This is a genomic window from Haloarcula sp. S1AR25-4 (assembly GCF_031624555.1).
GTDB lineage: Archaea > Halobacteriota > Halobacteria > Halobacteriales > Haloarculaceae > Haloarcula > Haloarcula pellucida.
The window spans coordinates 288,358-494,705 of sequence record NZ_JAMQOR010000004.1; the positions used below are offsets into that span (position 1 = coordinate 288,358).

172 protein-coding genes and 28 pseudogenes (1 of these 200 running past the window's edge) are annotated in these 206,348 nt (G+C 61.7%); 105 read left to right on the plus strand and 95 right to left on the minus strand.

Annotation, left to right across the window (positions count from 1 at the left end):
* Positions 1 to 191, minus strand: partial view of a hypothetical protein gene (locus NDI85_RS18180; RefSeq protein WP_310916569.1) — the 5' portion only. The gene continues 232 nt to the left of window position 1, outside the view; the window shows 191 of its 423 coding nt (coding positions 1-191); its start codon is at positions 189 to 191; its stop codon lies off the left edge, out of view.
* Positions 192 to 362: 171 nt separating this feature from the next.
* On the opposite strand from NDI85_RS18180, the gene NDI85_RS18185 reads away from it, so the two are divergent.
* Entirely contained in the window at positions 363 to 1,463 is a 1,101-nt protein-coding gene (locus NDI85_RS18185) for an AI-2E family transporter (RefSeq protein ID WP_310916570.1), read from the plus strand.
* A 67-nt stretch (positions 1,464 to 1,530) separates the two neighbouring features.
* Here the strand turns inward: NDI85_RS18185 and NDI85_RS18190 are convergent, their stop codons facing one another.
* From NDI85_RS18190 to NDI85_RS18205, 4 genes are all read right to left on the minus strand, one after another.
* Positions 1,531 to 1,827: a hypothetical protein gene (locus tag NDI85_RS18190; RefSeq protein WP_188997555.1), complete on the minus strand. Its 297-nt coding sequence runs from the start codon at positions 1,825 to 1,827 to the stop codon at positions 1,531 to 1,533.
* Positions 1,828 to 1,933: 106 nt separating this feature from the next.
* Complete coding sequence (locus NDI85_RS18195) at positions 1,934 to 2,995, minus strand: zinc-dependent alcohol dehydrogenase family protein (protein WP_188997557.1); 1,062 nt, start codon at positions 2,993 to 2,995, stop codon at positions 1,934 to 1,936.
* Between the two features lie 169 nt (positions 2,996 to 3,164).
* Positions 3,165 to 3,314, minus strand: a complete 150-nt coding sequence (locus NDI85_RS18200) for a hypothetical protein (protein ID WP_188997559.1) — start codon at positions 3,312 to 3,314, stop codon at positions 3,165 to 3,167.
* A 366-nt stretch (positions 3,315 to 3,680) separates the two neighbouring features.
* Positions 3,681 to 5,309, minus strand: coding sequence for an alkaline phosphatase (locus NDI85_RS18205; RefSeq protein WP_188997561.1), 1,629 nt, complete (start codon positions 5,307 to 5,309; stop codon positions 3,681 to 3,683).
* Between the two features lie 423 nt (positions 5,310 to 5,732).
* On the opposite strand from NDI85_RS18205, the gene NDI85_RS18210 reads away from it, so the two are divergent.
* Positions 5,733 to 5,987: a HalOD1 output domain-containing protein gene (locus NDI85_RS18210; protein WP_188997564.1), complete on the plus strand. Its 255-nt coding sequence runs from the start codon at positions 5,733 to 5,735 to the stop codon at positions 5,985 to 5,987.
* Between the two features lie 242 nt (positions 5,988 to 6,229).
* A complete protein-coding gene (locus tag NDI85_RS18215; protein ID WP_310916571.1) occupies positions 6,230 to 8,902 on the plus strand; it encodes a S8 family serine peptidase in 2,673 nt (890 codons plus the stop codon).
* 153 nt (positions 8,903 to 9,055) lie between these two features.
* Here NDI85_RS18215 and NDI85_RS18220 read toward each other — a convergent pair whose 3' ends face one another.
* The 3 genes from NDI85_RS18220 to NDI85_RS18230 form a co-directional block, all read right to left on the minus strand.
* Positions 9,056 to 9,478, minus strand: coding sequence for an ester cyclase (locus NDI85_RS18220; protein WP_188997568.1), 423 nt, complete (start codon positions 9,476 to 9,478; stop codon positions 9,056 to 9,058).
* A gap of 168 nt (positions 9,479 to 9,646) precedes the next feature.
* On the minus strand, positions 9,647 to 9,940 hold the full coding sequence (locus NDI85_RS18225) for a GYD domain-containing protein (protein ID WP_310916572.1): 294 nt from the start codon (positions 9,938 to 9,940) through the stop codon (positions 9,647 to 9,649).
* A 218-nt stretch (positions 9,941 to 10,158) separates the two neighbouring features.
* On the minus strand, positions 10,159 to 11,862 hold the full coding sequence (locus NDI85_RS18230; RefSeq protein WP_310916573.1) for an alpha-glucosidase: 1,704 nt from the start codon (positions 11,860 to 11,862) through the stop codon (positions 10,159 to 10,161).
* Between the two features lie 518 nt (positions 11,863 to 12,380).
* On the opposite strand from NDI85_RS18230, the gene NDI85_RS18235 reads away from it, so the two are divergent.
* The 6 genes from NDI85_RS18235 (at position 12,381) to NDI85_RS18260 (ending at position 22,081) form a co-directional block, all read left to right on the plus strand.
* Entirely contained in the window at positions 12,381 to 16,547 is a 4,167-nt protein-coding gene (locus NDI85_RS18235) for a hypothetical protein (RefSeq protein WP_310916574.1), read from the plus strand.
* Between the two features lie 3 nt (positions 16,548 to 16,550).
* Positions 16,551 to 19,037, plus strand: coding sequence for an MMPL family transporter (locus NDI85_RS18240; protein ID WP_310916575.1), 2,487 nt, complete (start codon positions 16,551 to 16,553; stop codon positions 19,035 to 19,037).
* Positions 19,038 to 19,227: 190 nt separating this feature from the next.
* Positions 19,228 to 19,632 carry a thioredoxin gene (trxA, locus tag NDI85_RS18245; RefSeq protein WP_188997582.1) on the plus strand — a complete coding sequence of 135 codons (405 nt, stop codon included), beginning with the start codon at positions 19,228 to 19,230 and terminating at the stop codon, positions 19,630 to 19,632.
* A 450-nt stretch (positions 19,633 to 20,082) separates the two neighbouring features.
* The gene (locus tag NDI85_RS18250; RefSeq protein ID WP_188997587.1) at positions 20,083 to 20,325 is read left to right on the plus strand and encodes a sulfurtransferase TusA family protein; all 243 of its coding nucleotides are present in this window, start codon (positions 20,083 to 20,085) and stop codon (positions 20,323 to 20,325) included.
* Positions 20,322 to 21,464 (plus strand): FAD/NAD(P)-binding oxidoreductase, encoded by a 1,143-nt coding sequence (locus tag NDI85_RS18255; RefSeq protein WP_310916576.1) that lies wholly within the window; start codon positions 20,322 to 20,324, stop codon positions 21,462 to 21,464. Before NDI85_RS18250 ends, NDI85_RS18255 begins: the two co-directional genes overlap by 4 nt.
* A 2-nt stretch (positions 21,465 to 21,466) precedes the next feature.
* The gene (locus tag NDI85_RS18260) at positions 21,467 to 22,081 is read left to right on the plus strand and encodes a DUF1641 domain-containing protein (protein ID WP_188997591.1); all 615 of its coding nucleotides are present in this window, start codon (positions 21,467 to 21,469) and stop codon (positions 22,079 to 22,081) included.
* A gap of 119 nt (positions 22,082 to 22,200) precedes the next feature.
* Here the strand turns inward: NDI85_RS18260 and NDI85_RS18265 are convergent, their stop codons facing one another.
* The 4 genes from NDI85_RS18265 to NDI85_RS18280 all read right to left on the minus strand — a co-directional run bounded on the left by NDI85_RS18265 (position 22,201) and on the right by NDI85_RS18280 (position 24,246).
* The gene (locus NDI85_RS18265) at positions 22,201 to 22,914 is read right to left on the minus strand and encodes a DUF2270 domain-containing protein (protein ID WP_188997593.1); all 714 of its coding nucleotides are present in this window, start codon (positions 22,912 to 22,914) and stop codon (positions 22,201 to 22,203) included.
* A gap of 18 nt (positions 22,915 to 22,932) precedes the next feature.
* Positions 22,933 to 23,343, minus strand: coding sequence for a DUF302 domain-containing protein (locus tag NDI85_RS18270; protein WP_188997595.1), 411 nt, complete (start codon positions 23,341 to 23,343; stop codon positions 22,933 to 22,935).
* 68 nt (positions 23,344 to 23,411) lie between these two features.
* A complete protein-coding gene (locus NDI85_RS18275; RefSeq protein WP_188997597.1) occupies positions 23,412 to 23,990 on the minus strand; it encodes a DsrE/DsrF/DrsH-like family protein in 579 nt (192 codons plus the stop codon).
* A gap of 10 nt (positions 23,991 to 24,000) precedes the next feature.
* Positions 24,001 to 24,246, minus strand: coding sequence for a sulfurtransferase TusA family protein (locus tag NDI85_RS18280; protein ID WP_188997599.1), 246 nt, complete (start codon positions 24,244 to 24,246; stop codon positions 24,001 to 24,003).
* Positions 24,247 to 24,494: 248 nt separating this feature from the next.
* Here NDI85_RS18280 and NDI85_RS18285 point away from each other — a divergent pair, with 248 nt between their 5' ends.
* The 6 genes from NDI85_RS18285 to NDI85_RS18310 all read left to right on the plus strand — a co-directional run bounded on the left by NDI85_RS18285 (position 24,495) and on the right by NDI85_RS18310 (position 29,209).
* Positions 24,495 to 25,688 (plus strand): MBL fold metallo-hydrolase, encoded by a 1,194-nt coding sequence (locus tag NDI85_RS18285; RefSeq protein WP_310916577.1) that lies wholly within the window; start codon positions 24,495 to 24,497, stop codon positions 25,686 to 25,688.
* A gap of 8 nt (positions 25,689 to 25,696) precedes the next feature.
* Positions 25,697 to 26,254 (plus strand): YeeE/YedE family protein, encoded by a 558-nt coding sequence (locus NDI85_RS18290; protein WP_188997603.1) that lies wholly within the window; start codon positions 25,697 to 25,699, stop codon positions 26,252 to 26,254.
* Entirely contained in the window at positions 26,251 to 26,709 is a 459-nt protein-coding gene (locus NDI85_RS18295) for a YeeE/YedE family protein (protein WP_188997605.1), read from the plus strand. Before NDI85_RS18290 ends, NDI85_RS18295 begins: the two co-directional genes overlap by 4 nt.
* 288 nt (positions 26,710 to 26,997) lie before the next feature.
* Entirely contained in the window at positions 26,998 to 27,879 is an 882-nt protein-coding gene (locus NDI85_RS18300) for an ABC transporter permease subunit (protein ID WP_310916578.1), read from the plus strand.
* Positions 27,876 to 28,631, plus strand: a complete 756-nt coding sequence (locus NDI85_RS18305; RefSeq protein ID WP_188997607.1) for an ABC transporter ATP-binding protein — start codon at positions 27,876 to 27,878, stop codon at positions 28,629 to 28,631. The genes NDI85_RS18300 and NDI85_RS18305 overlap by 4 nt, the downstream gene beginning before the upstream one ends.
* Positions 28,628 to 29,209, plus strand: a complete 582-nt coding sequence (locus NDI85_RS18310; protein ID WP_188997610.1) for a hypothetical protein — start codon at positions 28,628 to 28,630, stop codon at positions 29,207 to 29,209. The genes NDI85_RS18305 and NDI85_RS18310 overlap by 4 nt, the downstream gene beginning before the upstream one ends.
* A 439-nt stretch (positions 29,210 to 29,648) precedes the next feature.
* On the opposite strand, the gene NDI85_RS18315 is transcribed toward NDI85_RS18310, so the two are convergent.
* On the minus strand, positions 29,649 to 30,542 hold the full coding sequence (locus NDI85_RS18315; protein ID WP_188997612.1) for a prohibitin family protein: 894 nt from the start codon (positions 30,540 to 30,542) through the stop codon (positions 29,649 to 29,651).
* A 281-nt stretch (positions 30,543 to 30,823) separates the two neighbouring features.
* Here NDI85_RS18315 and NDI85_RS22345 point away from each other — a divergent pair.
* Positions 30,824 to 31,059, plus strand: a pseudogene (locus NDI85_RS22345) (ATP-binding cassette domain-containing protein); the annotation flags it as partial.
* On the opposite strand, the pseudogene NDI85_RS18325 reads toward NDI85_RS22345, so the two are convergent.
* The 7 genes and pseudogenes from NDI85_RS18325 to NDI85_RS18355 form a co-directional block, all read right to left on the minus strand.
* A pseudogene (locus NDI85_RS18325) lies at positions 31,046 to 31,261 on the minus strand (FAD-binding protein); the annotation flags it as partial. The pseudogenes NDI85_RS22345 and NDI85_RS18325 overlap by 14 nt on opposite strands.
* 3 nt (positions 31,262 to 31,264) lie before the next feature.
* Positions 31,265 to 32,497: an ABC transporter substrate-binding protein gene (locus NDI85_RS18330; protein ID WP_310916580.1), complete on the minus strand. Its 1,233-nt coding sequence runs from the start codon at positions 32,495 to 32,497 to the stop codon at positions 31,265 to 31,267.
* A complete protein-coding gene (locus tag NDI85_RS18335) occupies positions 32,494 to 33,675 on the minus strand; it encodes an ABC transporter substrate-binding protein (RefSeq protein WP_310916581.1) in 1,182 nt (393 codons plus the stop codon). Before NDI85_RS18335 ends, NDI85_RS18330 begins: the two co-directional genes overlap by 4 nt.
* Before the next feature lie 323 nt (positions 33,676 to 33,998).
* Positions 33,999 to 35,129, minus strand: a complete 1,131-nt coding sequence (locus NDI85_RS18340; protein ID WP_310916582.1) for an iron ABC transporter permease — start codon at positions 35,127 to 35,129, stop codon at positions 33,999 to 34,001.
* Positions 35,130 to 35,131: 2 nt separating this feature from the next.
* Positions 35,132 to 36,061 (minus strand): NAD(P)/FAD-dependent oxidoreductase, encoded by a 930-nt coding sequence (locus NDI85_RS18345; RefSeq protein ID WP_188997621.1) that lies wholly within the window; start codon positions 36,059 to 36,061, stop codon positions 35,132 to 35,134.
* Positions 36,062 to 36,063: 2 nt separating this feature from the next.
* Positions 36,064 to 37,314, minus strand: coding sequence for an ABC transporter substrate-binding protein (locus NDI85_RS18350; RefSeq protein WP_310916583.1), 1,251 nt, complete (start codon positions 37,312 to 37,314; stop codon positions 36,064 to 36,066).
* A 59-nt stretch (positions 37,315 to 37,373) separates the two neighbouring features.
* The gene (locus NDI85_RS18355) at positions 37,374 to 38,384 is read right to left on the minus strand and encodes a HEAT repeat domain-containing protein (RefSeq protein WP_310916584.1); all 1,011 of its coding nucleotides are present in this window, start codon (positions 38,382 to 38,384) and stop codon (positions 37,374 to 37,376) included.
* A 269-nt stretch (positions 38,385 to 38,653) separates the two neighbouring features.
* Between NDI85_RS18355 and NDI85_RS22350 the strand changes: the two are divergent.
* Positions 38,654 to 38,801, plus strand: a pseudogene (locus NDI85_RS22350) (transposase); the annotation flags it as partial.
* A 285-nt stretch (positions 38,802 to 39,086) separates the two neighbouring features.
* On the opposite strand, the gene NDI85_RS18360 reads toward NDI85_RS22350, so the two are convergent.
* The gene (locus tag NDI85_RS18360; RefSeq protein WP_310916585.1) at positions 39,087 to 39,515 is read right to left on the minus strand and encodes a hypothetical protein; all 429 of its coding nucleotides are present in this window, start codon (positions 39,513 to 39,515) and stop codon (positions 39,087 to 39,089) included.
* Entirely contained in the window at positions 39,512 to 40,351 is an 840-nt protein-coding gene (locus tag NDI85_RS18365; RefSeq protein ID WP_188997635.1) for a ParA family protein, read from the minus strand. Before NDI85_RS18365 ends, NDI85_RS18360 begins: the two co-directional genes overlap by 4 nt.
* Before the next feature lie 352 nt (positions 40,352 to 40,703).
* Here NDI85_RS18365 and NDI85_RS18370 point away from each other — a divergent pair, with 352 nt between their 5' ends.
* Both NDI85_RS18370 and NDI85_RS18375 read left to right on the plus strand, forming a co-directional pair.
* A complete protein-coding gene (locus NDI85_RS18370; RefSeq protein WP_188997807.1) occupies positions 40,704 to 41,147 on the plus strand; it encodes a hypothetical protein in 444 nt (147 codons plus the stop codon).
* A gap of 170 nt (positions 41,148 to 41,317) precedes the next feature.
* Positions 41,318 to 41,854, plus strand: coding sequence for a hypothetical protein (locus NDI85_RS18375; RefSeq protein WP_310916586.1), 537 nt, complete (start codon positions 41,318 to 41,320; stop codon positions 41,852 to 41,854).
* Between the two features lie 239 nt (positions 41,855 to 42,093).
* Here the strand turns inward: NDI85_RS18375 and NDI85_RS18380 are convergent, their stop codons facing one another.
* Together NDI85_RS18380 and NDI85_RS18385 are read right to left on the minus strand one after the other, a co-directional pair.
* A complete protein-coding gene (locus NDI85_RS18380) occupies positions 42,094 to 43,008 on the minus strand; it encodes a hypothetical protein (protein ID WP_310916587.1) in 915 nt (304 codons plus the stop codon).
* A gap of 51 nt (positions 43,009 to 43,059) precedes the next feature.
* The gene (locus NDI85_RS18385) at positions 43,060 to 43,683 is read right to left on the minus strand and encodes a TetR/AcrR family transcriptional regulator (protein WP_188997643.1); all 624 of its coding nucleotides are present in this window, start codon (positions 43,681 to 43,683) and stop codon (positions 43,060 to 43,062) included.
* A 172-nt stretch (positions 43,684 to 43,855) separates the two neighbouring features.
* Between NDI85_RS18385 and NDI85_RS18390 the strand changes: the two genes are divergently transcribed.
* From NDI85_RS18390 to NDI85_RS18405, 4 genes and pseudogenes are all read left to right on the plus strand, one after another.
* Positions 43,856 to 44,239 carry an antibiotic biosynthesis monooxygenase gene (locus NDI85_RS18390; protein ID WP_310916588.1) on the plus strand — a complete coding sequence of 128 codons (384 nt, stop codon included), beginning with the start codon at positions 43,856 to 43,858 and terminating at the stop codon, positions 44,237 to 44,239.
* 30 nt (positions 44,240 to 44,269) lie between these two features.
* Positions 44,270 to 45,289: pseudogene (locus NDI85_RS18395) on the plus strand (transposase).
* Positions 45,290 to 45,587: 298 nt separating this feature from the next.
* Positions 45,588 to 45,677: pseudogene (locus NDI85_RS18400) on the plus strand (IS5/IS1182 family transposase); the annotation flags it as partial.
* Between the two features lie 282 nt (positions 45,678 to 45,959).
* Positions 45,960 to 46,181 carry a hypothetical protein gene (locus NDI85_RS18405; RefSeq protein WP_310916589.1) on the plus strand — a complete coding sequence of 74 codons (222 nt, stop codon included), beginning with the start codon at positions 45,960 to 45,962 and terminating at the stop codon, positions 46,179 to 46,181.
* Positions 46,182 to 46,944: 763 nt separating this feature from the next.
* On the opposite strand, the pseudogene NDI85_RS18410 reads toward NDI85_RS18405, so the two are convergent.
* Positions 46,945 to 47,115: pseudogene (locus NDI85_RS18410) on the minus strand (transposase); the annotation flags it as partial.
* A gap of 315 nt (positions 47,116 to 47,430) precedes the next feature.
* Positions 47,431 to 47,946 (minus strand): hypothetical protein, encoded by a 516-nt coding sequence (locus NDI85_RS18415; protein ID WP_310916590.1) that lies wholly within the window; start codon positions 47,944 to 47,946, stop codon positions 47,431 to 47,433.
* A 191-nt stretch (positions 47,947 to 48,137) separates the two neighbouring features.
* Here NDI85_RS18415 and NDI85_RS18420 point away from each other — a divergent pair, with 191 nt between their 5' ends.
* The 3 genes from NDI85_RS18420 (at position 48,138) to NDI85_RS18430 (ending at position 50,677) form a co-directional block, all read left to right on the plus strand.
* Positions 48,138 to 48,443, plus strand: coding sequence for a hypothetical protein (locus NDI85_RS18420; RefSeq protein WP_310916591.1), 306 nt, complete (start codon positions 48,138 to 48,140; stop codon positions 48,441 to 48,443).
* Between the two features lie 72 nt (positions 48,444 to 48,515).
* Positions 48,516 to 49,709, plus strand: coding sequence for an ABC transporter substrate-binding protein (locus NDI85_RS18425; protein WP_188997648.1), 1,194 nt, complete (start codon positions 48,516 to 48,518; stop codon positions 49,707 to 49,709).
* A gap of 2 nt (positions 49,710 to 49,711) precedes the next feature.
* The gene (locus NDI85_RS18430) at positions 49,712 to 50,677 is read left to right on the plus strand and encodes an aldo/keto reductase (RefSeq protein WP_188997650.1); all 966 of its coding nucleotides are present in this window, start codon (positions 49,712 to 49,714) and stop codon (positions 50,675 to 50,677) included.
* Positions 50,678 to 50,865: 188 nt separating this feature from the next.
* Here NDI85_RS18430 and NDI85_RS22355 read toward each other — a convergent pair.
* From NDI85_RS22355 to glnA2, 3 genes and pseudogenes are all read right to left on the minus strand, one after another.
* A pseudogene (locus NDI85_RS22355) lies at positions 50,866 to 51,149 on the minus strand (aspartate aminotransferase family protein); the annotation flags it as partial.
* The gene (locus NDI85_RS18440) at positions 51,146 to 52,375 is read right to left on the minus strand and encodes an MFS transporter (protein ID WP_188997653.1); all 1,230 of its coding nucleotides are present in this window, start codon (positions 52,373 to 52,375) and stop codon (positions 51,146 to 51,148) included. The pseudogene NDI85_RS22355 and the gene NDI85_RS18440, both read right to left, overlap by 4 nt.
* The gene (gene glnA2 / locus NDI85_RS18445) at positions 52,375 to 53,736 is read right to left on the minus strand and encodes a gamma-glutamylputrescine synthetase (RefSeq protein ID WP_310916593.1); all 1,362 of its coding nucleotides are present in this window, start codon (positions 53,734 to 53,736) and stop codon (positions 52,375 to 52,377) included. Before glnA2 ends, NDI85_RS18440 begins: the two co-directional genes overlap by 1 nt.
* 217 nt (positions 53,737 to 53,953) lie before the next feature.
* Between glnA2 and NDI85_RS18450 the strand changes: the two genes are divergently transcribed.
* Positions 53,954 to 55,819, plus strand: a complete 1,866-nt coding sequence (locus NDI85_RS18450) for an IucA/IucC family siderophore biosynthesis protein (RefSeq protein ID WP_310916594.1) — start codon at positions 53,954 to 53,956, stop codon at positions 55,817 to 55,819.
* Between the two features lie 350 nt (positions 55,820 to 56,169).
* Here NDI85_RS18450 and NDI85_RS18455 read toward each other — a convergent pair whose 3' ends face one another.
* Together NDI85_RS18455 and NDI85_RS18460 are read right to left on the minus strand one after the other, a co-directional pair.
* Positions 56,170 to 57,087 carry an ABC transporter permease gene (locus NDI85_RS18455; RefSeq protein ID WP_310916595.1) on the minus strand — a complete coding sequence of 306 codons (918 nt, stop codon included), beginning with the start codon at positions 57,085 to 57,087 and terminating at the stop codon, positions 56,170 to 56,172.
* Positions 57,084 to 58,148: an ABC transporter ATP-binding protein gene (locus NDI85_RS18460; protein ID WP_310916596.1), complete on the minus strand. Its 1,065-nt coding sequence runs from the start codon at positions 58,146 to 58,148 to the stop codon at positions 57,084 to 57,086. Before NDI85_RS18460 ends, NDI85_RS18455 begins: the two co-directional genes overlap by 4 nt.
* Positions 58,149 to 58,284: 136 nt before the next feature.
* On the opposite strand from NDI85_RS18460, the gene NDI85_RS22360 reads away from it, so the two are divergent.
* Entirely contained in the window at positions 58,285 to 58,980 is a 696-nt protein-coding gene (locus tag NDI85_RS22360) for a helix-turn-helix domain-containing protein (RefSeq protein WP_396275592.1), read from the plus strand.
* Positions 58,981 to 59,692: 712 nt separating this feature from the next.
* A pseudogene (locus NDI85_RS18475) lies at positions 59,693 to 59,830 on the plus strand (RNA polymerase subunit sigma-70); the annotation flags it as partial.
* Here the strand turns inward: NDI85_RS18475 and NDI85_RS18480 are convergent.
* Positions 59,825 to 60,608: pseudogene (locus tag NDI85_RS18480) on the minus strand (ThuA domain-containing protein). The pseudogenes NDI85_RS18475 and NDI85_RS18480 sit on opposite strands and share 6 nt — an antisense overlap.
* Positions 60,609 to 60,615: 7 nt before the next feature.
* A pseudogene (locus NDI85_RS18490) lies at positions 60,616 to 61,757 on the minus strand (3-dehydroquinate synthase II).
* A 442-nt stretch (positions 61,758 to 62,199) separates the two neighbouring features.
* On the opposite strand from NDI85_RS18490, the gene NDI85_RS18495 reads away from it, so the two are divergent.
* Both NDI85_RS18495 and NDI85_RS18500 read left to right on the plus strand, forming a co-directional pair.
* Positions 62,200 to 62,877 (plus strand): NADH-quinone oxidoreductase subunit B, encoded by a 678-nt coding sequence (locus NDI85_RS18495; protein WP_310916599.1) that lies wholly within the window; start codon positions 62,200 to 62,202, stop codon positions 62,875 to 62,877.
* Complete coding sequence (locus NDI85_RS18500; RefSeq protein ID WP_188997677.1) at positions 62,874 to 64,550, plus strand: NADH-quinone oxidoreductase subunit D; 1,677 nt, start codon at positions 62,874 to 62,876, stop codon at positions 64,548 to 64,550. Before NDI85_RS18495 ends, NDI85_RS18500 begins: the two co-directional genes overlap by 4 nt.
* 30 nt (positions 64,551 to 64,580) lie before the next feature.
* Here the strand turns inward: NDI85_RS18500 and NDI85_RS18505 are convergent, their stop codons facing one another.
* Positions 64,581 to 65,210: a methyltransferase domain-containing protein gene (locus tag NDI85_RS18505; protein ID WP_310916600.1), complete on the minus strand. Its 630-nt coding sequence runs from the start codon at positions 65,208 to 65,210 to the stop codon at positions 64,581 to 64,583.
* Between the two features lie 129 nt (positions 65,211 to 65,339).
* Complete coding sequence (locus NDI85_RS18510; RefSeq protein ID WP_188997681.1) at positions 65,340 to 65,957, minus strand: methyltransferase domain-containing protein; 618 nt, start codon at positions 65,955 to 65,957, stop codon at positions 65,340 to 65,342.
* Positions 65,958 to 66,295: 338 nt separating this feature from the next.
* Here NDI85_RS18510 and NDI85_RS18515 point away from each other — a divergent pair, with 338 nt between their 5' ends.
* The 3 genes and pseudogenes from NDI85_RS18515 to NDI85_RS18525 form a co-directional block, all read left to right on the plus strand.
* The gene (locus NDI85_RS18515; protein WP_310916601.1) at positions 66,296 to 66,937 is read left to right on the plus strand and encodes a hypothetical protein; all 642 of its coding nucleotides are present in this window, start codon (positions 66,296 to 66,298) and stop codon (positions 66,935 to 66,937) included.
* A 56-nt stretch (positions 66,938 to 66,993) separates the two neighbouring features.
* A complete protein-coding gene (locus NDI85_RS18520; RefSeq protein ID WP_310916602.1) occupies positions 66,994 to 68,301 on the plus strand; it encodes a cytochrome P450 in 1,308 nt (435 codons plus the stop codon).
* 257 nt (positions 68,302 to 68,558) lie between these two features.
* Positions 68,559 to 68,907: pseudogene (locus tag NDI85_RS18525) on the plus strand (hypothetical protein); the annotation flags it as partial.
* Between the two features lie 158 nt (positions 68,908 to 69,065).
* On the opposite strand, the gene NDI85_RS18530 reads toward NDI85_RS18525, so the two are convergent.
* Positions 69,066 to 69,500 (minus strand): PIN domain-containing protein, encoded by a 435-nt coding sequence (locus tag NDI85_RS18530; RefSeq protein ID WP_310916603.1) that lies wholly within the window; start codon positions 69,498 to 69,500, stop codon positions 69,066 to 69,068.
* A complete protein-coding gene (locus tag NDI85_RS18535; RefSeq protein WP_188997689.1) occupies positions 69,501 to 69,752 on the minus strand; it encodes an AbrB/MazE/SpoVT family DNA-binding domain-containing protein in 252 nt (83 codons plus the stop codon). It abuts the gene before it with no gap.
* 368 nt (positions 69,753 to 70,120) lie between these two features.
* Between NDI85_RS18535 and NDI85_RS18540 the strand changes: the two genes are divergently transcribed.
* From NDI85_RS18540 to NDI85_RS18550, 3 genes and pseudogenes are all read left to right on the plus strand, one after another.
* The gene (locus tag NDI85_RS18540) at positions 70,121 to 70,870 is read left to right on the plus strand and encodes a class I SAM-dependent methyltransferase (RefSeq protein WP_310916604.1); all 750 of its coding nucleotides are present in this window, start codon (positions 70,121 to 70,123) and stop codon (positions 70,868 to 70,870) included.
* 128 nt (positions 70,871 to 70,998) lie between these two features.
* Positions 70,999 to 71,874 (plus strand): alpha/beta hydrolase, encoded by an 876-nt coding sequence (locus tag NDI85_RS18545; RefSeq protein WP_310916605.1) that lies wholly within the window; start codon positions 70,999 to 71,001, stop codon positions 71,872 to 71,874.
* 593 nt (positions 71,875 to 72,467) lie between these two features.
* Positions 72,468 to 72,756, plus strand: a pseudogene (locus tag NDI85_RS18550) (IS630 family transposase); the annotation flags it as partial.
* 31 nt (positions 72,757 to 72,787) lie between these two features.
* On the opposite strand, the pseudogene NDI85_RS18555 reads toward NDI85_RS18550, so the two are convergent.
* A pseudogene (locus NDI85_RS18555) lies at positions 72,788 to 73,225 on the minus strand (transposase); the annotation flags it as partial.
* Between NDI85_RS18555 and NDI85_RS18560 the strand changes: the two are divergent.
* Positions 73,205 to 73,321 (plus strand): annotated as a pseudogene (locus tag NDI85_RS18560) (integrase core domain-containing protein); the annotation flags it as partial. The pseudogenes NDI85_RS18555 and NDI85_RS18560 sit on opposite strands and share 21 nt — an antisense overlap.
* A 58-nt stretch (positions 73,322 to 73,379) precedes the next feature.
* On the opposite strand, the gene NDI85_RS18565 reads toward NDI85_RS18560, so the two are convergent.
* The 3 genes from NDI85_RS18565 to melA all read right to left on the minus strand — a co-directional run bounded on the left by NDI85_RS18565 (position 73,380) and on the right by melA (position 77,557).
* On the minus strand, positions 73,380 to 74,723 hold the full coding sequence (locus NDI85_RS18565) for a sulfatase-like hydrolase/transferase (protein WP_310916606.1): 1,344 nt from the start codon (positions 74,721 to 74,723) through the stop codon (positions 73,380 to 73,382).
* A 57-nt stretch (positions 74,724 to 74,780) separates the two neighbouring features.
* Complete coding sequence (locus NDI85_RS18570) at positions 74,781 to 75,566, minus strand: IclR family transcriptional regulator (protein WP_310916607.1); 786 nt, start codon at positions 75,564 to 75,566, stop codon at positions 74,781 to 74,783.
* Between the two features lie 683 nt (positions 75,567 to 76,249).
* On the minus strand, positions 76,250 to 77,557 hold the full coding sequence (melA, locus tag NDI85_RS18575) for an alpha-galactosidase (protein WP_310916608.1): 1,308 nt from the start codon (positions 77,555 to 77,557) through the stop codon (positions 76,250 to 76,252).
* A 301-nt stretch (positions 77,558 to 77,858) separates the two neighbouring features.
* Here melA and NDI85_RS18580 point away from each other — a divergent pair, with 301 nt between their 5' ends.
* The 4 genes from NDI85_RS18580 to NDI85_RS18595 are packed head-to-tail and all read left to right on the plus strand — an operon-like array spanning position 77,859 to position 82,216.
* Positions 77,859 to 79,181: a sugar ABC transporter substrate-binding protein gene (locus NDI85_RS18580; protein WP_310916609.1), complete on the plus strand. Its 1,323-nt coding sequence runs from the start codon at positions 77,859 to 77,861 to the stop codon at positions 79,179 to 79,181.
* A 5-nt stretch (positions 79,182 to 79,186) separates the two neighbouring features.
* The gene (locus NDI85_RS18585) at positions 79,187 to 80,347 is read left to right on the plus strand and encodes an ABC transporter ATP-binding protein (RefSeq protein ID WP_188997702.1); all 1,161 of its coding nucleotides are present in this window, start codon (positions 79,187 to 79,189) and stop codon (positions 80,345 to 80,347) included.
* Positions 80,337 to 81,356: a carbohydrate ABC transporter permease gene (locus NDI85_RS18590; protein ID WP_188997704.1), complete on the plus strand. Its 1,020-nt coding sequence runs from the start codon at positions 80,337 to 80,339 to the stop codon at positions 81,354 to 81,356. The genes NDI85_RS18585 and NDI85_RS18590 overlap by 11 nt, the downstream gene beginning before the upstream one ends.
* Complete coding sequence (locus NDI85_RS18595) at positions 81,356 to 82,216, plus strand: carbohydrate ABC transporter permease (protein WP_188997706.1); 861 nt, start codon at positions 81,356 to 81,358, stop codon at positions 82,214 to 82,216. The genes NDI85_RS18590 and NDI85_RS18595 overlap by 1 nt, the downstream gene beginning before the upstream one ends.
* 22 nt (positions 82,217 to 82,238) lie before the next feature.
* Here the strand turns inward: NDI85_RS18595 and NDI85_RS18600 are convergent, their stop codons facing one another.
* A complete protein-coding gene (locus tag NDI85_RS18600) occupies positions 82,239 to 82,865 on the minus strand; it encodes a hypothetical protein (RefSeq protein ID WP_310916610.1) in 627 nt (208 codons plus the stop codon).
* Between the two features lie 938 nt (positions 82,866 to 83,803).
* Positions 83,804 to 84,154: pseudogene (locus NDI85_RS22365) on the minus strand (hypothetical protein); the annotation flags it as partial.
* Between the two features lie 229 nt (positions 84,155 to 84,383).
* Between NDI85_RS22365 and NDI85_RS18610 the strand changes: the two are divergent.
* The 5 genes and pseudogenes from NDI85_RS18610 (at position 84,384) to NDI85_RS18625 (ending at position 89,289) form a co-directional block, all read left to right on the plus strand.
* Entirely contained in the window at positions 84,384 to 85,682 is a 1,299-nt protein-coding gene (locus tag NDI85_RS18610; RefSeq protein WP_310916611.1) for a DUF6498-containing protein, read from the plus strand.
* A 128-nt stretch (positions 85,683 to 85,810) separates the two neighbouring features.
* Entirely contained in the window at positions 85,811 to 85,972 is a 162-nt protein-coding gene (locus NDI85_RS22370) for a DUF2891 family protein (protein ID WP_396275594.1), read from the plus strand.
* A 209-nt stretch (positions 85,973 to 86,181) separates the two neighbouring features.
* Positions 86,182 to 86,352 (plus strand): annotated as a pseudogene (locus NDI85_RS18615) (IS6 family transposase); the annotation flags it as partial.
* A gap of 210 nt (positions 86,353 to 86,562) precedes the next feature.
* Positions 86,563 to 86,871 (plus strand): annotated as a pseudogene (locus NDI85_RS18620) (alpha/beta fold hydrolase); the annotation flags it as partial.
* A gap of 462 nt (positions 86,872 to 87,333) precedes the next feature.
* Entirely contained in the window at positions 87,334 to 89,289 is a 1,956-nt protein-coding gene (locus NDI85_RS18625) for an archaea-specific SMC-related protein (RefSeq protein WP_396275595.1), read from the plus strand.
* Here the strand turns inward: NDI85_RS18625 and rdfA (NDI85_RS18630) are convergent.
* The gene (gene rdfA / locus NDI85_RS18630) at positions 89,286 to 89,888 is read right to left on the minus strand and encodes a rod-determining factor RdfA (protein ID WP_310916613.1); all 603 of its coding nucleotides are present in this window, start codon (positions 89,886 to 89,888) and stop codon (positions 89,286 to 89,288) included. The genes NDI85_RS18625 and rdfA (NDI85_RS18630) overlap by 4 nt on opposite strands.
* 326 nt (positions 89,889 to 90,214) lie before the next feature.
* The gene (locus NDI85_RS18635; RefSeq protein WP_310916614.1) at positions 90,215 to 92,218 is read right to left on the minus strand and encodes a GH32 C-terminal domain-containing protein; all 2,004 of its coding nucleotides are present in this window, start codon (positions 92,216 to 92,218) and stop codon (positions 90,215 to 90,217) included.
* Positions 92,219 to 93,033: 815 nt separating this feature from the next.
* Between NDI85_RS18635 and NDI85_RS18640 the strand changes: the two genes are divergently transcribed.
* The 3 genes from NDI85_RS18640 to NDI85_RS18650 all read left to right on the plus strand — a co-directional run bounded on the left by NDI85_RS18640 (position 93,034) and on the right by NDI85_RS18650 (position 96,319).
* A complete protein-coding gene (locus NDI85_RS18640) occupies positions 93,034 to 93,861 on the plus strand; it encodes an ATP-binding cassette domain-containing protein (protein WP_188997722.1) in 828 nt (275 codons plus the stop codon).
* Positions 93,862 to 94,060: 199 nt separating this feature from the next.
* Positions 94,061 to 95,275 (plus strand): sugar ABC transporter substrate-binding protein, encoded by a 1,215-nt coding sequence (locus tag NDI85_RS18645; protein ID WP_188997724.1) that lies wholly within the window; start codon positions 94,061 to 94,063, stop codon positions 95,273 to 95,275.
* 9 nt (positions 95,276 to 95,284) lie between these two features.
* Positions 95,285 to 96,319 (plus strand): ABC transporter permease, encoded by a 1,035-nt coding sequence (locus tag NDI85_RS18650; protein WP_229783127.1) that lies wholly within the window; start codon positions 95,285 to 95,287, stop codon positions 96,317 to 96,319.
* A 676-nt stretch (positions 96,320 to 96,995) separates the two neighbouring features.
* On the opposite strand, the gene NDI85_RS18655 is transcribed toward NDI85_RS18650, so the two are convergent.
* On the minus strand, positions 96,996 to 98,114 hold the full coding sequence (locus NDI85_RS18655) for a PfkB family carbohydrate kinase (RefSeq protein WP_310916615.1): 1,119 nt from the start codon (positions 98,112 to 98,114) through the stop codon (positions 96,996 to 96,998).
* A gap of 1 nt (position 98,115) precedes the next feature.
* Entirely contained in the window at positions 98,116 to 98,736 is a 621-nt protein-coding gene (locus NDI85_RS18660; RefSeq protein WP_310916616.1) for an aldolase, read from the minus strand.
* 173 nt (positions 98,737 to 98,909) lie between these two features.
* Between NDI85_RS18660 and NDI85_RS18665 the strand changes: the two genes are divergently transcribed.
* The 10 genes and pseudogenes from NDI85_RS18665 (at position 98,910) to rdfA (NDI85_RS18710) (ending at position 108,077) form a co-directional block, all read left to right on the plus strand.
* Positions 98,910 to 99,362, plus strand: coding sequence for a universal stress protein (locus tag NDI85_RS18665; RefSeq protein WP_188997729.1), 453 nt, complete (start codon positions 98,910 to 98,912; stop codon positions 99,360 to 99,362).
* 258 nt (positions 99,363 to 99,620) lie between these two features.
* Positions 99,621 to 100,766 (plus strand): PTS fructose transporter subunit IIC, encoded by a 1,146-nt coding sequence (locus NDI85_RS18670; RefSeq protein ID WP_188997731.1) that lies wholly within the window; start codon positions 99,621 to 99,623, stop codon positions 100,764 to 100,766.
* A 181-nt stretch (positions 100,767 to 100,947) separates the two neighbouring features.
* A complete protein-coding gene (gene glpR, locus NDI85_RS18675) occupies positions 100,948 to 101,712 on the plus strand; it encodes an HTH-type transcriptional regulator GlpR (RefSeq protein WP_188997733.1) in 765 nt (254 codons plus the stop codon).
* A 51-nt stretch (positions 101,713 to 101,763) separates the two neighbouring features.
* Positions 101,764 to 102,312 carry a PfkB family carbohydrate kinase gene (locus tag NDI85_RS18680; RefSeq protein WP_310916617.1) on the plus strand — a complete coding sequence of 183 codons (549 nt, stop codon included), beginning with the start codon at positions 101,764 to 101,766 and terminating at the stop codon, positions 102,310 to 102,312.
* 290 nt (positions 102,313 to 102,602) lie between these two features.
* Positions 102,603 to 103,190 (plus strand): annotated as a pseudogene (locus NDI85_RS18685) (IS4 family transposase); the annotation flags it as partial.
* A gap of 101 nt (positions 103,191 to 103,291) precedes the next feature.
* Positions 103,292 to 103,660, plus strand: coding sequence for a hypothetical protein (locus NDI85_RS18690; protein ID WP_188997737.1), 369 nt, complete (start codon positions 103,292 to 103,294; stop codon positions 103,658 to 103,660).
* Entirely contained in the window at positions 103,657 to 104,226 is a 570-nt protein-coding gene (locus tag NDI85_RS18695) for a hypothetical protein (RefSeq protein ID WP_310916618.1), read from the plus strand. Before NDI85_RS18690 ends, NDI85_RS18695 begins: the two co-directional genes overlap by 4 nt.
* Before the next feature lie 359 nt (positions 104,227 to 104,585).
* Positions 104,586 to 105,761: a PQQ-binding-like beta-propeller repeat protein gene (locus NDI85_RS18700; protein WP_310916619.1), complete on the plus strand. Its 1,176-nt coding sequence runs from the start codon at positions 104,586 to 104,588 to the stop codon at positions 105,759 to 105,761.
* On the plus strand, positions 105,754 to 107,049 hold the full coding sequence (locus NDI85_RS18705) for a PQQ-binding-like beta-propeller repeat protein (protein WP_310916620.1): 1,296 nt from the start codon (positions 105,754 to 105,756) through the stop codon (positions 107,047 to 107,049). Before NDI85_RS18700 ends, NDI85_RS18705 begins: the two co-directional genes overlap by 8 nt.
* Positions 107,050 to 107,447: 398 nt before the next feature.
* Positions 107,448 to 108,077, plus strand: a complete 630-nt coding sequence (rdfA, locus tag NDI85_RS18710) for a rod-determining factor RdfA (protein WP_188997744.1) — start codon at positions 107,448 to 107,450, stop codon at positions 108,075 to 108,077.
* Positions 108,078 to 108,131: 54 nt separating this feature from the next.
* On the opposite strand, the gene NDI85_RS18715 is transcribed toward rdfA (NDI85_RS18710), so the two are convergent.
* The gene (locus NDI85_RS18715) at positions 108,132 to 110,111 is read right to left on the minus strand and encodes an archaea-specific SMC-related protein (RefSeq protein WP_310916621.1); all 1,980 of its coding nucleotides are present in this window, start codon (positions 110,109 to 110,111) and stop codon (positions 108,132 to 108,134) included.
* A gap of 242 nt (positions 110,112 to 110,353) precedes the next feature.
* On the opposite strand from NDI85_RS18715, the gene NDI85_RS18720 reads away from it, so the two are divergent.
* The 6 genes from NDI85_RS18720 to NDI85_RS18745 all read left to right on the plus strand — a co-directional run bounded on the left by NDI85_RS18720 (position 110,354) and on the right by NDI85_RS18745 (position 115,282).
* Positions 110,354 to 111,493 (plus strand): PTS fructose transporter subunit IIC, encoded by a 1,140-nt coding sequence (locus NDI85_RS18720; protein ID WP_188997748.1) that lies wholly within the window; start codon positions 110,354 to 110,356, stop codon positions 111,491 to 111,493.
* Between the two features lie 50 nt (positions 111,494 to 111,543).
* Positions 111,544 to 112,020 carry a PTS sugar transporter subunit IIA gene (locus tag NDI85_RS18725; RefSeq protein ID WP_188997750.1) on the plus strand — a complete coding sequence of 159 codons (477 nt, stop codon included), beginning with the start codon at positions 111,544 to 111,546 and terminating at the stop codon, positions 112,018 to 112,020.
* Complete coding sequence (locus tag NDI85_RS18730) at positions 112,017 to 112,295, plus strand: HPr family phosphocarrier protein (RefSeq protein WP_166973170.1); 279 nt, start codon at positions 112,017 to 112,019, stop codon at positions 112,293 to 112,295. The genes NDI85_RS18725 and NDI85_RS18730 overlap by 4 nt, the downstream gene beginning before the upstream one ends.
* 2 nt (positions 112,296 to 112,297) lie before the next feature.
* Positions 112,298 to 113,986, plus strand: a complete 1,689-nt coding sequence (gene ptsP / locus NDI85_RS18735; protein ID WP_310916622.1) for a phosphoenolpyruvate--protein phosphotransferase — start codon at positions 112,298 to 112,300, stop codon at positions 113,984 to 113,986.
* Positions 113,983 to 114,420 carry a PTS fructose transporter subunit IIB gene (locus NDI85_RS18740; RefSeq protein ID WP_188997754.1) on the plus strand — a complete coding sequence of 146 codons (438 nt, stop codon included), beginning with the start codon at positions 113,983 to 113,985 and terminating at the stop codon, positions 114,418 to 114,420. Before ptsP ends, NDI85_RS18740 begins: the two co-directional genes overlap by 4 nt.
* A 79-nt stretch (positions 114,421 to 114,499) precedes the next feature.
* Positions 114,500 to 115,282, plus strand: coding sequence for an aldolase (locus NDI85_RS18745; protein ID WP_310916623.1), 783 nt, complete (start codon positions 114,500 to 114,502; stop codon positions 115,280 to 115,282).
* A gap of 694 nt (positions 115,283 to 115,976) precedes the next feature.
* Here the strand turns inward: NDI85_RS18745 and NDI85_RS18750 are convergent.
* Positions 115,977 to 116,264, minus strand: coding sequence for an amphi-Trp domain-containing protein (locus NDI85_RS18750; protein WP_188996919.1), 288 nt, complete (start codon positions 116,262 to 116,264; stop codon positions 115,977 to 115,979).
* Positions 116,265 to 116,458: 194 nt separating this feature from the next.
* On the opposite strand from NDI85_RS18750, the gene NDI85_RS18755 reads away from it, so the two are divergent.
* Both NDI85_RS18755 and NDI85_RS18760 read left to right on the plus strand, forming a co-directional pair.
* On the plus strand, positions 116,459 to 116,641 hold the full coding sequence (locus NDI85_RS18755) for a hypothetical protein (protein WP_188996920.1): 183 nt from the start codon (positions 116,459 to 116,461) through the stop codon (positions 116,639 to 116,641).
* Positions 116,642 to 117,021: 380 nt separating this feature from the next.
* Positions 117,022 to 117,663, plus strand: a complete 642-nt coding sequence (locus tag NDI85_RS18760; RefSeq protein ID WP_310916624.1) for an isochorismatase family cysteine hydrolase — start codon at positions 117,022 to 117,024, stop codon at positions 117,661 to 117,663.
* 276 nt (positions 117,664 to 117,939) lie between these two features.
* Here the strand turns inward: NDI85_RS18760 and NDI85_RS18765 are convergent, their stop codons facing one another.
* Together NDI85_RS18765 and NDI85_RS18770 are read right to left on the minus strand one after the other, a co-directional pair.
* Positions 117,940 to 119,631: an alpha-glucosidase gene (locus tag NDI85_RS18765; protein ID WP_310916625.1), complete on the minus strand. Its 1,692-nt coding sequence runs from the start codon at positions 119,629 to 119,631 to the stop codon at positions 117,940 to 117,942.
* A 33-nt stretch (positions 119,632 to 119,664) separates the two neighbouring features.
* On the minus strand, positions 119,665 to 121,401 hold the full coding sequence (locus tag NDI85_RS18770) for an alpha-glucosidase (protein ID WP_310916626.1): 1,737 nt from the start codon (positions 121,399 to 121,401) through the stop codon (positions 119,665 to 119,667).
* 318 nt (positions 121,402 to 121,719) lie between these two features.
* Here NDI85_RS18770 and NDI85_RS18775 point away from each other — a divergent pair, with 318 nt between their 5' ends.
* The 11 genes and pseudogenes from NDI85_RS18775 to NDI85_RS18825 form a co-directional block, all read left to right on the plus strand.
* Positions 121,720 to 123,513, plus strand: a complete 1,794-nt coding sequence (locus NDI85_RS18775) for an ABC transporter substrate-binding protein (protein ID WP_310916627.1) — start codon at positions 121,720 to 121,722, stop codon at positions 123,511 to 123,513.
* A gap of 6 nt (positions 123,514 to 123,519) precedes the next feature.
* Positions 123,520 to 124,530 (plus strand): ABC transporter permease, encoded by a 1,011-nt coding sequence (locus tag NDI85_RS18780; RefSeq protein WP_188996930.1) that lies wholly within the window; start codon positions 123,520 to 123,522, stop codon positions 124,528 to 124,530.
* Entirely contained in the window at positions 124,517 to 125,659 is a 1,143-nt protein-coding gene (locus NDI85_RS18785; protein WP_310916628.1) for an ABC transporter permease, read from the plus strand. Before NDI85_RS18780 ends, NDI85_RS18785 begins: the two co-directional genes overlap by 14 nt.
* A gap of 2 nt (positions 125,660 to 125,661) precedes the next feature.
* Positions 125,662 to 126,714, plus strand: a complete 1,053-nt coding sequence (locus NDI85_RS18790; protein ID WP_188996934.1) for an ABC transporter ATP-binding protein — start codon at positions 125,662 to 125,664, stop codon at positions 126,712 to 126,714.
* Positions 126,711 to 127,868, plus strand: coding sequence for an ABC transporter ATP-binding protein (locus NDI85_RS18795; RefSeq protein ID WP_310916629.1), 1,158 nt, complete (start codon positions 126,711 to 126,713; stop codon positions 127,866 to 127,868). The genes NDI85_RS18790 and NDI85_RS18795 overlap by 4 nt, the downstream gene beginning before the upstream one ends.
* Positions 127,865 to 128,086 (plus strand): hypothetical protein, encoded by a 222-nt coding sequence (locus NDI85_RS18800; RefSeq protein WP_166973195.1) that lies wholly within the window; start codon positions 127,865 to 127,867, stop codon positions 128,084 to 128,086. The genes NDI85_RS18795 and NDI85_RS18800 overlap by 4 nt, the downstream gene beginning before the upstream one ends.
* The gene (locus tag NDI85_RS18805) at positions 128,083 to 128,535 is read left to right on the plus strand and encodes a universal stress protein (RefSeq protein ID WP_310916630.1); all 453 of its coding nucleotides are present in this window, start codon (positions 128,083 to 128,085) and stop codon (positions 128,533 to 128,535) included. Before NDI85_RS18800 ends, NDI85_RS18805 begins: the two co-directional genes overlap by 4 nt.
* 137 nt (positions 128,536 to 128,672) lie before the next feature.
* Positions 128,673 to 129,731, plus strand: coding sequence for a TrmB family transcriptional regulator (locus NDI85_RS18810; RefSeq protein ID WP_188996940.1), 1,059 nt, complete (start codon positions 128,673 to 128,675; stop codon positions 129,729 to 129,731).
* A 135-nt stretch (positions 129,732 to 129,866) separates the two neighbouring features.
* Positions 129,867 to 130,187 (plus strand): cation:proton antiporter, encoded by a 321-nt coding sequence (locus NDI85_RS18815; protein WP_220639427.1) that lies wholly within the window; start codon positions 129,867 to 129,869, stop codon positions 130,185 to 130,187.
* Between the two features lie 69 nt (positions 130,188 to 130,256).
* A complete protein-coding gene (locus NDI85_RS18820; RefSeq protein ID WP_310916631.1) occupies positions 130,257 to 130,832 on the plus strand; it encodes a hypothetical protein in 576 nt (191 codons plus the stop codon).
* A gap of 119 nt (positions 130,833 to 130,951) precedes the next feature.
* Positions 130,952 to 131,062, plus strand: a pseudogene (locus NDI85_RS18825) (IS5/IS1182 family transposase); the annotation flags it as partial.
* A 3-nt stretch (positions 131,063 to 131,065) separates the two neighbouring features.
* Here NDI85_RS18825 and NDI85_RS18830 read toward each other — a convergent pair.
* Positions 131,066 to 132,295 carry a glycosyltransferase family 87 protein gene (locus tag NDI85_RS18830; protein WP_310916632.1) on the minus strand — a complete coding sequence of 410 codons (1,230 nt, stop codon included), beginning with the start codon at positions 132,293 to 132,295 and terminating at the stop codon, positions 131,066 to 131,068.
* 177 nt (positions 132,296 to 132,472) lie between these two features.
* On the opposite strand from NDI85_RS18830, the pseudogene NDI85_RS22375 reads away from it, so the two are divergent.
* Positions 132,473 to 132,688, plus strand: a pseudogene (locus tag NDI85_RS22375) (HalOD1 output domain-containing protein); the annotation flags it as partial.
* A 144-nt stretch (positions 132,689 to 132,832) separates the two neighbouring features.
* Here NDI85_RS22375 and NDI85_RS22380 read toward each other — a convergent pair.
* Both NDI85_RS22380 and NDI85_RS18850 read right to left on the minus strand, forming a co-directional pair.
* Positions 132,833 to 133,479 (minus strand): annotated as a pseudogene (locus NDI85_RS22380) (TrmB family transcriptional regulator).
* 396 nt (positions 133,480 to 133,875) lie between these two features.
* Positions 133,876 to 135,237 (minus strand): dihydrolipoyl dehydrogenase, encoded by a 1,362-nt coding sequence (locus NDI85_RS18850; RefSeq protein ID WP_310916634.1) that lies wholly within the window; start codon positions 135,235 to 135,237, stop codon positions 133,876 to 133,878.
* Positions 135,238 to 135,567: 330 nt separating this feature from the next.
* Here NDI85_RS18850 and NDI85_RS18855 point away from each other — a divergent pair, with 330 nt between their 5' ends.
* From NDI85_RS18855 to NDI85_RS18865, 3 genes are all read left to right on the plus strand, one after another.
* Positions 135,568 to 136,431, plus strand: coding sequence for an SDR family oxidoreductase (locus NDI85_RS18855; protein ID WP_188996949.1), 864 nt, complete (start codon positions 135,568 to 135,570; stop codon positions 136,429 to 136,431).
* Complete coding sequence (locus tag NDI85_RS18860) at positions 136,424 to 137,440, plus strand: patatin-like phospholipase family protein (protein WP_396275596.1); 1,017 nt, start codon at positions 136,424 to 136,426, stop codon at positions 137,438 to 137,440. The genes NDI85_RS18855 and NDI85_RS18860 overlap by 8 nt, the downstream gene beginning before the upstream one ends.
* 233 nt (positions 137,441 to 137,673) lie before the next feature.
* Entirely contained in the window at positions 137,674 to 138,159 is a 486-nt protein-coding gene (locus NDI85_RS18865; protein WP_188996954.1) for a histidine kinase, read from the plus strand.
* A gap of 234 nt (positions 138,160 to 138,393) precedes the next feature.
* On the opposite strand, the gene NDI85_RS18870 is transcribed toward NDI85_RS18865, so the two are convergent.
* The 4 genes and pseudogenes from NDI85_RS18870 to NDI85_RS18890 form a co-directional block, all read right to left on the minus strand.
* Entirely contained in the window at positions 138,394 to 139,659 is a 1,266-nt protein-coding gene (locus tag NDI85_RS18870; RefSeq protein ID WP_188996956.1) for a site-specific integrase, read from the minus strand.
* A 334-nt stretch (positions 139,660 to 139,993) separates the two neighbouring features.
* Positions 139,994 to 141,041, minus strand: a pseudogene (locus NDI85_RS22385) (transposase); the annotation flags it as partial.
* Positions 141,029 to 141,477: pseudogene (locus NDI85_RS18885) on the minus strand (serine hydroxymethyltransferase); the annotation flags it as partial. The pseudogenes NDI85_RS18885 and NDI85_RS22385, both read right to left, overlap by 13 nt.
* A 2-nt stretch (positions 141,478 to 141,479) precedes the next feature.
* Positions 141,480 to 142,760 carry an MFS transporter gene (locus tag NDI85_RS18890; protein ID WP_310916637.1) on the minus strand — a complete coding sequence of 427 codons (1,281 nt, stop codon included), beginning with the start codon at positions 142,758 to 142,760 and terminating at the stop codon, positions 141,480 to 141,482.
* A gap of 174 nt (positions 142,761 to 142,934) precedes the next feature.
* Here NDI85_RS18890 and NDI85_RS18895 point away from each other — a divergent pair, with 174 nt between their 5' ends.
* The gene (locus NDI85_RS18895) at positions 142,935 to 143,654 is read left to right on the plus strand and encodes a helix-turn-helix domain-containing protein (RefSeq protein WP_310916638.1); all 720 of its coding nucleotides are present in this window, start codon (positions 142,935 to 142,937) and stop codon (positions 143,652 to 143,654) included.
* On the opposite strand, the pseudogene NDI85_RS18900 reads toward NDI85_RS18895, so the two are convergent.
* From NDI85_RS18900 to NDI85_RS18925, 6 genes and pseudogenes are all read right to left on the minus strand, one after another.
* Positions 143,583 to 144,123 (minus strand): annotated as a pseudogene (locus NDI85_RS18900) (hypothetical protein); the annotation flags it as partial. The gene NDI85_RS18895 and the pseudogene NDI85_RS18900 sit on opposite strands and share 72 nt — an antisense overlap.
* Before the next feature lie 4 nt (positions 144,124 to 144,127).
* Positions 144,128 to 144,838, minus strand: a complete 711-nt coding sequence (locus NDI85_RS18905; RefSeq protein ID WP_310916640.1) for an MOSC domain-containing protein — start codon at positions 144,836 to 144,838, stop codon at positions 144,128 to 144,130.
* A complete protein-coding gene (glyA, locus tag NDI85_RS18910) occupies positions 144,831 to 146,141 on the minus strand; it encodes a serine hydroxymethyltransferase (RefSeq protein WP_310916641.1) in 1,311 nt (436 codons plus the stop codon). Before glyA ends, NDI85_RS18905 begins: the two co-directional genes overlap by 8 nt.
* Entirely contained in the window at positions 146,138 to 147,514 is a 1,377-nt protein-coding gene (locus NDI85_RS18915) for a glutamate-1-semialdehyde 2,1-aminomutase (RefSeq protein ID WP_310916642.1), read from the minus strand. The genes glyA and NDI85_RS18915 overlap by 4 nt, the downstream gene beginning before the upstream one ends.
* A complete protein-coding gene (locus NDI85_RS18920; protein ID WP_188996962.1) occupies positions 147,511 to 147,708 on the minus strand; it encodes a hypothetical protein in 198 nt (65 codons plus the stop codon). Before NDI85_RS18920 ends, NDI85_RS18915 begins: the two co-directional genes overlap by 4 nt.
* A 128-nt stretch (positions 147,709 to 147,836) precedes the next feature.
* Positions 147,837 to 148,106, minus strand: a complete 270-nt coding sequence (locus NDI85_RS18925; RefSeq protein WP_166973374.1) for a hypothetical protein — start codon at positions 148,104 to 148,106, stop codon at positions 147,837 to 147,839.
* A 265-nt stretch (positions 148,107 to 148,371) separates the two neighbouring features.
* On the opposite strand from NDI85_RS18925, the gene NDI85_RS18930 reads away from it, so the two are divergent.
* The 5 genes and pseudogenes from NDI85_RS18930 to NDI85_RS22390 form a co-directional block, all read left to right on the plus strand.
* Positions 148,372 to 148,578: a cold-shock protein gene (locus NDI85_RS18930; RefSeq protein WP_188996964.1), complete on the plus strand. Its 207-nt coding sequence runs from the start codon at positions 148,372 to 148,374 to the stop codon at positions 148,576 to 148,578.
* Between the two features lie 91 nt (positions 148,579 to 148,669).
* Positions 148,670 to 148,837: a hypothetical protein gene (locus tag NDI85_RS18935; RefSeq protein ID WP_310916643.1), complete on the plus strand. Its 168-nt coding sequence runs from the start codon at positions 148,670 to 148,672 to the stop codon at positions 148,835 to 148,837.
* A 204-nt stretch (positions 148,838 to 149,041) separates the two neighbouring features.
* Entirely contained in the window at positions 149,042 to 149,242 is a 201-nt protein-coding gene (locus tag NDI85_RS18940; protein ID WP_188996966.1) for a hypothetical protein, read from the plus strand.
* A gap of 309 nt (positions 149,243 to 149,551) precedes the next feature.
* On the plus strand, positions 149,552 to 150,172 hold the full coding sequence (locus NDI85_RS18945) for a hypothetical protein (protein ID WP_310916644.1): 621 nt from the start codon (positions 149,552 to 149,554) through the stop codon (positions 150,170 to 150,172).
* 188 nt (positions 150,173 to 150,360) lie between these two features.
* Positions 150,361 to 150,471 (plus strand): annotated as a pseudogene (locus tag NDI85_RS22390) (IS5/IS1182 family transposase); the annotation flags it as partial.
* Positions 150,472 to 150,479: 8 nt separating this feature from the next.
* On the opposite strand, the gene NDI85_RS18950 reads toward NDI85_RS22390, so the two are convergent.
* The 3 genes and pseudogenes from NDI85_RS18950 to NDI85_RS22395 form a co-directional block, all read right to left on the minus strand.
* Positions 150,480 to 151,070, minus strand: coding sequence for a hypothetical protein (locus NDI85_RS18950; protein ID WP_310916645.1), 591 nt, complete (start codon positions 151,068 to 151,070; stop codon positions 150,480 to 150,482).
* On the minus strand, positions 151,067 to 155,311 hold the full coding sequence (locus tag NDI85_RS18955) for an NEW3 domain-containing protein (RefSeq protein WP_310916646.1): 4,245 nt from the start codon (positions 155,309 to 155,311) through the stop codon (positions 151,067 to 151,069). Before NDI85_RS18955 ends, NDI85_RS18950 begins: the two co-directional genes overlap by 4 nt.
* Positions 155,312 to 155,620: 309 nt before the next feature.
* Positions 155,621 to 156,304: pseudogene (locus NDI85_RS22395) on the minus strand (NEW3 domain-containing protein); the annotation flags it as partial.
* A 234-nt stretch (positions 156,305 to 156,538) separates the two neighbouring features.
* Here NDI85_RS22395 and NDI85_RS18960 point away from each other — a divergent pair.
* Positions 156,539 to 157,969 carry an APC family permease gene (locus NDI85_RS18960; protein ID WP_188996975.1) on the plus strand — a complete coding sequence of 477 codons (1,431 nt, stop codon included), beginning with the start codon at positions 156,539 to 156,541 and terminating at the stop codon, positions 157,967 to 157,969.
* 2 nt (positions 157,970 to 157,971) lie between these two features.
* Positions 157,972 to 158,706, plus strand: coding sequence for a universal stress protein (locus tag NDI85_RS18965; RefSeq protein ID WP_310916647.1), 735 nt, complete (start codon positions 157,972 to 157,974; stop codon positions 158,704 to 158,706).
* On the opposite strand, the pseudogene NDI85_RS18970 reads toward NDI85_RS18965, so the two are convergent.
* Positions 158,701 to 158,865 (minus strand): annotated as a pseudogene (locus tag NDI85_RS18970) (IS1595 family transposase); the annotation flags it as partial. The gene NDI85_RS18965 and the pseudogene NDI85_RS18970 sit on opposite strands and share 6 nt — an antisense overlap.
* Positions 158,866 to 158,999: 134 nt before the next feature.
* On the opposite strand from NDI85_RS18970, the gene NDI85_RS18975 reads away from it, so the two are divergent.
* Positions 159,000 to 159,998 (plus strand): HAMP domain-containing sensor histidine kinase, encoded by a 999-nt coding sequence (locus NDI85_RS18975; protein ID WP_188996979.1) that lies wholly within the window; start codon positions 159,000 to 159,002, stop codon positions 159,996 to 159,998.
* A 733-nt stretch (positions 159,999 to 160,731) separates the two neighbouring features.
* Here NDI85_RS18975 and NDI85_RS18980 read toward each other — a convergent pair.
* The 10 genes from NDI85_RS18980 to NDI85_RS19025 form a co-directional block, all read right to left on the minus strand.
* Positions 160,732 to 161,370 (minus strand): HAD family phosphatase, encoded by a 639-nt coding sequence (locus tag NDI85_RS18980; protein ID WP_188996982.1) that lies wholly within the window; start codon positions 161,368 to 161,370, stop codon positions 160,732 to 160,734.
* 1 nt (position 161,371) lies between these two features.
* Complete coding sequence (locus NDI85_RS18985; protein WP_166973405.1) at positions 161,372 to 161,746, minus strand: Rid family detoxifying hydrolase; 375 nt, start codon at positions 161,744 to 161,746, stop codon at positions 161,372 to 161,374.
* Between the two features lie 12 nt (positions 161,747 to 161,758).
* A complete protein-coding gene (locus NDI85_RS18990) occupies positions 161,759 to 162,601 on the minus strand; it encodes an SDR family NAD(P)-dependent oxidoreductase (protein WP_310916648.1) in 843 nt (280 codons plus the stop codon).
* Positions 162,602 to 162,650: 49 nt separating this feature from the next.
* Positions 162,651 to 163,820 (minus strand): mandelate racemase/muconate lactonizing enzyme family protein, encoded by a 1,170-nt coding sequence (locus tag NDI85_RS18995; protein WP_188996986.1) that lies wholly within the window; start codon positions 163,818 to 163,820, stop codon positions 162,651 to 162,653.
* A 44-nt stretch (positions 163,821 to 163,864) separates the two neighbouring features.
* The gene (locus NDI85_RS19000) at positions 163,865 to 165,016 is read right to left on the minus strand and encodes a hypothetical protein (RefSeq protein WP_310916649.1); all 1,152 of its coding nucleotides are present in this window, start codon (positions 165,014 to 165,016) and stop codon (positions 163,865 to 163,867) included.
* 39 nt (positions 165,017 to 165,055) lie between these two features.
* Positions 165,056 to 165,901, minus strand: coding sequence for a carbohydrate ABC transporter permease (locus tag NDI85_RS19005; RefSeq protein ID WP_188996990.1), 846 nt, complete (start codon positions 165,899 to 165,901; stop codon positions 165,056 to 165,058).
* Positions 165,898 to 166,836 (minus strand): sugar ABC transporter permease, encoded by a 939-nt coding sequence (locus tag NDI85_RS19010; RefSeq protein ID WP_310916650.1) that lies wholly within the window; start codon positions 166,834 to 166,836, stop codon positions 165,898 to 165,900. The genes NDI85_RS19005 and NDI85_RS19010 overlap by 4 nt, the downstream gene beginning before the upstream one ends.
* Positions 166,837 to 166,845: 9 nt before the next feature.
* Positions 166,846 to 168,204, minus strand: coding sequence for a sugar ABC transporter substrate-binding protein (locus tag NDI85_RS19015; RefSeq protein WP_310916651.1), 1,359 nt, complete (start codon positions 168,202 to 168,204; stop codon positions 166,846 to 166,848).
* Positions 168,205 to 168,265: 61 nt separating this feature from the next.
* Positions 168,266 to 169,066, minus strand: coding sequence for a creatininase family protein (locus tag NDI85_RS19020; RefSeq protein WP_310916652.1), 801 nt, complete (start codon positions 169,064 to 169,066; stop codon positions 168,266 to 168,268).
* Position 169,067: 1 nt separating this feature from the next.
* The gene (locus NDI85_RS19025) at positions 169,068 to 170,165 is read right to left on the minus strand and encodes a sn-glycerol-3-phosphate ABC transporter ATP-binding protein UgpC (RefSeq protein ID WP_310916653.1); all 1,098 of its coding nucleotides are present in this window, start codon (positions 170,163 to 170,165) and stop codon (positions 169,068 to 169,070) included.
* Positions 170,166 to 170,707: 542 nt separating this feature from the next.
* On the opposite strand from NDI85_RS19025, the gene NDI85_RS19030 reads away from it, so the two are divergent.
* Positions 170,708 to 171,490 carry an IclR family transcriptional regulator gene (locus NDI85_RS19030; RefSeq protein WP_188996998.1) on the plus strand — a complete coding sequence of 261 codons (783 nt, stop codon included), beginning with the start codon at positions 170,708 to 170,710 and terminating at the stop codon, positions 171,488 to 171,490.
* Positions 171,491 to 171,767: 277 nt separating this feature from the next.
* On the opposite strand, the pseudogene NDI85_RS22400 reads toward NDI85_RS19030, so the two are convergent.
* A pseudogene (locus NDI85_RS22400) lies at positions 171,768 to 171,932 on the minus strand (MFS transporter); the annotation flags it as partial.
* Between the two features lie 214 nt (positions 171,933 to 172,146).
* On the opposite strand from NDI85_RS22400, the gene NDI85_RS19035 reads away from it, so the two are divergent.
* Positions 172,147 to 174,882, plus strand: coding sequence for an HAD-IC family P-type ATPase (locus tag NDI85_RS19035; protein ID WP_310916654.1), 2,736 nt, complete (start codon positions 172,147 to 172,149; stop codon positions 174,880 to 174,882).
* A gap of 1,396 nt (positions 174,883 to 176,278) precedes the next feature.
* Here NDI85_RS19035 and NDI85_RS19040 read toward each other — a convergent pair.
* Entirely contained in the window at positions 176,279 to 177,169 is an 891-nt protein-coding gene (locus NDI85_RS19040; RefSeq protein WP_310916655.1) for an alpha/beta hydrolase, read from the minus strand.
* Between the two features lie 84 nt (positions 177,170 to 177,253).
* Here NDI85_RS19040 and NDI85_RS19045 point away from each other — a divergent pair, with 84 nt between their 5' ends.
* Positions 177,254 to 177,892: a helix-turn-helix domain-containing protein gene (locus NDI85_RS19045; protein WP_188997007.1), complete on the plus strand. Its 639-nt coding sequence runs from the start codon at positions 177,254 to 177,256 to the stop codon at positions 177,890 to 177,892.
* 104 nt (positions 177,893 to 177,996) lie between these two features.
* On the opposite strand, the gene NDI85_RS19050 is transcribed toward NDI85_RS19045, so the two are convergent.
* On the minus strand, positions 177,997 to 178,134 hold the full coding sequence (locus tag NDI85_RS19050) for a hypothetical protein (RefSeq protein ID WP_310916656.1): 138 nt from the start codon (positions 178,132 to 178,134) through the stop codon (positions 177,997 to 177,999).
* A gap of 421 nt (positions 178,135 to 178,555) precedes the next feature.
* Positions 178,556 to 179,488, minus strand: a complete 933-nt coding sequence (locus NDI85_RS19055; RefSeq protein WP_188997011.1) for a hypothetical protein — start codon at positions 179,486 to 179,488, stop codon at positions 178,556 to 178,558.
* A 347-nt stretch (positions 179,489 to 179,835) separates the two neighbouring features.
* Here NDI85_RS19055 and NDI85_RS19060 point away from each other — a divergent pair, with 347 nt between their 5' ends.
* Positions 179,836 to 180,795: a MoxR family ATPase gene (locus NDI85_RS19060; protein WP_188997013.1), complete on the plus strand. Its 960-nt coding sequence runs from the start codon at positions 179,836 to 179,838 to the stop codon at positions 180,793 to 180,795.
* A 15-nt stretch (positions 180,796 to 180,810) separates the two neighbouring features.
* On the opposite strand, the gene NDI85_RS19065 is transcribed toward NDI85_RS19060, so the two are convergent.
* From NDI85_RS19065 to NDI85_RS19080, 4 genes are read right to left on the minus strand one after another with little or no spacing between them, the layout of a single operon-like run.
* Positions 180,811 to 181,506, minus strand: coding sequence for a hypothetical protein (locus tag NDI85_RS19065; RefSeq protein ID WP_310916657.1), 696 nt, complete (start codon positions 181,504 to 181,506; stop codon positions 180,811 to 180,813).
* Entirely contained in the window at positions 181,503 to 182,774 is a 1,272-nt protein-coding gene (locus tag NDI85_RS19070) for a DUF58 domain-containing protein (RefSeq protein ID WP_310916658.1), read from the minus strand. Before NDI85_RS19070 ends, NDI85_RS19065 begins: the two co-directional genes overlap by 4 nt.
* Positions 182,771 to 183,409: a hypothetical protein gene (locus tag NDI85_RS19075; protein WP_310916659.1), complete on the minus strand. Its 639-nt coding sequence runs from the start codon at positions 183,407 to 183,409 to the stop codon at positions 182,771 to 182,773. The genes NDI85_RS19070 and NDI85_RS19075 overlap by 4 nt, the downstream gene beginning before the upstream one ends.
* A complete protein-coding gene (locus tag NDI85_RS19080; RefSeq protein WP_310916660.1) occupies positions 183,402 to 184,247 on the minus strand; it encodes a DUF4129 domain-containing protein in 846 nt (281 codons plus the stop codon). Before NDI85_RS19080 ends, NDI85_RS19075 begins: the two co-directional genes overlap by 8 nt.
* Before the next feature lie 228 nt (positions 184,248 to 184,475).
* Between NDI85_RS19080 and NDI85_RS19085 the strand changes: the two genes are divergently transcribed.
* The 3 genes from NDI85_RS19085 (at position 184,476) to NDI85_RS19095 (ending at position 188,115) form a co-directional block, all read left to right on the plus strand.
* Entirely contained in the window at positions 184,476 to 185,465 is a 990-nt protein-coding gene (locus tag NDI85_RS19085; RefSeq protein ID WP_310916661.1) for a hypothetical protein, read from the plus strand.
* A 121-nt stretch (positions 185,466 to 185,586) separates the two neighbouring features.
* Positions 185,587 to 187,713, plus strand: coding sequence for a bacterio-opsin activator domain-containing protein (locus tag NDI85_RS19090; protein ID WP_310916662.1), 2,127 nt, complete (start codon positions 185,587 to 185,589; stop codon positions 187,711 to 187,713).
* Between the two features lie 87 nt (positions 187,714 to 187,800).
* Positions 187,801 to 188,115, plus strand: a complete 315-nt coding sequence (locus tag NDI85_RS19095; RefSeq protein WP_188997027.1) for a HalOD1 output domain-containing protein — start codon at positions 187,801 to 187,803, stop codon at positions 188,113 to 188,115.
* Positions 188,116 to 188,242: 127 nt separating this feature from the next.
* On the opposite strand, the gene NDI85_RS19100 is transcribed toward NDI85_RS19095, so the two are convergent.
* From NDI85_RS19100 to glmS, 5 genes are all read right to left on the minus strand, one after another.
* Complete coding sequence (locus NDI85_RS19100; protein WP_188997029.1) at positions 188,243 to 188,812, minus strand: hypothetical protein; 570 nt, start codon at positions 188,810 to 188,812, stop codon at positions 188,243 to 188,245.
* A 73-nt stretch (positions 188,813 to 188,885) separates the two neighbouring features.
* Positions 188,886 to 189,602 (minus strand): hypothetical protein, encoded by a 717-nt coding sequence (locus NDI85_RS19105; RefSeq protein WP_188997032.1) that lies wholly within the window; start codon positions 189,600 to 189,602, stop codon positions 188,886 to 188,888.
* Between the two features lie 493 nt (positions 189,603 to 190,095).
* Complete coding sequence (locus NDI85_RS19110; RefSeq protein WP_310916663.1) at positions 190,096 to 191,643, minus strand: hypothetical protein; 1,548 nt, start codon at positions 191,641 to 191,643, stop codon at positions 190,096 to 190,098.
* Positions 191,644 to 192,185: 542 nt separating this feature from the next.
* The gene (locus NDI85_RS19115) at positions 192,186 to 193,904 is read right to left on the minus strand and encodes an asparagine synthase-related protein (protein ID WP_220639433.1); all 1,719 of its coding nucleotides are present in this window, start codon (positions 193,902 to 193,904) and stop codon (positions 192,186 to 192,188) included.
* A 41-nt stretch (positions 193,905 to 193,945) separates the two neighbouring features.
* Positions 193,946 to 195,763: a glutamine--fructose-6-phosphate transaminase (isomerizing) gene (gene glmS / locus NDI85_RS19120; RefSeq protein ID WP_310916664.1), complete on the minus strand. Its 1,818-nt coding sequence runs from the start codon at positions 195,761 to 195,763 to the stop codon at positions 193,946 to 193,948.
* A 325-nt stretch (positions 195,764 to 196,088) separates the two neighbouring features.
* Between glmS and NDI85_RS19125 the strand changes: the two genes are divergently transcribed.
* The 6 genes from NDI85_RS19125 to NDI85_RS19150 all read left to right on the plus strand — a co-directional run bounded on the left by NDI85_RS19125 (position 196,089) and on the right by NDI85_RS19150 (position 203,695).
* Positions 196,089 to 196,931, plus strand: a complete 843-nt coding sequence (locus tag NDI85_RS19125; protein ID WP_188997040.1) for a thioredoxin domain-containing protein — start codon at positions 196,089 to 196,091, stop codon at positions 196,929 to 196,931.
* A gap of 422 nt (positions 196,932 to 197,353) precedes the next feature.
* Positions 197,354 to 198,670 carry a nucleotide sugar dehydrogenase gene (locus NDI85_RS19130; RefSeq protein ID WP_220639434.1) on the plus strand — a complete coding sequence of 439 codons (1,317 nt, stop codon included), beginning with the start codon at positions 197,354 to 197,356 and terminating at the stop codon, positions 198,668 to 198,670.
* A 1-nt stretch (position 198,671) separates the two neighbouring features.
* Complete coding sequence (locus NDI85_RS19135) at positions 198,672 to 199,700, plus strand: glycosyltransferase family 2 protein (protein ID WP_188997046.1); 1,029 nt, start codon at positions 198,672 to 198,674, stop codon at positions 199,698 to 199,700.
* Entirely contained in the window at positions 199,697 to 200,773 is a 1,077-nt protein-coding gene (locus NDI85_RS19140) for a DUF354 domain-containing protein (RefSeq protein WP_188997050.1), read from the plus strand. The genes NDI85_RS19135 and NDI85_RS19140 overlap by 4 nt, the downstream gene beginning before the upstream one ends.
* A gap of 4 nt (positions 200,774 to 200,777) precedes the next feature.
* On the plus strand, positions 200,778 to 201,710 hold the full coding sequence (locus NDI85_RS19145) for a glycosyltransferase (protein ID WP_188997053.1): 933 nt from the start codon (positions 200,778 to 200,780) through the stop codon (positions 201,708 to 201,710).
* Positions 201,707 to 203,695 (plus strand): DUF2206 domain-containing protein, encoded by a 1,989-nt coding sequence (locus tag NDI85_RS19150; RefSeq protein ID WP_310916665.1) that lies wholly within the window; start codon positions 201,707 to 201,709, stop codon positions 203,693 to 203,695. Before NDI85_RS19145 ends, NDI85_RS19150 begins: the two co-directional genes overlap by 4 nt.
* 21 nt (positions 203,696 to 203,716) lie before the next feature.
* Here the strand turns inward: NDI85_RS19150 and NDI85_RS19155 are convergent, their stop codons facing one another.
* The 4 genes from NDI85_RS19155 to NDI85_RS19170 form a co-directional block, all read right to left on the minus strand.
* Complete coding sequence (locus tag NDI85_RS19155; RefSeq protein WP_188997057.1) at positions 203,717 to 204,772, minus strand: NAD-dependent epimerase/dehydratase family protein; 1,056 nt, start codon at positions 204,770 to 204,772, stop codon at positions 203,717 to 203,719.
* A 46-nt stretch (positions 204,773 to 204,818) separates the two neighbouring features.
* Positions 204,819 to 205,490 carry an IS6 family transposase gene (locus NDI85_RS19160; RefSeq protein WP_310916666.1) on the minus strand — a complete coding sequence of 224 codons (672 nt, stop codon included), beginning with the start codon at positions 205,488 to 205,490 and terminating at the stop codon, positions 204,819 to 204,821.
* A 107-nt stretch (positions 205,491 to 205,597) separates the two neighbouring features.
* A complete protein-coding gene (locus tag NDI85_RS19165; protein WP_188997059.1) occupies positions 205,598 to 206,023 on the minus strand; it encodes a DUF5518 domain-containing protein in 426 nt (141 codons plus the stop codon).
* Positions 206,024 to 206,229: 206 nt separating this feature from the next.
* Positions 206,230 to 206,348 (minus strand): integrase core domain-containing protein (locus NDI85_RS19170; protein ID WP_310916668.1); only part of this gene is annotated, 119 nt, incomplete at its 5' end.

A 206,348-nucleotide genomic window follows, 5' to 3' on the forward strand; every position in this document is an offset into this window, starting at 1 on the left:
GCGACGCGAACCGAGATGGTGGCGGCACCGTCCCGGAGGTTGTGGAGGTAGATGTCTGCCGCTCCGCGACTCGAAGCGTTCGACTCGTTGGTTCCGGTGGTTCCGTTGGCGTCGAGGGCGGAGCATCCCGACGCGACTGTGAGCGTCGTCGCGGCGAGGGATCCGAGCAGGGACCGACGGTTCAGTGGCATAATCCGTTCGAACAATCGATCCAGTCGGTGAAAAGATTGTCCCCCGAACGCCCCTGTTCTGTCGACGTCGAGTCGGCACGTCTCGCCCTCGGCCCCGGCCGAGAGAACCCAGTGGCAACTACTCGGATACCTGTCCGCAGATTTATGTGTCGTTCCCTGATGGTAGTTCGTATGGACGAGAAACGTCTCGTTGTCGCCCTGTTTGGCCTCCTCGTCACCGTCGTCGTCGGCCTCCTCGCGTACCAGTTCATCGCACCGCTTACGGTCTCTGTCTTCCTCTACTACTCGACGCGCCGCTTTCATAAATCACTCCGCCGACTCAGACTGCCGGCGAGAGTCCGCGCCGTCGTCGTCATGGCGTCGCTCGCCCTCCCCTTGCTCCTGCTCGTGAGTTATGCCGTGGTCCTCCTCGTCCTCGAAGCCCGGCAGTTCGTCGAGCAGTACGAACTCGTCAGCGTGGCCGCGACGCACGTCGACTGGCTCGGACAGTTCGAGTCGATACCCGACCTCACTGTCCAGGGCCTCTACGAGGCCTATCAGTCCGGTCAGTTGTCGCCGCTGGTCGAGTTCCTCGGCGACCACGCGACGCTGTTGACATCGGTCGTCTCGAACTTCTTTCTCAACCTCTTTGTCACCGTCATCGTCACCTACTACCTCCTGCTCGACGGCCGACGCATCCGGGAGTGGCTCTTGCGGTTCGACGACGGTGCGATCATCCGCGAGTACCTCGAAGCCGTCGACGAGGAACTCGAAGCGGTCCTGTTCGGGAACCTCCTGAACGTCCTCGCGATTTCGCTCATCGCTATCGCCGCCTTCTCGGGGTACAACGCGCTGGTCCCGGCGGCCGCCGAAGTCCCCTACCCGGCGCTGGCCGGTGCCCTGACCGGAATCGCGAGCCTCATTCCCGTCGTCGGGATGAAAATCGTCTATCTGCCGCTTACGGCCATCACCGCCCTTCCGGTGGTCCTCGGGAGCGACTCCTCGCTGCTGGTGTACGTGCTGACCTTCCTCGGGGTCGCGGTGATCGTCGTCGACACCATCCCCGACCTGCTGTTGCGGCCGTTGCTGAGCGGCGAGAACACCCACGTCGGCCTCTTGATGCTGGCGTACACGCTTGGCCCCGTCGTCCTCGGGTTCTACGGGCTCTTTTTCGCGCCGATACTGCTCGTCGTCGGACTGACCTTCGCCAACACGGCACTCCCCCGGCTCCTCGGCGCGGACGACCCCGACGGACTCCACCCCGACCAGTTGCGACTCGACGACTTCCGGTGACCGGCGGCCCGGCATAACTCGGGGGAGCCGTCACGTAGCGCTGGGACCCGTCGTATCGGCTACTGGATCAGAGCGAGACGTCTTCGCTGCGAGCGTCCGTGACGCCGGACTCGATACCCGCTCTGTCGTCGTAGTACTTCCGGCCGATGAACCCGTCTTCGAGGTTCCCGACGAGCGACGTATAGAGTTCGTCCGGCGAGTGGTAGGTGTCTTCGTCGGTGCGATTCAGGATGTCTCTGACAGTGGCCACGTCGCCCGCGGGCGTCGACAACTCCACGTCACCTAACTGCCCGACTACGGTCGTCCGGTCGGTGGGGAAATCAAACGCTTGCTCGAACAGTTGGAGGGTTTCGGAGTAACGCATCGGTACTGACCAATCGAATCCTTAATCAAAAAAGATTATGGATTTGGTCGCCCAAGGCACGCCCGAACGGAACGCTACCGGTGAGCAGTGCCGGCGGACCCGGTCGTCAGAACTCGTCGATGACGGGGATGCCGACGGTTTCGAACTCCGTCATCGACGCGAGTTTCTCGCCGGTCTGGTCGAGCGACACCGTCTCGGAGACCATCGCCGCCGGGTCGATTTTCCCGTGTGCCAGCATCCGGAAGATCTCGTCGTAGCGGGGGCGCGGCATCCCGATGGTCCCGATAAACTGGAGTTCGTTGGCGACCATCAGGTCGGTGGGAAGCGAGACTTCGCCGCCCTCCTCGCTCGACGTGAGCCCGATCTGGAGGTGCTGGCCGCGTTTCCGAAGGCACCGGACCGAGTTCCGACACGTCTCGGCGATGCCGAGTGCGTCGACGGAGATATCGGCGCCGCCGTCCGTAATCGCCGCCACTTCCTCGGGCACGTCTTCGACCGCGTTCGCGTTCACCGTTTCGACGGCGCCCAGTCCGGCGGCGACGTCCAGTTTCTCGTCGAACAGATCGACGGCGACGACGTTTGCGCCCACCGCATCGGCGATGTGGACGGCAGACAGACCGACCCCGCCACACCCGTGGACAGCGACCCAGTCGCCGGCGGTGACGTCCGCTCGGTGGACGAGCGCGTGAAAGGCGGTCATGAACCGACAACCGAGACCGGCCATATCAATGGGGGCGACGCCGTCCGGGAGGCGGACGACGTTGAAGTCGGCCCACGGGACGTGGAACTGTTCACCGAACGCGCCCGGCGATTCGGGGGCCAGACCCAGTGGAAGGCGGTTGTCACAGAGGTTCGAGTGGCCGTTACGACACGAGGGACACGTCCCGTCGCCGAGGTTGAACGGAACGGTGACGCGGTCGCCCTCGCGTACTTGTTCGACGTCTTCGCCGACGTCGACGACCACACCCGCGGGTTCGTGTCCCAGTACGTGGCCGTCTTCTAACCCCCTCGACTCCCAGAGCGGGTCGCCCTGCCACGCGTGCCAGTCGCTCCGGCAGATGCCACACACCTCGGTTTCGACGACGACTCCCTCGGGATCCGGTTCGGGTGCGTCGATATCCCTGACCGCCAGTGGTCGTCCGTGCCCAGTAAACACTGCTGCGCGCATAGTACCACATCAATCGTTGACATTCAGCATAATCGTGTGGGTGGGCTGGCACGCTGACCGAGCGCCCCGACGTTCGGGACGGCGTCGTTTCGACCGTATCGAGAGCGCGACGGAGACGGTCTCCGCCAAGTCTCTCCCAGCGACTCGGCTGTGACCGGACAGAGCGGTGTTAGACGACGGCCGCGACCCAATCGGCCGTGACGAACTTGTGCCGACAGCCCTCACAGAGTTCCATCTCCATGACCTCGCCAGTCGCGAGGTGGACGTGGTACCGCTGTGTCGGCAGGTCTTCATCACAGTTAGCACACCTCACGGGCATGTTCGGTGCTACGCGTCCAGTCGTGATAGATATTCGCACGCTAATACGTTCCGCCGGTCGCTGTCGGACCGGATGTGAACGCCGCTCACGCAACGACTATATGTAATCGAGCGTGATTGTATGCTGATGAAACACGTCCGCTACGACTGTATCCGCTGCAGCAGTAAGCTGAGCTATCAGACCACGAAACACACCGGCTGTCCGGACTGCGGATTCCTGCCTCCGCACAGCGCCGACTGAGCGTCGGTCCGACTCGGTCCGAGCGGCGTTCGTCGCCGTGTGGCCACGAACTGTCAGCGTAAGCCGCACTTTTCGACCTGCGGCCGGTGTTCGGGAGACGAACGGTCCCGCGGTCGCTCGCAGGGGTCAGTTACACCGTTCGCCGAGGCCGGGGGCCCCGTCCTCGACGACGAACGTCGCGTCCGTCCGAATGGGTGCGCCCCTGTCGGTCACGTAGTCGACGACCCGGAATTCGGTGACCCAGCGGTCCGGCGTCAGCGTACAGCGAGTGTAGCCGCGCCGGCCGTTGTTGTACGCGACGTTCTCGTTCTCTTCGACGACGTATCGGCCGAGCGCGCCCGCCTCGTCGCTGTCGAAGTCGGTGTACTCGGCCCCGTCGCCGCCCGAGGAGATGGACGTCCCGACGAACTCGGTCCCGATGGTTTCGCCGTCCCGCCGTGCGCTCGTAATCTCGTTCGCCCAGTTCGAGTGGAAATCGCCCGTCACGACCACCGGGTTCCTGACGTGGTCCTCGAAGGCGTGCTTGACCGTCCGCTGGTCCGCGGCGTAGCCGTCCCACTGGTCCATCCGGTAGCCGTCTTCCGCACCTTCGAGGAAGTCCATCTCCGCGAAGGGGACCTGATTCGCGAGGACGTCCCACGTCGCCGTCGACGCTTCGAGGGTCTCGACCAACCACGCCTCCTGTCGGTCGCCGAGGATGGTGCGGTCCTCGCTGAACCGGGCCTGACACTCGTCGACGTTGAAGGCGTCGCCACAGGCCTGATCACTTCGATAGAGGCGTGTGTCGAGGACGTCGAACTCGACGAGATCGCCGAAGGCGTAGTTTCGATAGAGCTTCTGGTCCGGACCGTCCGGTTTCTGGGCCATCCGGAACGGCATGTGCTCGTAGTAGGCTTTGAACGCCGCGGCACGGCGTTCGAGGAGGTCTCTGACGGTCTGTTCGTCGGGGTCCTGTGGCGTGTCGCCCGCCCAGTTGTTGTCGACTTCGTGGTCGTCGCGGGTGACGAGCCACGGTGCGGAGGCGTGTGCGGCCCGCAGGTCGGGGTCGGACTTGTACAGACCGTACTGCAGTCGGTAGCGATCGAGTGTCGTCGGTTCGGCCCGGTACGCCTGCGGGACAGACGTGTTCCGGACGCCGCCGTCCGGGCCGATGCCGTACTCGTAGATGTAGTCACCGAGGTGGACGACGAGGTCGAGTTCGTCCTCGGCCATGTGCGAATACGGCGTGTAGAACCCGTCGTACCACGCCTGACAGGACGCGAACGCGAACCGGAACTCGTCGGGTATGGCTCCGGGGGCAGGGGCGGTCTTCGTCCGCCCGACGGTGCTACGGTGGCCACCGGCGCTGAACTGGTAGTAGTACTCGGTGTCCGGGTCGAGATCGCGAACGTCGACGTGGACGGCGTGGGCGTTCTCGGGCCGGGCAAAGACCGTCCCCGTCTGCACGACCGGGCGCATGTCTGCTGCTTCTGCGACGGTCCACGTGACGGGGACCTTCTTCTCCGGCATCCCGCCACCGCGTTCGAGCGGCGACGGCGCGAGGCGAGTCCAGAGAATCACGGACTCCGGGAGCGGGTCACCGGAGGCGATGCCGAGAGAGAACGGGTCGCTCGTGAACCGACCGTCGTCGTCGACGGCCGTGGCGGTCCCCGAACCACCGACGATTGCGAGGGCTGTTGCACCACCGGTCCGCTGGAGGAAGCGGCGGCGACTGTGTGCGTCCGGGTCAGGCGTGGGTGGATTGTGGGTGTCCATCCACGTGGGAGTCGATAGTCGCCAGAGGTAGTCGTTTCTAATATTTCATTATAGGAATAACTCTCGGTTGACTGGTCTATGTAGGCCTTCGACAACGAGTATACCGGATTATTCAGGGCGGATGTGGCCTTCCCGATAGTATGAGATAGTCGAAATTTCGAACACCGCTCCTCGGTGGCAGCGGTGAGAAGCGTGTTCGACTAGGCGGGGGATACTGCACCGCTCGTCACGGTCTGGTCTGCATCCAGTGCCGGGTGAGTGAGGCCGTACTCGGCGACCCTCGACGACGGCCCACGCAAAGCGAACAGCGAGTCGCGGCAGCGAAGAACACCGGGGCGTTCTGGCCCGCTGACACCGCTAACCGAAACACTACGCTCCACCCTTGCAGTGGATTTTTGCCGATGGGGAAGTGTCACTCAGAGTGTGTCATCTACGCCGGTCGAAGACGTGCTGACGGCTATCGCGACGGCGAGAGGCGTCGAGCCGAGCGACCTCGAACTGACGCTCGAAAACTACGTCGCCTGTGATGCGATTACGACGCTGACGAAACATTCCGAAGGGGCTTGGCGACTCTCGTTCGAGGTACCCGACCACGAGGTGACGCTCACGAGCGACGGCGACATCGTCGTCGACGGAACCGTCGAACGTCGTTGGACCGACGACTCGGCGCGGTTTTGAGAACGACGTGCCGCCGTCGGAGGCCGTCTGGACACGAGCGTGCCAGTCGTCGGTCAGTGCCGCCGCTGTGGCGTGCCGTTGTGACCGCTCTACCGGGTAGGCATCGCCTGAACAGATAACGGATGGTTTAGCGGTGGTATCAGAGCCCGTACTATTGTAGCCGGCTACCGGCCCATGCGCATGGTTGCGTCGCCGCCGCAGGTCGGCCGACGACGCCCGCGAGGACGGCAGGTGACCCGCTCGTGAGCGCGGTTCGGGCCGTCGGAGTGCTCGTAGTCTGTCTCGCGATGGTCGCGCCAGTGCTGTCTGGAACCTCGGCCCCCGTCTCGGACACCGTAGGTGAGACGGCCGGTGGCGCGGCGACGACGGACGCGCCGGTACAGGGCACGTCCGCTGTGCGTCACGCAGCTATCGACCCGTCGCTTCGGACCGCGACTGGCGTCGTCGACGTTCGGGTCCGCGTCGCAGACGATGGCGCCGCGCCGACGGGGACTGGCGACGCCGCCATCGCGAGACTGAAACGCACGAGAGAGCGTACACAGCGACCCGTCGTCGCGTACGCCCGCGCCCACGAGGGGCTGACAGTCGAGAACCGGTTCTGGATCGTCAACAGCGTCCTCCTTCGGGCCGACCTCACACGTGTCGACCTCCCGCGTCTCGCCGCGGTGAGGGGCGTCGTCGGAATCTACCGTCGGCGACCAGACCCGGACCGTGGGGCGTCAGCCGATGCCACCACAGCACCGGGGTCGTCGACCGCCGACCGTCAGGCACCGCAGTCGGTGACGACGGCGGCCCGCGAGAGAGCGGACTCGCAGGCGTCACCGACCGACGTCACGGCAGGCACCGCCTGGCAAGTCACAGCGACGAACGCCACGCGCGTCTGGTCGGCGTACGACACGCGGGGAAACGGGACCCGCGTCGCAGTCCTCGACAGCGGCGTCGACCCCGCTCACCCCACGCTGGACCTGTACACGACCGACGCGAGCGACCCGACGTATCCCGGGGGCTGGGCCGAGTTCGACGCGGATGGACGGCGCGTCGACGACTCTAAACCACATCTCGAAGCGGCACACGGACAGGCGACCAGCGGACTCGTCGCGGCCGGGAACGTAAGCGGGTACGAGCGGATGGGCGTCGCCCCGGAGACGGAGTTACTCCACGGCCTCGTCGACGAGCGCGAATCGGTCGTCGCTGGCATCCAGTGGGCGCTAGAGAACGACGCCGACGTCGTCAGTATCAGCAGCGTCGTGGACAGTTCGACGGCTCGCTACGCACCGCTCGTTCGGGCTATCTGGCGTGCGGAACGGCTGGGGACGGTCGTCGTCGCGGCCGCGGGCAACGACGGGCCCGGCTACGTCCGTTCGCCGGCCACCGTCTACGAGACGGTCGGCGTCGGGGCCACCGACGCCGACGGCAACGTGCTGGCGTTCTCGTCGTCCAACCGACGCGCGCTCTTCGAAGGGCCGTACAACCGTGACCGGACGCGGACGGTCCGGTACCCCCGAAGTTGGCCACTCGCGTACTCGAAGCCGGACGTCGTCGCTCCGGGCCAGGACCTCGTGGTGCCGCGGGGAACCAGTTCCGTCGGGTCGTTCGGCGGAACGAGCGGTGCCGCACCCCTGACGGCAGGGACGCTCGCACTGATGGAAAGCGCCGCAGGCCGGGAGGTCCACCCGGGCGTCCTCAAGACGGCGCTTCGCTGCTCGGCGACGCCGCCGGCGGACGCGGCGTCCACGGCCCCGGTTCGCTACGGCGGCGGAATCGTCGACGCCCGCGCCGCGACCGACCGAGTCGTGGACGGACAGGGGATCCGCGGGCAGATCGTTACGGCCGACGGCACCCGCATCGCTCCCGCGTCCGTCTCGGTCAGCGACTGCTCGTACTACTCCTCTCACGGGGGCTCGTACGCGCTCTCGACCGATGCGGGGCGACAGACGGTGACCGTCGACGCGCCGGGCTACCGACCGAAGACCGTCGCCGTCGACGTGCCGCCGGGTCGCTACCTGAACCGGACGATACGGCTCGACCGGGCGGGCCTCGTGGAGCGCTGGAACGACACGTACCCGACGGACTTCACCGCCGACGACGTCGGAACGACGCGGCTGGTGGTGTCGGAACTGGAGTCGGTTCGCGTCGACGCAGGCGCGAACAACACGGTTCCGTCCGAGAGCGTCACCGTCGAGATAGCGTACGACGGCGACCCGGTCGGGGAGTTGTACGTCCACTCGCGGCTCCGGTTCGGGGAGCGGTACGAACTGCGGGCCCCGCAGACGAACTACGTCCTGCTCCAGACGCGAATCGACGGCGCGTACGAAGGCCGTCTCGAACTCGACGTCACGCTTCGAGGCGGTGGGTCAGTGGCGACGCGCCGTATCACCGCCCAGTTCTCTGAACCACCGACAGCGACGGCTACCGAAGCACCGACGGAGTCGTCCACTCCGTCACCGTCGGCGACGCCCACCGATACGCCCACTGCGACGCAGACCGCGACACTCACCGACACGGCGACGCAGACCGCGACGCCCACCGACACGCCGACCGCGACGCCAACACCGGTCCCCGCTCCAGCGCCCGAACCCCGGCAGGCGCCAGCCCCGGACCCGTCGCCTGAACAGACGGCCGCCTCGACGCCGGTCCCCACACAGGCGCCGACGACGAGACCGACACGGACCGCTACCGCGACCACGACAGACCGGTCGTCGTCACAGACCACGTCGTCGACAGTCAGCGCGACAGCGACGCGGCCGCCGACGCGTTCGGAACCGACGACGCCAATGGCGTCGACCCGAACGGTGGACCAGTCGACTACCATCGCGCCCCCGACCGACGGCAGTGGACCGGGCCTTACGATACCGCTCACCCTGTTCGTACTGCTCGCTGCCGCACTGCTCGCAACGCGCCGACAGTCTCGCTGAGACGGCGCCTGTGTCGTCCACTGCTGACCGTGGGTCCCCGTCTGGTCGTCTGAAACAGCGGGGACAGCGGGTAGAACGCGATCCGCCCCTGACTGGCGGTAAACTCGTCGAAAGCCACATCCCCAGACCCCGACGCCCGAGACGGCTGTGGTCTCACTCGTCGGTGAGACCAACCTGCTCGAACAGCGCTCGACTGTCGTAGTATATCCGGTGTTCCTGTACCGTTCCGTCGGCTATCTCGACCGTATCCATGCCTTCGAGTTCGACGCTGTTCCCGGTCGGTGGTATCTCGGCGAACTCGCCCTCGTGGGTGCCGGTCATCGTCCACTTCGCCATGACCGTCCCGCCGCTCGTGGCCATGTCCTCTATCTCCACGTGGAAGTCCGGAAACCCCTCGCGTAGCTCTCGGAGGTACGTCTCGAAGGCGTCTCGACCACGGACGGTCTCCGGATAGCCCGGGTCGTGGAGCACGAACGAGTCGGCGGCGAGCGTCGGTATCTCCGCGTAGTTGCCCTCGTTCCACAGGCGCTCGTAATCTCGTATTAGGTTCTCGACTTCTGCTGTTACTTCTGGCATTGTCTCTCCCCCGTGAACGTTCACCCATCCGCGTCCCACGTCCCTCGACAGTACAGAACGTTCGTCCCCATCGTCGGCAGCTACCATGTTAGGTATTTACAGGGTATCCGAATCTGGGGAGGAGTAGGGTTCGATAGACGCGAAAAACGGGGACCGAGCGTCGACGGCTCAAGGCAGGTTCGCGACGAGGTCGCGGTAGTCGTCTTCCGGCCAGGCTTTCAGCGTCTCCGAACTGACCGCGCCGGACTGCCCGATTCGGAGGAGCGCCTTGGCCGCGGCGTCGTCGTCCGGGAACTCCGCGACGGTGACGAGGTCGTGTGCTCCCATCGTGAGGTAGAACGCCTGCAGTTCGCCCCCCACGGAGTCGACGAGTTCGATGGCGCTGTCGAGGCGGTCCGGGCTATCGTCGATGTTCTCGATGCCGTGCTGGGTGTAGTCCCAGAGTGTGATGTAGGTTGGCATAGGGTCCTCGCGTCCTTCCGACGCCGCCGACGACACCGACGACACCACGCAGAACGCCGTTAGACATTCGCCTCCAGCCACGTTAACAGTCGGTACATAGTGGGTCGCTCGGGCGCTAAGAGCGGCGTACCCCAGTATCACCTGCGACCGATCACAGTCGCGGCTCCGTTCGCGCCCGGCGAGGACACGAGCGGTCGTGTCCGCGGTGGGTGAACCGCTTAGAGTTCGACCACGACGGCCTCGTACGGGCGGTAGTCGCGTCGAACGCCGCGGGCCGACGCGTCGTCGTAGTTCGAAATCAGCACGCTGGACGCCGAGACGTCGATATCCTCGGGTTCGAACGCCGCCGGATCTGCCGACCAATTGAGCACCACGAGGACCGCCTCGTCGTCGCGCGTCCGGGTGTAGGCGTACAGTTGCTCGTCGTCGGGACACAACAGGTCGTAGTCGCCGTAGACGAGTACGTCGGCGTCGTGTCTGCGGTCGATGAGTCGGCGGTAGTAGTGCCAAATAGAGTCCTCGTCGGCGATCGCGTCCGCGACGTTGACCTCGGTGTAATCGTCGTTGACGGCGAACCACGGGTCGCCGTCGGTGAAGCCGGCGTTCTCGGTGTCGTCCCACTGCATCGGCGTCCGCGCGTGGTCGCGACTCACGTAGTTTACGAACTCACGGACCTCCGCGTAGGAGTCGACGGTGCCGGCAGCGAGGAGGTCCTCGATAGCGCCGACCGTCTGTGGGTCGTCGAGGTCGGCCAGACCGTCGAACTCGGCGTTCGTCATCCCGATTTCCTCGCCCTGATAGACGAACGGGGTGCCACGCGAGGTCAGCAGGAACGTCGCGAGGAGTTTCGCGCTCTCGGTACGGTACTCGCCGTCGTCGCCGAACCGCGAGACGATTCGAGGCTGGTCGTGGTTGCCCAGATACGGCGCGTTCCAGCCGTCACCGAGGTCCCGTTGCCAGCGGGACATGATCTCCTTGAACGCTGGGAGGCTCCACTCGCCCCAGCCCTCCGGGTCCCACCGACCGCCGGGGCCGGCGTCGACGCCCATGTGTTCGAAGTGGACGATCATGTCTAGCCCGTCGCCGCTCTCGCCGAGATACTCTCGGGCCAGTTCGACGCTCGTATCGTTCATCTCGGCGACGGTCATCACGTCGTAGTTCGAGAACGTTCGCTCGTAGAGTTCGCGTAGATACTCGTGTACGCGTGGGCCGTGGCTGAACTGCTCGACGCCGGTCGGCGACCGCCCAGACGCGCCGTCCGGCAGGCCCTCTGGCTTCGAGATGTAGTTGCTGGCGTCGATGCGGAAGCCGTCGATGCCCTTCTCTAGCCACCACTCGACGAGCGACGCGATCTCGTCCCGAACGTCGGCGTTGCGCCAGTTCAGGTCCGGTTGCTTCTCGTCGAAGAGGTGGAGGTACCACTGCTCTCGAACCTCGTCGTAGGTCCACGCCGACCCGCCCATGAACGACCCCCAGTTGTTCGGCGGCTCGTCCGGCGAGCCGTCACGCCAGTAGTAGTAGTCCTCGTAACCGTCTTCGCGCCGTCGGGACCGCTGGAACCACTCGTGTTCGTCGGAGGTGTGGTTGACCACGAGGTCCATGAGCAGGCGCATCTCTCGCTCGTGGAGGGCGTCGAGCAGTGTCTCCCAGTCGGCCATCGTTCCGAACTCGTCCATGATGGCTCGGTAGTCGCTGATGTCGTAGCCGTTGTCGGCGTTCGGCGACTCGTACACCGGACACAACCAGACGACGTCGACACCGAGGTCGTCGAGGTACTCGACTTTCGCGGTGACTCCGGGCAGGTCACCGACACCGTCGCCGTCGCTGTCGTAGAAGCTCCGCGGATACACCTGATAGACGACCGCTTCCTTCCACCACTGACGGTCGCGGTCGGTCGTGGCCGTCACGCTTCGCCGAGTCATACCCGAAGGAACGGCGACTGCCACCGTAGTGTTTTCTCACACCGGACCTCGGAACGTATAGCGTGACCGACCTCCGCGGTCGAGCAGCCTCACCGGTAGAGAGTATCGTCGGCTTGTCGTCGCCTCGGGGTCTCTACTCGCTGACAACACCCGCGGCTAAAATTTGTCCGCGGCGCGGTCACGAAACGACCGCCCGGTAGTTCGGAGTAACACGAAGTTTCTCGACCACGTGAGACGCCGTGCCAACAGCACACTCGGATCGGTAGCTCGGCGCGAATTACAGTTTCCCTCGTGAGTAACTGCCGGTCGGCGGACCGGTCGCCGGTCGAAGCCGGGGTCGGGAACCGAGGCTCTCTCGCGCCGCTGTCGAATCCGGTAATTCCGTCTTACCGGGTCGCTCACGGTTCGATGGCGCGGCTTACGGGTTGTCTGGTCAAATAAAGGACGTAATACAAAGTGTGCTGTCGCGATTGGTCATCCCAGTCGATGGCACGCACATCTCGACGTCGACAAAGACCGTGTGCGCTGCAGAGAGCGTTCGGCGGTCCGTTCTCGGGACGATGAGGCGCGTCCTCGTCTTGGCGCTCGTCGTTTCGCTGGTGTCGGCCCCAGCGGCACTGGCGACCGCCTCGACTACCGCCGCATCGGTGTCGGCCGGAACGGACGGCGGTGACGACGGGTACGACGACGGAGACGACGGCGGGGACGACGACCACGACCACGACGGAGACGACGACGGGGACGACGACCACGACGGCGGTAACGGCCGCGACACCGACGAGACGGCCGAGACAGCGAGGTTCCGTCTGGTCGACGTCGACAGGGACCTGCAGGTCGGCGAGAACGGAACCGTGTCGGTGAAACTGGAAAACGAGGGTCCCGGTGACCTCACGGACGCGACGGTCGTCTTGCAGTCGTCGAACCCGGAGATTCGGGTCGGTACCGGTCCCAACGGAAGCCGGTTCGTCGGCGACTGGGAGGACGGCGAGAAGCAGCGAGTCGAGTTCGGCGTCACCGCGACAGCGGCCGCCCGGTCCCAGAAGTATCCGCTCACGGTGACCGTCCGGTACACCGACCCGAGCGGGAACGCCACACGGTCGGCCCCGCTGTCCGTCGGTATCAGGCCCGACAGGGCACAGCGGTTCTCGATAGACGACGTGGACGGGTCACTGCGGGCCGGCGACGACGGCGACATCGAGGTCACCGTCGAGAACGACGGTCCTCGCGACGTCGAGAACGCCGTACTCGTCGTCCGCGAGACGGCGGCGGGCGTCACCGCCCTCAAGTCCGAAGTCGCCCTCGGCGAGTTCGACGACGACGAGTCGGAGACCGTCGAGCTACCGTTCCGGGTCGCGAGGACGGCCAAGCCGACCAAGCGGCAGTTCGAGTTCGCGGTGCTGTACACGACGGCGGACGGCAACCGACGGGATAGCGGGCCGCTGTTCGCCCGAGTCAAGATACGGGACCGGCAGGACGTCGTCGCCGTCGAGGACGTCGACTCGAACGCACAGGTCGGAGCGAGGGGGACGGTCGAGGTGACGCTAGAAAACGAGGGCGACGACGAGTTGACCGACGCCAGAGTGACGTTCTCGTCGCTGGACCCCGGGTTCCGCTTCGGGACCGCGCGCAACACGTCGCGGTTCGTCGCCGAGTGGGACGGCGGCGAGGAGCGGACCTTCGAACTGACGGCGCGGTTCGCGAACGACACGGTGACCGACGAGTACCCCGTGTCGGTCACGACCAGATACACCGACGAAGACGGCGACGAGCGAGTCGCCGACGACGTGCAGTTCGGCGTCGAACCCGACGACGAGCAGTCGTTCGAGGTCGACGACGTCGAGGGCGACCTCAGGGTCGGAGACGACGGAACGCTCGAGGGGACCGTCGAGAACGACGGGCCGAGAGACGTCGAGGACGCAGTGTTGGTCGTCCGGTCGCCCGAGGACGGCGTGACCCCGCTGAAGACGCAGGTCCCGCTGGGCGACTTCGAAGACGGCGAATCGGTCGACTTCGAGTTCCCGTTCCGCATCGCGGACACCGTCGAACCGACCGAGCGGCAGTTCGAGTTCGCCGTGCGCTATACGAACGCGGAGGGCGAACGACGGACGAGCGACCCGCTGTTCGCGACGGCCTCGATTCGCGAGGAAGTCGACGTCGTCGAAGTCGTCGACGTCGACTCGAACGCACAGGTCGGTGACAGAGGGACGGTGACGGTGACGCTGGTCAACGACGGCGAGGAGGACCTGACGGACGCCCGGGTGACGTTCACCGCTACGGACCGCGCGTTCAGGTTCGGGAACGCCTCGAACGCCACGCGGTTCGTCGCCGAGTGGGACGCCGGCGAGGAGCGGACCTTCGACCTGACGGCGCGGTTCGGCGCGGACGCCGCGACGGACGAGTATCCAGTGCTGGTCACGACCAGATACACCGACGAAGACGGCGACGAGCGAGTCGCCGACGACGTACAGTTCGGGGTCACACCAGCGGCCGAACAGCGGTTCGACGTCGACGCGCGAGCGGCGGACCTCCGCGTCGGGCGCGACGGGAGCATCAAGGGCGTCGTGGAAAACGACGGCCCGCAGGGCGCTAACTCGGCTGTCCTCCGGGTCATCACGCCGAACGAGGACATCGTCGCGCTCGAATCGGAGTACGTCCTCGGGAACTTCGATAGCGGCGACCGGGCGTTCTTCCAGTTCCCGATCCGCGTCCTCGACAGCGCGCGGCCGGGCCGCAAGCAGTTCGAGTTCGTGGTCGAGTACCGCAATCAGGACGGCGACGTCGTCGAGAGTAAGCGCCTCCCGGCACGGTACGACGTCGTCGCCGAGGCGGGGCAGTTCCAGATTCTCGACGTCGACACAGACGTGCAGGTCGGCGAGGACGGGACGGTCGCGCTCAGGATGCGCAACGTCGGCACAGAGGACATCACGAACGCCGTGGTTCAGTTAGAGTCGGTCAGCGGGGACCTGACGGTGGGTGCAGCGGGCGGGCGGAACGGGAGTCGCGCCGTCGGCCGGTGGGACGCCGGCGAGCGACGGACAGTCCGGTTTCAGGTCTCCGCACCCACCGACGCGGCCCCGCAGGAGTACCCGTTCGACGTGCGCGTCGCCTACGAGGACGAAGACGGCGACCGACAGCGGTCGGACCCCATCGCTCTGGCGCTCACACCGGCGCCCGAACAGGCGTTCGCTGTCCGAGACGTCACCGGCGACCTCGAGGTCGGTGCCGAGCGAGACCTCACGGGACGTGTCGTCAACGACGGCCCCCGCGACGTCGAGGACGTGGTCGTCGAGGTCACGTCGACGACGGAGTCGCTGGTGCCACAGGAGACCGAGTACGCCGTCGGCAACCTGTCGGCCGACGAGGCCGCCGAGTTCCGACTCCCGGTCCGCATCCCGTCGGACGCCGAGGCTATCCCGAGACAGGTCCAGTTCGTCGTTCGCTACACCAACGCCGACGGGGACCGCCGCGAGAGCAAGCGCCTCTCGTCGCGCCTCTCGGTCGACAGAGAGCGGGAGACGTTCCGAGTCGTCGCGCTGCGGGAGTCCGTACAGGCCGGTGACGACGGCAACGTCACGCTGACGCTCGAAAACGCGGGTACCACGCGGGTGCGGCAGGTGCTCGTCTCGTTGCGCTCACAGAGCGGCGAACTGGACGTCGGGGACGCGGCGAACGCGTCGCGGTTCGTCGACGAGTTGCGACCCGGCGAGCGACGGACCGTCTCCTTCCGCGTCGCCGCGCCCGAGGACGCGGGCAGCCAGCGATTTCCGCTTCGCCTCCGCGTCGACTACGAGGACAGGACCGGGGACAGTCAACCCGCGGAGACGAGGCTCCTCGGGGTGACGACCACGCCGGAGCAGTCGTTCACGGTCGTGAACGTGTCCGGGCCCCTCAGAGTGGGCGCTGAGGGAACCGTCCGGGCCAGCATACGCAACCGCGGACCGCTGGCCGTCAGCGACGCGTTCGTTACCCTCTCGGTCGGGAGCGAGAACCTGAAGGTACAGGAAAACGAGTCCGCTATCGGCCGGTTCCGGGCGGGCGAGACAGCCACCGTCTCGTTCCCCGTCGAGGTGCTTGACGAGACCGAACCCGGCGACCGACGCGTCTCCTTCGTCGTGGAGTATACGAACGCCGAAGACGAGGCACGACAGAGCGATTCGCTCCCCGGATTCGTCGCCGTCGACGGTCGGCGACCGGTGTTCGTGGTTCGCGCGGCGAACACGTCGGTCGACGTCGGGGAGAGCGACGTCATCACGCTCGTGGTCACGAACAACGTCGACGTGCCGCTCACCGACGTGGACGCCAAAGTGTTCGTCAACGACCCGCTGAGTACCGACGACGATCAGGCATTCGTCGGGCGCATCGACCCGAACGAGACCGTCAGACTCGCGTTCGCGATGAGTGCGGCCGGGGGCGCGACCCCGAAAGACTACCCGCTGTCCATCGACTTCCAGTATCAGGAACCGGACGAGGAGACGAAACTCTCGGACACGTACCGCGTCCCCGTCACGGTGCAGGAACCGGCCGGTGACGGGATTCCGTGGCTCCTGTTGCTCGCCCTCCTCGCGCTCTTGCTCGTGATTGCCGCCGCGGTGGTCCGCTACCGTCGCCGCAGACGTGTGGCGGGGCCCGACGACGAAGCGGTGACCGAATCGGCCGACGACGAGTCCGACACGCCCGCGGGGTGACCCGTGGCGCTACAGGACCGCATCCTCGGCCGGGTCAACGACCTGATCGTCAGGCGACCCACCGGCGTCGTCGTGGCCTTCCTCCTCGTCACGGCGCTGTTTGCCCCCGGACTAGCGACCATCTCGACCGAGGCTGGGACCGAGCAGTTCACGCAGGAAAGCCCCGCCCAGACCGCGCTCGACCGGGTGAACGAGGATTTCGGGCCGACGTTCGACTCCGAGGGAGGCAGTACGCAGTTGATTCACCGGGGGCGAAACGTCCTCTCGAAACCCGAACTGCTGCGGATGCTCCGGGTCCTCGAACGCCTCGACTCCCGCGAGGAACTGCGGGTCGAATCGACGAGCAGTGCCGCGAGCACGGTCGCCCGCACGCTCGATCCGTCGGCGACGACGCTCGACGCCCAGATTCGGGCGATAGAGTCCGCCTCGCCGGGTGAAATCGACCGCGCGGTCCGGGCCGCCGCCGACCGGCCGGACTTCCGAACGCAACTGAGCGACGACTTCAACCCCGAATCGGCCGCAGCGTCGGCGACCATCGCCGTCGTCCAGCACCGCATCCCCGGCGGCGTCGACGAGACGGCTGGGATGGGGACCGACAGCCCGCTCACCTCGATTCAGCTCAGGGCACAGCGCGTCGTCGCGGCCACGGACGGCGACATCGTCGTGTTCGGGTCGGGACTCGTCGCTCGGGAGTTCTCGGCCATCATCTTCGACTCGCTGTTCATCGTCGTGCCCGCGGCGGTGACGCTCATCTTCGTCTTCCTCGTGTACGCGTACCGGAATCCGGTCGACCTCGTGTTGGGACTGCTCTCGCTGGTCATGACCGTCGTCTGGACGATGGGCTTTCTCGGACTGGTCGGCATCCCGTTCACGCAACTGCTCATCGCAGTGCCGCCGCTGTTGCTCGCGGTCGGTATCGACTTCGGCCTCCACGCGATCAATCGGTACCGCGAGGAACGAGCGACGGGGGCCGACATCCGGCAGTCGATGGCGCTGGCAAACAGACAGTTGCTCGTCGCGTTTTTCATCGTCACCGGGACGACGGTCATCGGCTTCAGCGCCAACACGGTCAGTGACCTCGGCCCGATTCGGGAGTTCGGCATCGTCGCCGCCTTCGGCATCGTCTTTACGTTCCTCATCTTCGGCATCTTCCTCCCGGCGGCGAAGGTCACCGTCGACGAACTGTTCGACTCACTGGGGATCCCGATGCCGTTCCAGCGGCCGCTCGGCAGCGAGGGGACGCCCCTCGGTCGCGTCCTGCCGGTCGGCGTCGGTATCGCCCGACGGGCACCGACCGCGTTCGTCGTCCTCGTCCTCCTCGGATCCGTGGGGGCGGGGTACTACGGCACCGGCGTCGACACGGCGTTCTCACAGGACGACTTCCTCCCGCCCGAGGACAACCCCGACTACCTCGAAGAGTTGCCCGAACCCTTCCGACCGGGCGAGTACACCGTCACGGAGCGGACGAACTTCCTCGAAGCGAACTTCGAGGCCGCACAGGGCGACACCGTCGTCGTCTACGTACAGGGGCCGATGCGACAGGACGACGCGCTAGAGTCCATCCAGCGAGCGAGCCAGCACCCACCCGAGACGTTCGTCGCGTCGGACCGCGAGGCGGACTCGCAGAGTATCATCGGGGTCGTCCGGTCCCACACGAACGACTCGCCTTCGTTCGCTCGCCTCGTCGACCGGAGCGACGTGGACGACGACGGCATCCCCGACGACAACCTCGAAGCGATATACGACGCCCTCCTCTCGTCGTCGGCCCGCGACCGCGCGCTCCGGTTCATCACCGAGGACCTTCGCAGTACCCGAGTCGTCTACACGACGAAAGGAGACGCCGAACAGGGGGCGATCACCCGCGACGCGCGCACCGTCGCGGACCGCTACCGATTCGAGGCCACCGCTACCGGCGCAGCCGTCGTCTTTCAGGACGTGGCGGACGCGATACTCGCCTCGGCGGTCCAGAGCCTCCTCATCGCGTTGGTCCTGACCGCGCTCTTTCTCCTCTTTATCTATCACGTTCTCGTCGACCGGGTCTCGCTCGGGCTTGTCAACCTCGTCCCCATCCTCGTGACCATTGCCCTGCTCGCCGGGTCGATGCGGTACTTCGACCTCCCGTTCAACGCACTCACCGCGACGATACTCTCTATCTCGCTCGGCCTCGGTATCGACTACTCCGCGCACTTCGTCCACCGGTTCGCCGACGAATACGAACTCCGTCTCGACCGTGCAGACGGTGAAGCCGGGACCGAGGCGCCGATGACCGCCGTCTTCCCGGCGCTGACGGCCACCGTCACCGGCACTGGCGGTGCGCTCACCGGAAGCATGATAACGACCGTGAGCGGTATCGGCGTCCTCGTGCTGGCAATCACGCCGATACTCGGCCAGTTCGGCGTTCTCACGGCCCTGTCGATTCTCTACTCGTACCTCACCGCGATGGTCGTCACGCCGAGCGTCATCGTCGTCTGGGCGCGGTTCGTCGGGTGACGGCACGAACAGCCCGCTCAGGGAGTCCCATCGCCGTGCCTCGTATCGCTCGAATCACCCCACCAGCCCGCGATGTACCACACGAGCGGCGACAGCGTCACTGCGGTCGTCAGAGTACTCCGAAAGGCGGCGGTAGTATTGTGCTTGAGAGACAAAACAACTACGTATCAGGACGCCGTGCCGTCGACCGATGAGCGAGGACGATACCCTCGAAGCGATCCGTGAGCGAAAGCGCGAGCAGATCCGTGAACGCGTCGAAACCGAGACACAGGAGTCACCGTCCGAACCGGTGGCGGTGGATAGCCGGGCCGAGTTCTCGGCGGCCGTCGATTCGCACGACGTCGTGTTGGTCGACTTCTACGCGGACTGGTGCGGGCCGTGTCAAATGCTCGAACCGGTGGTCGAATCCATCGCCGCAGACACCCGGGCGACAGTCACAAAAGTAGACGTCGACGCGAATCAGGCGCTCGCATCGGAGTTCGGCGTCCAGGGCGTTCCGACGCTCCTGCTGTTCGTCGACGGAGAGCCCGTCGAACGCCTCGTGGGGATGCAACAGAAATCACAGCTCCGCGCGCTCGTCGAAGCGTACAGCTAACGGCTGCCTACAGCTAGTGTCTCGCGTCTGACGGAGAACTCCTGCTCGGAGGCGCACAGACCGACAGTATCGTTCTATAGTGACAATTGAAACGATTCACACACCGACCGCACCGCCGTCGTGCGGTCGGGTGTGCATTGACTTTCAATGGCTACTATAGTCTTCGGCGACGACCGTCAGCGGTGAGCCCCGTGTCCCCCGACGGTCGTCGCCTTCCGAAACCGACGACACCGTCACGAGCGGGGCGGAGAGTCTCACTCGTGGAACACCACGCGTTGCTCCCCGACCGGTTCCCCCTTCGAACGGTAGGCTGCCGTGGCGCTCCTGTCGTGAAATGTGCGGTACGTGGTTCGAAGACCCACCACCGGGATAAACCCGAGCGCTTTTCTCATAGTATTGGAACACACATACAATATTAATGCGACCCGGCTCGGCGGTATACGTGTGACGATGACTGAGATAGACATCGAGCCCGCTGAGACCGTCGACGCGCGCGGGGCAGCGTGCCCGGGACCGCTGATGGACCTGATCGGTGCGATACGGAGCGCCGAGTCAGGTGCCGTCGTGTGCCTGCTGAGCGACACCGAACAGTCGCTGACGGACGTGCCCGAGTGGACCGACGAGGCCGGGTACGAACTGCTCGCGACCGAGGAGCGCGACGACCACTACGAGTTCTACGTGGAGAAGGCATGACCGAGCGCATCGTCATCGTCGGCGGCGGCACCGGCGGCACTGTCCTCGCAAACGACCTCGCGGACCGACTCGGCGCGGTGATCGACGCGGGCGACGTCGAGGTAACGTTGGTGAACGACGACCCGGACCACGTGTACAAGCCGGTGTGGCTGTACGTCCCCTTCGGCCAGCGTGAGCCCGAAGACGGACGCCGGCGACTGCGGGAACTCGTCGACGACCGGATCGAGGTCCGGATCGATCGCGTCACGGAAATCGACACCGACGCCGAGCGCCTCCGCTACCGCGACGCCGCGGTTCCGGTCGACTACGACTACCTCGTACTCGCGACCGGATCGACGCTCGCACCCGAAACGGTTCCCGGCCTCGAAGCGGGCGGGTACGACTATTACAGCGAGTCGGGGGCCAAAGCGCTCCGGGAGGAACTGCTGTCGTTCACCGAGGGCGACCTCGTCCTGAGCGTCGTCGGGACGCCACACATGTGCCCGGCGGCACCGCTTGAGTTCGTGTTCATGGCCGACGACTGGTTCCGCGAGCGCGGGCTCCGGGACGAGGTCGACATCACGTACACGTATCCCATCCAGCGCGTCCACGGCAACCCCCACATCGCCGAGTGGGCCCGTCCGCTGATGGACGAACGCGACATCTCGGTTGAGACGTTCTTCAACGCCGAGTCGGTCGATCCGGACGGGACGATCACGTCGATGGAGGGGGTCGACCTCGACTACGATCTGCTCGTGTCCATTCCGCCCCATCGTGGTATCGACCTGATCGAGAAGGCAGGACTCGGCGACGACGGTTGGGTCGACGTCGACAAGCACACGCTCGAAGCCGAGGCCGCCGAAAACGTCTACGCACTCGGAGACACGGCCGACACCGGCGTCCCGAACGCCGGAAGCGTCGCCCACTACCAGGCCGGCGTCGTCGGCCAGCGGATCGCAAGCGAGATCCGGGGACGCCCGGCGACGGCCACGTACGACGGGAAGACGCTGTGTTTCATCGAGACGGGGATGGACGCGGCGTCGTTCGTCGAGTTCGACTACGAGAGTCCGCCGTCGCCGGCACCGCCGTCCGAGAAACTCCACTGGTCGAAACTGGCGTACAACGAGTCCTACTGGCTCACCGCGCGGGGGCTCCTCTGACCATGTCCGAGGAGATTCCGTCGGGGCAGCCGGAACTCGAGGCGGCCATCGAGGAGAACCCCGAAGCGGTCGCGGACCTCGTCCGACGACTCGACGCAGTCAACGAACGACTGGACGTACTCGCTCTCGGTGAGAGCGCCCTCAGCGACGAGATGGTTCGGGAACTCGCTGACACGGGCTCTACGCTTGCCGAATCGGCCGACGGACTCGCCACCGACGAGACCGTTGCACTGGCCGAGACGATCGGGGAAAACGGTGGGGAACTCCGGGCGGCGATAGAGTCGCTCGTCGTCCTACAGCAGAGCGGAACGCTGGAGACGGTAGTCGAGATGGCCGAAGTGGTGTCACTAGTGACGGCGGCACTCGACGACGAGATGGTCCGGTCGCTGGCTGGGACTGGGTCCGCCCTCGGCGAAGTCGCCCAGACCGCTGGGGAGGACGACGCACGAAACGGTATCGAGACCATGTTGGAAAGTGTCAGTGCGGCCGAGCGGGAGACGCCCGAGCGGGTCGGTCCCGTCGGACTGCTCAAAGCGTCACGTGATCCGGACGTCCAGCGCGGCCTCGGCTATCTGCTTGCGATAGCGCGGTCGATCGGCCGGTCCCAGACCGAGTGACAACCGGTCTCGCCGGTTTCGCGGTCGGTGCTACAGATTTCGGTTACTCCTCGGCGAGAGATCTCCGACGGCCTCGTCTAGACCCTCGAAGAAGCGATAGGCGTCGGCGGCGGCGTCGATTACTTCCGTTTCTTCCGTAGCTCCTCTGCCCGGAGTTCCCCCTTCGCGTGCCACGTGCGGGGGCGACACGCCACGACGAGTGCGGTGCCATAGAACACCGCGACGACACCGATGATAGCGCTGCCCGGGATCATCCCGATAGCCGCAGACGAGATCCACGACTCGGTCGAGAAGGCCGTGATCCGAATCAGCCAGGCGACCAGCAGGACGGCGAACAGCGGGAGGTACACACGCCGCAGTCGGTGCGCTATGGCCTCTTCCGCCGTTATCTTCAGGGTTGGCGTCCGGTAGTCTTCGCCGAGAGACGCACGCCAGTCTTCGTCTTCGACGCCGCTCGCGGGATCGAGGCCATACGCCCAGACGTTTTCCTGAATCGTTCGAACCCGCGTCCGCCAGATATCGTACCCACGGTAGCGGCGTGACTCGATGACGAGGAAGACCGTGAGCGTCGCGATACCCACGAGGATGATGTAGTGGGGGTTGTCGGGACTGGAGAACGCCCACGTGATGAGCGCCGCGATGACGATGACCGCCCAGTTGGTGGTGCGGTCGAGGCGTTCACGCCAGAGTTTCATCCGATGGATTTCGCCACGATAGAGGTGGGCCATCGCAGAACTCGGCCCCATATCCTCGTCGAGCATCCCGGCACCGACGTGTGGTGACGCCGCCGCGGCTTGCTCACCGTCTGTCTCGTCAGTCGAAGATGCAGTCATCCTTGGTTCCCTGTAGCGCTATTCGTCATCGGCCGCCGGAAGGGCATCTAGAACCCGCTCGAAGCGTGCACGAACCTCGTCCGCAACCGCGTCGAGGGCCGCCCCCTCGACGGCGCCGAGGAGCACGTGCGGGTCGACGGCGCTGACGCCGACCGTTCCGTCGTCCTCCTCGTAGACGATGACGTTACACGGCAAGAGCGCGCCGAGACGCAGTTCCGTTTCGAGTCCCTCGTGTGCCAGCGAGGGGTTGCAGGCACCGAGAATGCGATAGCGCCGGAACTGGTCGTCCAGATCGAGTTTCTCCGCGAACGTCGCTCGCACGTCGATATCGCACAAGACGCCGAATCCTTCGTCTTCGAGGGCCGCAGTCGTCTGGTCGACGACGTCGTCGAACTCGCCGGCCACGGCCTTGTCTATGGTATAGGGCATACTGTACAATTCTCTTGGAAGGTCTTATGGGTTGTGTTCAGTTCGTGGGCGCTCTCGTGGTCATCGGGTCAGACGAGGAGTTGAATATCGGCTTCAGCCATGTCCTGTATCGCGGTCGCCGCACCGACGCCGGTAGTGACGCCGTCGTAGAAGTCGTCCTCGTCGTAGTCCATCAGTTCGATGGTCATCTGACAGGCCTGGAACTCGACTCCCATGTCGAGGCTCGTCTCGATGAGTTCCTCGATGGTCGCCGTGTCGTTGTCGTCGATTCGCTTCGCCATCATCTTCGTCGTCATCCGGTCCATCCCGGGAAGAGCGGCCAGTGCATTCGGGATGGGCATGTTGGGGTTGCCGACCGAACTCAGTTTGAGGTGCTTCGACCGCTCTTCGTGGAGAATGTCCAGTCCCCAGAACGTGTGGAAGACGGTCACCTCGTAGCCGAAGGCTGCGGCCGTACTCGCGAGGATGAGTGGGGGATACGCCATATCCAGCGTCCCCTTCGTCGCGATGATCGACATCTTCTGTGTGTCGTCCTCGCTCTCGGTCCGGGCCTCGGCTAGCTGTTCCTCTAGTTGCTCGACGCGCGTAGCCAACTCCGCGCGTGACGGCGCGTCGTCGACGGCTGCGTCCTGTGTGTCGGTACTCATCGGTGTCGAATCACTCCGTCACGCGGACGTAGTGCTTGTAGACGCCGTCACCTTCCGCTTGTTCGAGCAGTTCGACGCCGCTGGTACCAGCAGCCCAACCGTCGATGTCACTCATGCTACCGGAGTCCGTCGCGAGCACTTCCAGAACTGCACCCGCATCGAGATCGTCAACGGCGGCCTTGGTCTTGACTACCGGCATTGGGCACGATGCACCTTTCACGTCGAGCGTCTCCGTGATATCGAATTCTGCACTCATAGTTTTGATCGCTCCGTCCATCTGTATTGGAGCTATCACACAATACCGTCCGAGTGGTTAAAAGAATGTTGGTTCTTGTATATACTACGAACACTTGGCTCTCCGCCACCACCCATAAAGCGCGCTTCAGACCGTTTCCGGTGGGTGAGCATCATATTCAGTGTCTCTCGGGCGCAGAATATTGTGTGTATTGTGATTTTCTATGCAAACCCTTTTGTACGTCAGTCCGGTAGGAGGGAGTGTACGATATGAACGCTGAAGACTTCCCGACACCAGATGTCGAAGTCGAAACGATCGCTCCCGAACGGTTGAAAGACCGCATCGACGCGGGCGAGGAGATCGTGCTCCTCGACGCGCGCATGCAGTCCGACTACGAGGAGTGGCGTATCGACGGCGAGACCGTCACCTCGATCAACGTCCCGTACTTCGAGTTCCTCGACGACGACATCGGCGAGGACGTCCTCGATCGCATCCCCGACGACCGCGAAGTGACCGTCCTGTGTGCGAAAGGCGGTGCCAGCGAGTACGTCGCGGGCACGCTCGCAGAGCGCGGTTACGACGTCAATCACCTCGAAGACGGCATGAACGGCTGGGCGAGCATCTACGAGACCGTCGAAGTAACTGACTACGACGGCGCCGGCACGCTCCTCCAGTATCAGCGACCGTCCTCGGGCTGTCTCGGCTACCTCGTCTACGACGACGGGGAAGCCGCGGTCATCGACCCGCTGCGTGCCTTCACCGACCGCTACCTCGAGGACGCCGAGGACCTCGGCGTCGACCTGAAATACGCGCTAGACACCCACATCCACGCCGACCACATCTCGGGTGTGCGCGACCTCGACGACGAGGGCGTCGAGGGTGTCATCCCCGAGGCCGCGGTCGACCGCGGCGTCACCTACGCCGACGAACTGGCGTCCGCGGAAGACGGCGACACGTTCCAGGTCGGCGACGTTACCGTCGAGACCGTCTACACGCCCGGTCACACCACGGGTATGACGTCGTACCTCATCGGCGACAGCCTGCTGGCGACCGGCGACGGGCTGTTCGTCGAGAGCGTCGCCCGCCCCGACCTCGAAGAGGGCGACGACGGTGCGCCGGATGCCGCGCGCATGCTCTACGAGTCCCTGCAGGAGCGTGTGCTGACGCTGCCCGACGACACGCTGATCGGAGGTGCCCACTTCAGCGACGCCGCCGAGCCCGCCGCCGACGGCACCTACACGGCACCCATCGGCCGGCTCGTCGAGGAGATGGACGCGCTCACGATGGACGAACAGGCGTTCGTCGACCTGATCCTCTCGGACATGCCGCCGCGGCCAGCCAACTACGAGGACATCATCGCGACGAACCTCGGGCAGAACGCCGTCGACGACGACGAGGCGTTCACCCTCGAACTCGGGCCGAACAACTGCGCCGCGAGCCAGGACTCGCTCGCGGGTGACTGACATCGCCGATGGAGACTGAGCTACTCGTCCTACAGCTGGCCGCCGAGCTGTTCCCCAACGGGATCAGTCGCTACGCTATCGGCGGCCTGCTGGTCGGGCTCGGTGCAGTCGTGATCTACGTCGGAACGGGCATCCCGGCGGGCGCGAGCACGTTCCTCGAGTCGACGCTGTCGTACGTTTCAGACCAGTCGCGGTTCCAGCAGTACGTCAGCTCACGTGACTGGCGCGTCGTGTTCACGCTCGGCATCGTCCTCGGTGCGGCAGCGTTCGCGGCGACGGTCCAATCCGGCGTCATCACGACGTCGCTCTACGAGCCCGGAACGACCGGCCAACTGTATGAGATCGCCGGCGTGACGCTCTGGACGACTGACGTCCAGCCGTGGCGGCTGTTCTTCGGTGGCATTCTCGTCGGGATCGGGACCCGAATCGGGAAGGGCTGTACGTCCGGCCACGGCGTCTGTGGCGTCGGTTCGGCGTCGAAGACGTCCATCGTCGGCGTGGCGACGTTCCTGACCGTGGCTATCGGCACCGCACAGGTCGTCGCTGCGCTGGGGGTGAGCCCATGAGCAATCGACACCCGCTGTTCAAGCCGCTGATCTTCGTCGGCGGCCTGATCTTCGGGTTCGGGCTCGGCTTCAGCCACATGGCGCGTCCGGAGGTCGTGCTGAACTTCCTCCAGTTCGAGGATTTCGGCCTGCTGTTCGTCATGTTCGGCGCGGCCATCGTCTCCGGCATCGCCTTCGCGGTGATGCCCAGGATTCGAGACACCGCACCGCTGACCGGCGACCGGTACGAACGGCGCCTGAAGCCGTTCGACCGGAACGTCCTCGTCGGCGGCGCCGTCTTCGGCGTCGGCTGGGGGCTCTCGGGCATCTGCCCGGGCGCGGCCTACGCCAGCCTCGGCGTCGGCAACGTCACCATCCTCTGGGCGCTCGCCGGCATGTTCGTCGGCGCGTACCTCCAGGGCTACTGGCGGAGCCGGAGCCAGACACGCGACACGGCCGCGACGGGCGCAGACTAACTCACAGCTATGGATCCCGCCCGCAGAAGCGTTCGAGGCATCTACGCACGACCTCAATCAGCAGTTCAAACGACTGTTGAGCGAAGTGACCGCTCGGGAGCAACCGGACAGACATCGAACCGCTCTATCATTTGAGGAACCCCGACCGTCCGTGACAGTTGTTTAACCGTGGCGACGATGTCGGTTGATGGCAGAGGGTCGAGTTTCATTCAGATAGAACGCAAGACGGGAGAGCGGACACCGCGTACAAGAGGTAGGCTTTTGTGACGGCTATTTGTCTGTTCTGCCATGCGGTGGTCCCCGCTTGCACGCAGCGAATACCGGACAGTGCTCACCTCAAAGGGAGCGTGGATACTCGCTCTCCTCGTCGTTCTTTGGGGGTTCCGACCGACCTACGCCGGGTGGGACGCGGTCGGACGAAATATCACCATCGGATACATCCAGATCGGCGTCGACCTGTTCCTCCCGATCGGTGCCCTCCTCCTGTCGTATCAGTCACTCATCGGTGAGCGAACCACTGGCAGTCTCAAGTTCCTCCTCGGGTTGCCACTGACGCGGACGCAGGTCCTCTTCGGGAAGACGACTGGGCGGTTCGTGGGCGTCGGGACGGCGATCGTCGCGGCAACGCTCGTTCTCGCCGGCATCGGCCTACTCGAACACGGCACGTTCGGTCTGCTTCCCTTCCTCGGGACGCTCGTCGCGACGCTGTTACTTGCCAGCGCGATGGTCGCTGTCGGCGTGTTCGTCTCGACGGTCACTCGACGAACCGTGACTGCCGCGACAGGGGTATTCGCATACTTCTTCGTGACGCTGTTCTGGAGTCGGATCGTCACGTCGCTCTATACTGCCGTCACCGGCATTCCGGTCAACCCATACGATGCGCCGGCGAGTGGGCCGCTCTTTCTCGCGCTTAGATTGACCCCCGATGGCGCGTACAACGTCCTAACGAACTGGTTTCTCGACGTCGGCAACTCGACAGAGCTGTTTCACATCGTCTACACCAAACTCGCTCCAGGTGTCTCTGTGAACGCTTTCGTCGTCGAGGCAGCATTCGACGGCGGCGGTCCATGGTACCTCCACCCCGCACTGAGCCTGGTCGTCCTACTCGTCTGGGTGGTGGTGCCGGTAGCTCTCGCTCGCCGTGTCTTCAACAGAGGTGACGCATTATGAGCTCGTCAGAGCCCGCAATCGAAGCCAACGCGGTGACCAAGGAGTACGACGACGTCCACGCCGTCGATAACCTCGATCTGACAGTCGAGCGCGGCGAAACGTACGGGTTTCTCGGCCCGAACGGCGCTGGCAAATCGACGACGATCGGACTGTTGCTCGATTACCTGCGACCGACTTCAGGAACGGTCCGCGTCCTCGGTCGCGATCCACGACGTGACATCGTCGAGGTTCACGACCGAGTCGGGGTGCTTCCGGATCGATTTGGCCTCTACGAGGGGCGATCCGCACGTCAGCACGTCGCGTTCGTCGCAGAGACGAAACGCGACGACGACGATCCGGCAGTACTCCTCGAACGCGTTGGACTCGGAGATGCCGTCGACGACGATGCGGGTGACTTCTCACGTGGAATGGAGCAACGGTTGGCGCTCGCGATGGCACTCGTCGGCGACCCCGAACTGCTCGTCCTGGACGAACCGTTCAGCGGCCTCGATCCACACGGCGTCCGACGGGTACGGGAAATCGTCCACGAGGAGAACCAGCGTGGTGCAACGGTGTTCTTCTCCAGTCACGTTCTCGGGCAGGTCGAACTGGTCTGTGACCGGATCGGTGTCCTCCACGAGGGGCAGTTGGTTGCCGAGGGAACGCTCGACGAACTCCGAAATCGGACTGCGTCACCCGACGACGCGACGATGGAAGACGTGTTCGTCGAACTCACCGACGCTCGTATCGACGACGAGGGCGAGCGGCGATGAAGCGCCGAACGTTCTTGACGGCGAGTACGCTGTCCATCGCTGGTCTCTCCGGGTGTGTCGGTGATACTGAATATCGAATCTCCAACACGGCGACGGAGACGTCTCTGGACCCGCTCTCGCTGTCAGTACGCCTCGCAGTCGCTGACGCGACGATCGAACAGCCGGCCGCACTCACGCTCACACTGGAGAACACGGCCGACGACCCGATTCGAATCCGTAGCTACGGCGTCTGGCCCTTCGGCGTCCTCGCACTCGCCCTGTCGCCGACGCCCGGCGAAGACACGTGGAAGACGACCCTGTTCTCTCCATCATACGAAACAACCGACCGCGTAGAAGTCGACCGTGGCGGGTCGTCGATGTCGTTGGATGGGGAGCCGATAACCCGGCCGCTCGATCCCGGCGAGAGTGTCAGCAGACGATACGAACTTCGCGGCGACGACCTCCCAAGCACAGGGACACACTACATCGTGGAGAAGTTCGATGGACGAGCCTCACGGTACTCGAGGGATGACGACTGGGAAACGCTCGAGTACCAGATCCGTCTCAGTATCGAAGAAAAACGACGATTGCCGATGTAGGAGTGGCACCTCGATACAGGGCCTGCTCCGAAACCCGAACGTTTTCGTTTCGTCTACCCGACTGCCACAGTCGAATCGACCCCACCTCTGGCGAGATGTATTCTTCCGAAAACGAGGACGCGGAGTTCTCGATGGATATCGCGGCGCTCACCCGCCCCTCCCGATCTGTACCTGATTCACGGGGGCTCGTCTTCGAGAGCTGAACTGCTGTGGACTCGGTCCGTTCGAACGTCCCCGACGCGAGCCGTGGAGACGGTGAGGAGGACCGGTCACGATCTGGCCAACGACGTCTCCGAGTCCCAGACGCAGACCGAGTACCGGCGATAGCAGAGAAATCCTGACGTCCGAGCCATCGCCACCACGTCACGAACACAACGACGATGGCCGTCGCGACCGTAACGTAGCGTCGTATCTTGACTTTCCTGCGGTAGTCTGAACGTTAGCTCTCGCTTTCGTTCGTGGAGACGCTGGTCTGGTTTGTGGTCGCTCCGTCGTCGTTCCGGTTGGCGGTCGTCTCACGGTCGTCGGTCACGTCGCGCGTGAGAGTGACGCCACCGTCTGCGGGGACGTAGATGGTGTTTTCGTTCTCTCGTAGCGCCTCGATGTAGCGCAGGTCGAGCACTTCGGGATTCTGTCGGAGCGCTTCTCCCTTGATGCGAATCTGTTCGGCCTCGGCCTCGGCTTCGATCACTTGGCGCTCCTTGTTCTTCTCGGCGACCTGAATCTCGTACTCCGCTTCCTCGATTTTCTGTTGTTTGACCTTCTTCTGTTCGATGGACTTCGCATACTCGGTCGGGAGTCGAACGTTCCGAACCTGGACGCTCTCGATGACGATACCGCTTCCCTCGGTCTCGTTCTTGAGAGCACCCTCGACGGCGAGTTTGAGTCGCGTCTGTCCCTCACCGGTGTAGATGTCCGTCACGTCGATGTTCCCTCCCTCCGTTCGCAGTACCGAGCGGACTGTTGGGCGGATAAGACGTGTTTCCGCGGTCGGGAGGTTCCGATACTCTTCGTGAAAGCGTGGTGCGTCGCGAGGCGTGACGCGGTAGCGGACAGTCACGTCGACGTCGACGTGCAGGCCGTCTTGGGTGAGAACGCGGACCGAATCATCCTGGTTCGCGTTGTCGCCCTCACCGCTCTGATGACTCATCGTGTAGGTTTGCGGCCGCGTCGGAATACTGACGGTTCCCTCGACGACCGGTGTGATGAAGTGCCAGCCTGGTTCGAGAATCTTACCCGTCACTGCACCCTGGTTCTTGACGACCTTCACGTTCCCCTCGTTGACGCCTTCGAAGGCCATCACACCGCCGACCATCGAGACGAGGAGTATCAAAACGAGACCGATTACCGTGGCGGACGTAGCAAGTCCACCAATATCTAATGGAGGGCTATCGCGCATATCTCATATCGTCCTCCGAATCAGTTGCGTATAATACTGACTACTCACGTGAGATATTTCGGCAGATAACACGAAATTAACCAGCTTCCAGTTCGGGAACCGACGTACACCGCGTCCACAGTGATCGTGGGCACGACGATGCCCAACCGAAGCGGCTCCCCTTTCAGCGTCCGAAACGGATAGGAGTCGTTTCACGGACCTGTTCTGTAGTCCCCATGCCCTCCGCAAATGACGACGTTGCCATCGAAGCGATCGATCTGAAGAAGACGTCTGGCGCTGAAACTGCGCTCGATGGGGGTTCGCTAACCATCCCACCGGAACAATCGATGGCTTTCTCGGTCCGAACGGCGCCGGAAAGACGACGACGATGCGACTCCTGACTGGGCTTTCCACACCGACCTCCGGTGGGGCCCGTATCTCCGACACGTCAGTCGATGATCGGCGTGCTCTTCGAGCAGGTCGAGCAATTGCCGGCCGTTGACGCCGGCAGGGAAGCCCGGGAAGTTCTCGAGGTGGGCGTTCCGTCGGAGGGTGGGCTCGCCTGCGTCGACGACGAGCGTGTCCAGCCCATGGCGAGCCGTGAAGACGGCTACCGAGAGGCCAGCGACGCCGCCGCCGATACCTGCGACTTCCGATGGGCTGGTTGTACTCAGTGGTCAGTTGTCCCCGTTGATGATGTCTGCGAGCCGCTGCCGGTCGAACAACTGTTCACTCTCCGAGATTTGACCATAACCAGGATACGATCCGAATTCGTCGGGGTACAGCTGCTTTGCAGCCATTTCTGTCTGGAACATGTTGATAATCGGGCCCTGATACGGAGTGCCGCCGACGTAGAGATCGTCGTTCTGGACGGCGGTCACCTCACTTCCGACTGGATGGTCCTGAAGGACCTCCCGCTGCCTTTGGATCAAGTTCTCTCCCTGGAAGTCACGATACGTGAGTCCAAAGTTGAAGATGATGACGTCCGGGTCGTACTCCAACAGTCCCTCGAAATCCACCTTGACGGAGGATTGACCGCTGTATGCGCCTTCGAAGGCGTCGACGACGTTCAAATCGCGGTATTGTTTCTTTCCCCACGTCTTTTCGACCTCCGACTTCGGGTTGTAGATGACCCACCCGTCCCGGTTTTCGGGGTTGTACCGTCCGTTCACCAGCGCCAAGGACCGACGTTCGCTCTCCGGCGGCACACGCGACCGAACGTCTTCGATGAACGGCTCGTAGAGGTCAAGCAACGCGTCGCCGCGTTCCTCTTCACCAAATAGAGCGGCGTACTTCGGGATGTATTCGGACAGAGATAAATATGGATACGGTTCGCCGACCGGCCAGTAGGTCCACCCGTCGAAGCGCTTTCGTCGACTCTCGTTCCCGAACCAGGGTGCGACGTTCTCGCGAACCTCCTCCGCCTCTCCTTTATCGAGGCCGTAAATCGCGATGATGGGGTTCGGGTCGACGGCCATCAGATCTGGGTCGAGTTCGTACAACACCTCAAGATCGGTATCACGTTCCTCTGTCGTGAATTGGGCGAGGTCTTCTTTCGCGGGTACCATCACACCGTCGAGAAAGTCATAGAATCCTTGATACCAGAATCGAGGGTCAGCCATACCGACAGCACCGTCCGCTTGGCCGAGAGCGGTCAACACGTCCGCAGTGAACCCAAGACCACCAACCCACGAGGACGGTGGTTCATCGAGGGTGAGTTCACCAACCGGCGGCATCGTCGCTGTGTAGGACTTTTCATCTGTGGGCGTGCTTGTGGACTCCGGCGTCGATCCGGAGTCCGACTGACTGGCACAGCCGGCGAGCAGGCTACCACCGACGACTGCGCCGCCGTACTTGACATACTCTCTGCGCGTCGGTGCTCGACTCGTGTTAGTATCGTTACCACTCATCGGTAGACGTCTCCGTCGATGATGTCCGCCACCCGCTGGCGGTCGAACAGCTGTTCTTCTTCGGGGATCTCGGGGTACGGCCCGCCATCTGATTTCGGCCACTCGCCGAACGTCTCGGGGTAGAACTGCTTCGCGCTCATCTCCAACTGGAAGAGGTTCAGGATCGGTCCCTGATAGCGTGCGCCCTGCGGGAAGACGCGGCCGTCCTGGACTGCGGTGACTTCTGAGGCGACGGAGTGTGACTCCAGCGTCGACCGGAGGTCAGTCATACTCACGTTCGGCTGCATCCCGCTGAGGTACAGAATCACGTCCGGGTCGGCCTCCAGTAGCGCTTCGAAGTCGATGGTGGAGCCGGACTCGAACGAGCGTCCGAACGGGTCACGCGGGCCGAGCGGGCGTGTGTGTGCCGTCAGGAACCCCGGATTATCCACCCTGTACGCCCATATTTGCTTTTCGACGTCGGCGGCGGTGATCATCGCCACGGACGGCCGCTCACTCTCCGGCGGAAGGTCGGCCTCGATAGCTCCGATGACGTCTGCGTGGATGCTGGCGAGGGCTTCGTACCGCGCCTCCTCTTGGAACACCTCGGCAACCGTCTCGAACTGCTCCCACAGCCCGTAGTACTCGTAGTCGCTGGCCCACTCGCCGGTCGGCTCCTGATGACGATCGCTCAGCGAGTTCCCGAACCACGGCGCGACGTTGTCGGTCACCTCTTCGATGTCGCCCATGTCCCACTGGTCGAGTTGGACGACCCACGCGGGGTCCGCGAGGTGGACGTCGCTCTCGAGTTCGTAGAGCTGCTCCTTGCTTGGCTTCCAAGACGCGTACGCATCTGCCCAGTCGACCGAGATGCCGGGGAGTCGCTCGGTGAACTGCGCCCACGTCGCGTCGTAGTACGCCGGACCGTTGACTGCGTTGACGTCGTCGCCACGGCCGAGCGCGAACGCCATTCCGGCGTGATGTGAGAGCCGGGTGAAAATTCGCTCGGGCACCTCCTCGAACTCGACGGTGCCGACTGGCGACATCGTCACCGAATAGCTCTCGTTCTCGGTCGGTGTCGACCGGGAATCCGATCGCCCGGTACACCCGGCAAGTGCCCCGCCAGTGATGACTGCCCCGCCGTACTTCACGTACTCTCGTCGCGTCGGTGCCTCGTGTTCCGTGGCGTCGTCTGCCATACGTTTTAGGCCCGCCTAAAGCAACATAGTGATTCCGGTTTTTAGGCCAGCCGAAAACCAATGTTCGGCGGACGGCCGCTTCGTCCGCGCGAGAGTGCCTCTGGTGGTGACTCGATCTCGCCGGCCTGTACGCCCCAGAGGGTCGCGTACATCACGCCGTGAGCGAAGTCGTTGATCGCGACGCCGCGAACCCACTGGAGCACCGCGCCGCCCAACAGTGCGGCGGCGACGACTGCCGTCGGTCTGGCCGCCTGGACGCTCGTCGTCAGTCTCTGCTGAACTGCTGCCGTTCGTCCGTGGATCGACGGTTCGCTCCTGTGACATCAGATTTCGCCCATCTGCTCCTGCTTGCGCATCAGATAGAGGAAGTACGGGCCGCCGACGAGTCCGGTGACGATGCCGACGGGAATCTGAGTGTCGGAGCCGACGATCACGGCCATGCCGAGTCGCGCGCCGACGTCGGCGGCGACCATCAGCGCGGGACCGGCGAACACACAGCCGACGACGAGTTTCTTGTAGTCGCTCCCGACGACGTTGCGCACCATGTGCGGGACGATGAGGCCGACGAAGCCGACAATGCCCGCGACGGCGATACTCGCAGCGGCCGCGAGCACTGCGACGCCCGAGAGGGCGAACCGGACCTTCTCGACGCTCATCCCGAGCGAACTGGCAGTCCGCTCGCCGAGCAGCAGGACGTTCAGCTGTCGAGAGCTGACGAGCGCGAGCAGCATTGCCACGGCAGTCCAGGGCAACGCCATCCGCACTTGTTTCCAATCTGTACCTGTGAGCGAACCGGTGGTCCACGCTATCGCGGATTGGACGACGCCGATGTCGTCGGCAAAAAAGAATAAGGCCGTCTGGAGGCTCCCGAAGGCCGTCCCGACGATGACGCCTGCCAACACCAGCCGGACGGGCGAGGTGCCGTTCTTCCACGCGATGGCATACACGATCAGGAACGCGACCGCGCCACCGATGGAGGCGATGAGCGGCAGGAACGCGGCCAGTCCCGAGAACACGACCAGCGTCAGCAGGATCATCAACCCCGCCCCGGAGGAGACGCCGAGAATGAACGGACTCGCGAGTTCGTTCCGGGTGACTGCCTGGAAGATCGCCCCTGAAACGGCGAGGTTCATCCCGACGAGCATCCCGACGAACACGCGCGGCAGCCGGATGTTCCAGACGATGAGGCTCCGCTTGTTCATCTCGGGGATTTCCCCGCCGAGGAGCCACGCTTCCCAGGCTCGGATGTTGAGGACGACGTCCGGGTTGAACACGGCCTGCCACGCTTCAACGATACTCATCGAGAACGCGCCGAAGCTCACCTGAACGAGCCCGCCGCCGATCACGACCGCGAGACTGCCGACGATGAGCGTGAATAGCGAGCCGTCGAACCGCGAGAACCAGCGCTCGCGACGCGAGGTGGTCGAGGTGTCGGTGACTGATTCTCCGGCCATGGTCAGTTGCTCACCTCGCTCGGGTGGCGTTCGGCCTCGATCTCGCGCGCCGCATCGAGGATGAGGTCGTCGTCGACGTGGTCTAGCAGGCGCTTTTGTCCGCGCACGCCGCGCTGCTCGATTTCGTCGTCGGAGAGGTACGTCTCGAACGACCGGTCGATGTCCTGCTCGCGTAACTTGACGCGATGGTCCTCCTCTAAGTCGTGGTCGTCGGGGAGCTGCTCGTCGAACCAGTCGCGCCAGCGGTCACGGTCGCTCCACTCACCGTCGAGCGTGGACTCCTCTCGCATCCAGTCGTAGTGGTCGGCGACCGCCTCCGGGTAGCCGCGTTCCTCGCGGGCATCCGCGACGACGCGGAGCCCGACGCGTCCCCCGCGTCCGGCGGCCATGATTGCCTGTCTGTCGGCTTCCGCTGACGGTGAGGCGACGTATAATCCGTCGACCGGAGTCGTGCCGTCGTGGTCTGCGTACTCGCTGTCGAAGGTCTCGTGTGTCTCCCCGTCGTGTTCGTATGCTTCGAACATCGCCGAACAGTCGTCGAGTCCGCGCATGTACTCGCCGTCGTAGCGGGTCGCGGCGACGACTCGCTGCGCGGAGACAGGGTCGCCCTCCTGGGGCTCGACGACGAACCCGTCGCCATCGACGGCCCGGTCGACCGACTCGACGAGGTCGGTGACGATCTCACAGCCCGCCTCCTCGGCGTGGTCGTGCATCAACTCGTACAACGTTTCGACGTCGATGCCCGCCGGAAAGCCGAGGTAGTTTTCGAGGTGCGCACACCGCTGGATCGAGGAACGCCCGCGGTCGAAGACGGCCGTGTCGAGGCCGTACCGGGCAGTGAAGACGCCTGCCGAGCAGCCTGCCGGGCCGCCGCCGATAACGACGACGTCGTGGTCGTGCCCGTGTGTCGCTTCGAGTTTCGTGCCGGTCATGTTCAGATGTCGCCGTTGACGATATTCGCGACGCGCTGGCGGTCGAACAGCTGGTCGTCTTCGGGAATCTCGGGGTACGGCTCCCCGTCGACGTACCCGGGCCATTCGCCGAACTGGTCCGGGTAGAGCTGTTTGGCCGTCATCTCAAGCTGGAACAAGTTCATGATCGGCCCCTGATAGCGTGCGCCCTGGGCGTACACCTCCCCGTTCTGGACCGCACTTATCTCCGATGCGACGGCGTCGTCTTCCAGTCCCGTACGGATGTCTGCGATGCTGTGGCTCGACGCCATCGTGAACAGCACGAGGATTACGTCCGGGTCGGCGTCGAGCATCGCCTCGTAGTCGACCTGGGTCTGTGGCCCATCGAACTCGGTGTCGTCGAAGGCGTCGATGGCCCCAAGCGGCCGGGTGTGGGCGTTCAGGAACCCGTCGGCGTTCAGGTGGTACACCCAGAACGTGTCGTCCTCCCCCTTGAACGTGAACGCGACCGAGGGGCGTTCGCTTTCCGGCGGCAGTCCCGACTCGATCTCGGACCGTATCGACGAGTGGACCTCTCGGAGAGCACTCGCACGGTCACCGGCACGGAACACCTGTGCGACGCGCTCGTATATCTCCCACAGCGAGAAGTACTCGTAGTCCTCGGCCCATGCTTCAGGCGGGTCGCGCCGGCGGTCGCTGTAGTAGTTGTTGAACCACGGCCCGATCTGGTTCCGGATCTCCGTCACGTCGTCCCGGTCGAGGTTCTCAAGGGTCGACGCGTACGCCGGGTCCGAGAGGTGCACGTCACTGTCGAGTTCGTAGAACCCCTCTTTGCCGAGGTTCCACGAGTCGTTCAGCCCCTCGTACTCGAAGCTGACACCGTCCAGCCGGTCGTAGAAGTGGTTCATCAGCGTCCCGTGGTAGGTCGGGTAGTAGATCGAGTTGATCGCGTCGGCCGCCCCGGACGCGATGGCCATATCCGCGCCGTACGGGAGCCCGGTGTAGACCGATTCCGGGACGGACTCGAACTCGACCGTACCCATCGGGGCCATCGACACCGAGTAGCCGTCGTCGACCGCAGCCTCGGTTGCGGTGTCGGTCGCCGTCTCAGTCTCGGTGGCAGTCGCGGTCGCTGTGTTCGTCGTTTCCGGCGTCGCTCCGGACTCGGACTGGCTCGAACACCCAGCGATCAGTCCACCGCCGATGACTGCGCCGCCGTACTTCACGTACTCTCGTCGCGTCGGTGCCTCGGTCGCGTTGGAATCGTCTGCCATACGGTTTAGGCCTGCCTAAATATACAAAACAGTTCCGGACTTTAGGCCAGCCAAAACTCTCACCGAGGGACTCCACAGCGTGGACACATTGGCGGACCGCCCTCCGGGAGCGCGAGCCCGCAGTGCGGACACCCTCCCCCGTCGGGTGATAGCATCTCCTCGACCACGGCGTCGGTTCCCTCCCGAATCGATTCGATCGTGCCGACGCCCGCTGGAGGTGACTCGGAGTACTCGTCGGCCACCCGTCGCCGGCAGAATCGCACGCGGTCGGTCAGGAAGGGCGGCGTCTCGCCGCCCTCGGCGTCGGTGTCGTCGAGAGCAGGAGTCGACTCAATCTCGACGCCCGACGCTGTGAGTACTCCGAGTGCCTCGGCCGCCCGTCCCCGAACGTACGGGCTCTCGTCGGTCAGTCGCTCACGGAGCATGTCCTCGGCGTCGGCCAGCTTCGCCGGGTGTGCACAGCCGACGACCACCAGCGCCGTACAGAGGTGATATCGGACGAGTTTATTCTCGTCGTTGAGGTGTTCGGCCAGCGAGTCGACTTGGTGGCGAAGCCGATCCGGATCGCCGAGTGCGACGTACGCCAGCGCCTTCGCGAGTTTCTCTTTGACCTCAGGTTCGTCGAACGACAGCCCGATGCGGAGATCGGCCAGCGTTCCCGGGTCGGTAACCTCCGCAGGTGAGTCGACCGCGACGTACCCCAGCGCCTCGGCACAGCGGGCTCGAACGTAGTAGAACTCCTCGTCGTCGGCTACCCGCTCGGCGAGTGCGTCACCGACGAGCAGGACGGTCGCAGGCTCGGACTGAGCCAGCGCGACGAACAGTTTCGCGGTCGTCAATCTGACAGCACGGTCCTCGTCGGTCAAGAACGTCGAAAGCGGACCAACGAGCTCTTCGAAGGAGCGTGACGGCCCCGCAGCGACAGCCCGAACCGCTCGCAGCGCACGCTTGCGAGTCTCAGCATCAGCCGCGCCGAGGCGGTCGAGACACCCCACTGCCACCTCGTGCGCTCCTTCGTTGAGGAGTTCGGGTAGGTGGTCTGGCGCTGGCGGCTGGTCTGGGTCACTCATCGGTTTGGTTGCGTATGTGGATCGCACCCACTACCAGTCGCTTCAATCCGGTGGTTCCGACCTGGCTTGTGAACTCTCTCCTGAGCATCTGTCTCGACGAACGAGGATCGCTGTTCGTGCGTTCGTGACCGTCGCCGCCCACTTCGTCGTCAAAGCGACCCACGGCTACGGACCTACCGTCTCCGCCGTTCGTCCCAAGGAGGGAGTCACCGACTCGAAACCGGAGTTGGCCGAAGACGATGAGCAGGGCGAGTACAGGGGCGTTGAGTTTCGTGTTCGCGGTCTTGCTCTCTACGTCTGTCGCTCACGGAGTTCCTGTTGAAAGCTGGCGTTGACGGCGAGATCGACTACGCGCCCGTGTTGACCGCGGATGAGTGTGTCGAAGTCGTCGTCTCGGCATTGATACCGTCTGACTGAGCGACGAATGCCCCGTTTGGGCTCGCCGATCGAGAGTGGCAACGCTCTGTAGGGGCACCAAAGTCAACACGATCTCCATGTCCGCTCAATTCCCTCGTCCAGAATGGGCAGAAATCGGGCATCTCATTGGGAGATTGACCCCGAATGAGCGATATTTGACCCGAAACCTGCCTACGTTCCGAAACGATTCCCACGCTGTCACGATAGATATAGCGTTCAGCAGTTTACAGAGGGTGAAGACATCCTTCTAGTAGCTGCCTGACGGTGAGCTGCCCAGAGAGCGACTCATTTGTTCTTCATGCCGTATCCCCACCGGCGAAGCACGGCTGCGGGCGTCGACCCTTCGGCTCCGGCGACGAGCATCGCTTCGACGACGTCTGTCTTGTAGACGTCTTCGTCGAATTCGATCTCCATCTCGTCGACAGTGTCGTCGATGAGTTCCTCGGTGGTGTCCTGCAGGAACATCGGCTGTTGGGTTCGTAACTCCTTGACGCTGTCACGGCGATACTTGTAGGGCAGTTCGGAGACTGTGTCCACCGACCCGGCCCCACGCCTGTCTGTAGTGGTCGTCTCGGCCCGTTCAGTGGTGCGCGACGGTCGGCGATCGTCGTCTCTGTCGGTCCCAACTGCCGACGACTCGGCCTGTTTCTCTGCTGACCCGTCGTCTTCGACGGGGTCGTCGGCGAACGGATCGTCACCGGTGCCCGACTTCATGCTGTCGCCTCCACGGTTCCGTGTAGCTGCCGACTCAGAGACCGCAGCCGCTCTAGCGTTTCGAGTTCGTAGTCCCGTTCACGGTCTCGGTGCTCCTCGATGTACTTGAACGCCGAACACTGCTGGCGCCAGCATCCCTCGAACAGCGACCCGCGCTCGTTCAAGACCACCGGGACGTCGTATCCCTTGTTCTGAATCTCTTCGAGCATATCCTGCTGGTCGTTCGTCCCCGAGAAGTTGTTCGGGACGATGGCCAGTACGCCGACGTTGATACCGAGGTTCTCTTCGAGCCCGGGAACCAGGTCTTCGAGACCGTCGACGCTCTTGAAACCCTTCCCGCTGGGCTCGAACGGGACGACCAGCGAGCGCGTGGCGTGAATCGCGTTGTAGAGTTTGACGTCGGCCGTCGCCGGTGGATCGATGATGAGCGTGTCGTAGCGGTCTTGGACGTCGTTCTCCCGGAGCACGCGCAGTAACTGGACGTTTCGGTTCCAGTTCTCACCGAAATCGTTTGCTTCCTCCTCCCGTCGCTGGAGGTGTTTACCCAGCATCGAGAGGCTGTTGTGGGCGGGAATCACGTCGACGCCCTCGCTCGGCCTGATGAGGTCGTCGAACTCCCCACGCGGACGTTCGACGAGGTGACGGACCAGCGAATCAGCCGAGCTATCGTCTCGCTCGTCATCGACGTCAAGCAGGTACGAGATCGAGGCTTCCTGTGGGTCGAGGTCGATGACTAAAACGTCGCGCCCGTCACGAGCAGCGGCGACGGCGAGACTCGCCGCAAGTGTCGATTTTCCGACGCCGCCAGCTTCGGAATACGTCGTAAAGGCCAGCATACCAGTATCGTTGTACCAGGGGACTATAAAACTCAGTCAGACGGTATAGCAAGATAGTATATCTGGTCAGTATAGCTGAGCTGTATATCTGAACAATATAGCCGAATGAGGTAGCTGAATAGTCTGGCCAACCAGCCCAGCCAGAATGAACGCATATACTATCTCGCTGAACGGCTCGGCTGTATCGTATCGCTGGCAGGCATATCCAAACAGAATAGCCAGACCGTATGTCTGAGACGTCCAGTTAGACATTCGACTTCGAAGAGCCAACTGGACGGTAGGAGACTGACGTCGACCGGAGCTGACAGCTAGACACCGACGACGGCGGCACGAGGGTCGACCGCATCGAGCGATGGTTCGAAACGAGGGCGCTGAACGAAGGGTGCCTAAATCACTAAGTGAGTGCAAGAATCGGTTTCTAGGGATGGAGGATAGAGAGCGGGCAATCAAAGCGCGAACCTACCTACACGAAATGGCCACCGGGAAGCACGAGAACGAGGAAGTGCGAGACAGCTATCGACAGGCACTCACGGCGGTCGAAGCGCTGATAGATCAATTATCGGAGGCCACAACAGGACGCGAGCGGAGCGAATCGCCCGCCGAAACACCGGATAACTGGGGAGACGACAAAGACTGGGAAGAAGCGCTCGATTCGGCGTACGAGAAGGCGGGAATCGACCGTTCGACGGGGACGATCACGACGAAAACGATCGACGACCGCGACTACTACTACCTGCAGTGGCGAGAGGGAGATGCAGTGAAGAGCCAGTACGTCGGACCGGTCACTCCCGCCTGAGCGGCACAAATTACCACGCTACCCCACAAACGAGCATCTTCCATGGCGGAAAGAACAGCTACCGATCAGCAACGCAACGGCGGCCGCCTCCTACGGTGTCATCCGTCGGGACAACTGTCGTAGCTTTCGAACCCGTCGCCGATCACGTCTGCGAGTTCGCTGGTCTCGGTATGCGAATCCAGCTGCGAGGAGATACCCGGGGGCACTGTCTGAGCGCCCGCTGTGCGGCCTCGAAGCCAACGATCGGATGGAGATACCCACCCCACGCCTCGGCGGGCACCGTGTGGAGTCAGGTACTCCTCGTCTCCCTCGACATGGATATTCCGGCCTCACAGAGCCGTTTGAGGACGCTCCGGACGCCGGTGACCGATATCGACAGTGTCGATTCCCGCCTCACGCACGACATCGAGGACGCCCACATCGACCGCCACGTCGTCCGGAATCCGCGCGTGGGGGGCGTGGAGCGCTGGAAACGCGGGCCACGCGTCGACCGGAGGGTCGCGAGTTCGCTCCCACTGTTCGATGGACGGGTGTGCCTAGTCGGGAAGCTGCACGTGGTCACGTTGCTGGTCTTCCGAGGACCTGAGTCCGGTGTCGGCGAGGTCGACATCGGCCCACCGTCGCACGATGTGACCGGCCATATCGGCGTACTTCCCCGAACCGTCGAGTTTCTCCATGTCCGAGACGAAGTGTTCGATGGCCGCTGAGAGGGTCAGTCGAAGGGGAGCCTTCTGTCGATACCATCCGTGGCCACCGTACGGCGTGGGGCCCCTAAAGCCAGTGTCCATTGCGGAATAATGCATAGTAGGACTATGCCGGCGCTAATTACCAGACTGCGGTACAGTTTGGTAGTTATAAATCATATCCCGCTATACTGAGGCGTGCGATGGGAAGTTGAGACTAGCGCCCTCAATACACGAAACAGTACTGTGCACATACCACGCAGCTACTCGTCCCTCTGAAATGCCCAGACGCGGAGGTAGTGCGCCCAGTACCCTCGCATTGCTCCGTACCTTTCTCCAATTCGGGCGAGGTCGTCTTTACTCGCTTCACCCACACCGAGATCATACAGTTCCGCCACGACTGAACGGAGCCGCCGCTCCGAGGACGGGACACGACTGAGTCGGCCGAACCCCCGGAGAAACACGAACTCCGATGACCACTCGCCAAAGCCCCACACTGACTCGAGTTGTGCTACTAGTTCCTCGTCCGGAAGTCCGTGGAGGGCAGTATCCGCGAATAGTTCCGCTGCGCCCAGCACTGTCTTTGACTTCCGATTGTTGTTGAGAGCCGTCTCGATTTCGGGTTGACGGGCAAGTATCATCTCGGGCGTCGGGAAGAGTCGGTGAGTCACTCCGTCGCGTTCGATCTCCCGACCAGCCACCTCCACGAGCGAGCGTTTCTGCGATTTCGCCAGACTCATCGGCGTCTGCTGGGAGAGCGCAGCCCAACACGCACATTCGAATGGCGTCGGAAATCGAACGTGGTGGAGCCCGTACAGATCCTCGACGACAGCTTGGAACACGTCGTCACCCTCAGCGGCGTCGTATAACGGCCCCAGGTCGTCCTGCAGTGAAAGAAACGCCGTAACCCACGAATCCGCCACCGCTGGGTCGCCCGGTTCGTCGACCCATTCGACTTGTACTTCTAATTCCGTCGTTTCGGCTGGTGGCGTCTCAGGAGCCTCAAGTCGAGCGAGAAACGCCCTTCCGTCCGCAAATCCGCCGGTCGTGAGTCGAGCAAGCTCACAGTGATGATCACTGGAACACGGGGTGAACCCATCCAGGAACCGGCGCGATTGAGCGAAGTCGTACGGTGCTGAGACATCGACTGTGAGTGACACGGGAAACTGGTCCGACATCACGTATAATATACGACGGCCCACACATAAACTGGCCGGTTGGCCAGTATCCTAGCTGTCGGACCCTAATGTGGCATACAGCTGTGGGAATATGAAGTGGTCAAGTGCAGCTAGTACGGTTTCGATTGCGTTCTCTTCGCCGAGCGCAAGCTCGAGGTCACGTGCATTGGCGACTGCACTGAGCAATAGAATCGTCGTCATTTCGACGTCGACCGGCCGAAATTGCCCCTGTCGGATTCCATCGCGAATAATCTCTTCACAGGTGGTCTTGAGGAAACTGAAGTTCTCTTGGAGTCTCGAACGCAACGCCTCGTTGTAGGGCGCTTGTGCCCGCAGTTCAAAGATGGCCATATGATAGGCCTCACCGTCGACGCCGTCGAGTGATGGGCCGACGGCGAGCCACTCGATCAGCGTGTCGAGGCGATCACTCGGCGATTCGTCGGCAGTTGCTTGGATCCGATCGGAGAACCGGTCAGAAAGGTATTCAAGCAGCGCGACGATGAGGTGGTCCTTCGAGTCGTAATGGTAGTGGACGAGTCCGCGACTCTTCTCGAAATCAGCAGCGATTTTCCGGAGTGTGAGATCCGCGTACCCGTGCTCGCACAGCGCCGTGTACGTAGCCCGCATCAGCGCTTCGTGAGTTTCCGGTGGTGGCCCATTGCTTGTCTCGCTCATCGGATGGCCAGTTCTCGACGCGCTCCAATAAGGGTATTCAATAGATGGGGCACTCCGGGTCGGAGACGTCAGGGGATACTGAATAATCGCCGGATTTATGACTATGCCTTCTACATACGTACTTGCCATTTGGCAAGTAACTTCCGGAGTAAAATACTATGACATGTCGAGTATGGAGAACCGAAAGTCGCATCGTCCAGTCAAGAACCAATATTACGAACGGGGGTGGGAACTTGTGACTACTATCTCTGAAAACGACGACGTAGTAACTCTGATTAACGTTTTCACTGTGGAACCAAGCGATCAGCAGCGACTTGTCGACTTGCTGGTGACCGCCACCGAGGAGGTAATGCGGCACCGACCTGGCTTCATATCGGCAAACATTCACGCCAGCTTCGACGGCAAACGCGTAGTCAACTACGCCCAGTGGGAGAGTCGGGAGGACTTCGAGGCCATCTTCGAAGACGATGATGTCGAGTCACATATGACCGAGATCCAGGCCATCGCAGACGCGGATTACCACCTGTACGAAGTCAACCAGATAGAGTCATCGTGAATTCCTGATTTAATTCACATATTAGTACTGATGATGAGGGAGCTTCACAGTTGGGAGCATGAGACAGCACTCCTCAAGTACCTCGAAAACCATCCCGACCTCTGTGAGCGTCTCGAATTGGGTACTATCCCCGATCAATCGACACTCTGGCGCAGTTGGCACATGCGCTTCAGTAGTGTTACGCGAGAACCTCGCTGCTAACGAGGGTGCTCGCAGTTTCGTCCACGAGTCAACACGGAAGCGAACACCACTTGGACACGCCCATCGCGAGCACATTCGAGACCTTTCGATACCGGTAATTCGAGAGATGTACCGACAGGCAATCCGGCGCCTCATCGACGAGGTCGCCGAGACGGAGGAGTTCTTCCGCGCAGGCATCGTCGCTATCGATATCACTGAGGCCGACCCCTGTACCGGCGACCGCACGGGCCACGAGGACGAAATAATCGGGACGAAAGAGAGGAACGACGAGTACGCCTACCAGTGGGCGACGGTCCAGCTGGTCGGTAACGCTGTCCCACTCGTCCTCGATGCCCGCCCGGTACGGAAAGGCGAGTCGCGCAAGGAGATCGTCGAGGACTTGCTAGATTCGGCTGAAGAACTCGTTCACGTCGATAACGTCCTGGTGGACCGGGAGTTCGATCGCCAGCACGTTCTGGAGATGATCAGCCGACGTGGGCTGTCGTACGTCGTGCCGAAGCGGATGCAGACCAGCGAGAAAGCGCAGGCGAAGCGGTTGCTCTAGCGCGGTCAAGAACGGTACGAGACTGACCGCAAACTACATCTCGGGAAGAACGAGTGGCACGAAAAGACGCTGATCTACCGACGCAAAGGGAACTCTGAACACGACGATCATCGGCAGTACTCGGTGTTCATGACGAATGGAGCCAGTGGACACCCCGCGGAGTACGGCTACCGGTGGGAAATCGAGAGTGGCTACAGGTCGAGTTGACCGGTGAATACGAACACGCACCGATGGTGACGGCCGATAATACGCTCACGCTGTTGAAGAAGGAGACCGGATCGGGTAGTACGGTGCTCTACCCGTGATAGAGCGGTGTCTAAGTGGCAACGCTACCGAAAGTTGCAGAAAATCGCTCATATAGTAGGAGCTTCAACAAGAATGGTCGTTTGGAGAGCAACCTGAATCAGTTTCCACCCACCGATTCGGCCGAAGTCACGCACCACAGCCCCGCTAAACCCGATGTAGTCTCAGCCCTCATGCGATCTGAAGGGTAGAACGCCGACCCGCTGGTATCCGGTCCACAGTACCGCCCGATGACGTAGGCGACCGCCTCGGCCTCGACTTCGCGTTTCGCCCGCTCGGTGTCGTCGACGTCGAAGTGGAGCAGGGCGTGCGCGAACTTGGTACGGTGAATTTCGAGAACTCGTTTTGATGTGTGCAGTTTACAACATCAAGCAGGCTGTGAACCAATGAAATCACGCTACATCTGGCGATTCACCACGGCCATTCGTTTTAATCGGCATCCCGACAGCAGTACTCGGTGGCGCAATTATCGTCATAGTCGACCGGCATTGGAACGCAATTGAAGAATTCACACCCACTGCCCGTAGCACACAGGCTATCGCACTGTTCCGTCTTGGTAGTCGCCTGCTCATTTTTGGTTCTCTATTCGCCTATTTTGGAGAACCAAAGGGCCTTTATCAACTATTTCGAGACCCAACCACTATTTTGAGGACCAGCTTCATCGTGGGACTCGTGACTGGAATTGGACTCGGTAGCGGAACAGTTGTCCTCCTCAACCGTCAACCTGTCCTGCAGAAGATGGCAGCCTCCCCCGTTGGTACTATCGCGAGGGTTGGAACTACATTTGGTCTCTTTCTCGGACTCGTGATTGTTGCTCCCGGGGTCGGCATTGTCTTCATAACTGGATTTCTTCTCGGTCGCCTCTGGACAATCGCAGTCTACAGGAACGAGTAGATACTATCGGTTGGGCTCTCAATGACGATCGGGACGATGAGGCCCAACCATAGGTCCCAGCGGCTATTGTGCTCTGGACCACTTGAACACGTTACGTGTGATATATACGCCAACAACAGCTTGAATCAGGCCGGCAACAAGAAACGAGATGTCAACGACGGAGGGTCGCGTTCCCTGTGTCAAGAATGGTGGTGGTGATTGAGAAAGCTGGTATGTCATGATCAATAGCCCTACCGTGAACGCAAAAATCAAGAATGCCGCTCCGAACCCGAGTAGCTGTATTACCGATGAATTTGATTGCTTCATTACGCCCGTTCTTTTCACCCTTCTGAGTATGTGTTTTTGTCTGACCCCGACACGGGCGCTCTATCCCGACCCCCGAAACTATGCTAATATTCTATCGGCAGAGTCAAAAATCAATAGAGATTGCAGACTCTTCACCTAGTTGGGCTGTGTTCAGACACCGGAACCTATACCGGCCGCGCCGGCAATCAATTCAAGTACAGTGATCAATAACGCAACTAGAGTGAGAACGATAATTGCTCCAAAGACCTCAAATGCGTTGTGGCTCTGAAGTTGAGACTACAGTGGGTATAGCGGGGCTGTAATGCGCGATTTCCGACGAATCAGCGACGAGAAACTGCTTCAAATCGACTCTCGAACGCACCTTCCTGTCGTACTATCAACTATATCTGTGACTTTCGGAGATTACCGGCAGCGTTGCCACTCAGAAAATCGGCATTAGCCCGGCCTGAGCGGCTATCTACCCGACTCCGGTCTCCTTCTTCAGCGGTGTGAGCGTATTGTCGGCCGTCACAATCGGTGCGTGCTCGTACTCACCAGTCAACTTGACCTGCACGAGCAAGTCTACAGCTCGCCAGATCGAGTACAACAAACAGGCGAATGTGAAGTAGAAGAACCGTAGCCCGAATTCATTCTCGCAGTCGCGTTATTCAATAGGTTCGCGTGCTAGTATGGCGGCATCTCATTTGAGCGGCTTATGAGTTCATCCAAGAAAGATCTATGTCGGCGGTGAATTTGGAGAATACACTCTATAGGGACTTCTAAGCTGGTCTGAAGTAGCCAGGAATGGTTTTTGCACGGAGAATATAAGTACCGGTTAATCTCAGTGAAAGAAATCGATTTGCAATAGCTGTTTTACTCCTTCATGGATACTGAGAATATGGGAGTGAGAATCGTACTTACAGTTGTCCTGTACGTACTAGCCTTGGCTATGGGGAGCTATCTCCTAGTAAGCGATCCGACCAGTCCGGCGCCGGTAATACCGGTAGTTGTGGGCGGGTGTTTGATCGGACACGCCCTCTTCACCAGTCAACTGGATCGAATGGGACGTGCGCTCATCGGGTTCTTCGCCGCGGAATTCCTCCTCGCAATACTGTTCGGTGCCGGCGCTGTACTCGAGTTTTCGATCCCGGTTCCCAGTGGGACCGACTACATGATTGTTGGCTGTCTCATGATAGTCCTCACCGTATCGTATTTCCGATTCCATGGGGAGCGGTTTGTTTCGGAAGTGTGAGGCGGGTTCCTGATACGTTTCGAGTGTCCGGTAACTGTCGCCCGTGATCTCCCGATAGATGAACAGGCGGACCACCCCCTGGAACGAATCGGGTGCCGGGTGCCAGTTCGGATAGCCGCCTTCGAGATGCTCCGTGTAAATGGTGGCCTCGCTCACCGCAGCCCAGAGACACACTCCATCTCGCAACGTTTTGCTGACCTCGATTCCGGTCTTGTAGGCGTCGGTCATCCGGCAGGCACGGTCCGAGAGCGGGTCCAACGTATCTGGCATCGATTTTCGGTTGCACCGGCGGAACAGAAGTGGCCGCGGTCTCGTCTGTACCATCATCGTTCGTCGATAGAGATGTTCGGTGGAGGGTTCGCAGGCCAGCGCCAGACCACCTGATCGATCTCTTCCGCGAAGGCACGCACGAGGTGGCAGTGGCGTGCCTCGACGGCGCGGCTGATGCTGAGGCCCGTAAGCCTACACTACAGGCGGTCCGAAACGTAGTCCAAGAGCGACCGAAGATCTTCGAGGAACTCACTACTCCCCTTTCGATGTTCCTGGCCGACGAGGACCGCGCGGTCAGGCTGACGACCGCGAAACGGTTCGTCACGCTGGCTCAGTCGGAACTGGCGGCCGTCTTGCCCGCTGTCGACACGCTCGCCGACCGCCTGGCCGACGACGGGGAGTGTCCGCACTGCGGGCTCACGCTCCCTGACAGAGTCCGATTATCCACGCTGTGAAGCCCCCTGCTGATGGATTCGGTTGGCCTAAAATTCGGAACTGTTTTGTATCTTTAGGCTGGCCTAAAACGTATGGCGGACGAATCCAGAGAACACGAGGCACCGACGCGGCGTGACTACATAAAGTATGGCGGCGCAGTCATCGGTGGAGGGCTACTCGCCGGCTGTACTGGTGACAGCGACGGTGGCTCTGGGGCGGACAGCTCGACAGAGACGACAACGGAGGCTACAGCTGGTACGACGGAGACCACGACGACCGAAGACAACGCCTACTCAGTGACGATTGAGCCGGCAGGCGAGATATCGTTCGACGCGGTCCCGGAAACGTGGGTCGCCGAGAACGCGAGCTGGGGCGATATGGGTGTCGCCCTCGGGTTGGACAAGCCAAGCGCCGTCGTTCTCACCGGCGAGTACCGAACGTGGCACTACGAGGATATCCCCGGCCTCACGACGAGCAAAGGGGACATGGTCTCCCTCTGGCAGGACGGCATCTCGAAGGAACTCTTCCTGGAGATCGATGCGGGGGTCCACTTCATCGATCCGAACTATATGATCAACCTCATTCCGAACTGGGAGCGTTCGGACGTCGACGAGATGAGCGAGCGGGTCGCGCCGTTCTGCGGGAACACGAGCTTCTCAGCCTACCCCTGGCACGAGAGCTATCCGTACTACTCACTGTACGAGGCGACCGAGAAGGTCGCCGAGGTGTTCCAACGAACGGACCGTTTCGAGGCGCTCCGAACGCTTCACGACGAGACCATCTCAGGTATACAAGACCGACTGCCACCCGAGAGCGATCGTCCGGAAATCGGGCTGCTGTCCCCTGGCTCGACCGAGCCAGATAAGTTTTATCCGTATCGAATCGGTGACATGACGGCATACAAACACTGGCACGACCTCGGGGTGAGCGACGCCTTCGAGGGCTCGAATATCAAGAGTTTCACGTCGGATCGCGGCTCGATCGACTACGAACCGCTTCTGGAGATCGACCCGGAAGTCCTGATGTTCTACACCGACAAGCACTGGACGCGCTCGGATTTCCGCGACACGTATCTCGCGTTCTTACAGGACCACGACACGGCAAGCCAACTCACGGCGGTCCAGAATGGCGATGTCTACCCAGCGGGGGGGATGTATCAGGGCCCGATTATCAACCTCTCGAAGACTGAGCGCGCCGCAAAACAACTATTCCCCGACGAATTCGCCCGAGACGAACGACTCTACGATCGTCAGCGCATAGCGGACATCCGAAGCGGCAACGTCTAACAATGGAGTACACCTCGCTCGGAAACACCGGGCTCTCCGTGAGCCGTATCTGTCTCGGCTGCCTGGGATTCGGCGGCGGGAAGGAGTGGATGCTCGACGCCGACGAGAGCCAGGCGATCATCGACCGGGCAATCGACCTCGGGATCAACTTCTTCGACACCGCCAACGTCTACTCGGACGGCGGTAGCGAGGAGACACTGGGAGAAGCTATCAGCGACTATGACCGCGATAGTCTGGTAATCGCAACGAAGGTATTCGGCGAGATGGATGAGTCGAACCCGAATGCACGCGGACTCTCGCGTAAGGCTATTGAACAGGAGCTCGAAAATAGCTTAGACCGTCTTGGAGTTGACACGATTGACCTGTACCAGACCCACCGGTGGGACGACGAGGCGCCGATCGAGGAGACGCTCCGGACGTTCGACGACGCCGTCCATCGTGGTTCGATCCGCTACGTCGGCGCCAGTACGACGCTGGCTTACCAACTCGCCGAAGCACGCCGGTTGAGCGAGGACCGTGGGCTCGAGCCGTTCGTCTCGATGCAGAACCACTACAACCTCCTATACCGGGAGGAAGAACGCGAGATGCTCCCGTACTGTCGCGAGAACGGCGTAGGGGTGCTTCCGTGGAGTCCACTAGCGAAGGGGTATCTGGCGAGACCCCACGAAGAGCTGACCGATACTGCGAGAGGGCAACAGAACGATTACACCGACCTGTATCCGTATCTGGAGGGTAACGGCCGCGAAATAAACGAGCGGGTCCAAGAGATCGCTGCCGAAAAGGGCGTGACAATGGCACAAATAGCGCTCGCTTGGCTCCTCCAGAAAGACGTCGTCGACGCGCCTGTCGTCGGTACGACGAGCGTCGAACATCTGGAGGAGGCCGTCGAGGCGTTGGAGATTTCGCTGTCGGACTCTGACGTTGCGTACCTCGAAGAGCCCTACGAGCCACTTCGGCACACGCTCTGACATCTGGGTGCGTCTTTTCGATCGCGGTGTGAGGGTGTCCGGGGTCGTCATACTGGTGGCTGTAACAAACTGCAGTAATTCGCCACCCCGGGGTGGCGAATATCTTTGCGAACTTACAGCCACCAGTATCAGTCGTCCACGGTGTGGTCGACTTCGTCCGGGTCGGACGACGCTCGGCCCGGCGCGTCGCTGACGAACGACGTGGGCGAGAAGTCCCGAGATACCGTGTCCTCGTCGAGGCGTTCGCGCGGTCGGTCCGCCGCGAGGAGCCGCTCCAGTTCTTCGGTCACTTGATGGTGATTGTGACCGAGTGCGAGGGTCCCCGCGCCAGCGAGGCAGTCCAGGTACCGTTGCCGTCGGCGTCGGCGACATCGAGCCCCTGTGCGTGTGCGATCGCGAACGGGAGTGAGCGGGGATACGTCCGTACACTCGATTCCCTGGCGCTCTGGCTCGCCCGCAATTGGCGTCTCAGCCACTCGTCACGTCCGGGATCTCGTCGTACGTGGTGTAGAGACCGGCCATGACCGCGGTGGCGGCGACGACCGGAACGAACGCCGTTAGTCGGTACAGGGACGGGAACCCGATGAGTCCCGCGAGCGGGAGCGAGACGAGTAGCCCGACCGAGGCGCCCAAGTCACCCAACGCGTTGTAGGTCCCCGTAGCACGACCCATCCGGCTGTCGGCCGTCAGGTCGCCGAGGAGCGAAACGAGCGGGCCTCCGACCCCACCCTGTCCGGCCCCCAACAAGAGGACGGCCGTGAGGAGGACCGGGAACGTCGTTCCCACTGCCAGGAGTACCATTCCCGCGGACAGCCCACCGAAGCAAGCCAGTATCACGGGAAGTCGGTGTCCCATAACATCGCTCACCTTCCCACCGGCTACCGAGAACACCGAACCGGTGAGAACGCTGGCGCCGATGAGTACGCCGGAGGTGCCCTGCGCCCCGACGGCGACGCCGCCCGCCGGGACGGTATCGAGAAACGAGACGAGCGTCGCGAACACGACGCCGTTATAGGTCAAAAGGAGCGCGAAGTTGGCGCCGCCGGTGATCAGTGCGGGTGAGCTGAAATCCAGATCGCGGAGTCCGACACCGCCCGACCGGTCGGCGGCGTGCGTCTCGGGAACCGCAAGGTACGTGACGCAACAGGCCACAACCGACAGACCGGTCGCGGTTGCGAACGCCGCGTTGGCGCTGTACACCTCACCGATGATCCCACCGATAGCCATGCCAGCGGGGAATCCGAGCGACGTCCCGCCGCGGACGATACTCATTGTCCGACCTCTCGATTCGGGCTCGCAGACATCGGCCGCGATGGTGTACGCGGTCGCCAAGACGAACGCGCTCCCGAGTCCCCATAGCACGCGCGCGCCGAGGAACCACGCCGCCGGCACGGCGCTCCGGAGGGCGACCAGATAGCCGACGGTCGCGACGGTTTCTAAGACGACGCCGGCGACAAACGGGGTCCGCGTACCGACGCGGTCCACGACAGTCCCCACAGGAGCGTTCGCGAGGAGTCTGACGACCCGGTTCGCGCTCAGGATGACCCCGACGACGACAGGCGCGATGCCGACGACCGCGCCGAGATTGGGCAGGATGGGGAAGATGACCCCGCCCCCGAACCCGAGAAAGAACGTGCTGACGAGGACCGCTACAACGGCGGGCTGAACCCCCAGCACGCCGAGTCGCCGCGTCGTCATCAGTAGACGCTCCGGAGCCGCTCTCGCTCCCAGGAGACCGCGCTATCGGTGAACTGCGCCCAGTGGCTCCGCTTGACATCGAGGTACGTCTCGAACAGCGTCGACCCCATCGCCTCGCGCATGACGCTGTTGTCCGCGAGCGCGTCGAGGGCAACCCCCAGTGTCCGGGGGAGCCGCTCGACGTCGCGGGCCTCACACTCGGTCTCCGAGAGCGTTCCCGGGTCGACCGAAACCGGCTTCGGCGGGTCGAGTGCGCGCTCGATACCGTCGTATCCGGCGGCGAGTAGACCCAAGAGAGCGATATACGGGTTCGCCGTGCAGTCGGCGGCTCGAAACTCGACCCGGGTCGCCGTCGCCGGGTCCGACTGACCGACCGCCGGCACCCGGACCAGCGCTTCGCGGTTCCCGTGCCCCCAGCAGCGAAATGCGGTCGCACCGAGTTGGGGGCGCAGTCGGGTGTACGAGTTGGCCGTCGGCGCCGTCAGCGCGACGAGCGCGTCAGCGTGGTCGAGAACGCCAGCGACGAACTGTCGCGCCGTCCGGCTCAGGCGGTCGCCCTCGGCGTCGTGGAACCGGTTGTCGTCGTCCCACAGCGACAGGTGAATGTGACACCCGTTCGTTGAGTGGTCGAACGGTTTGGGTAGAAACGTCGCTTCGTACCCGTGCTCGTGCGCGACGCTCTCGACCGTCTCGCGAAAGAGGACGTGCTCGTCGGCCGAGCGCACCCCCGGGGCGTGTCCAGTGACGATCTCGTGTTTCCCGGCGGCGTACTCGGGATAGTACTTCTCGACCGGCACCTCTTGGGCCTTCAGCGCGTCCGTCATCGCCAAGATTACCTCGTGGGTTTCGCGGGTGCTCTCGGTCACGTAGGCACCGCGTTCGTCGACCCTGCGAACGGACCCGTCGGCGTCACGCTCGAACAGGTGAAACTCGCTCTCGAACGCCACCTCCGGGGCGAACCCCGCGTCTCGCATCTCGTCGACGAACGACCGCAGCGACGATCGCGGGTCAACGGCCCACGGCTCGCCGTCGACGGTCTCGATGTCACAGAGCATCGCACCGGCTCGTTCGGCGTAGGGAACCTCTCGAAACGTATCCGGGTCGGGACAGAGCCGTACCTCCCCGGCGGCGTCGAAACGCCCGCTTTTGTCGCGGATTCCGAGCGCGTTGTACGTCTGGACGAGCTGCGAGAGCATCACTCCGTCCGCAACGGCGGACTCCACCTTCGAGGCATCGACCGCGTGTGTCCGCACGACCCCGCTCTGGGTGACGAATAGCAGTCGCACTATAGCGCAGTTCCCATTCCGACACCGTTCGACCGCCGTGTGTTCTGTCGTCATCGGTAGTTCCGTACCCACCATTATTTTAGGCTTGCCTAAACATTAACGGAGTACCGTCGGAACCGCAAAACGGCGCCGGTCCAAATTGGCTCCGGACCGAGGGTACGGCGTCCACGGTTACTTCGTAAACGGAAACGCTTATAAAATTTTAGGCCGGCCTAAAAAATATGCGTAGACAGATCGATCTGTCGGTTGCACAGTGGCAGAACCGAGTTCTCGCAATCGAGAGAGGCCAGCAATGAATGGCGTCGAGACCCTTCAGGCGTCACTGCGGGCGGACGTCTGGACGACAGTCAACCGGGAATTGTTCCGAGAGGTGTTGGCGGAGTTCATGTACGAAGAACTAATCACACCGACGCCGACGGAGACCGTGCGAGTGCCCGGTGCAGCGGGCGACGACGCTCGGTGGACGCGATACGTACTCGCTCTGACAGACGGCCTCGAGTACCGCTTCGACGCACAGGAGCGACCGCTCGACAGCTACCGAATCCGAGCGGGTTCGATCGAGCGTCGAGAGCGTGGGGGCGAGTGGAAACCGGCTACCGACCCAGTCGCGTTCGTCCTCGATGCGCGCGAGTACATCGGGATCGATCCGACGACGGCGGCCCATCTGGTCCGAGAGTACAACAACACGCTCGTCGCCGACGCGCACATTCGGGCACGGAAGGAAGACCGCGAGGGCTCGCTGCTAGACCTTCCCTACGCCGGGATCGAGGGCGAGATGGAGGGTCACCCGTGGTTCACGTACAACAAGGGGCGCGTCGGCTTCGGATACGACGACTATCGCCAGTACGCACCCGAATCGAAGCGTCGGCAGGGGCTCTCGTGGATCGCGGCGAGACGGAACAGAGCGACGTTCGCGGCGGTCGATGGGCTCGACCACGCCGGCCTCATCGACGAGGAACTCGGTGACGCCGCCGAAGCGTTCCGGGCAACTCTCGAAGATGACGGTCTCGATCCGGCGAACTACTACTTCTTGCCGGTTCACGACTGGCAGTGGTCCGACAATATCGTCCAACTGTTCGCCGAAGACATCGCCACCGACGCCATCGTGCCGCTCGGTGAGGCACCGGACGAATACCTCCCGCAGCAGTCGATCCGGACCTTCTCGAACGTCTCGAACCCCGAGAAGCGTCACGTCAAGCTCCCCGTTCGCGTGCTGAACACGAACGTCTACCGCGGTATCCTCGGCGAACAAGCGGAGGCCGCCCCTCGCGTCACCGAGTTCATCAAGTCCATCAGAGACGGGGACGCGTTCTTGCGTGACGAGCGGCGACTCCTCCTGCCCGGTGAAGTCGCCAGTGTCAACTACGAGCACTCGAAGTTCTCCCGGTTCGACGAGGCGCCGTACCAGTTCCACGAGCTGCTGGGTTGTGTCTGGCGCGAGAGCGTCGTGTCGCTCATCGACAGCGGCGAGCGACCGCTTACGCTGGCGGCGCTGCTCCACGAGGACTTCGACGGGACGCCGGTGGTCTCAAAACTGGCCGACCGTACCGGGCTATCGCTGGAGGCGTGGCTCGACGAACTGTTCGAGGTGCTACTCGAGCCGCTGTTGCACTTCCTCTACAAGTACGGCACGGTGTTTATGCCACACGGGACGAACGTCGTCTTGATCCTCGAAGAGGGGGTCCCTTCGCGCATCGCGGTCAAGGACTTCGTCGACGAGGTCGCTATCACTGACCGCGAACTCCCAGAACTCAACGAGGTGCTTCCGGCGGACCTGCGGGACGACAAGCGGTACAAGCACCACATCCTCCACCAGATTGCGCCTGAGCCGCTTTGTCAGCACATCTTCGGCACGCTGTGCGTCGGCGTGTTCCGATACGTCGCAGACCTCCTGGCACGTCACTGCGGCTACGATGAGGAGACGTTCTGGGCGCAGGTGCGGACGGCGCTCAACACGTATCAGGCGCAGTTTCCAGAACTCGAAGACCGCTTCGAGCTTTTCGACCTCACTAGGCCCCGATTCACGAAGCACTGCCTGAACCGCAACCGCATCGTCGACTACGGCTACGACGACTTCAGTACGCGTCCGAAGGTCCGCGGCCACGGGACCGTCTCGAATCCGCTGGCTGAGAACCGATTGGTGGACACTAGTCAGTGAGAACGCAGCGCGCACGAGGGTGACTCAGCACTCCGTGAGAAAGCTGAAGTTGAACGTCGAGCCGACGCACAAACAGAGGGCTACTTGATCACGCCGCCGACGAGTTGATTTACAAACTCGCCCGTGAACTTGACGCCGCAGACGCGAATCAGTAGTTCAAGAAGTGAACTCTGGTAAGTCGAATTTATACTCGTGAGGTCCGTTCTTGGATAGAAGCCACACATCATGTTTAGCCTCCGAGGTCGTGATACGTTGAGACTGGCCGTCTCAATGCATATGCTGTGGGCCTTCGTAGTTTCGTTTAGTGGGTCCCGTTAGATCGACTTCCCATGACTGGATGGTGTCTCGGACTACTGTACTTTGATGCTGGCAGCGCGACGCAGTAGACGGATTGCGATCGAACCTAATAGAACGTTGAATCCAACGAGAATGACTACTGCGGGCACGACCGTGTTCCAGATTCCACCGAATGCCGTCATCTCGAAGACCGTCATCACGTCCTGTCCCAGCATGATAGCACGGACGCTGTCGACACCGTACGTGATGGGGTTGAACACGGCGACAGTCCTGATCCATCCCGGGAGTACGCTGAGGGGGAGGAAGGCGCTCGAAACGAATACCAGCGGGAACGTGAGCAGGTTCGCGAACATGATTGTCGCCTCCTGATCACGGGAAACTAAGGCAACGATGTTCGAGTACGCTATGAACACGCCGCCGAAGATCACTGTGACGAGAACGACGCCAACGATACCAGCGGCGCCCGTACGGAGGTACTGATCGAACGCTGCGCCGTTTTTCAGAACCAATAGGAGATATCCAAGGAGGAGAACGATCACCGTCTGGACGACGATTCGAGCCACTTCGGACAGGACTTTGCCGAAGAACATGGCCGACCGGTTCATCGGTGAGACGAGCATCTTCTCGAACATCCCCTCCTCCATGTCGTCTACGAGTCCGATGCCGGAGGTGGCTGCCGAGGAGAGTGTCGACATGATGATGATAGCTGGCGACAGATACGTGACGTAGCTGATGTCGGGGCCGAGCGCCGCCGAGAGCGCGCTGCCGGCGATCGCACCGAATACCTCGACGAACAAGACGAAGAAGATGATCGGTTGTACCAGTGACGTGAATATGACGTAGGGATTGCGCAAATTCTTGACCAGCCACCGCTTGAAACTGATGCGAATGTCAGCAGCTACGCTGTTGCCTGAGGCTTCCTGTGCGGTGTCGTCCACGACGGGGCCTTTGTCGGTCGAGTGACTGCTCATGTCGACACCTCCTGAGCGGAGAGCGACGCCATACCTGTGTCTGCCCTGCCAGCGGTGTCGGACGAGCCGTCCGTCAGCGCGAGGAAGACATCGTCGAGCGTGGGCGAGCGAACGTCGAAGTCGCTGACCGAAACGCCTGTGCCATCGAGGGCGGCGAAAAGATCACTCGCAGCCTCGCGGGCACGCGCCGATCTGACGGTGAATCCGTCCTCGGTCGTTCGTATCGTCGGCTCGTCGAGTGTTCCGATGCGACGAACGGCCTGCACGGCGCGCTCGATTCGTTCTTCGACGGGATTCTCGAGCGTTATCTCGAAGATATCTGTCCCAAATTCGGACTTGAGTGTCCCCGGCGATCCGGTTGCGATGATCTGCCCGTCTTGGAGCAGGGAGAGTCGGTCACACAGTTGGTCGGCTTCTTCTAGGTACTGCGTCGTCAGAAACACTGTCGTCCCTTGCTCGTTGATCCGTTCGAAGTAGTTCCAGAGGCGCAATCGCGCTTCTGGATCGAGACCGGTCGTTGGCTCGTCGAGAAAGACCACTGGCGGGCGATGCACCAGAACACTCGCGGCGTCCAATCGCTTTTTCATCCCGCCGGAGAACTTCTCCGACCGGGTGTCAGCGACGTCCTGCAGATCCACCAGATCGAGCAGCGCCTCGATGCGATCCTCACGCTGATCTACCGGGACGCCGTACAGTTTACAGGCCAGCTGGAGGTTCTCTCGCGGCGTCAGCTCTCTGTCGATACTCGTTTCCTGGGCCATGTACCCGATAGAATGCCGGACCTTCTCTGGCTCCGTCACGGTGTCATAGCCATTGATTCGTACCGACCCTTCCGTCGGATGTAGGAGTGTGACGAGCGATTTAATAGTGGTCGTCTTTCCGGCTCCGTTCGGCCCGAGGAAACCGAAGAACTCGCCTTTCTCGATGCGTAAGGAGACGCCACGAACTGCCTCGGTTCCGTCTTCGTAAGTGACGGTGACGTTCTGCGCGTCAATCGCGAGGTCTGTTTCCTGAGACTGGTTGGCGGCATTCTGTTGAGAGTATGTTTGTCGGCTCGTCATCGCACTGAATCGTTTGCGCCGGGACTGGGTAGCGCCTTCTCGAATTGGCGGTGCTCTTTATAACCCCGCCCTCGCAGCGGGTATCGATGAATTTCTCAACCGCCACCCCCATTATCGTTAATAGAAACCTGTTGGTATGAGACTTGTCGCTGAATTCAAGATCTATTGCGATTCGCTCCCGCTCGTCGACGTAGTCGCAGCAGTACCCGACGCAAGGGTACTTCTCGATCTCCAATACAACCACGGGAAGCGACCATTGTTCCTCATCACTGTGAATGGCGGATCTGAACAAACACTCGAGACTGCACTCACTGATGCGTATGACGTAGGGGGCTGGACTCAAATCGGACAGGCCGGTGATACCCGCCGGTATCAAATCCAACCGGCGCTCAGTTTCGAAGAGCAACTCGGAGACGATATCGACGATCTCGCTGGACTCGAGGAGCTGGCCACAGCAGATGCGTTTATCGACCGGATTACGGTCGAACCGGATGGCTGGCGACAAACGGGCTGGTTCGCCGACCGAGAAGAGTTCAGCAAATTCTCGTCGTTCTGGCAGCACAATGCTGACTTTCGACTCGACCGTCTCAATCGGGTCGAGACGCCAGAACCGCCAGGAGAAGGGCTAACTAATCGGCAATACGAGGCCCTCCGGATCGCTTACGAGCGGGGGTATTTCGAGATTCCGAGACAGGTCTCACTCGAGGCGATCGCTACGGAGTTAGATATCACTGCCTCGTCGGTAACAGAGCGGTTGCGCCGTGCTCAAACACAACTCATAGAGGAAACAGTAGCGACGACGTGGCCGACGCTCCCTGAGTCTCCCCAATAGCAACGGGAGTGCTGTCTGAAGAAGCAGCGGCTGAACTCTCGTGAGGGCGCACAGAGGAGTTACCGGATATTCTCCGATACTGTGCGACCGAACCGATAGGTGGTAATTGCATAGAAAATCCAACCGAGCGGCATATGACCCCGCGACTGTTCGGTCGTCCGTATTTTGAACCCCTCCCGCGTCCGGCCGCAAATTAGGCCGGATAGCTGCAGCACCCGGGTCGCTTCGCTACGGACTCCGTAGTTGCAACGTCGCCTTACCGATCATCCACGCAAATGTCGCCACTACTTCGGAGGTTGGTACACGAAGAGCCAGAACTGACGTGAATCGAAGGTGTGTCAGAGACAATCGGCGGTCACTGAGTCCACGATCGGCGGCGTTCGACAGCTCACAGTGTTTGAGATCGAGTAAGCCCTTTCAATTCGTAAGCGCGGGCATGGTCGCATCCTCGACAGGAGTGTGTCTAGTCGATCTGTAGTTTCGAACTCTCTAGGTGGCGTGTGGAACACGCCACCGCCGACTGACCACTCGTTCTCGAACGTCTCGGCCGCGGCGTCGGCCAATTCACCCGCTTCGATATGCGAGCACATCTGTCCCGTCGACGACAGGCCCTGGTGTCTGAGTGTGCGTTGGGCGGCCTCGAAGACGTTTCGGTACAGGAACTCCCCGACGCCACGCCGGGCGCCGTGTGGGTGAGATAGTCATTCTCGCCGTCAGCGTCTGGGAAGGGTTTTTCGACGCGTTCGACCTCCCCACCGCATTCGAGAGACAGCCCCGAGACGAGCAGGGCGGACCGCTACAGGTCGTCCTCGATCTACAACCGTCACTCGAAATCGAACACGTCTCAGGCCGATTCCACCGGGGAAGCCCAGTCGACTGCGTTCCGAAGTATCTGTCTGACCTCGTCGTGATGGTAGATGGGATACTCCTCGTCGCCAGGTCGGAAATAGAAGATCTTCCCCGCGCCATGGCGGAAGCAGACGCCGCTCCGGAACACGTCACCACCTTCGAACCAACTCGTAAAGACGAGGCTGTCCGGTTCGGGAATGTCGAACGGTTCGCCGTACGTCGCCGCGTCGGGAATTTCGATGCACTCGTCTAATCCCCGCGCGATCGGGTGGCTCGGATCAACGGCCCAGAGGTACTCGCGACTCCCGTTGTTGTCCCACTTCGATTCGCCCGTCGTCCCGAGCAGTGACGAGAAGACGGGCGAGTCCTTGGCGGAGTGAAGAAGGATGATCCCCATCCCGTCGCGAACCCGTTCCTCGATACGATGCACCGTTTCGTCGGTAATCTCGTCGTGTGCCACGTGCTCCCACCAGATCAGGACATCGGTACGATCTATAGTAGCCATTGAAAATCAATGCACACCTGACCGCACGACGGCGGTGCGGTCAGTGTGTGAATCGTTTCAATTGTTACTATAGGAGAGATCGTGGAACCCCCTGCTCTTCCTGCAGAAGCGTGGTCGTCGTCACTTCGTAGTCGGCTGTTTCGAAGATGCTCGCGATCGTCCCGTGGATCCCATCGGGATACCGTTCTGCGACGGATTCGTCCTCGCGCTCGTACCTGTACTCGTTCCAAACTGTCACCGTCGTCGGTGTCTCCGTTCCAGGTTCGAAGGTCATGGTCGGCTCAGATGGTGTTTTCAGCGTGGCTGTTCGGGTCGTCGATATCCCGCCGTTCTACGCCAGCAGTGGGCCGGTCCAACACTGGCTGTGGTTCGTCCGTCGCGTAGCCGAGCACTTGATCTCCTTCCTCGAGATGCGGTACCGAGACTGACTCGCCACTCTGTCGCAGCAACCGGACGTGACTGTGGTCCTGGACGATCGCCGCGACCGTCCGGGTTTCGCACGTGGCGATGAGCTGCGTCAGCGGGCGCTTCTCCAATAGAATCCTGCCGACGGTGACCTCCCGGATCGAGCCGTCCACGTTGAGACACGCCACGGTGTCGCCCATCCCCAGGTCTGCCAGGTAGTTCCAGCTCGCTTCGTCCGTCCAGACGTACGAGTGGATGGCGCCAGCGTTGACACGAAAGGGGCGGGGGACGCTTCCGGGGGCGCTCTTGCCTCCGCATTCACGAACAGTCCGCCAGCGTTCGTCGATCCGACGATCATCCCCTCCGCTTTGCCCATCAGTGTCGTCGTGTCGATACAGCACCGGATGCCGGTCCCGAGCTGTTCGATCGTCTCGATCTCGAAGGCCTTGAGTGGGATCGCAGTGTCGGACGGTTCTTTGGTGATGTTCACGTACTCCGAGAACGCCGCTGTCTCCGGAGACGAAATCATGACACCGCCGGAGGAGCCATTCATCGTGTTGACGACGGACTCCGCCTCCGACGGGGATCGAACGCCACTGATAACGGACAGTTCCGTCTCTCCGACTGTCTCGAGCAGTGATTCGAACCGCTCTACCTGAGACGCGTCGGGCACCACGAGATACCGGGCCTGGTCCGGGATCTGCTCGACGAACATCTCGGGGGACGCACTCGAGACGGCGTCCTGATCGAGTCGATAGGCGATCGAACAGCCGTGGCTCAGTGCAGTGCCTATCTGGCCCTCGTCGGAGACGATCGCGATATCCGCCGCGTCGAGACAGTCAGGGCGGTCGGAGTCGTACGGGACGACTCGAGAGATGCTTGCAGGCAGTTCGTACGTGTCGACGGTATCGGCGGACAACACGATAGCGTCAAACGAGAGATCGAACGCTTCGTAAAGCTCGAACTGACTGGTTTCGTCCACGACAGTCGAGTCGAGCCAGCACTGTTTCGCTGGCATGATGTGCAACAATTATTGATAGATCAACCAAATATAAATAAACAACTTTGGAATATTACAAGCATGAGGGGGAAACACCCTATCGACCCACCCGTTATGTCTTTTCTCGGCGGAATCGCCTTTCAGACGTACGCGTGAGACTAGTGTATAGACGATGTCCGAATCGAGGACGAGTAGAGACGGACCCTCGTGACCGGGCCACAGCTCTACGGAGAGAGCAGCGTCCCAGTGTGTCGCTGGTTCCCTCCGAGTGCGGATGGAACCGTAACGGCCGGCAATAGCCATCCGGGGGTCGTCTCAACGGCGAAGACGCCGTGGCGGTGATCACTCGACGGCCCCACTTAGACAGCGGTAGCGGACTTGTTTTATAATGCACCAATCCGACATTAATAACACAGAGTAACAGTTAGATATTTAAATAACTCTGTCGAAAAGACAAATAATGTCGACAGATAGTACGAACCACTCACGGGACGAGTATTCTAGAGAACGAGACGATAATGCCAGGTTCAACTCTAAACTGGTAGAGGTACTCGGCTCCACACCGTTCATAGCGACCAAACTGGATACGTTCATGGACTGGGCCCGGTCCTCCTCGATGTTTATGTTCCAGTTCGGAATCGCTTGCTGCACCATCGAGATGATGGGAGGCCTCGCTGTTAAGCACGACATCGACCGGTTTGGGGCCGGTGTTCCCCGCTCCTCACCACGGCAAGCAGATTTACTGGTCGTTCCGGGCACCATCGTCTCGAAGTTCGCCCCTCGGATGCGGCGGCTCTACGACCAGATGCCCGAGCCGAAGTTCGTCGTCAGTATGGGTTCGTGCACCATTTCGGGCGGCCCCTTCCAGGAGGGGTACAACGTCGTCCGGGGAGCGGAGGAGATCATCCCCGTGGACATCCACGTCCCGGGGTGTCCCCCCCGTCCCGAGGCGCTTCTCTACGGGGTCGCCAAGCTTCAGGAACGGACCGCCAACGGCGAGTCATCGCCGGTGACGGCCAAACCGTACGAACTCGAACGGTTCGGCGACCTCGAACAGGACGAACTCGTACAGCACCTCGCGGACGAGATCGACGAGGATGACCTCGTCATGCGGTACAACTGGAGTGAGTCAGCATGAGCCTGGAGGTGCCTGAACCGAGTACATACGACGACGTCGGCGTGACCGAGGACGGACTCGATTACGACGCGCTCGAATCGCTGCTGGGTGAGGCGGTAACCGGTCGCGAATCTCACGCTACCACCGAGGCCTTCGTCGTCCGAGCGGACCGGGTCGCCGACGCGTTGTCGGTGCTGAAAGAGGAGGCTGGGTTCGACCACTGCTCGTGTGTGACGGCACAGCAGTACGAAGACCGCTACGAGAGCATCTATCATCTGAAGAAGTACGAGGACCCGACACAGGAGCTCGCTATCGTCGTTCCGACGAGTACCACGGATCCAGTAAGCCAGAGCGCTGAATCCGTTTACCGAACCGCGGACTGGCACGAGAGAGAGGCCTACGACCTCATCGGCATTGAGTACGACGAGCATCCCGACCTGCGTCGGATCCTTCTGCCCGAGACGTGGCAGGGCCATCCGCTCAGCCTGGACTACAATCAGGACAAACCCCAGATCGTTACCCTCCGCGAGCACGAAAACGCACTCGAGGGAGACAGTCGCGGCGAGAGCGACACGATGTTTCTCAACATCGGCCCGAATCATCCCGCCACACACGGCGTGCTCCATCTCAAAACGACGCTCGACGGCGAACAGGTCATCGACGTCGAATCCGACATCGGCTACCTCCACCGCTGTGAGGAGCAGATATGTCAGCAGGGAACCTACCGGCACCAGATCATGCCGTATCCCGACCGGTGGGACTACGGGTCGGCGGGCATCCTGAACGAGTGGGCCTACGCGCGTACGGTCGAAGACCTCGTCGGCCTCGACGTACCCAAGTACGCACAGGTCATCCGCACGATGGGCGCAGAACTCTGTCGGATCGCCGCACACCTCCTCGCACTGGGGACGTTCGGTCTCGACCTCATCGGCGAATTTACCGCCGTGTTCCAGTATGCGTTTAGCGACCGTGAGACGGTGCTGGATATTCTGGAGGATCTCACTGGGCAGCGGTTGATGTTCAACTATCTTCGACTCGGTGGTGTGGCGTGGGACCTCCCCGAACCGAGAGAGGAGTTCTTCGAGAAAATAGAGCACTTCCTCAACGAACTGCCACACAAACTCGAGGAGTACCACGACCTCGTCACCGGAAACGAGATCCTTCAGATCCGGTGTATCGACGTCGGCAATCTCGATCCGGCGGTCGCGAAGAGCTACGGCTGTACGGGCCCGGTCGCCCGCGGGTCGGGTATCGACTACGACCTTCGGCGTGACGACCCCTATGGATACTACGACCAACTCGACTGGAACGTCGTGACAGACGACGGGTGTGATAACTACTCACGCGTCCTCGTGCGCCTCCGTGAGGTCGAAGAGTCAGCGAAGATCATCGCCCAGTGCGTCGACCTCCTCAGGGATTGGCCCGAAGACGACCGCGAAATCCAGAGCAACGTTCCGCGGACGATCAAACCAGAGAGCGACCGCGAGATCTACCGCGCAGTCGAGGGTGCGAAGGGGGAACTCGGTATCTATATCCGTACCAACGGCACCGACAAGCCCGCGCGGTTCAAGATCCGAAGCCCCTGCTTCTCGAACCTCCACGCGCTTCCCGAAATGGTCGAAGACGCTCACGTCCCCGACCTGATTGCGACTCTCGGGAGTCTCGACGTGATCCTCGGCGAAGTCGACCGGTAAGTTCCATGGGAACTGACGTGTTCCGGCCTCCTACGGTGCTGGCTTTCGAAAGCGGGCGAAGTAACTGATCCGTCTCCCCACCCGCCGTTCGAATCGAAAGCCGACCGATTCACATCGGTCACGGAGCGTGCCGAACCGGACCATATCCGGATCCGCGATCGATTCGCCCACGACGAGCCGCCCGCCCGGTCGAAGGACACGGTACAGTTCTTCGAGCGCCTGCTCCTGGTCCGGGATCTCACCGATCGTCGACACCATATACGCAGCGTCGAAATTCTCGTCCGGATACGGTGGCTCCTGTGCGTCCGCATGGGTCACAGTGATTCCGTCGACACCCTGCTCTCGGGCTCGCTCTACCGTGTGATCGAGCATTGGCTCTTGCACATCGAGGACGTGTAACGAGCCGTCCTGATCGAGTTCTCTCGCGACGGGGAGGCTGTAGCGGCCTGTTCCAGGGCCGACTTCGAGAATGTGTTCGCTGGATTCCGGGGCAAGCACCTCCTGTAACTGTGATCGTTTCAGGAGACGTGGCAGGTCGAGCACGTGCCGCTGTTCATACGGAAGCGGGGCTGGATCGTTTCGCTTCTTGAGTACGAATGCAACCGCGCTCCCGATAGCGAGAGCAACACCAGTGACGAGAAGTTTCGATCGCCGTCTCATTTGTTTCTCAAAGCAACTTATCGTATTTTAAACTGATAAATCTACTGGACGGATCCCCACTCTAGGCACGAACGGGACGCACTGCCGAGTCGATCTGAGAGCGGGTCGCGGCTGTGGGACGAGGGTCTATCAGTCTGGGTATGCGAGCGTCGTTAGCGCAATCTCGGGGCTGTACGACGGTCCCATGTGGTGATGCTCGAACGATGCGAAGCCTGCGTCATCGAACATCCGGTCTACCTCCTGCTCGTCATAGAACAGCATGATCGCGTCGGCGAGCTTCTGGAAGATGAACGACTCGGGATAGTTCGGACCAACGATGAGTACAGCCCCAGTCGGTTTCACGACCCGGCGACACTCCCTGAGCGCGGTGACAGGGTTCGGCCAGTACTCGATCGAACCGGACGACCAGACCAGATCGAACGAGTCATCCGCGAACGGGAGCCGTTCGGCGTCCCCCCGGTAGAACTGAACGGGGCCGTCTGTGCCGAACTTCTCCCTGGCCTTCTCCAACTGGTGGGCGCTCTGATCCAGCCCATGGACGTCTTCTGTGTGCCGGAGCAGTTCCTCAGTCGCAAAGCCCGTACCACAGCCGACGTCCAGAACGCAGTCGTCCGGTTCTATCTCCACCAAATCGACTGCCTCCCCGCGCATCTCCTCGGTCCAAAACAGCGTGTTGACCGTGTCGTACACCTTCGAGAGATACTTATAGAACAACCGCGCCCGTGCCTTATTTTCGAGTATTCCCATTAGTTTAAGCTAATTCTTCAGGAGTATAAAACTACTGAGCGATCTGCGAACGATCCAGTCCCCAGTACGGAAACGACGCTGCTGTCACGCAGTTTCCCGTCTGGCTACGCAGATGAACGACCGATACACACGCGGGCTTTTCGGAGGCCGTCGAGCACCGATCCGGACTGTTGGAATATATCGACACAACATTCAATAGCAGTCGCTCGTTCGGTTCTTTTATGTCAACTACATCATTGTATGAAAGTATTTTTGAATCGGATAGAAGTGCCCTGTACAGCGTCTACAAATCCATCATAAACCCATACGTCACGTACACGTTGTACCCGATGTCCTCGATGACGCTCGGGCTCCTCATCGCGTCACTGCACCACGGCTGGGACTGGACGATCTGGGTGGTGGCGATGGCACATATGTGGTTCTACGACGAGGGGATGAAGTCCGTCGACCTCTCGGCAGACGACATCAATCTCGACGTCAACTCGGACATACAGTTCGCCATCGGGGCACTGATGATACTGATCGGTTTCAGTTTGGCAGTCGTACTCGCCTCCTGGACGACCATCTGGTACGTTCCGTTCGTGCTATTCCTGACTTCGTTGGGACTTGCATACAACCTCGAGTGGTTCGGCGGCGTCTTCCACGACCGGCAGTACGTCACTGGGTGGGGTAATCTGGCGTTTTGTCTGGGATGGGCGCCGGCAGTGTGTGGCTACATGCTCCTCGCCCAGAACGTGAGCCTGGGGATCGTCGTGTTCGCTATCGGTCCCATGCTCGTGAAGGGAACGATGGGGTGGATCGAGGAAGACATGAAAGACACGCTCTACGAGATGAAGGGGATCAAATACGACCGAGCGACGCCGACGGACGTCGACCGGATGAAGCGACGCTCGCTCAACAGCCAGGTGCTCAACATCGCTTCCTTCGTCTTCATGGCAATCGGCCTCATGATCGAACTCGACCACGTCGCGGTCGCATAAGTCCCCGGACGTGATCGACGAGCCAGATCCACGACAGCCACCACCTGACATCTCCAATGAGCCAGACACCGTCTCGTCTCGATGGCGTTCCGATTCTCGGAAACGCACATCAGGCGATCAACCCGCTGGACTTCGTAGAGCAGTGTCGAGACCACCCGTCACCAGTCGTGCGTGCACACGCTGGACCGAAGACGCTGTACGTCGTCGTCCAGCCACGACTCGTCAGGGACGTCCTCAACTCACGTGACGGCCGCTACCGAAAGCCAGAGCACATTCGCTACGGGATCGACAACTTCGGCGGCGAAATCGACCCGTCGGTGGTGTCACAGACCCGTTCTGCGTGGGAGCCTGTCATGTCGAGCGACGGCGTCCAGGCGTATGCAAAGACGCTGACGGGGCTCGTCGACGAGCTTCTCTCCGGATGGGACACCGGAACCGTCCGAAACGTCCACGAGGAGTTTCGGGAGCTGTGCCTTCGGCTCGCGTGTGAGCTCTTTCTCGACGTAGAGAGTCCACTCACCGGCTCACAGTATTCGGAGATGGTGGACGGGTTTAGCCAACGGTTCTCGCCGAAGAACGTGGCGATCCACGAGGTACTGCCCGACTGGGTCCCGAGGCTGTCACAGCGTGAGCATCGCACGTCCCGTGCCCATCTGAAGACGTTTCTCGACGGTCTCCCCACTGACCCAGAATCGACGAACGGAATGCTCCTCTCGTCGCTCCTCGACGCGTCGGCGGACCCGGACTCGAAAATCAGCGAGTCCCTGGCCCGTAACGAGGTTGGCGTACTGTTGATCGGTGCGATGGAGCCGTTCGCTGTTGGTCTCGCCATCGCCTGTCATCAGATGGCCGTCCGTCCAGACGTTCAGACGGAGATGCACCGGGAAGCCCGAGAGGTCGTGGCGGGCACGACGGCTTCGCTCGGCGACATCCGGGAGTTACAGTACACCGAGCAGGTGTTCCGAGAGACACTGCGGCTTCACCCCCCGTTGTACACGATGTTCCGGGAGACGGCTGCTGCCGTTTCACTGGGGCCGTACGACCTCGAGTCTGGTGCGCAGGTGTGGCTCCCCCAGTGGGCGATCCATAGAGACGCCAGTCATTTCGACGACCCCGAGACGTATGACCCTACTCGCTGGGCTGGTGAGAACGACCACAGTCCGTTCGCGTACTTCCCGTTCGGTGGTGGTCCGCGACACTGTCCGGCCCGACGGTTGTCACTCATGCTCGCCAAACTCGTGTTGGCGACGATAGCGCTCCGGTACGAGGTTACCCCGGCGACTACCGAGACCCTAGCGGTCCGTCCAGAACTCGCCCTTCGGCCGACGAGTGGTGTCGATCTAGTCTTCTCCGGCCGCGAATGAACCCGTTCCGTGCTGAAACCGTCGATCCTGTCCCCGACGCGGGCAGACGTCGACTGGCTGCTGAACGTGCGTGTCGGAACCACAGGAGCGACCGTACTGCTCACACTAGACAGATTCAGCTAGTCGCGTGAGGTACCATCTCGACCGTATTTTTCGGTTGGAACGCGAGACCCGCAGAGAGAGATCGGTGAACTCACGTTTCCTGTTCCGACTGTTGATCTGGCCTCAGTCCCACAGAGCGAGGAGCCCTCAAAAGGGTCGCGTCATCGGATGAGTGTCTCGAAGATGGTGTCGTCGAACTGTGTGCCGCATACGGGGCAAAAGACGCCGGCGACGCACGACAGTCTCTCGACCTGCTGATGACGACAGGCGACCTGGCCCGAGAGCAGGATACCGACGGTATCTCCGATAACCTGATCCGGGACAAGAGAAGTGCTGGAACGCGGCCGAATTCACGAGGGTAGTACTGGTCTCACCCAACACGGCCGCCTAGTCCTGTATGCATTACTCACCCTCGAGCGGCAGGGCGAAACGCCGGTCCAGTCGAGAGACGTTCGATCTCGATACACCAACGTCGCTGAACAAACCGGTGTCGACCCGCTCGTCACCCCTGATAGCCGGGGCGTCGGAGTCTACCAGAACCTCGTTCGCCAGCACACCCACATCGACTTCGCCGAGTGGGACGAGTTCCTAGAGCTGGCGCTGACTACGAGGTGTGGCTATCCTGAGACCGACCGTCGCTTCCAAACGTGTCGTCTGTGGCGTCAATTCGGGTCGTAAGGATTCGTCGCTGTGTCGAGCCGATAGACGTCCTCGACTGCGTCAAAGTTGTCGTCGAACGCATAAAGGTATCCGAGCCCCTCGGTTTGCATATACGCGATAATGCAGGCATCGACGAAGGAGAGGGGGTCGTGTTGGCGGAATCTGGATTTCCCCGTCGCGAGGGCGTCGGTGGTGAGTGAGTCGATGTGGAACCGGGCGTTTTCTTCGATGCGATCGAGAAGATCGACTGCTGCGTCGTGGCCGGCGTGGGACGTGAGGCCGTTGAGCGTTTCGGCGAGTACGTAGTCGAGGACGACTGCCTCCGGAAGTGTTCCATCGTCGATGCCACGGAGTACCGGGAGCGCGGCATCGTGGGAACTATCCCGTTGGTATGCGGCTGCAAAGAGGACCGTCGTATCGATGAGTGCACGGGGCATTTACTCGACGTCGACGCCCCAGGCGTCGTGGTCGCTGGTCACATCGGTCGTCGCCTCACCAGCGTAGCCATCGAAGTCGGCGAACGTGCCCGTTTGCTGTCGGATAACGTGAACTCGGATGCTCCCGTCGTCTTCGAGATGCCAGCGGAGCTGATCACCGTCGTCGATATCGAGTTCACGTCGAATCCGGGCTGGGATGTTTGCTTGGTTCCCCGATACTTTGCTCTCGGCGTCGACCCTGTCGCTGCTCATACCTACTGGTAGGTGACCGGCCGTGAAAAGTCTAGTGTGCCATCACACTACGTAGTGCTACGAGAGAGATGCCGATAAAGTTGCTCTGTTGAATAGAGGGATGGCGTCGGGATCATAGTGCAGAGGAGGGCCGTTCGATGTTGGAGACGGCGAATTTGAGAACGCATTCTCGGAACACACGGTACCAGGCCTGCGCTCGCCCGGTGGATCGTGCGAGCGCTTGACCACGGAGAAGCACGTCTCTGCCATCCATCGCTTGTTGTACAGAGATCACAGCGGTATACGCACAGGAACGATTCTCCCCGGTGAGCACAACGAGACATATTCGACCGAAAGAACAATAGATCAGTCTGACAGTCATCGGCGATATGCACGCTGCTAAAGGATTCTTCGACAAGTGGGCGGCTTTCTACGACGACGATTACGAGGAACAGGCGATCGGGGACGTTGAGTTCTATGTTGACTTGGCTCGTCGTGTGGATGGTCCTGTGTTGGAAGTCGGTTGTGGGACGGGACGGATCTATCTTGAGCTATTGCAGGCGGGCGTAGATGCGTATGGGATCGATATCTCCGAAGAGATGCTTGACGTCTTAAAACGGAAAGCCGCGGACGCTGGGCTCACTCCGAACGTTTGGCAAGCCGACATGACCGACTTCACTCCACAACGAGAGTACGCGCTGGTCATTGTCCCATTCCGCACGTTCCTCCACAACATCACGGTGGCGGACCAGCAGGCTGCATTACAGAACTTCCATCAAGCGCTCGGATCAGATGGACGTCTCGCGCTCAACTTCTTTGTCCCGAGTTTCGAGGTCATCTGTGAGAGCTATGGCGAACCGGAGACACGAACGTTCACACAGGACGGCAAGGAGTACGTCGTCACGGATGTGACTGATATCGAAAACGAAATCGAGCAGATCGTCAAAGCAGAGCGAACAGTCAAACACGACGACGAGGTGCTTCAAGAGGCGACGTTCCGGTTGACCCTCATTTCGAAGACCGAATTTGAACTCTTACTGGGGACGACGGGCTGGAGTAATTGGACAGGATACAGCGGGTTCGAAAGGGAACCCCTCGATGATGGGGCCAAAGAGATGGTCTGGATCGCTGAAAAGTGAGTACCAGCCATGTCCAGCTACGACGCACTGCAAAATTCACGCTGTGTATTTAGCAAGACTGCTGAAACCTATCACCGATTGAGTATTTCAACAGAGCTATACCAGCCGAAACATACTACCATCACGTTATGTTCGAAGAGTTTGAGCAGGAATATATCGAGACCGACAGCGCCGATATCGCTCTTCGACGAGGAGGTAACGGCCCACCATTGGTATTGCTCCACGGATACCCCGAAACTGGGGCAATGTGGAATGAGGTCGCACCACAACTAACCGACCAATTTTCGGTCGTTATACCTGATCTCCGTGGGTACGGCCGCAGTAACGGGCCAGTGTCCCCCTCGACAGCAGATTACTCGAACCGGGCGATGGCTGAGGACGTGGTCACTGTCATGAGCGAACTTGGTTACGACCGGTTCCAAATGGCTGGTCATGACCGCGGCGGTCGGGTCGCCTATCGTCTGGCACTTGATCATCCTAATCATGTCGAGCGTCTCGTTACTTTAGACATGATTCCGACGCTAGAATCAGTTGAGCGGATGACGTGTGAAGCAGCATTGGTGAGATTTCACTGGTTTTTCATGGCCCAGCCCCACCCGTTCCCAGAAACACTCATCGGAACCGATCCCGAGTACTATATTGAGTACATGCTCGGGAGGTCCGGACTTGATATCTTTGCCGATGAGGCACTTAACGAGTATCGCGAATGCTTTGACGACGATGACGTTATTCGTGCCACTTGCGAGGATTACCGTGCTGGGTTTAGCATCGATCCCGAACACGACCGGGCAGACAGAGAAGCGGGGAATCAAATCGAGTGTCCGATGTTAGCGCTCTGGGGTGAGACTGGGTCACGGAAAGGACGACCGACGGATATACTCGGAATTTGGGAGTCGTGGGCAAAGGATGTTCGAGGTCACCCGCTCGATTGTGGCCATTACTTGCCTGAAGAGGTACCGGACGATGTGGCACGCGACCTCAGGTCGTTTTTCCAAGGGAGATAAATGGATTTTCACTGGCTAATGGCGTGGTTTTCGGGGTTAATATTGACGATGTAATGGTCAACGAGAAATCCTACTGGACCACTCCAGATTGAAAAAGTTCAGATATCGTTGGGTCCGAGTATCCAGCGTCCGTGGATATAGTACACATACCTCCACCAAGTTCAGGAACTGACTCGCGCGTTTGACGTGGTGGCTCTGAGAATTCAATAGGGAAAGCCGACTCATTTCTACTCCACTCCCTTCTGTCACTAATTTTTCCTTTTTGTACTGTATATATTCCTCTACCTTGGATATATTTTGTTCGAGTTCAGATGAATTACGCCTTTTAGATTCTATTTGGACTAGCTCGGCGTTGATACTGTCTCTCTGGACGTCTAACTTCCAAAATTCTCTTTAATTTCGTCTGTGTCGACTGATCGCATGATAGTTTCTCGGAGATCGCCTCCTCTGGCAACTGAGTGACGTGCTTCACTGGGTTCTAATACTGGTGCCTATAATTCACATGATTCCAGACACAAAAGAAGGTGTAGCGACGTTGGGGAACGTCTCCGTCGAAGACTCCCACAATATCTTGGCGGAGGTCGACGATGACGACGCAAAAGGTACTCTCGACGCTGATCTACGCGTGGTTTCCCGAAGGAAAGCTCCCGTCACTGCCGGAGACGGGCGCGTAAGATAGTATCAAGCTCCGTAATGCGGTCAGAAACAGCGGTGAGGCGTTCTCTCACCCGTGTGCAGGGAACTTCAACAGCGACACGACGCCGTTTGCTCGACATACGCCAGACCGAGTTCGACGAGAAAGTCTGCGCTGGCTTGGACAACACTTCAGATTTCACTGCCAACAACGTGCAGGAATTCGTCGAGGATACACCGTTTAAACTGCGTCGTTCTTGTGGCGCAGATTGTTGGTGAATCAGAGCGCAGTTTCGAGGCTGATTTTGGGCGCTTCTTTCCATGGTTTTCGGTAGACGCGACCGCGGAGCTGGAACGCGTGAAATACGGTGTGAGCTTGGCCTTGGAGACGCCTCGATGCGTGAGAGCCACGTGTCGCTGGCGCTATGGTGGCTCTCGAACGCATTCACGTGTGCGTCGACGTCGGCGTATTCACCGTCTCCGTGGACGACGTATTCGTGGTCGAACGCGTCGTTCTTCTCGAGTGTCTCATGGGACCGAAAGCAGTCAGTATAGACGGTGAGCGACTCCTGCTGGCGGTCGGTCAGCAGGAGTCGATTCGTCGGCGGCGTTCGCTGGGAGCACGTAGCGGGGCTGCTCCCGCGACCGACGAGAATGAACACGGGAGATTGTCCTTACTGTGCGTTCCGCGTCCACGCGTGGAGAGGCCACGAGCGCGAAGCAGTGGTTACGACGGTTCAGACACCACTATAACCACGAACGACCGAACCAAGCGCTAGATGGCCAAACTCCTGCTGAGGTGATTCAGAACTAGACAGTGCCTCGCTATCTATTATCCAAATCAAACACGACCAATGAGACGCCCTCTTTTTTCAGGACTCCGAATATCCACGGTCCTGATGCTTGATGACTGGGTCTGCGTTCTCGAACTCTCTGAGATACTCGAGAAGTCGATCTCTCAGGGAGGTCCTCACGTCTCGGTAGTTCGGTCGACCGGCAAGGTTGACGTGCTCGTCGGGGTCCTCCCAGAGATCGTAGAGGTAGCGTTCAACGTACGTGTCGCTCGCTGGATCACCATTCCCGCCGCGCCAACCGGCCGTTTTCGGAGCTGCGACGGCGTACTTCCATCGATTGGTCCGAATCGCCCTACCGATCTGAGACTCGCTAATTTGAATGAACACGTCACCGTTTTCGTCGGGTTCGTCACCCCTTACGACGGGCAGTATACTGTTACCGTGTAGTTCTTTATCTATTTGCAATCCCGCAGCATCCAGCAACGTGGGTGGGAGATCGATAATACTTCTTGGATTCTCTATGTTAGTACTGTTTTCAAACCCGGGCCCGGACAGTATCGCTGGTACCCTGACAGCAGACTCGTGGGCTGTGCGCTTATACTCGCCTGGCCGTGTCCGGAAGTGACAACCGTGGTCGGAGGTATAAGCGAAGACTGTGTTCTCACGAATACCGCGGTTGTCAAGTGCCGTTAGCAGATCGTCGACAGACTCGTCCAATCGCTTGACCATTCCGTAGTAGTCAGGAAGTTCATCGTACCAGTCACCAGGATATGGCTTAAGATCACTTGGCACGGAAGGGTTCGATCCGTATCGCTCAGCGTAGTCCTCTGGCGCGACAAACGTCCACATATCGTTCTGATGGTGTGGCTCGAGATAAGAGACGACGAGAAAGAATGGCTCCGACAATGTGTCCAGTGCCTCGATACCGAACTCTGTGAAGGCGTCTGTCCGGTACGTGTCAAACGTGATTTCATTCCCCGCTTCATCGTAGAGGTAGCCCTCGGTCGGATGGGAAGTGAACTCTGGAACGTCAGCCGCCCGCCAAAAGTCGGTGTATCCACCACGCTGCGACTCTGGAACCGGATCTTCGAATGTCCCAGAGAGGTACCAGCCGCCCACGAAGCCGACGTCGTATCCTGCGTCAGCAAACCGCTCAGGGAGTGTCCGTATTTTTTCATCCAGGGTCAGTCCACTACGCCAGACACCGGTCTCGGTCGCAAACATCCCTGTCTGGAAGGTGGCTTGGAACGGTACACAGGCTGGTTGTGGTGTTATCGCCTGCTCGAGTACCGTCCCACGCTGACCGAGGTCGTCAAGGGTTGGTGTAAGGTCCATTGGGGAATTGTAGAGTCCCAGGGTGTCCCATCGTTGCTGGTCGGTCAGCACGGCCAGCACGTTGGGCTGTGACACTCGCTCACTCATCTGTGATCTTTCCCTTGGCGCATCCGAGGACACGTTGCGTCAGAACTAGGTCAGCGTTCATTGTATCACCTTGCCCCTAATGGAACTGGCTGTACTGCCAACGATACTCGGATAGTCGTACTCCGACGACTCTGTACGCATTCGGTCGGCGGGCCCCGAGATCGTCACTGCCCCGATAGCGTTCCTATCCGCATCGGTGATCGGTCCCGCGATACAGTGTCGTTCCGGATTGAACTCGCCCATGTCGTGAGCCAGTCTGTCATCCCGGACTGACTGTAGTTCATCACGGAGGGCGTCTTTGTCGGTAATCGTGTTCTCGGTGTAGTCCGTCATTTCGTAATTGTCCAAGATTGCGTCCCGTTCTTCTTCTGGCAAATAAGCGAGAATTGCTTTCCCTCCGGCAGTAGCAGGTAGTGGTACGTGCTCCCCCTCGAACAGTTCTGTTTTCGGTTCGACTTCGTCTCTAATTCGAACGAGGTAGACACCTCGGGTCCCTTCTTTAATCATGATGCTGGCAACTTTTCCCGTCGCTTCCGCTAACTTCTTCAGCGGCTTATGCGCAACCTTGTATAGCTTCATGCGGGCGCGTACACCCCCGCCCAGTTCCATGAACCGGACACTCAATCTGTACCGCCGGTTTTCTTTGACGACGTAGCCGAGTCGTTCGAGTGTTGTGAGGTGCTTGTGGATCGTCCCACTCTGCAGCGATAGTTCGTCGGCCAATTCACTGACACCGACGGACTCACGCCCTGCCATCGCGTCGATAACACGGAAACTTGTCACCGTCGTCCGAGCGACGGGGTCCTCAAATTTGTCCGGGTCCGGGATTAATTGTCTTGACACATCGTAGCGATCAGTCGCCAGCGCAATAAATGTATTCATATATTGTGAAGAACCCCCTCCTTCGGCAGCAGTCAGCGTCCTTCGGAACCAGAAATAGACGTTAGAACAGCCAACGTAGGGCATATCGACGGTTTGTGACCATATTCATATATCGTGAAAACTCGGTCTCTCCGCCAGAAGTCAACGTCCTTCGGAACCAGTAATCGACGTTAAAACAGCTTAGCCTATAGCGCAGATTGATGGGTTCGTAATCCCGAGAGCCGACACTACTCCGACTGACTCTCGCCGATTGATTTGGTTCCGGGCCGATCGCTGTCGGTGGGCAGCTGCCCGAATCAGAATAATGGGTGTACCTGTGTTACGCCAATAGCGGTGTCGTCGTCTACAGGGCGATCGTTGCCCTGTAGACCCGCTCAGTCCGAGCCTGCCATACAGTCTATTCATGATATATGAATGCAGACGCTGTCAACACAATTCCTTGTGATGTCGTATCGTATCAAGCTATTCAGTATCGTCCTGACTCAGATAACCGTTCGAATACGTTCGTGTGGGCCAAGACTGGCACAGCCATCATTCATGATACGTGAATGCTTACTCGGGGATCATCTACGACCAAGGACAAAATGGTCTGTGAGCACCGAACGAGACTGTTCAAAACGGATTCGCTGTCGGTGGCGCGTCGGTTATTCGAGTCGCGGGAGGTACGCTTCGTTGGCGGCGAGCAGTTCTTCGGTCATCTCGTGAATCTCCGGCAGGGTCAACTGGGCCGCCGTGAGCGGGTCCTGTTTGACCGCGCGGTGGACCTTCTCGCGGTCGTTCTCCAGTGCGCCCTCGACGGCGAGTTGCTGGACGGCGACGTGTTGCTGGGGGAAGGTGCGGACGGAGTTGGGGAGTTCGCCGACCGAACACGGGTGGAGGCCGGTGCCGTCGACGAGGACGGGGACCTCGACGCAGGCGTCGGTCGGCAGGGACTCGATGGCGTTGGTCTCGTTGCTGACGTTGAGGTTGAACCGGCGGGTGGTGTCGGTCTCGATGGAGTGGATGAGCCGTGAGGCGTACTCCTCGGAGCGTTCGACGCCCACTTCGTCTAGATCGACGCCCAGTTCCGGGTCGTCGCGTTCCTCAGAGCGTTCCTGCCACCCTTCGAGGTACGTCGCCGTGGGCATCCGTTCGGCGTAGTCCGTGCCGGTCAGCTCCTCGATGGTGTCCTCGTCGGTCCGGAAGTACGGGACGTACTCGGACATGTGGTGGGAGGATTCGGTCGGGAAGTAGCCGAAGTGTTTCAGCATCTCGAAGCGCACGGTGTCGCGTTCGTACGTCTCGGGGTCGTCGTAGGCCTCGCGGAGGGCGGGATAGACGCTCTCGCCGTCGTGTGTGGCTTCGAGGAACCACGCGACGTGGTTGACGCCCGCGACCCAGTACTCCAGTTCGTCCTCGGGGACGTCGACGTAGTCGGCGATGGCCTCGGCGGTGTGGGGAACACTGTGACACAGCCCCACGGTCTCGATGTCGGTGGCTTCGAACATCGTCTGACAGAGGATGGACATGGGGTTCGTGTAGTTCATCAGCAGGGCGTCGGGACACAGTTCCTCCATGTCGTTGGCGAGGTCGAGCATGGTCGGGATGGTCCGCAGGCCGCGGAAGATGCCGCCCGGGCCGATGGTGTCCCCGATGGCCTGCTTGACGCCGTACTCCTCTGGGATGCGGATCTCGTTCTCGAAGGGCTCGGTGCCGCCGACGTTGATCATGTTGAGGACGTAATCGGCGCCGTCGAGCGCCTCGACGCGGTCGGTGGTCGATTCGACCGTCGCGTCGAGGCCTTCGTTCTCGACCATCGCCTCGGCGACGCGGGTCGTCTGGTCGAGTCGATGCTCGTCGATGTCCATCAACGCGATGGTACTGTCGTTTAGGTCGTCGAACGAGAGGATGTCCCCCACGAGTTTCGTGGCGAACACCATACTACCCGCTCCGACGAAGGCAATCTTCGGCATGCATACTACCCTGTTGGTGAGGGGGTAATAAATGTATCCCTGCTGACTCTCCGTTCAGTAGAGAACCTGTGCGATTCGAAAATCTCTGTCGACGGCGGCACGGTTCGAATCTGCGGCTGATGGCTTCTCTATGTCAGCGCTCTGCTTCCGGCCTGTATACCTCCGTAATAGAGCTGTGATGGAGCTGATACTGACTGGACACCGGTCGGCTGTGTTTGGGAACTGGCCGACTGTAGGTGTATAGTTCCATGCCAACGTAAAATATAAATGCCTACAATTAGTCTGTCGAGCCGGACAGACAATGTCTAAAAACCGTAGCATTAGCCGTCGGCGTCTAGTAAGTACGATCGGTGCGAGTGTCGCAGCAGGACTTGCGGGGTGTAGCGATTCCAGCGATCGATCAGAAGCAACTAACACGTCTGGTAAAGAGGGGGGCTCAAACAGTACTACGCAAGGTGAAAGACTCAACGTAGCGAGCTGGGGAGGTGACGTCGAGTCAGATATCGTTACGAGTATTCTCGAGGATTACGACTCTTCCAATCCGAATGTCAATGTGAAGTACCAGAACATTCCCTTCGGTGAATACTCGACCAAGCTGAAGACACAGTTTTCTGGGGGGACCGAACCCGATGTCTTCTACTTAGCATCGGGATCGGCGCCACAGTATATGCAAAACAGTGCGCTACTTGCGTTGGACTCTTATGTCGAGAACTCGGATGGATACGCGTACGACGACGTTCTGGACAATCTCCTCTCGGCGTTTCAGTATCAGGGGAAGACTTACGGGATTCCGAAGGATTTCACACCGGTTGGTCTCTTTATGAACGAATCGCACCTCGAGGAGGCAGGGGCGAATACCTCACCGGAGACCTGGAGTGGCTTTCGCTCCGCACTTGAGGCGGTTAAGACGAGTACGGACGTCGAGTACCCATTCGCGTTCGGAAGCAGGCCCCGAAACACCCTCGTTCAACTCATTTGGCAGAACGGTGGACGTATCCTCTCCGAGGATAACTCGGAGTGTGTCGTCGGGTCTACGGCCGCTATCGAGGCACTACAGTACCTCCTTGACCTCCGTAGCGATGGGCTCGCGGCAATATATGGGAACGAAATCAGTCCGACTTGGGCTGCGCCCTCGCTCGGCAAAGAGAGAGTGACGGCCGCTATGACAGGTGCGTGGTCGATTTCGACACTGAAGGAAGAATATGGGTCAGTCTCTGACTCTCTCAAAGTCGCGAATCCGATGCCTATCCCGAACGGTGGTCAGCAATCGACGATAGTTTTCACAACGTCTTGGTCAGCTTCCGCACAGCAGGAGACCAAGCAGGCCTCGGCGGCCTTGGTTAAGTCTCTCACCAGCAAGGAGGGCATGTGGAAGTGGACGAAAACCGGGACTGCACTGCCTGCACGGAAGTCACTGCTCGAAAAAGACTTTTACGACGACCGGCCGCTACTCAACGGCCTGGGTAACCTGGCAGACGACGGACGGCCATTCCTCTTCGGGATTCACCACTCTGAGGTCGTCGATACGGTCATGTCCGAAGTCGAAGGTGCGGTTACCGGCGCTAAGTCACCCGACGCAGCGTTGAAAGACGCTGAGCGCCAACTCAACAGTGACGTGTTCTAAACACGATGGCAGACACCACACTTACCGACGTTAAGAAGCGCTTCGAGAGTGATGGAAACGACGTGGTCGCCGTCGACGAACTGAGCCTCGATATCGAGGACGGCGAGTTTCTCGTACTCGTCGGTCCGTCTGGGTGTGGGAAGTCGACGACACTGCGACTCATCGCTGGTCTCGAAACCATTTCCGACGGCGAAATCAAAATCGGTGACGACGTCGTCAACGATGTCAAGCCTAAAGACCGTGACATCGCGATGGTGTTTCAGAACTACGCGCTGTATCCTCAGCGAACCGTCCGCGGGAACATGTCGTTTGGGTTGAAGATGTCTACCGACCTGCCGGATGAAAAAATAACTGAGCGGGTCGAGGACGCGGCAGAGCTGCTCTCGATCACGGACCTGCTCGACCGTCGTCCCAAGGCACTCTCCGGTGGTCAACAGCAGCGGGTAGCGCTAGGCCGAGCCATCGTCCGTGACCCGGAACTCTTCCTCATGGACGAGCCACTCTCGAACTTGGATGCAAAACTTCGGACACAGATGCGTACAGAACTGCAAGAACTCCACCAACAGCTCGGCGCCGCGACTGTATACGTAACCCACGACCAGACCGAGGCAATGACGATGGGAGACCGTATCGCCGTCCTCGACGATGGTCAACTCCAGCAGATCGGCACGCCGATGGAGTGTTACTACGAACCCGCGAACCAGTTCGTCGCTGGGTTCATTGGCTCTCCCTCGATGAACTTTATCGAAGGGGTGTTCGTTGATGGGCTTATCCACTTGGACCTGTTCCGGTATCCCCTCACTGACGAACAGCGGGCGGCGATCGAATCTGAAGACTCGAACTCGGTGACAGTAGGGATTCGACCGGAAGACATCGAACTCACCGACGAAGACGGGCCCCGAACGGTGGAGATGGACGTCAATGTCGTCGAGCCGATGGGGAGCATGAATCTGCTGCACCTCGAACGGAGTGGTGTCGAGATAACCGCTTCCGTCACCGGCGAACACATCGTCGACGAGAGCGACTGTGTTCGCGTCCGGTTCCCCGCTGATCGCATCCATGCGTTCGACCGACAGACTGGCGCCGCCGTATTCAACCGTGAGCGGAGTGCTGATCGGCCACCGGGGATTCTCAGTAGAGAGGAGGTGCCTAGCCATGGCCGTTGATGACAAGACCGACTCTGTCACTGTCCGAACGAGAGTCACCCGGTTCAGGCAGTCCCTTCCCAGTTTCGGACATGCCGATCAGAACAACCTCGCCGGGTTGCTTCTCATGCTCCCGAACTTTGTGGTGTTCTCCCTGTTCCTCTTAGGACCGGTACTGTTCGCGCTCTTTCTCTCCACACAAGATTGGAACGTGTTCACAAGTTCGGGAGAGTGGGCGTGGACGACGCTCTTCGGCGTTCGCCTTCCCATCCAGAACTACGTCGAAGTCCTGACTCCGTGGCCTTGGGAGAACAATTGGGCGTCACTGCGGAGTCCGTCGTACAACCTCTGGTGGTTCGCGCTTCGGAACACCATCGCATATGTCGTCGTCGTCGTCCCGACACAGATTATCGGTGCCTTCCTCTTGGCACTGGCGCTCGATATGCGCATCCGTGGAAAGAAACCACTCCGGGCAGCCTACTTCATGCCTGTGATGCTGACGTCCGCCGCAAGCGGCGTCATCTGGCGGTGGCTGCTCGCGAACAAAGGCGTGGTCAACGAGTTCTTGCGCCCGTTCGGGCTCGCGAATGCGTGGGCGAACGATCCGGGGACAGCGCTCGGAAGTCTCATGCTCATCGGCCTCTGGGGCGGTATCGGATTCAATATGATCTTCTATCTAGCCGGGCTCCAGAGCATTCCCGAGGAGCTCTACGAAGCCGCGCGCATCGACGGTGCAACTGGTTGGCAACGAATCAAAGAGGTCACGTGGCCCAACCTACGGAACACACACTTCTTCGTCATCGTGCTCTCCATCATCGGCACCTTCCAGGTGTTTGGTATCGCGCTCGTCTTCGCGAAAGGTGGCCCGTATCACGCGACGACGACTACTGTCGTTCTCATCTACAAGACAGCCTTCGAGAACAGTAGTTACGGGAAGGGAGCGGCGATGGCGTTTATGTTGTTCGCTATCGTGTTCGTGTTCAGTTATTATCAGTACCAGCTCAACCAACAGAATGAGGTGTCATACTGATGCCACGCTCGAACTACGACTATCCCGGATACGAACGGTCGGGCACCACCTACTGGACGAAGACGACGCTCCTCTACGCTGGAGTTATTGGCGGAGCACTTCTCTGGTCACTCCCGTTCTGGTGGATGCTAGCGACATCTGTAACGGCGAATCCATCGGCGGCATCGATTACACTGCTGCCATCGAACCCCACACTCGATCACTACGAGGCGCTGTTCAGTACCCAACCAATCGGCAAGTGGTTCTTCAACACTATCGTCTTCGCGGGCTCTGTCACTGCGTTCAACCTCATCTTCGACAGCCTCGCCGGCTATGCACTTGCAAAGGTGGATTTCATCGGCCGGGAGAAATTCTTCCTCCTTTTCATGTCGACGATGATGATACCCGCGATGGTGACCCTTATCCCAGTGTACGTATTCCTCGCCAAACTCGGTTGGGTGAACACCTACCAAGGACTCGTTGCACCGATGATAGCCAATCCGATTGGCATCTTCCTTTTGCGACAGCATTTCAAAGGGATGCCATCGGCACTTGGCGACGCCGCGAAGATCGATGGATGTAACGAACTGCAGACATTCTACAAAGTATACCTGCCACTGGCAAAGCCAGCACTCGCAACGCTGGGTATCTACACGTTCATCATGACGTGGAACAACTTCCAGTGGCCACTCATCATTGCCAGCGACGACTCCATGTATACCCTTCCAGTTGCGCTATTCAGCGTTCGAAATCAGTTCTTTACCGAATGGGGACTCGTGATGGCCGCGGCGGCAATCATCGTGATGCCGGTGATACTCGTCTTCCTTTCGGCCCAGCGGTACTTCATTCGAGGAATGACCCTCTCGGGTGTCAAGGGCTGACTGGCCCGGTCGTCGCTTTGTATTATCGGCGTACGTATCCGAATCGAATCCTCTCGGCCCCGTCGCCGAATAGTTCTTCGAAAGCAACGGTTTCGGTCACAGCAAGTATTCCGGGACCCAAGAGGACGAAAGCCGGTGGAAAAATCTGCGAGAGTGAAATTACAAACCCGCCCCAGACGAAGTAGAGTACGGTGAATGCAGGCTCTTCAGCGAGGCTGTAAGCAGCGCTCTCCATCGTGTACCGGAATCCCGATCTGTCCTCTGGGACAGATCTCATCCGAATACTGGCAGCCCTGAACAGCCAAATAAGGGCAATGACGATTAGATACAGGCTCAGTAGTGCCCAAAGGAGCGCAAGAATGTTCCCGCTTGTAGCACCGACTACAAGGTAGAGATATCCACCACCTACAAGTACAATAAGCAGAACGCTGTACGGCAGGCCAGCGAGTATGTTGTTACGCCACTCAGAGACAAACGTCTCGAAGCGCTCTCGCTCGCTTACAGGTCTCCCTTTCGACTCAGAGGAGATAATCTCGATCCACATCTCACTGAGTGCTAGAATCGATGCACCGAGAGTAACTACTGGAATCGAACCGAGGATGACCAGTGGACTCGACCAACCAATCGTGAGTGCGTCTTTGTAACTCACCCGTATAATGGCACGACAAACATCCCCAAGACTGGTATCATGTTGGGCCATCGTCTGTATATCGTTCTCTCCAGTCGATACATCATAGTGTTTGCCATCGTTTGCTCAGAGTGCCGTAGACGAGTAACACACCAAAGGTGGGGTGGGTGCCGAGGTCGAACGCCTGTAGAAACCCGTGAAATGATTCATGCTGTGTTTAGATTACTCTGTTCTGTATCACTCAAATGCAGCAGCCAACTGGCCCGCATATACTCCCGTCAAAGCTTCCGAGCGCGCGAATCCGAGAGATATTCTGTAGGACGACGTCAGCGCTGGCACTGCCCTGTTCGGTCGCGGTCTCGTCGAGACTGCCGAGAACGACGTCGAGTGAGTCGGAATAGGCGTCGTACCGGAATCGCCGCCCCATCTTCGGTGCTGGCGACACGCCGTCGATTTCGGCGGGCAAATCCGCACGGTCGGCGAACCGTGTAAATCTGTCCCAGACCGTCCAACGAGAGACTAGCCCACCCGAACGATGTGGAGACGGAAAGAGGTAGCCATCCCAGTCGTCGTGAGCAGCAAACGCGGCGAGACAGCCTTCGGGTACGTCCTGTCCGTAGCGCAGCGAACCTCGACGGCGAACCCTACGAACTGACACTCACTCGGGGAGATAGTTGCGTTCGACGGCGACTGGTACCTCGGCGACCCTGAAGTTGCTGACCGCTTTGCGTTCCTGTTAGAAGCCAACGAAGCACGCCAATCGATCGCCAGAGCGGACGATCTCCGAGAGATCATCATGCGTCCCGTCGACGCCGATGAGATTGAAGAGAGGATTAGAAAGTCGAAAGGACGATATCAACGGCGAATTAGCCCGTACTGAATCCAAAAAAGCGTGGGCTATCTGATCTCGCAACGCTATTCCCAGATTAGAGGGGAAAAGTCAGAACAAGAGGAAGATATTAGAGAATAAAGAAAGTGAAATGGAATAGGATAGCACGAAATCGAAGAAGACTGGCAAGATATGGAAGAGTTTGAGGCAAACTCGATGAGATCTCGTCTACCTGCTCGGATATCGGCCCGACACGTCGCCAAATCGAACGCCACTCGCGGGCGCTCGCCCGACTGCTCAGCCGCGAATTATGGAAGCGGTTGACCCGCATCGTGAGGGTATGAACCCATCTCTCGATCAGGTTTTAGTCGGTGTAGTTGACCCGACTGCTCAACCCGAGTCGTGAGAGGGCAATCCGATAGCCGAATTAATCGACGAGAAGCACAGCGTCCGAGAGATCGTGTCTCTCGCGGAGACGATGTCTGCGCGCATTCTAGCCGATTCACTCGACGACCTGCTCACGTCCCAAACGGACTCGACTAGACAGTGCCCATCGCTCGTGTGCAACAGATCCCAACGCCTGTGATGGGGGCATATCCGTCGACCGCGTGGCTGGGACGGCGGGCCGCGTGTCGACGCCTCGCTTGTCGGTGTCCCGGTTCAGGATTGAATCCCGCCGTTCAAAATGCAGGACTCACTACGGACAATCGATGCCGCCCATCGGACGCGCCCGCAATCAAAAGACGAACCGACGGAGGGAGGTCCTGCGAGTCACCGTCGCCAATGCCATCCCCATCGTCGGTGTCGTCGCACTCGGTTGGAACGCCGCTGCACTGTTGCTCCTCTACTGGCTCGAGTTGGGAGTCGACTCGGTCTGGGCACTGGTTCGTGCGGTGTTCGCTGGCCGCCCGCCGGCGCTCGATACGGACGGCTTGCTGGTCGGCCCACTCGCGGCCCGTCAGCCCACACTCTCGGTACCGGGCACGTCTATGGACGTATATCTCGTCACGCTAGTCGGCCTGCCACTCACTGTCCTGATCGTCGCTATCGGGTGGCTCTTTGCCGGCGCAGTCCTCGTCGGCCCAACGTCGAATCCAAGCTCCGGGACGCTGTCGACCGTCGTGCTGGCTGCGATCGGACTATTCGTCGTCACGGGGATAACGACTCTCCGGACGTATTTCCACGACGGCGAGTATCGAAAGCACAACTCACAGACGGCGTTCAGCGGCCACCTGTTCCGAATTATCACCGTGTTCGTGGGCGGCCTCGTCACCGTCGCGTTCGTGACCGCAGCGACGGAGGGACCGTCCGTTGAAATCTCGCGTGTCGACCCAGCGACCGTCGGGCTCCCGTTGTTGCTCACGATCGCCCTCGGAAAGTTCACGGCCGACTTCTGTGGTGTCTACAGCGACCGGCTCGCCGTTTACTTCGAATCGTACGACCAGGAGTACGGGTGGTTCGACCCACCACCGGAACCCGAACCGGTCGAAGCGACACTCGATGAGACACCCGAGCGAGTCCGCCCGGTACGGCTGGGACGGGTGTTCGGTGGCCCACTCCGACTGCCGTACCACATGGGCTGTGTCTCCCTCGGTGGAATCGGGCTCGTCGTCGCGGGACTGTTCGCGCTCGGACAGGCATGGCAGATCGTCACCGTAGTTGTCGCAGCCAGCGTTGCCGTCCCGTGCCTGCTGATGTGTCTCGACCAACTGCTTCGGTACGGCACGGTCGAATATCGTATCGCGCCTGACGACGGTGTCATCGTCGCATACGATCGTCTGTTCGGGACGGCCCTGTGGCGGCTCGAATCGTGGGCGCAGACCGACGTTCGCGTCGAAACGACCCCCGTCGATACGCTGCTTGGAACGGAAACCGTCAGCGTCGACCACCCCGACGGGCAGTTCATCCTCCCGCATCTGCCCGATAGTGACCCAGTGCTTGCGATCAGCGAGGCAGCGCGATCGCCGGCCAGGCAACTGATCCCAGGCCGGCGCGCGTGGTTCACGTAGGTCAGCAGATCAACGACGTGCCTGCGGTTCTGTCAGGGCACGCCAACTCGATCACCGCCGAGTTACGTACCGCCCTGTCCGAGTCCCCACTCGACGCAGTCGGCACGGAGTAGCCCCACTTTGTGCGAGTGGTTGTAACTCCCGACGACGCGATCCAACCGAGCGAGGATCACCCTGTCTGCTGTGAGAGTTTTGACTGGCACGCTGCGGTACACGACCACTGGTGTCTCGTTCGGCAACACCACCTCCTCGACGACCGGCAGTTGATCGGTGAAACGCGTCGTCGATGACCGCAGTTGCTCGAACCGGTATGGATAATCCCGGTGCTGTCTGTCGGGTCGTGTTTAGTTACGCGTGAAAGGTGAGGCGGACGGATTTCTTGGTGTCCATGCCAGAGATCAGCCGCCTCAGCGGGAGTTGAGAGTGGATCGATTTGGGGTTCGTGGAGCGCGAACGGACACCCGAGCCAGCGATGAAGCTCGGTATTCAATCGCACGTTGCGGGGCTCCGATTTCAGATGCGTCGCCACGGAAATCGGAACGCTGTCGAACGGATTTTTCGAGAGCTGAAGCGACGAACCTCGTCGTTTTCGAACTGCTTCAGCCACGTCGAACCCGAAACAGCCGAAAGTTGGTTGCAGAGCTTCGCTCGCTGGCACAATGCTCCAAACGAAACACTACCCAGAGCGGGGACAGAAGACATATACCGAGACCATCGAGAGCAAATCGACATGATCCAGCCCTCCAGGAGACAGTTCCTCTCTCTTTCCATACCGACGCTTTCAATGACACTCGCTGGCTGCTCCCAATGGAACTCAGAAGACGGGGCTGAAACGGAGACACACTCACCAGGAGATTCGGAGCCCGGTTGTTGGCCATCGATGTGTGCGGGAACGCAGATACTCGAAGTAGACGTGCATTCGGACTGTTCCGGGACTGTTGTGCTAAAGGCTAGCTGTCGAGACGAAGCGATTTCACTTCAGTCGGGGGAATCAGTCCAAATCGTTCGCGAGAAAGACGCTGAGACATGCGGGGTCGCTGTCGATTTCAGGGGGCACGGCCGATCGGAGAAGACGGAACTGGGCCACATCGTCGCCCAATACGCCCGCGATATTCACACCTTCCTCGAACACCGAGACCTCGAGGATGTCGTCCTCGTTGGATGGTCGTTGGGCGCTCTCGTTTCGTGGGTGTCGGGCGAGTGATCGTCGTATCACACATCTCGTTCACTCCGGTTCGGAGAACTCACGAACTCGATGGCTCCCTAGCTCGTACGCTTCTCGAGAAGGGTGGCCCACCCGAAGAATCTAATCCGTTACTAAATTTACAACCAAAATAGCCGACTTTAGAGGCGTTATAGTCCAATTTGAAACAGAACACCGGAACTGATGTCACAATGTATGTTTGTACACTCGGATATGGCGGCTAGAACGTAATTTTCGGACTGGTGGCGCAATTTGTAGTTGTATATCGAAGTGTAGCACCTAAATCTCGACCCTACCGAGTATAGCGACGGATTCCGACCCGGATCGAGATGCGTTCCGTCACGCCGAGGCGACCGGACGAACGCTACTGTATAACACCGGTACCGATGTTATTTCCTCCCGGAACGATAAAAAAGTATTTGTATGGGAACACACAACACAGCGACGATGAAAGAGGGAGCGAAGTCGGATCGGTCGGCGCGGTTCGAGGTCGAGCACGTCGGGGGGATAGAGGAGACGACGGTCGAGATACCTGTGGGCGTCACTGTGCTCCCGGGGAAGAACGCGACCAACAGAACGTCATTTCTCCAGTCGATAATGGCCGCAATGGGGAGCGACTGGGCGACGTTGAAGTGTGACGCGGACGAGGGCTTCGTCCGACTGACACACCAGGGCGAGACCTACGAACGCCAGTTTTCCAGAACGTCGGACGGAGAGGTCATCTGTCGCGGCGACGGCCTTCTCGACGACCCGTCGGTCGCGGAGCTATTTGCGTTCCTGTTGGAGACGAACGAGGCCCGCAGGGCCGTCGCGCGCAGCGACGACCTCCACGACCTCATCATGCAACCCGTCGACATCGAGGGAATACGGGCCGAAATACGGCGAGTGGTCGACGCGAAACGGGAGATAAACGACGAACTCGCGACGATAGAGTCACTGAAGCGGGACCTCCCGGACCTCGAACAACAGCGAAGTGAACTCCGGGAGCGCATCGACTCGAAGCGGTTGGAACTGTCCGATTTGGAAGCGGAAATCGACCGAACGAGTACGGAAATCGAAGAGTCTCACAAGGAACAGGACCGCCTCGAAGCGAAACTGACGGAACTACGAGACCGCCGGAGCGCGCTCAAAGACGTCCGCAACGACATCGACAAACAGGAACAGAGCGTCGCCGCCCTCAAACAGGAACGAACAGAGTTGGAGGCCGAGCGAGGGGACCTGATGTCTGCAGTGGAGGGCGACGACTCAGACGTCGACGCTCGCATCGAACGACTTCGAGCGGAGAAACGGGACCTCAACGCCAAAATTAGCGACCTTCAGAGCGTCATTACGTTCAATGAGGAGATGCTGGACGACGCCGACAGCGCCGTCCTGAACGCCATCGAGAGCGACCCAGAGACGATGGGCGACATCACCAGTCAACTCATCGAGCGTCGGGAGGAGGTCACGTGCTGGACCTGCGGGTCGAGCGTCGAGAAGAGTGACATCGACCAGACGCTCGACCAACTCCAGCGGTACAGACAGGAAAAACTCGCCGACATTCGGTCCATCGAGAGCGAACTCGAGGACCTGAAAGAACGGAAACGAGCCCTCGAACAGCAACGTCAGCGGCGGAGTCAAATCGACAGCCAATTGGACCGCATCGAGGCGGAACTCGCCGAACGCACCGACCGCCTCCAGCAACTCCGTGACAGGCGCTCCGAGCTGACGTCTGACATCGAGACGCTAGAGGCGGACGTCGAGAGTCTGCGTGCGGAAGATTTCGACGAAGTGCTCGAACTCCACAAGGAAGCGAATCAACTGGAGTTCGACATCGAAACTCTCGAATCGGAACTCGAGTCGATTTCCGAGGAGATAGCCGACACGGAGGATCGAATCGCAGATGCTGACGACCTGCGCGAGCGTCGGTCCGAACTGAACGACGATCTCGAGGACCTTCGAACCCGCATCGAGCAGATAGAGACGGAGGCCGTCGAGCAGTTCAACCACCACATGGAACAGGTACTCGACATCCTCGAGTACGACAACCTCAACCGGATATGGATAGAGCGACTCACCGCTTCGGAGTCGACGGATGACGAGACCGTCGAGGAGACGAGGTTCGAACTCCACGTCGTTCGCAGCACCGAAACGGGGGCAGCCTACGAGGACACTATCGCCCACCTCAGCGAGAGCGAACGGGAAGTGACCGGCCTCATCTTCGCGCTCGCGGGGTATCTGGTCCACGACCTGCACGGGACGGTGCCGTTCATGCTCATGGACTCGCTCGAAGCGATCGACTCGGAGCGTATCGCCGCCCTCGTCGAGTACTTCGCCGAGTACGCCGACTATCTCGTGGTCGCGCTGCTGCCGGAGGACGCACAGGCGCTCCCCTCGGACTACAACCGGGTCACGGAAATCTAGCAGTCACAGCCACCGTTTTCAAGCAGTTCGTCGACGGCGTACTGGGAGCCACAGGTCTCACAAAAAATATTTATGCCGACGAACACGCGGAAGGTCCCGAGGTCGATTCGATCCGTCTTCCGCAGGCGGTCCAGTTTCTCGCGGCTGACTGCTTGCGTCCGCGTGACGAGCCGTTCGAGCTGTTGCTGTTCCTTGGCCACCTGTTCAGCGTCGTCGGCCTGTTCGTAACTCGCCCCGCGGACGTTCTGGAGGTATCCGCGGACGGCCTGATAGGTGACGAAATCGTCGGTCAGTTCTGCGACATCGATACCTTCCTGTTCGAGGTCTCGACGTGCCTCGGTCGCTCGGCCGGCACTCACGTCATCGCTGGTGAGCAATTCGTAGTAGGTGTCGACATCGCTGTCGACGGGAGCCATGTCGTTGTCGCGCATCTCGGCCCGGAGCAGTTCCTTGTTGAACAGGTCGGCGAGGTCGCGGAGGCTCTTACGGGCGTCGCCCTCGCTGGTCCAGTGCGCTTCCAGCTCGGGTCCCAGTCCGTCGAGGTCGTACACATCGATGAGTCGGCCGACCTTCGTCGTGGGCGCGTCGTCCGTGGGCATATGGTGGTCTTGTCGTATTGGCCTGTTAGCAGTTCCGGCTTTCGTTCGTGAGCGATTGGGTCGAGTACCGGACCAGAACCGGGCCGCATAGACCGCTTGTTTCGAGCGTATTCACGCCGAAAGTTAGTACTCGACTCCGAGTAGTCCTGTAGGCTGGTGGATTCGAGGCTTCGCCGGGACGAACAGGTCCGTCCGCGTAGCGACACACGATTGCGGGTAACGAGAGACACGAACTGCTATCTTCGCTCACGAACGCTCACTAGGCGTGGCCGATCGGGAGCGAACGTCCGGTCCGCACGAGTTGGGATTGCGGTTTCCGCCCTCGCTCAGTCGAGGCGTTCGAACCGCCAATACTGGTTGTCACCGCCCCACCACTCCCACTGCATCCCGTTCGCGCCGTCGGCTGTCGACGCGTCTTCGACGTCCAAGTACCACCCGCTGTTGACGTTCTGCAGGCGGTAGAGGCCGTTTGACATTTCCTCGACGGCCCACTTCTGATTGTCGCCACCCCACCACTCCCACTGCATGGTGTACGCCCCTTGCTCGGTTGAGGCGTTCTCGACGTCCAGCACCCGCCCGCTGTTGACGTTCTCGAACCGCCAGACGCCCGAGGCGACTTCGTGCGCGACCCACTTCTGGTGGTCGTAGCCGAGCCAGTCCCACTGCTGGACGCGGTCACCGTCGCCGGTCCCCGCGTCTCGGACTTCGAGCGTCTTCGCGCTGTTGTAGTTCTCGATGCGGTAGGTCGCGCCGTCGACCAGTCCGGGTTCGAACCCGTAGGCCGTGAGACTCTCGAGCGTGGCGGTCCCACCGCTAGCCGTCAGCGAGGTTCCGATACTGTCCTCCTGCGGGAATATCTGGTTCGACATGTTGAACCGGCCGTCGTTGCCGAATATCTCCACGAGGCTTCGGTCGACGAGGACTCGGAGCTGTATCGTCCCGTCGCTTAGCGGGTCCATCGGCCCGCTGGCGATGTCCTTGTTCGTGTTCCCGAAGTACACGCCCGAGTCGTTGCGGTCGAAGACGAGTTCGGGGTTGACGGCGTCGTAGGTGATGCGAGTCGTCTCGCTATCGCCCTCGCGCACCCCGAGCGTCACGGAATCGGCATCGCCGGGGTCGATGGTAGCGAGGATCTCGAGTCGCTGGCCCTGTACGTTCGTGCCGGCGAGTGGGTCGTCCGACGACGAAATCGGCTCGCCGCTCAGGCTTGCGAGTTGGTTTTCACGCGCCAATTCGAGCGCGCTGTCGGGTCGCTGGCGCGGTTCGATTCCGGACCCGGTGTCGTACAGTTCGAGGCGCTGGGGGAACGACTGCGCTCCCTTCCACCCGTTGTCCGGCGTGTCCAGCGCGTAGTCCCAGTGGTTCATCCACGAGAGGCTGAGCCGGTCGTCGGTGGCCGGTTCGTTGTCCCACGATTGGCCACCGTAGAAGTCCCAGCCGTCGTTGGCGTACACCGTGTTCTCGACGGTGAACGTCGTTCCGTCGAAGTGGCCGATGTGGTGTTCGACGTGGTCCCACTCGACGGAGATGGTCATCACCCACCGACGCTCGCCCGTGTTCGTGACGGGGAGTTCGTAGAGGTCCGGACACTCCCAGCCAGCGCCACCGGACTCGTAGGTGCTCAGGTACGTCCAGTTCTTCAGGTCCGGGGAGCGCCAAATCTCGATACCGGCGGGATAGGTGGTCCCGTCGTAGGTAGTCGAACTGACGCGAGCGACGGTCATGCGCCACTCGCCGGCGGGATCGTACCAGAACGGGTTGGGGTCGCGCCAGTCGTTGTGGTTCGTATCGATGACGGGGTTGCCCGCGTACTTCGTGACAGTATCGCCGCCGTCCGTGCTGTACGCGAGGCGCTGGTCTTGCGTCTCGTCGTCGTGGCGGCCCGTGTACATGCAGACCAGTGCGTCAGTCCCGAACCCGGACGTGTTGTTCTCGTCGATGACTGCGCCCCCCGAGTACGCCTGAATGGAACTGGTGTCGGGAATCTTCGTCCCGTGTTCCGTCCAGTCGACGAGGTCTGTACTGGTCGCGTGGTCCCACCGCCGTCGGTTCTCGCCGGCCTGATAAAACAGGTGGTAGGTACCATCGTGATACACCATCCCGTTAGGGTCGTTCATCCATCCGTCGTCGGGCGAGAAGTGGTAGTCCGGACGGTACGGTTGGCCGTCGGCGCTCGCAGTCTCGACGATCGACGTCTCGTCGCCGAGGACGCCGCCGAGGACTGCCGTTGAGAGGCCCGCGCCGATGCTCTTGAGGAGGCTACGGCGACCGAGACGGAGGGTGCTTGCGGAATCTGTACGCCGTGCCGGGTCGTGAGTTTTGTCTGTCATTGATAGCTGGTCGTGGCCTTTCGATTGTGAGTATTTGCCATGTTACTGGCGGCCACACGAAGGATATAAACATGCATTAATAATTGTTTCGGAACGCTACCCACAACCGGCGTTCCAACGGCTGTTTACGGTCCGTTCGGTTCGATAGGGTGCCGATGCTTCGTCGGATACCGAACGCGTACGGCTGGTGCGGAGACCGTCGTGCCGTCGCGGCAGTCGTCGGGGCGTACCGCGGCGGATGGCGCGAGATAGAGCGGGGCGGCGCCGGGCGTGGGCGCTATCGTCGACTCGGTGCGTCTGGTCGCTGTCAGCGATCGGTACTGTTTCGGCCGGTCACACCCGGTCCCGTGGTCGGCGTCCCACTGCCACGTTCTCCATGGCGTTCCACGACGCCCTCGAACGAGAGCGCCTCGTCGGCGGCCACGTCGCCGTAGCGGGGGGTTGCGTCTATCCGTCATGGTTCGCCAGACCGGTCGTCGTCGAGTGGTCCCAGATGGCTCGCATCCGATAGGCCGAAAACGACTGGAGTACGCTCCGGCGGAAGTAGGTCGCTATCTCGTCGTTCATTTGTTGTGGACTCCAGCGTACTGCTTCTGGTTGTCAACTGCTGTCGCATGACGCACCAGCACGGTAATTAATCGACAGCGAAATAGCTGCCTCATTAGCGCTCGAGGATTCCGATTTCGGCCTTATAATGAAGTCCACTACTTCCGGTCGGGTCGATATGTTCGGCCGATAGCCGAGGCGTCACCGATAATTATTTATATCATTTTCCAGTCTGTTTGGGGTACGTGGTAGCACACGGAGCGTACGATATGACCAACGACGACACCCCGCTCATAGCAGTAGACGGTATCGAGAAACGGTTCGGCACAGTCGAGGCACTCTCGGGAGTGAACCTCGAACTGGGCGACAACGAAGTGCTCGGCCTCGTCGGCGACAACGGCGCCGGCAAGTCGACGCTTATCAAGACGCTCGTCGGCATCCACCAACCGGATGCCGGGGAGATCCGCTACGACGGCGATCCGGTCACCATCGAGAACCCAAAAGCGGCCCGGGAACTCGGCATCGGAACCGTCTATCAGGACCTCGCGCTGGTCGACGAATTGTCGGTCGCCTCGAACCTCTTCTTGGGTCGGAACCCCATCAAGAAAATCGGCGGGCTGATTCCCGTCCTCGACGAAGAGTACATGAACGAGGAAGCAGAGCGCATCCTCAGGGAACGGTTGAACATCCACGTGGACCCAGAGACGCCGGTCGAGTACCTCTCGGGCGGGGAGCGCCAGGCCATCGCTATCGCACGGGCGCTGGTGACCGACCCCGACATCGTCCTGCTGGACGAACCGACCTCTGCGCTCTCGAAGGCCGCGGTCAACGAAGTCGAGGAACTGGTCTTCACGCTCAAGGAGAACGGCCACTCGGTCATCATCATCGACCACAACCTAGAGGAGATATTCTCGTGGACGGACCGCATCGCCATCCTGTTCAACGGGCGCGTGGTCGACGTCGTCGATACCGAGGAAGTCACCCGAGACGACATCGTCTCGATGATGATTAGCGGCCAGTCGGTCCTCGGCGACGACACGGACGCCGATGAACAGACGGCGGGCTCAGAGTCCGCCACGTCCTCCTCGACTGCGTAGTCCGCCGCGATTGTCCCCGTCGAACACCTTTTGCCGTCGAGACCATACCCGTAGCAGCGACAGACGCCGAACGACAGCGTCTTCGACATGGTTCTGGCGAGGGTCGGTGCCGGGGCCGTCCCCGTTGTCAACGATAGTTAGAAAAGGTTAAGTATAGTTAACCATCATTCTCTTCTCGGGAACACATCCCATACTAGCCATGCGAGTTAGCAGACGTAATCTCCTGAGAGGGATAGGTGCGGCCAGTTGTTTCAGTGCGGCCGGCTGTCTGGAGTCCAGCGGGGGCTCGGACGGCGGCTCGAACAGTAACAGCGGTGACGGCGCGTCGACAGGGAGCGCCGGCGGGGGTGGCGACGACAGCTACCACTTCGGCATCTCCATGAAGGGGATGGGACAGGCCGGGTTGTTCGTCCAAGGTCTGGCCGGCCGGTGGTACACCGAAGACATGGACAACGTCGAGGTGACTATCACCGACGCGCAGTTCGAACCGTCCAAGCAGACGGAGCAGGCGATTAACCTGCTGAATCAGGACGTAGATGGCATCCTGCTCAACCCGGCATCGGGTGAGGCTTCGGCGTCTATCGCCGAGCGTGCTGCCGAACAGGACGTTCCGGTGATGAACTTCGACACGGCAACACTCAGCGAAGACATCGTCCTCGGCAACATGTTCGGCCAGCGTCGCGGCGGCGAAGTCGCGGCCGAACGCTTCACCGAGATGCTGAACGAGCGCGGGATGGCCGACCAAGACGTGAAGGTCGTCACCAGCGTGTTCACGTTCTCTGCGCCGACGAGTCAGCAGCGTCTGTACGGGTTCACCGAGAACCTGCCGGACAACGTCGAAGTCGTCTCGCGCGTCGAGAGCAACGGGACGCCCGAGGAGACGACGCCGAAGATGGTGAACGCGCTCCGTGCCAATCCGGAAGTCGACGCCATCTACTCGAACAACGTCGGGAGCGGGATGGGCGCGTTGCAGGCCCTCCAGCAACTCGACCGGTACAAGAAGAAAGACGAGGACGGCCACGTCATGGCCTTCGGTATCGACGGCGGTCCGACGCTGAACCAACGCATCGAGGCCGGTTACTACGACTTCGCCATCGACCAGCCGCTTCACTTCTACGCGCCCATGACCATCGAACTGATGGTGAAGTATCTCGACGGCGGGCAGGACGCCCTCCCACAGGTCGGGTCGACGGTCACGCCCGGCGAGAACCTCACCGTTGAGGACAAGGAAGTGTTCGGCGTGAACCCGTGGAGCAACAACTTCTGGGGCCCTGCACCGATGACCGAGTTCGAGTCGAACGACCAGACGTGGTTCCCGTGGCTCAAGGCCAGTCACGCGATGATTACCGAGGACAACGCGCTCGAACCGTATCTCTACGGGAACATCGCGCGCCGCTATCAGGAACAACAGTAACTGGAGACAATGAGTACCCTGACCAACCTGTCGTCATCAGTCGAGGACCTCCGCGACACCGACAGGACCCGGATGCTGTTGTTCCTGATGGACAACCTCATCTGGCCCATCCTGTTCGTCTCGTTCCTGTTCTTCTCGGCGCTGCTCCCCGAGATATTCACCGACTACAGGAACATCCGGTTCCTGCTCTACACCAGCGCGGGACTCGGTGCGATAACGCTCGCGGAGGGTATCTGTCTCATCAGCGGCCACTTCGACCTCTCGGTCGGTTCGATAGCGGGCTTCTCTGCGATGTCCGGGTCGCTGTTTCTCACCCAGTGGGCGCCGGGTACGCCGGGCGTCGTCGGCATCGCGGTCGTCCTCGGCGTCGGCGCGTTCATCGGGTTCCTGAACGGCTTCTTCATCAGCAAGTTCGGGGTGAACCCGTTCCTGCAGACGCTTTCGACGCTCATCATCTTCGAGGGGGGCATCCTCGTGCTCTCCTCGACGTCGATATTCAACCTCCCCGGGACGTTCACGTATCTCGGCGGAGCCACGGTCGACCTGCCGCTGTTCAAGCCGATGCCCGTGGCCGTCTTCTTCATGTTCGCGCTGTTCGTCGCCGTGTTCGCGTGGCTGACGAAGACGCGGTTCGGCCGCGCCATCTACGCGGTCGGTGGCGACAAGGAGGCGGCGGGTGAGGCGGGTATCAACGTCGACAAGGTGGTCATCAGCGTCTACGTCGTCTCCGGACTGCTCGCGGCGACGGGTGGCCTCCTCCTGACCGGATTCACCGGGGGTGCCACGCCTACGCTCGGGACGGCACAGCTGTTCCCGGCGTTCACGGCGGCGGTCATCGGCGGCATCAGCCTGTTCGGCGGCCGCGGGAACGTCCTGAACGCGTTGGGCGGGGTCCTGTTGCTCGGGACTATCAGTGCGGGTCTCGTGATGCTGAACGTCGGGCCACAGATAGTTCAGACGGTCAATGGTGTGATTCTGTTCTCGGCCATCCTGCTGTACACCTTCGTCGGCAGGTACCGAGAGCGGCTACTCTCGGACCTCTAGCCCGAACGCCGTTTGCAGAGTCGAGATCGCCGGACGCTGTACGGCGCCCCGGTCACGTTGCACCCTCTTCTTCCGACCTACTGGATAGCGCCGCTATAGTAACAATTGAAACGATTCACACACTGACCGCACCGCCGTCGTGCGGTCAGGTGTGCATTGGTTTTCAATGGCTACTATAGTTTACCGCCGCGACGCGGGCTTCCCGCTGTCGTGACACGCAGTACTGTGGTCTGTTCTTACTGAGGGACCGATCGCTCAACAGTCTTCCACTGGCTGTGTGTTCGTCTCTCCCCCGGTAGTCGGCCGTCGTATTGGTTCGCCAAAGACAGTCGGTCGGTTCGAGAACCGACGAGCCACCGCTCCCGCTGGATTCGCCACACGACAGGTCGACCGACGGTCCAGAAATCGGCACCTCAGGTGGCTCGATTGCGATCCGCTCAGGAACGCACATCCAGACCGTCGGACTCGGAGTGACGCAGACGCGTTCTCGAGGGAATCCGCTCTCCGAGACTCGGACGTCCCTCGGTTCGCCCTGACCACCTTCGTCTACGACCGGCACGTTCGCACACAAACGCACCCTGAATAACATCGGTACTGATGTTATCTCAGATGCTGGGAATGAGGGTGGCTACCAAACGGCGCACATAAATGGAAGGGGTCCCGGCTACCGATGCCGTCAGTCGAACTGTCCGAGATAGGACTCGACGGCCTCGGTTAGGTCGCCGTATGTCGGCGTCGTCCCGGTGACAACGAACTGTCGTGCCAGTGCGTTGCCGACGACGAGGGCCTCCGCGTCGTCGAACCCCCCGACCAGTCCGAAAGAGAGACCGGCGTTGAAGTGGTCGCCGGCGCTGGTCGTCATCTCGGGGTCAGCGACAGGTGACACCGCGACGCTGGCGGTATCTGAAGCTGTGAAGCTGCGTGATTCGTATACGCCGTGCGTGACGACCCGACTGACGTCCACAGCATCGAACACCGCTCTGGTCGGGTCGTCAGTCTGCGACCTCCCGAGGGCGTCGGCGAGTGCCCGTGTCTCCGCTCTGTTCGCCGACAGAGTTACCGTCGCCACGTCGTCCAATCGCTCAGTCGCTTCGACCATCGCTTCGACGGTGTCTCCGTTTAGTTTCCTGATGTCTGCCGGGTCGAGGAGGACGTGCCCGGGTGGGTCGGTGAGCGACGGCCAGACGTCGTCCCGCAGGCCGTCGAAGACACTCGGGAGGCGCGGGGCCATGGCCCAGTACCCAATGCCGAACAGTTCCGTCCCGTCAATGGCATCGACGAGGGTTTCGCGTCCGAGGGTTGACGTAAGCGTCTCCCAGTCAAACTGGCGTATGTCTCCCTCCTCGTTGAGCATCAACTTCCCGTCCTCGAACTCCATCGCGTCTGTGTAGCCGGGTTCGCCGAGGCTGTGGGTTTCGAGGTGGCCGAACTCGTCGTCGAACAGCGGGAGTTGTGGCTTCCCGAGCATTCCGAGGAGGGTCGGGTCGTACTCCAATCTGTCCCACGCACGCGCGAGGTGGCACACGTGCCCGCCCGCACGCCTCCCGCGGTCGTGCCAGTCCAGCGCGAGAGAACTGTCGGCTGCCACCGCGTCACCGATGCGGTCCCGGAGCGCCGCCAGCGATTCCAGCGGTTCGGTCGTCTCCCCGTCTATGTCCGTCCGAACCTGCCTCACGGTGTCGACGTAGCCGTCGAACCCGAAGACTACGTCGCCACCAGCAGGGGTGGGTGGGAGCGCATCTCGACAGGAACGGACGGCGGACACCGTCGCCGCGTCGGGGTTGGTCTCGGTCATCTTACCCGTCGAGCGCCACGGCGGCCGGTTCCTGCTTGAAGACGACCCGTTCGAGAGCGTCGAGCATCCTGTAGGGGTCCTCGCGCTGCCAGACGTTGCGGCCGACGGCGAGGCCGCGGACACCGGCGTCAACGACACGTTCGACGAGTTCGAGGAAGGCCCGGTCGTCGACTTTTGCACCGCCACTGAGGACGAGCAGAACGTCGGCAGCGGCCTTCACGACGTGCTCCTGTACCCAGCGGAAGTCCTCGAACATCTCTGGTTCGCGGTTCGACCCGGGGTAGATGGTGTAGCCGATAGCGTCGGCTCCGAGTTCGGCAGCGTACTCCACCGACCAGTTCTGCGGCAAGTACGGCTCCCCGGACCAGAGGCTGGACGTGCCGTTGAGCTTCGCCAGCAGGGCCACGTCGTCCTCGTAACTGGGGTAGTACGTCTCGGTCAGGCCCTTCCCGATGCCGAGTGCCGTCACCGCGTCGTGTCTGGCCATCTCGAACACTTCCCGGGGGTCGAGGCGCTCTTCGACTCCTTCGAAGCCGCTGGGCCCGATTTCGGTCCCGTGGTCGTGGGCCAGGATTATGGTCTTGCCGTTACGAGCCATAGGGCTGTCTGTCAGCGAACACATATACCCGCCCGTCTCACCTCTCTCGGTAATATATTACGGTAGTCACGACGGGCCCTCAGTGAACTGACTCCGTCTCCGTCCGCCCGAGAGCGTCTCAATGTCGCGCCCGCCTTCACTCACCGGTGAGCACCCCTGCCCCATGCTTTATTAGTGATGACCGATACAGCTCCCGTATGGAACGTGCGCTCGTCGTCGTCAGTGACAGCGACAGTAGCAAATCGATGGTCAGAGAGGCAGGCGAACTCGCCGCCGGCGTCGGTGCAGACATCGTCCTGTACGCCGAGGCGACCGAGGAAGACATCGGATCTGTCGTCGAGAACCCCGAGACGTCAGTCGGTGGTCCCGGCCCGGGTAGCGCCGATGCAATCGACAACATCCACCGGTTCCTCGATAGGGTGGCCTCGGAGGAGTTGGCCGACGTCGACGTCGACTACGAGACTGCGTGTTCCGTCGTTCCCAGTTCGGGCCACGCCCAGAGTGTCCTGACGATAGCCGACGAGTACGACTGTGACCACCTGTTCCTCGTCGGAGACCGACGGACGCCGACGGGAAAGGCGCTGTTCGGTGATTACGTCCAGTCGCTTCTTCTGAACTTCGACGGAACCGTCACGACGGACCTCGTCTGACTCGCGGAGTGATTTCTCGCGGGGTTCGTCGCATCGACTAGCTTGCGCTGTGTTCCCGCGCCGTCCAGTGTTCATTTTCAGCGCCGTTCGGCCGGATCGTCGATGGCCTATCGTAGCGTCGTCTTTCGGTCAACCCGCTCTGAGAACCGACATCCTTGCACACTTCTGTGAAAATCCCGTTGGTTCCGGACACGAACACTCATCAATGCGCAATCTCCAAAATATTATAATGCATGACGTATTGGCTACCTGTAGGAAATGTCGAAACGATATCTGGAGGGGGCCTTGCGAAACCATCTCACGTCGGTCCGCAGGGACCTGATGACGGGGGTTTCGTACATGGTCCCATTCGTCACGACGGGCGGACTGTTGCTGGCGATGGCGTTCGCGTACGCCACGTTCTTCGGCGGCGGCACCGTCAGCGTCTTTGAGGCGACCGGGTCGGTCGGGTGGTTCCTCGCGCAACTCGGGACGGCGGGTCTGACACTGATGGTGCCGGTCCTCGGAGCGTACGTCGCCTACTCCATCGCGGGCCGGCCGGGAATCGCACCGGGATTCATCCTCTCGTACATCATCCAGCAGGGGCCGGTTCTGGAAGCGGCCGGGGAAGCGGTCGGCTTCCCGACGGCGATGGCCGAGGCGGGCTATCTCGGGGCGCTCGCCGTCGGTCTCTTGGTCGGCTACGTCGTCCGCCGCATCCGCGGACTCGACGTCCCCGACGCAATCAAACCGATGATGCCAGTCATGATTACGCCCGCGGGGACGGTCATCGCCCTGTTTCCGGTCGTCCTCTTCTGTATCGGCGTGCCTGGGGCCGTCGTCAACCAGTGGTTGCAGGGGTCGTTGGTGGACATCCAAAGCGGCAGGGCGATGATTGTCGGTGCGATACTCGGGGGGATGATGGCCTTCGACATGGGCGGCCCGGTCAACAAGGTCGCCTACCTCTTCGCGTTCGACCTGCTCAGAGTCGGCATCTACGAACCGATGGCCGCCGTGATGGTCGCAGGCATGACGCCGCCCATCGGGATGGCCATCGCTACTGTCGTCGCCCCGCACAAGTACCCGGACGCGATGTACGAGAACGCCAAGAGTGGCGTCATCCTCGGCGCCTCGTTCATCACGGAGGGGGCCATTCCCTACGCCGCCGCGGACCCGCTTCGGGTCATCCCGGGGATAGTCGCCGGGAGTTCCGTCGCCGCCAGCCTCGCGATGGGCGTAGGTCTCACGATGCCCGCGCCTCACGGCGGCATCTTCGTCGTGCCGCTCTCGAACGCACCGCTCACGTTTCTCGGTATCATCCTGCTGGGGTCGCTGGTCACCGCTGGCACGGTGACCGGTCTCAAACCGGACTCGGGGTGCGAGGACGACGAGGACGCCTCCTCCACGTGGGCGATGTTGTCCTGACCGTGAAGAGACGAGTTGTATCGGCACAATAACTGACCGCTGGGAGCTGTCGATGGCACCGTAATCCGTTTCAGCTGGTGTTCACAACACCGCCGTATCGGCCACCGCGTTGGCGCGACTGTCGCGGTCTCAGTCGCTCGTGGACTGGTGCTGTCGCCGCTCTCGCACTCAGACGACGACCATGCTACCAGAGAAACGGAAACGACTCATCGTCGAACGCGTAACGGAACAGGACGGCTGCAAGGCCGCGACTCTCGCCGCGGAACTGGATGTCTCGACGGCTACCATCCGCCGTGACCTCCGAGAACTCGAAGAGGAGGGTCGAATCGAGCGGTCTCACGGCGGCGCCGTTCCCGCGACCGCGCTGGCCAGCGAGCAGTCGTTCAGCCAGAAGGAGGTACAGCATCTCGAACAGAAACGAGCCATCGCCGAACGGGCCGTCGAAGAGATTCGATGCGGCGAAGTCGTCTTCTTCGACGCCGGCACCACGACGATGCAGATCGCCAAACGTATCGATCCCAGTGACTCGTTCGTCGCGGTCACGAACTCCCCTCTGCAGGCCCACACCCTCGGAGAAAACGATTTCCGAGTGAAGCTCACCGGTGGGACGCTCCGCGAGGAGACCCGCGCCTGCGTCGGGCCGAGTGCGGAGCGATTCGTCGACCGGACGAAATTCGACCTGCTCTTTCTCGGCACGAACGGTATCGACCCCGAAGCCGGGCTCCTGACTCCGAACGAAGACGAAGCCGAGGTGAAGTCCCGAATCGTCGAGGCCGCGTCTCGGGTCGTCCTCGTGGCCGATAGCTCGAAGGTGAACCAGCAGAGTTTCGTCCGCTTCGCCAGACTCGAAGACGTCGACCTCTTCGTCACCGATAGGCTCGACGATGCCGCCGTGTACGGTGCGTTCGATGACGCAGCAACGACCGTGGTCGAGGTGTCCCGATGATACTGACCGTCACATGAAATCCCACCGTCGACCACACGGTTACGCTATCCGATGCGTTGGTCGACGGGAGCCTCCCTTCCGGGACTCGACGCGGGTATCGTCGGCAGTGTGGCCGAGGCTGGCGGGTGCGATACCGCCGTCGACGTGGGCGGTGATACGCCTGAGAGCCTCGACGGCGACTACAGCCTCTGCAATCCCAGCGAATCGGAACTCGCCGTGACCGTCGACGGTCCCCTCGAATCCATCGCGGACGTCGTCGCCGCTGCGAGCGAACTGCGTCACTCGGGGTTCGAACGCGTCGCCGTCTCCCTCGGCGGCGACGGCGCCGTCCTCGTGGGAGCCGACGAGTCCTACCACGCAGAAGCGCCGTCCGTCGAAGTCGTCGACACCGTCGGCGCCGGAGACGCGTTGCTCGCGGGCCTCCTCGCCGCTTTTGACAATAGCGCCGACGATTCGACGGCACTCTCACAGGCTGTCGCCGTCGGATCCTTCGCCGTCACCGAACACGAAACCAGAGTCCTACCGCTCCGTGAGCTCCAATCACTCGCCGAGACAGTCGTCGTGGAACCCGTTGACGATGCCCGCCCGCGCCGAGAATGAATATATTTCGAGGGATATAGAACCAAATATCCCACATTATCGAGCCATATTGGAGATGTACGCCAATAAAAGCGTTATAAAGACAAACGCATCGTCAAATACGCGAATATTGTCGGCATTGTGGGAGCGTAACGGCCGTCGGAAGCGATAATACCTCGATTAGAACCTACGCTCTTGGGAAGCCATCCGTTCTAGTTTAACGCCAACGGCCGCGCAGTCTCCTGATTAGATACCGTTGGAGCTACCAGTTTGAGAAAACCCGGTGGCAAGTGTGACTTACGCGCCACCGGATTCAAAGAGCGTTTCCTTCCGACGAGTTGCACGAGCGCGCTCGCGCAACGAATCTCGTCCAACGAGAGCGGAAGTTCGACGCTGTTGCGCTGCTCTACACGCTCTCATTCGGCTTCGCTGCTGGATCAGACCGTTCCATTCAGGCATTTCTCGAACGCTTCCTCGAAATGGCTGACTGCAACGACCCCTCTTACTCAACCTTCCACGGTTGGTTCTCACCAGCCTTCGTCGCACTCCTTGGAGAGATTCTCGATGACGCCAGCGAGGATCTCGATACTGGCCAAGACGACCTGAATGGACGTCTCGAACGCGTTCGAAACGTCCTCATCGTAGATGCAACCATCATCTCCCTCTATCAAGATGCCGCCGACGTCTACGCAGCCACCGGAGATGACCAGGCCGGGCTGAAACTCCATCTCACTGAACCTCTCTCAACCGGCCTCCCGACACGGTTCCAGACAACCGACGGGAAAGCACAAGAGAGAAGCCAGCTACCCACCGTTGAGTGGATAGCTGGCGCACTCGTCTTGCTTGACCTCGGCTTCTACGGTTTCTGGTTGTTCGACTGTATTGACCAGAACGACGGCTGAGACAGGCGGGACCGAGTCCTATTCCAAGCACTCTGATGTGCAAGCTCTGTGCATACGCCGAAACCGTTATGCATCTATGTGCAGAACTTGCACATAGTATGAGTACAAGCGACGACCCCCGGCGGGTTCACTTCCAGTCGCCGGAGTATCTCGTCGACCGGCTGGACGCGATTGCGGAACTCTTCGACAAGGATCGGACGGATCTGCTCGTCGAGGCGATTCGCGAGTACATCGAAGACACAGCCGACAGCGAGACGTTTCAGGAGTTGGTCGCGACGAAGTACTACGACGGTCAACTCGAATTCGAGACGGTCAAGCAGTTGGTCGGTGCCGAGACCGCCCAGCGCCTCCGTCTGCTCAAAGCGGACCTCGAAGACGAGCCACTCGATCTCGCTGCCCCTGACGACGTCGACGTCTACGATGGCGACGCGACGGCGGTCGAGCCCACAGCCGACGACGAGCGATGAGCGGCCGGCGACTGCGAACGATCGTCGCCGACACCAGCGCGCTCGTCAGTCTCGCTGTACCCCGAGCTGATGCAGGCGTCGACACCGATACTCCGGACCCGTTCCAGTTTCTCCTCACCTCCTGTGACGTGTTCGTGCCACCGGAAGTCGTGACAGAGCTCCGTGACATCACGCAGTATCAGGACAGCCACGCCGCGGCTGCGAACAACGTTCTTGCGGCTCGGGGTCACTACACGATCGAGGACCCCTACGACCGCGACGAGACGCCGGACTCGCGGCCGACGTTCGGCCTCGACGACGGCGAAACCGATGGGATCGTCCTCGCGAACGCGCTCGACGTCGACGGGTTTCTTACCGACGAGTTCGGTGGGACGAACTTCCCACTGATTCACGCCGTGCTACAGGGGCCGCGGATCGTCCCGACGCCGCGACTCATCGTGGAGTACGCCCGGAACCGGCATCTGAGCCACGAAGAGGCTCGTACGCTGATCACGACGATCAGTCCACACCGCAGCTGGGAGAACAGTCCCTACGTTACGCAATTGCTCCAGCGCCTCGACGCGTAACCGGTCTTCGAGTGACCGTCATCCACGAGCTACAACGCCGGACACCCAGCGCCAGCGACGACTCCTGAAAGCCCTCGGCCGCGCCCTTTCTGAGTCCGTCAGGGCAGTAGCTGGTTCGTCGGGCGACGCCACCAGCTGAACAGGTGTGACGATCCGGCCCGCCCCGCTCACTGCGTTCGCGGGACCTCCGCGTGGCTCGCGACCGACCATTCCGGATTGTCGCGGTCTCGATCCCGTCCGATAGCGGGCTCGCGAACGCAGCGGGTAAGGACACGCAGAGGCATGTCGTTTCGCCAGGTTCAGCACACGTGTCTCCTGAAAAATAAGACTGATATAATGGCTATTGTAACGGTCGATACATGCCCTCCATGACACGCCGTGATGCCCTCGGCGTCTTCGCCGGCGTCGTCGGCGGCCTCGCCGGCTGTGCCGGTCTCCGTGGTGAAAGGTCGCCCCCAATCCGGCGATCGTGGTATACGGGACTTCGCAAACCCTCGTCCGTCGCCACGACCGGCGCCGGTCATCTCATTGCCGGATCGCACAGTCCGTTTCGAGATCGACCAATCGTCGCCGGATTGGATATTCAGACCGGTGAGAGCACCTGGACGGTGACGGTCGCGAAAGGCGAGAAATCGCCCATCGGCGTCGGTGACGGGCGGGCCTACGCCATCTCGAAGGCCGAAACGATGGTTGCTGTCGATGCGTCCACTGGTGACACGGTTTGGCAGCGTCCGCTCGCGCCGATCGACGATGCCGACCCCGGGGTCGTCGAGTTTGCCCCGATTCCCCTTGGCGACCGAATCGTGGTCCCAATTTCCGGCACCGAAGATGACGTGCCAGACCGGTTGGTTGGAGTCGCCCGTGCAGACGGTGAGACGCTCTTTACCCATCCCCTGCCCGCGTCGCTGTCGGGTGCTCCCGGCGCGACGTCCGGTGGCGTGATTGCACCCTTGGTCGACGGCCGTGTGCTCTCCCTCGACCGGACTGGGACCGTCGAATGGACTCGGGAGCTCGGTGCTGCGCTGTCAGCCGTGGGAGCCGCTGATGGGACCGCATACCTCGGCGCCGCCACAGAGGAACTACTCGCGCTGGACACCGCGAGCGGGAGCGTCGCTTGGCGCGGGTCGCTTGCCAACACCGTATTCACACGACCGTTAGTGACCGAAGAGCGCGTGTATGTTGGTGGCGCCGACTACACCCTCCGGGCGTTCGACGTCGCCTCAGGCCAGCAGGTATGGCGTGATGACCTCGGGAACGCCGTGACCCACGGGCCGATGCAGGTCGGCGACCGCTTGGTGACGCTGGTCGGCGGAACCCACCGTATCCGCGGCCCGAGCGGGACCATCCCGTTCAGCCCGACCGTGCTCTACATCCACGAGCAGGACGGCACGCGTGTCCGGACAATCCCGCTCGAGGGCAGACCCTTCGAGGACGGCGGCAGCGTCGAATGGGCACACGCGGCCGGCGAGACCGTCTACCTAGGACACACGTTCGGCCTGACACGGGTCGCTCCGGAGGCCATAAACGATGCGTGAACGCGACACCGACGCCACTGCCGATACGCACGACCCATCACGGGATGCAGGCGAACGACAGGACGGCCGAAACTGGTCGCGCCGCCAGACGCTCGCGTCGCTCGCATCGGCGGGGACGCTCGCGCTGGCTGGGTGCAGCCTGCAGTCAGTGACGTCCGGTGTGCAACCGCTTTGGGAGCATGACTTCTCGGCTGCCGTGGCCGCAGGCCCACCAGCCGCGACTGCCGACCACGTCGTCGTTGGTGGACAGGATAAGCGACTCCACGCGTTCACCGCTGACGGGGAGCGGGCTTTTACTTTCGAGACCGGTGGTCCAATCGAGGCACGACCAGCTGTCCCGACGTCGGGCGGCCCGGTCCACGTCCACAGCACCGACGGAGACCTCTACACAGTCGGCCTGTCGGGTACCGAACGATGGCACGTGGAGGGGCAAGCCCGAACCGGCTGGCTCGGTCGGCAAGGCTCGCTGCTGGTCGGCATCGATCCAGTCGGAGAGACGGTCACCGGCTACGATGCGCGCGACGGCACACGCCGCTTCCAGCAGTCGGGGCGGAGGTATCCGTATCCTACGCTCAGTGAGTCGGCCAGTATCGTTCCCGTTACAAACACGAACAGGGACACAAAGCTGGTTGCCCTTTCTCTAACAACAGGCGAGGTGCTATGGGAATCACCAGCCCGTGATGCCTATCCCCACGTCGTCGCTGCCGGCGACCGGATCGTGACGGTCCGCAATTCCACCGTGCGGATGCGCCGGGCCCGCGATGGGCACGTCCTGTGGGAGACCGCAGTGACCGGCGAGGTGATCAGCCACTTTGGGCCGCCGCTCTGGCTTGGCGAGCATGTCTACGTGCGAGCAGCCCGTGACGACCGCGCGGACGAGCTTGTCGCCATCAACCGCGATGACGGACCCGTTCAGTGGCGTCGGAACGTCGGGTACGAACTCGAGACAGTGACGGCGACTCCAGACGGTGTGTTCGTTGCGAGTTCGGTCAACGACCCCGACGGCGGCATCCTCGTCCGGCTGGACGCCTTCGCCCTCGATGGCACCCGGCGATGGCAGACGACGACCGACATCGCAATCGGCGGAACGGTGGAGGCGCTGAAGCGTGTCGGTGACGTCCTCGTTGTAGCCAGCGGCCACGAACTCGCCGCCTACGATCCTGTCAGCGGGTCGCGTCGGTGGCAATACGATCCAGAGTCCTATCGCATCGGCGTGGCAACGGCCGATGGCGCGTTGTACGTTTCTTACCGCGACACCGGTGGACTGGCACGGCTCCCGACTGGGTGACACGGCGGTATCGGCTCTCTCGTTCCTCAGCCGGAATTGGGTGTCCTGCCACCAATGCGAGTGCGGTCTCTGACCAGGATACCCACGACATCATCAGTTGAGGATACTACGAAATCACCCGGACGCTCACCGGCCGTGGCTCACTGCGCGCCTCGTGCCTGCGGTGCGTGCGTCGACGAGGCACGTCGAACGACTGGCTCTGCATGGCCGTCCCACCGCAGGTGGCCGTCGTCGACGAGGCCGGACAGTTGAGGCGACGGCGCTCGTCGTGCGGGAGTCCAGCGACGATTACCGGGCGTCGGTCGACGTTCGGTAGATCCGTGAGCCGGTTCGTGAAAACGTGGAAACGACACAGACCGACACCAACTGATTAGTCCCGAGGCATCGTCGCCCCGACAATGGGACACGACTCCGGTAGAGGTAGACGGTCGAAAGTCGAACGGCTCCTCGAAGCGTACGACTTAGAACCGCTGGGCTCGGAGCTGGAGGCTGCCTGGCTCGGCGAGGGACGAGAGCGCCAGAGTCTCCGATCGCTCGCCAACCGATTCAACCGGGCGCTCCTCGTCGCTGCGATTCGCGAGGCCGGGATGGACGTGGTCGACGGCGAGCCAGCCAATTTCTATCGGCTGTTGACCGACGACGACGTCAGTGCGGGCCAGCGCGTCGAAGCGCGAAACCGACTCGAACGCGGCGGCGTCGACGTCGAGCGTCTGGAAGACGACTTCGTCACGTATCAGGCAATTCGGCACTATCTCACGAACGTTCGCGGTGCGAGATACGAGCGAGGTGACGACACCGAACAGGTCGACCGGGAGCGTGACAGCATCGACCGGTTACAGTCTCGGGTCGAAACCGTCGTTCGGGACTCCGTGGACAGGTTACGGAACGCGGGACGGCTCACAGTCGGCGAGTATCGCGTGTTCGTCAGCGTCGAACTCCTGTGTCAGGACTGCGGCGGCCAGTTCAGCGTCGGTGACCTCCTCCGTCGCGGTGGCTGTCGATGCGAGCAGGACTATAGTAACAGTTGAAACGATTCACACACCGACCGCACCGCCGTCGTGCGGTCGGGAGTGCATCGATTTTCAATGGCTACTATAGCCGATATCGGTCACGCGATGGTACTCGTCTCGGAGTGCCTGGGCGTCCTCCGGGAGCAAGGCGACGACGAGGTAGGTGGGATAGGACGAGAAGTACTCGACGAGTGCCGCGATTCGTTCCGCGTCGATGGCCTCCAGCGAATCGAGTAGCATGAACGGGACTTGTTCGTGGACTTCGTGGACGAGGTAGCCCGCGAGCGCGAACACCAGCCCCGTGACCTCGCGCTCGCTCTCGCTGAGGTGGGCGATAGTGTCTTCGTAGACGGTCCCGCCTTCCGAACTCCGGACGACGTGCAGTTCGAACGTCGACCCCTCGACGACGTCCTCGGCCGTGATTTGGTCGACGGCGTCCGTGGGCTGGTCCGTCCGTTCGAGCCATATCCGTTCGAGGTTCTCGTAGCCGAGGATTTCGAGTAACTCGTCCATCCGCTCGTTGAACTGCTTGGTGGCGTCGCTCTCGAGTTGGTCGATACGGGTCCGCAGGTCGATGAGCTCTGCGACGGTGTCTTTCCGCTGTTCGACCAGTGACCCCTCCCGACGGATCTCGGCCTCTATCTCGTCTATCTCGTCGTTCAACTCGTCGAGTTCCGATTCAAGTCGGTCTAACTCGAACTCCAGTTCGTTGGCCTCGGTGTGCAGGTCGAGCACTTCGTCGAACTCTTCGGAGCGTAGCGAGGACACACGGGCTTCGAGTTCGGCGACCCGACTGGAGAGGTTGTCGCGCCGGTCTCGCAGGTCCGCGACGGTCGACTGACGGCGGTCGATTTCGTCGTCTATCTCCGCAATCGTCTCGCTCAGGTCTTCGTGTCGGTTCACCGCCGTCTCGATGTCGTCGCGTTCCGCGCTCAGTTCGTCCAGTGCTGCCTCGATGTCGTCGATTTCCGAGAGCGTCTCTTCCCGGTGGGTCCGCATCGTCTCTACGGTCGATTCGATGCGGTCACGCTTCACACGCGAACCACAGGTCCAGCAGGTCGTCTTCGATCCGCGGTAGAGTTGGTCGGTGATGTCGCCGACGCTCTCCGGTTTCGCGCCGATGGCTTCGGCAATCTGGGTGTGTTCACCGGCGAGTAACTCCTCGTTGAACCTGATGACGTTCTGCAGTCGGGTCGTGTACTCGGAGAGGTCACGCTTGCGCTCGCGACGCGCGGTAAGGTCGGCTTTGACCTCCTCGAGCCGTTCTTTCGGGGCGTCCGTGAGACTGGCCCGTTCCGCTGCGAGGCTCCCTCGCTCGTCACGTAGGGCGCTGATACTCTCCTGTTCTGACTGAATCTCGTCCCGGACGCGCCTGAGTTCGGACCGCGTCGCCTGCAGTTCGTCGAGCGCCGTCTCCAGTTCGTTCTTGTTCTGGCGCGTTATCTCGGCGTCTAGCGTCCGGTCGTCGATGTCGGCCTCGACCGATCGGAGTTCGTCCCGCACGTCCTCGATTTCGTCCCGGAGCGTCGCCCGTCGCTGTTCGAGATCCGGGAGGTCCTGTTTCAGCGACGCCACCGCGTCGAGTTCGTCGTCGATAGCCGCCTTCCGCTGTTCGGCGTCGCGTATCTCCCGGCGCAACGCCGCGAGGTCGACCGGGCGCATGATGACTTCCCGGAGGTCGTCGCCGCGGACGACGGCCTGTCTCGCCTCGTTGCCTTCTAGGAGGAACGCGAACAGGTTCGCGAGCGTCGGGTCCGAGAGTACGCCGCTGCCAGACCCAACGACCCCGTCCTCGGTTCTGGTAGCTGTCCGCGTGTACGTCTCGCCGTCCACAGTCAGTTCGACGCGCCCCCGGTCTGCACTCCCCTTGACGGACGTCCAGTCGCTCCCGTGGGCGGCCATTATCGCCTGCAGGAACGACGTCCGGTTCGTCGCGTTGCGGCCGGCGAGTATCGTCACACCCGGCGGTATCTCGACTGTCGCCGATTCGATACCACCGATGTGCTCGACGTCGAACGCCGCTTGGTCACCGGTGGTCCCAGCCGATTCCATACGCGTACGTGTGCGACTGTAACGCTTAAACACTGGGGCGCTCCGGACCGCGAGTTGGGTTCCCGGACGGAACGTAACAGAAAGGCTAACAGCCATATGCGTGTTATTTTACCGATCTGCCGCCCAGCCAACCGATCAAAAACAGCTATCTCACCATTCCAATCGGTCACATGCGCCCTAAAACAATCACTAACGCGAATCTTTATGTACAACTATTGACGACGCTGGCGATGTAGTTCGCAATGTCCGATAGCAACCAAATCGAAAGTGCGCTCCGCGCTCACGTGACCTCCGTCAAGGAGGACCTGATGACCGGCGTGTCGTTCATGATCCCCTTCGTCACCATCGGTGGCATCTTCCTCGCCGTCGCATACGCGGTGGGTGACACGCAGGCCGTCTTCGAGAACACCGGTTCCGCCGGGTGGTTCCTCGCCCAGATAGGCGTCGCCGGCCTGACCATCATGGTGCCGATCCTCGGTGCCTACATCGCGTACGCCATCGCAGACCGCCCCGGGCTGGCACCCGGCTTCCTGCTGGCGTACATCCTCCAGCAGGGCACAGTCATCGAGGAAGCGGCCGGCGTCATCGGCCTCTCCGGCGGCGGCGCGGGGGCCGGCTACCTCGGCGCGATCGTCGCCGGCCTGCTGGCCGGGTACGTCGCCCGCTGGTTCAAGAACCGCAACGTACCAGAGTTCCTCCAGCCGATGATGCCGGTACTCATCATCCCGGTCGCGACGATGGCCGTCCTCACACCCATCATGCTGTTCGTGCTGGGCGTGCCCGTCGCACTCGCCAACCAGGGCCTCACCGGGTTCCTCGAATCGATGCAGGGCGGGCAGGCGGTCGTCGTCGGCCTCGTCCTCGGTGGGATGATGGCGTTCGACATGGGCGGTCCGGTCAACAAGGTAGCGTACGTCTTCTCGACGGGCCTCATCACCGAAGGCATCTACGCGCCGATGGCCGCCGTGATGATCGGCGGGATGGTTCCCCCCATCGGGATGGCTCTCTCCACCTTCATCGCCCCACACAAGTACGCGGCCGAGATGTACGAGAACGCCAAGAGCGGCGTCGTACTGGGCTCCTCGTTCATCACGGAGGGTGCGATTCCGTACGCGGCGGCCGACCCGCTCCGCGTCATCCCGTCGGTCGTCGCCGGGAGCGCCGTCGGCGGCGCCGCGTCGATGGCGATGGGCGTGACGATGCCCGCCCCCCACGGCGGCATCTTCGTCGTGTTGCTGTCGAACAAGCCCCTGCTGTTCCTCGGGTGCATCCTGCTGGGCTCGCTGGTCACCGCGACCGTCGCGACGCTCGTCAAACCCGACTTCGAGGACCGTATCGCGGCCGAACAGGAAGCGGCGAACGCGACGCCGAGCGACGACTGAGAACGGACGAACGGTAGCGCGCTGACCGCAACACCCCCACAAGAGACACAATGACAGACGCAATCCAACGGGACGACATCGACGAACTGCTCCCGGCGAGCCACATCTCGCTGGCCGAACCACCCGCCGAGAAGGAAGCATGTATCGAACACCTGCTCGACCTGCTGGTCGACGCCGGTCGCGTCGAGGACCGACAGACCGCCCTCGACGCGCTGCTGACCCGCGAAGAGCAGACGACGACCGGCGTCGGCATGGGTATCGGCATCCCGCACGCGAAGACCGACGCCGTCTCGAAACCGTCGCTCGCGTTCACCCGCTCGGAGGACGGCGTCGACTTCGGGTCGATGGACGGCGAACCCGCGACGCTCATCTTCCAGATACTCGTTCCGGAGGAAGGCGGCGAGGACCACCTCAGCATCCTCAGTTCGCTCTCGCGCTCCCTGATGCACGACGACGTGCGCGAGCGACTCCACGAGGCCGACGACGAGGCGGCAGTGCAGAACACGCTCCGGGAGGCGCTCGCATGAGCGTCGAACGCACCGTCACCATCGTCCCCGAAGCGGGACTGCACGCCCGCCCGGCGGCGGCGTTCGTCGAGGCCGTCAACGACCACGAAGCCGAGGTCTCGGCCGGGCAACCCGGCGACGACCTCGTGCAGGCGGGGAGCATGATTGCCGTCACCAGTCTCGGCGTCGGGCAGGGAGACGAACTCCGCCTCGTCGCCGACGGCCCCGACGCGGCGGCCGTGCTCGACGAACTCGAAGACATACTGACCACACCGGAGGAGGAGTTGAGCGCCTGACGATGGCAGACCGAACCCTCCACGGAACCGGTGCCACGCCGCGCTCCGGCCTCGGTACTGTCGTCTGGTACGACCCAGAAGTCACGCTCCCCGACCCCGAGGACGTGACCGTCGACCGCGACGCCGAGAGCGAGCAGTTCGCTGCCGCTGTCGAGACGGCCCGCGCCGAACTCGAAGCCGAACGCGCGGCGACCGCCGACCGCGTCGGCGAGGACGAGGCCGCCGTCTTCGACGCGCACATTCAGTTCCTCGAAGACCCGACCATCGAGGACGCTGTCGAGACGAGCATCGCTGACGGCCTGCCCGCCGCGAACGCCGTCGACGACGCCTTCGGCGAGCACATCGAGCAGTTCGAGGGGATGGACGGCCGGATGGCCGAGCGAGCGGACGACCTCCGGGACGTCCGTGACCGCCTCCTGCGAGTGCTGACCGACAGCGAGCGCGTCACCCTCGGACAGGTCCCCGAAGGCAGCGTCGTCCTCGCCGAACGATTGACGCCCAGCGACACGGCGCAACTAGACCCCGACACTGTCGCGGGATTCGCGACCGTGACCGGTGGTCGAACTTCCCACGCGGCCATCTTCGCCCGGTCGCTCGCGCTGCCGGCCGTCGTCGGCGTCGGCGATGCGCTCGACGACGTCGCGGAGGGGGCCGAAGTCGTCGTCGACGGTGACGCCGGCACGCTACTGGTCGGCCCCGACGAGGACGAACGCGAGGCGGCGGCCGCCGATACCGGTGCTGCAGTCGTCGAGGAAGCCGTCGAGACGACCGACGGGCATCACGTCGAAGTCGCGGCGAACGTCGGTCGACCCGAGGAGTTGTCGGCCGCCGCCGACCGCGGGGCCGACGGCGTCGGCCTGTTCCGGACCGAGTTCCTCTTCCTCGACCGAGAGTCGCCCCCCTCGGAGGACGAGCAGTACGAGGCCGTCCGCGAGGCACTCGATACGTTCCCCGACGGCCGCGTCGTCGTACGCACGCTCGACATCGGTGGCGACAAGCGTATCCCGTATCTCGACCTCCCCGAGGAGGAGAACCCCTTCCTCGGCGAGCGGGGGATTCGTCGCTCGCTGGACCCGGACTCGGGCCTCTTTGCGACCCAACTCCGGGCGCTCCTGCGGGCGGCGGCCGACGGCGCCGGCGAACTGAACGTCATGTTCCCGCTCGTCGCCAGCGTCGAGGAACTCGAATCGGCGCTCGACGCCGTCGACTCGGCGGCCGCGGACCTCGACGACCGGGGCGTCGCCTACGAGCGGCCGTCGCTGGGCGTGATGATAGAGACACCCGGCGCCGTGTTCGTGGCCGACGAACTCGCGGCGCGCGTCGACTTCCTCTCCATCGGGACGAACGACCTCACCCAGTACGTGATGGCCGCCGACCGCGAGAACGAGCGCGTCGGCGACCTCCACGACCCGACCTACCCCGGCGTCGTGCGGGCCATTCACCGAACGGTAGCACAGGCCCACGCGGCAGACGCGTGGGTCGGGATGTGCGGTGAGATGGCCGGCGACCCCGACCTGACGGAACTGCTCGTCGGTCTCGGGTTGGACGAACTCTCGATGAGCGCCGTCACCATCCCCGACGTGAAGACCGAAGTCAGCGAGACCGAGTACAGCACCGCGAGCGAGCGTGCCGACGACGCTCGCCTCGCCGCAACGCGCAGTGCAGTCCAGACCACCATTCAAGACACATGAAATTCGTCGCAGTAACCGCGTGCCCGACGGGCATCGCACACAGCCAGATGGCAGCAGAGAACTTAGAACAGACCGCGGCCGAACAGGGTCACGACATCGAAGTCGAGATTCAGGGTGCCATGGGCGCGGAGAACGAACTCTCCGCGGCCGACATCGAATCGGCCGACGCCGCCATCATCGCGGCCGACACGTCCGTCAACCGCGACCGCTTCGAGGACGCGAACGTCCCCGTCGTCAAGGGGACCGTCAAGGACGCCGTCAACGACGTCGAGGGCCTGCTCGCAGCGGCCGTCGAGACCGCTGGCGGTGACGCCGAGAGAGACACGTCCGAGACGAGCGACGCGAGCGAGGCCGAGGACAGCGAACCCCAGCGTCGCCGCGGTGGCGACCGCTCGAAGAGCCTCGCCAACCGACTGAAGCGCCTGTTCACGTAAGTTACCGGTCCGTCACGGCCAGCGCCCCGTACGCGGCGCGCTGGCGGGACAGACAGCCCAGACAGTATCCACCAAACCGATGCAGTACCTCACCGACTCACCACTCGTTCGCAACGACAAGACGCTCGTACTGGCACACGACCACGGCCTCGAACACGGGCCGAAGCAGTTCAGCGGCGTCGAGGAGCGCCTCGACCCCCGCGAAGTGTTCGAGATGGCGACCCACGACGCCGTCACGGCGCTGGCGGTCGGCAAAGGACTCGCAGAAACCTACTACCCGAGCTACGAGGACGACGTGAACCTCCTCGCGAAGCTCAACGGCGGCTCGGACCTCTGGATGGGCGACCCCTACTCCGCCCACAACTGGTCGGTCGAGTACGCCGCCGAACTGGGCGCCGACGCCATCGGCTACACCATCTACCCCGGCGTGAACAAAGAGCCCGAGATGTTCGAGGACTTCCGCCCGGTACAGGAGGCCGCCCGCGACCACGACCTCCCGATCGCGATGTGGTCGTACCCGCGCGGACAGGCCGTCAAGGAACACCGGAGCCGCGACATCATCGCCTACGCCGCCCGCATCGGGCTGGAACTCGGCGCCGACTTCACGAAGGTGAAATACCCCCGGGACAAGGACGCGATGGCCCACGCCGTCGACGCCGCCGCCGACAACCGCGTCCTGCTCTCCGGCGGCTCGAAAACCTCCGACCGCGACTTCCTCGAACTCGTCGCCGACTGCATGGACGTCGGCGTCTCGGGGCTGGCCGTCGGCCGAAACGTCTGGCAGCGCGAGGACCCCGACGACATCCTCGATAAGTTAGAAGGCGTCGTCTTCGAGGAAGCGGCCGTCGAAGACGTGCTGTAAGCACGAGTAGCCACCGAGCCCGAGGGCGTCGAAGTCACATCAAACCGTCCGCTATCAAACCAACGTGAGAACGTTGCTTTCACTGAATGCTGTTCTCAGGGAGAACCTCCCTCGAACGAGTCAGGGATCGGGTTTGTCAGTTGTGCTAGGGAATTAAACACGATTGTGATTTTTCGTCCGACGGGAGCTCACCATCCACCGAATTGATACTTGCTAACTTAGGCAGTATATGTATATCCGACAGCTGATGGCTGGTTTCCGGAGTTGGATTTCGAGAGACCACGACAGGAAAGTCGAGTCCTCATCTTTCGACCTGTATTCCTTTTCCAAAATACAGAAACCGGGATAGCAACACGTCGTAACCAACACGAGATGGGACTGGTCCGAAGTGTTGGGGAAGAAGTCGCACGACGGTGTCTGGAGTTCTCGAACTGGCTTGACCGCGAACGTGTCTGGATCGCTAGTGGGGCCCACATAGTAGTAGGTTCTCGTCGCTCCGTCGCCGAACGCAGGTGGCGTCCATCGACACGACGAGGGACGTGCCGTGGGGGCTGCTTCGTAACTGTTCGCCGTAGCGGCCGGTAGTGACATGTCCGATTCCGTTCTGCGCCCGGTTGACGGCAGCGAACACGCAGCCACATTCGTCCATCACGCGGCCGAGGTCGCACAGTGAACTGCGGCGACGATCTAGGTGCTATTCGATTTCGAGACTATCTGAGCCGCCCGCAGCGCCCTCACTGTGTTCGTCCCACTCGAGTTCGAACTCGATGCTCAGCTCTCCGGGGCCATCGACCGGCCCTTCGCGTTCGGCTTTGACTTCGAACGTTGGCCGTGCCGGGGGCTCCATCGTGACGGACTCTGACCCTGCCTTCAGCGTGATCGAACCTCCCTGTTCGAGCTTTTCGGCGACGTTCCGGAGGTACGACGCGATTTCGTCCCGACTCTGGGAACTCTCGGATTTGAACAAGACTTCTTCAGGCATACACTCTCACCTACACTCCCTACTCGGATAAGTGGTCCTCTCAATCTTACAATGGGAATCCGTCGGCGAAGCCAGATGGGAGACTTCCGCAGGCTCCACCGGTCGACCTCGTAGATACCGAGTGTGCCGAGGATTTGCACCCGTTCCGACCCGGCAGGCAGGTCGCTCGTGGACGGTCTCCGCCGGGGACTGTGATGGCCGAGGCCGTCGACGTCGTCGCGCCCGCCGATAGCCCGCACGACGCGTGGACGCTGGAAGCCGTGGTCGACAGCGGGGGCGTGCCGCCCGCCGTCTGTCGGGAGCGGGCGCTCGCCGGGCTGACGTTGCGGCCGACGCCGCGGCAGGGCCGGTTCACGGTCGTGGTGGCGACGGGCTAACCAACACTCGCGGGGTTCGGGCCCGCATGTTGGTTAGCGGGCGGCTGTGCATCCGAACTGTCGGGGGCTTTTCTAGCGTTCGTGAGTGTACGTCCGCCCACACAGGCAGTGTCCTCGACGCCGTCCCGACCGAGCGCATCGAACGTGCCGCGGCCGAAGTCGAACGATGGGTTGCGGTCGCCACGATCCTGCTGTATAGCGTCGGCGACGTCGCGACGACACATCTGTCACTCTCGCTCGGTGGCCCTCTCGACGTACAGGAGTCATAGAACCGTTCCTAAGAAGATTGATCTCGGGGCTGTTGGGTGAATTACCTGCTCGGTGGGTGTGTGAACTGAAACGTACCGAACGCTCAATAACAGCGGCGCTGATGTCAGCGTATGAATGAGTACATCCGTCCCCACCGAGACAGTGCGGCGTTGCTCACCATCGACACGCAAAATGACTTCACGTTGGCCGGTGCCCCTGCTGAAATCGATGGGACTGGTGAGGCGGTACCACAGATGCAACGGCTCGTCGAACTGTTCCGTACCCGGCAGGCCCCACTCGTCCACGTCGTCCGGTTGTACGAAGCAGACGGCTCGAACGTCGATCGGTGCAGACGAGCGGATATCGAAGCCGGAGCGGCTATCGTTCGACCCGGGACTGACGGCGCGGAGCTAGTCGCCGAGTTGAAACCCTCGACAGACATGCGCCTCGACGCAGACCGGCTGTTGAACGGCGGTTTTCAGGAGATCGGACCCAACGAACACGTGATGTACAAGCCTCGCTGGAGCGCATTCCATCGAACGGATCTGACCGACTTTCTCGATACTCGCTCAGTAGACACCATCGTCGTGTGTGGCTGTAACTTCCCGAACTGCCCGCGAACGACGATCTACGAGGCGAGCGAACGTGATTACCGAATCGTCTTCGTTCCCGACGCGACATCCGGAGTGTACGAACGAGGGGTGCGGGAACTGGAGGACATCGGAGTCGCCGTCAAAGAGACTGAGGACGTCGTCGATTGGATGACAGAGTAGTATGCGATACCCCGGTCCGAACGAGACGTCCCTGCCCTGTACTGAGCCGCTGCCCGTTCTTCGTCGGCGTCGACGCCACGCACTACTGGGACCGCCACGAAAGCGCCGTCGCCGTGGTGCCGCGTGTCGGTGGCTCTTTGGTCGGTGATCTTGTTCGGGGTGTCACAGCGTGAGTTGTACTGTGGAGCAGCGCCGGCAGGTTCGGCGGGCCGCCCGGGCTATTCGTGACGTGGTTCCGCTGCCCTGAACCGCCTCGGGGTCAGATCCCGAGGCGAGTCACAGTTGGTAGACGACCGCTTCGTACGGTCGGAACGCGTGACCGGTGGGATCGGATGGGGTATCGTCGTAGTTGCTGACGACAACGTTCGCGTCGGCGGTCGGGACCGACGGACAGTCGAAGGTCGAACACTCGTCCGACCAGTTGAGGACGACCAGCGTCGTCTCGTTTTCGAGCGTCCGCGTGTAGGCGTAGAACTGGTCGTGGTCGGGCAACAGCAGGTCGTAGTCGCCGTACACCAGTACGTCCTCGCTGTGGCGGAGTTCGATGAGCGTCTCGTAGTGGTGCCAGATGGAGTCAGTGTCGGCCAACGCCGATTCGACGTTGATCTCGTCGTAGTTGTCGTTGACGTCGAACCAGGGGTCGTCGGCAGTGAAACCGGCGTTCTCGGTGTCGTCCCACTGCATCGGCGTGCGGGCGTGGTCGCGGCTCTGATAGTCGACGAGGTCCCGGACCTCCTCGTAGGAGTCGACGACGCCGTCCGCAATGAGGTCCTCGACGATACCGACGGTCATCGGATCGTCGATCGCTTCGAGGCTGTCGAACTCGGTGTTCGTCATCCCGATTTCCTCGCCCTGATAGATATACGGGGTGCCTCGAAGCGTCAACAGGAAGGTTGCGATGAGCGTCGCACTCTCTGTGCGGTAGGTCTCGTCGTCGCCAAAGTGCGAGACGAGACGGGGTTGGTCGTGGTTCCCGAAGAACAGAGCGGGCCAGTCGATCTCGTCCTGTTGCTGGCTGATAACTTCCTTGAGGTCCGTGAGTTCCCACTCGCCGAACTGTGTCGGGTCCCACCGTCCGTTCGGCCCGACGCTGACACCCATGTGATCGAACTGGAAGATCATGTCGACCCCGTCTTCACCGGTGTAGTCGTCGACTTGCTCGATGTCCGCGCCGCCCATCTCACCGACGATCATGGTGTCGTAGCCCTCGAACGCCGCCGAGAGTTCGTCCAGATACTCGGGGAGGCGAGGGCCGTGGCTGAAGTGCTCTATCCCGACGATCGCCGAATCCGGGTCCCCGTCGGGGTAGGCGTCGGACTTCGAGAGATGGTCGATGGCGTCCAGACGGAAGCCGTCGATGCCCTTCTCCAGCCACCACGTGACAGCCTCCGTGACGGCGTCTCGGACCTCGGGGTTGCGCCAGTTGAGATCGGGCTGTTCGGGGTCGAAGAGATGGAGGTACCATTGCCCTCGTTCGTCATCGTAGGTCCAGGCGGGACCGCCGAAAATCGACTCCCAGTTGTTCGGGGGCTCGCTGGGGGTACCGTCCACCCAGTGATAGTAGTCGTCGTAGCCGTCCTCGCGACGACGGGACTGCTGGAACCACTCGTGTTGCTTGGAGGTGTGGTTCACAACCAGATCCATGATGAGGCGGATGTCGCGCTCGTGGAGCGCATCCAGGAGGGCCTCCCAGTCGGCCATCGTTCCGAACTCGTCCATAATCGAGCGGTAGTCGCTGATGTCGTAGCCGTTGTCGGCGTTCGGCGACTCGTACACTGGGCACAACCAGACGACGTCGACGCCGAGGTCGGCGAGATAGTCCGCTTTCTCGGTGATACCTTGCAGGTCACCGACGCCGTCGCCATCGCTGTCGTTGAAACTGCGCGGGTAGATCTGGTAGACGACCGCCTCCTTCCACCACTGTCTGTCGATGTCTGTGCGTCGTGTCTGTGAATCGTGTCGGGTCATTGTCGTAGTCGGGTGTTTCGTCTGCGTGTGACGTTACGGGGTGAGATAGACGCGAGCTTCGTACGGGCCGAGTTCGAACGACGGCCGCGGCGTCGTCGGGACGTCGGCGTTCGCGATGGCCAGTTCGAGTCCGTCCAGCGCGACGCCCGCAGGCACTTCGAACTCGACTGGTTCCGGTTCGAAGTTGAGGACGACGAGACCGCGTTCGGTCCCGAGCGTTCGCGTGTAGGCGAAGACGTCGGGGTCCTCGGGACAGAGGAGATCGAACTCGCCGTACACGAGAACGTCGTGCTCCTCGCGGAGTTCGATGAGGTCGCGGTAGTAGTGCCAGACGGACGCTTCATCCCCGCGGGCGCGTTCGACGTTGACCGTCTCGTAGTTCGAGTTGCAGTCGATCCACGGCTCTCCGTCGGTGAAACCGGCGTTCTCGGTGTCGTCCCACTGCATCGGCGTGCGAGCGTTGTCCCGCCCCACGTACTCGATGGCGTCCCGGACGTCGTCGTAGGACGCTGCGTCCCCGTCTTCGATGGCCTCCTCGACGAAGTTCAGCGCCTCGACGTCTCGGACGTCGTCGGGGGACGCGAACGACGCGTTTGTCATCCCGAGTTCCTCGCCTTGGTAGATGAAGGGTGTCCCCTGGAGTGTGTGCGTGAGCGTTCCGAGCAGTTTCGCACTCTCCGTGCGGTACTCGCCGTCGTCGCCGAAGCGAGAGACCATCCGAGGCTGATCGTGGTTGTTGAGGTAGATACTGTTCCACCCGTCGTCTGCGAGGCCGTTCTGCCACTTCGAGAGGATCTCTTTGAACTCGACGAGCGACCAGTCGCCGGCGTCCCACTTGTGCTCGTCGTGGTCGAACGTGACGTGCTCGAACTGGAACACCATCGAGAGACCGTCGCCGTCTGGACCGACGTACTGCCGGGCGTCGCCGACGCGGGCGCCGGGCGTCTCCCCGACGGTCAGGAGCGAGTCGTCCGAGAGCACCTCGTCGTTCATCTCCTGGAGGTAGTTGTGGACGTTCGGGCCGTTGACGAAGTGTTTTGCACCGGTCTGCCCCGATTCTGCGTCGCCGTCGGGCAGCCCCTCCGTCTTCGAGATCAGGTTGATGACGTCCATCCGGAACCCGTCGATGCCCTGCGAGAGCCACCAGTTCATCATCTCGTAGACGGACTCGCGGACGTCGGGATTGCGCCAGTTCAGGTCCGGTTGTTCCTCGTCGAATAGGTGGAGGTACCATTGGCCGCGGGTCTCGTCGTACGCCCACGCGGGCCCGCCGAAGACCGACTCCCAGTTGTTGGGTGCGACCTCGTCGGCGGGGCCGTCGGCGGTGTCGTAGTCGGCCTCCTCGGCCGGCCGGCCGTCGCGCCAGATGTAGTAGTCCTCGAACGCCCCCTCGCGCCGACGGGACTGCTGGAACCACTCGTGTTCGTCTGACGTATGGTTGACGACCAGGTCCATGATGAGGCGGATGTCGCGCTCGTGGAGTGCGTCGAGGAGGTCTCGCCAATCGTCCATGTCGCCGTAGGCGTGGTGTATCGAGCGGTAGTCGCTGATGTCGTAGCCGTTGTCGGTCTGTGGCGACTCGTAGACGGGACAGAGCCAGACGGCGTCGACGCCGAGGTCGTCTAGGTAGTCGACCTTCTCGGTGATACCTTGCAGGTCACCGACGCCATCGCCGTCGCTGTCGTCGAAACTCTTCGGGTAGATCTGGTAGACGACCGCCTCCTTCCACCACAACCGATCGGCTTCCTCGTGGGTTAGTGACTGGCTCATACCGCACCATGGGCGTCTACACCCTCGGATCTGGTGCGCACGCCGGGCGTGCGTACCGTGGTTGGTCGGGACTCGTGGGCCGGTGCCGGTACGTTTCGGGGCCGATCTACGGTCTGTTTCGATAGCATTGGTAGGTAGGTGTCGAGTTTTGCTGCGCTGCTGGCCGTGTGTCCCTCATCATCGTCCCCCCACTTAAAGATTAGAATCTTGAAGAACCGCTTCTACCAGAACTTTAATTGTACCGGGGGTAACAACTGCAGACGGAATATGGTGAATAATAACGGACGTGAGTCGTTCTCACGGCGGCGGTTCGTAGAGATGATCAGTGCGGCAGGCCTCACTTCGGGGCTGGCGGGCTGTGGCGGCCGGCAGGCGACACAGAACGGGACCCCGACCGACCACAGCAGCGTCGACGACTCGGCGCCCACCGTCGAGCTAGACGACGAGACGCTCGCGCTGATGCAGGAACTCGCATACGTGACGAACCAGACGCTCCCGGTGTTGCCCCTGCAGGAGAAGCTAGCTCAGTCGTTCCAGACGACCGATGACTGGAGCGTCCCCTCGAAGGACAGCTCGAAGATGCAGACCTACTGGCCGACCGACTGGCTGCCTCGGGAGGGCGAGTGGACGGCCTCCGGTGACGTCGAGCGGTTGACGCTGGCCCAGTGGGCCGTCCCGTCGGATTCACAGTACAACCCGTGGAACACCAAGAACTTCGCCGAACCGCGTAGGACGCTCTTCGACCGGTTCATGAAGTACAACCTCGACACTCAGGAGTACACGGGCTATCTGATCTCCGACTGGGCACTCGACGAGCAGACGTTCACCCTAACCGTCCGTGAGGGGCAGACCTGGCACGACGGGTCGCCGGCCACCGCGACCGATGTGGCCAACCAGATCAAACTCGACATCTATAACGGCGGCAATCTCGGCGAATTCGTCGCACCCGAGGACAAGGGCACCGTCGCCGACCGCGTCACCGCCAGCGACGAGCGGACTGTCGAACTGTCGCTGGCCGGGCCGGTCAACGAGGACATCCTGCTCGCGTATCTGCAGCCGAAGTATCTCGCGGCCCACGAGGGTACCTACGGCGAGTTCGTGACGCGGCTCGACGAGGCCGGTTCTGACGAAGAGCGCTCTGCCGTCATCGGCGAACTGGCGAGTAAGACTGTCTCGGACCCCGTCGGCTGCGGTCCGTTCGAGTTCGAGAACGCAGACAGCCAGCGGACACTGGTCTCGAAGTTCGAGGACCACCCCGATGCGGGCAACATCAACTTCCCCGAAATAGAGTACCTCTACAAGCCGTCGAACCAGAGCCGCTGGAACGGCCTCATCAACAACGAAACCGACGGGTCGGCCACGCTGTTCATGCCTCGGAACAAGCTGAACCAACTCCCCGACTCCGTCCAGACAACGCTTATTCCGCGCCACTGGGGACTCGGTCTCCTGTTCAACCACGAGCGCGAGCCGGTAAACGACGTGCGCGTCCGCAAGGCCATCGCTCACGTCATCAACCGCGAGTCGGTCGCGAAGAACTCCGGTGCCGGCACCCGCTCGAAGATCGCGGTCACGTACCCCAGCGGCCTCACCAGCGAGTTCAGCAATCAGGTCGAAGGGACGTGGCTGAAAGGCGTCACCGACAAGTTCGAGACGTACGGTCGGGCCGAGTCCCAGACCGAGAAGGCCGCGGCGCTCCTGGAAGACGCCGGCTACGAGAAGCAAAACGGCACGTGGAAGAAAGACGGCGAGCCGCTCCACATCCCGATCAAGGGCCCCTCCGGGTTCTCCGACTGGGTCGCCGGCGCCCAGACGGCCGTCTCCCAGCTCAAGGATTTCGGTATCAAGGCCGAGTCCGTGATGAAGGACAGCTCCACCTACTGGGGGAAAGACTACTCCAACGGGGACTTCGTCGTCGGTCTGCAGGGCTGGGCGTCGTACAACCAGTCGTACCCGTACTTCCACTACAAGTTCCTGTACGACAGCCACAGCGCGAAGAACTACTGGAACTCCCCCAGCGAGTTCGAATCGCCGGTGTTACACGACGACCTGCGTGACGGCGAGACCGTCGCACCAGCCGACCTCGTCGCGCAACTCTCGACGGGCGATAACTAACGACAGATGAGCTACATACTGAAACGTCTGGGCCGGTCGGCGCTCACCGTCTTCGTGGTGGTCTCGGCCAGTTTCGGTCTCGTCCGTCTGCTCCCGGGTGGGCCCCTCGACTACTTGCGGGCCCAGATGATCCAGCAAGGTGGCGGCGATCTCTCGGCGGCCGAGATCAACCGGCGCATCGCCGCACAGACCAACATCGCCGTCGACGAACCGGTGTACGTCCAGTACGTCGACTACATGACCTCCATCGTGCAGGGCGACTTCGGTCGCTCTATCTGGTACGAGGAGCCCGTCGCGAGCGTTATCGGCCCGGCCATCCCGTGGACCGTGTTCCTGACAGCGTCAGCGCTGTTCTTGACGTTCACCGTCGGGGTCTCGCTCGGTGCGTTCATGGCCTACAAGGAAGGGTCGACCTTCGACGTCACTAGCACGGGCGTCGGTCTCGTGCTCAATTCCACGCCCAGTTACGTGGTCGCGCTGCTACTCATCGCCTTTCTGGGCTATCAGTTCCAGTTGTTCCCGACCGGCGGGCGCTACGCCTCCGAGTTGACGCCGGGACTCAACGTCCCGTTCCTGGCGAGCGTGCTGTATCACGGAATGTTGCCCATCCTGTCGATGGCCGTCGTCGGCTTCGGCGGCTGGGCGCTCTCGATGCGTGGCAACAGCATCCGCGTGCTGGGTGAGGACTACCTCCGGGTGGCCCGCCTGCGCGGACTCCCCACGCGGCGCATCGCCATCCGGTACGTCGCGCGCAACGCCATTCTGCCGATGTACACGGGCCTGATGATCGCCATCGGGACCGTCTTCGGCGGCGCGGTCATCATCGAGAACATCTTCGCGTATCCGGGCGTGGGGTTCTACCTCATCCAGGCCATCAACGCCCGCGACTACCCGCTGATGATGGGCGGGTTCATCCTTATCACGGTCGCGATGGTCGTCGGCATCACCATCGCGGACCTGACCTATGGATGGCTCGACCCGCGGGCCAGCGGAGGTGAGTCCCGTGAAGCGTACTGACGACACCGAGCTGTCCGACGAGCGGGACCCGCTCGTCGACGCCGTGGATGCCGACGCGGACACCGACGTCGATCCGGACGAACGGGCCATCACCGGCCGCGCCTGCGAAGAACCGGTCGCCACCGACGGCGGGACGGCCGCCTCGGAGTTCGACGCCGTCGCCGACGCATCGCTAACCGACACCGAGCGCCGGCGCCAATGGGTCGAAGAGAGCTTGCTGGCGCCGGCTCGTATCGTCTGGGACGACTGGCGTGCCCGGACCGGGCTGGTCATCGTGTCGCTGTACCTGCTGATGGGGACGGTCGGTCCGCTCGTCGTCGCCAAGCCCAGCACCAACCAGGGCCCGCTGCTAGTCGGCGCGTTCCGGTCGCTTTCGTACCCGCTCGGGACGACCTTATCGGGGACGAGCATCCTCTCACAGATCGTCCACGCGACGCCGTCGATGCTGCTCATGATCGCCTCGGGCGCGGTGTTCACGGTCGTCCTCGGGACAACGCTGGGCACCCTCGCCGGCTACAAGGGCGGCCGCATCGACAGCGCTCTGATGACTGTCTCGGACGTGATGATGACGATTCCCGGACTGCCGCTGACCATCGTGCTGGCGGCCGCCCTCCAGATCGAGGGTAACCCGGCCGTCATCGGCGTGCTCATCACGGTGAACGCGTGGGCAGGGCTGGCACGGGCCATCCGCTCGCAAGTCCTGACCCTGCGGGACGCCGAGTACGTCGAGGCGTCGCGCATCATGGGGATGGGCACGTCGACCATCGTGATCGGCGACATCGTCCCAAACCTGATGCCCTACATCACGATGAACTTCGTTCAGCAGGCCCGAGCGGTCATCTTCGGTTCGGTGGGTCTGTACTTCCTGGGCGTGCTGCCGTACAATAACGTCAACTGGGGTGTGATGATGAACGCGGCCGTGAACCGTGCGGGTGCGACCTCGTCGGTGGCCGCGTTCCACTGGCTGTTGCTACCGATGGTGACTATCATCGTCCTCGGGCTGGGACTGACGCTGCTGGCCCAGGGCGCCGACCGGATATTCAACCCGCGGGTTCGTGCCCGCCACGCCGAGACTGTTGGCGGCGGTGACGGCGAGGACGACTCGACGGCGACCACTGGAGGACTGTGACCATGCCACGAGAGAGACACGAAACCGGGCGCGACGCGTCGGACCCCATCGTGGAGGTCCGGAACGTCAGCGTCACGTACGACCTGGAGAACCGCGACGCGATGGTACTGGACGACGTGAGTATCGACCTCCGACGGGGCGAGATACTCGGTGTCGTCGGCGAGTCAGGCTCGGGCAAGTCGATGCTGGCCAACGCGATGATGGATGCCGTTGAGGAACCCGGTATCACCACCGGCGAAGTCCGGTACTACCCCGAGTCCGACGCCGCTCCGATCAACGTACTCGACCTCACCGACGAGGAACTGCGCGAGCTACGCTGGGAGGAGATTTCGATGGTGTTCCAGGGGGCGCTGTCCTCGTTCAACCCCACGATGAAGATCCGGGGGCACTTCGAGGAGACCCTGAAGGCCCACGACTACGACGTTGAAGAGGGGATGGAGCGAGCCCGCGAACTGCTGTCTGACCTGTACCTCGACCCCGATCGGGTGCTGGACTCGTATTCGCATGAACTGTCGGGCGGGATGAGCCAGCGGGCGCTCATCGCACTGAGCCTGATCCTCGAACCCGAGGTGCTGTTGATGGACGAGCCGACGGCGGCGCTGGACCTGCTGATGCAGCGCTCGATTCTCAGCCTGCTCGACGACATCAAGCAGAAGTACGACCTCTCGATACTGTTCATCACGCACGACCTCCCGTTGGTGGCGGGGCTGGCCGACCGACTGGCTATCCTCTATGCCTTCGAACTGGCGGAGGTCGGGTCGACTGAGCAGGTCGTCAGCAACTCACAGCACCCGTACACGCGGGCGCTGCTGAAGGCAGTACCCAACCTTGACGCCCCGCTCTCGACGATGCAGCCCATCGAGGGGACAGCACCGAACCCGGCCCACGCACCGAGCGGCTGTCACTACGCGCCGCGGTGTCCGCTCGCGACCGAGGAGTGCCACCAGGAGCAACCGCCGTGGTTCGACGTGGCCGACGACCAGCGGACGGCCTGTTTCCACCACGACGAGGCCGAGGAGGCCGTCGCGCTGGAACCGGGGGTGGTCGACGCATGAGCGGGCATACGAGTTCGCCAGTCGGGCGGTCCGCTACCGGGACCGACGACGTGGTGATGAGCTTAGAGAACGTCTCGGTTCACTTCGACGAGAAACAGGGGTTCGTCGACTCGCTGTTCAACGAACCCCGCCGCGTGAAGGCCGTCAACGACGTCTCTATCGACATCCCCGAGAACGACGTGCTCGCGCTGGTCGGCGAATCGGGCTGTGGGAAGACGACACTGGGCAAGACCATCATCGGTGTCCAACGCCCCACCGAGGGGAGCGTCTCCTACCGCGGTCAGGACGTCTGGGACGCCAAGGACGGCGTCGGTGACGTGACGATTCCTCACGGCGACATCCGAAAGGCCCTGCAGATGATCCATCAAGACCCCGGGGCAGCACTGAATCCCAACCGGAAGGTGCTGACCTCGCTGGAAGCGCCGCTGGAACGCTGGGACCCGGAGATGTCCACCGAGGACCGCCGGGCGCGTATCTTCGCGCTGCTGGACCGTGTCGGCATGGAACCCCCGCAGGACTACGCGCATCGCTATCCCCACCAGTTATCGGGCGGGGAGCAACAGCGGGTCGCGCTGGTCCGGACGCTGTTGATGAACCCGGACGTTATCCTCGCGGACGAGGCGGTTTCGGCGCTGGACGTCTCGCTGCGAGTTGAGACGATGGACCTGCTCCTGGAACTGCAAACGCAGTTCAACACGTCGTTCGTGTTCATCTCGCACACGCTGTCGAACGCGCGCTACCTCGCGGAGAAGGCCGGCGGGCGAATCGGCATCATGTACCTCGGCGAGATCGTCGAGATCGGTCCGCCCGACGAAGTGCTGAACGACCCGCAACACCCCTACTCGAAGGTGCTGCGGTGGGCGACCGCCGATCTGGACCCGAACGAGCAGGAGATGGTCGATCCGCCGGTCCGCTCGATAGACATCCCGGACCCCGTCGACCCGCCGTCGGGATGTGGATTCCACACGCGCTGTCCGGAAGCCCGGGAGGCGTGCAAACGCTCGGCCCCGGACCTCGATGCTGAGAACGCCGCGCCGGGCGCCCGCTGTGTGGCCTGTCACCGCACGGACCCGACCCACGAGTACTGGAACAGTGAGCCACTGGCGGGCACCGAGGACACGACGACGCCCGACGTCGGCGGTGACGGCCGATGAGGCCCGTTTGGCAGGCGTTCTTCGGTACGAGCGTGACACTGCTTGGCGTGCTGGCGCTGGCGATGCCGTTCGTCGAGCCGGGGACCGCGACTTTCGCTGTCACACTCCTGAGCGCGGCCATGCTCGGCGTGGTCGGTCTGGGATCGGCCGCGTTCCTCCACTACGACTGGGACCCGTTCGAGGAACTGTTCGACGGAACGACGGGCGGGCACCAATGACCGCGCTGGTGGTCGTCGAGGACGTGGACCGCGACCGTTCGTTACTAGATTCCGCACGCGAATTCGCCGTCGGCGCCGAGACCGCCCTCGCGGTCGTGGCGCTCGCGACGCCCGAGGAGTACGACGAGGCCGCGTCGACGCTCGAAGCGATCGGTGACGCCGAGCACACGAGCTATGACGAGGGTGCGGTTCTCGAAGCAGTCTCGGGAGCGACGGCCGACCTCGCAGCCGAGATACTCGGCGACACCGTCGAGTACGAGGTCTCTCCGCTGGTCGAAGACGAGCGCGACCAAGCGAACGCGATACTCGGCGCCGCTGAGCGAACCGGCTGTGATCACGTCTTCGTCCCCGGATACAAACGCTCTCCGACCGGCAAAGCGGTGTTCGGGGACCGGACTCAACAGGTCCTCCTGAACTTCGACGGCTATGTGACCGTCTCGATGGATTGAGAGACTCCCCGCGCTGAAGGAGGCCGAGGCGTTCGGCTCGAATCTTCCGTAACGGCGGCCGCTCGAAGACGTACCGAACCCTACGGACGACCGCCCTCAACCAACTATATCAGCGATGAGCGACTAGTCGAGGAGTGATGACGACTGACGAACCTGACGACAGCGAACTCCGTGAGGAACTCGCCCTCTTCGGTCTCTCCGATACGGAGATAGATACCTATCTCGCCCTCCTCTCTCAGGGTGAAGCCCCCACGAGCGCCGTCGCCGACGAGGCTGGCGTCACCCAGCGTGCAGTCTACAACATCGCCGAACGTCTCGAGGAGCGCGGACTCGTCCGCGTCAAGGACCACGCATCGCCGACGGTGATTCGAGCGTGCCCGCCCGCTGAGGCCATTGGGACCCTTTCGTCGCGTCTCGAATCTATCACGCCGTCCCTCGAGAAGCGCTTCGAGGAGCCGACGTCGCAGGCTCCGGAGATACAGATGGTGAAGTCTCGCGAGACGGGACTCAAACGGCTCAGAGAAGGGATTGCCCGCGCGGAGACGGAACTCTTGCTCGCTATCCCAGAAGGCGTCTATTCGGAGATCGCCGACGAACTGCGGGACGCTCGCGACCGTGGCGTGCATGTACTCCTTTTGCTCGGCGGCATCGAGAGCGGCGCCCTCGACGTCGAGCGTGTCGCACCTGTCGCCGACGCTGTCCGCTGCTGGAAGGCGTCTCTCCCGTTCGCCTACGTCGCCGACAACGACGAATTGGCGATGATCGGCGATTCCGACTTGCTCTCGGGGCCGAACACCGAGGGGGCTGCAGTGGTCGTCTCAGAGCCACACCTCACCGGCGCCGTGGCCGGCCTCTACCTCAGCGCCTACTGGTCGGCGTCGACGGAAGTCCATGTCGCCGAACCCGAGCCGTTGCCCGCGACCTTCGACTGGTTCCGCAGGGCCGTGTTCCACGCGTATCTCCACTACCAGGCCGGGGCGGAACTGTGGGCCGAGATACGGACGACCGACGGCGAGGAGATAACCGGCAGAGTCACAGAGGTCAGGCAGGCACTCGTCGAACCGTCCACAAACAACCACACGCTGGAGGTGAGTATCTATCTGGAGACGATCGACGGGACCATGAGCTTCGGCGGTCCCGGTGCGTTTATCGAGGACCACAGAGCGAACTCGGTCACGCTCCGAACGAACCCGTGACCGGCTGGCCGTCGTCGGGCTTACGATGGCCGGTGGCTCGTTCGCACTCGGACTGGAAGCCGTTCTCGGCGCGTTCCTCGCGGGCGTTCTCGTGCGAAATCGGCTCGACGGGGGACCGAACGAGTGTTTCAGACGGTGACACTCGGACTGTTCACGCTGGATACGCTACTGGTCGGAGGCGTCACACTCGCCGTTGCTGTGCTGGGAAAGGCACTTGGCGTGGTACTCGGAGCGACAGTTACGGACGTCTCCCGAGCAGAAACGGTCTGCCTCGCCATCGGCCTCAACGCCCGCGGTGCGATGGAGTTCGTCGTGGCGGCCCTTGGCTTGGTAATCGGAATCTTCACGCCGACCATCTATGCCGTCATTGTGCTCGTCGCCATCGTCACATCCGTTATGACGCCGCCACTGCTCCGGCGTGCGCTCGCGCACCTTCCGGACGACGTACCATCATAGGATCTACTGTAATAGGGATTAGAAGGAGTCTTCATACGTTCCAACGTGACGGGATGCTGACTCGCTGAGGTGTTAGGGGAGGTAGAAGAAGCTATCAAAGCCGAGATGAAGGCCATCGAGAAAGCGGACGGTTTCCACGAGACCGTTGACGGACCAGACGACGAAACGAGATACATCCTTCACGAAGACAGACTTCCGTCCGACCGATACCACGAACTCGCACGGACGATTACGGAAGCAGTACTGGACGTGAGCCCCCGGGAAGTAGCCACAGTTGGAGTCCAAGGGATCGGCGACTTTCTCCGAGATCGGGATGAAGAAGCCGTCAAGACGCTCCTGGAAAGCGGAGTCTCGTACGTCGAAAGCGAGCACAATGATGGAACGATCGAGGGCCAATGCGTTGCGACCCCGGATGTAGTCGAAGCCGTGCTATCGCTGCATATACCCGGCCTGATACAAGCTTACTTCATAGATAACGAAGGTGAGGCGATTGCAGCACGCTTCGACGACACCATACAGTATTATTGGTTGCCCGAAGCCGCATATCGACAACTTGGCAAACGGTTGAAGTCCGATCTGTTCTCGGCAGTCATAACCCATGAAGAGTTGGAACAAATAATAGAAAGAGAACGCCCTGATAGGTAGATCACCTATATCTAACGAATGCCTTGTCGAGGTTGTGAGTGACAGCTAATAACGAGTTCACGGAACTGCTTCCACCAGTGTCGTGAGCGGAGAACGCGCGTACTTCAGTTACCAATGGTCCGTTCATCAAACACCGAGAATTTTCGTCGCCGCATAAGGCGTGGAACGCTCGGCTGGACGCCACCCTCTACGGTCAACGTAGCCAGAACGAGACAGTTAACTCTCGCATTATGTTAATTTTCAGATTGCTGTGAATGGATGTGCCAAATGCCAGCCATGAGAACAGCGACGGTACCCCAGAGGACAGGCGTGCCTAGCGTATAGAAGGTTCGAAGGCTAGCAGCCAGCGTTTCAGTACCCACCGGTAAATTGAACATGCGAACCAGCATAATCGCATCATGTAATTTCAAGGTAAATTGCATGAAAATCACACCGCCAGTAAAAATCCTACTGGGCCATCCTGAGAGAAGATATAATAGCGGAATCAGTGGATAAAAAACGAGAACGAAATACATAGTATACGATGGGATGACTAGCAAAATTCCGCACAACGTCGAGAGGAGCGCAATCAACCGTTGAACAACACCTTCACTCTGTAGATATGCGTAGGCCACTACTGGTGCGACTATAATCAGTGAGAACACTGTCAAAGTCGTTCCGCTTGCATCGGTGAAAATCATCGAAAGCGGTCGTTGAAGTGTAACGTATAGACTTGACGGTGAAAGGCCACCTGAAACAGCGTTCGCAGTACCTCGTGGGAGAAGTTCCTCAACGAAATATCTCTGTGTGCGATTTATACCGAAGAGTACGATACCAGCCACAAGCGCCCCGATACCGGTGAGTATAGCAACTAAAATTGTATACCACTTACGCCGCCAGACTAGCCAAATGCCAATAGCAGCGGGGAACACCTTTGGAAGCGCTGCTAATCCAAGAAAAACTCCAGCACGTTGTTCTCGTCCGTATTCCATCCATATTAGTCCGATTCCCATCGCCAAAGCAATGTGGTGGTTGATGTTACCATTTACTAATGAGGGCGCTCCAATCGGACTGATTACGATGAACACACAGATCAAGGTGTAATCATATTTCGACAATTGTGCCCCGTATGATTCGGTTGCCTTCGCTATCGCGAGTCCAAGGAAGACGCTGACAAGAATTGTCCCAGCAACATGGATAGCAAAACCAATACCAGGAGAAACCAGAAGATACGGGGAGAATACGGTCAATAATATAATTGGGTATCGATATGTGAGATTTGAGACGCCGACAGGAGAACGACCATAGACCACCTTACCGGAGTGTAGGTCCGCAGCGGCGGCACGATATATCTCAAAATCGATTCCAAATCGACTAGGAGTGACTGTCAGCTGATAGATGAAATATGCAATACCGAGAGAAATCCCGAGCATGAGTACCAAGCGTGCTCGGGCGTAAGAAGCGGTGGAATCCTTTCTTTGCAAGATGAGTATAATGGATCAGCACCAAGATATATATTTTCTGTTCGGTCGTTCGTAGAAAGTTGTTGGCCGTGGTGAATCGCCAGATATATCTGGGTTTCGCGGTTCGGCGACTGCTTGATATTATGAACCGCACACAGCAGGACGACTTTACGAAATTCACCGTACCGTGATCCCCGGTCTCTTCGGCCGCTCTCGGAAGTACTCGATCCCGATGCGTTGGATACCGTGTTCGATTCGCAGCACGACGGCACCCCTCGACCAGGTGGCCGTCTCACGTTCGTCTACAGCAAGTCCTGCGTCACAGTCGAGAATGGCGAGTCCCTCACGCTACTCCCGATCGACCCTCGAATCCGCGACGAATGCGATCCCACCGTCATCGACAGCGGCGTCTAATCACAGGACAGCTACCAGACGACCGCCCAGGACTCATACCGTCGGCGAGACCTATTCGAAGCGATGGTGTCTGGTTCCGGCCGGCTTGCGGCCAGAAATCCCGAGATGGGCGAATACGTCTTCACGTGATGACAGCCGACAGTATCACGAGGCGGGATCACGCTGGGTCAATAGCCCCTGTGACATGAGTCGGCGGGCGATCACGACGAGACCGTTCCCGAATCCCTCGCCGGAAATCGCCTGTTCGTCTTTCGTCTCCGGCATGATCGAACTCACGAGGATCGTCGAGCGGTCGATCAGTAACAGACAGCCGATTGCAGTCTCGTCTTCGGTGGCGTCCTCGCCGTGTAACCACTCCAAGCCCGAGATGAACGTCTTGGCATCAGGGACGGCGATTTGAATTCGCTCTTGCAGCGGTTCCGTTACCGCACCGACGAACAACTCGACGCCGTTCCCTACCTCGTTGAGAGTGGCGACGAGGTCCTCGGTCAGCAGCGCCTCGTCGTCTTCATCGATGATTTCGACTGTGTCGAGGGCGTCGTGAAGTCGCTCAACGCGGGCCTCGTACTGGTCGCGTAAGTCTCGGTCGCTTCTTCGAGAGAAACCGCGCGGAATCGCTGTGGACTCGAATGGTGACTTTCGACCAAGCCCTGTGCTTCCAGCACCCGGATCGCGTCGTCCACTCGTGTCCGGGGAACTTCGGTCATCTCGCTGAGTTTCTTTGCTGTTCCTGTCTCTAACTGTGATAAGCCCACGAAACACCGCGCCTCGTACTCCGCGAATTTGCGCAGTCGTCGACCGAAGCTACAGCTCGCAGGACGTAGTTCTCGCTGGACACGATTTCCACCCCCTGAGACCGTTCTCTGACACGCTCGTTCCGGAAAGGAGGGGGGGTTTCGTAGAGCTAATGCCAACCACAATGTCTTTTGTAGCGAGGCCAACCTCCCGAATTCGGGCGATCCGTCTGCGAACTTCGGCCGTCGGCTTTCATCGAAGACCAGCCACCGAGACTCAGCCACGACGACGAACAAGTAGAGAGTGGTCCTGCGCACTGCATTCGACAGACGACGCGGGCCTCATCGCGTCGGGACAGGTGCGGCGTACAACCGAGACTCGCGGACTTCCAGTCACGTCAGGACGCGGTTCGCGGAAGAGCAGGGTTGTAGGCACCCGATTACGCGTATCGGTCAGTTTGACACGTCGCGGAAGGCCGCCTCAACAACCTTGCTCAGCGTCGGGTGGGCGTGAATCGTTCCGGCGACGTCGTCGACGGTGACTCCCGTCCGCATGGCGAGGACGGCCTCGTGCAATAGCGTCGAGGCCTCGTACCCGATGGCGTGGGCACCCAGGATCTCGCCGTCAGGGGTGGCGAGAACCTTCACGAAGCCGTGGTCGAGCTTCTTCGCGCGGCCCATCGCCGAGTCCACGTAGTCGGCCCGCCCGACGACGTACTCAGTGTCCTCGTCTGTGAGTTCCTCCTCGGTCGCCCCGACACCGGCCATTTGTGGTTCGGTGAAGATCGTGTGGGGCATCGCTGAGAGGTCGATGGCTCGCGACTCCTCGTGGACGACGTTCGCGACCGTGTGGCGGGTCTCGTAGTCCCCGGAGTGCTTGAACAGGGCGTTGCCCGCGATGTCGCCCTGCGCCCAGACGTTCTCGGCGGTGGTCTGCAGGTACTCGTTCGTCTCGACGAAGCCTCGATCGTCGACGTCGATGCCCGCAGTCTCGAGGTTGAGCGTGTCGCTATTGGGTCGGCGTCCGAGTGCAACCAGTACCTCGCTCCCCTCGACGGTGGTCTCGTCGCTGGTCTCGGTTTCGGCGTGGACGGCATATCCCTCGCCCGTTTCCTCGACGGCCGTCACCCGGTGACCGGTGTACACGTCGTGGCGGTCGGCCGCGATGTCGGTGAACGCCTCGGCGACGTCGCCGTCCTCCCGGTGGACCAGCGAGTCCATCATCTCGACGATGGTCACGTCCGTGCCCATCGCGTCGAAAAAGGATCCCAGCTCGACAGCGATGTATCCTCCCCCGAGAATAACGAGGCTCTCGGGCGTCGCTCGGAGGTACAAGGCGTCTTGACTCGTGAGGTAGTCCACGTCTTCGAGACCGTCGATCGGTGGAACGATGGGGCGGCTCCCAGCTGCGACGACCACCTTCTCGGCCGTGACGGCCTCGCCGCCGAGACGGACGGTCCGCTCGTCGACGAACTCCGTGCGTTCTTTGAACAGCGTGAGGTTCTCCTTCTCGCGGTAGCGCGCCTCCATGTCCTCCGCGATTCCGCCGAGCAAGTCGTCCATCTCGTCCACGACTGCGGCGTGGTCGACGCCATCGAGTGTGGCGTCGACGTGGAACTGCTCGGCGTCACGAACGTGATTGATCGCGTTGGCGGCTTGGATAAGCATCTTCGAGGGGTTGCATCCTCGATTGAGACACGTCCCACCGAGTGGACCCGGTTCGACGAGTGCCGTCTCTAGTCCGGCGTCGGCTGCCGCCGAAGCCACGTTGTTGCCCGTTCCGCCGCCGATCACGAGGACGTCGAAGTCGGCCATATCTATTTCGACGACACCGACGACAAAGAAGCTCCCCCGGCAGTTCGGTTCGATTGCACGGACTTCCGGCACTGAAACAGCGTCACATGTCCACTTTCGTCGTTGTTGGCGGGGACGCTGCTGGGATGTCTGCAGCTAGTAAAGCGAAGCGCGACGACCCCGATCTCGACGTCGTCGTCTTCGCCATCGTCGGCGTGATCGTGCTCGCGAGCGGATTCCTTCCGTAGGGGCGCATAACTTGTTAATTCGGGGGAAGACCAACTGGCGTTGCTCCTGCGTTACACGCTCGGCGCACCTCTTTACGCGCTGCCAACGTACCCCTGCATGAGTATGTCTACCAATACGTTCGCCCTCTCAGAACCGGAGGTAACCGCCGACGACCTCCTCGTGCTGGATGACCCCCACTTCGGCCCAAACACTGTCGCGGTCGTCACGGGCGCCGCCTCTGGAATCGGTCAAACGACGGCAGTTGCACTGGCGGCTAATGGACTCTCCGTCGTCGGGGCGGACATCGACGAAGACGGTCTTGGAGAAACCGTCGATCTCGCCGACGAACTCGATGCACCTGGCACGATCCATCCCGTTCTGACTGACCTCACCGACGACGAAGACGTCGAGTCCATGATCGATACTGCAGCCGACCACGGAGAGCTGCGGTACGTGGCGAACATCGCCGGGATGCAACACATCGCCTCGATCCCCGAATTCCCGATGGAGAAGTACGACCTCCTCCTGGACATCATGCTTCGGGCCCCGTTCCTGACCGCTAAGCTCTCCATGCCCCACATACGGGACACCGACGACGGGGTCGGCGCGATCGGCAACATGTCTTCGGTCCACGGCCACTACGCGACCCAGGACAAACCCGCGTATATCACTGCCAAGCACGGCCTCAACGGGCTCACGCGGTCGATCGCCGCCGAGGGCGAGGGAACGCTTCGGGGATTCTCGGTCAGCGTCGGGTACGTCCTCACGCCGCTGATGGTGAACCAGATCGAGGACACCGCCGAAGAGCGTGGCATCTCCAAGCAAGCAGTCGTCGAGGATGTGATGCTCGGACAGGCCCGCACGAAGGAGATGATGACGCCTGTCGAGGTGGCGAACCTCTTCGTGTTCGGTTTCTCGGGTCACGGCAAACACCTCAACGGTGGCGACCTGCTGTGGGACGGCGGCTACACCACGACCTATGAGTGAACACGATGAAGCGGTGGACACGGATCGGCAGGACTCTAACTCAGATACCCCGACTCGTATCGCCATCGCTTGCCAGGGCGGCGGCAGCCATACCGCATTCACGGCGGGTGTTCTCCGGACGCTTCTCGACGAGTGGGGCGACGACTACGAACTCGTCGGTATCAGCGGCACGTCCGGTGGGGCGTTCAACGCTCTCGGCACGTGGTACGGGCTCGTCACTGGCGATGCCGAACGGGCCCGTACGATCCTCGACGGGCTCTGGACGGACCTAGCGGCCGACGGAGTTCAGGACCGCTGGATGAACTCCCTGGTGACGGCGCTCTCGCGTATGGAGAGTGCCGGCTTCCCGCTCCCATCGATCAGTCCGTATCAGGTTCTTGGACCAGAGGTCGGGAAACAACGTATCAGAGAGGTGCTCGAACGATACATCGACTTCGACGCGATCCCGGGCCTCTGTGATAGACAGGTGCCGGAACTCGTCGTCGGGACCGTAGATATTAACGCCGGCGTCTTCGAGACGTTCATTAATGAGGAAGTGACCGCCGACGCCATACTCGCGTCGGCGGCCGTTCCAAACCTCTTCGAAGCTGTCGAGATCCACGGGCATCTCCATTGGGACGGACTGTTTTCACAGAATCCACCGGTGAGGGACCTGATGTGGCTCCCGCCCGATCGGAAACCCGAGGAGCTGTGGATCGTACAGATCAATTCCCAGGAGTTCGAGGGTGAACCCGAGACGCTGGACGTCATCGCCGACCGGCGCAACGAACTGTCGGGAAATATCTCTCTCAACCAGGAGCTCGGGTTCATCGAACGGCTCAATGGCTGGGTCGAGGACGGAACGCTTCCTGCCGACAAGTTCCAGCAGACGAGCATCCACCGCATCCAGATGGGCAAGCGGTTCCACTGTTCGACGAAGGTCGACCGCGATCCCGCATTCCTCGACGAACTTCGAACTCTGGGCGATCAACGAGCCCGCGAATTCCTCGAATCACGAGCCGACACATGAGGGTGAGGACACGCCCCCGATCTCGGTACAAATGAAGACGTGTTGCGTACGCCCCTCAGTGGACGCTGAACTTACCGCGAGGAAGGGTCGCGTTCCGGCATCCGTGGCAGGTGGAGTAACGAGATGCATCCGGTAGTTCGATGGCGAGATCGAACCGGTAACGCGAGCCATGCCGAGACGGGTTTCCTGAACGGTCTGCACGCCTTATGCCAGTCGAACGCCTCTAGTTTGGAATGGCACAAGAAGCACAACAGGAAACGCAAGGCTTCGAACGGACCGGAGCTGTACGGGACACTCCGTCGTGGCAACACGGTGTAGAAGCGGGATTGATCGGCGGACTGGTGATGGGTGTGCTGTTTTCGCTGCTGATGCCGCCCGTTATCGAGAACGCGATTCCAGCGCTCGTCGGCCTGTCCGGTGGGGTCGCTGGCTGGGTCGTCCACATGTCGATCAGCGCTGTGTTCGGCGTCGTCTTCGTCGCGGCGTTGACACAACCCCGACTGGCAGCCGTTGCGGAGTCGCCGGGCGGCGTCGTCGGACTCGGTCTCGCGTACGGCGTGCTCCTCTGGGTCGTCGCCGCCGGCGTTGCCATGCCACTGTGGCTGTCAGCCGTCGGCTTTCCCAGTCCGCCGCCGCTTCCGAATCTCGCACTGATGGGTCTGCTCACGCACCTCGTGTTCGGGCTGGTCCTCGGCGCGAGCTACCACTACCTGCGCTGAGTCCTCGTGTCCCGCCACTCCGAAGTGGGGGCGAACACGACGTAATCCAAGAAGCACTCGTATTCAAGATGTTCGAACAGCGGAACCGTCTCGGGTTCCTTCAATATCTGCTCGGTATCGGCCGCGGTCAGGCGAGCCTGTGAACTGAAATTCGGTCCTATACGCGTGGTCCGGGTATGATTTGAGAGACTCAACCGCCAGAGGCCCCATTGTCCTTTTCGTAGTCGAACTCTGTCACTCGCCGCCAAACGCCGCCGATAGCTTCTCACGCATGAACTCCCGGCGTAGCTCGCGTCGCCGTTCCTCGGAGAGATAGTTGCCCCAGACGACGTCGGCCGATGCCGACCCTTGCTCTTCGGCGATCTCCTGTATCTGATGCTCAACGAGCTGTTCGACCGTATCGGAGTAGCGGTCGTACCAGAACCGTCGACCCATCTGGGGGACCGGTCGACTGCCGCCGATCGTCTCGGGGAGGTCGGCCCGCTTGGCGAGGTCGTGGAACCAGTCCAGTATCGTCCCGCGCGTCCGGTGGCCGCTCGCCGACCGGGACGACGGGAACAGGTAGCCGTTCCAGTCCCCGTCGGCGAACTCGGCGATGCGGTCACGAGCGACGTCAGCGCCGTAGATGAGGGCGACCGACCCAGGGCCGTTCTTCCGTTCGGTGAACTCGATGCGTGGGTGGTCGTCGTCGAGGACGAGTTGCGAAGTGTGGAGTGCCGCAACCTCGCTGGATCGGAGCCCCCACGCACAGAGTGCGACGACGAGCAGGCGCTCGCGCGTGTCCTTGGCGGCGTCGGCCAGCGCCCGGACGTGGTCAGCGTCCAGCGGGGGGTTGTCACGGGTAGAGCCTCCGTCGCGAGAGTCTGACCAGTCGTAATGCAGCCCATCAGTAGGGTTGAGAGCGAACTCGTGCCGGTCGACATACATCTCGTAGAACTTTGAAACGGTCTTGTAAATCCGCTCAAGGGAAGTCCGCGAGATTCGCTTATCGAGGGCGTCGAACGTATCCCAGCATTCTTCCACAGCAACCGATTCGTCAACGTCGGAGTTCGCATCGACGGGCGAGAGAATATCGGCACTTCCGTTTACTCCTTCGTACGCACGCACGTAGCGAGCGAGCCGATACCGGTGAGTTTGGACGGACCTCTCCGACCAGGACAGTCGAGATTGCTTTCGGTCCAAGTACCGTTCAAGCGCATCAACGGTCGGCTCGTGGCCGATATCCCAGTCGTACCCACCCTCTTCTAAGCCGAGGTCGTCAGCCCAGAACTCGCCAAACGTACGGTCGTGGTACTCGCGGAGCGCGTAGATGAGGGCACGATACCCGTTGTTCGACAGCCACTCGTGCGAGGGGCGCTCGGTTTCTGGGTCCATGCCGTCGGCCTGCATCGCCGGTGCGATCACGTCCCAGTAGGCGTCTTCGAGGCCGTCGACGCCGAGCAGTGTCCAGGAGGGCGAGTCCTCGTCCGAAATTGAATCTGTACCGCCGGATTTGGGCATGCTCAGTCAAATGGTATGCAGACAAATAGTTCTGTTGACCATGCCGACGTAGGTGAGTCTGTATGCTCAACGGTCAATAATGCCCATCACGCATATGCCTCGATAAACCACATCACGCTATATAGAATCCCTGCATCTGCCGTTCCACAAGTTCGGAGGATAAGTCAGCTTTGGGTCGAATCTCCGTCGACTCGTGGTGCTTCTCTCCGATCAAGCATCGAATTCGAACCCTCACGGGTGTACCTGTCGGGCAAGGGTGAGAAATTGCGCAGGTTCTGGGGCTGTTCAATAGTGTTGTCACTCCCGAACAGCGGACTCAGCGAGGTTCAGCCGGTTAGTCAGGTGGGATCAACGCCGAGGCGACAAGCTCGACACATTCGCCCGCAGTCAGGACGGGTGCGTAGTCCATCTCACCGTCGATGCCCGCTTTCAGCAGGAAATCCGTGAGCCGCCAGATATTGTAGAGCAAGACCGCGAACACGAAGTAGAACAGCCGCACGCGGTAGTCCTTTGAGGATGTCTTCGCGAGGAAATCACCCTTGATCGACTTGTATTCGTTTTCGATCTGCCAGCGGCAACTATAGCGCCGACAGAAAGACTCTGCTGCCTCTGGGCCGACTCGGAGGTTCGTCGCGAAGACGGTCGTCCCCTCGCCGCTCGTCGACGGCACGTACAGGAACTGCATCGAATGACCTCCCGATTCGACGTGAACGGACGCCGATTCTACCGTGACAGTTTGTCCGGCATCCATCGTCTCGATGACCTCGCGCTCAGTGCTGTTGATCCGTGTGGGGAACGAGGGAGTTCACTCCGAGATTCGAGAGCGTCTGGTAGACACGCTTAGAATCGAATTCGCGGTCACACAGCACGGTCTCTACAGGGACGTGTTCTTTCGCTCGCTGGACGAGTCGCCGTACTACACGATGGACCTGATTCGGTGGATTCCTATCCCAGGCTGAGCTCTCCCGAATCGGCTTCACAGCGAGCACGAGCGCGATGTTCTCGCCGACGATCGAGAGTGTCGCAAATTTGAATGCCCGCTCTTCCTCGCCCTGCAGCCCACTGACCATCGACATTCCTTCGACGTCGCCGTAGTACGGGACCGTCGTGATGTCGATAGCCGCAGTCACCGGCCGTCGAAACGACGCCTCCTCCGCAATAGCTGAGAGCAGCCGGTCGCTGGCCTCATCGAAACCCTCAATCAATGCTTCCGGCTCGAATTGCTTGACCGCTCGCAGGTGCGTGTCGCCGTGCGGGCCATACTCCTCGCCACGACGATACTGAAACCGAGCGGCACCCTGGGCGGTGCCACAGCCGACCATCCCCATGAACGTCTGTACCTCGAAGAATTGTTCATCCTCGTAGGATGCGTTCTGGGCTCGACGTGGTACTGCTCCACCTCGTAAAGCTGGCCGCTGAAGTTCGCGGTGTGACCGTGGGTCAGGTGTCCCCCGTCGGAGAGTTGCAACGAGAGAATCTTGTCCCCCGGATCGGGCATCGCGAAGTAGACGCCCATGTTCGCCTGCGTCCCGAGTGGGGCTGGACGTTGACGTGTTCGGCGCCCCAGAGCGATTTCGCACGCTCGATGGCGAGCCGTTCAACCTCGTCGACGTGCTCACAGCCCGCGTAGTACCGCTCGCCAGGGTAGCTTTCGGCGTACTTGTTTGTGAGCACGCTCCCATGAGCAGTCAACACAGCCGGTGTCGCATGGTTTTCGCTGGCGATGAGGGTAAGCGTGTCCTGCTGGCGGGTTACTTCCTCTCCGAGAGCGGCGGCAAGGTCGGGATCTGAGTCGCAGAGCTGGTCAAAACGCGTCATGGTCAATCATCGGCCGCGCTGGCCGTCTTTTGGGAGACGCGTGGTTGGCTCTCGATGAGCACTGACAGGAATGCGCCGCCGAGCAGGAGTGCGGCCCCACTCCAGAACGCAAGTTCGTAACTTCCGGTGGTATCACGGATGAGCCCACCGAGGAACACGCCCGTTGCGGCGAAGATCTGGTGAAGGAGCCACGACGTCCCGAGGATGCCACCCATCGCGTTCGTCCCGAAATGATCCCCGATGATGCCAGTCACCGTCGGGATGACCGGAAACGAGGCGACACCGTACACGACCGCGAACACGTACAGCTGCCAGAGACTCGTCGACAGCGCGAGCCACGCGAGCGAGATGCCCCGAAGCACGTGGAGGCCAGCGAGCATTCGGCGCTTGCCCACCTGCTCGGTGAACTGGCCGGTCACCCACATCGAGACGGCACTCGCACCGGCGGCGATGCCGAGCAGCTGTCCGCCCAGTGCGACGCCGCCGCCGAGGTCGGTCGCGTAGTTGGGGAGGTGGATCGTTACGAGGTACAGCGTAAAGCCACACGAGCAGAAGCTCAGGCTAGCCAGCCAGAAGTTTCGATCACGGAGCGCTCTCTTGAACGGGACGCTCGCGGACGCAACAGCTTGGACCGATCGGTCGTCAGTGGTACCGTCTTCGACGCCGTCAGGATTCTGCCCGATATCGGTGGGGTCGTCCTCGACGACGAGCAGGACCGCCGGCACGACTAGCACGAGCATGAACAGGCCGAGCCCGATGAAGGCTTCTTGGAAGCCGGCGATAGCAATCAAGTAGCCTGCCAGTGGAAGGATTACTAGTTGCCCGATGTTGATGCCCATCGAACTCTTGCCGAGCATCTCCGAGCGATCGCGGACGTACCACTTCGAGACGAGCACCGAGTGTGCCATCGAGCTACAGCCCGCAAAGCCGACCGCCGTGAGCACACCGTAGTACAGGAAGAACTCCCAGACGGTAGTGATCGTGGCCGACAGGAGGAAGGCGACGCCCATCAGCGCCGCGCTGCCGGCGATGACCAGCTTGGGGCCGATCCAATCGATCAGCCGGCCCATCACCGGCTGGAAGATTCCCCAGGTGATCATGTTCACGGAGACGGCCAGGCTCAACAGCGACAGCTCCCAGCCATAGGCACCGGTCAGTGGTTCGAAGAACTGTCCCGCACTCAGATTCAGCCCAAACGCGCCCATCAGCGCGAGGAAGGTCACGCCGACCACGTAGGGGCCGAGGAACGTCGAGTCGTCACGTCTGATTGCTCCGGATTGCATCGTACATCCGACGCGAGGATGAGAGTGGCATTAGAATTTGATTTGGTAGTAACCAAGAATCGCAAAATCTGTCGATATCACTCAGACGGGTATTCGCTTATAGAGCGTGTCTCCCCATAGACTGACCGCCTAGGATTCGCAATCTAAATAAATTGGTTAGTACCAACTAAGCGTGTGCGCGAGTTTGTGTTCACGGTCACCTACGACCGCGGTGCAGATCCAATCGCCGACATCTTCATTGACAATCCCGACGTGATGTCGAAGTCGCTGACCTGTACAGTCACCTCGGATAGCATCTGGCATCTTGACCGGATTACGGGCCCGGAAGACGCGCTCCAGGCACTGGATGGGGTGTTTCTGGATCCGGCCCACTGTAACGAGTGTCTCGACGCTGAACACTGTCAGACCAGTTGGGAGTACGAGGTTCTTTCGCGGGGGACCACCTCGCGGACAGTCTACGCCTACGGGACCGAAGCCGACGACTGTCACTCGATTCCCCATCTCGCAGCAACGCACATCGGCGAGGGGCTGCTTTACGACACGAAGCGGCAGGGCGACCAGTATACGTGGCGGATTCTGATGCCAGACGACGCTGATGTGGGCGAACTTTACGATGGGATTCAGACCGAACTGCGAGACGGTCTGCGTTTGACGCTGGACCACCTGTCCGATCCAACTCACTGGGGGGACGACGTAGTCTCGCTCGCCGACGTGCCGTACGAACAGCGGGAGCTGATCAAGGAGGCGGTTGCCCGAGGGTACTACGAGACGCCCAGAGAGATCACGACCCAAGAGTTGGCTGACGAATTGGGACTCCCCCAATCAACGGTGCAGTACCGCCTTGCTCGCGCCGAAGCATGGCTTGCAACCCGCTTTGCAAAGGAGCTCATCTGAACGGAGAGTCCCACCAGCAGTCAACACAGGTGCGTGGTCCATTTCTCTCTCGACCTCGGCTTTCAACAGAAAGTCGGTGAGCCACCAGATGTTGTACAGCAGCACGGCGAACACGAAGTAGAGCAACCGTACACGGTAATCCTTCGAGGAGGTCTTCGCGAGGAAGTCGTTCTTGATCGACTTGTACTCGTTTTCGATCTGCCAGTGCCGGTTGTAGCGCCGGCAGAACGACTTGGCTTCCTTCGGGCCGACTCGGAGATTCGTGGCGAAGACGGTCGTCGCCTCACCACTCGTCGACAGGACAGACAGGAACTGCATCGAATGACCTCCCGATTCGACGTGAACGGACGCCGATTCAACCGCCACTCCTTGTCCGGCATCCATCGTCTCGATGACCTCGCGCTCAGTGCTGTTGATCCGTGTGGGGAACGAGGGAGTTCACCCCGAGATTCGAGAGCGACTGGTAGACACGCTTAGGGAAGATTCGGTCCGTACACCCGTGGGGTAGACTCAGGCTGAGTACCTGTTTCTGCTCGGTCCGCGAGCGTCGCTGTCCAGCTTTCCCCAAGTGGTTCGATATTGGCCAATTCCCTTGCCAGCTTCCGGTCCTCAGGCATTCGGTATCGAACCTTTGTCGCCCGAGAAACTGACCAGTCTGGGCGTGGTCGCTCTACGAGCTTCATCTGCTGTCCGGGCGCCACACGCCCAGTCTCAATCACTCTCAAATACCAGCCTGTGTACCCTGTTTGCTCGAATTGAATTGCGAGGTCTGGAACACGCCATCGCCGGGCCAGCTTCCAACAAGGTGACCGGGGCTGGGTTACCTGGACAGCCGCGTCACCCACCTCGAAGAGATCACCAATACACGCCTCACGCTCGGTGAGGCCCTCGATGGTGAAGTTCTCGCCAAACGCCGCTGGACCAAGTTCTAGCCCCAACTCCTCGTCCCAGTAGGAGTAGTGTTCGACTGGATAGACGCAGACGGCCTTCTCCGGACCACCGTGGTGTCGCAGATCGGCTTGCTGGTCGCCGTGGAGGTTCGTCTCGCCGAGAAACACTTCGCCCTCAACCGGCTGCTTGTAGAACGCAGTCTCCCACGGCCCGTCCATCGGGTCCTCGGCGTCGTGTGTTCCGTAGGTCTCCGGCGTTCCGACTTGGATCGAGCGGATCTCCGCTTCAGTCATCGTCACCGTTGAGGTCGTCCGAATCATCGTACACCGGAAACTGCTCACAAAGTGTCCGAACTTCCCCGGCGACTGTCTCGAACGTGGCATCAGCCTCGGGTGAGTCAAGCACCCGAACGATGGCGTCGGCAACGGTTTCGATGGCCTCCGATCCAAAACCACGGGTCGTGAGCGCAGGGGTCCCAACGCGAATACCGCTGGCGACGAACGGCGATCGCGTCTCGCCCGGCACGGTGTTCTTGTTCAGGATAATCCCTGCCTGCTCGAGGGCGTCCTGCGCATCCGCGCCGGTCACGTCGGGATGGGACTCGCGGAGGTCGACCAAGACGAGGTGCTTGTCCGTCCCGCCGGAGACCAGCGAGAGGCCGTGTTCCCGGAACCGGTCGGCCAGCACCTCGGCGTTTCGGACGACATCGGCAGCATACGCTTCGAACGCGGGCTCCAGCGCCTCACCGAAGCCGACGGCCTTCCCCGCGATGTTGTGCATCAACGGCCCGCCCTGGGCACCCGGAAACACCGCCGTGTCAATGTCGTCAGCCCACTCCTCGCGGCACATGATGATCCCACCCCGACCGGCCCGAATCGTCTTCTGGGTCGACCCCGTGACGAAGTCAGCAACTCCTACTGGCGAAGGATGTTCGCCGGCAGCGATCAACCCGGTCGTGTGTGCGACGTCGGCGAGGTGTAGCGCGTCTGTTGCGTCGGCGGCGGCTTGGATCCGTTCATAGTCGATGTGCCGTGGGTACGCCGACGAACCGGAGACGACCATATCCGGGTCGAAACGGGCGGCCTTCTCGTCCAGTTCCGCGTAGTCAATGTAGCCAGTCTCCGCGTCGACGTGGTACTGCTCGACCTCGTAGCGCTGCCCAGTGAAGTTCGCCGGGTGGCCGTGGCTGAGGTGCCCGCCGTGACTGAGTTCGAGCGAGAGAATTCGGTCGCCCGGCTCTAACGTCGCCAGGTACACTGCCTGGTTCGCCTGCGTACCCGAGTGCGGCTGGACAGTGACGTGGTCGGCACCCCAGAGTTCGTGGGCCCGGTCGATCGCTAGTTGCTCCAGCGTGTCGGCGTGCTCGCAGCCGGCGTAGTACCGCTCTCCAGGGTAGCCCTCGGCGTACTTGTTGGTCAGTTCGCTGCTCTGGGCTTCGAGGACTGCCTCGGAGACGTGGTTCTCCGAGGCGATCAGCGTGAGCGTCTCACGCTGACGACGCCGCTCACCAGCCAGGGCCTCTGCTGCAGCGGGGTCCTGCGTGGCGACGGTCGAATAGCGGTACGTGGCGTCACTCGTTGGCTGTTGCTGTGTCATATGCTAAGAACCTCTTGATAGGCGTCGAGTGTCCGCTCGATATCGGTCTCTGTGTGAGCGTCACTGAGAAACTGGCTCTCGAACTGGTTCGGCGTGAGCAACACACCGTGGTCGCCCATCGCAGGCCAGAAGATCCGCTTCCAGCGGTCGGTCGCTCCTGTGGCGACATCGGCGCCAGTCTTCGGGCACGTCTCGAACCGAGGACAGTCGGACCGCTGTTCACAGCCGCCCGTGCAGTGGCCGCTCAACTCGTCCGGGCGCTCGCGGGTGAACAGCAGCTTGAACATCGAGTCCGTCCCCGCGACCGTATACTCGGGCGCGTGGTCCTTGACGAGGTCCTGCAGTCCGTCCCGGAGTTGCTCACCGAGAGTGTTTACGTGGCCCCAGACGTCGTTGGCCTTCGCGTACCGCAAGGTCTCTAGCCCGGCGGCCATCGTCACCGGGTGGCCGTTGAACGTGCCCGACTCGAAGACCTCGCCGGTCGGCGTGAACCGTTGCATCACCTCGGCGCGGCCGCCAATCGCCCCAACTGGGAAGCCCCCACCGATAACCTTCGCGAACGTCGTCAGGTCCGGCGTGATGCCGTACTTCCCCTGGGCACACCCCAGCCCGCCGACGCGAAAGCCGGTGATCACCTCGTCGAAGATCAGCAGGGCTCCGTGGTCGTCGCACAACTCGCGAAGGGTATCGTGGTAGCCCTGAACCGGCGTGACGATCCCGCGGTTCCCGAGCAGCGGCTCGGTCAGGACGGCTGCGATCTCCTCGCCGTGGCGCTCGAACACCTCGTCGACGGCCAGTTCGTCGTTGAACGGGACCGGAATCGTCGCCTCGACGAACGATTGGGGCACACCTGCGCTGCTCGGCGTGCGCTCGTCGATGTCGCCCTCAACGCAGAACGACTCGTGACCGCCGTGGTAGCCGCCCTGCATCACGACAACCTTGTCTCGGTCCGTGTACCCTCGGGCGAGTCGGACCGCGGCGGCGGTGGCCTCGGTTCCGGAGTTGACGAATCGGAGCGTCTCGACGCTGTCGACGTGGGTGATCACGAACTCTGCGAGTTCGACCTCCAGCTCAGTCGGGGCACCGTACATCGGACCGTCCGAGACAGCCGCTGCGATAGCCGACTGAACCGCCTCCGGTAGCTCGTGGCCGAGTAACAGCGGCCCATACCCCATTACGTAGTCGAGATATCGGTTGCCGTCGACATCAACGAGGTGAGCGCCCTCCCCGTGGTCGACGAACGCCGGATGCGGCTGCGGGTCGGCCCGGACCGGGGAGTTCACCCCGCCGACCAACGGTTCGAGCGCCCGGCTATACAATCGAGCCGACGCCGAGGCCGAACGTTGAAACCGCTCGTTCCCGGGATCAGTCACGGTTTGTCCCCCGTTGGGGCGTCGGACTCCGTGACTTGGCGGTCGAGATTGTCGAACAGCGTTCGGAGGCGTCGCTCCAGCGGTCCGGTCTTTTCGACTGCCGCCCGCATCGTCTCGGCGTCCTGGACGTGCGGCCCGTCGGGGAGGTCGCCGCTGTTTTCGATGATCTCGTCGACAGTCGATCGTCTCTGCATACGGGCCGACCGCTCGTACGTCGGGTAGCCAGTTCGTCGCTCGACGGCGGGTCTGTACCACCCGCTCAGTAGCTTCCCTATTGAATGGCAGTACCAGCCAAAACGCTCGTTGAGCGGTGGGGTGCCGCTCAGGTAGAGGTGCGGTCGCAGTTCCAACCGGGGTCGTGACCAGTGCGGTCGATGAGGTCGGAACGACACGCGGGGCAATAGTCGGGGGTAACAGATTCGCTTCGAGGGACGTACACCGCACCGCTGCACTCCACGCATGCATCCGCAACGATCGTCGTGCAGTCCGCACAGACGTTGAACTCGTCAACTGTGAGGTCGCGCAGGGGTTCGAGTTGTTTCTGTAAGATGTACTCGTCGATGACCGTCTGACAGCTGTGGCACGATTTCATGGCGATGCATCGTGTCCCATGTGACCACATGATAAATACTTGTCCCCGGATCCTGACGGATTCACTGTGGCTGCGACCGAGAGCGGCCCACCCGTCGTTGGTGCTGGCTGCTGCCCTCTCGCGAAGTCTCTCCCGACAGAACCGCACGCTGAGCGGATGCGCGTCTGGGCAGATAGAGACCACAGTTGCATCGTACCGTACCAAGAGTCGTGGTACCACGATTCACGGAAGTGGTATACCCTAGCCGGAATCACGTGTAGTTGTAATGGCAACCGGCAAAGTTGACTTCTTCAACGACACGGGCGGATACGGGTTCATTTCGACTGATGACGACAGCGTAGACGACGACGAAGACGTGTTCTTCCACATGGAAGACGTCGGCGGCCCAGACCTCGAAGAAGGTCAGGAAGTCGAATTCGACATCGAATCATCCGAAAAGGGACCTCGCGCGACGAATCTCGTCCGTCAATAGCGACGACTTTTCATTCGCTGCGCGACGACAACGACGCGGTACTCGGTGACTTTGGGTATCGAGAGACGCCTCGGAGGAGTACGACGGCCGGATGGTCCAGTACACGAAATCGATCCGGAAGAATCCCGTCGCATTCGAGGCGCTCGTCGACGGCCAGAGGCCGAGCGGCCGTACCACGAACACAGCCGTCAGGCCGACTGCTGTCGCCGGAGGCCTCGAAGGACGAGTCCCCGAATCGGCCGCCCACGGAGAATCCTGAACGGCGGCGTCAGTAGTTCGCTCGCCCCAGTTGCTCGCGGACGGCCATCGACTGGCGGCGGGGATAAGCAGCGCTCGTCTTTCGACGGCTGCGGCTCGTTGCGCGCCGGTGATGCGTTCGTCGCCTCGCTCGCTGTCCGGGCCGCCTGAGATGGGACAGCAGCGCCAGGGAAAGGCTTTGAGAGGTGGGCCCCGTATGTGAAACATGGACACAGACCGGCTGAAAGCGCTCGTACCACACTACATTGCGATGTTTCTGCTCGTCTTTCTCGTCCTCGCGACCGTTCGCGCCGTCGTGGGTGATATCGGGTTCTGGGTCGAATTAGTGATCATCGCCGCCGTCGTCTTTGCGTACCGACCCATCGTACTGCAACTTGGCATCGGGCCCAGCGAATGGGAGGAGTGACACCGCTATGGACATCATCGCTCCGAGGTTTGCCCCCACAGTTGACTGAGCGCTGTCGTGTAGCTAGACTGACCCGATCCCGAAACGAACCGAGAAAGCCCGGAATGCCAGAGCCGAGGACCCGAAAAGAGAGTACAGCCACGCCCGCTGAAATCGTCGATTCGTGTACATGGGCGAGATAAACACCCGACAGTTCTAATGCCAATTTCCTATCCTTTAACTATACGCGACGACACACCCTTATCAATGAATCGCCGTCGATTCACCGTTGTGACCGCAGGGTCTATATTTTTGTCTGGCTGTGGTCGATTGAGTATCCTTGAGGACACTACCGAGGACACGCCCGCAGATAGGACAACGCCCTCGGCCGCCAACACAGAAACAGGAACGAACACAGCGACAAGGACGAATACAGCAACAAGGACGGACGACGAGGAACCGGCTTTCGGTCCTGGAACTGATACCGACAGTATCGTCTTACGTCTCTCAGACGTGCCTGACGGGTACGAATACAGTGGCGAAACGAACGTTCAGACCAGCAAGCTACGTGGTGACACGCGGGAACGGTACGCATCCCGCGACATCGTGCGCCAGCACTCTCGGAGCTTCCGGCGGGCCGACGATTCGACGAGTCCACGACTGATCTATTCTGAGGCGACCGTGTACCAACAGGCCAGCCACGCGGCGTCCCAATTACGCGATATCCGCGATACGTTCGAATCAAACTCCGGCGAGATCGAGACGGTTGAACTCGCATCAGGCGTAACTGGGATACAGGTTACACACACGAATGACCGGGGGACGAAGAACACGCTGATTTATTATCATACCTCAAACTTGGTACTGCTTGTTATCACGTCCGGGCAAGATCAGTTCTACCCCGAGCGGACACAGAAACTGCTGGTGAAGATGATTTCTGATACCGGTTGACGTTTCCCCACCCTACCGCGGGTTTTCGCACTGCTGCTCTCGCTGTGGACCGGTGTGTAGTCCTCTCACTGTGAGGGTATCGTAGAACGATTAGCCCACCAAAGAGCAGGGTGAGCGCTGAGGTGGTATGAGCCCAGCGACCCTGCAAGATGCTCCTTCGGTAGAGTCGTTTTTTACTGTCGTGGCGACGGAGACGCTCGCGTTGTTTGCGTATCCTCACGTCGTGTCTGTGCCGCATCGTCGCGATCACCAACTACGAACGCGGAGACAATCCGGGAAGTACCGTGATCACGGTGTGAGAACTCTTCTACGGCACGTCCCCAGTGTAGCTAACTTCTCGTAGTTCCGCAATCGTCTGTTCAAAATCGCGTACGGTCTCTCCCTTTTGAATTGCGGAGGAATCGATATAGTCCAGTATGTTCTCGTTAGCCTCCAGAACTGCTTGTGCCAAGTCTTCGGTCTTGACCGCGAATCCGACTGCCGAGCGGATGGGGACTGTGGGTTCTACTGCCGCTCCTATCGGAACGGTCTGAAATCCGATTCGGACTCGCGATGTATTTAGCCACGACAGGACGATATACCCCATCCCGTCATATAATTCGATTCGAGATTCGGTTGATTTCGTCGGATCTACGTCACCACGTGCGAACTCTAAGGCCTTCGCTGAAAAGTTGCGCAAGATCGGAAGCGGATACTCTCCCTTATATTCAAAATCCTGGTTATATTCGCTCTCAAGCGCGTCCTGTGATTCGAATCGGGTCAACTCGTGACCATCTATAGCTACTTTCACACCGCCGTAGATTTGTTGTACAGTTTGTGTGGCTGCAGAATTTGCGTTATCGAATGCGACGTCGATAGACAGCGTTTCGGCGAGGGGGTAGGCGCGTTCGTTACTCATGAGGCGAACTTGGGATAGGCCGTCGTGACCTGATTGTTGGAACTACTGACGATGACCCGAATCCGGCTGAATCCGTATTTTTCCGCTACCGACTTAGGCACATCCCACACAATTGCTTGTGGGTCATCCGGGTCTGGCTTTCCTTTTCGGAGTGCTTTAGTCACGTAGGTCTTCATTTGCGACTCCGTCATATCTGCTTGCTTGTCAAACCTAGTCACGCCCGGGCCAGCATTAGAATTGTCTAAATGTTTTGATTGGATCTTCGCCACTCCGTATCCCTTGTTGGCAGTCTCGTCATATTCGCCCTTTGTAAGAGCGTACACGGTTCCAGTTTCCTCGTTTTTTGAAACCCGTCGCAGTTCCATGACGGGGTCATCCATCTTCTTTGTCAGCTCGATCACTTCGTCTGCTTCAACGTTGTTCGACTGACGAACGATATCAGTTAGGTGCGATGCCTCGTCGGCAGTGAATCCAGCTTTCTTGAATTTCGTCTTGGCGACCGCTTTCCGAAGCGTATTGGCCGTATCGGGGTCTTTGACTTTGTCTAGAACCCGTGAAACCCGACTGCCGGCCTTCGAAATGAGTATTTCAGCCCACTCATCGACCTTGTTGGGGACGTTCTGTACTACCGAGATAGACACCTTAGCGACGTCGGAAATATCCTCTGCGGTATCGAGTGAGAAGCTCCCTCCAGCGACAGCAACACCACCTCCCGTAGGGGACGTCATGATGCCAATGACGGTTCCTGCCGATCCAATCGTGCTTGCAGCAGCACCACCACAATCAAGGCCGTTTGTAGCTAACCCGTCGTTTGGGGCGAGGAGGCAGTCGCGTATGTCGGCCGGCGCGTCCGCGACTGGAACCATGCTGAATCCGAGCCATCCGATGTGGTACTCTAGTGTTTGTGCCCCTGAGACACCCATTTGGATACCCACTTCACCGAGAATTGACCCTTTATTCGCGTTGCTGATGAGCTGCCAGTTATCGGATGAGTCGGCACTGTCGACCGTGATTTGGACGTCGTTTTCGCCCGGGGTGACGCTGAGTTCCTGTCGGTATACCGATTCACCGTCACGAGTCACATCAACCGTATAAGACTTCCCAACTGCGAACTGATGATCGTCAAAGCTGAATCGACCGTTCTCTCCAACGAACGCGGATTGGCCGTTGATTGAAACGACTCCATCGGAGAGCGGTTCGCCCTGCTCGTTCACTACCGTCCCAGAGATACTACCGGTTCGAGTAATGTGGACCGTCGTCTCGGTGCGCTCACCGGCAGGCACGTCGATGGTCTTTGTCGTCTCGCTGCCAACAACTCCGGGGAGCCTAACCTCTGTGACGTGTTGTCCGGGTGTAAGCGCGGTAAATCGGGCCTGTCCCGCTGTGTTTGTTTTGACTGTCTCCGAATTTGACAGCAGAGACACCGACGCGTCTTCCACTGACGCCCCGGAGCTATCAACAACGGTGACAGTCAGCACCGTCTCAGTGAACGTGACGGGCTGCCGGTCGACATCGACGGCGTGGCCGCCCGTCGTCGCAAGTTCGAATCGTACGACTCTATCTGTATCTGTCCCGTATAACTGCGCGCTGAACTCGACAGTTGTTTCTGCTCCCGGCGACAGAGTCACCCTCTGTGTTTGGCTACCGTCGATCTCGATACCACTGGGTTCTGCCATCTCCAGGGCAAATGTGGCTTCGCTGGATCCCGTGTTCCGGATCGTGACGGACGGTTCGAAACGCTCCCCGGGTTGGTACGCCTCCGGAACCCCTTCTACGGTGAGTATCGTGCCCTCGGGACGAGCGAGTCTGACTTCTCGTAACTGTTGTTGGTCCCCGGTGACCGATGTTTTGAACCGCTCGTCGACGTATCCGTCACGAGAAACAGTCACCGCATGTGTGCCATCTGAGAGACCGTCGAACCGTACGGTACCGTCAGCGCCGGTTTCCTTGCTCTGGTGTTCACCAACGGAGACTGTCGCGCCTGCGATCGGTTCGTCCTTCGGGCCGCTCACCTGAATCGTGATAGCAGCCTGTGTGCCGACACTGAACGCATCACTCGTTCGCTTGTGCGCGACTCGTGTACGCAGACTGTCGGGGTCGCGCTCTTGCCAGACGGACGTGACTGTCGTATATTCGCCGCTGGCGGCTGTCTCGGGAATAGCCCAAGGCAGTGTGATTACAATTTGCTCGCCCGGACGCAAGGTTACGGACTGACCGACCTGCCCAGTGGTCGTATATTCGTCGCCGTTCGGACCGACGACACTGTGTCCAACAAAAAAGGTACGTTCGGAGTTGCCGGTGTTCTCGACGGTTGCGACTGCCTCGACTGTTTCGCCCGGTTTGAATTCACCAGTCCCAACGTCGACACCAGTGATGCGTGCGCTGACGGTCGCTGTCTCTGTCACCTCGAACGCGTCAGTTCGCTCGGCTGTATCGAGACGCATCCGTGAGGGTCCCCGATCGGGTTCCACCCAGACCGTCGCGACGCCGTCGTAGCTGCCGTTGTCGGCCTCTTCCGGGACGGTCACGGTGAGGTCGACTGTCTGACGTTCGCCGGGGCTCAGTGCCACCGACTGACCGTCACCCGCTGTGGTCTCACCACTCGAACCGCGGGCAGAGATGTTCACCCAGAATGTGTTGGTCCTGTCCCCGGTGTTCTCGATGGTAGCGGCCCCAGTGACGGTGTCGCCGGGCTGGTAGGTCCCGCTGTCGACGGCGAACGACGTGATCGTCGCACTCGACGTTCGTCGTTCGATCTGGAAGGCGTCCGGCCGAGCGGTCCTGTCGTACTTCGTGTCCTTGTTCGCTGACTTGTATACGGCTGTCCCGCCGTCGTACGTCCCTGTTGTGGCCCCGTCGGGGACAGTCCAGGTCAATTCGACCGTCCGGGACTCGCCGGGCGTGAGGTCGACGTATCCGCCTTCACCCGTTGTCCAGCCGTCCGCTGGTTCCTGTGCGGAGAGGTCGACCCAGAACGAGTGGGTCGTGTCGCCCGTGTTCTCGACGGTAATCGTTCCGGTGACGGTTTCTCCGGGCTGGTGGGTTCCGCCGTCGACGGCGAACGACGTGATCCTCGCCGCTGTCGTTGGCCGGTCGACCCGGAAAGCGTCCGACCGAGAGGCCCCGTCGTACTTCGTGTCCTTGTTCGCTGACTTGTATACGGCTGTCCCGCCGTCGTACGTCCCTGTTGTGGCCCCGTCGGGGACAGTCCAGGTCAATTCGACCGTCCGGGACTCGCCGGGCGTGAGGTCGACGTATCCGCCTTCACCCGTCGACCAGCCGTCCGCTGGTTCCTGTGCGGAGAGGTCGACCCAGAACGAGTGGGTCGTGTCGCCCGTGTTCTCGATCGTAATCGTTCCGGTGACGGTTTCTCCGGGCTGGTGGGTTCCGCTATCGACGGCGAATCCGGTGATCCGCGCCGCTGTCGTCGGCTGATCGACTCGGAAGGCGTCCGACCGAGAGCCGTCGTACTTCGTGTCCTTGTTCGCTGACTCGTATATCGCCGTTCCGGCGTCGTACGTTCCCGATGAGGCGCCGTCGGGGGCAGTCCAGTCCAACGCGATCGTTCTGCGTTCGCCCGGGGACAAGTCGACGTATGTTCCTTCGCCCGTGGACCAACCACTGTCTGGTCCCTGTGCGGAGAAGTCGACCCAGAACGAGTGGGTCGTATCGCCGGTGTTCTCGACCGTAATCGTTCCGGTGACGGTTTCTCCGGGCTGATAGGTACCATCGTCGACGGCGAACGACGTGATCCGCGCCGCTGTCGTCGGCTGATCGACTCGGAAGGCGTCCGACCGAGAGGCGCCGTCGTATTTCGTCTCCTTCGCGTCAGACTTGTATACGGCTGTCCCACCGTCGTACGTCCCTGCTGTTGCGTCGTCGGGGACAGTCCAGGTCAACGCGACCGTCCGGGACTCGCCGGGTGACAAATCAAGGTATCCTCTTTGGCCAGTGGACCAACCACTGTCTGGTCCCTGTGCGGAGAAGTCGACCCAGAACGAGTGGGTCGTATCGCCGGTGTTCTCGACCGTAATCGTTCCGGTGACGGTTTCTCCGGGCTGGTGGGTCCCGCCGTCGACGGCGAACGACGTGATCCGCGCCGCTGTCGTCGGCTGATCGACTCGGAAGGCGTCCGACCGAGAGGCCCCGTCGTACTTCGTGTCCTTGTTCGCTGACTTGTACACGGCTGTCCCGCCGTCGTACGACCCTGTTGGTGCCTCGTCGGGGACAGTCCAGTCCAACGCGATCGTTCTGCGTTCGCCCGGGGACAAGTCGACGTATCCGCCTTCACCCGTCGACCAGCCGCCCGCTGGCCGCTGTGCGGAGAAGTCGACCCAGAACGAGTGGGTCGTATCGCCGGTGTTCTCGACGGTAACGGTCCCAGTGACGGTGTCTCCGGGCCGGTAGGTCCCGCTGTCGACGGCGAACCCGGTGATCTGCGCCGCTGTCGTCGGCTGGTCGACTCGGAAGGCGTCCGACCGAGAGGCTCCGTCGTACTTCGTGTCCTTGTTCGCTGACTTGTACACGGCTGTCCCGCCGTCGTACGACCCTGTTGCTGCCCCGTCGGGGACAGTCCAGGTCAACTCGACCGTCCGGGACTCGCCGGGCGACAAATCAAGGTATCGGCCCGCACCGGTCGACCAGCCGCCCGCTGGCCGCTCCGCGGAGAAGTCGACCCAGAACGAGTGGGTCGTATCGCCGGTGTTCTCGACGGTAATCGTTCCGGTGACGGTGTCTCCGGGCTGATATGTTCCGCCGTCGACGGCGAACCCGGTGATCGTCGATTCGGTAGTTGGGTGCGTGACTTCGAACGCGTCCCGTTCCTCGTCACCGCCGAGCCGGTTGGTCTTGCTCTCCGATTCGTAGATCGCCGCCCCAGCGTTATAGACGCCTGGCTGTGCGCTTTCGGGGACTGTCCACGAGAGTTCGATCACACGGCGCTCACCGGGCGCCAACTCGATGTGCCGGCCCGTACCGAGCGACCAGACCCCGTCGGGGTTCTCTGCCGAGAAATCGACCCAGAACGTGTGCCGCTCATCCCCGGTGTTCTCGACGACCATGGTTCCAGAGACCGTATCGCCCGGATAGACGGTCCCGCTGTCGGCGTGGAGGTCGCTCAGCGTCGCCGAAACCCCGACGCCGCTTGCGGCGGCCGGCTGTGCGACTGACGCAACCGGCGCGAGTGCTAGTACCAGTGCTACCGTGACGACTGCGTAGTTCCCCACTCCACCCATTTGCTGAACTGATACATCGTAGAAGATACCTGATAAATAACCTTTTGATACTCGTGATGAATCTGCTACGCAGTAGATGATGACGCCGTACCAATCGCTACGCGTTTGAACCTCACGGCGATGAACTCGTCGTCGCCGGGGCCGGCGAGAACAGCAGCCGGTTCCAGGCAGGAGTCGTCTGCTCCGACCTCACTCACCGCCGATTTTATCTGGCTATTGAAATAATCACTCCGCATGACCGAACAGCCTGTCGACGTCGACCCGGGCGGGCAGAACGTCGCTGGTGAGGCGCCTGCAGCGGAGCCAGAGGCCGTCACCGCCGATACGACCGTCCACGACGACGACGTCGAACTGGAGCGAACCATCGGGCTGGTCGGTGGGCTGGCGATCGGAATCGGGACCATGATCGGAGCGGGCATCTTCGTCTTTCCGGGGTTGGCAGCGAACAATGCGGGGCTTGCTGCCACCGTCTCGTTCGCGATCGGCGGGGTCATCGCGTTGCTCGTGGCGCTGCCGACCTCTGAACTCGCCACGGCGATGCCCCGTAGCGGTGGCGGCTACTACTTCATCTCGCGAGGGATGGGGACGGCCTACGGTGCGATCGTGGGCCTCGGCCTGTGGCTGGGACTGATGTTCGCCTCCGCGTTTTACCTCGTCGGGCTCGGCCACTATGCGAGCGCCGTGTTCGCCGAACTCGGCGTCGGGCTCTCGTTTAGTCCCGTCACCGGGATCGGGTTACTGTTCGGAGTCGTCCTGACCGCGTTGAGTATTGGCGGCACAGAGAACACGGCCACTCTCCAGAACGTGGTCGTCGGAATCCTCCTCGTGGTGCTCACGGGATTTCTCTCGTACGGCGTCCTCGACGCCGTGGGCGTCTTCGGTCGTGGAAGCGTCCCGGGGGCGTTCTTCTCCAGAGGACATTTCCCGGTGCTGACAACAGCTGCGCTGGTGTTTACATCGTATCTGGGATTTGCTCAGGTCGCGACCGTTGCGGGCGAGATCAAACAACCGGGACGGAATCTTCCGCTTGCGATGGTCGGGTCGGTTCTCGTCGTTACGGTCTTCTACGTCGTGACGATCTTCGTCGCGACCAGCGCGTTCGGTGCGAACCGGCTGGGGCAGTTCGGGGAGACGGCGATGGTCGAGGTGGCCCGTGACTTCCTCGGGCTGCCGGGCGCGGTCGCGATCCTTGGCGCCGGATTGCTGGCGACGTTCTCGAGTGCGAACGCATCGATTCTCAGCGCCTCGCGAGCAGTGTACGCGCTGAGCCGTGACGCCCTGCTTCCCAGGAAGGCGAGCGAGGTAAACCTCCGATACGGCACGCCACACGTCGCGTTGCTCGCCGCCGGTGGCCCGATCCTCGTTCTCGTCGCGACCGGTCAGGTCGAACTGCTCGCGGAGGTCGCTTCGTTCCTCCACCTGATCATGTACGGGCTGATGTGTGTCGCCCTGATCGTGTTGCGGCGGCGAAACCCGGAGTGGTACTCGCCCAGCTACCGGGTACCGGGCTATCCGGTGGTCCCGGCCGTAGGTGCGCTCGCGAGCTTCGGACTGATCGCCTTCATGCAACCTGCCTCGATCGGTATCGGCGTCGGGGTGATGCTCGTCTCGTACCTCTGGTACCGTTATTACGCTGGGGACGTCACACTCAAAGGGGACATCTGACAATGACGGACCGTCCACCGATACTCGTCCCGATTCGCGTACTCGAAGGGGAGTCGGTCCCCGAGGGTGTTCCGACCCTCCTCGCGAACGCTCACGTCGTCCTCCTGGGCTATCACGTCATTCCGGAACAGACTGCACCGGGGCAGGCACAGATGCAGTTCGAGGAGCGCGCCAAGGACCGGCTCGACGAGTACGAGGCGATATTCGAGGCGGCGGGAGCGACCGTCGAACGGCGTCTCGTATTCACGCACGACGGTCAGAAGACGATCGACCGAACGATAACCGAGCACGACTGTCTGGCCGTGCTCGTCCCGAACGCCACGGGAGCGGTCGAAGACGTGTTCGTTGCCGTCCGTGGGACCGTAGGAGTCGATCGTCTTGCGCGCGTCGTTGCCGGTGTGTTCGGTGCGATGGACGCATCGATCACGCTGTATCACGTCGCCGAGAACGAGGAAACAGACGAGGACATCGGGACCCTTCTCGATGGACTGGTAGAACGACTGGGAGACCGCGGTATCGACACGTCGACGATCGAGACACGAGTCGAGCGGGATCGAGCCCCCCTCGATGCGATCGTCGACGCATCTGCAGCGTTCGACGTCGTCGTCATGGGTGAGACGGACCCGTCCCTGGCGACGTTCGTGTTCGGTATGCCAGCGACGCAGGTCGCCAACCGGTTCCTCGGTCCCGTTCTCGTCGTCCAGCGCGAACCCGCCCCGAATCAGAGGGAAGAGTGAGAAAGTAAATCGGCGGAACGCGTAGGTCGAGAGCGACCACCGACGGAGCGGACCCTTCGAGTGGGTACCAGTCTCGTCGTTGAACGTGCGGTCGCGATTCGCAGACAGATACCGTTGCAACTCCCTGTAGCTGCCGGTTCTGACCGAGCGGTCTTCCTGAAGCGGGAACTCGCCGACAGAGGTATCGGCGGTTTCCCGCTTCATCCGCCGATTCTGGCGGGCGAAGCCGACGCCATCTAGCGGTTCACCGAATCCGCCCCAAACATAAGTGTCTGTTATTCCACAGCACATGCATGGCAGCCGTTGATTACAAGGATATCTTCCATAAGGCCAAGGTCGGTATCGCTCTCAACGACCCGGAACGGGGGGTGATCGGGAAAGTCAATGAACGGTACGCCGAACTCATGGGCTACAGCCCAGCCGAACTCGAGGAGATGGAGATCAAGAAGATCAGCGCTGATGGCCCCAAGTTCGACCAGGAGGCGGCGATGGAAAAGATTCGGCTGGCGCTCGACGGCGAGTCCCAGCAGTTCGATTGGTTGTTCGAGCGGGCGGACGGCAGCCAGTTCTGGGGCGAGGTCGTACTCGAACGAACCATGATTGGTGAGGAAGACTGCCTCCTGGCATTCGTCCGTGACATTACTGAGCGCAAGCAGTACGAGCAGGCACTCGAACAACGAAACCAACGCCTGAACGAGTTTGCTGGTGTCGTCTCTCACGATTTACGGAACCCGTTGAACGCCGCCTCGGGGCGGCTCGAGTTGGCCCGCGAGGAGTGCGATAGCGCGCATCTCGACGCGGTGGCACAGGCCCACAAGCGAATGGGTGATATCATAGAAGATGTACTCTCCCTCGCTCAGGCTGGTAAATCAGTCGTCGAGCCCGAACCTGTCGATTTGGCTATCTGCGTTCAGGAGTGTTGGCGGTCCACCGATACGGACGACGCATCGCTCAACATAGCAGACGGGACCACCGTTCAAGCGGACAAGACTCGTCTCCAACAGCTATTATGGAACCTTATTCGGAACGCGATCGACCACGGCGGCAAAGAGGTGACGATCACGGTCGGCAGCCTCGACAACGGGTTTTACGTCGAGGACGACGGCCCGGGCATTCCGGACGCTGCGCGGCAGCGAGTATTTCAGTCCGGCTACACGACCTCCTCCGACGGTACCGGGTTCGGACTCCGAATCGTCAAACAAATCGCCGACGCCCACGGGTGGGAACTCGGAATTACGACAGGCAATGACGGTGGTGCCCGGTTCGAAGTGACGGGCGTCCAGTGTAGCTGAGGTCTACAGTGTCTGTACGCACCGCAGTGCCCGCGGGCAACTGACGACGCCCACTGTTTCTCGGCGTCGACGGTGAAAGTGGCGCTCACGACTGGGACGGGTACGAACAGGCGTTGGGCGTCGTCGAGGACGAAGCTGATGGGCAGGTCGAACTCGTCGACAGCCGTTGTGGGACGGTTGGACGGATACGTCCGCTGTCGCGTGTGCTATCTCGGCTGCACCGGGACAGACGGGCACGTCTATGCATTGTCACGCCAAAACTCGAAGTTGCCGGTATGGCGATGTACCTACCCACATCGGCTGCGTTCCACCCCCCACGCGCCATCCAGCCCTTCTCCACCCCTACTACCTCTTTGTGAGGCTTCGTCCTCACGGAGCATCGCAGTCCGCTAAGCGGACAAGAAGCGCAGTAGGACGGGGATACAGCCGACACTTCTTGCCAGTTGCTGCGTACTGAAGGGGTTGCCGTCAGTCGATGCTTGCGTTATCGCGTCTATCCAAACCGAAGGGTTCGGCAGTCTGCCCGCTGCGACGGTTTCAGACGGATCCTCGTGGGGGTGAAGTGCTCATAGACTCATCACCAGAGAACTGTGGCTGCCAGTGACTGCTCCGAACTGATCGACAATCCGCTACTCAAGAACGGCAGATGTGTGTGAACTTCCGAATAAAACACCATACTGGAGCATTTATATCCCAAAATTCGAATTTTTCGCCGTAGGTATTCAACTTTCCGTCAATCTACCGGCATAATCGACGTAACGTCTTTCAGATCGGTCGATTCTACGACCGTATCGGCGGCGTCGACAGCCGTGTCGGGAACACGGTCGTCCGGATCGAACAGGACTGCGGTATCTGCCTCGACGAACGCCTCCGTATCGGTGTGTGAATCCCCGACGTACGTGATGTCGATGTGGCTCCGTGTATCGCGTATCCGTCGCAGTATCGCACCCTTCTGGTCGGGGCCAACGCCGACGTCGATGCCCGAGAGCTTCCCGGCCTCGAACTGGAGCCAGTTTCCGCGTACGAAGTCGGGGTCGTACTGTTCGAACTGTGTAGCGAGGTTCGCGATGCCGGCGCTGAGTATCCCGAATGCGACGTTCTCGCGGTGCAGTCGAGCGAGAAGTTCCGGTGCCCCCGCTTTGGGCTTGACTGCACGAGTCGCTCGGTCGATATCCGACTCGGTGATCCCGCTCGTACGCCACTCCTCCACGGTCGCTCGACACCACTCCTCGAACGAGAGCTGATCCGCCTCGAGTCGGTCCATCAGCGCGTCGCCCGCCGGTGTCGTACCGTAGAGCGTATGCAAGAGGTCGAAGCCCCCTCGTTGTCGGGTGAGTGTCCCGTCGAGGTCGAAGACAACCAGTCGCTCCATGCTACCGCTCTGCGACGACCTCTATCTCGACGTCGATATCGACGGGGAGTTTGACGACTTCGACGGCGCTCCGAGCGGGATACGGCGCCGACATGAGTTCGCCGTAGACCTCGTTGACTTCGTCGTAGTACCGCATGTCCTTCACGAACACGGTCGCTTTCACGACGTCGTCGAGCGAGACGCCGCCGGCCTGCAGGATGGCCTCGACGTTCTCGAGCGTCCGTCGAGTCTGCTCACCGGGTGTTCCCGGAATCACCTCGCCCGTGTCGGGGTCGACCGGGCCCTGTCCGGAGACGTAGATACGGTCTCCGGTCGCGATGCCTTGTGAGTACGGTCCGATGCTGTCTGGTGCGTCGTCGGTGGTTAGTTCTTCCATGGGTCGCGTGACTCAGTTGGTCGTCGGTGGTTCGTCCGCGTCGTACACGTCGTTGATGAACGGCGTCGGCAAGCTAGTCGTCAGTCCGCCGTCGAGGACGAGATTCTCGCCGGTGACGAAACTCGACAGTTCGGAGGCGAGGAACAGGGTCGTGTCGGCGACTTCTCTCGGCGTGCCGAACCGACCGAGCGGATACTGATCGAGCCAGCGCTCTCGAGCGCTCGTCTCACCGGTCCGTTCCTCCGTGTTCTCCATCTCGGCGCGCCTGTTTGCCGTCTCGATGGTGGCCGCAGAGACGACGTTCGAGCGGATACCGTGTTGGCCGTAGTGGGCGGCGATGTTCCGCGACAGCGCCAACAGCCCACTTTTGGCTTCCGAGTATCCGGAGAGGCCGATACCGAACAGGCCGTTGACCGATCCCATGTGAATCATGGACCCGCCGCCAGCGGCGACCATCGCCGGCAGCACCTCCTTGCTCAGGAGGAACTGGCTCTTCAGGTTCAGATCGACCATCCACTCGAAGGTCGCCTCGTCACAGCGGTGTAACAGGTTCGCAGACTCGTCTGCCCCGCCGGCGTTGTTCACGAGTACGCGGACGGTGCCGAACTCTTCGACCGTCGTATCGACGAGGTCCCGTACGGCGTCTCTGTCTGTGACGTCGCATTCGACCGGGACGACGCGGCCGTCGTGTTCGGCGGTCAGTTCCGTCGCAACCGCGTCGACGTCCTCGTAGGTGCGCGAACAGACGACGACGTCGCCGCCCGCCTCGGCGAACCGGGCTGCGATTTCGCGTCCGATTCCCCGAGACGCACCGGTCACGATGGCCGGGCGGTCGGCTAACGATAGCTCTACCATAGCGATGACACCCACGAAGGCTGCCCTATTGAAACTTGTTCTCGTCCGCTCATGAGATTCGATACTCTTCGACCGCGTCCATGTCGACGTCGATGCCGAGTCCGGGGCCCTCCGGGGCCGGGAGGCGACCGTCGGTCACCTCGAAGGGGTTCTCGATGACGTCCGCCTCCCAGCCGTAGTACGTCGAATCCGGCGGTAGGGCAAAGCCCGGGATACCGGTGAACGCGTGGAGGATGGCCGCTGTCCGAATCCCCAGATCGAACGCACAGTGGTGCGTGAAGGGGACGCCGGCGTCTTCGAGGACGGCGGCTTGCTGGCGGAGGCCGCTGATACCGCCGGCCGGGGTCAGGTCGATGACGCCCACGTCCATCGCACCGGCTTCGACGAGCGACTGGATGTTGTGTGAGATGTAGGTATCCTCGTTCGGGGCGATTGGCTGTCTGAGCCGCTGTCGCAGGCGGGCTAACGACGTGTGCGAATCGACTCGAATCGGCTGTTCCATGTACTGGAGGTAGACGTTCTCGTCTTCGAGCATCGCGCCGACGCGAACCGCCTGATCGAGCGTCCAGCCCTGATTCGGGTCGAGGCGGAACTCCAGTTGCCCGTCGACTTCGTCGTGCATCGCGACGATGCGCTCGACGTCCTGTCGCCAGTCCCGCCCGGCCTTCGTCTTGAGGACGCTGAAACCCGCTTCGAGGGCTTCCCGAGCCTTGACGCGTGACTCTTCGGGCGAGAGGATGCCGAGACAGAACGCGATCGGGACGTCGCTGGGTGCGGTACTGTCGCCGTCGACGCTCTGTCGGTGTTGTTGGGACCCCTGTGTCGGTGCCGTCCACCCGCCGAGGAGTTCGTAGACGGGGCGGTCGAGGGTTTTGCCGACGATGTCCCAGCAGGCCGTTTCGACGGCCGCGAAGAACATGTCGACGTTCGTGTACTCGACGAACACCTGTCGCCGGAGTCGTTCGATCTCGAAGGGCGACTGGCCCCGAATCATCGGGCCGACACCGTCTTCGATGATGGACTCGGTAGCCGCCGGTGAGAGGAAGACACGCATCTCTCCCCAGCCACTGATGCCTTCGTCCGTGTCTACGCGCACGAGGACTCGCTCCATCGATTCTAGCCGCCCGTGATTGGTCACGTACGGACCGATTCCGAGGTGGTCGTCTAGGTCGGCCAGCGGTACGTCTACAGTCACCGCTGACACGCCGGTTATCTCCATGCAAGCCCGTCGTTCGGGAACTATAATCAAAGTACCGTTTCGGGCTACGTGTTCACCGCGTCGATGGCGGCTCCGACCCATTGCAACGACTGCTCCGGTAAGAGTCCGTAGTTGTAGAACGAGAGGCGTGGGACCCCTCTCGACTCGAGAGTCCGTACGATATCGACGACGGTTGCCTCGTCGTGAATCGCCGGGTGGCCCGGCAGGAGGCCGACGTGGAGCGGGACGTCGTCGACGAGACTCTCGACGGTGCGATAGGCTTCCAGCACCGCCTCGGTCGTCGATTCGTAGGCCGGGAGACAGTAGTAATCGACGTGCGTCGAGAGTGCCGCAAGGTCGGCACCGACCATCCACTCACGACCGGGTTCGGGTGCGCCGACGTAATAGCCGAGCGGCGTCGATCCGGCGGCGTCTGCCAACTCGGCGTACAGTGACGTCAGCGTCTGCTCGCGGACGTCGACGTACGCGGCAACGGCGCTGTGCTCCGTGAGCCACGCCTCCGGTGAGCGGTCGTATGCCACGTCGCCAGCGACGATAGCGTCGAGTGTTTCGGCGACAGTCGTGCGGGCCCGGCCGACGTCGACGCCGGCGGCCGTCGCGTTCTCGCGGCAGTGCGGACAGAAACACAGCCCGAGAAAGAACTCGCCGAGCGGCCCCAGCCGAGCGTGAATCTTCTGGTGGTGCCAGCCGAAGCCGGTCCCGTAGAAGTAATCGAAGGTCTCTAGCTCGATGCGGTCGAGTCCGTCGCGCGACGCGAGGTCCGAGACGAGTGCCGTGAGGTACCGCTGGACCTCGGGGTTCGAGGGGCACAGACCGAAGACGAGGTCGTCCCCGTGTGCCGATTCGAGCGTACATCCGGGGTTGTCCATTCCGAGGCGGGAGCTGTGACAGCCGACGGTCCAGGAGGTCACTGTCAGGTCGGTCAGGCCGTCGGCGACGTCGGCGACCCAGTCGCCGTCCATCCCCTCGTAGGGCACTGGTTCGAGCTGTCCGTAGTCCGGACTGGTCTCGAAGTACGAACTCGCACGGGCGAACAGCGTTCGCCGCTCGGGATTGTGCGGTGTGAACGCCTGCACCGTGTGGTAGTTCGTCGCGAGGTTCACCTCGTCGATGCCGATGCCCCGAAGCCGCGCTTCGACCTCGGCCGGGCCTTCGTCCAGGATATCCCATGGGTACGCCCACGTCGCGAATTCCATACCCAAGCGACCACCGGGGCGATAATAAAAGTAGAGGCGCTACTCTTTGACCGCGCCGGCGGTCATCCCGGCGACGATGTACTCCTCGAGGAAGGCAAACAGGATCAACAGCGGGATGATGCCGATGACCGACACCGTGAGCATCATCCGCCAGTCGGTCTGTAGCGCGCCGACCATCGAGAAGACACCGCGTGGGATGTTGTACTTCGCGCTGTCGGTGAGGAAGGTGAGGACGAACAGCAGTCGGTTCCACGCGTAGAGGAACGTGTAAGTGATGCTGGCCACCAGTGCCGGCTTGGTCAGCGGCAACACGATCTTCGTGAGGATCTGCAACTGGCTGGCGCCGTCGATACGCGCCGACTCCTCGAGCGCGACGGGTATCGTCTTGAAGTAGCCATACAGCATCCAGACGTTGAACGGCAGGGTGAACGCCGCCGCCGGGATGATGACGGCCAGATAGGTGTTGAACAGGCCGAACTGGGTGATGACGTCGAACAGGCCGACGATCAGCACGACCGGTGCGAACATCTGGACGACCAGCACGGAGAGGAGGAAGGTCCGCTTGCCGACGAAGTCGTTCCGGGCACAGGAGTACGCGGCCGGAATCGCCAGCAGGAGCGTGAGGACGACCGTCCCCAGCGAGATGATGAAACTGTTCCCGATCCACAGGAGCACGTCGGTCTGTGACCAGACCTCGACGTACGCCTGAAAGCTGGGGTCGGAGGGGAACAGCGTCGCCGGCGCGGAGAATATCTCCGATTCGGGCTTGAACGTGCTCGAGAACATGGTGTAGAACGGGAGCATCATGAGCCCGAGCAGCGCTAGCAGCACGCCGTAGAGGCGGACTTTGCGGAGGCCGCTCCGGTCGTGGCCCGCCATGGTCATAGCTCGTCACCTCCGCGCGTGTAGATGCGCAGGTAGATGATAGCGAAGACGAGCAGGAACAGGAACCCGATGACGCTGTAGGCGGCCCCGCGTCCGAGATTTCCGTTCTGGAGGCCGACTTGGTAGATGTGGATGACGAGCGTCGCCGTCGAACTGATGGGACCGCCACCGGTCATCGTCCAGATGACGTCGAAGCTGACGAACGTCCAGATGGTCGACAGCAGCGTGGCGATGAGTATGACGCTCTTCAGTTGCGGGAGCGTGATGTAGCGGAACTGGTGCCACTTTTCTGCGCCGTCGATGGCGGCTGCCTCGTACAGCTCCTGCGGAATCGACTGGAGCCCCGCGAGGAAGATGATCGCCATGAACGGCGTCCCGATCCAGATGTCGGCGACGACCACGCCGAGCCACGCTATCGATGGGTTCCCGAGGATACCGATGCCCTGCTCGATGACCCCGAGTTTCAGCAGGATGGCGTTGAGGTAGCCGAACTGCGGGTGCTCTATCCAGCGGAACACGACCGCCGAGATGGCGTAGGGGATGCCCCACGGGATGAGGAACGCGGTACGGAAGAACTTCCGACCGCGGATGTCCCCCTTGAGGTGGACGGCGATGAGCAGGCCCAGAACCGTCTTGCCGGCGACGCCGGCCAGAACCCAGCGCCCCGTCTGCCAGAGCAATCGGTAGAAGATGTCGCTGTCGAATATCTCGACGTAGTGCTGGAGTCCGACGAACGTCTCGATAGTGGAGTCGGCCGGCGACCGGTACAGCGAAAGCCGAAACGTCTCGATAATCGGGTACCCGACGACCGCCAACAGGAACAGGGCTGCGGGTGCGATGAGGAGATACGCACGGCTGTTTCGCTGGAGGTACGCCAACCCTCGTTCGAGACGTGAGTCCTCGGACGCCTCGGTATATTCCTCTGCCAGACTCATTCCTGTCTGTCACTCCATGGCATCTTCGAGATCACTCTGGGCGTCATTGAGCGCTTTCTGGGGCGTCTTCCGTTCTGCCAGCGCTTCCTGAATCGCCTGGACCATCCGGTCGTTGAACTCGCTGAAGTTACTGAGCTTCGGCCGAGCGCGAGCGTACTGTCCCGCCTCGACGAACGGCCCCCAGTTCTTCGAGTCGGAGAAGTACGACCGCTCGCCGACGGCTTCGACGACCGGGAGGAAGCCTTTCTGCTTCGAGTACTGGAACCGGCGTTCCTCGTCGAAGTAGAAGCGAATCAGGTCGCGTGCGAGGTCCTTGTGCTCGCTCTGACTCAGGATGGCGAGCGTATCGATGGTAAAGAGGCTGTATCGCCCCTCGGGCCCGCGGGGTACCTGCACGATGCCGTAGTCGAAGTCGACCTCGTCGTTCTCTTGTGCCGAGGTGATGTTGAGTCCGGTGTAGACGTGTCCGATGACCATTCCTAGGTCACCGTTCTCGAACAGTTGCCGAATGTCCTGCCGAGTCGACGAGAGCGGCGAGGACTGTGTGACGTCGTGTTCGAGGTGGAGGTCGGTGTACAGCGAGAGGGCGTCGACAGCCCCGCTGGAGTTTACGACCGGCATTCCTTCGTCGTCGACGAGGTCTGCGCCGTGCGACCAGTGGTAGTGATAGTACTGTGACCCGGTCTCGATGGCGTCGGCCCCCGCAAGCCCGAGGGCAGGCACGCTGGCATCGCTATCGCGGATTTGCTTTGCGGCGTCCACCATGTCCTGCCACGAATCGATCGACGGGTTCTCGGGGTCGAGACCGGCCGTCTCGAAGACGTCCTTATTGTAGTAGAGACACTTATTCGAGGCGGCCCACGGAACGCCGTAATGCGAGCCGTTGTACATCGTCCCCTCGGCGACGCCGTCGTAGAACTGCTCGCCGAACTCGCCGTCCATCATGTCGTCGAGCGGTTCGAGCGCGTCCTTGCCCACGAGTTGAGGGATCCAACGCGCAGGCCACCGACTGACGTCGGGTGCTTGGCCGCCGTCGACGCGGTTGTTCACGGTCTGACGGGCGTTGTCCCACGTAACGCTGGTGAACTCGACGTCGACGCCGTGTTCTTCTTCGAAGGCCGCGTTGTTCTCCTCGAAGAACTGCTTGATGTTGTCGCCGACGCCCATCGTGAGAAACTGGACGCTCTGGGTACCGCCGTCGCCGCCGTCACTTCCGCTACCACTGTCGCCGTCGCCGCCATCGCTTCCGCTACCACCGTCGCCGCTACAACCGGCGATGGCGATGGCGCCGCCTGCGCCGAGTGCCTGCAGTAACTGTCGGCGGTCGATACTGTCGTCGCTAGACTCGGGGTTGTTATCGGGCTGCATCATTAGTGTCACTCAGTCCCATGTACATAATTGTTTGTGTTTGTATCGCGTGGCTCGCTGTTCAGGCATTGTTCTCGTGAATCGCGACCATGAGAGCCGCGAGTTCCTCACCGATGATCGAGCGGATTCGGTCGCCCGTCTCGGCGCTCGCCCGCTTTGGCGCGCCGATGGCACCGGACGACGAATACGCGTCGAACGAGCGATAGACGGTAACGGTGCCCCCGTCGAGCAAGTCCTGTCCGCCCCACTCGTAGTGTTCGTCCATCGGTTCGCCGTCTCGGGCGTCCGGGTCGCCCACGAGGTCCGGTCGCAGGGCAAGCATGAGGGACGTCTCGAACTCGCCGCCGTGGGCCATCCCGCCCGTCTCGGTCGTCCGGAGTTCCTCGATTCGGTCCGATGCCAATCGGAAATACGTCGTCCCGAGTACCTCCGCCTCGGTGTCGACGCCGACGGTACTCACGACGGCGTCGATGAGCGGGCCGTTCCCGCCGTGGCCGTTGACGAACAGCACCGCATCGAACCCGTTCTGGATGCCAGTGTGTGCGATATCCTCCAGCGTCGCTCGCAGGTGAGCGAACTCGAGTGACAGGGTGCCGCCGAACGACAAGTGATGTGGCGAAAAGCCACTCCAGACCGGCGGTGTCACGACGACGGGAACGTCGTCTAAGCGCTCGATAGCGGCGTCGACCATCGCTTCGACGAGAAGCGTGTCGGTGACGACCGGTAGGTGGTTGCCGTGCTGTTCGACGCTCCCGACGGGGATGACGAGGACGGAGCCACATTGCTCGCCGACATCTCGGACCCCGCTCGCAGTCATCCCGGCCCATTCGCACTCTCTCTGACCGATAGTCTCGTACAACATGTTACGCCGACTCCGTCCGCCGTAGCTGAGTCATCGCTACGCGCTCGCCATCGGGCTCGAACAGATGCATATCGTCTGTGTGGAATCCCAGCGATATCTCGTCGCCCCGCTGCGGTCGGTATTCGCTATCGACCCGGGCCACGACCTCCGTAGAGCCGCCTGCCGTCTCCAGATAGAGGAAGTTGTCCGAACCCATCGGCTCGACGACGTCGACGACCGTATCGATGTACTCACCGGCGCCTTCGGCGACGAAGTCCTCCGGTCGCACGCCGAGGGTGTACTCCCCGGCAGGAATGTCGACGTCGAGCGTAAATCCGACATCGGGCGAATCGAATCGGGCACCGTCGTCGCTGGCCGTCACACTCACCTCGAAGAAGTTCATCGAGGGCGAGCCGATGAATCCCGCGACGAACTCGTTGTTTGGTTCGTCATAGCAGCGCTCGGGCGGGTCGACCTGCTGGAGTTCCCCCTCGTTGAGAATCACGATACGGTCGGCCATCGTCATCGCCTCCGTCTGGTCGTGGGTGACGTAGATGGTCGTGACGTCGAGTTCCTCCTGAATCCGCTGAATCTCCGTGCGCATCTGCGTCCGTAACTTCGCGTCGAGATTCGACAGGGGCTCGTCCATCAGGAACACCTCTGGATCACGGACGATAGCCCGTCCGAGCGCCACGCGCTGTTGCTGGCCGCCCGAGAGTTGTTTCGGCAGGTCCGCCATGAGATCCGAGATTTCCAAGAGCTCGGCGGCTTCTTCGACACGCTGTTCGATCTGGTCGTCGTACTCGCCGGACAGACGCAGCCCGAAGGACATGTTCTCGCGCACGGTCATGTGCGGGTAGAGCGCGTAGCTCTGGAACACCATGGCGATGTTCCGGTCCTGCGGACGGACGTCGTTGACCACTTGTCCACCGATGGCGATCTCACCGTCCGTGACTGTTTCGAGCCCAGCAATCATCCGAAGCGTGGTCGATTTGCCACACCCCGATGGGCCGACGACGACGACGAATTCCCCGTCTTCGACGGACAGGGACAGGTCCTCGACTGCAAGGACGTCATCGTCGTATACCTTGCTGACGTTTGATAGTGTAACCTCGCTCATACCGAGTGAGAGAATGGTCTCAATCATGGGTAATAAATGTTGGCAGTATCCGTCCCAGTAGACAACACAACCACGTCAAAAGCAGCGGTTTGGCCGTCACGCGGACGAAGGGAGCCAGAACCTCACGACGTTGCGGTGCTAACCGTGTCGGGGTACGTTGCTACTCGTGGGGTCTTCGAGACGGCCGGATACGGGGATGGTCGATAGAGCGCCTCTATCTGCAATAAATCGAGTCTTACAGGTTCGTTGGTTGGGTTTTCAACCCTATTGAAACGCGCTGAGTGACGTCCGTCGAAACGTCGGCGCAATCGAGAATGCGGCATTAGAGGGGCTATATCGTCGGAATCAGAACCTTGGCCCGGGAGATCGATTCCCCATGTGAGTTGTTGTCATTCTTCGTGGACCGATATCCCAATGAAAATAACACAGGTACGTTCGTTAGTGTATGAGGGTTGGACGGATGATACCAGTTTTCAACTCTGTTGGAAAATTTTTATGCGGTGGGGGAAGCTATTTCACTCTGGACAAAATAGGAGTGAGACATGCCGACGCAAGACAAGAAAACCATCAGCGCCGTCGAGACGACGTTGGATATCTTATCCGCTCTGGGCAAACTCGAGCCAGTGAGCCTCTCTGAACTTGCTACGCAGTTAGATATCCCCACGAGTACGGTCTTTATCCATCTCAACACGCTCGTCGAGCGAGACTACGTCGTCAAGGAATCGGGGGAGTATCGGCGGTCGTTCAGGTTTCTGGAGGTCGGCGGTAGCGTTCGCCACCAGTTGGACGTCGGCCGACTGCTCCGGAACAAGGTCGAGGAACTCAGCCGTAAAACCGGCGAAATTGCTGGGGCCGGGATCGAAGAGAACGGACAGAGGGTAATCCTCTATCGGAGTTCGGGTGAGAAGGCCGCTGGCGACGAAATTCCCATTGGCAACCACACCGAGATGCATTGGACGTCACTCGGCAAAGTGATCCTTGCGAACCTACCACTGGAGCGGCGGACGGAGATCATCGAAGCACACGGGCTACCGAAAGGCACCGAGGAGACACTGACGTCACGAAGTGATCTCGAAACAGCACTCGAACGGATTCGTGACCAAGGCTATGCGATAGACGACGAGGAGCACCTCAGAGGCGTCCGCGGCATCGCGGTGCCCATATTCGACGAAGACGAGGAAGTCATGGTGTCGCTGGGTATCACTGGCCCCAGAGACCGATTTACCTCTAGGTACATGGCGAATTTGCTAGAAGTGCTTCGATATACGAAAAACGAGATCGAAGTCCGCAATCAGTACTACGAATACAGCACTATTGATGGATAGTTAGTTTCTTCTCTTCTATATCTCCGAGTATGGGTACAGAATTAGGCATACTTTAACTATATTCTCCATATCGTGAGATAGTGGCCCATTCTCGCTGGTACTTCGCTGTGTTTGGTTTCGGCGTGTCTGGGCTAAGCAGTTCCGGTCGAGCGGAGATACCGCGACCAACGAATCGGTAGCTTCGCAAACCGGCGTCTCCAAACACCCCGATAATAACTAGCGCTGATAGAGGACAAACGGGTCTAGAAAGCGTCTGAGCGGACCAAAGTGCTACTCTTCAGACACGGGTTGGTTGTTCAGTAGCCGGAGCAGGTGGCTCGTGGGTCCCGAAGTCGCGGTGGGTCTCTTCCATCCAGATGGAGACGACTGTACCGGACACGGACAGCAGAAGTGCAGTCCTGTAGAATGTGGCTTCGACGTTCACGAACGCCATCCTGCAACCGCATCGACGAGTCCCTCCAGACAGGTCAACCTGATCCATCCGAGCAAAGTGCCGACTGAAAGACGGTTGCTGTCACTGTCAGACGCCAGCGATCGATCGGCCGTGCACTGAATCCGCATCGAAAACACCGTCTAGTCGAAGCACAGACTCCTGTCTGCCGTACTGTCTGAAGCACTGACAACTAAGTCATCTCCTCCCGTACGCCCTGTATTCGATGGCAACCGCCACTTCGTCGGACACCGAAAGCTGGTATTCCCAGAGACGCGGCCAGATATACGACACACTTGCGACTGACTCAGACGGGCTTTCGACCGAGGAAGCCACAAACCGCCTCTCTGAACACGGACCGAACCGCCTCCCGAAGGCGAAGCCGGTCACCGTCTGGCAAATCTTTCTCCGCCAGTTCAAGAACCCCCTCATCTACATCCTCGCCATTGCTGCAATCGTCTCGTTCGCCATCGGTGAGGGGACAGACGCCGGGTTCATCGCTGCGGTACTGGTGGTCAATGCGCTGGTCGGCGGGAGTCAGGAATGGCGTGCGGAACGCAGCAGCCAGGCACTACAGCAACTCATCCGAACCCGCGCGACGGTCATCCGAGACGGAGAGACGCGCGACGTCGACGGGGAGGCAGTCGTTCCGGGTGACGTCGTGCTTCTCGAATCGGGCTACCGCGTTCCTGCAGACGTTCGTCTGGTCTCGACACACGGTCTGGAGATCGACGAATCAGCACTCACTGGCGAATCAGCGCCCGTCCTGAAAGACGAAAACTGGGAAGGCGATGTCCGGACGCCGCTGGGAGACCGGCGGAACATGGCTCACGCGGGGACCGTGGTCAACCGCGGTCGGGGACGCGGGGTCGTCGTCGAGACCGGTACCGACACAGTCGTCGGCCGGCTGGCCGAGGACGTCACGTCTGTCGAGGGTGGGAAGCCACCCCTCGTGACGCGCATGGAGCGGTTCACCCGCGTCGTCGGACTCGTCGTACTCGTCGCCGCGGCGGTCACCGCGCTCCTCGGGATTTTCATCCAGCAGTACGACGCCGTCGAGATGTTCCTGTTTGCCGTCGCACTGGCGGTGTCAGCAATTCCGGAAGGACTCCCCGTCGGAATCACCGTCGCACTGGGCGTTGCGAGCCGGCGAATGGCCAAGGTTGGCGTCATCGTCCGACGTCTGGTGGCCGTCGAGGGACTCGGGAGCTGTACGATGATCGCCTCGGACAAGACCGGGACGCTGACGGCCAACGAGCTAACCGTCAAACAGGTTCAGCTCCCCGATGGAAGCACGTTCGAGGTGACCGGCGAGGGGTACACGCCGGAAGGGAGTGTCCTCCAAGACGGACACCCCCCGGAGCCGGACAGCGCAGACGAGTTGTCTCGTCTCGGCCGAGCGTCTGTACTCTGCAACGAAGGACAGCTGTCCCGACGGGGAGAAGAGTGGACGTGGCGCGGTGATCCGACCGATATCGCCCTCCTCGCGTTCGGTCAGAAACTCGGATGGGGCCGCCAGTCGGCGCTCGGTGCGCATCCACAGACCGACGAGATTCCCTTCGAACCAGAGCAGCGGTACGCGGCGACGTTCCACCGGACAGACGACGAGACGCAGGTGTTCGTGAAAGGGGCGCCCGAGCGTGTGCTGGAGATGTGTACGGCTGCAAGCGAAGGTGAGTTCTCACAGCAGGCACTCCAGCAGCAGGCAAACGAGATGGCTCACGACGGGTATCGTGTGCTCGCTATCGCTGACGGATCGCTGGAGCCGGACGCCGGGACCGGACACCCGCCACCCGTGCCGACAGAGCTGACGTTTTTGGGGTTTATCGGGTTGAGGGATCCGCTTCGATCCGGTGTCGCGGCGGCGATAGTGTCTGCACAACAGGCCGGCATCTCGGTCACGATGATTACCGGAGATCATCCGGAAACCGCACTCGCAATCGCCCGCGATATCGGGCTTGCCGAGTCCCCAGCGGAGGTTACGACCGGGGCTGAACTCGTCGATGCCTCGCGAGCACAACTCGAGGAGATTCTCGAAACGACTCGGGTGTTCGCGCGCGTCTCGCCGGAACAGAAGCTCAAAATCGTCGAAGCCGCGCGGAATATGGGACAGTATGTGGCTGTGACGGGCGACGGCGTCAACGACGCACCAGCGCTCCGGCAGGCGAATATCGGGATCGCCATGGGGAAGATGGGAACTGACGTGGCGCGCGACGCAGCAGACTTAGTGATCAGTGACGACAACTTTGCAACGATCGTCGCAGGCATCGAACAGGGCCGGATCGCGTTCGACAACATCCGCAAGGTGATCTACTTACTCGTCTCTACCGGCGCTGGCGAAGTGGTACTCGTCCTGATGAGTCTCGGAGCCGGGCTCCCGCTCCCGTTGGTACCCGTCCAGATCCTCTGGCTGAACCTCGTCACGAACGGGGTTCAGGACGTTGCTCTGGCCTTCGAACCCAAGGAAGGCGACGTGTTGAATCGCCCTCCACGGTCGCCGAACGAGCGGATTTTCAATCGCATCATGGTAGAGCGGGTGCTCGTCGCCGCACTCGTAATTGGCGTGATTGGGTTCGGGGCGTTCGTCTGGTTACTGGATCAGGGTCTCTCAGAGGCTGCCGCTCGCAACCACCTGCTACTGCTTATCGTCCTGTTCGAGATCGTCAATATCGGCAACGCTCGATCCGAAACGACGTCCCTGTTCCGGCTGTCACCGCTCCAGAGCCCGATCTTACTTACCGGGACGATAGGAGCGTTCGTGATTCACTTGGGGGCGATGTACTTCCCACCCGCGCAGGCAGTCCTCGGAACGGCACCCGTCGGTCCGGAACAGTGGCTCGTTCTCGGTGCGACCGCCCTGACAATCGCAGCCGCCATCGAACTCCACAAACTGAGCTGGACGGCCCGGTATCCTCGTTCCGAGAGAGAGTCACCCTCGCAAACTCACGAGAAGGAGACGTAAGGATCGGAGGCTGGCGGACAGGCAGTCGCGGCCCTCACCCGAACGTGGTGTTCGGGAACGGGCGACCGTCGAACCACTCGTTCGGCGACGCTCCCGGGAACGACGGTCGTTTGAAACGGAGATGTGAGCCCCGTTTTCGGGTAAGATCGTCCTAACAGAACCCTCCGACACCGCCGCACGGTCTCGGTCGTACGATGGCCGCCGATCCCACCGGTTGCGCTGGTACCCAGCCCTCATAGACGCCGTCAGCCGGTGTACTGCGCGCGTTGCGACCAGTATAGGCAACCTATTCAGGTGTCCGTGGGAGAACTGTATTCTGTGAATTCGACGAAACGAGTAGCGGTTTCGGCTGTATCACCGCGAATCCACAGCAGAACGAAATACCGCACCGGGAGCCGTTTCCGCAACGACCGCTCTCACCGCCCACAGCGAACGACGACAGAAACACGGCCGAGACTGCCGTCTCTCGTCGGCGGCGGGACGGCGATAAACGGACGTAAAATCGAGAACGTGCAGGATTAAATAACATAAGTACGGCTGTGAGTTCGCGGGCTCTCCGTCGCAATTCGGGACACGGATCGGTCGGGTTGTCGGGATTCGTCCGTATCGCAGGCCACACCTTCGAGTGGTGATGGGGAGCGAGACGGAGAAAGCAGAGCGTTTAGATGAAAATTGATTGTCAGTATCGGTTGCAGGTCCACGTGACCGGAAAGCACAACTGAATCGGAGATCGGAGACGTGCGATAGCAGTCGGACGCGGTCCGACGATACCGTTTCACGACTAGGTTGTGGCTGACCGTGCGAGTTTGGTAGTAGTCCGTGTCGTCACAGGCGTCGGTCGCCGGTCAGTAGTCGCGGCTGTTCGCGAGGAATCGTCCAGCACTTCGGTACTGGATACGTACGTGGTCGCGGTTCGAGTCGTCGAGCCACGTATCGGCGTGGCCCCCGTTCTGCCCACATCCCGTCCGGAATCGGTCCCACGAACCCCCGCAGGTCCGGCGCCGGTCACGAGAGCCGGTGTTTCGACACCTCGGCCGTCGCTTGCCGACGTGTCGAGCGCCAGCGTTCGAAGGCCCATCGTCGCCGAGACGACTGCCGTCGGGGCTGCCACAAGGAGGCAGGCCCGTCGTGAATTCGGCGGTCCCGAACCAGTCGTGGGGACGAACGGACTCGTATCACGTCCCTCCGATGTGGAATCGGCAGACATACGCACCGACTAAGCATCTCCGAAACGTCGCTCCCGGGAACCGACAGCGTTCCTACCGCCGGGGCGATACACGACCGTACACGCTCTATACCGTGCAGAGAGCGTCAGCGGTCGATAGTTTCGATTGTTTTGGTCAGTTTAGACAGTTCGACACGGGCAGAAGGTGCGCCCAGCGGCCGTCTTCGATGGTCAGCTGTAGTGGTCCAGCACCGGGAAACGACTTCGGAGCAGGGTCTGGAGGTGGTCGGCCTCCTCGAAGGTCGTCAGCCGTGCGTCCGGCAGTCGGTCACAGAGTCGACGAGTGCCCGCTACTGGGACGTTCGTATCCCGTACACCGTGCCAGAATCTGACGGGGCCGTCGAGTGTCTCGACCAACTCGACCCACGGTCGATCGACGAGGTGAAACTCGTGGGCGGCCCCGCGTCGATGCTCGCTGAACGCTTCGACGAAGTCGCGTTGGACGACCGCTGCGACGTCGTCGGGGACGGCGTCGGTGGCATCCTCGGCCGTGTACTGGTCGACCACGAACGACGGGTCGAGCCGCGCTGCCAGACCGGCCTGTACCCCGAAAAGCATCGAGAGCGCAGTCGGGAAATGGGCTGCGAGTGCGGACAGGGTACGCTGGACCAAAGGCGCCTCCGTCCGGAGCGCCGGCGGTGCCGGACCAGCGATGACGTCTGTTTCGAGAATCCGGTCTTCGAGCGTCGACGCTGCGGCGAGCGCGTGTGGACCGCCGCCGGAGAAGCCGACGACGCCCGCCGCAGAGACGCCGGCGTCGTCGAGGACTGCGCCCACGAACGACCCAGTGTCGGACAGCGTACGCGTCGGCCACGTCGAGGACCGGCCGAACCCGGGCCGGTCGGGAGCGAGAAGCCGTACCCCCGCCCGCTGTGCCTCGTCGTGAAAGAGCGAGCCGAGGAGTCGGGACCCCGGCGTACCGTGCAAGAAGACGACTGGGACCCCGTCGCTCGCCCCGTACTCCGCGTACGCGAGCGTTCGGTCGCCGGTGATAGTCGTAGTCCGCGTGCGTGTGTCGTCCGTGTCCGGACGCCGAACCGGTGCCAAAGCGCGCTCTGTCATCGTCGCCCGATACGGGTTCGGACAGTGAGTATTCATTGCCGGATCAGTCCGGTTTTATTTATGATGCCGTGCGAGTCGGGTCGTATGAAGCGGACGAGGTTCAGAGTTCGCTACCCCCCGGACCTGACACACCCGATGCACGACCGACTGATGACTGACACCGACATCTCTCGCGCGGAGCTGTTGATGTGGGGTCCGACGGCGGAAGTCACGACGCTTTGCTGGTACGACGGGACCGAAGCGGAAGTACAAACGGTGTTAGACGCCATCGACGCTGTCACGACGACGCTCGTCGGCGACGGAGACGGGACCTACGCGTTCGTCGAGCAGCGAGAGTTCGAGTTCCCCGACCCGGTGATGACCGTCGTCGCCGACGCCGGCGTCGTCTTTTTGCCGCCTGTCGTGTTCGAAGCGTCCGGTGCCGTCGAGTTCGAGGCCGTCGGAGATCCGGGTGCGTTGAGTGCCTTCTACGATGACCTCCGTGCGCTGGGAGACGTGACGATAGAGCGGGTGCGTGAGTTCCACCGGATGCGCTCGAACGCGCGACTCACGACGCGGCAGCGAACGGCACTGGAGACCGCTCTCAGCGTCGGCTACTACGAGGTCCCGCGGACGGGGACCGTTCAGGACGTCGCGGAGGAACTCGGCTGTGCACACAGCACCGCCGGTGAACTCCTCCGGAGAGCGGAGGCGGCCGTCGTGGCGCCGTACGCACGACGGTGAGGGTCCACGGTATATCGCCGTACGCAGGGGCAGAGCCACGTCGAGGCGCTACGAACGACCGGGTCGTACGACGGGCGAGCCGAGCGGAACCGGGGAGTGAGGCGTCAGCGGGCGTCGTCGACGCGATGGGACGACTCGTGCCACGCGTCGAAGTCTGACTGTCGCTCGAACTGGTCGAGAGACAGGTCGCCCTCGTCTTTCGTCGCACGGATCGCTCGCTGCATGGCGAAGTAATCGACCATACCGTACGTACCGACAGGGAGGCACCTCACTATGCAGTAGTTAACCGCGGGGGTACCGCCCCAGACCGGATTAACGAGATGTAAACTAGACCGACGAAACGCGGCGGAGACGACCAGCGCGAGTCGACGAGGTAGCGGAGAACAGCCGTCGAATCCGTGGTGTTTCGGACTCGGAGCACTGCGAACTGACGTCCGGGAGGTCGCAGGGCGGTGCCGACGAGCAGAGTCGGGTGCGTATAGTAGCCATTGAAAATCAATGCACACCCGACCGCATGACGGCGGTGCGGTCGGTGTGTGAATCGTTTCAATTGTTACTATAGTAGCGGCGCTCGTACGGGCGCTCGTAGACGACGGGCGAGAACGAGCCGTGACAGTACGTCGAGTGGGTGACAGCCCAGCGTCCGAATCGGGAGTCCCGGCGTTAGCTCGCTGCCTGGTTGACCGGCGATGCGTCCGTTTCGTTCAGCGTGACCTGAACGGAGTCACCGTCTTTCAGGACGTACGTGTTCGGGTCGACCTCCTCGCCGTCGACAGTGACGGTAAAGGACGTCTCGCTCCCGTTCCGCTGATAGACCGTCCCGTTGTAGGTCATCGAGTCACCGGAGACCTCCATGCCGGGGAACGTCGAGATGGCGTAGGCGGCCGTGAGGTTCAGCGAGTGACCGTGCCAGCGGGCGGCGTCCTCGTCGCCGTGGAAGTGGAAGGCCTCGGACGACATGACGTACCGCTCCTGCGTGAAGTCGACCGGTTCGCCGTCGACCGTCATGTTCAGTCGGCCGTGCGGGTGCGGGTGCGACTGTTCGACGAGTCGTCCGGGGACCTCCTGGTCGTGGTCGTCGACGCGGACGACGATTTCGTGAGCGGGGTTCATGTCCTCAAGTTCGTACTCGCTGGGGTCCTCGATCTCCGTGCCGGCGACCTGATACGTGATGGTCGTGTTCGTATCGCTCTCGTTGTACGTCTCGCCGTCGATCGTCAGCGAGTCCGGCTCGGCCGTGACGTTTGCCGCTTCGAGCGCTTCGGCGAGCGTCAGCGGTTCCTCGGCTTCCCAGGTGTGTTCGTCGGTCTCGTTGAACGAGAACTTCGCACCCGGTTCGGTGTCGAGGTGCTTTTCCTGTCCTTCGACGACGACGAGCATCCGTCCCGAGAGTTCGGACGCGGCGTCCTCGCTCGTCGTGTTCGTCTCCGTCTGCGCTTCGGTCGTCGCTTCGCTCGCCGTCGCTTCTTCGGTCGTTGCATCCGTCTCCGTCGGCGCCTCACCGTCGGAGCCACCGAGTGCGGAACACCCGGCCAGCAGCACCAGCAGCGCGGCGAGCACCGCCGTAATCTGTGAACGCGAAAGTTTGAGCGTCATGCGACCCCAGTTCGGTCCGTCGACGCCCTTATTACTCGGGCGGTAAATCCCACATAAACGTCAATGAGAATACTGTAGCAGTACGGTAACATCGAGAGCCACCGACTCCGGTAACCGCGCGTCCTCGGGGTGACATCACCCGAAAACGACGTGCCGGGGCGAGTAATAGAGCCTTACCGACGGCGATAGCCCGCGGTGACACGGAGGGCAGGTCACACGGTGAGACCACGCCAGCGAGGCCGTCTGTGGGGCGTAGAGGAAGCGAGCGGACACGCAGCGCTGTCGTGTCAGTCGGCGCTAAGCATTAGCACTCAGTTAGTAATTGTCCGTGTGGCCAACCGGCGTGTATGGACGTCACCGAGGCCGGAGACCGAGCAACGGCCGTATTGAGCGAGGTATCGAGCGCCGTCGTCGTCGACGAGGAAGTGCTGCGAATGATTCTGACCGGCGTCGTCTCGCGGGGCCACGTCCTGTTGGAGGACGTTCCGGGGACCGGCAAGACGCTGACCGCACGGAGTTTCGCGACGACGCTGGGACTCAGTTTCAACCGCATCCAGTTCACCCCCGACCTGCTCCCGACGGACATCACCGGGACGTACGTGTTCAACGAGAAGACCCGGGAGTTCGAGTTCAGCAGCGGCCCGATCTTCGCGAACGTCATCCTCGCCGACGAGATCAACCGCGCCTCACCGAAGACACAGGCCGCCCTGCTGGAGGCGATGGAGGAGGGACAGGTCACCATGGAGGGCGAAACCCACGACCTGCCCGAACCATTCTTCGTCATCGCCACCCAGAACCCGGTCGAGAGCGGCGAGGGGACTTTCCCCTTGCCGGAGGCACAGAAGGACCGCTTCCTCGTGAAGACGAGTCTGGGCTACCCGCCGAAACCCGGCGAGCGGGAGCTACTAGACCGGCGTGATGCCCGTGACGACCAGACGCCGAGCGCCGAACGAGTGCTGACGACGGCTGCCGTCAGAGAGTGGCAACAGGTCCCCGAGCGAATCACCGTCCACGACGACCTGAAAGACTACATCGTCGAAGTGGTGCGCGAGACGCGGATGGACCCTCGCGTGGAGGTCGGCATCTCTCCCCGGGGCTGTCAGCGGTTGTTCGAAGTCGCTCGGGGGTACGCCTCCCTGCAAGGTCGGACGTACGTCACGCCGGACGACGTCAAAGCCGTCGCCGACCCGGTACTGGCACACCGCATCGTGCTGACCCCCGACGCCACCATCGACCAGACGACCAGTAGCGACGTGGTCGACGACGTCCTCGACGAGGTACCCGTCCCGAGCGTCGGTTACGAGTAGCGACGGAACGCCGGGTTACCAGCGGAGCGCGACGGTCAGCAACACCACGGCGACGAACACCATCGCGAAGGAGGCAAGCGACAGTCCGTCGTTCGCGAACCCGCGGGCGAAGTGGACGACGGCGACGCTGGCGACGCCGACGAGCGCGGTTCCGACGGCGTGGGTCGCTTCGAGACGCCACGTCGTGGCCCGCCGGCCCAGCTGTTCGCCGACGCCGATGGCGTGTTCCCCGACGTCCCACGCAACGATGGTCCCGACGGCAGTACCGAGCAACAGCGTCACGTCCGCCGTCCGGAACAACCCCGCGAGGACGACACAGGCAAAGAGGCCGCCGGTCCCCAGTTTGACGAGGGAGCGGGACCCATCGCCACGGACTGGGACGAGTGCGGCGGCGAGGACGGCCAGACCGAGAAACCCGGGGAGCAAGCGGAGTAACTCGCTCAACGGACCGCTCTGACTGCCGAAGCCACCGATAGCGACGGCACAGACGACGCCACCGACGAGCGCGACGGGGAGACCGACGATGCGATAGCCCGTGCGGTAGGCGACGGCGCCGAGGGTGACGGCGCCCAAGCCGGCCAGTTCGACCGCCAGCCACGTGCCGACACCCGTCCCCTCACCGGCCAGTGCGAGGAGGACGGCGACGGCGGCGGTCACAGCGAGGACGCTACTGACGGGCGCGGGTCGCGGGTTCGAGTGCGTCGCGTTCATCCGTGCACGACCCCCGTTCGGCGGCGGAGCGTCGCAGAGAGTGGCTCGCTCGTCTCCCAGTCGACCGCGGTGACGTCGGACTGACGGAGGCGTCGTAGTCGGCTGTCTCGCTCGATGGTCGCCAACGCGCGGCCGCCGGCGTCGGTGTCGCTGACCGTCACGTCCGGCGAAATCACCGTCACGCGATGTCGTTCGGCCTCCAACCGCTGGACCGCCTCGACGACGTCGTCGCCGAGCAACGGCGAGACGACGAGCAGTTGGGTGTTATCGGAGAGACGCGCCAGCAGCGTCTCCACCTGCGCCTCGACGTCGACCGTCGTCTCCGACGCGGGCGGTCGTGCCTCGAACGCCGAGTGCGTCGCCAGCAGTTCCTGTACCCGAAGCCGGTGGCGGCGGCCGCTGCTGGGCGGGAGCCAGAGGTCGTCACGCCCGAACACCGACAGGCCGAGGTGGTTCTGCCCGTCGAGAACCGTCTCGGCGAGTTGCTGTGCCGCGCCGACGGCCGCGACGACGGCGTGTGGTTCGCCCTCGCGGCCCCGGTACGCCCCCGGCGTCGCGTCGACGACGACGACGACGCTCGCGGTCTGTTCCTCACGGAACTCTATCGTCGTCAGTTCGCCGGTCCGGGCGTAGCGGTTCCAGTCGACGCGGCCGATCGGGTCGCCCCGTCGGTACGACCGGGTCTGGTGAAACTCGGTGCCGCTCCCGCCGGAGTCGGCGGGGTTCTGCCCGGTCACGTCGAGGGTCTGTGACCGCAAGGGGGCTTCACCCACGTCAGTCGTACAGTCGACTTCGGTCTCCGTCTCTACCTCGACCTCGACTTCGTGGCCGCCGCTCGGGTCGCGGGCGATGGCCGTCGCCGCCTCGAACCGGTGTCGACCTCGCTTTGCCTCCATCGTGTAGGAGAACGAAGCGCGCTCGCCCGGTCGAAGCGCTGTGCCAAAGCGGGGCGTCCCCTCAGTCACGGCCAGCGCGGGCGGCACACCGTCGACCACACGCAGGTCGAATATCGGACGGTCGCCGACGTTCCGGACGGTCGTCGTCACGTCGACGGCCGTCCCGGCCTGCGGGTTCTCCTCGCTCACGCGACGCTCGACGTCGAGGCGCGGCTCCGACACCGACGAGAGGCGCGGGTACACCGCGTAGACGACCCCGAGCGTCGACAGCAAGAGCAACAGCGGGCGCTTCGCGAGCAACCCGACGCCGGCGGCCCCAAGCGTGAGGACGAGGATGCCGCGCCAGCGGTGGGTTCGGCGGGCGTCGCTCATCTGGGGCGCCCCCGTGTTCCGTCGTGGCGCTCGACGATGGCGGCCATCGTCCGCCGGGCGCGATAGCGCATCGGCGTCTCGCCGCGGGCGAGCGCCGTCAGGGCGGTCCCGACGACGTCGCTACCCTCGTCGTGAGCCAGAAACCGGGCCGCGACCGGGTCCTCGGTCCACGACCCCTCGGCGACGGCCGTCGCGGCCTTCGCTTCGGGCCACCCGCGTTCGGCGGCGACCGTCCGGACGGCCGCCTGTCGGAGGCGCTCTCTCACCGCGTCACGGGACTGCCGACCGACGACAGGGAGGAGGGGTCGCCACCCGTCGAGTTGCTCGTCGAAGCGCTCACCCGGTTCCGGCGCCGGCGTCGGCTGTTCGACCGCCGGCATCTGCCGCACGCGGACGCTGTCAGTACTCGTGAGGAACACCAACGCCCCCAGCGCGACGGCCACACCGCCGAAGGCCATCACGAGGAGGTAGTCGTTGTCGACGCCGTCGCGAAGCGAAGAGACGACGCCGCCGGCGAGGTCCCCCGCCGTGACGAACGCGCCGACCATGACGAGGAACCCGACGCCACCGAGGACGATGCGCGCCCACGGGAAGTCCTCGAGGCCGTCGAGACCGAGGTCCGTCGGCTCAGTCATCGTACTGCCCCGTCGAGCGGCGGAGGTACGTCGACGCCTCGCGAACGTCGCTGGTCGTGACGGCCCGCTCGCCGTATCGGACGTCCTCGAACAGGTCGGTGAGTTTCCGGACCGGTTCGCTGTGCAACCCGGCCTGTGCGACTGCCTCCGCGCGTTCGCGGGGCGTGAGCGACGGGTCGTCGGCGACCCCTGCACGGGAGACCATCTCCAGCCACGTGCGCTCTATCTCGTTCTCCGGAGAGCGCGCGGGCACCGTCGTCGTGGCCGCCCGAGCGTCGGTGTCTGTGCCCTCGCGGCCGAGATACGCACGGAGTTGGTCGAGAAGCAACTGACGCTTGTAAACGCCGAGTGCGATAGCGCCCAATACCGCCAACAGGGCCACCACAGCGAGCAGTCGTTCGAACAGTCGTCGGAGCAAGTCGAGCAGACTGTCGACCGGGCCGCCCGGCCCGAGGCCGGCCTGTCTCGTCAGCCCGCTCTGAGAGCCATCCGAATCGGCGGACTGTCCGGAACTCTCGCCCGCGCCGTCACCCGAATCCGACGTAGACTGACCAGACCGGTCGTCGGTAGGACGTGCGTCCCGACCTCGTTGGTTGCCGTCCGCCGAGGGGTTGCTCGTCGTACCCGAGTCACCTTGCGTGTCGCTCTGTCCCCCGGACTGGAGTGCGTTTTTGACCTGGTCGGCCTGCTCCGACGGAAGCGGGAGCGATTCGGTGTCGACGTCGACGACGTCGTCGGGGTTCCCCGGCACCGCGGTGTCGAGAGACGCCGCCATACTCACCATCGCGAACAGACAACAGCCAGCGAACAGGAGGGTGATTACGTTCTGGGAGTTCATTGCTCCTCGATGAGCCAGTCGCCGTTCAGGCCCAGTCGGTCGTTCGTCGGATAGAGTTTTGATAGTGATAATACGTCGGTGGAATTAAGTCGATTCCCGAATATGGGTGACGTAGAACGCATTGTCTGTGATTCGTAACTGCTCTAAACGGCGTTATTATACACCAGATAAGTGGTTCTATCAGGCCGGTAATAAACCGTTCTCCAGTCCTGCCAATACTCGATACTGATGTTTGGGATATCGAAACGGCGGTTACTCGCACTACTCGTCGCAGGACTGTTCGTACTCGGGGCCGGGTGTGCCGGCCTCGGTGCGAGCGAAGGTGGGTCCAACGCGACGGCGACCGACGAAACGACTGCGGCGGCGACCGAAGCGGCGACGACGGAACACGCGTCGTCCACGGAACAGTCGGCAGAGAGTGGTAGTCACGACGACGGTCACGATCACAGTCACGACGCCGAGGAGACCTCGACGTCGACACCGACGTCGGCCGCAGACGCCGACGGAACCGACGCGACGGCCACGGGGAAGATGACCGTCGTCGTCGCCGCGGACGAACTCGACTTGCCGTCCCGTGACGAGTCGGGCGATGGCTTCGATATGGCAAACGACCCCCACACGTGGGTCGCCGAGTCGAACGTGACGCTGGCCGAGTCGCTGTCGCGGGTCGGCGTCGACGCACAGGCGAACTCGCTCACGATCGACGGAGAGACGTACGATGAGTCGACGAACGGAACGGATATCTACTACCGCGTCAACGGCGAGGAAGTCGACCCGACGACCGTCACGCTCGAAGACGGCGATCAGGTGTGGGTCACCGTGGAGACGGCCGACATGAACGCCGCCGTTCCGGGGAACTACATCGACAACGAACAACAGCACGTCCACGGCGGCATGACCGTCACCGTCGATGGCGAGGAAGTCGACTTCAGCCGGTCGAAGTACCAGTCGAACGACCGGCACTTCCACTTCGAGGGCGGTGAGGGCGAGTACTGGCACGCTCACTCCTCGAACATCACGCTCGACTACGCCCTCGACTCGCTCAACGGCGTCAACGTCACCGAAGACTCGATTACGTTCAACGGGACGACCTACGACAGCAGCGAGTCTGACACGACCATCGCCATCGAGGTCGACGACGAGCGAGTCCAGCCGAGCGAGTACTTCCTGAAAGACGGCGACGACGTCCAGATCACCATCGAGCGAACGGAGGACTGACGATGGCGGCTCGCCCGCCTACGCACGACGGATCGGACCGGCAGACACCAACGGTGCCGAGTCGTCAGTCGGTGGGCGCGGTAATCGGTCACCAGACGGCGACGCCCCGCCCGACAGTCTAATGGCATCAGACTTCAGTCACGTGACGCTCGATTGGCCGGCGACGATCGTCGTCGGAGGCGAGAGCGAACGACTGGAAGACGCACTGTCAGCACTCAGCGACGGCCACGACGGAGCGTCAGTCGTCTCGTTCGACTCGGCGCAGGCAGCGTTACAGTACCTCGAAGCGGGTACCGATGCGGATGTCTTCGTAAGCACCCAGACCGTCGACGGGGGCAGCGGCGTCGACTTGCTCCGACACGTCAGAGACGCGTCCCCCGACCTCCCGTTCGTCCTGGCCGGCATGGACGTGACCGTGGCCGACGAGCGGAAGGCAATCGAAGCGGGTGCGACGGACGTCGTCCGTCTCGACCCGGACGAGTCGTCCGGTGACGCCGTTCTGCAGGCCCGCGTCAAGCGAGTACTGGAACAGTCGAGATCACGAGAACGGTCCAGTGTGACGAGCGAGGCCGACGCCGGCCGACTGCTTGGCGGTACCGGCGACACGATTCGGCGACTGTTCGACGCGTCGTCACGACAGGATGTCGCCGATGCCGTCGTCGAAGCGGCGACGTCGACACTGGGCTACACCGACGCGGCGATGTACCTTCTAGATAGCGACGGCCAACGCCTCCGACGCGTCGCGTCGGCACCGGCAGACAGCGACACGACAGGCCCGGTGCGCGCGGGACACGGGACCCGGCTCTGGGAGACGTTCGTCACCGGAGACGGCGACGTGGTGTCACAGACGGATAGCGGTGCCGGCAAAGCCACGGTGTCGCTCCCTATCGGCGAGTTCGGAGTGTTACACGTCGCCGTCGAGGCCCCCGAACAGGGACCCGTCGGCACCACCGAACGGCTGACGGATCTCGCGACGGCGGCGACGGCGGCGCTCGAACGGGTAGATCGCTCGCAGTCGCTGCAGAGCCACGCGGCGGAGCTCGACGAGCGTGCTGCGCGTCTCGAACGGCGTGGCGCCCTCGCCGACGTCCTGTCGGCCGTACAGCGAGCGACTGTCCACGCCGAGTCCAGAGAGGAACTCGAACAGCGAGTGGTCACTGGCCTGGCGGAGACAGACCGGTTCGCGTTCGTCCGCATCGAGACGGTCGGAAGCCAGCGCGACCGTCTCGAACCACAGACGTGGGCGGGCACAGAACGGGGGTATCTCGACGCGGTGGACCTCCGGTTGGACGAGAGCGTCGACGAACCCGCGGTCCGGGCCGCCCGCACCCAGTCGATGGTCGTGGTCGACGACATTACCACCGGTCTTCGAGAGGACACGTGGCGCGAGGAGGCACTGACACGCGGGTTCCAGTCGGTGTTGAGCGTGCCGCTCTACCGGAGCGACCGCCTCTGGGGAACGTTAACTGTCCACGCGACAGACCCCGACGCGTTCGACGGCAGGGTCGCCGACACGTTCGACGACGTCGCCCGAGTGGTCACGGACGGTCTCAGCGTCATAGAACGCAAGCGGTCGCTGCTGTCGGATTCGGTGATCGACCTCGAGTTGACGCTGACGGACGGCACGGACGTCTTCAGCCGCGTGGCCCGTGAAACCGGCGCGACGCTCTCCTTCGAGGGCGTCCTCGCCCGGGACGGCAACGCGGTGCTGTTCCTCGTCGTCACCGACGCGGCCTCGAAAACGGTCGAGCAGTCCTTCGAATCGGCCCCGTTGGTCGACACCGTCGACCACGTCCCGCACGGCGATGGCGAGTTGTACGAGATAGAACTGGAGTCCGTCTCGCTCGTGAGCGAGATACTCAGTGCTGGCGGAACCTTACGGGACCTCACCGCCGACGGCGACACCACGCGGCTGCTGGTGACGCTGCCGGCCGAGACCGACGTCAGGCGGTTCGTAGAGTCCCTCGAACGGGTCGCACCGGACGTTCGCTTACACTCGCGGACACAGCGAACGCGCGCTTCGAGGCGAGACCAGCCGTTCCGTGTCGCGTTCGAGCAGCGCGTGACTGACCGACAGCTAGAGGCACTTCGGACGGCGCTCTTGAGCGGCTACTTCGAGTGGCCCCGCGAGCATACCGCCGAAGAGGTGGCTAGCTTGCTGGACATCTCCCAGCCCACGTTCAACCGCCACCTTCGAGTCTCGCTGAAGAAGCTACTGGAGTTACTGTTCGACGCTGAAGGTCAGTAACGGTCCCGAACCCGGGACACCAGATCAATATAGCACCCCTTAGCCACAAGATAAGTTCGTACCTCCAAATACGATACCGAATCGACGATGATCCACAGCGACCTGGGAGCCGACGTCGAATACGACGCTCGGAGTAACACGTACCGGTTCCAGCGAGGCGAGCACTGTGAGACGAACACGAGTACGGCGGTCGTCACCGCAGTCGCGGAAGCAGTCGACAGGGAACCGACGGAACTCGAACCGCTCGAAGAACAGATAGACTCGGACGCTCTGGATATGTTCTTCGACCCGGACGCCAGTGAAAACGGGCGTGATAGAGCGTGTCGTGTGACGTTTCCGTTCGCCGGTTGTGAGGTGACAGTCAATCAGGGTCGGTCGATCGTGGTCTCCGCGCCGGAATAAGCAGTCGAGAACGACCGGGGGCGACGAGAGCGATCCAGAAGTGACAGGCTAGATACGTCTATCGCCGACACGCGCCCACTACACCCCGCCACGGCGGCTCCCACAGCTGGCACGTGCACGGAAAGACTTAGGAGAACTGTCGAATACCCGCTTCGACAGCCAAAACGAGAAGGTGGAGCGCGAGGAGGGCAGGGAGTGTAAACGACGTCAGCGCCGGGGCCACCAGTAACGTCGTCCCGGCGGCGACCACGGTGATGACGCTGGCCGCGAGCGTCAGGCGGAACGCGGGTGGTGAGGTGTCGGGTTGCTGGTCATCGGCCAGCCAGTGACGGCCGATGTCGTCGAAGGCTGGCCCGATGTGTATCGTCTTCGCCTCCGAGTCATATTCAACGAGGTCGACCTCGTCGAGTTTCGGTAGATGGTTCTGACACAGCGAGATGTACACGCTGTTGTAAATGTCGTCCGGTGACGTCGACGGGTCTGAGACGATCTCCGCGACCCGTTCGCTCAAGTCGCTAACATCCCACACCTCGTCAGACTGAGACAGCAGTTTGAGGCACACGCGCCGTCGCTCGTTACCGAGGAGGTCGTACACCGCATCCTCGTCGAGCGCCGGATCCTGTCGGTCCGAGTCAGCGGACTCGTCTTCGTCCGAAGATAACCAGGATGGGCGCGTAGATGATTTTGACAGTATCATAGTGTATTTTACCTCTGTCGTGCTGTTAAATATGGGTGGTGATCGACATCGAGTGGTGGAACATCGACACCACTCACTCGTTCCAGTTGTCCACGTCAGGTTTCGTCCACCCGAGGTCCGACCACGAGGACTCGGTCGCCCAATGACTCACAGCAAGCAACGTAAACAGCGCACTCACCAGAATCCCCATACCGACCTGAGACGGTAGTTGCGCGGACACGAGTCCGCTGGAGAGCGCGGACGCGAGGAACAGACTCCCCCCTGCAGCGTAGAGATAGCGCTTGTGCCAGCTTACGTCTACGTCCGCACTCGTCCGGTCGGTGTCGTCCGTCCGCTGGACTGAGGTGTCGGTGGGTGTGTGTGCCTCCGCTTCCTCGTCGTGGAGCAGGGATGGCTCGTTGTCGAGGTAGGGATCGAATCGCGAGGCGAGGCTCGTCGTCTCGACGTAGCCGCGACTCTGGTTGTATTCGAGGACCCCCGCCTTGTCCATCTTCGGGAGGTGGGACTGGTAGAGTGCGATATACACCCGCTGTCGCTGCTGGGAGCGGAGTGCGTCGATGGTCGTGTCGTGTTCCAGAGCCGCGATGTGTTCGGCGATGTCGCCCATGCGCGCTGGCTCGTCGCCGTCGTACTCCTGGAGATACTTGAGGACGAGGCGGCGACGGCGACACTGGAGGACGTGGAAGATATCGTCGCGCGTCAACTCCGAGTCCGAGTCGGAGTCTGGCTCCGAGTCCGACTCGGTAGAGGTGCTGTCTGACGTCTCGTTGCGGAGTGTAGCTTCGGGCATATTCGATTCTGCCTTGAACCCATTTCCCCATATAAAGGGACGGTTGTTCCGGTCGTTTCCGCCGTCAATAACTGTTTCACTCGTTTCGCAACGAGTCTAAAGACGTGTTAAAACCGTTCTCGCCCGTCGGAAGCCATCGTTCCATAGTACCGAAAACGCCGGCGAGCCGGCCCAGATCAGCATTTATTACGTGAAAGGTATTTCGAACGAAACGGCAGGTTCTCGATGCTGGTGGGGAACCGGTGACAGGAGAGAACGCGATATCAGCCATTTCGGCCCTTCAAACCCCGATTATCCTGTCGATAAGCCCACCTTACCGGGCGAGACGCGGTGAGAGACGACGGGGGCGGCGCGCTGGAACGGTCGAGAGTGACTGCCGACACCATGTGAGAACGGCCGCGAGACACCACTGAGACGGCACCGTCGACAGGACAGGGGAGTCCTGCGGCTATCGACGCCCTGCCCGTTTCGCCAGCAGTGGGCACGCAGGCGGTCAGCAGACGTTTCCGGACCCAACCGGCCCGGAACGTTCGTCCCTGTCTCGCTCCAGTTGCATCTGGGCCGGCTTTGCCTCCTCGAGACAGATGAGGTTCTCGCGTCCGATGCGGAGTTTCACGATGTCGCCGCCCTCGTCCATACTGGACAGCAACCGACTCACCTTCGCCTTCGACCAGTCGGTGACTGCGACGATATCACTCTGTTTCATCCGCCCGGCCTCGGCGCGCAACATCGCGAGTACCAATTCGTCGTCGGCGATGAGGTCACCGTCCGCGCGGTCCGCGATGACGGCCTCGGCAGAGTCAGATATCGGTTCGGTGTCTCCCTCGTCGTCGGGTACCGTAACCGAGTCACTGGTGTCTTCGACCGCATCGAGCGTCGTCTCGTCGGTCCGGAGGAGGCGCACCTGGAAGGCCCGGACGTTGTCGACCACGTCGATGACGAGACCGCTCCGGATAGCGGTGATCGACAGACCGATACCGACGACGAAGCCGAGGAACGTACTCGTCAGCCACGCGGGCGTGAGCTGACTCGTCGGGTCCGTCCCCAGAGTGGTCTCGAATTGATCGCCCAGGAGGTCGCCGTCCGTGTCCGTGCTAGTCGGGTCAGTGCCCGCCTGATGGACCTCTCTACCGTCGGGAATCCCGTCGCCGTCCGTGTCTGCGACCGTCGGGTTCGCCCCCGCGTCTAGTTCCGGTCCGTCGGCGAGGCCGTCGCCGTCCGTATCCGCGACGGTCGGGTTCGTCCCTTCGTCCAGTTCCCGCTTGTCCGTGAGACCGTCACCGTCCGTGTCTGCGACCGTCGGGTCGGTCCCGATGGAGACCTCTTTGCTGTCTCCGAGGCCGTCGCCGTCGCTGTCCGCCGTGAGTGGGTCAGTGCCCAGACGTTGCTCTTTGCCGTCAGAGAGCCCGTCTCCGTCGGTGTCGGCGACAGTCGGGTCCGTCCCGTGGGCGAGTTCGCGGCTGTCCGTGACACCGTCGGAATCAGTGTCGGCAAGCGTGGGATCAGTACCCTCGGACAGTTCGACGCTGTCAGCGACGCCGTCGCCGTCCGTGTCCGATGCGGCCGGGTCGGTCCCGAGCTCTAGTTCGCGCTTGTCCGTGAGGCCGTCACCGTCTGTATCCGCAGCCATCGGGTCGGCGCCGACGCTGAGTTCGACTCTGTCGGAGAGGCCGTCCCCGTCGGTGTCGGCTGCCGTCGGCGACGTTCCGTGTTCGTTGACTTCTACGCCGTCGGTCAGACCGTCGCCGTCGGTGTCGGTGTTGGTGACGTTCGTTCCCTGATTGACCTCGTTTTCGTTGTTCAGCCCGTCGTCGTCGAGATCGCCGGTTCGGGGGATCTGCTCTTGGGTGATAGAGCGGGCATCGAGTACGTCGCCAGTCTCGGCGTCTCGGAGCGTCAGGTTCAGCGTCGTCTCGGTGCTGTTCGAGTTAGATGGATAAGAGAGCGTAGGCGAAGAGGTATTAGCGAGCGGCGAACAGGTCGTGGCACCGTTCGTTTCGAGACAGAGTTCCGTGTTGGGTCCAGCAGACGACGTCTCCACACTGATGAGATAGGCGTTGACAGCCTGCCCCTGAGCGGTGTGCCCCCAGACATACGTCGTGTTTCCGACAGAACCTGCCGAGTGTGTCTGGCTCACGCCCACGATGGTGGCCGACGCAGTTTCCGCGCTGTCACTTGCGGCGCCCGCGCCGGCTGCGACGCCGGCAGAGAACGCCAGGACTGTTGTTAAAGCCAGGATAACCCTGATTACGCTCGATAACTGACGCTTGTCCATGTTGCGCGAGCAATGAACTCAATAACTGATAGCCTTTTTGGCTTGTCAGACGTTAGTCGGACGTTTTAAATCGAACGGCGGTGCTAGCGGGATTTTTTCAAATAATCCGGTTCGCCCAGTTAATTTCATCTTAATAGGGGAGTTCCAGACAAGAAGGGCAATTCCACTGGTCGGCAAATAGGGGTTCGTGTAGCTTACCCCACATGTCTGAGATAGCAAGTTGATAACCGTCGTAGCTGCCAAGCGGTGTATCGTTCCAGAAAGATTAATCAGGATTTACAGCGAGAATGCGATTCATAACGTGCCGTTCAGCTACGACCGTACGGTCCGGCCGTCGTCTGAGAGTCTTTGGGTTGGACGAGGTCGGACGGGTCTATCGAACTGTCCCCAGTCGTAGAATCGAGCCAAGTGGTGATGTCGTTGACGCGGAGTTTGAGACGCCACGGAAGCTCCTGGACGTCCGGCGACTCCGAGAATATCTTCTCGTCGAGCCCACACTGGTCGTACAGTTTCGCACGGTCGGGCCAGGGTCCCTGATAGCCGGAGACGAACGGCATCGCTCGCCTGAGGAAGTTGTCTATCTGGTTGAACGTGTACGAATCGTACGGCCTGTCCGGCGGTCGGTGGTGGAGGATGTTGTCGTCGAGTTTCCGGAGCGCACGCAGGTAGGTCTGCGTGTTCCGGTGTTCGGGTGGTGTGGCGAGATGCCACTCGATGAGTTCCGCGTCGAGTGAGACGCAGGACTCGACGAACTGGTCGCTCAACTGGAATCGGAACGGCCGCGACGGCTGGTTGAGTATCCCGAACAGGGCCATCCCGTCGTAGAGCCTCTCGAACCGATGGTCCCAGCGGTCGAGTACCTCGTCGACCCGACGCCGGAGGAACTCCTTGCCGGACTCTTCGAATACCGTGGTGTCCCGGGAGAGCATCTCCGAGGCGGGGAGATACCCGAACTTCTCGGCGAAGTGGTTGGCGATGTCCGGGTCGGGGTCGATACGGTACGGCGGACACTTCCGGTCGAACACCTCCACGCCGGTTATCGGCTGGAAGTGCCCGCGCAGCATCGTATCGGCGAGGCCGCCGTGGTAGATGGTGTCCACGTCGAATTGGTCCATGTACCCCGCGTGGTGGATGTGGAGCGACTCCATGATACCGTGGCCGTACTTGACGGTACTCAGGTCCGTGTTCAGATAGCGCTCGTCGACGGAGAGCGCCTGATGAGGAATCCCGTACTGGGTCGCGAGTTTCTCCGCCACGGTGAGTTCGGAGCTATCGGACTCGCCGACGGTGTACGCAGCGTCGAGGTCGGAGATGCCGGCGAGAATCGTGCGTGAATCGTACCCACCGCTCAGCAGGACGCCCTTCCGTCCGGGGAGGTCATTCCGGCGTTCGAGCGCTCGGCGCATCCGCTCGGCCAGTTCGGCAGCGTAGTCGAACTCGCGAGACTCGTAGACGAACCGCCCGAACTCGTGAGTGTCTGTCGCGGTCAACCAACTGTCGAAGGGAATCCGACTGATCTGCTGTAACACCGTTCGGTCGTCGAACACGACACCGAAGTGAAGGAACTCTAAAAGCGGTTCGTAGTCGACTCGCGGGGTGGGAACGGCCGCGGCCACAGTCGCGGGATCGGTGCCGAACACGCGTGTCCCGCCGGTATCCGCGTAGTAGCACTCCCGGCTCCGGACGCTGTCGGTCGCGACGATACCGGACTGGTCCTCGTGGTCGGCGACTACGAGGAACGATCCGTTGAACCCGGTGAGTGCCTCGGTCCCGTGAGCCGCGTACTCCGAAAGTGCCCACTCCGCTGGGTCTGAGCCGTCGATAGAACGAGGATACGCCTCTCCCCAGATGGCACAGGCACCGGCCTCGTTCTCGTAGACGGTAGTTCGACCGGGGATGTCGAGTTCCGAACTCCGAACGCCGAACGTGAGGTCGGGTCCCGAGACGACTCGATCGAACTCGTCCGGTGACCGGTACTGTTCGAACGTGTTCGTATCGCCGAACACGCCGAACAGTTCCTTGTTCATCGGACGTATGTCCCGGTCGACTTGCTTCATCTGGAGCGACATTACTGGACAGTTACACTCTTGGCGAGATTGCGTGGTTTGTCGATGGATCTATCGAGTTGCTTTGCCGTGTGGTACGAGACGAGTTGGAGTTGGACGTTTGCGAGCAGGTTCTGACAGACGGGGTGCGTATCCGGGACTCGGAGATAGGCGTCGGACTCCGCCGCACCCGGGCCGTTCTCCGGTCCGATGCCGATAATCTCGGCCCCTCGCGTCTGGGCCTCCTTCGCGTTCGTAATCGTCTTCTCCGCTTCATCACCCGTGAACAGCCCGAAGACGGGCGTCTGAGAAGTGACGAGCGCGAGCGGGCCGTGCTTGAGTTGGCCCGAAGCGAAGCCCTCCGCGTGTTCGTAGGTGATCTCCTTGAACTTCAGCGCGCCTTCGAGAGCCACTGGGCGACTCATCCCGCGGCCGATGAAGAAGTACGCGTCGTACTCTAAGAGCCGCGAGGCGAGGTCCGCCGCGCGACTGGTCTCGACGACCTGATCGATGTGCGTGGGGACCTGTTCGAGTGCGGCGAGCAGTTCCGGGAGGTCCTCCCGAGTCGTCGCGTTCGGGAGTTCGGCCGCGATCTTCTGCGAGAGGAGGATGAGGGTGACGACCTGTGACGTGAACGTCTTCGTCGCCGCGACGCCGATCTCGGGGCCGGCACGAATGAACACGCTCTCGTCTGCCTCGCGTGCGGCAGTCGACCCGACGACGTTCGTCACCGTCACCGTCGTGGCGCCGCGTTCAGTAGCCGTCCGTAGTGCCGAAAGGGTGTCCGCCGTCTCCCCGCTCTGGGTCACCGGGATGACGAGCGTCCCTTCGGTCGTGGGCCCGGCCATCTTCGCGTACTCGCTAGCACGGAACACGCGGGCGCGGACGCCGGCGTCAGTGAGCATTCGCGCCCCGAACAGCGCGGCGTGATACGACGTCCCACAGGCGACGAGGTGGACGTTTTCGACGCCGTCCAGAATTTCGGCGTCGAGTTCTTCGAGGGCGACCCGCCCGTTGTCGGGGTCAACCCGTCCGCGAATCGTCTTCGAGAGCGAGCTGGACTGGTTGTGAATCTCCTTGAGCATGTAGTGGTCGAACGCACCCTTCCCGACGTCCTCGGGGTTCCAGTCGACGCACTCGCCGCTCCGTTCGACGGAGAGACCGTTCTCGTCGAAGATCTGTGCCTCGTTCGGTTCGAGAACGACCACGTCGCCGTCTTCGAGATAGACGACGTCGCGCGTGTGTTCGATGAACGCGGGGATGTCGCTTGCGAGGTAGTACTGGTCGTCGTCGAGGCCGAGGACTAGCGGCGACCCGGCACGGGCCGCATACACTCGGCCCTCGTCTCTGACGAGGGCGGCGATGGCGTAACTGCCTTCCAGTTCCTCGACGGCGCGTCGGAAGGCCACAATGGTCTCGCTCTCTTCCTTTCGGAAGTGTTCGATGAGGTGCGGGATGACCTCAGTGTCGGTGTCGCTCGTGAACTCGTAGCCCTCGTCGGCGAGGAACTCGCGGAGTTCGGCGTGGTTCTCGATGATGCCGTTGTGTACGACGGCCACGTTGTCCGTATCGCTGGTGTGAGGATGGGCGTTCTCGTCGGTGGGCGGCCCGTGGGTACTCCAGCGCGTGTGTCCGATACCGACGTCACCGGACGACGCCGCGGTCTGAATCTCCTCGCGGACTTCCGAAACGTCGCCCGCGCGCTTGTGCACTGCGATACCGGAGCCGTTCTGGACGGCGATGCCGGCAGAGTCATAGCCACGGTACTCGAGGCGTTCCAACCCGTCGATAAGCGTCCCCACCGCGTCGTCTGCCCCAGCATGTGCGATGATACCGCACATCAGGCCCTCACCTCGCGTCGGCCGTCGGAGGTGGAAGCGGAGGTGGAGGTTGCTGCAGTCGACGCGGGCGGTCCATTCATGGGGTCAATCGAAGTTGGCGACAGTGTTCGTACGTACATGTGTTCTCACCCTGGTCCCGATTCGACGGGAAGGACTCGTTGGTATCCACGGCTTTACCGGCCATTCCTATACAGGGTCTAAGCGGGACACCAGACGGGGACAAGCCGAGTGCAGCGTCCCGAGAGGTGACGCGTCGCACGTCGCCAGCGTTCCCAGACAGTTTACCCGCTAAATAATGAACCGACGACCGAACGTGTGTCCAGCAATGCCTGAGAGACCGTCTCGAAGAGAGTTCCTTGCAGCGCTCACCGCTGGGTCGGCTATCACCGTCTCTGGTTGTGCGAGTGTCGTCGACACCGTCGGCGGTTCCGAGAGCGAGAAACCGACCGAGAGCGAACGGACGAGCGTCCCAAATACGTCGGAATCAGCGGCTCGATCGACCGAGACGCAGACGGCGACCGACACGCCACAAGCCACAGAGACCGAAGCCGGGTGGTCGATAGACGACGTCACGATATCGGAACCCTCGGTGTCGCTGTCCCCTGTTACGCTCCCCGAGGAGCAGACAGCGTACCCGACGATGGGCGACGACGAGGAGACGCTGACCCTCTACGGTAGCTGGAAGTGCCCCTACACGCGAGAGTTCGTGCTCTCGCAACTGCCCGACCTCGTCGACGAGTTCGTCCGACCGGGTGACGTCTCGGTACGGTTCCGGGCGGTCGCCTACCGTGGCAGGGAACCGTTCCTCGGTGCCGACGCGCCGCGGTCGACGCGCGCCGGACTCGCAGTCTGGGAGACGGACCCCGAGTCGTTCTGGACGTACTTCACGTACGTCTTCGCCAACCAACCACAGGAGCGGTATCAGTGGGGGCAACCCGAATTGCTCACGCGCTTTGCAAGCGCTGCAGGCGTCTCCAGTCCGTCGAAGATTCGACAGGCGGCGACATCGGAGAGCGCCTACAGCGAACGAGTCGAGCGGACGCTTACGAGCGCAAACGAAAACGAGATCTGGACGGTCCCCCGCGTCGTCTACGACGGCGACGTGACGGCGCCAACCCTCGACGCCGAGAGTACGCGCGAACAGTTCGAGACGGCCGCCGACGAGTGAGTGTGTCACAAGTTGTCGTGCCAAGTGTGGGGTGTACGGACTGCAGACCGCGTTTAATCGAGATTTAAGCGGTGTTCCGGGCCCGGTGGCGAGCCATTGTTCTGATTCTCTCGCGTGCAAACGCACGCTTCGGGCGGGCACGGGCGCGTCCCGATCTGCAGTGTATGTGACGAACCCAGTCGGGACCAACGGCCCGACCTTAGGCACTTGCGAAGGGAGTCGGCCGGCAGCGTCGACAGTCAGTCTGTCCGGTCGCAGTCGGGTTATTTTCGCCGGATTTCGTCGCTATCGTACTTAGCGGCCGCATAGGAATGACCCCGCAACGTCGTTGTGTGAACGAGAACAGCCCGTATCGGTCGCTGAGGGCTGGTGAACCGGTGATATCTATGAATTCGCTCCCAAGCAACGACGCAATCGACGGTATGAGCCCGATACAGGTGCCCCAGGAGATCACACCCCGAGAGACGACGGTCTGTGTCGTCGGTCTCGGCTACGTGGGGCTCCCGCTCGCAGTCGGCTTCGATAAGTCAGGGTACGACGTTATCGGCTACGACATCTCCGAAGAGACGGTCGCTCGGCTCTCGGACGGCAACGACACCACGGGCGACCTCGGTGACGAAGCGATAGCGGAGGGAGAGGTGTCGTTCACGACCGAACCCGGAAGCATCGCCGAGGCCTCCTACGTCCTCGTCACCGTCCCAACCCCTATCGACGAGAATCAGGACCCGAAGATGGACTTCGTCGAGGGCGCGGCCGAGACCGTCGGTCGAGAGATGACGCCCGGCACCACGGTGGTTCTGGAGTCGACCGTCTACCCAGGTGCGACGCGAGAGGTCATGGTTCCCGCACTGGAGGCGTCCTCCGGACTCGACTGTGGCGAGGACTTCTACGTGGGCTACTCCCCCGAGCGGGCCGTCCCCGGCGACGAGGAACACGGCCTGCAAAACGTCATGAAGATCGTCAGCGGACAGAACGAGGCCGTCGGCCACACCGTCAAGGCGCTGTACGACCACGTCATCGACGCCGGCGTCCACCTCGCGCCCTCGATGGAAGTCGCCGAGGCCGCCAAAGTCGTCGAAAACGTCCAGCGCGACGTGAACATCGGGCTGGTCAACGACCTCGCGATGACCTTCGAGCAGATGGACATCGACACCGAGGCCGTCCTCGAGGCCGCCGGGACGAAGTGGAACTTCCACGACTACAGCCCCGGTCTGGTCAGCGGTCACTGCATCCCCGTCGACCCCTACTTCCTCATCCACCGCGCGAGTCGGGACGGTCGAGCACCGGAACTCGTCGAGGCGAGTCGATCGGTCAACGAGTCCATGCCGAAACACGTCGCCGACCTGATGGTGAAGGCACTGACCGAGGCGGGCCGACCGCTCGCGGACTGCCGTATTCTGGCCGCCGGACTGACGTACAAGGCCGACGTCGCCGACATCCGGAACGCGAAGATAGCCGCGGTCCTCGAAGAACTGCAGGAGTTCGGCATCGAAATCGTCGGGTACGACCCGCTACTGGACGACGAGACCATCTCGAACTACCTCGACATCGAGACACAGGAGAAACTGAACTTCGACGGATTCGACGGCCTGTTGCTGGGAGCGGCCCACGACGAACTGGAGAATCTGAACCCCAACATCGTCGCTGCAGAGCTGTCGGCCCCCCCAGCTATCGTCGACGTGAACCGGGCCTTCGACGAGGCGGACCTTCCCGACGAGGTCGCATACAGGAGGGTCTGAGATGTACCGTGGCCAGACGGTCGGCGTCGTGTTGCCGGCGTACAACGAGGCCGAACACATCGGGTCTGTCATCGAGTCACTGCCCGCGTTCGTCGACCGAGTGTACGCCATCGACGACTGCTCGACCGACGAGACGTGGGACGTGATTCGCGAGTACGCGACCGTGAGCGAGCAGTCGAACCAGCGGATCGCGGCGGCCAGCGAGGCGGCGACCGAGGAAGTGATGGTGCCCGACGGCCACGGCAGCGAGTTCCCCGAAGTCGTCCCTGTCCAGCACACGGTCAATCAGGGCGCGGGTGGGACACTCAAGACCGGCTATCTCCTCGCGGCACGCGACGAGATGGACGCGACAGTCACCATCGACGCCGACGGTCAGATGGACCCAGACCAGATGGACCGCCTTCTGGACCCCCTCGTCGAGGGCCGAGCGGGGTTCTCGAAGGGGAACCGTCTGGCCGACAGCGACGCCGCGGGCGGGATGCCGCCGTTCCGATTGCTCGGCAACTGGCTGTTGACGCTGATGATGAAGCCGGCGAGTGGCTACTGGCGGCTTCGCGACCCGCAAAACGGCTACACCGCGATATCGAAGGCGGCGCTCGAATCGGTCGATATAGAGGCCATCCCGGACGACCACGACTACCCCAACGACCTCCTCGCTCGCCTGAACGCCGCCGGCGTCCGCGTCGCTGACGTACCGATGGAAGCGATATACGGCGACGAGGAGAGCACCATCGAGTTCTCGGGGTTCGTCAAGCGCACCTCGACGACGATACTGCAGGCGTTCCTCTGGCGGCTCCGGAAAGAGAGCTCACAGCGTCGGCCCCACCTCGCAGCGCTCTACTCGGTCGGCACGTTGGGTGTGATCGCCGGCTTGCTCGCGGTGGTCAGTGGCGTCCTGTCCGAGTTGCTCCCCGACGCGCTCGCTGTCAGTTGGCCGAAGTCGCTGGTGACGCTCCTCGGCGGCGTTCTCGCGCTCACGCTGGCGTTCGGCACGGAACGACAGAGCGACGCCGAGGTGGTTCGGGAATGAACGTCGTCGTAACCGTCCAGCACGCCGGCCACGTCCACTTCTTCAAGCACGCTATCGACGAACTGACGCGTCGGGGCCACGACGTCCGGGTGTTCGCCCGTGACAACGAGGCCTCCATCGACCTGCTGGAGTGCTGTAACATCGAGTACGAGGTTCTCGCGGGGTCCTCGGATTCGCTCCTGTCGCTGGCGACGGCACAGGCGACCTACGAGGCGCGTCTGCTGCGCCGCGCGCTGGAGTTCGAGCCCGACGTGATGACGGCCATCGGCGGCGTCGCCATCTCACACGTCGCGTCGCTCGTCGGTGCCCGAAGCGTCGTCTTCTACGACACCGAACACGCTACCCTCATCCGACGGCTGGCGTTCCCCTTTGCCGATACGGTGTGTACGCCGGACTGCTTTCGCGACGATATCGGCTCGAAACAGGTCCGCTACCCAGCCTACCACGAACTCGCCTATCTCCACCCCGACCACTTCGACCCGGACGAGGCGGTCCTCGAAGACGTCGGGCTGGAGACGGACGGCGACGTCGTCCTCGTCCGTCTGGGCGACTGGAGTTCCTCGCACGACGTCGGCGCGAGCGGTATCGAGGACCCCATCGCCCTCGTCGAGCAGTTGGAAGCGGACGGCGCCGAGGTGTTGCTCAGTACCGAGGGCGACCTGCCCGATAGACTCGCCTCCCGGGGCTTCGACCTCGAATCGGACCGCTTCCACGACCTGCTGGCCGCCATCGACCTCTACGTCGGCGAGGGCGGGACGACCGCCGCCGAGTGTGCGGCACTCGGGACGCCGGCCGTCTACGTCAGCGACCTCACGCTGGGCTACCTCGACGAACTCGAATCACGGTACGGCCTCGTCGTCAACTGTGCCGGCGACGGCGGGACCGAGAAGGCACTCGAGGCCGCACGGTCCATGCTCGCGGAACCAGCAACGGAGTTCCAGCACCGACGAATGCACCTCTTGACCGAGAAAGTAAATCCGACCGATGTCATACTCGAACAACTCACAGGCGACCCGAGTGCCCCGCCGAGGGGCACAGACACTGCCGAAGCACCGCCACGGAACGTTGGGTGATGAGATGCGAATACTGCACCTGACGACCGGGCGGCGGTCGTTCTTCGAACAGCAGGTCGAGGCGTTGCGCTCTCGCGGCATCGACTGTACGGTGCTGAACGTTCCGGGCCACTACTCGGCGGACGACCCCCGGAGTGTGACCGACTACCTGAAGTACTACCCGCAGGTGCTCGAACACGGACTGGACGAGTACGACCTCGTCCACGCGAACAACGGTCTCACGGCACCGTTCGCGCTCGCGCAACCGACCCGCCCCGTGGTCGTCACCTTCTGGGGAAGCGACCTCATGGGCGACCACGGATGGGTCTCGAAAGTCGGACAGTACAGCGCGAAGCGGGCCAACCGCGTGATACTCCCCAGCCACAAGATGGCAGAGTACGTCGACTGTGAGTACACGCACATGCCGTTCCCCGTCGACACGGACCGGTTCCAGCCGATGGACAAGGCCGAAGCGCGTGACCACGTCGGCTGGGACCACGACGAGACGGTCGTGTTGTTCCCGTACGACCCGAGTCGGCCCGAGAAGGACTACGACCGGGCGAAGAAGGTCGTCGAGGCGGCCGACGTCGACGCCGACCTGCGGACGCTGACCGGCAAGCCGTACGACGAGATGCCCTACTACCTGAACGCGAGCGATACGGTGCTGGTCACCTCGAAGCGCGAGAGCGGGCCGATGATCGTTCGAGAGGCGGCCGCGTGTAACGTCCCGGTCGTCTCGACGGACGTCGGATTCGTCCGCGAAACGCTGACGGATGTCGGCCAATCGGCCGTCTGTGGCTCCGACATCGAACTTGCCGGCTCGCTCGAAGTCATCCTCGCGAGCGAGCAGCGGCCAGACGCGCGCGAGCGACTGGACCAACTCGACCCGGATGGGTTCGGGCAGCGACTCGAACGGACGTACGCGTCGGTTATCGACCGGGCGAGGGGTGAGGCATGAACGTCCAGCAGACCGTCCGGCGGTGGCTGCCCTCGCGTCTCGACACCGGGGCCGCCGTCGCGGGGCTGCTCATGGCCATCGCCATGTTCCCGCTCCGGTTTTTCGCGTCACAGATATACATCAAGACGATTCCGCTCGTCCTGGGGACGGCCTGTATCCTGTATCTCATCACGAGCGTCCGCGACGAGAGCACGGTCAATGGCCTCCCGACGCTGTCCCGGAACGCCCTCAGACTGCTGCCGATACTCGTCGTCGTCTGTACGAGCGCGATGGTCGTCATCGCCGTCGAACACGGCGAGCGGTCGGTGCTGTTTTTCGACGTGGCCGGCGTCGCCGGGACCATGCTGCTGGCACAGATAGCGTTCTCGGGCAAGCAGTCGTTCAACCGGACACAGATACTGCTCCAGATAGTCCTGCTCGCGGCCGTCGTCCGCCTGAGTGCGTTGTACGTGACTCCGGGACTCATCGGCATCGACATCTGGACCCACATCACCCAACTGGCCGGGGGCATCAAGGCCGCCGGTACGCTCGAGGCGATCTCGAACAACAAGCACTACACCTCGCCGCTGTACCACCTGCTGGTCGTCACCACGTCGCTGCTGGCCGACGTCCCCCTGCGGTTGGCCCTGTATCTCTCGCTTGGCCTCGCGATGCCAGTCGCGATACTGGTCGTGTTCACCATCGCGAACCTGCTCGTCGAACCACGGTGGGCGGCGCTGGCGACGGCCCTGTTCGCGTTCGGTGACTACGTCATCGAGTGGGGGATCCACATCATCCCGACCAGCATGGGTTTGATACTGTTCCTCGGGGTGTTGTACTGGCTGGTCCGAGTGATGCGAACGGACTACGAACTCCGGGAGTTCGGTCTGCTGGTGCTGTTTACCACCGCCGTCATCCTGACACATCAGGTGTCGTCGTTCATCATGCTGGTACTGCTGGGTGCCGGACTCGTCGCGTACCTGGTGCTCAAGTTACGCATCTTCACCCGGTCGCCGCTCGACCCGGACGTGTTCAGGGTCCGGAACCCGCTGAACATCGCCGGGCTGCTGGCGTTCGACGCCGGGTTCATCACGTTCCTCTGGTCGTTCACGCCGTACAACGGGAACTCCTTCCTCGTGACTGTGCTCAGTTACCTACAGGAGACGCTGGCGTCCAGTGCGGGCGTGCTGAACCTCGCCGGCCCGTCCGGCGGAAGCGCCGGCGCGGCGGCGGCGAGTCAGGGACCGACGCTCATCGAGACCGTCGCGACGTACATCAACACCACCGGGTTCCTCCTGTTGCTGTTCGGGACGTTCGTCGGATGTCTGTACGTCGTCAATCGCCGTCGGGCACAGCAGTCCGTGTTCACGCTGCTCTCGGCGTCGGCGATCATGCTCGTGTTCGTCCTCGGTCTCCCGATGTTCGGCATCCGAAACTTCATCCCACAGCGGTGGTTCGCGTTCCTCTATGCCCCACTGGTGTTGCTTACGGTCATCGGGCTCCGCCACCTCGCCATCGAACTCGACAGGCGAACGGTGGCGGTCGTGGTCCTCATCTTCGTCCTCGTGTTCCCAAGCGCGATGGTCATGTCGAGCAACGGGGCTGTCGACAATCCGGTCTTCGAGAATCAGGAGGCCCAGTTGGCCTACAGCGAGGCCGAAATCGACGCCGCGTACACGTTCGGCGAGATGACCGGGTCCCCCGACGGCGACAACCTCCGTCCGGATCAGGTGGTGTTCACCGACCACCCGTACCAGACGCTGTTCAAGCGGACTGGGTCGTATCCGGCCGATACGGCTCGGATAAACGACAGCGAACCGGTCACCCACGACATCACCGTCTACCGACAGGAACAGACAGAGTCGGCCACCTACTTCATCAACAGCAACGGTATCGGCGAGGTTCGAAACATCCCCCAGCAGCGGATCTGCCGATCCAATCAGGCCGTCATCTACAGCAACTCGGCCGTGAAGATGTGCGTCACGTCCCCGGCAACTGACGCCTGACGGGGCACGTCTCGCGGACGGTTACTCCGCGATACTGTCCAGAAACCGTTCTTCTGCCGCGCGGCCGGGGTCGAACGCCTTCCCGTCGCGGTCGCTCGCGAGTGCGTCTTCGACAGTCCGTTCCATGGCTACCTCGACCGGCGTCGAGTCCCAGCCGAGCGCGGCGAGTTTACACGTCGACAGCACGTGTGGGTAGTTACGACCGAGGTGGTGATAGAGGACGAAATCGTCCGGCGTGAGGCCGACCGCTTCGAGTTCGCGGCGACTCGCGTGGACCACTTCGACGGACGTATCGAGCGTCTCGGCGACGAGGGCGACCACGTCTTCCATCGTCAGAACGAGTCGGTCGGCGACGTTGTACGCCTCGCCGGGCGCGCCTTCCTCGGCGACGATTCGGAGGGCGCTCGCCACGTCTTCGACGTAGACGCGGTGCCAGATGGCGGTCCCGTCGCCCGGCACGACGACTCGGTCGTACTCGTCGACACGGTGTATCCAGTACTCGTGGTGGTTCTGGATGCCCGGTCTGTCGGGTGCCCACGAGACGGACCCGGACGCCGACCCCGCCAAGCCGTCGAGTGATTTCGGGCCGTACACCATCGTCGGTCGGACGCTCGTGGCGGCCACGCCGTCCTCGGCCGCCCGAGTTACGATGCGGTCACACTCCGCCTTCCGAGGGCCGTAGCTAGCCATCGTGTCGTCGTCGGCGTGGTCTGACGAGAACGAGTGCAGCGGCGTGACCGATTCGCGCTTCGGGACGTCGTCTCGGGCGTAGACGCCGCCGCTCGACACGTACACGTAGGCGTCGACGTCGGCGAACGTCTCGACCGCAGACCGAGCGTGGTCAGGGTGGAACAGTGCGCAGTCGAGAACGACGTCGGGGTCAGTCCGGTGGACTGCCGCCCGAAACGCCTCGGCGTCCGTCCGATCGACCTCAACGTGCGTGACGGCGTCCCAGCTATCGGACGAGTCCCGGCGACGACGGCTAAACGCCGTCACGTCGTACCCGTGTTCGAGCAGGTCGGCCACAGCGTGGCGGCCGACGAAACCGGTGCCGCCGACGACGAGCGCAGATGCCATGCGAAAAGTTGTATTTACACCAACATAACGATGGCTCCGGCACTGTCTAGTTCTGGACCTCCTCAGCTGGCGTTCGTCCGTCGAGAGCTTGACTCGGCCGTTCGTGGTTGTAGTGGTGTCTGAAGCGTCGTAACCACTGTTTCGCGCTGGATTGACTGCCCCGCCAGAAGGCGTGAAAGCGGTCGATTCGCATGGTCACAGTCTGGAACCATTTTTCGATGTGATTCCGGATTCGATAGTCGAGTCGACCGCTCAAATCGTGGCGAGAGAGGGCAGTCAGATAGCCGCCAGCATCAACGAGAAACACTGACTCGGTGACATCGTGTTTCTGAGTGAGCCGATGCAGGAACGCCGCCGCGGGGTCGGTCCCGCGGCGGCTGAACACGTCAACTTCGAGCAGCAACTTCGATTCTGTGTCGACAGCAGCGTAGAGCCACTTTTTCTCGCCATCGGCCTCGATTTGTTTCTCGTCGACCGCGACCCGCGACGGCTGCACCGTCGACGGGTCGCTCTGTGCTTCAGACACCGTATGAACCCAGTTCCAGACCGCGCCATGAGAACGGTCGACACCCAGTAGTTCTAAGATAGCCACCGTCTCCCTGATCGACAGCCCCGCCGTATGGAGACGCACCCCAAATCGCCGGACGGGTGTCGGGGTACGTTCGTGCTCCCAAACGTCTTGACTGTCCGTTTCTCTGAGGAGGTTTGCGAGTTCCATGAGCAGTTCTCGCTACGGCCACCTCACTTCTCAATCCCTCAACTAGACAGTGTCCCCTCTTTACAACCCCTTTTCTTGCTCTCTTTACCTCTAGAGCGTCGGCAATGTTATATTGTGGCTGCCCTGGTTGTCAACCGGGAAATAACGGCGTTTGCTATCCATCCACCGATGTGGCCGAATCCCAGACCGAATAAGGGTGCAACACACACCACTAGCCCACTGGCGAAAACGACAAAAACGAGTCTAGGTAGCGACCCAGTTGGTGTTAGACCTGCTGCCGAAATGAAGGTCAGCAGTCCGAGAACGCCACCAATGAAACCAGCACGGAGCCCAGCAGCATTTGGATCTGAGGAACGGATTGAGGCGGCGACGCCTGCAATGAACGCTCCGAGTATCATTATACCGGCACTGATGGTTGCCTCCGAATTAGGCACCAACTTCAAAACACCGATGAGAGGTAGTGAAGCTAGTGCTCCAATGAACGCAAGTCGCCATGCTGGAGTAAGCCAGTGAGCGCGGAGGGTTGATACCATATCTACTTCTAAGAGTTTGAATTGTGTATATTTTCTCAAGTTTGAGCAGCTGTATTAGATTAGAGACATCGCACGAACAAGCAAAGTTGTGGAGGACCATTATATTTATTCGATTCGTTTTAGCTGAATTAACCCAAATTGTGAAATTTTGCGATTAGCCCCGATATCCCGCCTGACAGCTTTTAATTCCCGTGGCGAGGCACTGTCTAGTTCTGAATCTCCTCAGCTGGCGTTTTACCGTCAAGCGCTTGATTGGGCCGTTCGTGGTTGTAGTGGTGTCTGAAGCGTCGTAGCCACTGTTTCGCGCTGGATTGACTGCCCCGCC

Bases quoted from the DNA above. Each gene is read 5' to 3' on its own strand.
- NDI85_RS18865 (WP_188996954.1), top strand. From the start codon at position 137,674: ATGGCACAAGAAGCACAACAGGAAACGCAAGGCTTCGAACGGACCGGA.
- NDI85_RS18275 (WP_188997597.1), bottom strand. From the start codon at position 23,990: ATGAGTACCGACACACAGGACGCAGCCGTCGACGACGCGCCGTCACGC.
- NDI85_RS19070 (WP_310916658.1), bottom strand. From the start codon at position 182,774: ATGAGCGACGCCCGCCGAACCCACCGCTGGCGCGGCATCCTCGTCCTC.
- NDI85_RS18640 (WP_188997722.1), top strand. From the start codon at position 93,034: ATGACCAACGACGACACCCCGCTCATAGCAGTAGACGGTATCGAGAAA.
- NDI85_RS18870 (WP_188996956.1), bottom strand. From the start codon at position 139,659: ATGCCCAAATCCGGCGGTACAGATTCAATTTCGGACGAGGACTCGCCC.
- NDI85_RS18510 (WP_188997681.1), bottom strand. From the start codon at position 65,957: ATGGGAATACTCGAAAATAAGGCACGGGCGCGGTTGTTCTATAAGTAT.
- NDI85_RS19005 (WP_188996990.1), bottom strand. From the start codon at position 165,901: ATGACCATGGCGGGCCACGACCGGAGCGGCCTCCGCAAAGTCCGCCTC.
- NDI85_RS18225 (WP_310916572.1), bottom strand. From the start codon at position 9,940: ATGCCAACCTACATCACACTCTGGGACTACACCCAGCACGGCATCGAG.
- NDI85_RS18705 (WP_310916620.1), top strand. From the start codon at position 105,754: ATGCGTGAACGCGACACCGACGCCACTGCCGATACGCACGACCCATCA.
- NDI85_RS18565 (WP_310916606.1), bottom strand. From the start codon at position 74,723: ATGAGTGAGCGAGTGTCACAGCCCAACGTGCTGGCCGTGCTGACCGAC.
- NDI85_RS18990 (WP_310916648.1), bottom strand. From the start codon at position 162,601: ATGGTAGAGCTATCGTTAGCCGACCGCCCGGCCATCGTGACCGGTGCG.
- NDI85_RS18340 (WP_310916582.1), bottom strand. From the start codon at position 35,129: ATGGCCGGAGAATCAGTCACCGACACCTCGACCACCTCGCGTCGCGAG.
- NDI85_RS18345 (WP_188997621.1), bottom strand. From the start codon at position 36,061: ATGACCGGCACGAAACTCGAAGCGACACACGGGCACGACCACGACGTC.
- NDI85_RS19100 (WP_188997029.1), bottom strand. From the start codon at position 188,812: ATGATACTGTCAAAATCATCTACGCGCCCATCCTGGTTATCTTCGGAC.
- NDI85_RS18975 (WP_188996979.1), top strand. From the start codon at position 159,000: ATGGCAGCCGTTGATTACAAGGATATCTTCCATAAGGCCAAGGTCGGT.
- NDI85_RS19095 (WP_188997027.1), top strand. From the start codon at position 187,801: ATGATCCACAGCGACCTGGGAGCCGACGTCGAATACGACGCTCGGAGT.
- NDI85_RS19000 (WP_310916649.1), bottom strand. From the start codon at position 165,016: ATGGAATTCGCGACGTGGGCGTACCCATGGGATATCCTGGACGAAGGC.
- NDI85_RS18310 (WP_188997610.1), top strand. From the start codon at position 28,628: ATGAAGCGCCGAACGTTCTTGACGGCGAGTACGCTGTCCATCGCTGGT.
- NDI85_RS18850 (WP_310916634.1), bottom strand. From the start codon at position 135,237: ATGGCCGACTTCGACGTCCTCGTGATCGGCGGCGGAACGGGCAACAAC.
- NDI85_RS19135 (WP_188997046.1), top strand. From the start codon at position 198,672: ATGTACCGTGGCCAGACGGTCGGCGTCGTGTTGCCGGCGTACAACGAG.
- NDI85_RS18195 (WP_188997557.1), bottom strand. From the start codon at position 2,995: ATGCGCGCAGCAGTGTTTACTGGGCACGGACGACCACTGGCGGTCAGG.
- NDI85_RS18920 (WP_188996962.1), bottom strand. From the start codon at position 147,708: ATGCAGAGACGATCGACTGTCGACGAGATCATCGAAAACAGCGGCGAC.
- NDI85_RS18290 (WP_188997603.1), top strand. From the start codon at position 25,697: ATGGAGACTGAGCTACTCGTCCTACAGCTGGCCGCCGAGCTGTTCCCC.
- NDI85_RS18260 (WP_188997591.1), top strand. From the start codon at position 21,467: ATGTCCGAGGAGATTCCGTCGGGGCAGCCGGAACTCGAGGCGGCCATC.
- NDI85_RS18255 (WP_310916576.1), top strand. From the start codon at position 20,322: ATGACCGAGCGCATCGTCATCGTCGGCGGCGGCACCGGCGGCACTGTC.
- NDI85_RS18335 (WP_310916581.1), bottom strand. From the start codon at position 33,675: ATGGCAGACGACGCCACGGAACACGAGGCACCGACGCGACGAGAGTAC.
- NDI85_RS18795 (WP_310916629.1), top strand. From the start codon at position 126,711: ATGAGCGGGCATACGAGTTCGCCAGTCGGGCGGTCCGCTACCGGGACC.
- rdfA (WP_310916613.1), bottom strand. From the start codon at position 89,888: ATGCCCACGGACGACGCGCCCACGACGAAGGTCGGCCGACTCATCGAT.
- NDI85_RS18190 (WP_188997555.1), bottom strand. From the start codon at position 1,827: ATGCGTTACTCCGAAACCCTCCAACTGTTCGAGCAAGCGTTTGATTTC.
- ptsP (WP_310916622.1), top strand. From the start codon at position 112,298: ATGGCAGACCGAACCCTCCACGGAACCGGTGCCACGCCGCGCTCCGGC.
- NDI85_RS18650 (WP_229783127.1), top strand. From the start codon at position 95,285: ATGAGTACCCTGACCAACCTGTCGTCATCAGTCGAGGACCTCCGCGAC.
- NDI85_RS19145 (WP_188997053.1), top strand. From the start codon at position 200,778: ATGCGAATACTGCACCTGACGACCGGGCGGCGGTCGTTCTTCGAACAG.
- NDI85_RS18530 (WP_310916603.1), bottom strand. From the start codon at position 69,500: ATGCCCCGTGCACTCATCGATACGACGGTCCTCTTTGCAGCCGCATAC.
- NDI85_RS18790 (WP_188996934.1), top strand. From the start codon at position 125,662: ATGCCACGAGAGAGACACGAAACCGGGCGCGACGCGTCGGACCCCATC.
- NDI85_RS18200 (WP_188997559.1), bottom strand. From the start codon at position 3,314: ATGCCCGTGAGGTGTGCTAACTGTGATGAAGACCTGCCGACACAGCGG.
- NDI85_RS19125 (WP_188997040.1), top strand. From the start codon at position 196,089: ATGCCTGAGAGACCGTCTCGAAGAGAGTTCCTTGCAGCGCTCACCGCT.
- NDI85_RS18800 (WP_166973195.1), top strand. From the start codon at position 127,865: ATGAGGCCCGTTTGGCAGGCGTTCTTCGGTACGAGCGTGACACTGCTT.
- NDI85_RS18725 (WP_188997750.1), top strand. From the start codon at position 111,544: ATGACAGACGCAATCCAACGGGACGACATCGACGAACTGCTCCCGGCG.
- NDI85_RS19040 (WP_310916655.1), bottom strand. From the start codon at position 177,169: ATGACAGAGCGCGCTTTGGCACCGGTTCGGCGTCCGGACACGGACGAC.
- NDI85_RS19115 (WP_220639433.1), bottom strand. From the start codon at position 193,904: ATGAACAAGGAACTGTTCGGCGTGTTCGGCGATACGAACACGTTCGAA.
- NDI85_RS18580 (WP_310916609.1), top strand. From the start codon at position 77,859: ATGTCTAAAAACCGTAGCATTAGCCGTCGGCGTCTAGTAAGTACGATC.
- NDI85_RS18665 (WP_188997729.1), top strand. From the start codon at position 98,910: ATGGAACGTGCGCTCGTCGTCGTCAGTGACAGCGACAGTAGCAAATCG.
- NDI85_RS19090 (WP_310916662.1), top strand. From the start codon at position 185,587: ATGGCATCAGACTTCAGTCACGTGACGCTCGATTGGCCGGCGACGATC.
- NDI85_RS18980 (WP_188996982.1), bottom strand. From the start codon at position 161,370: ATGGAGCGACTGGTTGTCTTCGACCTCGACGGGACACTCACCCGACAA.
- NDI85_RS18505 (WP_310916600.1), bottom strand. From the start codon at position 65,210: ATGAGACGGCGATCGAAACTTCTCGTCACTGGTGTTGCTCTCGCTATC.
- NDI85_RS18780 (WP_188996930.1), top strand. From the start codon at position 123,520: ATGAGCTACATACTGAAACGTCTGGGCCGGTCGGCGCTCACCGTCTTC.
- trxA (WP_188997582.1), top strand. From the start codon at position 19,228: ATGAGCGAGGACGATACCCTCGAAGCGATCCGTGAGCGAAAGCGCGAG.
- NDI85_RS18940 (WP_188996966.1), top strand. From the start codon at position 149,042: ATGGACACAGACCGGCTGAAAGCGCTCGTACCACACTACATTGCGATG.
- NDI85_RS18660 (WP_310916616.1), bottom strand. From the start codon at position 98,736: ATGTGTTCGCTGACAGACAGCCCTATGGCTCGTAACGGCAAGACCATA.
- NDI85_RS19160 (WP_310916666.1), bottom strand. From the start codon at position 205,490: ATGGAACTCGCAAACCTCCTCAGAGAAACGGACAGTCAAGACGTTTGG.
- NDI85_RS18250 (WP_188997587.1), top strand. From the start codon at position 20,083: ATGACTGAGATAGACATCGAGCCCGCTGAGACCGTCGACGCGCGCGGG.
- NDI85_RS18270 (WP_188997595.1), bottom strand. From the start codon at position 23,343: ATGCCCTATACCATAGACAAGGCCGTGGCCGGCGAGTTCGACGACGTC.
- NDI85_RS18370 (WP_188997807.1), top strand. From the start codon at position 40,704: ATGGTTCGAAACGAGGGCGCTGAACGAAGGGTGCCTAAATCACTAAGT.
- NDI85_RS18730 (WP_166973170.1), top strand. From the start codon at position 112,017: ATGAGCGTCGAACGCACCGTCACCATCGTCCCCGAAGCGGGACTGCAC.
- NDI85_RS18350 (WP_310916583.1), bottom strand. From the start codon at position 37,314: ATGGCAGACGATTCCAACGCGACCGAGGCACCGACGCGACGAGAGTAC.
- NDI85_RS22360 (WP_396275592.1), top strand. From the start codon at position 58,285: ATGAGACTTGTCGCTGAATTCAAGATCTATTGCGATTCGCTCCCGCTC.
- NDI85_RS18745 (WP_310916623.1), top strand. From the start codon at position 114,500: ATGCAGTACCTCACCGACTCACCACTCGTTCGCAACGACAAGACGCTC.
- NDI85_RS18360 (WP_310916585.1), bottom strand. From the start codon at position 39,515: ATGAAGTCGGGCACCGGTGACGATCCGTTCGCCGACGACCCCGTCGAA.
- NDI85_RS18460 (WP_310916596.1), bottom strand. From the start codon at position 58,148: ATGACGAGCCGACAAACATACTCTCAACAGAATGCCGCCAACCAGTCT.
- NDI85_RS19085 (WP_310916661.1), top strand. From the start codon at position 184,476: ATGTTTGGGATATCGAAACGGCGGTTACTCGCACTACTCGTCGCAGGA.
- NDI85_RS19075 (WP_310916659.1), bottom strand. From the start codon at position 183,409: ATGACTGAGCCGACGGACCTCGGTCTCGACGGCCTCGAGGACTTCCCG.
- NDI85_RS18695 (WP_310916618.1), top strand. From the start codon at position 103,657: ATGAGCGGCCGGCGACTGCGAACGATCGTCGCCGACACCAGCGCGCTC.
- NDI85_RS18305 (WP_188997607.1), top strand. From the start codon at position 27,876: ATGAGCTCGTCAGAGCCCGCAATCGAAGCCAACGCGGTGACCAAGGAG.
- glyA (WP_310916641.1), bottom strand. From the start codon at position 146,141: ATGACACAGCAACAGCCAACGAGTGACGCCACGTACCGCTATTCGACC.
- NDI85_RS18185 (WP_310916570.1), top strand. From the start codon at position 363: ATGGACGAGAAACGTCTCGTTGTCGCCCTGTTTGGCCTCCTCGTCACC.
- NDI85_RS19165 (WP_188997059.1), bottom strand. From the start codon at position 206,023: ATGGTATCAACCCTCCGCGCTCACTGGCTTACTCCAGCATGGCGACTT.
- NDI85_RS19055 (WP_188997011.1), bottom strand. From the start codon at position 179,488: ATGACGCTCAAACTTTCGCGTTCACAGATTACGGCGGTGCTCGCCGCG.
- NDI85_RS19155 (WP_188997057.1), bottom strand. From the start codon at position 204,772: ATGGCATCTGCGCTCGTCGTCGGCGGCACCGGTTTCGTCGGCCGCCAC.
- NDI85_RS18595 (WP_188997706.1), top strand. From the start codon at position 81,356: ATGCCACGCTCGAACTACGACTATCCCGGATACGAACGGTCGGGCACC.
- NDI85_RS18655 (WP_310916615.1), bottom strand. From the start codon at position 98,114: ATGACCGAGACCAACCCCGACGCGGCGACGGTGTCCGCCGTCCGTTCC.
- NDI85_RS18890 (WP_310916637.1), bottom strand. From the start codon at position 142,760: ATGCAATCCGGAGCAATCAGACGTGACGACTCGACGTTCCTCGGCCCC.
- NDI85_RS18220 (WP_188997568.1), bottom strand. From the start codon at position 9,478: ATGCCAGAAGTAACAGCAGAAGTCGAGAACCTAATACGAGATTACGAG.
- NDI85_RS19060 (WP_188997013.1), top strand. From the start codon at position 179,836: ATGGACGTCACCGAGGCCGGAGACCGAGCAACGGCCGTATTGAGCGAG.
- NDI85_RS19045 (WP_188997007.1), top strand. From the start codon at position 177,254: ATGAAGCGGACGAGGTTCAGAGTTCGCTACCCCCCGGACCTGACACAC.
- NDI85_RS18810 (WP_188996940.1), top strand. From the start codon at position 128,673: ATGACGACTGACGAACCTGACGACAGCGAACTCCGTGAGGAACTCGCC.
- NDI85_RS19010 (WP_310916650.1), bottom strand. From the start codon at position 166,836: ATGAGTCTGGCAGAGGAATATACCGAGGCGTCCGAGGACTCACGTCTC.
- NDI85_RS18285 (WP_310916577.1), top strand. From the start codon at position 24,495: ATGAACGCTGAAGACTTCCCGACACCAGATGTCGAAGTCGAAACGATC.
- NDI85_RS18965 (WP_310916647.1), top strand. From the start codon at position 157,972: ATGACGGACCGTCCACCGATACTCGTCCCGATTCGCGTACTCGAAGGG.
- NDI85_RS18930 (WP_188996964.1), top strand. From the start codon at position 148,372: ATGGCAACCGGCAAAGTTGACTTCTTCAACGACACGGGCGGATACGGG.
- NDI85_RS18430 (WP_188997650.1), top strand. From the start codon at position 49,712: ATGGAGTACACCTCGCTCGGAAACACCGGGCTCTCCGTGAGCCGTATC.
- NDI85_RS19150 (WP_310916665.1), top strand. From the start codon at position 201,707: ATGAACGTCCAGCAGACCGTCCGGCGGTGGCTGCCCTCGCGTCTCGAC.
- NDI85_RS18455 (WP_310916595.1), bottom strand. From the start codon at position 57,087: ATGAGCAGTCACTCGACCGACAAAGGCCCCGTCGTGGACGACACCGCA.
- NDI85_RS18265 (WP_188997593.1), bottom strand. From the start codon at position 22,914: ATGACTGCATCTTCGACTGACGAGACAGACGGTGAGCAAGCCGCGGCG.
- NDI85_RS18450 (WP_310916594.1), top strand. From the start codon at position 53,954: ATGAATGGCGTCGAGACCCTTCAGGCGTCACTGCGGGCGGACGTCTGG.
- NDI85_RS18330 (WP_310916580.1), bottom strand. From the start codon at position 32,497: ATGAGTGGTAACGATACTAACACGAGTCGAGCACCGACGCGCAGAGAG.
- NDI85_RS18995 (WP_188996986.1), bottom strand. From the start codon at position 163,820: ATGGAGATAACCGGCGTGTCAGCGGTGACTGTAGACGTACCGCTGGCC.
- NDI85_RS19030 (WP_188996998.1), top strand. From the start codon at position 170,708: ATGCCGACGCAAGACAAGAAAACCATCAGCGCCGTCGAGACGACGTTG.
- NDI85_RS19035 (WP_310916654.1), top strand. From the start codon at position 172,147: ATGGCAACCGCCACTTCGTCGGACACCGAAAGCTGGTATTCCCAGAGA.
- NDI85_RS18700 (WP_310916619.1), top strand. From the start codon at position 104,586: ATGCCCTCCATGACACGCCGTGATGCCCTCGGCGTCTTCGCCGGCGTC.
- NDI85_RS18545 (WP_310916605.1), top strand. From the start codon at position 70,999: ATGTTCGAAGAGTTTGAGCAGGAATATATCGAGACCGACAGCGCCGAT.
- NDI85_RS18755 (WP_188996920.1), top strand. From the start codon at position 116,459: ATGGCCGAGGCCGTCGACGTCGTCGCGCCCGCCGATAGCCCGCACGAC.
- NDI85_RS18775 (WP_310916627.1), top strand. From the start codon at position 121,720: ATGATCAGTGCGGCAGGCCTCACTTCGGGGCTGGCGGGCTGTGGCGGC.
- NDI85_RS18855 (WP_188996949.1), top strand. From the start codon at position 135,568: ATGTCTACCAATACGTTCGCCCTCTCAGAACCGGAGGTAACCGCCGAC.
- NDI85_RS18380 (WP_310916587.1), bottom strand. From the start codon at position 43,008: ATGTCGGACCAGTTTCCCGTGTCACTCACAGTCGATGTCTCAGCACCG.
- NDI85_RS18635 (WP_310916614.1), bottom strand. From the start codon at position 92,218: ATGACAGACAAAACTCACGACCCGGCACGGCGTACAGATTCCGCAAGC.
- NDI85_RS18905 (WP_310916640.1), bottom strand. From the start codon at position 144,838: ATGACTGAAGCGGAGATCCGCTCGATCCAAGTCGGAACGCCGGAGACC.
- NDI85_RS18495 (WP_310916599.1), top strand. From the start codon at position 62,200: ATGTCGACAGATAGTACGAACCACTCACGGGACGAGTATTCTAGAGAA.
- glpR (WP_188997733.1), top strand. From the start codon at position 100,948: ATGCTACCAGAGAAACGGAAACGACTCATCGTCGAACGCGTAACGGAA.
- NDI85_RS18625 (WP_396275595.1), top strand. From the start codon at position 87,334: ATGAAAGAGGGAGCGAAGTCGGATCGGTCGGCGCGGTTCGAGGTCGAG.
- NDI85_RS18535 (WP_188997689.1), bottom strand. From the start codon at position 69,752: ATGAGCAGCGACAGGGTCGACGCCGAGAGCAAAGTATCGGGGAACCAA.
- NDI85_RS19065 (WP_310916657.1), bottom strand. From the start codon at position 181,506: ATGAACGCGACGCACTCGAACCCGCGACCCGCGCCCGTCAGTAGCGTC.
- NDI85_RS19020 (WP_310916652.1), bottom strand. From the start codon at position 169,066: ATGTTGTACGAGACTATCGGTCAGAGAGAGTGCGAATGGGCCGGGATG.
- NDI85_RS18925 (WP_166973374.1), bottom strand. From the start codon at position 148,106: ATGAAATCGTGCCACAGCTGTCAGACGGTCATCGACGAGTACATCTTA.
- NDI85_RS18760 (WP_310916624.1), top strand. From the start codon at position 117,022: ATGAATGAGTACATCCGTCCCCACCGAGACAGTGCGGCGTTGCTCACC.
- NDI85_RS18750 (WP_188996919.1), bottom strand. From the start codon at position 116,264: ATGCCTGAAGAAGTCTTGTTCAAATCCGAGAGTTCCCAGAGTCGGGAC.
- NDI85_RS19140 (WP_188997050.1), top strand. From the start codon at position 199,697: ATGAACGTCGTCGTAACCGTCCAGCACGCCGGCCACGTCCACTTCTTC.
- NDI85_RS18205 (WP_188997561.1), bottom strand. From the start codon at position 5,309: ATGGACACCCACAATCCACCCACGCCTGACCCGGACGCACACAGTCGC.
- NDI85_RS18390 (WP_310916588.1), top strand. From the start codon at position 43,856: ATGGAGAACCGAAAGTCGCATCGTCCAGTCAAGAACCAATATTACGAA.
- NDI85_RS18805 (WP_310916630.1), top strand. From the start codon at position 128,083: ATGACCGCGCTGGTGGTCGTCGAGGACGTGGACCGCGACCGTTCGTTA.
- NDI85_RS19015 (WP_310916651.1), bottom strand. From the start codon at position 168,204: ATGCAGCCCGATAACAACCCCGAGTCTAGCGACGACAGTATCGACCGC.
- glmS (WP_310916664.1), bottom strand. From the start codon at position 195,763: ATGTGCGGTATCATCGCACATGCTGGGGCAGACGACGCGGTGGGGACG.
- NDI85_RS18645 (WP_188997724.1), top strand. From the start codon at position 94,061: ATGCGAGTTAGCAGACGTAATCTCCTGAGAGGGATAGGTGCGGCCAGT.
- NDI85_RS18740 (WP_188997754.1), top strand. From the start codon at position 113,983: ATGAAATTCGTCGCAGTAACCGCGTGCCCGACGGGCATCGCACACAGC.
- NDI85_RS18515 (WP_310916601.1), top strand. From the start codon at position 66,296: ATGACGCTCGGGCTCCTCATCGCGTCACTGCACCACGGCTGGGACTGG.
- NDI85_RS18585 (WP_188997702.1), top strand. From the start codon at position 79,187: ATGGCAGACACCACACTTACCGACGTTAAGAAGCGCTTCGAGAGTGAT.
- NDI85_RS18385 (WP_188997643.1), bottom strand. From the start codon at position 43,683: ATGAGCGAGACAAGCAATGGGCCACCACCGGAAACTCACGAAGCGCTG.
- NDI85_RS18670 (WP_188997731.1), top strand. From the start codon at position 99,621: ATGTCGAAACGATATCTGGAGGGGGCCTTGCGAAACCATCTCACGTCG.
- melA (WP_310916608.1), bottom strand. From the start codon at position 77,557: ATGCCGAAGATTGCCTTCGTCGGAGCGGGTAGTATGGTGTTCGCCACG.
- NDI85_RS18770 (WP_310916626.1), bottom strand. From the start codon at position 121,401: ATGAGCCAGTCACTAACCCACGAGGAAGCCGATCGGTTGTGGTGGAAG.
- NDI85_RS18720 (WP_188997748.1), top strand. From the start codon at position 110,354: ATGTCCGATAGCAACCAAATCGAAAGTGCGCTCCGCGCTCACGTGACC.
- NDI85_RS18935 (WP_310916643.1), top strand. From the start codon at position 148,670: ATGGTCCAGTACACGAAATCGATCCGGAAGAATCCCGTCGCATTCGAG.
- NDI85_RS18590 (WP_188997704.1), top strand. From the start codon at position 80,337: ATGGCCGTTGATGACAAGACCGACTCTGTCACTGTCCGAACGAGAGTC.
- NDI85_RS19050 (WP_310916656.1), bottom strand. From the start codon at position 178,134: ATGGTCGATTACTTCGCCATGCAGCGAGCGATCCGTGCGACGAAAGAC.
- NDI85_RS18950 (WP_310916645.1), bottom strand. From the start codon at position 151,070: ATGAGTAACGAACGCGCCTACCCCCTCGCCGAAACGCTGTCTATCGAC.
- NDI85_RS18520 (WP_310916602.1), top strand. From the start codon at position 66,994: ATGAGCCAGACACCGTCTCGTCTCGATGGCGTTCCGATTCTCGGAAAC.
- glnA2 (WP_310916593.1), bottom strand. From the start codon at position 53,736: ATGGTGGGTACGGAACTACCGATGACGACAGAACACACGGCGGTCGAA.
- NDI85_RS18500 (WP_188997677.1), top strand. From the start codon at position 62,874: ATGAGCCTGGAGGTGCCTGAACCGAGTACATACGACGACGTCGGCGTG.
- NDI85_RS18440 (WP_188997653.1), bottom strand. From the start codon at position 52,375: ATGACGACGCGGCGACTCGGCGTGCTGGGGGTTCAGCCCGCCGTTGTA.
- NDI85_RS18860 (WP_396275596.1), top strand. From the start codon at position 136,424: ATGAGTGAACACGATGAAGCGGTGGACACGGATCGGCAGGACTCTAAC.
- rdfA (WP_188997744.1), top strand. From the start codon at position 107,448: ATGGGACACGACTCCGGTAGAGGTAGACGGTCGAAAGTCGAACGGCTC.
- NDI85_RS18355 (WP_310916584.1), bottom strand. From the start codon at position 38,384: ATGAGTGACCCAGACCAGCCGCCAGCGCCAGACCACCTACCCGAACTC.
- NDI85_RS19105 (WP_188997032.1), bottom strand. From the start codon at position 189,602: ATGCCCGAAGCTACACTCCGCAACGAGACGTCAGACAGCACCTCTACC.
- NDI85_RS19130 (WP_220639434.1), top strand. From the start codon at position 197,354: ATGAGCCCGATACAGGTGCCCCAGGAGATCACACCCCGAGAGACGACG.
- NDI85_RS18540 (WP_310916604.1), top strand. From the start codon at position 70,121: ATGCACGCTGCTAAAGGATTCTTCGACAAGTGGGCGGCTTTCTACGAC.
- NDI85_RS18365 (WP_188997635.1), bottom strand. From the start codon at position 40,351: ATGCTGGCCTTTACGACGTATTCCGAAGCTGGCGGCGTCGGAAAATCG.
- NDI85_RS18295 (WP_188997605.1), top strand. From the start codon at position 26,251: ATGAGCAATCGACACCCGCTGTTCAAGCCGCTGATCTTCGTCGGCGGC.
- NDI85_RS19025 (WP_310916653.1), bottom strand. From the start codon at position 170,165: ATGAGCGAGGTTACACTATCAAACGTCAGCAAGGTATACGACGATGAC.
- NDI85_RS18610 (WP_310916611.1), top strand. From the start codon at position 84,384: ATGCCGCCCATCGGACGCGCCCGCAATCAAAAGACGAACCGACGGAGG.
- NDI85_RS18960 (WP_188996975.1), top strand. From the start codon at position 156,539: ATGACCGAACAGCCTGTCGACGTCGACCCGGGCGGGCAGAACGTCGCT.
- NDI85_RS18415 (WP_310916590.1), bottom strand. From the start codon at position 47,946: ATGACCGACGCCTACAAGACCGGAATCGAGGTCAGCAAAACGTTGCGA.
- NDI85_RS18280 (WP_188997599.1), bottom strand. From the start codon at position 24,246: ATGAGTGCAGAATTCGATATCACGGAGACGCTCGACGTGAAAGGTGCA.
- NDI85_RS18690 (WP_188997737.1), top strand. From the start codon at position 103,292: ATGAGTACAAGCGACGACCCCCGGCGGGTTCACTTCCAGTCGCCGGAG.
- NDI85_RS18230 (WP_310916573.1), bottom strand. From the start codon at position 11,862: ATGACTCGGCGAAGCGTGACGGCCACGACCGACCGCGACCGTCAGTGG.
- NDI85_RS18425 (WP_188997648.1), top strand. From the start codon at position 48,516: ATGGCGGACGAATCCAGAGAACACGAGGCACCGACGCGGCGTGACTAC.
- NDI85_RS18375 (WP_310916586.1), top strand. From the start codon at position 41,318: ATGCGAATCCAGCTGCGAGGAGATACCCGGGGGCACTGTCTGAGCGCC.
- NDI85_RS18765 (WP_310916625.1), bottom strand. From the start codon at position 119,631: ATGACCCGACACGATTCACAGACACGACGCACAGACATCGACAGACAG.
- NDI85_RS18715 (WP_310916621.1), bottom strand. From the start codon at position 110,111: ATGGAATCGGCTGGGACCACCGGTGACCAAGCGGCGTTCGACGTCGAG.
- NDI85_RS18300 (WP_310916578.1), top strand. From the start codon at position 26,998: ATGCGGTGGTCCCCGCTTGCACGCAGCGAATACCGGACAGTGCTCACC.
- NDI85_RS18985 (WP_166973405.1), bottom strand. From the start codon at position 161,746: ATGGAAGAACTAACCACCGACGACGCACCAGACAGCATCGGACCGTAC.
- NDI85_RS18680 (WP_310916617.1), top strand. From the start codon at position 101,764: ATGCGTTGGTCGACGGGAGCCTCCCTTCCGGGACTCGACGCGGGTATC.
- NDI85_RS19080 (WP_310916660.1), bottom strand. From the start codon at position 184,247: ATGAACTCCCAGAACGTAATCACCCTCCTGTTCGCTGGCTGTTGTCTG.